Origin of the sequence: Blastomonas sp. SL216 (assembly GCA_026625625.1) — a bacterium.
Taxonomy (GTDB): domain Bacteria; phylum Pseudomonadota; class Alphaproteobacteria; order Sphingomonadales; family Sphingomonadaceae; genus Blastomonas.
The window spans coordinates 2,169,072-2,399,757 of sequence record CP113055.1; the positions used below are offsets into that span (position 1 = coordinate 2,169,072).

Annotated in this window: 207 protein-coding genes, 1 tRNA gene and 1 pseudogene (2 of these 209 only partly in view); 92 read left to right on the forward strand and 117 right to left on the reverse strand. The window is 65.0% G+C overall.

The features are described from left to right. A protein-coding gene (ispG, locus tag OU999_10230; protein ID WAC22141.1) for a flavodoxin-dependent (E)-4-hydroxy-3-methylbut-2-enyl-diphosphate synthase crosses the window boundary here: on the reverse strand, positions 1-949 show its 5' portion. It extends 203 nt beyond the left edge of the window; only the first 949 of its 1,152 coding nucleotides appear in the window; the start codon lies at positions 947-949; its stop codon lies off the left edge, out of view. Between the two features lie 91 nt (positions 950-1,040). Between ispG and OU999_10235 the strand changes: the two genes are divergently transcribed. Both OU999_10235 and OU999_10240 read left to right on the forward strand, forming a co-directional pair. Then, entirely contained in the window at positions 1,041-2,480 is a 1,440-nt protein-coding gene (locus OU999_10235; protein WAC22142.1) for a M20/M25/M40 family metallo-hydrolase, read from the forward strand. Positions 2,481-2,567: 87 nt separating this feature from the next. Then, a complete protein-coding gene (locus OU999_10240) occupies positions 2,568-3,788 on the forward strand; it encodes an acyltransferase (protein ID WAC22143.1) in 1,221 nt (406 codons plus the stop codon). Here the strand turns inward: OU999_10240 and egtD are convergent. From egtD to gluQRS, 5 genes are all read right to left on the reverse strand, one after another. After that, positions 3,748-4,731 (reverse strand): L-histidine N(alpha)-methyltransferase, encoded by a 984-nt coding sequence (gene egtD, locus OU999_10245; GenBank protein ID WAC25406.1) that lies wholly within the window; start codon positions 4,729-4,731, stop codon positions 3,748-3,750. The two genes, OU999_10240 and egtD, sit on opposite strands and share 41 nt — an antisense overlap. A gap of 29 nt (positions 4,732-4,760) precedes the next feature. Continuing rightward, positions 4,761-6,035 carry an ergothioneine biosynthesis protein EgtB gene (egtB, locus tag OU999_10250; protein WAC22144.1) on the reverse strand — a complete coding sequence of 425 codons (1,275 nt, stop codon included), beginning with the start codon at positions 6,033-6,035 and terminating at the stop codon, positions 4,761-4,763. Between the two features lie 135 nt (positions 6,036-6,170). Beyond that, entirely contained in the window at positions 6,171-6,734 is a 564-nt protein-coding gene (locus OU999_10255; GenBank protein ID WAC22145.1) for a cob(I)yrinic acid a,c-diamide adenosyltransferase, read from the reverse strand. 29 nt (positions 6,735-6,763) lie between these two features. Then, on the reverse strand, positions 6,764-6,985 hold the full coding sequence (locus OU999_10260; protein ID WAC22146.1) for a hypothetical protein: 222 nt from the start codon (positions 6,983-6,985) through the stop codon (positions 6,764-6,766). After that, positions 6,982-7,845 (reverse strand): tRNA glutamyl-Q(34) synthetase GluQRS, encoded by an 864-nt coding sequence (gluQRS, locus tag OU999_10265; GenBank protein ID WAC22147.1) that lies wholly within the window; start codon positions 7,843-7,845, stop codon positions 6,982-6,984. The genes OU999_10260 and gluQRS overlap by 4 nt, the downstream gene beginning before the upstream one ends. A 196-nt stretch (positions 7,846-8,041) precedes the next feature. On the opposite strand from gluQRS, the gene OU999_10270 reads away from it, so the two are divergent. After that, positions 8,042-8,644 carry an HNH endonuclease gene (locus OU999_10270; GenBank protein WAC22148.1) on the forward strand — a complete coding sequence of 201 codons (603 nt, stop codon included), beginning with the start codon at positions 8,042-8,044 and terminating at the stop codon, positions 8,642-8,644. Positions 8,645-8,710: 66 nt separating this feature from the next. Further along, a complete protein-coding gene (locus tag OU999_10275) occupies positions 8,711-9,016 on the forward strand; it encodes a barstar family protein (GenBank protein WAC22149.1) in 306 nt (101 codons plus the stop codon). A 320-nt stretch (positions 9,017-9,336) separates the two neighbouring features. On the opposite strand, the gene OU999_10280 is transcribed toward OU999_10275, so the two are convergent. Continuing rightward, the gene (locus tag OU999_10280; GenBank protein ID WAC22150.1) at positions 9,337-10,722 is read right to left on the reverse strand and encodes a protein arginine N-methyltransferase; all 1,386 of its coding nucleotides are present in this window, start codon (positions 10,720-10,722) and stop codon (positions 9,337-9,339) included. A 142-nt stretch (positions 10,723-10,864) separates the two neighbouring features. Between OU999_10280 and OU999_10285 the strand changes: the two genes are divergently transcribed. The 3 genes from OU999_10285 to OU999_10295 are packed head-to-tail and all read left to right on the forward strand — an operon-like array spanning position 10,865 to position 16,477. Next, positions 10,865-11,707 carry a hypothetical protein gene (locus OU999_10285; GenBank protein ID WAC22151.1) on the forward strand — a complete coding sequence of 281 codons (843 nt, stop codon included), beginning with the start codon at positions 10,865-10,867 and terminating at the stop codon, positions 11,705-11,707. Continuing rightward, positions 11,604-13,178, forward strand: coding sequence for a DNA polymerase Y family protein (locus OU999_10290; GenBank protein WAC25407.1), 1,575 nt, complete (start codon positions 11,604-11,606; stop codon positions 13,176-13,178). Before OU999_10285 ends, OU999_10290 begins: the two co-directional genes overlap by 104 nt. Positions 13,179-13,207: 29 nt before the next feature. Continuing rightward, positions 13,208-16,477: an error-prone DNA polymerase gene (locus OU999_10295; GenBank protein ID WAC22152.1), complete on the forward strand. Its 3,270-nt coding sequence runs from the start codon at positions 13,208-13,210 to the stop codon at positions 16,475-16,477. Positions 16,478-16,503: 26 nt separating this feature from the next. Here OU999_10295 and OU999_10300 read toward each other — a convergent pair whose 3' ends face one another. Both OU999_10300 and OU999_10305 read right to left on the reverse strand, forming a co-directional pair. Continuing rightward, a complete protein-coding gene (locus tag OU999_10300; GenBank protein WAC22153.1) occupies positions 16,504-16,854 on the reverse strand; it encodes a type II toxin-antitoxin system PemK/MazF family toxin in 351 nt (116 codons plus the stop codon). Beyond that, positions 16,844-17,077, reverse strand: a complete 234-nt coding sequence (locus OU999_10305; GenBank protein WAC22154.1) for a hypothetical protein — start codon at positions 17,075-17,077, stop codon at positions 16,844-16,846. The genes OU999_10300 and OU999_10305 overlap by 11 nt, the downstream gene beginning before the upstream one ends. A 154-nt stretch (positions 17,078-17,231) precedes the next feature. Here OU999_10305 and OU999_10310 point away from each other — a divergent pair, with 154 nt between their 5' ends. Beyond that, positions 17,232-18,086: a class I SAM-dependent methyltransferase gene (locus tag OU999_10310; protein WAC22155.1), complete on the forward strand. Its 855-nt coding sequence runs from the start codon at positions 17,232-17,234 to the stop codon at positions 18,084-18,086. Positions 18,087-18,101: 15 nt separating this feature from the next. Here OU999_10310 and OU999_10315 read toward each other — a convergent pair whose 3' ends face one another. Together OU999_10315 and OU999_10320 are read right to left on the reverse strand one after the other, a co-directional pair. Next, on the reverse strand, positions 18,102-18,821 hold the full coding sequence (locus OU999_10315; protein ID WAC22156.1) for a hypothetical protein: 720 nt from the start codon (positions 18,819-18,821) through the stop codon (positions 18,102-18,104). 1 nt (position 18,822) lies between these two features. Further along, complete coding sequence (locus OU999_10320; protein ID WAC22157.1) at positions 18,823-19,374, reverse strand: hypothetical protein; 552 nt, start codon at positions 19,372-19,374, stop codon at positions 18,823-18,825. Between the two features lie 243 nt (positions 19,375-19,617). On the opposite strand from OU999_10320, the gene OU999_10325 reads away from it, so the two are divergent. Then, positions 19,618-21,525 (forward strand): diguanylate cyclase, encoded by a 1,908-nt coding sequence (locus OU999_10325; GenBank protein WAC22158.1) that lies wholly within the window; start codon positions 19,618-19,620, stop codon positions 21,523-21,525. Between the two features lie 448 nt (positions 21,526-21,973). Here OU999_10325 and OU999_10330 read toward each other — a convergent pair whose 3' ends face one another. The 6 genes from OU999_10330 to aroA all read right to left on the reverse strand — a co-directional run bounded on the left by OU999_10330 (position 21,974) and on the right by aroA (position 27,657). Further along, on the reverse strand, positions 21,974-22,255 hold the full coding sequence (locus tag OU999_10330; protein WAC22159.1) for an integration host factor subunit beta: 282 nt from the start codon (positions 22,253-22,255) through the stop codon (positions 21,974-21,976). Between the two features lie 318 nt (positions 22,256-22,573). Further along, on the reverse strand, positions 22,574-24,286 hold the full coding sequence (gene rpsA, locus OU999_10335) for a 30S ribosomal protein S1 (GenBank protein WAC22160.1): 1,713 nt from the start codon (positions 24,284-24,286) through the stop codon (positions 22,574-22,576). A 200-nt stretch (positions 24,287-24,486) separates the two neighbouring features. Next, entirely contained in the window at positions 24,487-25,128 is a 642-nt protein-coding gene (locus tag OU999_10340) for a (d)CMP kinase (GenBank protein WAC22161.1), read from the reverse strand. Then, positions 25,125-26,060 (reverse strand): subclass B3 metallo-beta-lactamase, encoded by a 936-nt coding sequence (gene bla, locus OU999_10345; protein WAC22162.1) that lies wholly within the window; start codon positions 26,058-26,060, stop codon positions 25,125-25,127. The genes OU999_10340 and bla overlap by 4 nt, the downstream gene beginning before the upstream one ends. Further along, a complete protein-coding gene (locus OU999_10350) occupies positions 26,057-26,317 on the reverse strand; it encodes a hypothetical protein (GenBank protein WAC22163.1) in 261 nt (86 codons plus the stop codon). The genes bla and OU999_10350 overlap by 4 nt, the downstream gene beginning before the upstream one ends. After that, the gene (gene aroA, locus OU999_10355) at positions 26,314-27,657 is read right to left on the reverse strand and encodes a 3-phosphoshikimate 1-carboxyvinyltransferase (protein WAC22164.1); all 1,344 of its coding nucleotides are present in this window, start codon (positions 27,655-27,657) and stop codon (positions 26,314-26,316) included. The genes OU999_10350 and aroA overlap by 4 nt, the downstream gene beginning before the upstream one ends. Positions 27,658-27,845: 188 nt before the next feature. Between aroA and OU999_10360 the strand changes: the two genes are divergently transcribed. The 3 genes from OU999_10360 (at position 27,846) to OU999_10370 (ending at position 29,851) form a co-directional block, all read left to right on the forward strand. Next, positions 27,846-28,160 (forward strand): TIGR02300 family protein, encoded by a 315-nt coding sequence (locus OU999_10360; GenBank protein WAC22165.1) that lies wholly within the window; start codon positions 27,846-27,848, stop codon positions 28,158-28,160. A 119-nt stretch (positions 28,161-28,279) separates the two neighbouring features. After that, positions 28,280-28,355, forward strand: a tRNA-Ala gene (locus OU999_10365). 863 nt (positions 28,356-29,218) lie between these two features. Continuing rightward, complete coding sequence (locus OU999_10370) at positions 29,219-29,851, forward strand: NAD(P)H-binding protein (GenBank protein ID WAC22166.1); 633 nt, start codon at positions 29,219-29,221, stop codon at positions 29,849-29,851. 3 nt (positions 29,852-29,854) lie between these two features. Here OU999_10370 and OU999_10375 read toward each other — a convergent pair whose 3' ends face one another. Genes OU999_10375 through OU999_10385 form a run of 3 tightly spaced genes read right to left on the reverse strand, consistent with a single transcriptional unit; the run spans position 29,855 to position 33,155 of the window. Next, a complete protein-coding gene (locus tag OU999_10375) occupies positions 29,855-31,519 on the reverse strand; it encodes a M20/M25/M40 family metallo-hydrolase (protein ID WAC22167.1) in 1,665 nt (554 codons plus the stop codon). A gap of 46 nt (positions 31,520-31,565) precedes the next feature. Then, the gene (locus tag OU999_10380) at positions 31,566-31,946 is read right to left on the reverse strand and encodes a metalloregulator ArsR/SmtB family transcription factor (GenBank protein ID WAC22168.1); all 381 of its coding nucleotides are present in this window, start codon (positions 31,944-31,946) and stop codon (positions 31,566-31,568) included. 3 nt (positions 31,947-31,949) lie between these two features. Next, positions 31,950-33,155 carry a hypothetical protein gene (locus OU999_10385; GenBank protein WAC22169.1) on the reverse strand — a complete coding sequence of 402 codons (1,206 nt, stop codon included), beginning with the start codon at positions 33,153-33,155 and terminating at the stop codon, positions 31,950-31,952. A gap of 122 nt (positions 33,156-33,277) precedes the next feature. Here OU999_10385 and OU999_10390 point away from each other — a divergent pair, with 122 nt between their 5' ends. The 3 genes from OU999_10390 (at position 33,278) to OU999_10400 (ending at position 38,293) form a co-directional block, all read left to right on the forward strand. Then, positions 33,278-34,159, forward strand: a complete 882-nt coding sequence (locus tag OU999_10390) for a LysR family transcriptional regulator (protein WAC22170.1) — start codon at positions 33,278-33,280, stop codon at positions 34,157-34,159. A gap of 114 nt (positions 34,160-34,273) precedes the next feature. Continuing rightward, on the forward strand, positions 34,274-35,833 hold the full coding sequence (locus tag OU999_10395) for a proton-conducting transporter membrane subunit (protein ID WAC22171.1): 1,560 nt from the start codon (positions 34,274-34,276) through the stop codon (positions 35,831-35,833). A 36-nt stretch (positions 35,834-35,869) separates the two neighbouring features. After that, complete coding sequence (locus OU999_10400) at positions 35,870-38,293, forward strand: DUF2309 domain-containing protein (protein WAC22172.1); 2,424 nt, start codon at positions 35,870-35,872, stop codon at positions 38,291-38,293. A gap of 46 nt (positions 38,294-38,339) precedes the next feature. Here OU999_10400 and OU999_10405 read toward each other — a convergent pair whose 3' ends face one another. The 7 genes from OU999_10405 to hisI all read right to left on the reverse strand — a co-directional run bounded on the left by OU999_10405 (position 38,340) and on the right by hisI (position 45,364). Further along, entirely contained in the window at positions 38,340-39,560 is a 1,221-nt protein-coding gene (locus OU999_10405; GenBank protein WAC22173.1) for a GNAT family N-acetyltransferase, read from the reverse strand. A gap of 124 nt (positions 39,561-39,684) precedes the next feature. Beyond that, positions 39,685-41,202, reverse strand: a complete 1,518-nt coding sequence (locus tag OU999_10410) for a globin-coupled sensor protein (GenBank protein ID WAC22174.1) — start codon at positions 41,200-41,202, stop codon at positions 39,685-39,687. Positions 41,203-41,473: 271 nt separating this feature from the next. After that, the gene (locus OU999_10415; protein WAC22175.1) at positions 41,474-41,779 is read right to left on the reverse strand and encodes a hypothetical protein; all 306 of its coding nucleotides are present in this window, start codon (positions 41,777-41,779) and stop codon (positions 41,474-41,476) included. 312 nt (positions 41,780-42,091) lie between these two features. Continuing rightward, positions 42,092-43,894, reverse strand: coding sequence for an acyl-CoA dehydrogenase C-terminal domain-containing protein (locus tag OU999_10420; protein WAC22176.1), 1,803 nt, complete (start codon positions 43,892-43,894; stop codon positions 42,092-42,094). Positions 43,895-44,000: 106 nt separating this feature from the next. Then, positions 44,001-44,429 carry a MerR family DNA-binding transcriptional regulator gene (locus OU999_10425; GenBank protein WAC22177.1) on the reverse strand — a complete coding sequence of 143 codons (429 nt, stop codon included), beginning with the start codon at positions 44,427-44,429 and terminating at the stop codon, positions 44,001-44,003. Between the two features lie 42 nt (positions 44,430-44,471). Beyond that, positions 44,472-44,999 (reverse strand): hypothetical protein, encoded by a 528-nt coding sequence (locus tag OU999_10430; GenBank protein ID WAC22178.1) that lies wholly within the window; start codon positions 44,997-44,999, stop codon positions 44,472-44,474. Continuing rightward, entirely contained in the window at positions 44,999-45,364 is a 366-nt protein-coding gene (gene hisI, locus OU999_10435; protein WAC22179.1) for a phosphoribosyl-AMP cyclohydrolase, read from the reverse strand. The genes OU999_10430 and hisI overlap by 1 nt, the downstream gene beginning before the upstream one ends. Positions 45,365-45,514: 150 nt before the next feature. Between hisI and purF the strand changes: the two genes are divergently transcribed. Together purF and OU999_10445 are read left to right on the forward strand one after the other, a co-directional pair. Continuing rightward, complete coding sequence (gene purF, locus OU999_10440) at positions 45,515-46,975, forward strand: amidophosphoribosyltransferase (protein WAC22180.1); 1,461 nt, start codon at positions 45,515-45,517, stop codon at positions 46,973-46,975. A gap of 13 nt (positions 46,976-46,988) precedes the next feature. Beyond that, the gene (locus OU999_10445; protein ID WAC22181.1) at positions 46,989-47,702 is read left to right on the forward strand and encodes an SDR family NAD(P)-dependent oxidoreductase; all 714 of its coding nucleotides are present in this window, start codon (positions 46,989-46,991) and stop codon (positions 47,700-47,702) included. Between the two features lie 10 nt (positions 47,703-47,712). Here the strand turns inward: OU999_10445 and OU999_10450 are convergent, their stop codons facing one another. Further along, positions 47,713-48,816, reverse strand: coding sequence for a glycosyltransferase family 61 protein (locus tag OU999_10450; protein ID WAC22182.1), 1,104 nt, complete (start codon positions 48,814-48,816; stop codon positions 47,713-47,715). A 517-nt stretch (positions 48,817-49,333) separates the two neighbouring features. Here OU999_10450 and OU999_10455 point away from each other — a divergent pair. Then, positions 49,334-49,846 (forward strand): hypothetical protein, encoded by a 513-nt coding sequence (locus tag OU999_10455; GenBank protein WAC22183.1) that lies wholly within the window; start codon positions 49,334-49,336, stop codon positions 49,844-49,846. Between the two features lie 58 nt (positions 49,847-49,904). On the opposite strand, the gene OU999_10460 is transcribed toward OU999_10455, so the two are convergent. From OU999_10460 to OU999_10475, 4 genes are all read right to left on the reverse strand, one after another. After that, the gene (locus OU999_10460) at positions 49,905-50,942 is read right to left on the reverse strand and encodes an alpha/beta hydrolase (protein WAC22184.1); all 1,038 of its coding nucleotides are present in this window, start codon (positions 50,940-50,942) and stop codon (positions 49,905-49,907) included. A gap of 85 nt (positions 50,943-51,027) precedes the next feature. After that, complete coding sequence (mmsB, locus tag OU999_10465; protein WAC22185.1) at positions 51,028-51,903, reverse strand: 3-hydroxyisobutyrate dehydrogenase; 876 nt, start codon at positions 51,901-51,903, stop codon at positions 51,028-51,030. Further along, a complete protein-coding gene (locus OU999_10470) occupies positions 51,904-52,311 on the reverse strand; it encodes a VOC family protein (GenBank protein WAC22186.1) in 408 nt (135 codons plus the stop codon). A 15-nt stretch (positions 52,312-52,326) separates the two neighbouring features. Continuing rightward, the gene (locus tag OU999_10475; protein ID WAC22187.1) at positions 52,327-53,826 is read right to left on the reverse strand and encodes a CoA-acylating methylmalonate-semialdehyde dehydrogenase; all 1,500 of its coding nucleotides are present in this window, start codon (positions 53,824-53,826) and stop codon (positions 52,327-52,329) included. A gap of 140 nt (positions 53,827-53,966) precedes the next feature. Between OU999_10475 and OU999_10480 the strand changes: the two genes are divergently transcribed. Then, the gene (locus OU999_10480; protein ID WAC25408.1) at positions 53,967-54,860 is read left to right on the forward strand and encodes a LysR family transcriptional regulator; all 894 of its coding nucleotides are present in this window, start codon (positions 53,967-53,969) and stop codon (positions 54,858-54,860) included. 160 nt (positions 54,861-55,020) lie between these two features. Further along, entirely contained in the window at positions 55,021-56,034 is a 1,014-nt protein-coding gene (locus OU999_10485; protein ID WAC22188.1) for a hypothetical protein, read from the forward strand. Positions 56,035-56,062: 28 nt separating this feature from the next. Here OU999_10485 and OU999_10490 read toward each other — a convergent pair whose 3' ends face one another. Both OU999_10490 and OU999_10495 read right to left on the reverse strand, forming a co-directional pair. After that, positions 56,063-57,184, reverse strand: a complete 1,122-nt coding sequence (locus tag OU999_10490) for a zinc-binding dehydrogenase (GenBank protein ID WAC22189.1) — start codon at positions 57,182-57,184, stop codon at positions 56,063-56,065. A gap of 61 nt (positions 57,185-57,245) precedes the next feature. Further along, positions 57,246-58,787: a M20/M25/M40 family metallo-hydrolase gene (locus tag OU999_10495; GenBank protein ID WAC22190.1), complete on the reverse strand. Its 1,542-nt coding sequence runs from the start codon at positions 58,785-58,787 to the stop codon at positions 57,246-57,248. 153 nt (positions 58,788-58,940) lie between these two features. On the opposite strand from OU999_10495, the gene OU999_10500 reads away from it, so the two are divergent. Continuing rightward, entirely contained in the window at positions 58,941-59,363 is a 423-nt protein-coding gene (locus OU999_10500; GenBank protein WAC22191.1) for a hypothetical protein, read from the forward strand. Here the strand turns inward: OU999_10500 and OU999_10505 are convergent, their stop codons facing one another. Beyond that, complete coding sequence (locus tag OU999_10505; GenBank protein ID WAC22192.1) at positions 59,364-59,642, reverse strand: hypothetical protein; 279 nt, start codon at positions 59,640-59,642, stop codon at positions 59,364-59,366. Positions 59,643-59,858: 216 nt separating this feature from the next. Here OU999_10505 and OU999_10510 point away from each other — a divergent pair, with 216 nt between their 5' ends. The 3 genes from OU999_10510 to OU999_10520 all read left to right on the forward strand — a co-directional run bounded on the left by OU999_10510 (position 59,859) and on the right by OU999_10520 (position 61,418). Next, positions 59,859-60,773, forward strand: coding sequence for an SPFH domain-containing protein (locus OU999_10510; GenBank protein ID WAC22193.1), 915 nt, complete (start codon positions 59,859-59,861; stop codon positions 60,771-60,773). Between the two features lie 20 nt (positions 60,774-60,793). Continuing rightward, the gene (locus OU999_10515) at positions 60,794-60,991 is read left to right on the forward strand and encodes a toxin-antitoxin system HicB family antitoxin (protein ID WAC22194.1); all 198 of its coding nucleotides are present in this window, start codon (positions 60,794-60,796) and stop codon (positions 60,989-60,991) included. Positions 60,992-61,145: 154 nt separating this feature from the next. Continuing rightward, positions 61,146-61,418, forward strand: coding sequence for a hypothetical protein (locus OU999_10520; protein ID WAC22195.1), 273 nt, complete (start codon positions 61,146-61,148; stop codon positions 61,416-61,418). Positions 61,419-61,447: 29 nt separating this feature from the next. Here OU999_10520 and OU999_10525 read toward each other — a convergent pair whose 3' ends face one another. Next, on the reverse strand, positions 61,448-62,041 hold the full coding sequence (locus OU999_10525) for a nitroreductase (protein ID WAC22196.1): 594 nt from the start codon (positions 62,039-62,041) through the stop codon (positions 61,448-61,450). Positions 62,042-62,194: 153 nt separating this feature from the next. Here OU999_10525 and OU999_10530 point away from each other — a divergent pair, with 153 nt between their 5' ends. From OU999_10530 to OU999_10555, 6 genes are all read left to right on the forward strand, one after another. Next, positions 62,195-63,778 carry a peptide MFS transporter gene (locus OU999_10530; protein WAC22197.1) on the forward strand — a complete coding sequence of 528 codons (1,584 nt, stop codon included), beginning with the start codon at positions 62,195-62,197 and terminating at the stop codon, positions 63,776-63,778. Between the two features lie 43 nt (positions 63,779-63,821). Beyond that, the gene (locus OU999_10535; protein WAC22198.1) at positions 63,822-65,243 is read left to right on the forward strand and encodes an amidohydrolase; all 1,422 of its coding nucleotides are present in this window, start codon (positions 63,822-63,824) and stop codon (positions 65,241-65,243) included. Next, on the forward strand, positions 65,240-66,550 hold the full coding sequence (locus OU999_10540; protein ID WAC22199.1) for an amidohydrolase family protein: 1,311 nt from the start codon (positions 65,240-65,242) through the stop codon (positions 66,548-66,550). The genes OU999_10535 and OU999_10540 overlap by 4 nt, the downstream gene beginning before the upstream one ends. Positions 66,551-66,610: 60 nt before the next feature. Further along, positions 66,611-67,291, forward strand: coding sequence for an NnrU family protein (locus tag OU999_10545; GenBank protein WAC22200.1), 681 nt, complete (start codon positions 66,611-66,613; stop codon positions 67,289-67,291). 48 nt (positions 67,292-67,339) lie between these two features. Next, positions 67,340-69,748, forward strand: a complete 2,409-nt coding sequence (locus OU999_10550) for a ligase-associated DNA damage response DEXH box helicase (GenBank protein WAC22201.1) — start codon at positions 67,340-67,342, stop codon at positions 69,746-69,748. A gap of 82 nt (positions 69,749-69,830) precedes the next feature. Then, positions 69,831-70,823 (forward strand): retroviral-like aspartic protease family protein, encoded by a 993-nt coding sequence (locus OU999_10555; protein WAC22202.1) that lies wholly within the window; start codon positions 69,831-69,833, stop codon positions 70,821-70,823. A gap of 3 nt (positions 70,824-70,826) precedes the next feature. Here the strand turns inward: OU999_10555 and OU999_10560 are convergent, their stop codons facing one another. After that, positions 70,827-71,354: a thermonuclease family protein gene (locus OU999_10560; protein WAC22203.1), complete on the reverse strand. Its 528-nt coding sequence runs from the start codon at positions 71,352-71,354 to the stop codon at positions 70,827-70,829. A 55-nt stretch (positions 71,355-71,409) separates the two neighbouring features. Continuing rightward, positions 71,410-71,772, reverse strand: a complete 363-nt coding sequence (locus OU999_10565) for a DMT family protein (GenBank protein ID WAC22204.1) — start codon at positions 71,770-71,772, stop codon at positions 71,410-71,412. A 156-nt stretch (positions 71,773-71,928) separates the two neighbouring features. On the opposite strand from OU999_10565, the gene OU999_10570 reads away from it, so the two are divergent. Further along, positions 71,929-72,186 carry a hypothetical protein gene (locus OU999_10570; GenBank protein ID WAC22205.1) on the forward strand — a complete coding sequence of 86 codons (258 nt, stop codon included), beginning with the start codon at positions 71,929-71,931 and terminating at the stop codon, positions 72,184-72,186. Between the two features lie 9 nt (positions 72,187-72,195). Here the strand turns inward: OU999_10570 and OU999_10575 are convergent, their stop codons facing one another. From OU999_10575 to OU999_10600, 6 genes are all read right to left on the reverse strand, one after another. Then, positions 72,196-72,702, reverse strand: a complete 507-nt coding sequence (locus OU999_10575; protein WAC22206.1) for a PAS domain-containing protein — start codon at positions 72,700-72,702, stop codon at positions 72,196-72,198. Positions 72,703-72,711: 9 nt separating this feature from the next. Next, a complete protein-coding gene (locus OU999_10580) occupies positions 72,712-73,263 on the reverse strand; it encodes a gamma carbonic anhydrase family protein (GenBank protein ID WAC22207.1) in 552 nt (183 codons plus the stop codon). A gap of 4 nt (positions 73,264-73,267) precedes the next feature. Beyond that, positions 73,268-74,281, reverse strand: coding sequence for a porphobilinogen synthase (hemB, locus tag OU999_10585; GenBank protein ID WAC22208.1), 1,014 nt, complete (start codon positions 74,279-74,281; stop codon positions 73,268-73,270). Between the two features lie 105 nt (positions 74,282-74,386). Beyond that, complete coding sequence (locus tag OU999_10590) at positions 74,387-75,793, reverse strand: HAMP domain-containing sensor histidine kinase (GenBank protein WAC22209.1); 1,407 nt, start codon at positions 75,791-75,793, stop codon at positions 74,387-74,389. Then, complete coding sequence (locus OU999_10595; GenBank protein ID WAC22210.1) at positions 75,790-76,524, reverse strand: response regulator; 735 nt, start codon at positions 76,522-76,524, stop codon at positions 75,790-75,792. The genes OU999_10590 and OU999_10595 overlap by 4 nt, the downstream gene beginning before the upstream one ends. 113 nt (positions 76,525-76,637) lie before the next feature. Continuing rightward, the gene (locus OU999_10600; protein WAC22211.1) at positions 76,638-77,279 is read right to left on the reverse strand and encodes an EF-hand domain-containing protein; all 642 of its coding nucleotides are present in this window, start codon (positions 77,277-77,279) and stop codon (positions 76,638-76,640) included. A 261-nt stretch (positions 77,280-77,540) separates the two neighbouring features. On the opposite strand from OU999_10600, the gene OU999_10605 reads away from it, so the two are divergent. Next, positions 77,541-79,403 carry an ABC-F family ATP-binding cassette domain-containing protein gene (locus tag OU999_10605; protein ID WAC22212.1) on the forward strand — a complete coding sequence of 621 codons (1,863 nt, stop codon included), beginning with the start codon at positions 77,541-77,543 and terminating at the stop codon, positions 79,401-79,403. Between the two features lie 64 nt (positions 79,404-79,467). Further along, positions 79,468-80,715: an acetyl-CoA C-acetyltransferase gene (locus OU999_10610; protein ID WAC22213.1), complete on the forward strand. Its 1,248-nt coding sequence runs from the start codon at positions 79,468-79,470 to the stop codon at positions 80,713-80,715. Positions 80,716-80,740: 25 nt separating this feature from the next. Here the strand turns inward: OU999_10610 and OU999_10615 are convergent, their stop codons facing one another. Beyond that, positions 80,741-81,103, reverse strand: coding sequence for a response regulator (locus OU999_10615; GenBank protein WAC22214.1), 363 nt, complete (start codon positions 81,101-81,103; stop codon positions 80,741-80,743). Positions 81,104-81,175: 72 nt separating this feature from the next. Here OU999_10615 and OU999_10620 point away from each other — a divergent pair, with 72 nt between their 5' ends. The 6 genes from OU999_10620 to OU999_10645 all read left to right on the forward strand — a co-directional run bounded on the left by OU999_10620 (position 81,176) and on the right by OU999_10645 (position 86,669). Continuing rightward, on the forward strand, positions 81,176-81,466 hold the full coding sequence (locus OU999_10620) for a DUF3572 family protein (GenBank protein WAC22215.1): 291 nt from the start codon (positions 81,176-81,178) through the stop codon (positions 81,464-81,466). 16 nt (positions 81,467-81,482) lie between these two features. Next, entirely contained in the window at positions 81,483-82,154 is a 672-nt protein-coding gene (locus OU999_10625) for an HAD family hydrolase (GenBank protein WAC22216.1), read from the forward strand. A 25-nt stretch (positions 82,155-82,179) separates the two neighbouring features. After that, the gene (locus OU999_10630) at positions 82,180-82,647 is read left to right on the forward strand and encodes a RidA family protein (GenBank protein WAC22217.1); all 468 of its coding nucleotides are present in this window, start codon (positions 82,180-82,182) and stop codon (positions 82,645-82,647) included. Beyond that, positions 82,619-83,404: a glycerophosphodiester phosphodiesterase family protein gene (locus OU999_10635; GenBank protein WAC22218.1), complete on the forward strand. Its 786-nt coding sequence runs from the start codon at positions 82,619-82,621 to the stop codon at positions 83,402-83,404. Before OU999_10630 ends, OU999_10635 begins: the two co-directional genes overlap by 29 nt. Beyond that, positions 83,401-84,549, forward strand: coding sequence for a GNAT family N-acetyltransferase (locus OU999_10640; protein ID WAC22219.1), 1,149 nt, complete (start codon positions 83,401-83,403; stop codon positions 84,547-84,549). The genes OU999_10635 and OU999_10640 overlap by 4 nt, the downstream gene beginning before the upstream one ends. Before the next feature lie 71 nt (positions 84,550-84,620). After that, on the forward strand, positions 84,621-86,669 hold the full coding sequence (locus OU999_10645) for a S9 family peptidase (protein WAC22220.1): 2,049 nt from the start codon (positions 84,621-84,623) through the stop codon (positions 86,667-86,669). 105 nt (positions 86,670-86,774) lie between these two features. On the opposite strand, the gene OU999_10650 is transcribed toward OU999_10645, so the two are convergent. Beyond that, positions 86,775-87,071: a hypothetical protein gene (locus tag OU999_10650; GenBank protein WAC22221.1), complete on the reverse strand. Its 297-nt coding sequence runs from the start codon at positions 87,069-87,071 to the stop codon at positions 86,775-86,777. A 107-nt stretch (positions 87,072-87,178) separates the two neighbouring features. Then, positions 87,179-88,024 carry a pantoate--beta-alanine ligase gene (gene panC, locus OU999_10655; GenBank protein WAC22222.1) on the reverse strand — a complete coding sequence of 282 codons (846 nt, stop codon included), beginning with the start codon at positions 88,022-88,024 and terminating at the stop codon, positions 87,179-87,181. 113 nt (positions 88,025-88,137) lie between these two features. Between panC and OU999_10660 the strand changes: the two genes are divergently transcribed. Beyond that, entirely contained in the window at positions 88,138-88,956 is an 819-nt protein-coding gene (locus tag OU999_10660) for an AAA family ATPase (GenBank protein WAC22223.1), read from the forward strand. On the opposite strand, the gene OU999_10665 is transcribed toward OU999_10660, so the two are convergent. The 4 genes from OU999_10665 to OU999_10680 form a co-directional block, all read right to left on the reverse strand. Then, entirely contained in the window at positions 88,957-90,297 is a 1,341-nt protein-coding gene (locus tag OU999_10665) for an amidohydrolase (GenBank protein WAC22224.1), read from the reverse strand. Between the two features lie 70 nt (positions 90,298-90,367). Continuing rightward, positions 90,368-90,820, reverse strand: a complete 453-nt coding sequence (locus OU999_10670) for a DMT family transporter (protein WAC22225.1) — start codon at positions 90,818-90,820, stop codon at positions 90,368-90,370. 6 nt (positions 90,821-90,826) lie between these two features. Beyond that, complete coding sequence (locus OU999_10675) at positions 90,827-91,417, reverse strand: DUF4893 domain-containing protein (GenBank protein ID WAC22226.1); 591 nt, start codon at positions 91,415-91,417, stop codon at positions 90,827-90,829. Positions 91,418-91,439: 22 nt separating this feature from the next. After that, positions 91,440-92,594, reverse strand: coding sequence for a DUF3734 domain-containing protein (locus OU999_10680; GenBank protein WAC22227.1), 1,155 nt, complete (start codon positions 92,592-92,594; stop codon positions 91,440-91,442). A gap of 148 nt (positions 92,595-92,742) precedes the next feature. On the opposite strand from OU999_10680, the gene OU999_10685 reads away from it, so the two are divergent. From OU999_10685 to OU999_10695, 3 genes are all read left to right on the forward strand, one after another. Beyond that, complete coding sequence (locus tag OU999_10685; GenBank protein ID WAC22228.1) at positions 92,743-93,618, forward strand: zinc metallopeptidase; 876 nt, start codon at positions 92,743-92,745, stop codon at positions 93,616-93,618. A gap of 87 nt (positions 93,619-93,705) precedes the next feature. Continuing rightward, a complete protein-coding gene (locus tag OU999_10690) occupies positions 93,706-94,233 on the forward strand; it encodes a hypothetical protein (protein WAC22229.1) in 528 nt (175 codons plus the stop codon). 124 nt (positions 94,234-94,357) lie between these two features. After that, positions 94,358-95,524: an alpha-hydroxy acid oxidase gene (locus OU999_10695; GenBank protein WAC22230.1), complete on the forward strand. Its 1,167-nt coding sequence runs from the start codon at positions 94,358-94,360 to the stop codon at positions 95,522-95,524. Here OU999_10695 and OU999_10700 read toward each other — a convergent pair. From OU999_10700 to OU999_10740, 9 genes and pseudogenes are all read right to left on the reverse strand, one after another. Beyond that, positions 95,525-95,986 (reverse strand): annotated as a pseudogene (locus OU999_10700) (GspH/FimT family pseudopilin). It lies immediately after the preceding gene. Positions 95,987-96,197: 211 nt separating this feature from the next. Continuing rightward, a complete protein-coding gene (gspG, locus tag OU999_10705; GenBank protein WAC22231.1) occupies positions 96,198-96,668 on the reverse strand; it encodes a type II secretion system major pseudopilin GspG in 471 nt (156 codons plus the stop codon). A 9-nt stretch (positions 96,669-96,677) separates the two neighbouring features. Next, positions 96,678-97,886, reverse strand: a complete 1,209-nt coding sequence (gspF, locus tag OU999_10710) for a type II secretion system inner membrane protein GspF (GenBank protein ID WAC22232.1) — start codon at positions 97,884-97,886, stop codon at positions 96,678-96,680. Beyond that, positions 97,879-99,468 (reverse strand): type II secretion system ATPase GspE, encoded by a 1,590-nt coding sequence (gene gspE / locus OU999_10715; GenBank protein ID WAC22233.1) that lies wholly within the window; start codon positions 99,466-99,468, stop codon positions 97,879-97,881. Before gspE ends, gspF begins: the two co-directional genes overlap by 8 nt. Next, entirely contained in the window at positions 99,465-101,654 is a 2,190-nt protein-coding gene (gspD, locus tag OU999_10720) for a type II secretion system secretin GspD (GenBank protein ID WAC22234.1), read from the reverse strand. Before gspD ends, gspE begins: the two co-directional genes overlap by 4 nt. Then, positions 101,651-102,559 carry a PDZ domain-containing protein gene (locus tag OU999_10725; GenBank protein ID WAC22235.1) on the reverse strand — a complete coding sequence of 303 codons (909 nt, stop codon included), beginning with the start codon at positions 102,557-102,559 and terminating at the stop codon, positions 101,651-101,653. Before OU999_10725 ends, gspD begins: the two co-directional genes overlap by 4 nt. 193 nt (positions 102,560-102,752) lie before the next feature. Further along, positions 102,753-105,470, reverse strand: coding sequence for a TonB-dependent receptor (locus OU999_10730; protein WAC22236.1), 2,718 nt, complete (start codon positions 105,468-105,470; stop codon positions 102,753-102,755). Between the two features lie 77 nt (positions 105,471-105,547). Next, on the reverse strand, positions 105,548-107,098 hold the full coding sequence (locus tag OU999_10735; protein ID WAC22237.1) for a hypothetical protein: 1,551 nt from the start codon (positions 107,096-107,098) through the stop codon (positions 105,548-105,550). A 428-nt stretch (positions 107,099-107,526) separates the two neighbouring features. Further along, the gene (locus OU999_10740) at positions 107,527-107,937 is read right to left on the reverse strand and encodes a tetratricopeptide repeat protein (protein ID WAC22238.1); all 411 of its coding nucleotides are present in this window, start codon (positions 107,935-107,937) and stop codon (positions 107,527-107,529) included. Positions 107,938-108,145: 208 nt separating this feature from the next. Here OU999_10740 and OU999_10745 point away from each other — a divergent pair, with 208 nt between their 5' ends. Further along, complete coding sequence (locus tag OU999_10745) at positions 108,146-109,831, forward strand: alkaline phosphatase D family protein (GenBank protein ID WAC22239.1); 1,686 nt, start codon at positions 108,146-108,148, stop codon at positions 109,829-109,831. Between the two features lie 161 nt (positions 109,832-109,992). Further along, positions 109,993-112,191, forward strand: coding sequence for a M13 family metallopeptidase (locus OU999_10750; GenBank protein WAC25409.1), 2,199 nt, complete (start codon positions 109,993-109,995; stop codon positions 112,189-112,191). A gap of 237 nt (positions 112,192-112,428) precedes the next feature. On the opposite strand, the gene OU999_10755 is transcribed toward OU999_10750, so the two are convergent. The 5 genes from OU999_10755 to OU999_10775 form a co-directional block, all read right to left on the reverse strand. After that, the gene (locus OU999_10755) at positions 112,429-113,832 is read right to left on the reverse strand and encodes a sorbosone dehydrogenase family protein (GenBank protein ID WAC22240.1); all 1,404 of its coding nucleotides are present in this window, start codon (positions 113,830-113,832) and stop codon (positions 112,429-112,431) included. Between the two features lie 41 nt (positions 113,833-113,873). Beyond that, positions 113,874-114,605, reverse strand: coding sequence for a proteasome-type protease (locus tag OU999_10760; GenBank protein ID WAC22241.1), 732 nt, complete (start codon positions 114,603-114,605; stop codon positions 113,874-113,876). Between the two features lie 159 nt (positions 114,606-114,764). Next, a complete protein-coding gene (locus tag OU999_10765) occupies positions 114,765-115,580 on the reverse strand; it encodes a transglutaminase family protein (protein WAC22242.1) in 816 nt (271 codons plus the stop codon). Positions 115,581-115,618: 38 nt separating this feature from the next. After that, a complete protein-coding gene (locus OU999_10770) occupies positions 115,619-116,560 on the reverse strand; it encodes an alpha-E domain-containing protein (GenBank protein WAC22243.1) in 942 nt (313 codons plus the stop codon). 31 nt (positions 116,561-116,591) lie between these two features. Next, positions 116,592-118,019: a circularly permuted type 2 ATP-grasp protein gene (locus tag OU999_10775; GenBank protein ID WAC22244.1), complete on the reverse strand. Its 1,428-nt coding sequence runs from the start codon at positions 118,017-118,019 to the stop codon at positions 116,592-116,594. Positions 118,020-118,174: 155 nt separating this feature from the next. On the opposite strand from OU999_10775, the gene OU999_10780 reads away from it, so the two are divergent. Next, positions 118,175-119,302, forward strand: a complete 1,128-nt coding sequence (locus OU999_10780) for a DUF2891 domain-containing protein (protein WAC22245.1) — start codon at positions 118,175-118,177, stop codon at positions 119,300-119,302. 132 nt (positions 119,303-119,434) lie between these two features. On the opposite strand, the gene clpB is transcribed toward OU999_10780, so the two are convergent. Both clpB and OU999_10790 read right to left on the reverse strand, forming a co-directional pair. After that, positions 119,435-122,014, reverse strand: a complete 2,580-nt coding sequence (gene clpB, locus OU999_10785) for an ATP-dependent chaperone ClpB (GenBank protein ID WAC22246.1) — start codon at positions 122,012-122,014, stop codon at positions 119,435-119,437. A gap of 99 nt (positions 122,015-122,113) precedes the next feature. Beyond that, a complete protein-coding gene (locus OU999_10790; protein WAC22247.1) occupies positions 122,114-123,001 on the reverse strand; it encodes a CoA ester lyase in 888 nt (295 codons plus the stop codon). 506 nt (positions 123,002-123,507) lie between these two features. On the opposite strand from OU999_10790, the gene OU999_10795 reads away from it, so the two are divergent. Then, entirely contained in the window at positions 123,508-123,819 is a 312-nt protein-coding gene (locus tag OU999_10795) for a winged helix DNA-binding protein (protein ID WAC22248.1), read from the forward strand. 71 nt (positions 123,820-123,890) lie between these two features. Further along, positions 123,891-124,352: a PilZ domain-containing protein gene (locus tag OU999_10800; protein ID WAC22249.1), complete on the forward strand. Its 462-nt coding sequence runs from the start codon at positions 123,891-123,893 to the stop codon at positions 124,350-124,352. A gap of 60 nt (positions 124,353-124,412) precedes the next feature. On the opposite strand, the gene serA is transcribed toward OU999_10800, so the two are convergent. From serA to OU999_10820, 4 genes are all read right to left on the reverse strand, one after another. Further along, the gene (serA, locus tag OU999_10805; GenBank protein ID WAC22250.1) at positions 124,413-125,999 is read right to left on the reverse strand and encodes a phosphoglycerate dehydrogenase; all 1,587 of its coding nucleotides are present in this window, start codon (positions 125,997-125,999) and stop codon (positions 124,413-124,415) included. 159 nt (positions 126,000-126,158) lie between these two features. Further along, a complete protein-coding gene (locus tag OU999_10810; protein WAC22251.1) occupies positions 126,159-127,313 on the reverse strand; it encodes a phosphoserine transaminase in 1,155 nt (384 codons plus the stop codon). Between the two features lie 152 nt (positions 127,314-127,465). After that, positions 127,466-127,777, reverse strand: a complete 312-nt coding sequence (locus OU999_10815) for a PepSY domain-containing protein (GenBank protein WAC22252.1) — start codon at positions 127,775-127,777, stop codon at positions 127,466-127,468. 40 nt (positions 127,778-127,817) lie between these two features. After that, entirely contained in the window at positions 127,818-128,423 is a 606-nt protein-coding gene (locus OU999_10820; protein ID WAC22253.1) for a ferric reductase-like transmembrane domain-containing protein, read from the reverse strand. 222 nt (positions 128,424-128,645) lie between these two features. Between OU999_10820 and OU999_10825 the strand changes: the two genes are divergently transcribed. Continuing rightward, on the forward strand, positions 128,646-129,452 hold the full coding sequence (locus OU999_10825) for an extensin family protein (GenBank protein ID WAC22254.1): 807 nt from the start codon (positions 128,646-128,648) through the stop codon (positions 129,450-129,452). A gap of 25 nt (positions 129,453-129,477) precedes the next feature. After that, the gene (locus OU999_10830) at positions 129,478-130,347 is read left to right on the forward strand and encodes an LOG family protein (GenBank protein ID WAC22255.1); all 870 of its coding nucleotides are present in this window, start codon (positions 129,478-129,480) and stop codon (positions 130,345-130,347) included. Positions 130,348-130,353: 6 nt separating this feature from the next. Here OU999_10830 and proC read toward each other — a convergent pair whose 3' ends face one another. The 6 genes from proC to OU999_10860 all read right to left on the reverse strand — a co-directional run bounded on the left by proC (position 130,354) and on the right by OU999_10860 (position 136,198). After that, positions 130,354-131,157, reverse strand: coding sequence for a pyrroline-5-carboxylate reductase (proC, locus tag OU999_10835; protein WAC22256.1), 804 nt, complete (start codon positions 131,155-131,157; stop codon positions 130,354-130,356). Between the two features lie 147 nt (positions 131,158-131,304). Then, positions 131,305-131,808 carry a YbjN domain-containing protein gene (locus OU999_10840; GenBank protein ID WAC22257.1) on the reverse strand — a complete coding sequence of 168 codons (504 nt, stop codon included), beginning with the start codon at positions 131,806-131,808 and terminating at the stop codon, positions 131,305-131,307. 139 nt (positions 131,809-131,947) lie between these two features. After that, positions 131,948-132,217 carry an accessory factor UbiK family protein gene (locus OU999_10845; GenBank protein ID WAC22258.1) on the reverse strand — a complete coding sequence of 90 codons (270 nt, stop codon included), beginning with the start codon at positions 132,215-132,217 and terminating at the stop codon, positions 131,948-131,950. 90 nt (positions 132,218-132,307) lie between these two features. Further along, on the reverse strand, positions 132,308-132,877 hold the full coding sequence (locus OU999_10850; GenBank protein WAC22259.1) for a tryptophan-rich sensory protein: 570 nt from the start codon (positions 132,875-132,877) through the stop codon (positions 132,308-132,310). Between the two features lie 103 nt (positions 132,878-132,980). Next, positions 132,981-133,760, reverse strand: a complete 780-nt coding sequence (locus tag OU999_10855; GenBank protein WAC22260.1) for a TlyA family RNA methyltransferase — start codon at positions 133,758-133,760, stop codon at positions 132,981-132,983. A gap of 1,439 nt (positions 133,761-135,199) precedes the next feature. Beyond that, the gene (locus OU999_10860) at positions 135,200-136,198 is read right to left on the reverse strand and encodes an adenosine kinase (protein WAC22261.1); all 999 of its coding nucleotides are present in this window, start codon (positions 136,196-136,198) and stop codon (positions 135,200-135,202) included. 122 nt (positions 136,199-136,320) lie between these two features. Between OU999_10860 and OU999_10865 the strand changes: the two genes are divergently transcribed. Together OU999_10865 and OU999_10870 are read left to right on the forward strand one after the other, a co-directional pair. Continuing rightward, entirely contained in the window at positions 136,321-137,004 is a 684-nt protein-coding gene (locus OU999_10865; GenBank protein ID WAC22262.1) for an EI24 domain-containing protein, read from the forward strand. Then, the gene (locus OU999_10870; GenBank protein ID WAC22263.1) at positions 137,004-137,366 is read left to right on the forward strand and encodes a hypothetical protein; all 363 of its coding nucleotides are present in this window, start codon (positions 137,004-137,006) and stop codon (positions 137,364-137,366) included. Before OU999_10865 ends, OU999_10870 begins: the two co-directional genes overlap by 1 nt. Here the strand turns inward: OU999_10870 and tatC are convergent, their stop codons facing one another. The 9 genes from tatC to OU999_10915 all read right to left on the reverse strand — a co-directional run bounded on the left by tatC (position 137,367) and on the right by OU999_10915 (position 144,631). After that, positions 137,367-138,185, reverse strand: a complete 819-nt coding sequence (gene tatC / locus OU999_10875) for a twin-arginine translocase subunit TatC (protein WAC22264.1) — start codon at positions 138,183-138,185, stop codon at positions 137,367-137,369. Continuing rightward, on the reverse strand, positions 138,182-138,565 hold the full coding sequence (gene tatB, locus OU999_10880) for a Sec-independent protein translocase protein TatB (protein WAC22265.1): 384 nt from the start codon (positions 138,563-138,565) through the stop codon (positions 138,182-138,184). Before tatB ends, tatC begins: the two co-directional genes overlap by 4 nt. 47 nt (positions 138,566-138,612) lie before the next feature. Further along, entirely contained in the window at positions 138,613-138,858 is a 246-nt protein-coding gene (locus OU999_10885; protein WAC22266.1) for a twin-arginine translocase TatA/TatE family subunit, read from the reverse strand. Between the two features lie 29 nt (positions 138,859-138,887). Next, positions 138,888-139,523 carry an SMC-Scp complex subunit ScpB gene (gene scpB, locus OU999_10890; GenBank protein WAC22267.1) on the reverse strand — a complete coding sequence of 212 codons (636 nt, stop codon included), beginning with the start codon at positions 139,521-139,523 and terminating at the stop codon, positions 138,888-138,890. Beyond that, positions 139,520-140,278, reverse strand: a complete 759-nt coding sequence (locus OU999_10895; GenBank protein ID WAC25410.1) for a ScpA family protein — start codon at positions 140,276-140,278, stop codon at positions 139,520-139,522. Before OU999_10895 ends, scpB begins: the two co-directional genes overlap by 4 nt. 62 nt (positions 140,279-140,340) lie before the next feature. After that, positions 140,341-141,348 (reverse strand): beta-N-acetylhexosaminidase, encoded by a 1,008-nt coding sequence (nagZ, locus tag OU999_10900; GenBank protein WAC22268.1) that lies wholly within the window; start codon positions 141,346-141,348, stop codon positions 140,341-140,343. Between the two features lie 33 nt (positions 141,349-141,381). Further along, positions 141,382-142,008 carry an SPOR domain-containing protein gene (locus OU999_10905; protein WAC22269.1) on the reverse strand — a complete coding sequence of 209 codons (627 nt, stop codon included), beginning with the start codon at positions 142,006-142,008 and terminating at the stop codon, positions 141,382-141,384. A 49-nt stretch (positions 142,009-142,057) separates the two neighbouring features. Next, a complete protein-coding gene (gene argS, locus OU999_10910) occupies positions 142,058-143,782 on the reverse strand; it encodes an arginine--tRNA ligase (protein ID WAC22270.1) in 1,725 nt (574 codons plus the stop codon). Between the two features lie 183 nt (positions 143,783-143,965). Beyond that, complete coding sequence (locus OU999_10915) at positions 143,966-144,631, reverse strand: hypothetical protein (protein WAC22271.1); 666 nt, start codon at positions 144,629-144,631, stop codon at positions 143,966-143,968. A gap of 191 nt (positions 144,632-144,822) precedes the next feature. Between OU999_10915 and ispH the strand changes: the two genes are divergently transcribed. From ispH to rnhA, 3 genes are read left to right on the forward strand one after another with little or no spacing between them, the layout of a single operon-like run. Then, complete coding sequence (gene ispH, locus OU999_10920; protein ID WAC22272.1) at positions 144,823-145,788, forward strand: 4-hydroxy-3-methylbut-2-enyl diphosphate reductase; 966 nt, start codon at positions 144,823-144,825, stop codon at positions 145,786-145,788. Beyond that, on the forward strand, positions 145,788-146,759 hold the full coding sequence (gene thrB, locus OU999_10925; GenBank protein WAC22273.1) for a homoserine kinase: 972 nt from the start codon (positions 145,788-145,790) through the stop codon (positions 146,757-146,759). Before ispH ends, thrB begins: the two co-directional genes overlap by 1 nt. A 35-nt stretch (positions 146,760-146,794) precedes the next feature. After that, the gene (gene rnhA, locus OU999_10930; protein ID WAC22274.1) at positions 146,795-147,235 is read left to right on the forward strand and encodes a ribonuclease HI; all 441 of its coding nucleotides are present in this window, start codon (positions 146,795-146,797) and stop codon (positions 147,233-147,235) included. 9 nt (positions 147,236-147,244) lie between these two features. Here the strand turns inward: rnhA and OU999_10935 are convergent, their stop codons facing one another. Continuing rightward, positions 147,245-148,396: a glycosyltransferase family 4 protein gene (locus tag OU999_10935; GenBank protein ID WAC22275.1), complete on the reverse strand. Its 1,152-nt coding sequence runs from the start codon at positions 148,394-148,396 to the stop codon at positions 147,245-147,247. A gap of 21 nt (positions 148,397-148,417) precedes the next feature. Continuing rightward, on the reverse strand, positions 148,418-149,320 hold the full coding sequence (locus OU999_10940; GenBank protein ID WAC22276.1) for an alpha/beta hydrolase: 903 nt from the start codon (positions 149,318-149,320) through the stop codon (positions 148,418-148,420). Between OU999_10940 and OU999_10945 the strand changes: the two genes are divergently transcribed. Next, positions 149,319-150,773 (forward strand): YdiU family protein, encoded by a 1,455-nt coding sequence (locus tag OU999_10945; protein ID WAC22277.1) that lies wholly within the window; start codon positions 149,319-149,321, stop codon positions 150,771-150,773. The two genes, OU999_10940 and OU999_10945, sit on opposite strands and share 2 nt — an antisense overlap. 42 nt (positions 150,774-150,815) lie before the next feature. Here OU999_10945 and OU999_10950 read toward each other — a convergent pair whose 3' ends face one another. The 5 genes from OU999_10950 to OU999_10970 all read right to left on the reverse strand — a co-directional run bounded on the left by OU999_10950 (position 150,816) and on the right by OU999_10970 (position 158,401). Then, positions 150,816-152,072 carry a DUF445 domain-containing protein gene (locus OU999_10950; GenBank protein WAC22278.1) on the reverse strand — a complete coding sequence of 419 codons (1,257 nt, stop codon included), beginning with the start codon at positions 152,070-152,072 and terminating at the stop codon, positions 150,816-150,818. Between the two features lie 17 nt (positions 152,073-152,089). Further along, positions 152,090-155,248, reverse strand: coding sequence for an efflux RND transporter permease subunit (locus tag OU999_10955; protein ID WAC22279.1), 3,159 nt, complete (start codon positions 155,246-155,248; stop codon positions 152,090-152,092). A 185-nt stretch (positions 155,249-155,433) separates the two neighbouring features. Further along, a complete protein-coding gene (locus tag OU999_10960) occupies positions 155,434-156,657 on the reverse strand; it encodes an efflux RND transporter periplasmic adaptor subunit (GenBank protein ID WAC22280.1) in 1,224 nt (407 codons plus the stop codon). 314 nt (positions 156,658-156,971) lie between these two features. Further along, positions 156,972-157,241 carry a GlsB/YeaQ/YmgE family stress response membrane protein gene (locus tag OU999_10965; protein WAC22281.1) on the reverse strand — a complete coding sequence of 90 codons (270 nt, stop codon included), beginning with the start codon at positions 157,239-157,241 and terminating at the stop codon, positions 156,972-156,974. 113 nt (positions 157,242-157,354) lie between these two features. After that, on the reverse strand, positions 157,355-158,401 hold the full coding sequence (locus OU999_10970) for a hypothetical protein (GenBank protein ID WAC22282.1): 1,047 nt from the start codon (positions 158,399-158,401) through the stop codon (positions 157,355-157,357). A 66-nt stretch (positions 158,402-158,467) separates the two neighbouring features. Here OU999_10970 and OU999_10975 point away from each other — a divergent pair, with 66 nt between their 5' ends. From OU999_10975 to OU999_10985, 3 genes are all read left to right on the forward strand, one after another. Beyond that, positions 158,468-159,652 carry an aspartyl/asparaginyl beta-hydroxylase domain-containing protein gene (locus tag OU999_10975; protein ID WAC22283.1) on the forward strand — a complete coding sequence of 395 codons (1,185 nt, stop codon included), beginning with the start codon at positions 158,468-158,470 and terminating at the stop codon, positions 159,650-159,652. Between the two features lie 145 nt (positions 159,653-159,797). After that, positions 159,798-160,088: a hypothetical protein gene (locus OU999_10980; protein WAC22284.1), complete on the forward strand. Its 291-nt coding sequence runs from the start codon at positions 159,798-159,800 to the stop codon at positions 160,086-160,088. A 30-nt stretch (positions 160,089-160,118) separates the two neighbouring features. After that, positions 160,119-160,793 carry an MnmC family methyltransferase gene (locus tag OU999_10985; protein ID WAC22285.1) on the forward strand — a complete coding sequence of 225 codons (675 nt, stop codon included), beginning with the start codon at positions 160,119-160,121 and terminating at the stop codon, positions 160,791-160,793. 5 nt (positions 160,794-160,798) lie between these two features. On the opposite strand, the gene OU999_10990 is transcribed toward OU999_10985, so the two are convergent. Further along, positions 160,799-162,052 (reverse strand): Coenzyme F420 hydrogenase/dehydrogenase, beta subunit C-terminal domain, encoded by a 1,254-nt coding sequence (locus tag OU999_10990; protein WAC22286.1) that lies wholly within the window; start codon positions 162,050-162,052, stop codon positions 160,799-160,801. A 141-nt stretch (positions 162,053-162,193) separates the two neighbouring features. On the opposite strand from OU999_10990, the gene OU999_10995 reads away from it, so the two are divergent. From OU999_10995 to OU999_11010, 4 genes are read left to right on the forward strand one after another with little or no spacing between them, the layout of a single operon-like run. Then, the gene (locus tag OU999_10995) at positions 162,194-162,529 is read left to right on the forward strand and encodes an STAS domain-containing protein (protein WAC22287.1); all 336 of its coding nucleotides are present in this window, start codon (positions 162,194-162,196) and stop codon (positions 162,527-162,529) included. Positions 162,530-162,573: 44 nt separating this feature from the next. After that, positions 162,574-163,548: an MBL fold metallo-hydrolase gene (locus OU999_11000; protein ID WAC22288.1), complete on the forward strand. Its 975-nt coding sequence runs from the start codon at positions 162,574-162,576 to the stop codon at positions 163,546-163,548. Further along, positions 163,523-165,598 carry a CHASE2 domain-containing protein gene (locus OU999_11005; GenBank protein WAC22289.1) on the forward strand — a complete coding sequence of 692 codons (2,076 nt, stop codon included), beginning with the start codon at positions 163,523-163,525 and terminating at the stop codon, positions 165,596-165,598. Before OU999_11000 ends, OU999_11005 begins: the two co-directional genes overlap by 26 nt. Positions 165,599-165,613: 15 nt before the next feature. Continuing rightward, on the forward strand, positions 165,614-166,486 hold the full coding sequence (locus OU999_11010) for a CoA ester lyase (protein WAC22290.1): 873 nt from the start codon (positions 165,614-165,616) through the stop codon (positions 166,484-166,486). Between the two features lies 1 nt (position 166,487). Here OU999_11010 and OU999_11015 read toward each other — a convergent pair whose 3' ends face one another. Continuing rightward, entirely contained in the window at positions 166,488-166,652 is a 165-nt protein-coding gene (locus tag OU999_11015; GenBank protein WAC25411.1) for a DUF2256 domain-containing protein, read from the reverse strand. Between the two features lie 98 nt (positions 166,653-166,750). On the opposite strand from OU999_11015, the gene OU999_11020 reads away from it, so the two are divergent. Continuing rightward, entirely contained in the window at positions 166,751-168,361 is a 1,611-nt protein-coding gene (locus OU999_11020; protein WAC22291.1) for an amidase, read from the forward strand. Between the two features lie 252 nt (positions 168,362-168,613). Here the strand turns inward: OU999_11020 and OU999_11025 are convergent, their stop codons facing one another. Further along, positions 168,614-170,125: an alkaline phosphatase gene (locus tag OU999_11025; GenBank protein WAC22292.1), complete on the reverse strand. Its 1,512-nt coding sequence runs from the start codon at positions 170,123-170,125 to the stop codon at positions 168,614-168,616. Positions 170,126-170,271: 146 nt separating this feature from the next. On the opposite strand from OU999_11025, the gene ppc reads away from it, so the two are divergent. Continuing rightward, positions 170,272-172,962 (forward strand): phosphoenolpyruvate carboxylase, encoded by a 2,691-nt coding sequence (gene ppc / locus OU999_11030; GenBank protein ID WAC22293.1) that lies wholly within the window; start codon positions 170,272-170,274, stop codon positions 172,960-172,962. A 15-nt stretch (positions 172,963-172,977) separates the two neighbouring features. On the opposite strand, the gene OU999_11035 is transcribed toward ppc, so the two are convergent. The 4 genes from OU999_11035 to OU999_11050 form a co-directional block, all read right to left on the reverse strand. Then, on the reverse strand, positions 172,978-173,397 hold the full coding sequence (locus OU999_11035) for a hypothetical protein (protein WAC22294.1): 420 nt from the start codon (positions 173,395-173,397) through the stop codon (positions 172,978-172,980). Between the two features lie 43 nt (positions 173,398-173,440). After that, the gene (locus tag OU999_11040; protein WAC22295.1) at positions 173,441-173,887 is read right to left on the reverse strand and encodes a hypothetical protein; all 447 of its coding nucleotides are present in this window, start codon (positions 173,885-173,887) and stop codon (positions 173,441-173,443) included. Further along, entirely contained in the window at positions 173,884-174,759 is an 876-nt protein-coding gene (locus tag OU999_11045; protein WAC22296.1) for a DNA/RNA non-specific endonuclease, read from the reverse strand. The genes OU999_11040 and OU999_11045 overlap by 4 nt, the downstream gene beginning before the upstream one ends. Before the next feature lie 202 nt (positions 174,760-174,961). Further along, positions 174,962-175,240 (reverse strand): hypothetical protein, encoded by a 279-nt coding sequence (locus OU999_11050; GenBank protein ID WAC22297.1) that lies wholly within the window; start codon positions 175,238-175,240, stop codon positions 174,962-174,964. Positions 175,241-175,456: 216 nt separating this feature from the next. On the opposite strand from OU999_11050, the gene OU999_11055 reads away from it, so the two are divergent. Beyond that, positions 175,457-176,971: a lipopolysaccharide biosynthesis protein gene (locus OU999_11055; GenBank protein ID WAC22298.1), complete on the forward strand. Its 1,515-nt coding sequence runs from the start codon at positions 175,457-175,459 to the stop codon at positions 176,969-176,971. A gap of 3 nt (positions 176,972-176,974) precedes the next feature. On the opposite strand, the gene OU999_11060 is transcribed toward OU999_11055, so the two are convergent. The 3 genes from OU999_11060 to OU999_11070 all read right to left on the reverse strand — a co-directional run bounded on the left by OU999_11060 (position 176,975) and on the right by OU999_11070 (position 179,602). Continuing rightward, positions 176,975-177,721 carry an arylmalonate decarboxylase gene (locus tag OU999_11060; GenBank protein ID WAC22299.1) on the reverse strand — a complete coding sequence of 249 codons (747 nt, stop codon included), beginning with the start codon at positions 177,719-177,721 and terminating at the stop codon, positions 176,975-176,977. Between the two features lie 39 nt (positions 177,722-177,760). Next, the gene (locus OU999_11065; protein ID WAC22300.1) at positions 177,761-178,966 is read right to left on the reverse strand and encodes an NAD(P)/FAD-dependent oxidoreductase; all 1,206 of its coding nucleotides are present in this window, start codon (positions 178,964-178,966) and stop codon (positions 177,761-177,763) included. Between the two features lie 126 nt (positions 178,967-179,092). Then, entirely contained in the window at positions 179,093-179,602 is a 510-nt protein-coding gene (locus OU999_11070; GenBank protein ID WAC22301.1) for a MaoC family dehydratase, read from the reverse strand. A gap of 163 nt (positions 179,603-179,765) precedes the next feature. On the opposite strand from OU999_11070, the gene OU999_11075 reads away from it, so the two are divergent. The 3 genes from OU999_11075 to OU999_11085 all read left to right on the forward strand — a co-directional run bounded on the left by OU999_11075 (position 179,766) and on the right by OU999_11085 (position 183,830). Next, complete coding sequence (locus tag OU999_11075; GenBank protein WAC22302.1) at positions 179,766-181,118, forward strand: alpha/beta fold hydrolase; 1,353 nt, start codon at positions 179,766-179,768, stop codon at positions 181,116-181,118. A 77-nt stretch (positions 181,119-181,195) separates the two neighbouring features. Continuing rightward, positions 181,196-182,662: an NAD(P)/FAD-dependent oxidoreductase gene (locus tag OU999_11080; protein ID WAC22303.1), complete on the forward strand. Its 1,467-nt coding sequence runs from the start codon at positions 181,196-181,198 to the stop codon at positions 182,660-182,662. Continuing rightward, complete coding sequence (locus OU999_11085; GenBank protein WAC22304.1) at positions 182,649-183,830, forward strand: serine hydrolase; 1,182 nt, start codon at positions 182,649-182,651, stop codon at positions 183,828-183,830. The genes OU999_11080 and OU999_11085 overlap by 14 nt, the downstream gene beginning before the upstream one ends. Before the next feature lie 3 nt (positions 183,831-183,833). Here the strand turns inward: OU999_11085 and OU999_11090 are convergent, their stop codons facing one another. Together OU999_11090 and OU999_11095 are read right to left on the reverse strand one after the other, a co-directional pair. Then, the gene (locus OU999_11090; GenBank protein ID WAC22305.1) at positions 183,834-184,841 is read right to left on the reverse strand and encodes a DUF1838 family protein; all 1,008 of its coding nucleotides are present in this window, start codon (positions 184,839-184,841) and stop codon (positions 183,834-183,836) included. A 25-nt stretch (positions 184,842-184,866) separates the two neighbouring features. Beyond that, positions 184,867-186,369, reverse strand: coding sequence for an aldehyde dehydrogenase family protein (locus OU999_11095; GenBank protein WAC22306.1), 1,503 nt, complete (start codon positions 186,367-186,369; stop codon positions 184,867-184,869). 166 nt (positions 186,370-186,535) lie between these two features. Between OU999_11095 and OU999_11100 the strand changes: the two genes are divergently transcribed. From OU999_11100 to OU999_11115, 4 genes are read left to right on the forward strand one after another with little or no spacing between them, the layout of a single operon-like run. Beyond that, positions 186,536-188,086, forward strand: a complete 1,551-nt coding sequence (locus tag OU999_11100; protein ID WAC22307.1) for an FAD-binding oxidoreductase — start codon at positions 186,536-186,538, stop codon at positions 188,084-188,086. Between the two features lie 31 nt (positions 188,087-188,117). After that, positions 188,118-189,032, forward strand: coding sequence for a polysaccharide deacetylase (locus OU999_11105; protein WAC22308.1), 915 nt, complete (start codon positions 188,118-188,120; stop codon positions 189,030-189,032). Further along, complete coding sequence (locus OU999_11110) at positions 189,029-190,177, forward strand: FAD-dependent monooxygenase (GenBank protein ID WAC22309.1); 1,149 nt, start codon at positions 189,029-189,031, stop codon at positions 190,175-190,177. Before OU999_11105 ends, OU999_11110 begins: the two co-directional genes overlap by 4 nt. A 13-nt stretch (positions 190,178-190,190) precedes the next feature. Next, complete coding sequence (locus OU999_11115; protein WAC22310.1) at positions 190,191-191,705, forward strand: aldehyde dehydrogenase family protein; 1,515 nt, start codon at positions 190,191-190,193, stop codon at positions 191,703-191,705. Here OU999_11115 and OU999_11120 read toward each other — a convergent pair. From OU999_11120 to OU999_11130, 3 genes are all read right to left on the reverse strand, one after another. Beyond that, complete coding sequence (locus tag OU999_11120) at positions 191,702-192,499, reverse strand: helix-turn-helix domain-containing protein (protein WAC22311.1); 798 nt, start codon at positions 192,497-192,499, stop codon at positions 191,702-191,704. The two genes, OU999_11115 and OU999_11120, sit on opposite strands and share 4 nt — an antisense overlap. Before the next feature lie 99 nt (positions 192,500-192,598). Continuing rightward, the gene (locus tag OU999_11125) at positions 192,599-193,960 is read right to left on the reverse strand and encodes an MFS transporter (GenBank protein WAC22312.1); all 1,362 of its coding nucleotides are present in this window, start codon (positions 193,958-193,960) and stop codon (positions 192,599-192,601) included. Continuing rightward, a complete protein-coding gene (locus tag OU999_11130) occupies positions 193,957-194,982 on the reverse strand; it encodes a DUF1838 family protein (GenBank protein WAC22313.1) in 1,026 nt (341 codons plus the stop codon). The genes OU999_11125 and OU999_11130 overlap by 4 nt, the downstream gene beginning before the upstream one ends. A gap of 186 nt (positions 194,983-195,168) precedes the next feature. Between OU999_11130 and OU999_11135 the strand changes: the two genes are divergently transcribed. Both OU999_11135 and OU999_11140 read left to right on the forward strand, forming a co-directional pair. Further along, positions 195,169-196,392, forward strand: coding sequence for a class I SAM-dependent methyltransferase (locus OU999_11135; protein ID WAC22314.1), 1,224 nt, complete (start codon positions 195,169-195,171; stop codon positions 196,390-196,392). A 16-nt stretch (positions 196,393-196,408) separates the two neighbouring features. Next, entirely contained in the window at positions 196,409-196,771 is a 363-nt protein-coding gene (locus OU999_11140) for a hypothetical protein (protein ID WAC22315.1), read from the forward strand. Here OU999_11140 and OU999_11145 read toward each other — a convergent pair. Further along, positions 196,768-197,652 carry an alpha/beta hydrolase gene (locus tag OU999_11145; protein ID WAC22316.1) on the reverse strand — a complete coding sequence of 295 codons (885 nt, stop codon included), beginning with the start codon at positions 197,650-197,652 and terminating at the stop codon, positions 196,768-196,770. The two genes, OU999_11140 and OU999_11145, sit on opposite strands and share 4 nt — an antisense overlap. Before the next feature lie 142 nt (positions 197,653-197,794). Between OU999_11145 and OU999_11150 the strand changes: the two genes are divergently transcribed. Next, a complete protein-coding gene (locus OU999_11150) occupies positions 197,795-198,898 on the forward strand; it encodes a DUF3089 domain-containing protein (GenBank protein ID WAC22317.1) in 1,104 nt (367 codons plus the stop codon). 7 nt (positions 198,899-198,905) lie between these two features. On the opposite strand, the gene OU999_11155 is transcribed toward OU999_11150, so the two are convergent. Next, positions 198,906-199,754, reverse strand: coding sequence for a DUF1838 family protein (locus tag OU999_11155; GenBank protein ID WAC22318.1), 849 nt, complete (start codon positions 199,752-199,754; stop codon positions 198,906-198,908). A gap of 70 nt (positions 199,755-199,824) precedes the next feature. Then, the gene (locus OU999_11160; protein ID WAC22319.1) at positions 199,825-202,425 is read right to left on the reverse strand and encodes a TonB-dependent receptor; all 2,601 of its coding nucleotides are present in this window, start codon (positions 202,423-202,425) and stop codon (positions 199,825-199,827) included. A 319-nt stretch (positions 202,426-202,744) separates the two neighbouring features. Here OU999_11160 and OU999_11165 point away from each other — a divergent pair, with 319 nt between their 5' ends. Beyond that, positions 202,745-203,611: an isocitrate lyase/PEP mutase family protein gene (locus tag OU999_11165; protein ID WAC22320.1), complete on the forward strand. Its 867-nt coding sequence runs from the start codon at positions 202,745-202,747 to the stop codon at positions 203,609-203,611. 6 nt (positions 203,612-203,617) lie between these two features. Here OU999_11165 and leuD read toward each other — a convergent pair whose 3' ends face one another. The 4 genes from leuD to OU999_11185 form a co-directional block, all read right to left on the reverse strand. Further along, on the reverse strand, positions 203,618-204,181 hold the full coding sequence (leuD, locus tag OU999_11170) for a 3-isopropylmalate dehydratase small subunit (protein ID WAC25412.1): 564 nt from the start codon (positions 204,179-204,181) through the stop codon (positions 203,618-203,620). After that, positions 204,181-205,587 carry a 3-isopropylmalate dehydratase large subunit gene (gene leuC, locus OU999_11175; protein WAC22321.1) on the reverse strand — a complete coding sequence of 469 codons (1,407 nt, stop codon included), beginning with the start codon at positions 205,585-205,587 and terminating at the stop codon, positions 204,181-204,183. Before leuC ends, leuD begins: the two co-directional genes overlap by 1 nt. 7 nt (positions 205,588-205,594) lie before the next feature. Further along, positions 205,595-205,981, reverse strand: coding sequence for a c-type cytochrome (locus OU999_11180; GenBank protein ID WAC22322.1), 387 nt, complete (start codon positions 205,979-205,981; stop codon positions 205,595-205,597). Positions 205,982-206,102: 121 nt separating this feature from the next. Next, a complete protein-coding gene (locus OU999_11185) occupies positions 206,103-208,235 on the reverse strand; it encodes a S46 family peptidase (protein ID WAC22323.1) in 2,133 nt (710 codons plus the stop codon). A 504-nt stretch (positions 208,236-208,739) separates the two neighbouring features. Between OU999_11185 and OU999_11190 the strand changes: the two genes are divergently transcribed. The 11 genes from OU999_11190 to OU999_11240 all read left to right on the forward strand — a co-directional run bounded on the left by OU999_11190 (position 208,740) and on the right by OU999_11240 (position 222,766). Further along, a complete protein-coding gene (locus OU999_11190) occupies positions 208,740-209,051 on the forward strand; it encodes an STAS domain-containing protein (protein WAC22324.1) in 312 nt (103 codons plus the stop codon). Then, positions 209,048-209,416: a response regulator gene (locus OU999_11195; GenBank protein WAC22325.1), complete on the forward strand. Its 369-nt coding sequence runs from the start codon at positions 209,048-209,050 to the stop codon at positions 209,414-209,416. The genes OU999_11190 and OU999_11195 overlap by 4 nt, the downstream gene beginning before the upstream one ends. Then, positions 209,413-211,455 (forward strand): chemotaxis protein CheA, encoded by a 2,043-nt coding sequence (locus OU999_11200; protein ID WAC22326.1) that lies wholly within the window; start codon positions 209,413-209,415, stop codon positions 211,453-211,455. The genes OU999_11195 and OU999_11200 overlap by 4 nt, the downstream gene beginning before the upstream one ends. Before the next feature lie 4 nt (positions 211,456-211,459). Continuing rightward, positions 211,460-211,981: a chemotaxis protein CheW gene (locus OU999_11205; GenBank protein ID WAC22327.1), complete on the forward strand. Its 522-nt coding sequence runs from the start codon at positions 211,460-211,462 to the stop codon at positions 211,979-211,981. 129 nt (positions 211,982-212,110) lie between these two features. Beyond that, positions 212,111-213,940 carry a methyl-accepting chemotaxis protein gene (locus tag OU999_11210; protein ID WAC22328.1) on the forward strand — a complete coding sequence of 610 codons (1,830 nt, stop codon included), beginning with the start codon at positions 212,111-212,113 and terminating at the stop codon, positions 213,938-213,940. A gap of 111 nt (positions 213,941-214,051) precedes the next feature. Then, complete coding sequence (locus tag OU999_11215) at positions 214,052-215,863, forward strand: MCP four helix bundle domain-containing protein (GenBank protein WAC22329.1); 1,812 nt, start codon at positions 214,052-214,054, stop codon at positions 215,861-215,863. After that, positions 215,860-216,342 carry a chemotaxis protein CheW gene (locus tag OU999_11220; protein ID WAC22330.1) on the forward strand — a complete coding sequence of 161 codons (483 nt, stop codon included), beginning with the start codon at positions 215,860-215,862 and terminating at the stop codon, positions 216,340-216,342. Before OU999_11215 ends, OU999_11220 begins: the two co-directional genes overlap by 4 nt. A 2-nt stretch (positions 216,343-216,344) precedes the next feature. Continuing rightward, the gene (locus tag OU999_11225; GenBank protein WAC22331.1) at positions 216,345-217,202 is read left to right on the forward strand and encodes a chemotaxis protein CheR; all 858 of its coding nucleotides are present in this window, start codon (positions 216,345-216,347) and stop codon (positions 217,200-217,202) included. 6 nt (positions 217,203-217,208) lie between these two features. Beyond that, positions 217,209-218,288: a chemotaxis response regulator protein-glutamate methylesterase gene (locus OU999_11230; GenBank protein WAC22332.1), complete on the forward strand. Its 1,080-nt coding sequence runs from the start codon at positions 217,209-217,211 to the stop codon at positions 218,286-218,288. Between the two features lie 18 nt (positions 218,289-218,306). Next, positions 218,307-220,055 (forward strand): hypothetical protein, encoded by a 1,749-nt coding sequence (locus OU999_11235; GenBank protein WAC22333.1) that lies wholly within the window; start codon positions 218,307-218,309, stop codon positions 220,053-220,055. Positions 220,056-220,378: 323 nt separating this feature from the next. Continuing rightward, complete coding sequence (locus tag OU999_11240; protein ID WAC22334.1) at positions 220,379-222,766, forward strand: TonB-dependent receptor; 2,388 nt, start codon at positions 220,379-220,381, stop codon at positions 222,764-222,766. 55 nt (positions 222,767-222,821) lie between these two features. On the opposite strand, the gene OU999_11245 is transcribed toward OU999_11240, so the two are convergent. After that, entirely contained in the window at positions 222,822-224,030 is a 1,209-nt protein-coding gene (locus tag OU999_11245) for a LysR family transcriptional regulator (protein ID WAC22335.1), read from the reverse strand. A gap of 128 nt (positions 224,031-224,158) precedes the next feature. Further along, a complete protein-coding gene (locus OU999_11250; GenBank protein WAC22336.1) occupies positions 224,159-224,560 on the reverse strand; it encodes a hypothetical protein in 402 nt (133 codons plus the stop codon). A 328-nt stretch (positions 224,561-224,888) separates the two neighbouring features. Between OU999_11250 and OU999_11255 the strand changes: the two genes are divergently transcribed. The 4 genes from OU999_11255 to OU999_11270 form a co-directional block, all read left to right on the forward strand. Continuing rightward, on the forward strand, positions 224,889-225,374 hold the full coding sequence (locus tag OU999_11255) for a sigma-70 family RNA polymerase sigma factor (protein ID WAC22337.1): 486 nt from the start codon (positions 224,889-224,891) through the stop codon (positions 225,372-225,374). 36 nt (positions 225,375-225,410) lie between these two features. Further along, positions 225,411-226,370: a FecR domain-containing protein gene (locus OU999_11260; protein ID WAC22338.1), complete on the forward strand. Its 960-nt coding sequence runs from the start codon at positions 225,411-225,413 to the stop codon at positions 226,368-226,370. Continuing rightward, positions 226,357-228,762 carry a TonB-dependent receptor gene (locus tag OU999_11265; protein ID WAC22339.1) on the forward strand — a complete coding sequence of 802 codons (2,406 nt, stop codon included), beginning with the start codon at positions 226,357-226,359 and terminating at the stop codon, positions 228,760-228,762. Before OU999_11260 ends, OU999_11265 begins: the two co-directional genes overlap by 14 nt. 117 nt (positions 228,763-228,879) lie before the next feature. Continuing rightward, on the forward strand, positions 228,880-230,686 hold the 5' portion of the coding sequence (locus OU999_11270) for an autotransporter domain-containing protein (GenBank protein ID WAC22340.1). The gene runs 1,418 nt beyond the window's last position; the window shows 1,807 of its 3,225 coding nt (coding positions 1-1,807); its start codon is at positions 228,880-228,882; its stop codon lies off the right edge, out of view.

A 230,686-nucleotide genomic window follows, 5' to 3' on the forward strand; every position in this document is an offset into this window, starting at 1 on the left:
GGCCGTTGACGACACAGCCAAGCACCGAGAGCGAGATAGGCGTATTGATATGCTGCAGCCGCTCTTCCAGCTTCTGCACCGTGCGGATCACGTCAAAGCCCTGGCGCGCGCAGCTGGGGCAGCTGACGATGCGGACACCGCGGGTGCGGATGCCCAGCGATTTCAGGATCTCGTATCCGACACGCACCTCTTCCTCGGGCTCTGCCGAGAGCGAGACGCGGATGGTATCGCCAATCCCCGCCCAGAGCAGGTTGCCGATGCCGATCGCGCTCTTCACCGTGCCGCCGATCAGCCCGCCTGCTTCGGTAATGCCGAGGTGCAGCGGGCAATCGACCGCATCGGCAAGCTGCTGATAGGCCGCGACCGCCAAGAACACGTCGCTCGCCTTTACCGCGACCTTGAACTCGTGGAAATCATGGTCCTGCAGCAGCTTGATATGGTCGAGCGCGCTTTCGACCAGCGCCTCGGGACAGGGCTCGCCATATTTTTCGAGCAGGTCCTTCTCGAGCGAACCGGCGTTGACGCCGATGCGGATCGCGCAGCCATTGGCCTTCGCCGCGTTGACGACCTCTCGCACGCGGTCGGACGAACCGATATTGCCGGGGTTGATGCGCAGGCACGCAGCGCCTGCATCGGCAGCTTCCAGCGCGCGCTTGTAGTGGAAATGGATGTCCGCGACGATCGGCACCTTGGCGGCGCGGGTGATCTGCTTCATCGCGGCGGTGGATTCGACATCGGGGCACGAGACGCGGATGATGTCGACGCCGGCATCCTCGCAGCGGCGGATCTGATCGATCGTCGCCCTGGCATCGGATGTCAGCGTGTTGGTCATGGTCTGCACGCTGACCGGCGCATCGCCGCCCACCGGAACCTTGCCGACCATGATCTGGCGGCACTTGCGCCGATCGATATCGCGCCAGGGTCGCAAAGAGGGGTTGTGGGCCGACATGAATTGTTCTCCAAGAGTGTGACGCAGCTATAGTCGCTTCGACCGGCTTTGGCGAGATGTGCGGGTGATAGAAAAGGGGACGCCGAATACCATGAAAACCGTGTTGAGACTGGCGCTGGCCACGGGCCTTGCATCGATGGCTCTCGCCGCAGCCCTGCCCGCCCAGGCCCAGGCCCAGGCTGACGGCCAGCAGCGCAACGCCAACGAACAGGCCGCGCGTCAGCTTTACAGCGACATTGTCAGCATCCGCACCGCGCGCGGTCACAAGCAGATGGGCGTGATGACCAGCTACCTCAAGGACCAGTTGCTGAAGGCCGGCTTTGCCGAGAACGACATCACGATCACCGATTATGACAGCGACGGCGAGCCGACCCAGGGACTGGTGGTGCGCTATGCCGCCAAGGGCAAGCCCAAGGCCGGACCGATCGTGTTTCTGGGCCATATGGATGTGGTCGAAGCGCTGCCCGAGGATTGGGAGCGCCCTCCGTTCAAGCTGACGGAAGAGAACGGCTATTTCTTCGGTCGCGGTTCGCTCGACAACAAATATGGCGTCGCGACGCTGGCGCACAATTTCATCAGGCTGAAAAAGGAAGGCTGGGCCCCCAAGCGCGACTTGTACCTGGTTTTTTCGGGCGATGAGGAAACGGGGATGATCTCGACCCGTGCCCAGGCGAAGATGGTGGCAGAAACGATCAAACCCGCCTTGGTGCTGAACGGCGATGCCGGCGGCGTTGCCATGACCAACGAGTTCAAGCCGGTGATGTACCAGGTCCAGGCGGGCGAAAAGACCTTCGCCACATTCGAGCTGACCGTCACCAATCCCGGCGGCCACAGCTCGCGCCCGCGCGCCGACAATGCGATCTATGAACTGGCCAGGGCGCTGGGCAAGATCGAAGGCTATCGCTTCCCGGTCAATGCCAGCCCGCTGGTGCGCAGCTATTTCAGCGAAATGGGCAAGCTGACCCCGGGCGAAATCGGCAAGGCGATGCAGGCCTTTGGCGCCAATCCGGACGATCAGGCCGCGCGTGCGACGCTGCTCGCCGATCCGGGCATCGCCACGCAGATGATGACCACCTGCGTCACCACCATGCTGCGCGGCGGGCATGCCGAAAACGCATTGCCGCAATCGGCCACCGCCACCGTCAATTGCCGGATCATGCCGGGCGAAGGCGGCGCGGCGGCCACCCAGGCGGCGCTGCAAAAGGTCATCGGCAATGACGGGGTGAAGTTCAAGCTGCTGACCAATGTGGTGGAAAGCCCCGAATCCTCGCTGACGCCCGAGGTGCGCGATGCCGTCACCGCCAGCCTGAAGACGCGCTATCCCGGCCTGCCGATCGTGCCCGAACTGTCCTCTGGCGGCACCGATGGCATGCACTATCGCGCGCTGGGGATGAACACCGTCGGCATCGGTAACGCCGCGATGCGCAGCGCGGACATTTTCGCGCATGGGCTGAACGAACGCATCCGGGTGGCGGACTTTTACGGCGGGCTGGACCACTGGTATCTGGTGATGAAAAAGCTGGCGGACTAAGCGGCCTGGTCCCGAAACAGGGGGAAATTTTTAAGATTTCCCGCTAGGCTTGGCTCCTCTGCCGCGTTGCGCGGGCAGCAGCGGAACATGAGCAGGCTTTTGGGGCAGATGGCATCGCCGACCGGGATCGACCGGCATATCGGGCTGGACTGGCTGCGCATTGGAGCGTTCGGCCTGCTGATTCTGTTCCATATCGGCCTGTATTTCGCGCCTGGCCCCTGGCTGGTGAAATGGCCGGATACGATCAGCTGGATCGCCTATCCCATCGCCGCCATCGCACCCTGGCGGCTGATGGTGCTGTTCGCCGTCTCCGGCTATGCCAGCGCTGCGATGCTGTCGCGCGCCAGCGGAACGGCGGCGTTTTTCCGCGACCGCACCCTCCGCCTGCTGATCCCGCTGGTGTTCGGCACCCTGCTGATTGTCGCACCGCAGGACTGGGTGCGGATGCAGGTGAGCGGCGATTATCGGGGCGGGCTGCTGTGGTTCTGGACGCATCAGGAACTGTCGTTCCGCTTCTTCCATGAAGCGTTCCTGCCTAACTGGGAGCATCTGTGGTTTCTCGCCTATCTATGGGCTTATACCGCTCTGCTCGCGGCGACCTGGGCCTGGTGGCCAGGGTTTCGCGACTGGCTGGGCAAGACGGCGGACTGGCTGGCGCAAGGCAGCCGGCTGATCACGGTGCCGCTGGTGGCGATCATCCTGACCCGCGCGGCGATCCACCATGCCGGGCTGGAGGAGGTGCAGCGCTACAATGACCTGGAAGGCGATGTGCATTTCCTGCCCGCCTTCCTGTTCGGGTTCATGCTGGCGCAGCACCCTGCAATCTGGGCAGCGATGGCACGCACATGGCGCGTCGCGCTGACAGGATCGCTGCTGTGCCTCGTATCAATCTGGCTCAACGTCGGCGCGGACGAGGCGCGGGCATCATCGCTGCAGACCCTTTCGGCGCTGGTGGCGGAAACCGCCATGGCGTGGCTGATGCTGCCGGTGATGTTCCATGCAGCCGCCCGGTTGTTGCAGCGCGATCATCGCTGGCGTGCACCGATCGCGCGCGCGGTCTTCCCCTTCTATATCGTGCACCAGACGGTCATCGTGCTGGCAGGCTATGCGTTACGCGACAGCGGCTTGGGGGCGCCTGTGGTATCTGGAGTGATGCTGGCCGCGACAGTGCTGACCGGGCTGATCGCCTATCAGGCCGCAGCCCGTTTCGGCTGGATCGGCTGGCTGCTCGGCGTACCACCCCGCTCTGCCACCAGCCGCCCGGGCATCATGGCGCGGTCTGGAACGGTTTTGCCTCGGCAAGGATAAGCGCGAACCAGTCGTCCGGATCTGTCCATTCGTGCAGCGTCGTCCAGCCGCCCGCGCGCAGCAGCAGCCGGGCATCGCGGGGGCCATATTTGTGGCTGTTCTCGGTATGGATGGTCTCGCTCTTCGCCATGCTGAAGCGCTCGCCCAGCACCGTGAAATCGATATCCTCCAGCGCTTCGAGATGCATCTCGATCCGGGCGTAATTGTCATTCCAGCGCGCGACATGGCGGAAGCGCTCGACCGGGATGGTCGCATCGAGCTCGCGGTTGATGCGGTGGAGCAGGTTGAGGTTGAACCGCGCCGTCACGCCCTGCGCATCATCATAAGCCGGGACGAGAATATCGGGCGACTTGATCCGGTCCATCCCGATCAGCAGCAGCGAGCCGACGCCCAGCGTCTCGCGCATCGAGCGGAGCAGGTCGAGCGAGGTGCGCGCGACCATGTTCCCGATGGTCGAGCCAGGGAAGAAACCGAGCTTGGGCGTGCCTGCGACAGCATCGGGCAGCTGCAGCGGGCGCATGAAATCGCCTTCGAGCGGATGCACCGCAAGGCCCGGGAAATCCGCCGCCAGCGCAGCGGCGGATTCGCGCAGGAAATCGCCGGAAATGTCGATCGGCACATAATGCTGCCCCTGCACCGCGCGCAGCAGATGCGGGGTCTTGACCGACGAGCCCGATCCGAATTCCACGACCGCCCGGCCGCGTCCGCCCATCTCGGTCACCTCGCCGCAATAGCGTTTCAGCAGGCCGGTTTCGGTGCGGGTCGGGTAATATTCGGGCAGATCGGTGATCGCCTCGAACAGCTCGGAGCCGGTCTTGTCATAGAACCAGCGCGCCGGGATCGCGCGGCGGCTGTCGCGGAAACAGGCGAGCACATCGGCACGAAAGGCAGGATCGGGATCACCCGTGGCGGCTGCGGACTGGGCTTCGGGAGTCTTGATCAGGGTCGCCAAGGGTCGGTCTCCGGTGCGGGTCAGCTCAGGTCTTTGGCCAGCCTGAGGCCTGTGAACTGCCAGCGTTGATGGGGATAGAAGAAGTTGCGATAACTGGGACGCACGGAGCCGCGCGGGGTTGCACAGCTTGATCCGCGCAGCACGAACTGGCCGGACATGAACTTGCCGTTATACTCGCCGACTGCGCCCTCTGCCGCCTTGAAGCCGGGATAGGGGCGATAGGCGCTGCCGGTCCATTGCCAGACATTGCCGAACAACGCGTCCGCCGCATCGGCGCGCGGGCGTACCGCACCGGCGCGGTCGAGCTGGTTGCCGGATGCGGGATCCTGAAATGCGGCGATCGCCTCCCACTCCTGCTCGGTCGGCAGGCGCGCGCCGGCCCAGCTGGCATAGGCATCGGCCTCGTACAGGCTGATATGGCAGACCGGTGCTGCCGGATCGACGCTGCGCAGCCCGTCCAGCCCGAACTGCATCCAGCCGCCATCCTCGCCCTGCTGCCAGTAAAGCGGCGCGGTGATGGTTTCCGCATTCACCCAGGCCCAGCCATCGGACAGCCAGTGACGCGGATCGGCATAACCGCCATCGGCGATGAACGCCGCCCATTCGCCATTGGTCACCGGGCGCCTGGCAAGCGCATAGGGGGTCAGCAGCACAGCATGCCGCGGCCCTTCGCAATCGAACGCGAAGCCATTGTCGTGATGGCCGATCTCCACCTGCCCCACCGGCCCTTCAATCCACTCGAGCGGCGTGGATTCGACCGAGGCCATCGGCACCGGCGGCCAGACCGCCGGGTGCAGCGGGTTCTGCGCGAACAGGTGCAGAATATCGGTCAGCAAAAGCTCCTGGTGCTGCTGTTCATGGTTGAGCCCCAGTTCGACCAGATCGAGCGCATCGTTACCAAGGGTCGGCAGCGCCGCCTGCACCGCCGCATCGACATGCGCGCGATAGGCGCGGATGTCGTCGAGCGAGGGCCGGGTCAGCATGCCGCGCATCGGCCGCGCATGGCGCGCGCCTTCGGCCTCGTAATAGCTGTTGAACAGATAGGCGTAATTCGGGTCGAACGGCTGATAGCCGCCAACGTGATCGCGCAGCACGAAGGTCTCGAAGAACCAGCTGGTATGCGCCAGATGCCATTTGGCGGGTGAGGCATCATCCATCGACTGGACGGTGGCATCAGCGTCGGAGAGAGTTGCTACGAGATCGAGCGTGAGATTGCGGATGGCGCGGAAGCGATCGCAAAGGTCAGCCGGACGGCTGTCGTCAAACTCAACGATCGGCGAAGTGCTGTTGGTCATTCTACCCCTCATCCGTCATTCCCGCGAAAGCGGGAATCCCGCTATGCGATCCGCGAGATAAATAGCGGGACCCCCGCCTGCGCGGGGGTGACGACGGAAATAGTAAACCACTGCATCCACAGCGGTCACGAAAATCTATCGCGAAGCACCCGGCACCCAGAGCGGGTCATTGCCGTTGTTGATCCGGCGCGCGAGGACGAACAGGAAGTCCGACAGCCGGTTCACATAGATACGCGCCTGCGGGTTGATCGATCCCTCATGCGATGCGGCGACCAGCGTCCGCTCAGCCCGACGGGCGATGGCGCGGGCAAGGTGCACGGCTGCAGCAGCGGGGCTGCCGCCGGGCAGGATGAAGCTGGTCAGCGGCGGCAGGCTGTCGTTCACTGCATCGATGCGCTGCTCGATCCAGGTCACCTGGCTGGGCACGATGCGCAGCACCATCTCGGACGGGGTGAAATCATCGCCCGGAGTCGCAATGTCCGCCCCCAGATCGAACAGGTCGTTCTGCACGCGGATCAGGTCGGCGGCGAAATCGCTTTCACCCAGCGCGACCACGGCAAGCCCCAGCGCGCTGTTCAGCTCGTCAATATCGCCGATTGCGGCCATGCGGGCCGAATGCTTGGGAATGCGCGAGCCATCGACCAGGCCGGACGTGCCATCGTCGCCGGTGCGCGTGTAGATCTTGTTGAGCTTGACCATGTGTCGTGTACCGCCGCTGCCGTGAAGGCTCAGCGGTTGACCAGCATCAGCACCGCGACAGCAGCAATCGCCATCGCCTGATATTTGACGCGCGCGAACATCATCTTGTTCTGCATCTGATGGCTGCGGCCGACCCCGGGGTTTTTGAGGTCCTCCTCGGTCATCTGGATGAAGGCGACAAGGCCACGCACAAGGCTGACCAGAACCATGATTGCCAGTGCGACAATCGCCAGGATGATGATGACGTTCATGGCACGCTATATGAGGGCTCGGCCCAGGAAATGCCAGACGGTAGAATGGCTTTACGCAAATTTTCCAGCAGCAAAGGTCCATCCCTCCCCTTTTCGCGCAAGAGACCCAGCGCCGCCGCACCTTCGCTCTTGGCCAGCTTGCGCCCGTCTGCGCCCGCGAGCAGCCGGTGATGGCGATAGAGCGGCACCGGCAGATCGAGCAGCGCCTGCAGCAGCCGGTGGACATGTGTCGCCAGAAACAGGTCGCGCCCGCGCACGACATGGCTGATCTGCTGGTGCGCATCGTCCAATGTCACGGCCAGATGATAGCTGGCGGGGGCATCCTTGCGCGCGAGCACGACATCGCCGAACAGCTCGGGCTTTGCGGCCTGCTCGCCCGCGGCCATGTCGTGCCAGACCAGCGCGCCGGTCTGCTCGAGCGCCTTGCCAATATCGAGCCGCCAGGCATGCGGTTCGCTCAACCTTCGATGGGCGCGGTCGTCGTCGCTGAGCGCGCGGCAGGTGCCGGGATAGACCAGCCCCTCGGGCCCCGGCTGCGCCCCGGCACTGGCAATCTGGCTGCGGGTGCAGAAACAGGGATAGATGAGGCCCCGCGCCTTCAGTGTATCGAGCGCTGCGTCATAGGCGGCGAGACGCGATGACTGGAACAGCACCTCCCCGTCCCAGTGCAGCCCCAGCCAGCGCAAATCGGCGAAGATCGCCTCGATGCGCTCGGGCGTTGAGCGCATGCCATCGATATCCTCGATCCGCAGCAGAAACGCGCCGCCCAGCTGCCGGGCGAGGTCATGGGCTTGGCACGCCGCATAGGCATGGCCCAGATGCAGCGCGCCATTGGGGCTTGGCGCAAAGCGGGTGCGCATCACCTGAGCCCCTTCCGTCCCTTGGGTGCAATATGCGGACTTATCACCATATATTGTGGAAACGCCCCCTTGACCTTGGCCGCGCGGTCATGCTGATTAACCGTAAATCGGGCACATTCAGGATTGTCACGGGGCTGTCACGCACTTGAGTCTATAGGAATTACAGCGGACGAATGGGAGAGGGTTTGAGCCGACCATGTTTCATCCCGACTTGATCGAACGGGCGGTACGCGATCCGCAGCCGGACATTGGCCGGCACCCGGACAGTTGCCCCGCCCTTGTGTTGAACGCCGATTATACCCCGCTCAGCTATTATCCCTTGAGCCTGTGGCCGTGGCAGACCGCGATCAAGGCGATCTTCCTCGACCGGGTCGATGTCATCGAGACCTATGAGCGCGAGGTGCACTCCCCGACGATCCAGATGAAGATCCCGTCGGTGATCGCGCTCAAGCAATATGTGAAGCCGTCCGAATATCCGGCCTTCACCCGCTTCAACCTGTTCCTGCGCGACCGCTTCCACTGCCAATATTGCGGATCGCCGCACAACCTGACCTTCGACCATGTCGTCCCGCGCCGCCTGGGCGGCAAGACCACCTGGCAGAATGTCGCCACCGCCTGCGCCCCGTGCAACATGCGCAAGGGCGGGCGCACCCCGGCGCAAGCAAACATGCGCCTGATGGTCCAGCCGATCCGCCCAACCAGCTGGCAGCTGCAGGAACGCGGGAGAGCTTTTCCGCCGAATTACCTGCACGAGAGCTGGCATGACTGGCTGTATTGGGATGTCGAGCTGGAGGCTTGAGGGATGGCCCTTGGCCATGGCTATTTGGTCAGGCACCACTAGAACACGAACATGTAGAACACGAACATGGAAACAATCAGCCTGAGCGGCGAGAAATGGCGCACCGAGCAAGACTTCTATGATGCGCTCGCCGTGGCATTGGGCTGCGTCGATTGGCACGGACGGAACGCCGACGCATTTCTCGATACCATGGTCTATCACACGGATCTAAACCGCGTGCAGCCGCCCTATCGGGTGGTCATCCGCGATGTGTCGAACGACATGCGCCAATTTCTAACCGACTTCGCATCATGGGTTCAGGATGCCCGAGAAAATCGAAAAGCCGAGCCGGAATGGGGCGATGATGTCGATGTCGCCGTACTGGTCGCCTAGGCCATAGCCACCGATATCGGCGGACTGGCGCATAGCCGCTTTTTCGACTGGAACCCAATTACCCCCGCCGCTCAGCCTGAGCCTGTCGAAGGCCCCGCTATAAGGCCAGCTTGGGCGCGGGTCCTTCGACGACGCGGGCTGCGCCCGCTGCTCAGGATGAGCGGGGGTGGTTAGGCTTGGTACCGATAAGCCCTCTCCCCTTCAGGGGGGAGGGTTGGGAGGGGGGCTGCGCGAACCGTTGGCCCCTCTCAACTGCGGCTAGGCAGACAAGCTGCCAAGCCTCCGTATCTCTCCCCTCAAGGGGAGAGAGCGGACATGGATCAAGCCACCTTCACCTGCTCGACCGCCGCGATCACCTCGAGCGGGCGGACGATCAGCGTCACGCGGTCATGGCCCACCGCGACGTTCAGCACGTCGCCCGCCTTGACGACGACGGGCTCAGGGAAGTTGTGCAGCATCTGCAGCCAGCCGCCATCGGTATAGCCGTCGGGATGGTTGTCGAAGGTGATGCCCTCGGCAAGGTCGACATGCATCCACTGGACGATGCCGCTGGCGATGCCGTCTTCGAGCACGTTGATCTGCAGCAGGTGCAGGTCGCTCTGGTGCTGCGTCCGGGTAAGGTCGATATGCACCAGCTCGACATCGTCGGACAGGCGCTTCCAGTCGGTCATCGTGCCGTGGATCGGCAGCCTGGGCGAGGCGAGCGCGCCGAAGCGCGAAATGTCGAAGCCCGAGACCTGATCGACAAAGACATAGTCTGCCAGCACCGGGCTTTCGACCAGGCAGCCGATCGCCGAGGCGGCGCGCGGGATGACGATGGCATCGGGCTTGAGTAGCCGCGCATGCGCATCCTCGAACGTGTCGATAACATGTTCGGTGAGCAGGTCGCTCGAGAGGATTTCGGAGACCAGAATGTCCGCGCGTTCCTCCAGATGCGTACCGACCTTCAGTTCGGTCGAGGGCGCGGTGTGGACGGTGATCGCATCGGCATAGCCGTTATCGGCGATGATCTGGCGCGCCATGTCGGCGATGATCGGCACCATCTCGCACGCGGTGACCGATTGCGCCCCGGCGCGCGCAGCCATCATCGACAAAAGCCCGCTGCCGGTGCCGATATCGAGCACGCGGGCGTCCGGGCCGGCCTCGGCCAGCGCGGCGATGATCGCGGCCTCGAACGCATCGTTGCGGCGCACGTCGTTGAGCATCGGGATATGCCAGAAGGGCACCATTTCGGCGCTCAGGCGGCGGATCTGATGTTCGATATGGATATTGCCCGGCTGCAGTGCCTGGGCGCGGCGGAACTGGTCGAGCGCCTCGGCCTTGCGACCGGCATCGGACAGCATCACCGCCAGGTTGTTGGCGGCGATCGCGTTGGCTGGGTCGGCAGCGCAAGCGGCCTGCATCGCGGTGATGGCCAGCTCCGCACGGCCGGTACGGCTGTAGATCAGGCCCTTTTCGTGATGCGCCACGGCATGGTCAGGATCGATCGCGAGCAGCGTGTCCCACAGCTCGAGCGCCTCTTCATTGGCGCCGCGCAGGCCGAGAATGCCGGCAAGGATCGGCAGCACCTCTGCGGTGCGATAATCATGATCGATGACCAGACGATAGCGCTCTTCGGCCGCGGCGAGATTGCCTGCCGCCTGAAGCTCCATCGCCTCGTGCAACAGGGTGCGGGCCAAGGCGATGTCGTGCGCGGTATCTGTCATGCTGTCCCCCCAATGGGCGTTAACTCAGTTCAACAGACTATTAACGTGAAGGGTTAACAAACCGTCACCTGTCCCGCATTGGCATGACGGCCCCGTCGCACAGGCATTTGACGTTCCGCGAAATGGAACATAATAAGAACAAATGCCCTGCCCTCGCGATTCCCTCGAGTCCCTGAAAGCCCGGATTGCCGGGATCGAACGCGCATGCGCGGGGGAAACCGGGGGCGAACCGGCAGAGCTCGCGCGCACCGGACATGCGGGCATCGACGCCGCGTTGGGCGGCGGGCTGATGCGCGCGCGGCTGCATGAAATCTTTGCCGCCGAAGCCGACGATGCTGGGTGCGCGACCGGATTCACAGCAGCCCTGGCGCTCAGACTCGGCGTGCACCTGGGGGGCACTTTGGTCTGGCTGCGCGAGGGCGAGGCGGAAAAACGCGGCGGGCAGCTGCACGCACCGGGGCTGGTCGAGATCGGGCTTTCCCCCGCGCAGGTCATCCTGGGCACGCTGCCCGATGCGCTGGCGGTGCTGCGCGCCGCCGCCGATGTCACCCGCTGCGGCGATGTCGGGGTGGCGGTGGTCGAGCTGTGGCGTGATCCCCGCGCGCTCGATCTCACCGCGAGCCGCAGGCTGGCACTGGCGGCGGAGGCCTCGGGCGTCACCGTGATCGCGCTGCGCATCGCGGCCACGCCTTCGCCCAGCGCGGCGCAGACCCGGTGGCAGGTGGGCGCTGCGCCCTCGCTGCCGATGGAAGCCAATGCCCCCGGCTATCCTGCCTGGAAAATCGAATTGTTGCGCCAGCGCGGACGCCCGGCCGGCGGTGCGTGGCGCGTGGAGTGGAACCGTGAACAAGCCTGTCTTGCTGAGGCCCTGCCCGTCGGCAGTGCCGGAACCGGAGGCGCAGCGGCGCTATCTGGCGCTGTTCTTCCCCTTTCTGCCGGTCGACCGGCGCGCGCGGCAGCGCTCGGCTTCCGACGGGCCGGATAGGGCGGACGACAGCGCGCCTTTGGTGCTGGTCGAAAAGGTGCGCGGCGCGATGCGCATTGCCGCCACCTGCCCCGAAGCGCGCGCCCAGGGCCTTGTCCCCGGCATGATGCTGGCCGATGCGCGCGCGCAGGTGCCCCAGCTTCGCGTCGAGGCGCATGATCCGCTGGCCGACATGGCCTGGCTGGAGCGGCTGGCCGATCATTGCGACCGCTTCACCCCGCTCGTCGCCACCGACCCGCCCGACATGCTGGTGCTCGACATTACCGGCTGCACGCATCTGTTCGGCGGCGAAGCTGCGCTGGTCGCAGCGGCGGAGGATTATCTCGCGCGCTTCACCGACCATCTGCGCACCGGCTGCGGCGACACGCCCGAGGCAGCAGAGGCGCTCGCCCGCTTCGCGCCGGGGGTGACGCTCGCACGGCCCGAAGACAGCGATATCGTGCTCCGCCGCCTGCCGGTCGCGGCGCTGCGGATCGAGGAGGAGACCGAGACCGCGCTGATCCGCGCCGGCCTCAAGACCATCGGTGACCTTGCGATGCGGCCCAGTGCGCCGCTCGCCGCGCGCTTCGGCGAGGCGCTGGTGGACAGCCTCGACCGGCTGCTGGGCAGCGCCGACAGCCGCATCACGCCGCGCCGCAGCCTGCCCGCCTTGCGCTTCGAGCTGCGTTTTGCCGAGCCGATTGCGCGCACCGAGGCGGCGATGGCGGCGCTTGCCGATCTTGCGGGCCAGGCGGCCGAGGCGCTGGAGCAGCGCGGCATGGGTGGGCGGCATTTCGCCGCGCGCTTCTATCGCAGCGACGGCAAGAGCTTTGACCTCGCGGTCGAATCCAGCCTGCCGATGCGCGATCCGCAAGTGCTGATGCGGCTGCTGCACGAGCGGCTCGACGCGCTCAGCGACCCGATCGATCCGGGCTTCGGCTTCGACATGATCCGGCTGATCGTCCCGCGCATCGAGCCGCTGACCCCGGCGCAGCTGCAGCTGGAGGGCGGCGCGGTGAGCGAGGAGGCGATGGCCGCGCTGATCGACCGGTTGAGCAGCCGGCTGGGGCGCGGCGCGATCCGCCGTTTCCAACCGCGCGACACGCACATCCCCGAACAGGCGGCGCTCACCCTGCCCGCGGTCGATCTGCCCGCGCCCGAGCCCTGGGCCGCACCCGAGCCGGGCGAGCCGCCGACACGGCCCATTCACCTGTTCGACCCGCCCCAGCCGATCGAGGTGATCGCCGAGGTTCCCGATGGCCCGCCGCACCGTTTCCGCTGGAGGCGCCAGCAGCATCATGTCGTGCGCTTCGAGGGGCCCGAGCGGATCGCCGCGCCATGGTGGCAGCATGCGCCGGGCAAGAGCGGTCTGACCCGCGATTATTACCGGGTGGAAGACGCGCGCGGCCGCCGCTTCTGGATCTTCCGCCACGGCCTGTACGACAACGAACGGCCCGATCCGCGCTGGTATGTGCACGGCCTTTTCGCATGACGAAAAGGCCCGCAGACGACCCTGTTCGCATGACCGCCGGTTTTGCCGAACTGGTCACGGCGACCAATTATTCCTTCCTGCGCGGGGCATCGCACCCGGCGGACATGGTCGCGCGCGCGCTCGAACTCGGGCTGGCGGGGATCGGCATTGCGGACCGCAACTCGGTCGCCGGCGTGGTCCGCGCGCATATGGCGCTGCGCGATGCACACAAGGCGGCGGCAGAGATCGGTGCGCCGCCCCCCGATCTGCGCCTGCTGGTCGGCGCGCGGCTGGTCTTTGCCGATGATACGCCCGACATCATCGCCTATCCCGCGACGCGGCACGGCTGGGGGCGGCTGACCCGGCTGCTCACCACGGGCAACTTGCGCGCCGTCAAGGGCGATTGCGTGCTGCGCCTGCCCGATCTGCTCGAGTTTATCGACGACCTGCTGCTGATCGTGATGGCCTCGCCCGATGATGCGCCGCTGCTGCGCATGCTTGAGCAGGCTGCGCCGGGCCGCGTGTGGATCGGCGCCCATATGCCGCGCAAGGGATCGGACCGCCGCCGCCTCGCCCGGCTGATGCGGCTTGGCGAGCAGACCAGCGTGCCCCTCATCGCCACGAACGACGCGCTTTACGCAGAACCGGCGCAGCGCCCGCTGCACGATGTGCTGACCTGCATCGGCGCGGGCACGACCATCGCCGAGGCCGGGCGGATATTGGAGGCCAATGCCGAACGCCATATCAAACCCGCGGACGAAATGGCGCGGCTGTTCGCCGACTGCCTCGATGCGATCGCGCAAACGCTGCGCCTGATGCAGCGCGTGCGCTTCACGCTCGACGACCTGCGCTACCAGTATCCGCTGGAGCCCGTCCCGCAGGGCTGGGAGGCACAGGCCTGGCTCGAGCATATGGTGACGCAGGCCGCGCACGAACGCTATGGCGCGGAGCTGCCCGCAAAGGTCCGCGCGCTACTCGACGAGGAATTCGCGCTCATCGCCAAGCAGAAATACGCCTGCTACTTCCTCACCGTGCACGATCTGGTGCGCTTTGCCCGCAGCCGCGAGCCGCCGATATTGTGCCAGGGGCGCGGGTCTGCGGCCAATTCGATCGTCTGCTTCCTGCTCGGCGTCACCTCGGTCGATCCGGTGACGCACGACCTGCTCTTCTCGCGCTTCGTTTCCGAAGAGCGCGCCGAGCCACCCGATATCGATGTCGATTTCGAGCATGAGCGGCGCGAGGAGGTGATGCAATATATCTATGCCCGCTATGGCCGCCACCGCGCCGGCATCGCCGCGACGGTGATCCATTATCGCCCGCGCAGCGCGGTGCGCGAGGTCGGCAAGGTGCTCGGCTTTTCGGAGGATGTCACCGCGCGGCTGACCAGCACCATCTGGGGCAGCTTTTCCAGTTCGATGGCCGAGCAGCGCTATGCCGAGGCCGGGTTCGATCCCGACAATCCGGACATCGTGCGCTTACGCGATCTGGTCGACCAGATCCTGCACTTCCCCCGCCACCTGTCGCAGCATGTCGGCGGCTTCGTGCTGACCGAGGACCGGCTCGACGAGACCGTGCCGATCCACAATGCCGCGATGGAGGACCGCACCTTCATCGAATGGGACAAGGACGATATCGACGCCCTGGGCCTGATGAAGGTCGATGTGCTGGCATTGGGCATGCTTACCTGCATCCGCAAGGCCTTTGCGCTGATGCGCGACCATGGCCTGGGCGAGCACGATCTCACCGTCGATCTCGATGCCGATGACCCTCAAGTCTATGACATGCTGTGCCGGGGCGACAGCATCGGCGTGTTCCAGGTGGAAAGCCGCGCGCAGATGAACATGCTGCCGCGCCTGCGCCCCCGCACGCTCTATGACCTGACCGTGCAGGTCGCGATCGTCCGCCCAGGCCCGATCGAGGGCGATATGGTCCACCCGTATCTGCGCCGTCGCTCCGGCATCGAGCCAGTCGAATACCCCTCGCCCGCCCCGCCGCATCCCGCAGATGAGCTGAAAACGCTGCTCGGCCAGACCTATGGCGTGCCCTTGTTCCAGGAACAGGCGATGAAGCTGGCGATCGTCGCGGCGGATTTCACGCCGTCAGAGGCCAACCAGCTGCGCCGCGCAATGGCGACCTTCCGCAATGTCGGCACGATGCACAATTTCCGCACCAAGCTGGTCGAGGGCATGACCGCGCGCGGCTATACCGCCGAATTTGCCGAGCGCTGCTTCAAGCAGATCGAGGGTTTCGGCAGCTATGGCTTTCCGGAGAGCCACGCCTTGTCCTTCGCGCGGCTGGTCTATGTCTCGTCCTGGATCAAGTGCCACCACCCGGCGGTCTTCGCCTGCGCGCTGCTCAATTCGCAGCCGATGGGCTTTTACGCGCCTGCGCAGATCGTGCGCGACGTGCGCGAGCATCAGGTCGAGGTGCGCCCGATCGACATCAACGCCAGCCATTGGGACAACCGGCTGGAACGCGACATCAGGGGCCGTCTGGCGCTGCGGCTGGGCTTTCGCCAGATGGACGGGTTTCGCGCCGCCTGGGCCGAAGCCCTGGTCCAGGCGCGGCGGGCGGACGGGCGGTTCGTCTCGATCGAGCGGCTGGCGCGGCGCGCCGACCTGCCCAGCGCCGCACTGCGCCTGCTCGCCGACGCGGATGCGTTCGGTTCGCTCGGCCTCTCCCGGCGGCAGGCCTTGTGGGAGGTGCGCCGCACGCCTTCGGGCGAGCTGCCGCTGTTCGCCGCGGCCAGGGCGCGCGAGCTGGGCGCGGAGCCCGACATGCAACTGCCGCAAATGCCCGCGGCCGAAGAGGTCGTGACCGATTACCAGGTGCTGCGCCTGTCGCTGAAGGACCATCCGATGAGCTTCCTGCGCGCGCGGCTGCGCGAGGAAGGCGTACTCAGCTGCGAGGACACGACCAACGCCAGGGCGGGCGCGGCGGTGCGCACCGCCGGCGTCGTCCTCGTCCGCCAGCGCCCCGGCAAGGGCAACGCGATCTTCGTGACGATCGAGGACGAGACGGGGATAACGAACGTCGTCCTCTGGGCCCGCCTGTTCGAACGCTACCGCCGCGCAGTCATGGCGAGCCGCCTGATGCAGGTCGAAGGGGTGCTCCAGCGCAGCCCCGAAGGCGTGGTGCATCTGATGGCGAGCCGGGTGGTGGATCGCACGGATTTGCTCGCGACACTCACCGCGTCGCGAGGGGATGGCGAGGCCGCGATGACCCCGCCGCTGGCGCGTGGGGATGAGGTGGCGAGGCCGGTGCCGTCACGCCATCCGAGGGACGCAAGGGTGCTGCCTAAGTCGCGGGATTTTCATTGAGGGGGGCAGGAATATCCGGCTCGACCCTAACCGATCATATCCGAAATTGCAGCGCGCAAGGCTCTACGGTCATCCTCCGCCAACCAACCGAGTTGGCGGATAATCAGGCCTCGCTCCAGCGTCGCGACAAGCGGCTTGACGGCCGAAGGCTTGAGCAGGCCCGCAGCCTGCCATTCCTTCAGCCACACCTCGCCAAATGCCGCAGACGCACGGAGTTGGCTGGTTATCGCCATCAGGATCACATCGGGTCGCAACGCATGATAGTTCGCCGAGCTGATAACGACAGCGGGACGCCGCTTGGATGTTGTTTGATCAGTGAATGGGAAGGGAACCAGAACTACGGCGCCGAAGGCGACACCCGCTTCCTCAAAGGGCATCGTAGATGTCGTCTTCGGGATTATCCCAGACGGCGGCAAAAGCAGGAATGCTTGCTGCGGTTACCATCCGGCCAAGCTCATGCTCGCTATTGACCGATGCCCCGTCACGCATCGCGATGAAGTCAACAAAATCCTCAACTTCACTCTGACGGGCGCGCGAAAGCATACCGATCTTATCGATCAGCGCGCGCGGCACGGGCTTCGGATCGGGTGCAATTGCCATGGTTTCAATAATGAGGGCAGACGAACTCGGTATCAACCCTTTATCGGCTATTGAAGCGCATCTGGAACTTGATGGCCTGACGTTCCCCACCTTCCCCATTGACCTCCCCCCATCACCTCCTACCCTCTCCCGCAAACCAACAGGAGAGCCCGCCATGACCACCACCGCCGACCCCAACGAACTCAAGGGCGAAGACTGGGCCGGCGAGATGGGCATCAAGTGGCTCACCCATATCGACCGGTTCGAGGGGATGATTGCCCCCATCGGCGAGGCGCTGCTGGCGCGCGCAGGCATCGCGCGGGGCGAGCGGGTGATTGATCTGGGGTGCGGCGGAGGACTGACCTCGCTCGCTGCAGCGGAGGCGACCGGGCCGCAGGGTGCGGTGCTGGGGCTGGATATCTCACCCGATCTGATCGACGAGGCGCGCCGCCGCGCCGAAGAGCATCCGAATGTCCGCTTCCTGTGCGCCGATGCGGCGACGGTAACGCTGGAAGATGCGCCCTATGACCGGCTGATCTCGCGCTTCGGCTCGATGTTCTTCGCCGATCCTTATGCTGCCTTCGCCAACCTGCACGGTCTGATCAAACCCGGCGGGCGGATCGATCTCGCGATCTGGGCGGCGCCGCGCGACAATCCTTGGATGATGGAACTGATGGGCGTTGCGCGGTCGCATATCGACATTCCCTCGCCCGATCCGCGCACGCCCGGGCCGTTCGCCTTTGCCGATCTCGATTACGTCCGCGACATCCTGGCGCAGGCCGGTTTCTCCGCCCCCGACATTGAAGCCTATCAGGGCGAACAGGCGATTGGCGGCGCGGGGGCGCTGCCAGAGGATGCGGCGGACTTCGCGCTCGCCAGCATGGCGATCGGCCGTGCATTGGCCGAGGCCGGACCGGACGTTCTGGCCAGCGCGCGCGATGATCTGCTGGGCCTTTTCACCCGCCACTATCGGGATGGCGAAGGCGTGATGATGAAGAACAAGGTGTGGCTGCTTACCGCCACTGCGTGATCGGCGCTGGGCCCATCACTCCTGCACGTTAGCGACGTTATACTTGAACACCTCGTCCTGCGTCAGGCAGCGCCGGGTCGATCTGTCACCGCCGCCGCCGCCGCTCGCCACCGCCTTCTGCTTGTACATGATATCGGTCAGCAGCTTGCGCGAGACGCCCATGCGGATGAGGAAGTCATTGTCCTCGCTGGCCAGCAGCGCGCTTTCCTGCTCGATATCGCCGATCAGTTCGACCGTGGTATCGGTGCCCAAGGCCACCGATTGATCGATCGCATCGCGGTCGCCCGTCATCGTGAACATGTGCACCATGAAATTGCCGCCCGGCTCCACCACGCGCAGCTGGCCGCCCATGAACACGAAATTGCACGCCGAAAAGCAGGTCCAGCCCGCCGGAATGCGCGTCACCATCCCCGGCGTCGAGCGGATCAATCGGCCCGCCGCATTCCCTGCCCGCGCGTTACCGCCGGGCGAGCGCAGCCAGATCTCGCTGATATCGGGATTGTCGGTCAGCGCCTTTTGCAGCCGGTCGGGCAATGTCTGATCGACCGGACCTTCGGCCAGCAGCACCTTGGCATCGCCCTTCTTGACGACCTTCAGCGCCATGATCTTGTTGGCCGACCAGTCGGGCGCCTGCGGGCAGCTGGGATTGGCCGGATCCATCGGCACCGGCGACTGGGCGCAGAGCAAGGCCGCTGCCGCAAGGCCCACAAGCATCCGGGGAAAGGCGTGCGTCAAATCAGGCCTGCGCAATTTCATAGCGCGCAGCACCCGGCTTCTTGCACATGCGCTTGGATACGGTGGTTTCCTCGCCCTCGACGATGATGACATCGTTGACGTTCATGCAGGTCGAGCCATCGGCCAGCTGGGTCTTGCCGACCACGGTCGAGGTGCCGGACACGTCCTTGCGCGTCTCGCTGGTCCAGGTGGACGTGCTGCCCACCTCTTCGCCGCGCGTCGCCTCCAGCGTCGCGTCTGCGGCCTGTTTCTGCTCCTTGGGCTCGAGCTTGCAGGCGATGGCATCGGTCAGCAGACCGGCCACTTCGGGCACGGGCAGGAAGCTCGGCAACCCCGCGCGGCTGGCAAGCCCGCCCAGCACGCCGCCGAGCACCGATCGTCCGGCTGCCTTGCCGGTACTGTCGTCACACCCGTTGGCGGTCTTGCCGCTGCTGCTGGGGCGCGAGCGCAACAGGCCGCCAAACTGGGCCTGAGCGGGCATGGGCAATGCCATGGCCAGCGCCGCGGTCAGTGCCGCTGTTTGCGCGGCCCTTTTCATCAACATGCTATCCATCGTCCAGCCTCTCCTGTCAGGAACCGCCAACGACCCTGACCTGATGGTACCGTAGCGGAAAAATCCGGTCAAACCATGACCCGCGTCACACCTGGAAAGTCGGCGCAAGACTAAGCCGCGAAGATCGTTCCGGATAGGATATTCCTGCCAGCGCATGACGAAAGTTACGTGTCTTTGCAGTTAATTAACCTAAATCCATCACAAGACGCCATGCCTGTCCGCCTACCCCCGTGGTTCCGATTGATGTCAGTCAGCTCGCGCACCGCGTGGAGCCTGGCGATCGGATTTACCCTGGTGATTGCCGCAACAGCCCTAGTCGCCTTCTGGCAGGAACGCGCGCGAGCGATCGACGAATCGCTGGGACGGCTCGACCAGCGCAACAGCAAGGTGGTCGAGGAACTCGCCCAGCGGTTCGACCGGATCGAGAAGACCCAGGCGCGCACGATCGAGCTTTTCCTGGTCGAGCGGGCCGCGCTCAGCCCGGAAAAGGCGCAGCAGCTGTTCAACGCGCTGTACCCGCGCAGGCCCGATGGGACCCGGCGCAGCACCGATGCGATGTTCGAAGGCGGCGCAACGCCGATCGGCATGACCCAGGGGATGGCCGGTTTCATTCCCGCCCGAGCCGACCGCGATCCCGAGGCGGTGCGCGATATCGTCGCGGCAACGCTCGCGGTCCGAAGGCTGGGCGATGGCAGCCGGTTCGAGCTGGAAAGCCTGTATTATTTCACGCCGCGCAACGAGATCGTGATCTTTGCCCCCAATCGGGCCGATCGGCTGGAATTCTATCGCCACACGGCGCCTGCCAGCTTCGCCTTTCAGGACCGGGAATTTGCCACGATAGCGACCGTTGCGGCCAACCCGGCGCGGCAGATGCGCTGCACCGGGCTGCAGTCGCTGATCTCGCTGAAATACCAGGAAGTCTGGACCACCGGCTGCATGACCCCGCTGGACCGCGATGCGCGCCATATCGGCACCTTCGGCACGTCGATGCCGCTCGACGAGATCGCCCCGGCGGGACGCTTTGGCGGGTCACAGGAAGAACAGGTCATTCTGATCTCGCGCGAGGGGCGGCTGATCTATCACCCCGGCTATACCCGGCAGAACAGCCGCAAGACCGAGGAATATCTCGACATCACCACGACCGATCAGCCCGAGCTTGCCGCGCTGTGGAAGCTGGTGCGCCAGCATGGTGCCAAGGGCTTTGTCGGGCGGGCACAGGCGCTGAACGGCTATGTCGCGCTGCGCCAGGTGCCGGGCGCGGGCTGGTATGCGCTGACCGTCAAACCCGAACAGCTGATCATGGCGCGGGCGCTGGCCCCCATCCCCCGCATCGCGGCAATGGCGGCAATCGCGCTGACGGTCTGCCTGCTGATCGTCACCCTGGTGCTGCGCCAGCTGGTCGCCAAGCCCTTGCGACGGCTGTCGCGCGAAGCCGAGCGGATCACCCGCGAACTGGCCGCAGAAGCCATGCTGGAAATGCCCGAGAACGAGCGCAGCGGCAACGAGGTAGCGCAGCTCGTCGCCCGGTTCGAGACGATGGCGAGCGCCATCCGCACCTCGCATGCCGGGCTGGAGCAGCGCGTCGCCGAACGCACCAGCGCGCTCAACGAGGCGAACGACAAACTGCGCATCCTGTCCGAACTGGACCCGCTGACCGGTGTTGCCAACCGGCGCAAGATCATGGCCGAACTGGAAACGCGGCTGGACCGCATGGGCCCCGGCAGTGCGCTGGCGGTGCTGGTGCTGGACGTCGACCGGTTCAAGGCGATCAACGATCGGCACGGCCATGTCGCGGGCGATGATGCGCTGCGCGCGCTGGCCACCCGCGTCCAGTCGCTGCTGCGTCCCGGCGATGCGCTGGGCCGGATGGGCGGCGAGGAATTCATGATCATTCTGGACCGCGCGCGTCCGGTGGTGGCCGACGCGATTGCAGAGCGCGTCCGCGCTGCCATAGCACGCCAGCCGTTCCAGGTTCACGGCGACGTGACGCTCAAGATCACCGCTAGCTTTGGCCTCGCCGCATGGGTACCGGGCGACAGCGCCAAGGCGCTCTATGCACGGGCCGATGAAGCGCTGTATGAAGCCAAGGCAGCCGGACGCAACTGCGTCATTGCCAGCTTTGCCAGCCAGCACAACCGCAACGCGGCCTGAGCCTGGCGCGGCCTTCCGGTCGATCCGGGGTGATTGGTGCGGGCGGGGGGACTCGAACCCCCACGGGCAAAGCCCGACGGATTTTCTTACCCGCCACGGCTTTCGCCGCCGTCCCAGTCAACGGGACGTTCGGGGTCTGGACTATCCCTTCACCCTGCCCCGCCCAGCCCATCTGCACAGGCCGCTGCGAGGTTTAGGTGCTGCCCGTCTAGTCTCTACACCTTCCCGGCCTGCCGACCGGGCTTGGCTCGGGATTGCCATCTGACAGGGTTCCCCGAATTTGAGCAGTTCTACGTCGCAGGTTTCCCCGCGCGCACTCACATGATGTTCAAGTCCGTTGCGTCTACCATTTCGCCACGCCCGCACGGCGCACGGGTCTATAAGCCGGTAAGGCTGAACACGGCAAGCCCGTTGCAGCTACCCGAACCCAGCTTCCGGCCTCGAAGGCTCAATCCGCGTTGAGGCGGGCGCGCATTTCCTTGCCGGGCTTGAAATAGGGCACGCGCTTGGCGGGAACGTCCACCGCTTCGCCGGTGCGCGGGTTGCGCCCCTTGCGTGGCTCGCGGGCGCGGGTGGAAAAGGCACCGAAGCCGCGCAGCTCGACCCTGCCCCCCTCGGCCAGGCGATCGATGATGTTGTCGAAGAAGATATCGAGGATCTTTTCGATCTCGTCCGGCCGCAACCCTGGATTTTCTTCCGCCAGAAGCTGCAGCAGCTCAGATCGTATCATGGCCAATCTCCTGCAATCGATTACACGACGGGATGCTAGGGCGCGGCGTCCCTCACACCCCACCCAACAATCAATTGACCAGCCCCCCGACAAGCCAATGCGCCTGACCCGTAAAACGGAAACGCAGATGCCAGTGCCTGACCGCTGTCTCCAGAAATCAGGCAGTCAAATGCTGCCCGAAATCGTGATTGGTTTCAACGATGTTCTTGGCACAACTGCCGAACTTAGCGCCAGATTGCACAAAAAAGGGCACCGGCGGAACGCCGATGCCCCTTTTTGAAACGTCACCCGTGCTCGCGCAGGGGCGAAGGCTTGCGATCAGTCCTCGCGCTGCTTGAGCGCGGCACCCAGGATGTCGCCCAGCGACGCACCCGAATCGGACGAACCGTATTGCGCCACAGCCTGCTTTTCTTCAGCCAGCTGGTGTGCCTTGACCGAGAAGGTCGGCTTGCGCGAACGGTCGAAACCGGTGACCATGGCATCGAGCTTCTGGCCAACCTGGAAGCGATCCGGACGCTGTTCGTCGCGGTCACGGCCCAGATCGTTGCGCTTGATGAAGCCGGTCGCGCCGTCTTCGCCCACCTGGACTTCCAGGCCGCCGTCGCGCACTTCAAGCACGGTGACGGTGACGACTTCGTTCTTGCGCAGGCTGGAGCTGTCCGCACCGCCCATGGCAGGCGCACCCTTTTCGAGCTGCTTCATGCCCAGCGAAATGCGCTCCTTCTCGACATCGACGTCGAGAACGATCGCCTTCACCTGCTCACCCTTGAGGTGCAGGTTGAGCGCGTCTTCACCCGAAATGCCCCAGGCGATGTCCGACATGTGAACCATGCCGTCGACGTCGCCATCCAGGCCGATGAACAGACCGAATTCGGTCGCGTTCTTGACTTCGCCCTCGACGACGCTGCCCACCGGGTGCTTTTCTGCAAAGGCATCCCAGGGGTTCGACTGCGCCTGCTTGAGGCCCAGCGAAATGCGGCGCTTTTCGGCGTCGACTTCCAGAACGATGACATCGACTTCCTGGCTGGTCGAAACGATCTTGCCGGGGTGGACGTTCTTCTTGGTCCACGACATTTCCGAAACGTGCACCAGGCCTTCGATGCCCGGCTCCAGCTCGACGAACGCACCATATTCGGTGATGTTGGTGACAGCACCGGTGAGCTTCGCGCCAACCGGATACTTGACGCTGGCGCCTTCCCACGGATCGCTTTCCAGCTGCTTCATGCCCAGCGAGATGCGCTGCGTATCCTGGTTGATACGGATGATCTGCACCTTGACGGTTTCGCCAATGGTGATCGCTTCGCTCGGGTGGTTGATGCGCTTGTAGCTGATGTCGGTGACGTGCAGCAGGCCATCGATGCCGCCCAGGTCAACGAACGCACCGTAATCGGTGATGTTCTTGACGACGCCGTCGATGATCTGGCCTTCAGCCAGCGACTGGATGAGGCCGGTGCGCTGTTCGGCACGGGTTTCTTCCAGAACGGCACGACGCGAGACAACGATATTGCCGCGACGACGGTCCATCTTGAGGATCTGGAACGGCTGCGGAATGTCCATCAGCGGGGTGACGTCGCGCACGGGGCGGATGTCCACCTGGCTGCCGGGCAGGAAAGCAACGGCGCCGTCGAGGTCGACGGTGAAGCCGCCCTTGACGCGGCCGAAGATCACGCCTTCGACGCGCTTGCCTTCGCCGAATTCATTTTCCAGCTTGTCCCATGCGGCTTCGCGGCGTGCGCGGTCGCGCGACAGCATCGCTTCGCCATCGGCATTCTCGATGCGGTCGACATAGACTTCGACTTCGTCACCGACCTTCAGGCCGTGGTCCTGACCGGGGGCGGCGAATTCGCGCAGCGCCACGCGGCCTTCCGACTTCAGACCGACGTCGATGACGGCCTTGTCGTTTTCAATAGCGGTGACCGTGCCCTTGACGACGCGGCCTTCGAATCCGCCGTCAACGGCAGCAGTGCCGCCCAGCGATTCGTCGAGAAGTGCCGCAAAATCATCGCGGCTGGGAAATGCCGTAGAGGCCATAAATCCAACGTTCCTTAAACAGTTTTGTCCGGCCAGCCGGTTGTCTCCGGCGGTCTTGGCCCAACCTGCCCCCCGGGCCGAATGCACCGGAAAGCGCCCGAAAAGCGCATGTTACAGGCACAACAGGCAGATATGCGAAAAGCGCGAACGCTCGCCCGGACCGCTTGCGGCGCGTGCGATGTTCACGATGATCGAAACATCTAAGGTCGGGCGGATCGTCCGCCTTCTGTCCTGCTGTTCACCAGCTCAATGGCTCTTTGAACGGCCTGCCCTATAGTCAAATCGCTGGTATCAAGCAAGAGCGCGTCCTCAGCGGGTTTGAGCGGGGCGACCGCCCGGCTGGAATCGCGCGCATCGCGTGCGGCAAGATCCGCTGCGATCTCCTCCAGCGTCACATCCTCGCCGCGCGAGCGCATCTCGTTGAACCGCCGGGCAGCACGCGCAGCGACGCTCGCGGTGACGTAGAGCTTGGCCTCGGCCCCCGGCGCGATCACCGTGCCAATATCGCGTCCATCGAGCACCGCCCCGCCCGGCTGTGCGGCAAAGGCGTGCTGGCGTTCAAGCAACGCAGCACGCACCGCCGGATGGCGCGAGGCGCGGCTGGCGAGGCCGCCTGCCATCTCGCTGCGCAAATGCTCGTCTCCGAGCAGCGCATCATCAAACGCGCATCCGGCCAGCGCCTCGTCGGCATTGTCCGGATCGCCGCCCAGCCGCACCGTCATCACCCCGACGGCGCGATAGAGCAGCCCGGTATCGAGATGCGGCAGGCCGAAATGCGCAGCCAGCGCCTTGGCGATCGTGCCCTTGCCGCTCGCTGTCGGCCCATCCACCGCGATGATCATGGCCGCTTGCCCGCCTCGGCGGCTGCCTGCTGCTGGGCCAGAGCCTTCAGGAAGCCGTGTTCCATCGTGCTGTTGAAGCGCTGCAGCTCTGACGGATCGACAAAGGCGTCCTTTTCCCCCGCCAGCTGCCGCGCGCGCTTGGCGTGCAGGCCGAAGAAAATGTCGTGATTGGCCAGGAACACGTCCGCCTGCATCCCGCGCACCTTGGCGAAGCTGGCGCGGTAATTGTCAGCCATGCCGGGATAGGCGGGCGGCACCAGCGACTGGCCGCCCAGCGAGGCGCTGCAGTGGAGGAACAGCTTGCGTGGGCGACCCGTGGAATCGCGCGCCATCAGGCTCCACGACGTGCACCCCGGCGAGTGGCCAGGGGTCAGATGCGCGGTCAGCGTTACGCCGCCCAGCGTCACCATGGCGCCATCGCCCACCACCTTGTCGACGCGTACCGGCGGAAAAGGCGAATCCTTGCTCGGCCCATGGTCGACACGGCCGGCTTCCAGATAGGGCTTGTCCGCAGCACTCGCGACCATCACCGCGCCGCTGGCCCGCTGCAACCCTGCCAGGCCTGCCGCATGATCATAATGGCCATGCGTGTTGAGCAGATATTTGATGTCTGCAGGATCAAAGCCGAACGCGCGGATATTCTCCAGAATCTGCGGTACCGATTGCGCCAGCGCGCCATCGATCAGCACATGGCCATCGGGCGTGGTGATCAGGAACACGCCGAGCCCATAGGTTCCGACATAATGCACATTGTCGATGATCGTGAACGGGGCCAGCCGGTCGTTCCAGCGCATGGCGATGCCGGTTTCGTCGATGGGCCCGCGTTCCGCCGCAGCGATATCCGCATCGCTGGCGAGGCGCGGCGCCGGGGTGGTGGTAGAGGCGCAGGCGCTCAAGCCGAGCGCTGCTGCAAGGCTGATGACCAGTTTCATGACGGTTTCCCTTCGCGCCGTTCGCGCAGCGCCTTGACGATGCCCAGAAAGGCAATCAACCCCCAGGCGGTTTCCAGGATCACTGCGGCCAGGTTGAAATGCACCGAAAGCGAGATCAGCAGCAATATCGCGCCTGCCAGGTTGATCGCATTGAACAGCAGCTTGTCCATCTGCTCCACCCGGTTGGCATAGATGAAACCGCCCATGAACAGCACGCTGCCGATGATGCCGATGATATTGGCGGCAAGCGGGCTCATGCCGCCGGCCGCGCCTGATCCAGCAGCGCCAGGAAATCGGGGAAGCTGGTGGCGATCGGGCGGGTATCGTCCACCTCCACGCCGCGTTCGCTGACAAGGCCCGCCACCGCAAAGCTCATCGCGATGCGATGATCGAGCAGCGTCGCGACCGGGCCGCCGCCGGGCAGCAGCGCGCCGCCGCTGCCGGTGATGACCAGGCCATCCTCCTGTTCCTCGACCGCCACGCCAATCGCTTCGAGCCCGCGCGCCATCGTCGCCAGCCGATCCGATTCCTTGACGCGCAGCTCGTCGAGCCCGGTGGTCACCGTGGTGCCGTGCGCCATGGCAGCGGCGATGAAGAACACCGGAAATTCATCGACCATGCTGGGCACGATCGCCGGATCGACGGCGATGCCCTGAAGCGTGCTGGCCCGCACGCGCAGGTCCGCCACCGGCTCGCCGCCGACCGTGCGCGCGTTGAGCCGCTCGATCTGCCCGCCCATCTGCTCCAGCACCGTGATGAGGCCGGTGCGGGTCACGTTCATGCCGACATTCTCGATGATCAGGTCCGATCCCGGCACGATCAATGCCGCAACGATGAAGAACGCGGCGGAGGACGGATCGCCCGGCACGACAATGTCCTGCGCCTTGAGGTCGCACGGACCGGTGACCGATATGTGCCGCACGCCATCGGCATCGGTCGCCACCGTCAGCGGCGCGCCGAATCCGGCCAGCATCTTCTCGCTATGGTCGCGGGTCGCCACCGGTTCGATCACCGTGGTTGTGCCCGGCGTGTTGAGCGCCGCGAGCAGGATCGCCGATTTCACCTGCGCCGATGCGACGGGCAGCCGGTAGGTGATCGGCACCGCAGGTTGCAGCCCGCGCACCATCAGCGGCAGCGTGCCGCCGGGGCTGGCGTTGAATTCTGCCCCCATTTCGCTCAATGGATCGATAACCCGCGCCATCGGACGGCGGCTCAGCGAGGCATCGCCAGTGAACATCGCGGTGATCGGGTGGCTGGCGACCAGCCCCATCAGCAGCCGGGTCGAGGTGCCGCTATTGCCCATGTCGAGTGCCTGGGCCGGTTGCATCAACCCGCCGACCCCCACGCCATGGACGGTCCAGACGCCATCATCGCCCTGCTCGATCTGTGCCCCCATGGCCCGCATCGCCGCAGCGGTAGCCAGAACATCCTCGCCCTCCAGCAGGCCGGAGATGCGGCTGGTCCCGACGCACAGCGCAGAGAGCATCAGCGCGCGGTGCGATATCGACTTGTCGCCGGGCACACGGATGGCGCCCTTCAGCGCGGAACCTGCGGAAAAGCGGCGCGGGCGCGCGGCCTCGTCAGCGTCATGGGCCATGATGTTCAGTGCATATCCGTTTGGGCAAGGCTGCCGGGGGTAAAAGCGACGCAGCTTTTGACAGCGGCACAAAGCTATGGCAAGGCGCACGCCAATTTTCCCGCTGGCTGCGCCGATGCGGCCTTGCGGGAATGTGCATCCTTCTCCACATCGATCAACCGATTGTATCGAAAACCGAGGCATTATTCATGATCAAGCCTGAATGGGGCGCCAAGCACAGCTGCCCGAAATGCGGCACCCGCTTTTACGACCTTGGCAAGGACGACCCCGTATCCTGCATCAACTGCGGCAACAGCTGGACGCCCGAGCCGGTGCTGAAGTCGAAGCAGCCGCTGCCCTTCGAGGAAGAGAAGAAGAAGGTCATCGAGAAGGAGGACGTCGATCTGGCCGATGAGGATCTGGACATCGACGAGGACGGCGATTCGCCGGACAACGATGTCGATCTGGGTGGCGACGACGATCTGGGCGTCGCTGCGGCGGACGACGACGACGAGGAAAGCTGAGGCTTTCGGTCGGACTCACGAAATATCGGCAAGGGGCAAAATTGCCCCTTGCCACCTTCGGATCGCTCGACTAAAGGGCGGTCCTTCCCGACGCCGGGGGCCAAATTCCGGCGAAAAATGGGGCCTTAGCTCAGCTGGGAGAGCGCTACACTGGCAGTGTAGAGGTCAGCGGTTCGATCCCGCTAGGCTCCACCATTTTTCCTTGCATCGCTGCACCACTTCAGACCTTCGCTGACATGCGCCAGCGGCGACGATCGCCATGGCGTATTTCCGGTCTGCAGGCTGCGTTTCTCCCCTCCACGGCCAAAGCAAAAAAAGGCTTGCGCCTCTGCGGCCCAGCGGGCGACCAGTCTGGATCACCTGAAACATCAGGCCTGCCAGCCAGAATCATCCGGAACCATTTCGACGTTTTTCAGTAAAGCTGAATAACGACACCAAAACGATTCCTATCAAGATCAATGGATCGTTGAATTCATCAGCGTCTGGCGAATTCGGTTCTCAGCCTTGCCAAGTTTCTTTGCGTGCAAGTAAGCCCATCGATATTTCGTGAAAGCCTCATTGCATGGACTGAGCGAAATGAAGATTTCCACTCTAGTGACAAGCCTTTTGTTGGCGGCTTGCTGGCCTGCCCCGTCTGCCTCTGCACAGCAGGTCATAGCAGCAGGGCAGCTCGACCTTGCGGGCTATCAGGCGACCTGCGGGTCGGCCCGGACCGTGGTGTTGCCGATGGCAGACATCGCTGCCACCCGGGGAGGCACGATCTATCTCAACTCCGCCCTTATGGCGAGGCCCCGTGCCGAACAGCTGTTCTGGTACACGCATGAATGCGCCCATCTCATTTTTGGCGGCGGCGAGATGCGGGCGGACTGCTGGGCGGTGCAACAGGGCCGCCTTCACGGCTGGTTGTCGCCTGAAGATTTTGACGTGCTGGCTGCATCCATGCGGCGGCACCCAGGCGATCGGGCACACCCGCCCGGACCCCAGCGGGTTGCGGCGATGGCGGCCTGCTATGATCGATAGGGCTTGCTTTGCCGCCTGCTATGCTGAGGATGCCCAGGATGACCCATCTGATCATCGCAGGCGCAACAGGGCTCGTCGGTAGCATCACGCTGGCCAAGGCGCTGGCAGACCCGCGAGTGACGCACGTGACCGCGCCGACCCGCAGCGCGCTGACGCCGCATGCCAGGCTGACCAATCCGATCGTCGACTACGAGGCGTTGCCGACCGATGCAGACTGGTGGCGCGCCGATGCGGTGATCTGCGCACTCGGAACGACGCGGGCCAAGGCCGGATCGGATGCGGCCTTTTACCGGGTCGACCATGATTATCCGGTGATGGTGGCCCATGCTGCGCGGGCGCATGGCGCGCAAGCCATGGCGCTCGTCTCCGCAATCGGAGCGGATGCGCGCTCGCGGCTGCTTTACAACCGCACCAAGGGCGAGGTGGAGGCCAGCATCGGCGCACTTGGCTATCCCAGCTATACCATCGTCCGCCCCGGCCTGATCGGCGGCGAACGCCAGGAATTCCGCCCGGCAGAGCGCGTGTCCGACGCCATCCTGCGTGTGCTTGGCCCTGTGCTGCCGCGTCAATGGCGGATCAGCCCGGCGGAAAACATCGCCGCTGCGCTGATCGATGCCGCGCTAGCAGCCAGGCCCGGGCGGCATATCGTCAGCGCCGCCCAGCTCGCCTGACCCTCACTCCTTCGGGACGCCCGCCTTGTCGCGGATCGCCTTGAATTCCGAACCGGCCTTCCACTGCGGCCAGCGGTTTGAATTCGCCAGCTCCGCCCCGATCACGCCGATCAGCTCGATATCCTGCACTGCGCCATCCAGGTTCCAGTCCGGGCCCCATTGGTCGCAGGCCTGGTGATAGCACTGGCCGGTATAGGCATCGATCCACGCCTGACCCGCGGCGCTGCCGCCGACCTTCAAGTTCGATGCACCGGCAATGCCCATCAGCAGCATCACCGGCACCCCGCGCTTGGCGAAGGAGAAATGGTCGGCGCGATAGAACAGCCCGCGTTCGGGCAGGCTCTCGGGCGTCACGGTGCGCCCCTGGGTGGCGGCGACGCGGGCCATGTCGTCTTCCAGCGTGTTCTGCCCCTTGCCGACCAGCACGACATCATTGGCCGCCCCTGCCGTCTGCAGGATGTCGAGCCCCAGATTGGCGACGGTCCGCTCCATCGGATAGACCGGATTGGCGGCATAATATTCGGAGCCGAGCAGCCCGCGTTCTTCTGCCGTCCACACGCCGAACACCACCGAGCGCGCCGGAGCCGGCCCCGCCTTCATCGCACGCGCAATTTCCAGCATGCCGGCAATGCCCAGCGCATCGTCATTCGCCCCGGCGCGATAGATGCGGCCCTGCGCATCGGGCTTGCCCTCGCCATAGGCATCCCAGTGCGCACCATACATCACGACCTCGTCGGGCCGGGTGCTGCCGGGAATCCTGGCGAGCACATTGTGGCTGGTCACCACCTCGGGCAGAACGGGAATATCCGCGTTCAGCGTCACGCCCTTCAGTTCGACCGGGCGGAAGGACGGCGACCGCGCTGCGACCTCCATCCTGGCAAGATCCAGCCCTGCCGCCGCAAAAAGCCGCGCCGACATGTCGGCAGAGAGCCATCCCTGGAGCTTCAGGCTGGTGAGCTTTTCAGGCGCACGCACGATGTCGTAATTCTCTCCGCCGGGGCTGATCACGACATTCCAGCCATAGCCGACGCCTGCGGCATTGTGGACGATCAGCGCCGCGATCGCGCCCTGCCGCGCGGCTTCCTCGAACTTGTAGGTCCAGCGGCCATAATAGGTCATCGTCCGGTCACCGAACTTGCCTGCTGCAGGTTCGCCCGGCTTGGCGGCGAAATCGGGATCGTTGATCAGGAACACCGCGACCTTGCCCTTGAGGTCCGCGCCCTTGAAATCGTCCCAGCCACGCTCGGCGGCCTTCACGCCATAGCCGACGAACACCAGCGGCGCATCGGCGATGCGCGCGGCATCTTCGGGGCGGATGGTCGAAAGGTAGATATCCTCGGACAGCCTGGCCGCAGCCTCGCCCTTGGGCGTCGCGAAGGCAAGCTGGCGCGGCGTCTGCAACCGGGTGTGCAGCAGCGGCACCTTCTGCAGCCACTGGCCATCGGGTCCGGCGGGCTCCAGCCCCAGCGCTTCGAACCGCGCGATCAGATAGCCCAGCGTCCTGTCCTCGCCGCGCGTGCCAGGCGCCCGCCCCTCGAACATGTCGGAGGCGAGCGTTCGGACGGTCTCGGTCAGCCGATCGGCCTCTACCGCGATGCGCGGCTGAGCCTGGAGCGGAGAGACAAGGGCAGCAGCGGCTGCAGCGACAAGCAGGACATGTTTCAGCATGGCCCGCCTTTAGCGGCGGCAGGTCCTGCGGCGCAAGCGGCGTGGCTCAGGCCGCCTCGGCGGTGTCCAGCGGATCGAGCGCGTCCTGCTCCCACAACTGCTTGGCGCGCTGGACATCGCTGTCGCTCACCTTGCCGATGCGATGCGCGATAAAGTCGATGCCGTCGATCAGCCACAGCGCGAGCTGCGGCTGGGTCAGGCGATAGACGCGGCTCTGGGCAAAGGATTCGATCTCCACCAGCCCCAGCGCGCGGAGCACCGCGAGATGCTGCGACAGCCGGGTCGGCGTGATGTCGAGCGCTGCGGCCATCTCGTTGACCGTCTGGTCGCCCACGCGCAGCTTCTGGATCAGACGAATGCGATCCGGGTGCGAGATCTGGCGCAATACGGTGGCGAGTTCATGGGCAACGATCTTGCGGCTGGGCATGGTTCAAAATTCTCCGTTGGCGGCCACGATCCGCAGGGCGGGCCTAGGCTTGCGTGATGACATGGGGTGCGAGGCTGCGGGGATTGCGCGCCAGCTGGACTTGCGGCGCGATGGCCGGTCTCCGCCCCGGCACAGCTGGTGGATGAATTCGCTGTCGGTCACTTCGGTGACATAGGGCGCGACCGAACCGCGACCCGGGGTGATGATGCCGCAATCCCAGATCTGCGCGGCACCCTGCATCAGGCGCTGCGCGACATGAGTGAGCCCTGCATGCTGTGCGGCCAGCGCCAGCGCCTGCACCAGCAGCGGCGCATTGAGCGGCAGCGCATCATCGGCCTCGTCCAGCACTTCGCCAGTGACCAGCGCCAGACCCCGCCGGTGCCACAGCATCGGCCAAGGGGCCCAGATGCCGGTAATCTCGGCCAGCATCGCAAAGACCAGGCTGCGCAGATCGGGAAGAACGATGATCGCATCCCAGCGTCCGGCGTGCCGGACAAGGTGGCATAGCGCATCCTCGATCGGCAGGATCTCGATCTCCTGCTCGTCGCGCGGCGAGGCCCGGCCGCCGACCAGCATCTGCCGCACCAGGGCGTTGCGACGACGCGCATCGACGATGATGGCAATGCGCTTGCGTCCTTCGGCCGTGGCAGCCTGCAGCATCGCGCGCATGACGGCAGCGCGGGGTACCGGGGCGGCGCAATCCTCGTCCATCGGGCAGGCTGATGGATGCGGCGACATCAGCATCACATCCAGCGTGCTCGCCTTGAGCGGCTTGCCGGTTCCCTGATCGTGAAGGTAGCTCGCCACCCAGTGCGCACGCGGCAGGGCGCTATCGCCCCCCGTCTGGAAAGCCACCGGCGAGATATTCTGCCAGGGCGCGAATACCGGCGCTGCCGTCGCGGTCATGGCGGGTGCGGCCCAGGCAGCGACCTGACGCAGCGCCGACAAGGGCTTTGGCGGCGCTGTACGGATGTCGAGGTCAAGCCATGCGGTGAGCCGCGACAACGCATCCTGCCAGTCGTCAGGGGTCGCATCGACCGCTTCGGCGAACAGAAGTTGCGTTGGCGTGACCACGCTCAGCGCTGGGCGCTGGCTGGCGGTAAGCCCCTGACCGGCTTGAACTGCGGGGAACCGGTCAGGGGCACCGCCCCCGGGGACAACCTGAAAGGAGCGGGTGGGCAGATCAGGCTGTTCAGGGCGTGTTTCCATAAGGCAGACCCTTGGCTGGGGATGGGTGTGGCATTTGGCTAAACCGATTGCCCTGATCTGGAAAATTCAATAAAATGGCCTAAGCGTTCCGATAAAGTGAATTAACATGGGAAAATCGGCCGATGCATCTCAATTTCAAGCACCTGCGCTATTTCCATGCGGTGGCGCATGACGGCAATCTCACCAACGCCGCGCGGCGGCTCAACGTGTCGCAATCGGCGCTGTCCACGCAGATCAAGCTGCTGGAAGAAAGCATGGGACATCAACTGTTTGAACGGCGCGGCCGCAGGCTGGAGCTGACCGAGGCGGGGCGCGTCGCGCTCAACTATGCCGACAGCATGTTCGAGACCGCCAACGAGATGCTGGCGACTTTTGCGGGCGGCAGCGGCAACAGCCGCCGGCACCTGCGCGTCGGCGCCCTGTCCACCCTCTCGCGCAACTTTCAGATGCGTTTCCTGGCGCCGATGGTCGGGCGCGATGACGTGCATATGGTGATCCGATCGGGCTCGCTGCGCGATCTGGTCAAGGCGCTGGAGGCGCACGAACTCGACGTGCTGCTGACCAACCGCCTGCCCTTTCGCGATAGCGGCACCAACTGGGTCGCGCATCTCGTCGACCAGATTCCCGTGAGCCTGATCGGGCCGCAGAAAGTGGATGTCACCCGCACCGCGCTGCGCGAACTGCTGACGACCATGCGGCTGGTCATTCCCGCGCAGGACAGCGGGGTTCGCGCCGATTTCGACCTGCTTGTCGACCGGCTCGGCATCCTGCCCAATATCGTCGCCGAAGCTGATGACATGGCCATGCTGCGCCTGTTGCTGCGCGCCGGAACGGGCATCGGCGTGGTGCCGCCCATCGTGGTGCGCGACGAGATCAACACCGGCATGCTGCACGACATCATGGCCATCCCCGGCCTTACCGAATCCTTCTATGCAATGACCCAGTCGCGGCGCTTTCCGCACCCCCTGGTCGATCAGCTGCTGGAGATCGCCAGAATCGCCTAGTTCTGAATTTCAGATGCTAATCTTGCTTTCATTGAATTTTCCGTATCGATCGCCTCACGCTATCCGAACCCAAACGCTTTGCCCCCGCCGGGGCAGCACGGAGACGGAAAGACGATGGATATCGCCCTGGGCCTTGCAACCGGCATCACCGCATTCAGCGCGCTGGGCCTGATCGCCCTGTTCGCCGGAGACCGCCATGCCCGCCTGACCGGGCTGGCGCTGGAAGCGGGCGTGCTGGCCTGTCTGGGCCTTGCCATCGCCGCGCTTGTCCAGCTGGTGATGACCGGCCCGGTGACGGCAGAGCTTCTCATATGGCAGAGCCTGGGCTTCTCGCTGCGGCTCGATGCGGTCAGCCTGCCGGTGACCATCCTCGTCGCCTTTGTCGGCTGGGTGGTGCTCCGCTATTCGCGCACCTATCTGGGCGACGAGCCTCGCCGCGCCTTTTTCCAGGCCTGGCTGAGCTTCACCTTGGCCAGCGTGCTGCTGTTCGCGCTGGCGGGCAATCTGGTGCAGCTGGTCCTGTTCTGGATCACCACCAGCCTCAGCCTCCACCGTCTGCTGCTGTTCTATCCCGACCGTGCCGCGGCACGCCGCGCCGCGCGCAAGAAGTACCTGACCGCGCGCATCGCCGATATCGTGCTTGTCGCATCGGCAGCATTGCTCTTCGCGATCTACCGCACCGGCGACATCGCGACCATGCTGGACACGGCGTGGGTCGGTGCAGGTCACCCCGCCATTGCCCTGGCGGTGCTGGGCCTCGCGGTCGCTGCGGTTATCAAATCGGCCCAGTTCCCGCTGCACGGCTGGCTGACCGAGGTGATGGAGGCCCCTACCCCGGTCTCTGCGCTGCTCCATGCCGGCGTCATCAATGCCGGCGGCTTCCTGCTCATCCGCTTTGCCGATGTCATGCTGCTATCGCCTGCGGTGATGGCGGGGCTGGTGATGATCGGCGGCTTCACGGCAGTGTTTGGCGGGCTGGTGATGCTTACCCAGCCTGCGGTCAAGACCTCGCTTGCCTGGTCCACCGTGGCGCAGATGGGCTTCATGATCATGCAGTGCGGCCTGGCGCTGTTCCCGCTGGCGATGCTCCACATCATCGCGCACTCGCTCTACAAGGCGCACAGCTTCCTCGCTTCGGGCGGTGCGGTGGAGCGGATCGCGGCACTGCGGCGGCCCGGCCCGGTCGCGATACCCGGCGCCAAGGCTGTCACCGGCGCATTCATCGCCGCGCTCGCCATCTATGTCGCGATCGGCTTTGCCTTCCGCTTTCAGGACAGCTCGCCCCAGTCGATCGCGCTGGGTGCGATCCTGATCTTCGGCGTCGCCTATCTGCTGGCCCAGGGCCTCGCCGGAGCCGCGCCGGTGGCATTGATGCGGCGGATGGTCGCCTATTCGCTGGCGGCGTCGCTCGGCTATTTCACGCTGCATCACGTGGCCGATGCGCTGCTGCTGGGCACGCTGCCCGCAACCCCTGCCCCCGGCCCGCTCGAATGGGTGCTCATCATCCTGGCGGTGGTCAGCTTTGGCCTGGTCGCGATCGCCCAGTCGATGTTCCCGCTCTGGGCCTATCACCCGGCAGCAGCGGGGCTGCGGGTCCACCTGTCCAACGGGCTTTATGCCAATGCGCTGTTCGACCGTCTGCTCGGCGGGTGGACGCTGCGCCGGTCGCGCTGAGCCGCAACCGTTCCAGATTTTCCGAGGAGATTTGCCGTGACGCACGCAACCCTGAACCATCCGGGCAGCCAGACGCCCGACATCGCGACCATCGCCGATCGCGCAGCCCGCGCCATCCCGCCGGTCTGGCCGCTCGCCTCCAGCGTCGCGGTGAACCCCTATCTCGGCCAGGCAGAGCTTGACCTGGCCACCACCGCCGCCTTGCTGGCCCGGGTCAGCGATGCGCCCGCCACCATGGCCCGCAGCTGGTATCGCGAACGGATCGCCAGCGGTGCGATCACCGAGGGCGACCTGGCCGCTGCGCTTGCCGCCTGTGACGCTGCGCCCCGCCCGGGAAGCGTCGGCGAGCTGAAGCTGGCCACCCAGCGCCCGCATGTCCGCAAGGATCCGCTGCCGACCATCGCCGATCTGGCAGCACGCGTGTCCGGCATCGACTGGCCCGCCGTGATCGCCGAGCGGATGGGCAACTGGATCGCTGCGTGGAGCGACGAGGGCCAGGCGCTCTGGGCCGCGCCGCGCGGCAAATGCGCCTATCGCGCCTGGCAGGCGGTCGCGACGCACGACCTGACGCCGGAAATCGCGGGCCTCAAGGGATTTGCGGCCTTTGTCGCCGACGCGCCCGACAGTGCCGACGATGCGCTTGCCGCCAGCGTCAGCCGCCTGATGCTGCCGGCAGAGGCGATGCCCACCTATTTCCATGCGCTGCTGATGACACTGGGCGGCTGGGCGCAGGTCGGCCGCTACCGGCTGTGGCAGGCAGAGCTGGCCGGTCATCGGGACAGCGCGCTGACCGATCTGCTGTGCATCCGCCTGATGTGGGAGGATGCGCTGTTCACCCAGTATCGCCGGCAGATCATGGAAGCCTGGCAGGAGGTGGTCGAGGCGCATGCTGCCCCCGTCCGCCCCGATGCCGACCAGATCATCGATGCCATCCTGCAGGAAGCCGCCGAGCGCGCGGGTCAGCGCTCGATCGGCGAGACGCTCGCCGCAGCGCCGCGCGCTGCCAGCACCACGCCGCCGACGCTGCAGGCCGCATTCTGCATCGATGTCCGCTCCGAGGTGTTCCGGCGCTCGCTCGAGGCGCTGGATCCGGCGATCCAGACCCTGGGCTTTGCAGGGTTCTTCGGCTTGGGCGCATCGCACCGGCGCTTTGCATCGGATGTCGCCGAACATCGGCTGCCGGTGCTGCTCAACCCCAAATTGACGACCTGTTCGGGCGGCCCGGAAATTGCCGAGGACGACCGCTCGGCGCGCTACCGGTCGCGCGCCAAGCGTGCCTGGGGGCGGTTCAAGCTGGCTGCCGTCTCAAGCTTCGCCTTTGTCGAGGCGGCTGGCCCCGTTTATCTCGGCAAGCTGGTCCGCGATACCTTCGCGCTCAAGAAGACTAGCCTGCCGCATGACCCGATGCCGCGCCCGGACCCGGCGCTGAGCCTGCAGGACAAGATCGACGCGGCAACCGCCGTGCTGCGTGCCATGTCGCTGACGCGCGACTTCGCGCCGCTGGTGCTGCTGGTCGGACACGGGGCGAATGTCGTCAACAATCCGCATGCCAGCGGGCTGCATTGCGGCGCGTGCGGCGGTTATTCGGGTGAGGTCAATGCTCGGCTGCTGGCGGCGCTGCTCAACGATCCGGCGGTGCGCGGCGGGCTGGTGGCCAATGGCATCACGGTTCCGACGACCACATTGTTCCTCGCCGGGCTGCACGATACCACCACCGACAGCGTGCTGGTCTATGATGGCGACCATCCTTCGCCCGCCCATGCGGTCGATATCGGCCAGGCCAGGACCTGGCTGGCGAGCGCCGGTCTGGTGGCACGGGGCGAGCGGGCTCTCCGCCTGCCGCGCGCCGACAAGGCCGCCGACATTGCCCGGCGCAGCCGCGACTGGGCGGAAATCCGCCCGGAATGGGCGCTGGCCGGCTGCAAGGCGTTCATCGCCGCGCCGCGCAGCCGCACCAGCGGCAAGAGCCTGGAGGGTCGCGCCTTCCTGCATGACTATGAATGGCAGCAGGACCAGGGCTTTGGCGTGCTGGAGCTGATCATGACCGCGCCGGTGGTCGTCGCCAGCTGGATCAGCCTGCAATATTACGGCTCTTCGGTCGCCCCGGACGTGTTCGGCGGCGGCAACAAGCTGATCCACAACGTCACCGGCGGCATCGGCGTGGTCGAAGGCAATGGCGGCACACTGCGCGCAGGGCTGCCGCTGCAGTCGGTGCATGATGGCAAGGATCTGGTGCACGAACCGCTGCGGCTCAGCATATGCATCGAAGCGCCTGTCGAAGCGATGACCGCGATCCTGGAAAAGCATGCAGGCGTGCGCGCGCTGTTCGACAATCGCTGGCTGCACCTGTTCGCACTGGGCGCCACGGGCGAGCTGGCCTGGCGCTATGTCGGCAATCTGGAATGGGAGCGGGTCGATGGCCTGGGCCAGACGATGATCGAACGCGATCTGGCCGCCTGATAGGTACCCACGGCCCGCCTGGGCCGTCAGCGTCAATCCGTCCCCGTCATTCCGCCAGCAGCGAGGCTGCGGCGGACAGCGCGAGGCCGGACATCAGCAGGCGGCGGAGCGTCAGGCTGGAGGGTATGCCGGCCACCCGCACCGCATCGGCCAGCCCGGCGGCGAGCGCCAGCGTGCCCGAACCGCTGGTTTCCTCCCAGCGCGGGCGCAGCGCTGCTGCCACCGATGCGCTGCGGATCACCAGAATGTCCTGGATGCGCGATCCGGGCCTCGCGCCCAGTTCCTGCTTGTAGCCGCTATCGCCCGCACCCCAGTCGATCAGCCGCACGCCGCGCGCCAGGGCGTGATCGACGGCATGCACGGTGACGATCTGACCGGGGGAAAATTCCGCAAAGCCCTCGTCATAGCTGCTGGCAATTCCGTACGAAATGTCCGCGCAGATGAGATCGAGCGAGAAGGCGATCGGGCGATCCGCGACATAGAGCACGGTAACGGTCAGCTTTTCGGCAAGATCGGGATTGACGATCGCCCGCTGCCAGTGCGCCAGCATCTGCGGGTTGAGGAACTTGGCGCCGCTGCGGTCGGTGCGCCGCCCAACCCAGCTATTCTCCTCGATACGGGCAAGGTCGCTGAAAATCTGGCGCGACCAGTCGGCTCCGTGCACGATGCGCACCGTCACCGGGCCCTGCTCTTCCAGCCGGGCCGCCATGCGCCGCACCTTCTTGCGCCGCGACTTGCTGGGCCAGGCGTCGGGAGAACCGGGTTCCGCCAGGTCCTGAATGAAGCTCTGCCCCATGTCGCGGATCAGCACGTGCCAGCCGGTCGCATCGGCAGCAGCGATCATCAGCTTTGCCAGCCGGTCGTCCTGATAGATCGGCCCCAGGCGCAGCAGCGGCCCCAGCGCGACCTGCGCCACCGGATGTTCGAGCACCGCGCGCATGTCGCCGACGCCGGTGCTGGGATCGATCGCCGCGCTGCGGAACGGCCAGTAGCTTCCGGCCAGCGACCGGGCGCGCAGCCCGGGCGGTCCCAGCTGGCGCATCGGCAATGCCAGGATGGGGCTGCCATCACCGCGCCGGGCGACCAGTGTCGAAATCTGGAGAGGCTCGCCCCGACAGAACCAGCCATCCTGCAGAAAGCCATGGCTCGCTGGCGCAAGCGCGGCCAGCTGATTGACGACAGGCGAAACGCCGTTCACCAGCGCACAATCGATCGTCCCCAGCGCCACGGCATTGGCCCGCATGTCGCGATGATCGATGTGCAGCAAAGCGCTCTCCTGAAAAGGCTTGAGACCCGGCTATCGCATGAAGACGATAAGCGCAGGTTAAACCCGGCCTATGGCCGAAGCAATGGCCGCCGGAGCACAGGCCCCGGCGGCATTGGCTCTTGGGTCAGAATTCCGACCAGTCGTCGTCATCGCCCTTGAGCGCAAGGTTGCCGCTAACCATCGGCATGCGTGCGGCCTTTCTGACGACCGGACGCGCGGAACGATGGGCCACCGGCGCGGCAGCCTGCTGGCCCAGCTGGAACCGGGCGACCTTCTCGGCCAGTTCCTGCGCTTCGCTCGCCAGGCTGCGGGCGGACGCTGCGGTCTCTTCGACCATGGCCGCGTTCTGCTGGGTCATCTTGTCCATGTCGCCCACGGCCGAATTGACCTGGATCATGCTGGCCGACTGGCTTTCTGCCGAGGACGCGATGCGCGTGATGACCTGGCTGACTTCACCCACGCGTTCGACGATGCGCGTCAGCATGGTGCCGGTTTCACCGACCAGCTTGACGCCATTGTCGACATGTTCGGTGCTGTTGCTGATCAGCGACTTGATCTCCTGCGCGGCATCGGCGCAGCGCTGGGCGAGGGCCCGCACTTCATGCGCAACCACCGCAAAGCCCTTGCCCGCATCGCCTGCACGAGCCGCTTCGACCCCCGCATTGAGCGCCAGCAGGTTGGTCTGGAAGGCAATGCCATCGATGACGGTGATGATCTTGCCAATCTCGCTCGACGATTTCTCGATCGAGTCCATAGCCCCCACGGCCTTGCCGACGATCACGCCGCCTTCGGTGGCTTCGGCCTGCATCTTGGCCATTTCGGCATTGACCGAAACCGCGCTGCGGGTGGTTTCCTGCACCATTTCGGTGGCAGCGCGCATCGCTGCGGCAGTCTCTTCGAGCGAGGCCGCCTGTTCCTCGGTACGCGATGCCAGATCGTCGGCACCGGTGCGGATTTCGCCGCTGCCCGACGAGATGACGCTGACGCTGGAGCTGACCGCTAGCAATGTGTCGCGCAGCGCTGCGGTGGCCGCGTTGAAGTCCTGCTCAACCTGCGCATAGTCGGACGGAAGCCCGTCCATCCGTGCGGTCAGGTCCCCTTGGGCCAGGCGCTGCAAGGCGCTGCCCATCTGCCCGAGCACAACCCCACGCACCTTTTCCTCGGCATCGACGAAATAGGTGGAGAGCGCGACATCGATATCGAGCAGCGACACCTTGACCAGCGCCGATACATCGCGGGCGAGCTTGCGACGACCGGGCACGAAGCGCAGAAGGCCGGGCGAGATCATCCCGTGAATCATCTCTTCCAGGATCAGCGCATAGCCGCCGACATACCATTTCGGTTCCAGCCCGATCCGCGCATGCACCTGGCCCACGCCAACGGCGCGCTTCATGTAATCATCGGTGAGGCCGTCACCGAAGATCTTCATCCAGTGGCTATGCTGGGCGTTCTTGGCGTACTGAAGCCGCGAGCTGTCCGAGAAAAAGCCCTTCAGCTCGGGGATGCCCCCGACCTTGCGGTAGAATTTCTCAAGCGCGCGGTTGACGTGGCGACCCAGCGAACGCTTCACCCTGCGGAAGGTGGAGGTGTCTGCACGGTCCAGTTCGTAAAACTCAAGCCTCTCCTGCAATCCGGATTGCATTTCCTTTTCTCCCAAAAAAGGTAAAACAACTCTCAGGAAGGGGCATTAGAATGGACGGGTTAATTAGGTGTTTCCGGCGACAAAAAACCTCAAAATTGGTGGTAAACGCGAATTAACGGTTTCGACCTGACAAACGCGAACCCATTGCAGGGCTTCGCTTCTTTAAACACCTAGCAAAAGATTTCCCGTTACCTTCCGATTCTTGAAGATACGCTAGAAGGCCAGGAGATTGCTCTCCTGGCCTTCGCTTTCGACCCTTTTGGGTATCTGGTTATTCAGCGGCATCCATGGGATCGGCCTTGTCGGGATTGCCATCACCGTCGGTATCCCAAGCATCGGCCTTGCCGTCATTGTTGCGGTCCCAGGCATCCATCGTGCCGTCGCCGTTCGAATCCAGCGTGGCGGGCGGAGCCTTTTCGGCCGTGGCCGGGGCTTCAGCGCCGGGAGCCGGGGTTTCCGATGCCGGTGCTTCGGTCGCCGGGCTGGCCGGGGCTTCCTGCGTGGCGTCCTGCGCCAGGGCCGGGGTTGCGGCGAGCGCGCCAGCGGCGATCAGGGTTCCGATAATCGTGTTCTTCATGGCTTTTACTCCTCGTGAATATTGCGACCCCTTGGTCCGGGGCAGTTGGGGGCCTTGGTTGCTCCGCAGCATCAACGAGGTGAACCGGCCGCTGTTCCGCTGGCCTGATGCCGGTTTACTTGCAGGTCGGTGGGTTCCGGCAAGTTGTCGCAAGCATATTTCGCCACAGCGCACGAAAATTGGCAACGCAGCGCCCAATCGCGCGAATCCAGCGACGAATATCTGCTTCGGTTCGTCGCAAACCGAAAAGAAAAGGGCGCCCCTCCCTGCGGAAGAACGCCCTTTTACTGGCAGCTTCTGTGACAATAGAGCTTAGGCTGCGGCAAACAGCTCCGGCTCGAGCGCCATGATCGCATCCGACCCAGCCTCGATCTTGCGGCGCAGCGCGCCGGCATCGGGCATGATCCGCTCGGCGAAATAGCGCGCGGTCTTCAGCTTGGTTTCGTAGAACACGGCATTGCCGCTGCCTGCTTCCAGCGCAGCGATCGACGCACGCATCATGCGAAGCCACATCAGGCCCAGCGCCACAATGCCCATGATGTGCATATAGCTGTGCGCGCCTGCACCGACATGGTTGGGGTTCATCATGCCGTTCTGCATGAACCACATGGTCGCAGCCTTCAGCTCGCCCACGGCCTTTTCGAGGCGGTTGGCGAAATCGGCGAGGCGCTCATCAGACTTGGCATCGGCGCATTCGCTGTCGATGATGCCGAAGAACGTCTGAACGGCGCGCCCGCCGTTCTGCGCCAGCTTGCGTCCGACCAGGTCCATCGCCTGCACGCCATTGGTGCCTTCATAGATCATGGCGATGCGCGCATCGCGCACATACTGTTCCATGCCCCATTCGGCGATATAGCCATGGCCGCCATAGATCTGCTGCATGTTGGTGGCGATCTCATAGCCCTTGTCGGTGCCATAGCCCTTGATCACCGGGGTCAGCAGGCTGATCAGGTCGTCGGCGGCGACGCGCTCTTCCTCGGTCTGTGCCTTGTGCGTCAGGTCGACCTGCAGGCCGCCCCACAGGATCAGCGCGCGAAGGCCCTCGTTGATCGCCTTGGCTTCCATCAGCATGCGGCGGACATCGGGATGGACGAACAGCGTGTCGGCCTTTTCGCTGGCATCCTGCGCGCCGGTGAGCGCACGGCCCTGGCGGCGGTCGCCGGCATATTGCACCGCGTTCTGGTAAGACACTTCGCCCATCGACAGGCCCTGACCGCCCACGCCCAGGCGCGCGGCGTTCATCATGATGAACATCGCGGCGAGCCCCTTGTTCTCCTCGCCAACCAGATAGCCGGTGGCGCCATCATAGTTCATCACGCAGGTCGAATTGCCGTGAATGCCCATCTTGTGCTCGATCGAGCCGCACGACACCGCGTTGCGCTCACCGAGCGAGCCATCGTCATTGACGAGGAACTTCGGCACGATGAACAGCGAGATGCCCTTGACGCTATCAGGCGCATCGGGAGTCTTGGCCAGCACCAGATGGATGATGTTCTCGGTCAGGTCGTGCTCGCCCGACGAGATGAAGATCTTGGTGCCGGTAATGGCATAGGTACCGCCGGGCTGCGGAACCGCCTTGGTGCGGATGAGGCCCAGGTCCGTACCGCAATGCGGTTCGGTCAGGTTCATCGTACCGCCCCACTTGCCGCTGATCATGTTCGGCGCGTACTTTTCCTTCTGTTCCTGGCTGCCCTTGGCGAGGATCGCGGAGACCGCGCCATGGGTCAGGCCGGGATACATGGCGAACGCCATGTTGCTCGACGACATGAATTCCTCGAACGCGATGCCCACGACGTGCGGCATGCCCTGCCCGCCGAACTCTTCGGGCGCGGCCAGCGTGCCCCAGCCCGCTTCGCAATATTGCTGGTACGCTTCCTTGAAGCCGTCAGGCGTGGTCACCGTGCCGTCGGCATGACGGGTGCAGCCCTGCTGGTCCCCGATCTGATTGAGCGGAAACAGCACTTCCTCGACGAACTTGCCTGCCTCTTCGAGCACGGCGGAAAGCACGTCGGGCGCGGCATTGTCGAAGCCGGGCAGATTGGAATATTTCTCGATTCCCAGCACCTCGTTCAGGATGAACTGGGTATCGCGCACCGGTGCGGTATATTTGGGCATCTTGAGGTCCTCTCAAAAAGTTTCAAGCTGTTGCGGCCAGGCTTGGGGAAGGCCTGGCATTGGGCGTGGTCCATCGCGGCAACCGCCCGGATCGGATTAAGGCCTTTCAGCCCAGGTCGGCACGATCCACCTGCTCGACCATCTTCACGAATTGCGAAAGCTCCTGGATCGCGCTTTCGAGGTCCTTCTTCTGCTTGCGCATCAGGGCTATACGCTCCTTGCAGCGCTGCAGTGTCACGCGGCGCTGTTCGCGCCGTCCGTCGCCGATGTCGTACAGATCGATCATCTCGCGGATTTCGCCCAGGCTGAAACCCACATTCTTGGCGCGCATGATCCAGGCCAGCCGCGCGCGGTCACGCTTGGAATAGACGCGGGTCAGCCCGCGCCGCTCCGGCGCGATCAGTCCCTCGTCCTCGTAGAAGCGCAACGCCCGGGCGGTGACGCCGAATTCGTCCGACAGATCGGAAATGGTGTAGCTGTCCCGGTTTTGCAGATCGGGAGTGTCGATGCGGCCAAGAGTCGAACGGTCGTGCATGCAGTCTGCGCTACATTCCCTTGACGTAAACGTCAAGTAAATTCAGTCGCCGCAAAGTCGCTTGATCGATCGTCCGCTGGCTGCACCCGCCGCGGCATTGCCCGGTTCGACCAGCGCGAACGATGCCCCGGCAAGGCTCGCCCGGTCGCTGCAAATCGCAGAGCATGCCGCCGGCACGCTGCCCGGCAGCGCCAGGGCATTGCCGTCGAATCGGGCGGAAAAGCGGCACCCGGCCACATCATCGCCCTCGCCGCTGCGCGACAGGCTGATCTCGGCCGTCTCGCCGGAAAGGTTGGCACGCCCCGTCGCCTCGCACTGGCTTGATCCGCCAAAGGTCACAAGCACGCCGACTGCATAGCCCTGGTCGCGGGTGCCGCGCGCGCAGAACGCATCCGATCCGGTCGCGCCGGGATCGGCAAAGCTTCCCGCCAGATCGATGGCCTGCGGATCGGCGATCACGCCCGCATCGATCGCGGCGGCGTCCAGCGGGGTCATCGCATCATCATCGCCGCCGGCCTGTGAAACGCTGCACCCGGCAAGCATCAGGCAGGCGAGCAGCGCAAGCCGCATCAGGCGATCCGTTCCAGCGCGCCATCGGCCGCAACCCGGCGATAGAAGCACGAAGGCGCGCCGGTGTGGCAGGTGGGACCGGCGGGCGATGCGATCACCCAGACCGCGTCCTGGTCACAGTCGATGCGCAGTTCGACAAGCTTGAGCACATTGCCCGAGCTTTCGCCCTTTTTCCAAAGGCTGGCGCGCGAACGTGACCAGAAATGCACCTCGCCGGTTTCGGTCGTCAGCCGCAGCGCCTCTTCATTCATATGCGCGACCATCAGCAGCGCACCACTCGCCGCGTCGGTGACGCACGCCGTGATCAGCCCTGCGGCGTCATATTTGGGGTCCAGGTCCAGCCCGGTTTCGCGGATATCGGCCATAAAGCCCGGTTAATCGCACCCAGCGCCCCGTGCAACACGGTTAACGAAAAATGACCTGCGAAATCACCTGTGACAAAAGCAAGACAAACCCCATTTGCGTGCCTATAGGGGTGCCGAACCACCCGGCTGCAACCGAATCGGGCGCGCAACATGATCACCACTCATCCTTTTGACGACGACAAGCTGCGCGAAGAGTGCGGCGTTTTTGGCGTAGCCGGAGCAGTCGATGCTGCTGCCATGGTGGCGCTGGGCCTGCACGCGCTGCAGCACCGCGGCCAGGAGGCCGCCGGTATCAGCAGTTTCGACGGTCGCCATTTCCACAACCACAAGGCGCTGGGCCATGTGGCGGGCAATTTCGACAGCGAAGAAACGATGCGCACGCTCAAGGGCGATTGGGCGATCGGCCATGTCCGCTATGCCACCACCGGCGAGACCGCGCTGCGCAACGTGCAGCCGCTTTATGCCGAACTGTCCTCGGGCGGCTTTGCCATCGCGCATAACGGCAACATCTCCAATGCGATGAAGCTGCGCCACGATCTGGTGCGCACCGGATCGATCTTCCAGTCGACCTCGGACACCGAGACGATCATCCATCTGGTCGCGACCTCGCGCTACCGGACGCTGCTCGACAAGTTCATCGATGCGCTGAAGCAGGTAGAAGGTGCCTATTCGCTGATCTGCCTGACCGATAGCGGCATGATCGCCTGTCGCGATCCGCTGGGCATCCGCCCGCTGGTGATGGGCCGCATCGGTGACACGGTGATCTTCGCCTCCGAGACCGTAGCGCTCGATATCGTCGGCGCGGAGTTCGTGCGCAGCGTCGATCCGGGCGAACTGGTGGTGGTGAGCGGCGGCGAAATCCGATCGCACCGTCCCTTTGCGGACAAGGCGTCGCGGCCCTGCATCTTCGAGCATGTCTATTTCTCGCGCCCCGATTCCATCGTCGATGGATCGTCGGTCTATTCGGTGCGCAAGGCGATCGGCGCGCAGCTGGCGATGGAAAACCCCATCGAGGCAGACCTGGTCGTCCCGGTGCCCGACAGCGGCACGCCTGCGGCGATCGGCTATGCCCAGCAATCGGGTCTGCCGTTCGAGCTGGGCATCATCCGCTCGCATTATGTCGGCCGCACCTTCATCCAGCCGGGTGACGGCGTGCGCCATCTGGGCGTCAAGCTGAAGCACAATGCCAACAAGCCGCTGATCAACGGCAAGCGTCTGGTGCTGATCGATGATTCCATCGTGCGCGGCACCACCTCGCTCAAGATCGTGCAGATGATGCGCGATGCCGGCGCGGCCGAAGTGCATATGCGCATCGCCAGCCCGCCGACGATGCACAGCTGCTTCTATGGCGTCGACACGCCCGAGCGATCGAAACTGCTCGCGGCGCAAAAGTCGATCGAGGAAATGCGCCAGTTCATCCAGGCGGATTCGCTGTCCTTCCTCTCGATCGATGGCCTGTATCGCGCGCTGGGCGAAGCCAATCGCAACGATGACAGCCCGCGCTATTGCGACGCCTGCTTTACCGGCGACTATCCCACCTCGCTCACCGATCTGGCCGAGCGCGACCAGCCCAACCAGCTGACCCTGCTGGCCGAACGGGTCGCCGGCTGAGGATTTCACGACCATGACCGACAAAGTTCTGCAGGGGCAGCTGGCCCTGGTGACCGGCGCGAGCCGTGGCATTGGCGCGGCCACCGCCAGGGCGCTTGCAACCCGCGGCGCGCATGTCATCCTCACCGCCCGCACGGCCAAGGACCTGGAAGGCGTAGAGGACGCGATTTTCGAGGCCGGCGGCACCGCGACCATCGCCCCGCTCGATCTGACCGATGGCGACAGCATCGCGCGGCTCGCAGCGGCCATCAGCGGACGCTGGGAGGCGCTCGACATCCTGGTGCTCAATGCCGCGATGCTGGGCAGCCTGGGTCCGGTTCCGACGATCGACGGCACCGAGCTCAACCGCCTGATGACGCTCAACGTGCTGAGCGCGCAGGCGATGATCGCGCATTTCGATCCGATGCTGCGCAAGAGCAGCGATGCCCGCGTGGTCGCCCTGACCAGCTCGGTCGCCGCCAGCCCCCGCGCCTTCTGGGGCGCCTATGGCGCATCCAAGGCCGCGCTCGAGGTGCTGCTCAGCGCCTATGGCGAGGAAATGCGCAATATCGGCAAGATCCGCACCGCCATCGTCGACCCGGCCCGCACCCGCACCGCGATGCGCGCCAAGGCCTATCCCGGCGAAGACCCGGCGACGGTGAAACTGCCCGAAGTGGTGGGCGAGGCAATTGCGGACCTGGTCTCGAACGCGTTCGAGACAGGGACAAAGGTTGTGCTCGAGGGGTGAACGCGTCGTTCTAGCAGCCATCAAGCTCTGCCAGCAACGTGCCCAGGGCGGCGCGATATTCTTCCGGATCGACCGTGAAATCGAAGTGGCTCGGTCCCCAGGCCCCTTTTTCGCGCATCTGGCTGCTATGCCCGGCAAGGCAGGCATAATCGAGGCCCGCCGCATCAGCCAGCGTGTAGTAATATGGGAAGACATGGTCGGTGGGCACCAGTTCCATGACCTTGGTACCCGGATGGCAAAGCGCAATATTGGTCAAGCCTGAACCATGCGCACCGACCACCAGTTCAGCTTGCCGGAAATGGCTGAACTCGTCGCTGACACGCGCATGATCATAGATTTCGAGCCCCATTTCCCGCGAAATGGCCTCGATCTCTGCCGCGTTCGCGATGAGGCGCTTGCCCAGGCGGGGCACAAAGAGCCGACGGCCAGCGCAAGCGACAGGCTGAAAAGGGCGCGCGAGCGTATCTGGCACCACGCGCGCATAGTTGCGCCGGGTCCCTGGAAAGGACGTGACCAGCAATCGATCCGCGACGATTTCGGGCACCCGGTTGGCCCAGACGCACTTGCTCTCGGCGATGCCGAGTGCGCCGAGCATTTGACGGGCAGATTTTGAAGGCGGCTCGTAAATATAGACGTGATCGATTGCGTCCAGCGTCCAACCGGCCTTGAGGGCAATGCCAAGCCGCGACACGCCGTCCAGCAGATAATGGCCATAGCTGTCCGAGGCAAATTCGCACACCAGCGAAAGACAGGTGCCCGCCAACCGCTTTGGCGGACGCAGCGAGAGTATCGAGGGCGAAGAGTAGAGCGCCTGGCCATACCAAGTCGTTTCCCGGACAACCGTGCCGGATGACGAACAGCATTTGCCGGACCGGCCCGATGCGCGGCCATTGGGCAGTGTATAAACCCCCAGTGCCGGGATCGGATCGATCATGCTCGCGAAATCGACGTCCAAGGTGCCAAAACGACGCGGTGGCGTGCGGACACGATCGTCTGCAGCGAACGCCTCGGACCAGCTGTCAGGATGAGCAGCGCTATATGCAGCGTGCGTCGTGGCAACGCTGCGGGGCGGACGAACAACCGCCTTGGCTACCGCTTTAAGCAAGCCCTTCATGTGCCTCTCTTACAACGGACCGGCGCGTTAGCGAACCCCGATCAAGACGGAAACAGCCTTGGCATGGGAGCGCACCTAACCAGGATAAAGGGGGCTAGGGATGCACTGTTGCCTCTGGCCCGTTACTCCCACGGCAACGAAAATACTGCCATATACCAAGAAAAATCGGACGTATTTTGCCGAGTAGTATTGACAATGATAGCATTATTCAAATTAAATATTTAAACTACGCGTGTTTGTAACCGACCGCCAGCGTTGAACGAAAATATAATTGGGCGCTGCGCTAACCAACTTTTCGCCACCGAAACTTGTCCTCACGAATCGTCAATTTTGCGCGTACAGGCGATTCTCAACGTCCCTTTTTATCGGCTCAAATGAGCGATAATGGACGGTGCCGAGCAGATTTATAACATCGAGTGTCTAATAAATTGGACAGGTGGTTATCAACAGTGTTATACACAGGCGTAAGCAATAATGTGGCCAGGGAGCCAACTGCCGGACTGAGGAAAACACTGCCATGCTCGCCGTGATTTATGCTTTGTTTTTCGTCTGTTCTGCGGTTTTTGCTGTGGCAGCTATCCGCCAATCGCTGACTGATCATCAGGATCGGATTGCAGCGCTGTTTACCGAACAGCGCTCGCAGGATCAGGAAGACATCATCACGGTGACGATCGCGCCAGCCATGGTGTTCATCGCAGCGCCTGCTCCCGATTTCGCGTCGCGCAATGCGCTCACCATGACACCAAGGGCCTATGCCTTCAGCCGCGCGGGCAAACTCATATGCGCCTCGCTGCCAGCGCCTGCTTCATCGGTCGGCGGCTTCCGGCTTCGGGGCGATGATAGCGCTGTAGCATGGTCCTCCCAGGGCTCTGGCGGCCTGCCAATGGCCCGCCGATCGCGCCCTGCAGCGGCCAGCCTTGCCTTGCCGCCCGGCACGAGGCCCTGGCAGCGGCGCCTGTCGGTCATCGTTGGCGCTGCCCATCCCCTCAGGGCCGACTCCACCCGGCTCATGCTTATTGCAGCACGGTGAAGCACGCTCTGGGATCCGGTTCCTGCGCGCCCACTTCCAGAAAGCCCGTGAAGCCCCCCTATTGCACCACTCGGCTTTCATAGACCGGCCTTCCGCCCGGCAGCAGATGCGCGGCCATGAAATCGGCGGTGCGTTTCGCAAGCGACTGGCCATCGACGGTACGGACGAAAAAGCCGCTGCCGTTGAAGTCATGCCCCGCGCCAGCCAGCGTATAGAAAGTGAAGGGCACACCGACCTGGCGGGCGCGGTCGGTCAGTTCGGTGGCTTCGCTGAAGGATACGGTGGTGTCCGCGGTCCCATGCATCACGAATAGCGGGGCCTCGCCATTCTGCAGGTCGGTGTCGCGGAACAGCCCCCCCCAGTAATCGACCACCACGCGCGGCTCGGGCCGGGCAATGCCATAGGGATTCAGCGAATAGGCCGTGTGCAGCACGGTATAGGCGCCGGCGGACGAGCCCCAATAGGCGATGCGGGTGGGATCGATGCAGAAGCTCGCAGCATTGGCCTGCATCCAGCGCAGCGCGCGCACCGAATCTTCGACCGCCGCGACAAAGGCCGTCACCCTGGGCGACTGCTGGCTGGGATCGAGTGCGCGATAATCGCGTTCGAACGCTGCAAACTCGCTCGAGATGACCGGATTGTCGCCCTGCAGGCGATATTGAATCGAGATCAGGTTGATGCCGAGCGGAGCCAGCTCATCGGCCATCGCCACGACCTGCTGCCCCTTGCGGCTGCCCCCGACAAAGCCGCCGCCATGGACGTAGAGCACCGTGGGGCGCGGATTGGTGCAGCTCTGGTTGGGCCGGTAGCTGTCGAGGAACAGGGGGATAGAGCCGCTGGTGGTCGGACCATCGCCATAGCGGATATCGGCGCTGAGCACCGCACCGGTGGGCGGAGGCGATGGCGTCGGGCTGGGCGCGGGCGTGGGTGCCGGGGTTGGCGCGGGCGACGGGGCCGGGGTGCCGGTCGATGGCGGCAATTGCACCGGTGCGGTCGGGGACGCCCCGCCACCGCCACATGCCGTCAAACCGCCCAGCAATACCAGGCCGAGCATCAACCCGTGACTGTGCAAATTGCGCTTGAGACCCGCTTTCATGCTGCGCCCTCCGCCGAAGACCGGCAGCATAGGGCCGCGCCAGCATTGCTGTCCAGCCTCCCCAGCGTAGCGATGACCGCGCGGCTTATTCGAGCGCGGTGATGATCGCGCTGAAGTCCAGCCCCTGCGCGTCCGCCTCGACGAACGCCGCATAGATCGCTTCGGCCCGCTCGCCCATCGGCACGCGCGCACCGCTCGCCTTGGCGGCTTCGAGCGCGAGGCGCATGTCCTTGAGCATCAGCGCGGCGGCGAAGCCTCCGGCATAGCCGTTGTCGGCGGGGCTGGCGGGGCCGACGCCGGGGACGGGGCAATAGCTCGTCATCGACCAGCTTTGCCCTGAGGCCTTGGACGAGATATCGTAGAAGGTCTGGAGGTCGAGCCCCAGTTTCTTCGCCAGCGCAAAGGTCTCGCAAGTCGCGGCCATGGTCGCGCCCAGCAGCATGTTGTTGCAGATCTTCGCCGCCTGGCCTGCGCCATTGTCGCCGGCATGGATCACCGCCTTGCCCATATCGGCGAGGATCGGTTCGGCGCGGGCAAAACCGTCCGCGCTGCCGCCAACCATGAAGGTGAGCGTGCCGCCATTGGCCGCCGCGATTCCGCCCGAGACCGGGGCATCGACCGCCTCCAGCCCGCGCGCCTTGGCAGCGCTCGCGACATCGCGCGCGGTATCGACATCGATAGTCGAACAATCGATCAGCAGCGTGCCCGCCCTAGCCGCGCCGAACACGGTGTCTTTGTACACGGCCGCGACATGCTTGCCCGCGGGCAGCATGGTGACGACGACATCCGCCTCGCTCACCGCCTGCACCGCGTCGGACACCGGATGGCACCCGGCGGCCCCGGCGCGCGCCAGCGCCTCGCCCGACAGGTCGAACGCGATGACCCTGTGCCCGGCCTTGGCGAGGTTCGCCGCCATGCCACCGCCCATATTGCCCAGGCCGATAAATCCGATGGTCGCCATTCAAGTCTCTCCGCTATCTTCAAGCGCGTCTGCGCGCGCTTCGATCAAATCCCATCGGTTGCCGTAAAGATCGGCAAACACCGCGACCTTGCCATAGACCTCGTGGCGCGGCGCTTCGGCAAAGGCGACGCCCGCCGCGACCATGCGCGCATGATCAGCGTCAAAGTCGGATGTGTGGACGAAATAGGCCACGCGCCCGCCTGCCGCCCTGCCGACTGCAGCCAGTTGCTCCTCGGATGTGGCTCGAGCAAGCAGCAGCTGCCCGCCATGCGCACCACCGACCCGGACCCAGCGCTTGCCGCCGCCCAGATCGCTGTCCTCGAACACGCGCCAATCCAGCGCCGCAGTGAACCAGGCGATGGCCTCGTCATAATCGCGGACCAGATAGGCGCTATAGGCAAGCTGCACGGTCAGGCGCTCCGCTCAACCCATGGTCGGGATGACAAAGGCGTTGCCGCCATCCACCGCGCCATCAGGCCAGCGCGCGGTCACGGTCTTGATCTTGGTCCAGAACTTGACGCCTTCCATGCCGTGCTGGTTGGTGTCACCAAAGGCGCTGCGCTTCCAGCCGCCAAAGGTGTGGTACGCCACCGGCACCGGGATCGGCACGTTGATTCCGACCATGCCGACATTGACGCGCGCGGCGAACTCGCGCGCGGCATGGCCGTTGCGGGTGAAGATCGCAACGCCATTGCCATATTGGTGCTTGCTGGGCAGCGCGACGGCTTCCTCGAAATCCTTCGCGCGGACGATCTGCAGCACGGGGCCGAAAATCTCTTCCTTGTAGCTTTCCATGTCGGTGGTCACGCGGTCGAACAGCGTGGGGCCGACGAAAAATCCGTTTTCATGCCCCTGCAGCGTGAAGCCGCGGCCGTCGACGACCAGCTCGCCGCCCTCGTCGATACAGGTCTGGATCCAGCCTTCGACCTTCGCCTTGTGCGCGGCGGTGACCACCGGGCCGTAATCGGCATCGGGATCGGACGAGACGCCGAGGCGCAGCTGCTCGATTGCGGGAATCAGCTTGGCGCGCAGGCGATCTGCCGTCTCGTCGCCCACGGGGACGACCACGGGCAGCGCCATGCAGCGCTCGCCCGCCGAACCAAAGGCCGCGCCCGCAAGGTCCTTGACCACCTGGTCGAGGTCCGCATCGGGCATGACGATGCCATGGTTCTTCGCGCCGCCCATCGCCTGCACGCGCTTGCCCGCCGCGACACCGCGCTGATACAGGTAATGCGCAACATCGGACGATCCGACGAACGACACGCCCGCGATCGCCGGGTGATCGAGGATCGCGTCGACCATTTCCTTGTCGCCATGCACGACCTGCAGGATGCCATCGGGCAGGCCCGCTTCGCTCATCAGCTCGGCCAGGCGCACCGGCACCGAGGGGTCACGCTCGGACGGCTTGAGGATGAAGGCGTTGCCCGTCGCGATCGCGGGGCCGAACATCCACATCGGGATCATCGCGGGGAAGTTGAACGGCGTGATGCCAGCGCCGATGCCGATCGGCAGGCGCATCGAATAGACGTCGATGCCCGGGCCTGCGCCGTGGGTATATTCGCCCTTCACCGCATGCGGGATACCGCAGCAGAATTCGATGACTTCCAGCCCGCGCTGGATATCGCCCTTGGCATCGGCATGGACCTTGCCATGCTCGCTCGAGAGCAGAGCGGCGAGCTCGTCGATATGCGCCTCGACCAGCTCCTTGAACTTGAACATCACGCGGGCGCGGCGCTGCGGGTTGGTCGCGGCCCAGGCGGGCTGCGCGGCGAGCGCGGCATCGACCGCAGCATCGAGCACGGCAGCGCTGCCCAGATCGACCTTCGCCTGTACCGTGCCGCTATTGGGATCGAAAATGTCGGACTGGCGGGTGCTGGCGGGGGCGGTAACGCCGGGGGCCAGGCGGTGGGTGACGGTGCGCATCGATGCTCTCCTGTGCAAAGCCGTATCTTTGCCCGGCGCAATAGCTTCTGGCATTCATGCAAGCAATTGCGTAAAAACGTCACAGCAAGCTGCATAAATACAATGGCGGGAGCAGGGTGAACGATGGGCCGGACGGGCGCATGAACTGGGACGATCTGCGCATCTTCCTGATGCTGGCGCGCGCCGGATCGGTGGCAGAGGCCGCGCGGCGGCTGGAGATCGACCCGACCACGGTCGCACGCAGGCTGCAACGGCTGTCGGGCGATCTGCAATCGACGCTGTTCGAAGCGAGCGGCAAGGGCATTGCGCTCACCGAACATGGCCGCAAGCTGCTGCATTATGCGGAGGGCGCGGAACAATCGCTGGTCGATGCGCGCACCGAGCTGACCGGCGAGCAGACGGTGTTTGCGGGCACCATAAGGGTGAGCGTTGCCGAGGGCTTTGCCGCCTGGGTGATCAGCCGCAACCTGGCCGATTTCCACCGCCAGCACCCCGCGATCCGCATCGAGCTGGTCGCAACCAACGGCTTCCTCAACCCCTCCAAGCGCGAGGCGGACCTGGCAATCATGCTCTCGCGCCCGACCGCGGGGCCACTCAAGGTCCGCAAGCTGGTCGACTATCAGCTCGGCGTCTATGCAGGCCGCGACTATCTCGCCAATGCCGGGCCGATTGCGTCGGTCGAGGACCTGCGCCGTCACCCGCTGATCGGCTATATCCCCGATTTCATCTATGCCGACGAGCTGCGCTATCTCGACGAGATCGGCCCCGGCCTGGAACCGGTGCTGACCAGCTCGAGCATCAACGTCCAGCACAGCCTGATCGCCTCGGGCGCGGGCGTGGGGATTCTCCCGTGCTTCATCGGCGAACAGAATGCGCGGCTGGAGCGGGTGCTGGCGGGAAGCGTCGCGATCCATCGCAGCTTCTGGCTGGTCGTGCATCGCGACATGCGCAAGCTCGCGCGGGTCGATGCGTTCATCCGCTGGCTCGACGCGCTGGCGGAGCGGATCGCGCCGGTGATGGGGGAGGATGGATGAGCATGAATCGACGGGCAGCCAGATTTCCAGCTTTGCACCGGCGACCTTGCATATGGTCTGCAATATCGTGATCTGCTTTGGTGACTGCGGACAGGGTGGCTTCGCGGTTGACCTCGCCCGCTCCAAACCATAGCCCTGTAGGTAACGGACCGGGGGGACTATGGCCGACACATCAGCCGCTGAAGCAGTTCGCACCAAGGCGGACATCATCTATGTGCTGTTTTGGTTGATTGCCGTTCCGCTCGTGCTCGTCCTCACGGTCGTTATCAGCAGCCTGGTAGAGGACAGTACGTGGAGCATTGTTACGGCCATCGTCACCTTTCTGTTTGCCAGCGGGTTTGCCCTCACCTCCTTCGAGAGCCTTCGCAATCGCCAGAGACAATCGGAATACGCTTTGCGGTATCCAGGCTTTCGAGGCGCGACCTTTCCCGTTTACTATCTTCTGAAATGTGAGGGTGGTGCCGACACGGTCGAGTTTGATAATCAAGATGCGATCTATTCGCTTGCTGAAGCTCAAGACGAACTGTTTTTCCTCCGCAACAAGCGACCGGACGATATCGAAAGAATGCCTTTGGGTGAGCTTGTCACGGTCCGGGGCTGGTCAAAACCGCTTGCGATCCCCCTTCATGAAGTTGTCGATGTGACGGTCATCGAACGGAGCGATGAAGAAATTGCCAGCAGCTCTATCGATCATCGAGATTTTGCCGAGCGGCTTGGCTCCCAGATCGCACAGCAGCTCACCGGCACGAAGATCAAAACGACCATCATTCCCTATGCCGCATTTGTGGTAATCACGTTGCGCAAGGAACGTGGTACCGGCATCATCTTGCTTGCAGTCCCGACTACGGTCACGGCTGCCGCCCTGAAAACCATGGGCGAACGAATTCAAGACGATGACTATGAACTGCCCTGGTTGATCGGCGCGGCTGTCGATGCCGCGGTGAGTGAAGTGCAAGATCAGGCACCTGACGAAATCGGCGATCTGACGAATGAAACGCTCGGCCAAGGCGTTCAGACAGCGGCCGAAATAGGCGGAGCCGTAAGCGAAGCCTTGGGTTGGCTAGATCCGGATGCCGCAACCATTTCCAGTACGTCCGGCGCCCGTGGACGCCAGATGGCGCGCCTTATTGCGCTGCGTATCAATCAGCGGAGCGGGCGCATCGCGGTTCATTGACCAGCTGTCGCGGGCCAATGCTTATCCCTCAAGGCACCACCACCTGCCGGATCGCCGTCCCGCTCGCCAGTTCATCGAACAGCGCGTTGATCTCTGACAGCGGGCTCACCGAGCTCAGCAGCTTCTCCACCGGCATGCGTCCGGCGCGCCACAGGGCGATGTAGCGCGGGATGTCGCGCGAGGGGATGGCGTTGCCCATATAGCTGCCCATCAGCGTCTTGCCGTCGCCGACCAGCGACACGGCGGGGATCGAAAGCATGTCCGCCGGGTTCGGAAGCCCCACGGTGACGATCCGCCCGCCGCGCCGCGCGAGGCCATAGGCTTTTGCCAGCACCGGGGCCTTGCCGACGGTTTCGATCACCAGATCGGGCTTGCGGCCCAAGGCTGCGACCACCGCCTCTTCGCCATCCTCGGGAGGCACAGCGGCCATTGCGCCCAGTTCCAGCGCCAGCGCGCGCTTGGTGGGCATGGGGTCGATCGCGATCACCGGATGCGCACCGCCCGCGATCGCGGCCATCAGCGCAGCGAGGCCGACGCCGCCCAGGCCATAGACGACGACGCTCTCGCCTGCGCGCAAGGCTCCACCGTTGAGCACCGCGCCCGCGCCGGTCAGCACCGCACAGCCGAAGAGCGCAGCGATCTCCACCGGAATGTCGCTGTCGATCTTCACCGCCGAGCGCCGGTCGACCACGGCATGCGTCGCGAAGGCCGAGGAGCCCAGATGATGCTGCACCGGCACGCCGTTCTCGGACAATCGCCGCTCGCCGCCCAGCAGCGTCCCCGCGCCGTTCGCCGCGGCGCCATTGCCGCAGAGATAGCCCTCGCCCGAATGGCAGCTGGGGCAATATCCGCACAGAGGCAGGAAGCTCAGCACCACGCGGTCACCGGCGGCGAAATGCTGCGCAGCAATCGCGCCGGGCTCGAGCACTGTCGCCACCGCCTCATGCCCCAAAGCCATCGGCATCGGGCGCGGGCGGTCGCCGTTGATCACGGAAAGGTCGCTATGGCAGAGCCCAGCAGCCTCGATCTTCACCAGCATCTCGTCCGCTCCTGGCGGGGCGAGATCGACCTCGGCCAGGCGCAGCGGGCGGGTGTCGGCATAGGGGCCCTTGTGGCCGATGCGGTCGAGAATGGTCGCGGTGATCTTCATAAGCTCACCTCATGCCGTCTCGCCCGCCCGCCCGCAAGCGCCGCGCCGCCTCCTCGCCCGACTAGCGAACAGATGCCAGCTGGTACATGATCTCGGCATAGCCCAGGGTTGCCTCGGTAATCCCGGCGACCTTGGGGTTGGTCGATTCCACGACATAATATTCGTCAGGCGCGTGCGCGCCGCTGCCATGGCCGATGCCGAAATGGCCGGCGGGGATGCTGACCGGCGGGGCGGTGAACACCGCACCCGGCCAGGAGCCTGCGAGCCGCGGGTTGAGGTTCGCCTTGACGCCGAGCTTGGCATAGGCGGCCAGTTCCGCCTTGATCAGCCGGCTGTCCTCCGACACCTCGGTCGGATCATAGCCGCCCGAGACATTGGCCTCGACATCGCTGAAGCCGTTCTTGTCGAGATGCGCGCGCAGTTTCGCTTCGGCCTCGGCGCGGGTCTGGTTGGGCACGAGCCGGAAATCGAGCTTGGCGACCGCGCGTCCGGGCAGCACCGTCTTGCCGCCGGGACCGGTATAGCCCGCGACCAGCCCTTCGATATTCGCCGTCGGCTCCTGCGCCAGCCGCACCAGTGCCTGGTCGAACGGCAGGTCGTCGATCCAGTGGGTGACGCCGAAGGACTGCTTCATCTGCGCCTCGTTCATCCCCTTGGCGGCCTCGGCGATCAGCGCCTTTTCGCGGTCCGTCAGCGGGCGCACATTGTCGCTCCATCCGCCGATCGCGACATTGTTGCCATCGGGCGTGACCAGCGTCTGCAGCGCCTGAACCAGCCGCCATGTCGGGGAATCGATCATCGCCTTGTAGCTGGAATGGACGTCACCCTTGGGCCCCCTGCCCCATTTCGCGCCGCTGGCGACCAGTTCCAGTTCGATCACGCCCTTGGAGCCGAGATTGACCTGCACCTCGCCATTCGTCCCCTGCCAGCTCGCCGGAATGAAAATGCCCTCGCACTTTTTCAGCGCGGACAGCACATCGGGGCGAGTCGCGATCTGCTTGAAATTGGGCGATCCGATCTCCTCCTCGCCCTCGCACAGCAGGACCAGGTTGACCGGCGGCTTGACCCCGGCCTTTTTCATCGCGTGCAGCGTGGCGAGCAGCGTTGCCTCCGGTCCCTTCTGGTTCACCGCGCCACGACCCATGATAGCCTTGCCCCAGCCGGGCTTGTCGACGATCCGCGCCTCCAGCGGCGGCGAGGACCATTCCGCCGGGTCAAACTGCTTGACGTCGTACATGAAATAGATGCCCAGCGTCCGCTTGGCGCCATTGTCCATCACCCCGAAGACGCCGGGATGGCCATCGGACGGCACGGTGGTGACGCCGGCAAAGCCCGCCGACTTGGCCAGGTCGACCATATAAGCCGCGCCTTCGGCCATGTTGAGATTCTCTGCCGCAATCGAGGGGAGCTTGATCCAGTCCTGGATGCGCTTGATGTCCGCGTCGCGGTTGCTCTCCGCCGCCTTGCGGATGCGCGCCATCTCGCTTTCCGCCGCTGCCAGCGCCGCGCCGCCTGTGCCGGTCAGCGCCATGCCAGAGCCGATCAGGGCAGCAGAGCGCAGCATGGTGCGGCGGTTCGGATTGGTGGCGGTCGTGTCAGTCATGATGGTTTCAGCCTCGCAGCAGCAGTGGGAAGGCGGCAGGCTGGACCAGCGGAACCGGCGATGCAAGTCGTAACGTGATGTAAACGGATGGCTCGCTAAATCCTTGAATCACAAGGGCCTATCGGGGGGCCTGAGCTGCGAGCCCAATGCATTATGTTGAACCAGAATTTCGTCCATCAGCATGCGGAATTGCTGACACAGGCGGACGCCATCCTCACCGCGGTGGGCCAGGGCAATGATGACGCTTTGGGCAAATTGCCCAGCATGCGGCTGGCCTTCTCGCGCCTGGTCAACAGCCATTGCAGCGTCGAGATCAAGCTGGTCAACAACCAGGCAGACACGATGGAAAAGGACGCGGAAAAATCCCTGCTGCTGCGCCGCTTTCATGACGAGCTGCTGGCCTGGCGCGCGGATCTGATGGATTGCAACGCGCGTTGGCCGCAGCGGCGGGTGGCAGAGGATCGCAGCGGCTTTGTTGCGGCCTTTCGTAGCCTGACCGACCGGCTCAAGGCCCGCGTCTCATGGGAGGAGCGGACCTTCTACCCAGCTATATTCGGGCAAGCCAGGCGGCGCTGATCATTCCACCCAGGCCGTACGGCTGCGGGTGACGTGGAACAGCGGCTGCATAGGCTGGGCAGCGACATCGGCAAGCGGGATCGCCGTTGCGCAGACGGCGCATTCCGCGCTCATCCGGCCGATATGCCAGCTCTTGCCGCCACAGCCGGGGCAGTGGTTCACATCGCTTTGATGATAGAGCGGCATGAAGCCGCGCCCCGAGATGCGACGGGCAAAGGCATGGCCTGCCGCCAGCGCCTGGGCGGGGTCGAATGTGGGTCGGGGAAAGTGCATCGTCATGGCCTGTTATCCTCGATAGCTCCCATGCCTTACGCACGGACGGCAAAACGGTTTCCTTGCGCGACCAACCGTTCATCGCATCTGTATCAGCCTCGGCTGGCTACGCTGTGACGGGCGGTATGAATTTCCTGAACGCCGCACAACAAATGCCGCTTGCCGTTCGCAACATTTGATATAAATATGATATCATATTTTTCGACTCGGAGGGCGTTTCCCATGCAGCAGAATTCCTCTTTTGACGGCGGACCGGACAGCGGCGCGATGGTGGCCAGCACCGAAAGCCATGCCAGCACCTTCAACGGCTATATCTTCCTGTTGCTGATGCTGGGATCGATGCTGCTGCCGGTGCTCGGCGTCGTGATGGCCAAGGGTGGCAACCCGCTGGGCTTCGGCCTGATGATCTTCGGCGGGCTGGCCTTTCTGCTGATCATCTCGGGTTTCTACATGCTCAACCCCAATGAGGCGGCGGCGATCCAGCTGTTCGGCAGCTACAAGGGCACCGATCGCAACACCGGTCTGCGCTGGCGCTGGCCGTGGCTGAGCCGCAAGAAGATCTCGGTGCGCGTGCACAATGTGACGTCGGAAAAGGTCAAGGTGAACGACCTTCGCGGCAACCCGGTGGAGATCGCGACCAATGTCGTGTGGCGCGTGTCCGACACCGCCAAGGCGCTGTTCGATGTCGAGAATTACCAGGAGTTCGTCGACATCCAGATCGAAAGCGCGGTCCGCGTCATCGGTGCGCGCTACCCCTATGACGATTTCAACGCCGACGAAGTGACGCTGCGCGGCGATGCCGACGAGGTCAGCCACGAGCTTGAAAAGCAGCTGCAGGAACGCGTCGGAACGGCCGGCGTGCAGATCGACGAATGCCGCCTGACGCACCTCGCTTATGCGCCGGAAATCGCCCAGTCGATGCTGCGCCGCCAGCAGGCCGAAGCGGTGATCGCGGCGCGTTCGCGGCTGGTCGAAGGCGCGGTAACCATGGTCGAACATGCGCTGGCGATGCTGAGCGAGAAGAACGTCGTGCACCTGGACGACGAACGCAAGGCGGCGATGGTCTCGAACCTCATGGTGGTGCTGTGCGGCGAACGCGACACCCAGCCGGTGGTCAATGCCGGGTCGCTCTATTGAGCTGACCATCAGAGCCAGCCATGGCCGCCCCGCCCAAGAAACCCTTTGCCCTGCGCCTCGATCCGTCGCTTCACGCGGCGATCGAGCGCGCAGCCGCGCAGGAGCTGCGCAGCGTCAATGCAGAGATCGAGATCCTGCTGCGCGAGGCACTGGCGCGGCGCGGGATCAAGCTTGCGCCACCAGAGCAAAGGCCGAGGGGGCGGCCGCCCAAGGAATGATGCCGCGCAGCAACGGGCCTGGCCGAACCATCGTTCGCTATTGCGGCCCGACCGTGCTAGGGTCGCCGCATCCGATAACCGTGATCGCCGATAACGCGCGCAATCGCGCGCGCTGCTGCCTGATTGTCTGGAAATCGGACGAGGAGAGTATGCTGTGCGCATCACCGAAAAATTCTGCCGTGAGCAGGAAAGCCTGCAGCTCGCCAAGGCCGCCGCCGAACCGCTCAAGAACCGCCAGGGCATCGCGCTCGATGCGGCCAAGGCCTGGAATGCCGCCGCCAAGATCGCGCACAAGCATGAAGCCGGAATGCAGCCGCTCGACAAGCTGGACGCCGCCATCGTCCGTGAATTTGCCGAAGAGGACGTCGCGCTGGCGCTTGGCGGTCAAGCCGCGCCCGCCGAAGAGTTCGCCGCCGCGCTGCACTGAGCACGTTGGGCGCACCCCATCGAGGATGTTCAATCCCCGGTGGGTGCCCATTCGGCGAACACGGCATCCAGCTGAGGCCGTGGCCGCTCTTCGAGCGGCTGGCTTGCGGTACCGATGAACAAAAAGCCCGCGATCTGCTCCGGCGCTGCCCCGAACAGGTCACGCACCGCATCGCTATAGCTCGGCCAGCCGGTGATCCAGCCGCCGACAAAGCCCTGCGCGTGCACCGCGTGCAGCAGGTTCATCACGAACGCCCCTGCCGAAAGCTGCTGTTCCCACAGCGGAATCTTGCTCGATTCGCGGGGGCTGAACAGAACGACCAGCAGCTCGGGCGCCTGCCGTGCGAATGTCTCCATCGCCTCGATCTCCAGCCGCCCGGCCTCGGGCTTTTCGGCGCGATAGGCGCTCGCGAGCTTTTCGGCGAAGGCATCGCGCTGATCGCTCGCGACATGCACCACGCGCCAGGGGTTCAGCTTGCCATGATCGGGCGTGCGCAGCGCCGTCGCTACAATCTGCCGGATCTGCGCGGCATCGGGGCCCGGCGCGATCATGTCGCGCGGGCGGCCCGAGCGGCGGCTGGCAAGATAGCGGGTCAGCGAGGAAAGATCGTTGAATTCGGTCACGCAAGGGCTCCGGCAGCAGGGGGGCAAGCGGCAGTCTGGTAACAACTGCAACAAGGCGCTTCACACCCGCGCATTTTTGTCTAGGTTGGCCGCCACGCTATGGACGGCCCAGGGACTGGCCGCCAACAGAAAATCGACGGGAGATATGCGATAATGGCCAGCGGTTATGCCGTGAGCGGCGATTCCAAGGGCACATTCCTGGGCCATCCCAAGGGCCTGTATGTGCTGTTCTTCGCGGAAATGTGGGAACGCTTTTCCTATTACGGCATGCGCGCGCTGCTGATCTTCTACCTCACCAAGCACTGGCTGTTTTCGGACGAGCAATCGGGCGTCATCTACGGCGCGTACACCGCCTTGGTCTACATCACCCCTGTGCTCGGCGGCTATCTCGCCGACCGCTATCTCGGCCAGCGCAAGGCGGTGACCTATGGCGCGGTGCTGCTGACCTTCGGCCATCTGCTGATGGGCTTTGAAGGCACGGGCGGGCAGGATCCGGCATCGCTCAGCATTTTCTGGCTGGCGCTCGCCTTCATCATCGTCGGATCGGGCTTCCTCAAGGCCAATATCTCGGTGATCGTCGGCCAGCTCTATCCGCGCACCGATGTGCGCCGCGATGGCGCGTACACGATCTTCTACATGGGCATCAACCTCGGCGCATTTCTCGGCTCGCTGGCCTGCGGCTATCTGGGCGAGGTCTATGACTGGTCCTATGGCTTCGGCGCGGCGGGCGTCGGCATGGCGCTGGGTCTCATCGTGTTCATCCTGGGCAAGCCGCTGCTGTGCGGACGCGGCGAAGCGCCCGATGCGGCAGCGCTCGCCAAGCCTGTCCTCGGCATCAAGCTCGAATGGCTGCTTTATGTGGTCGGCGTGGCAGCCGTTCTGGGCATCTGGGTGCTGATCCAGTATCAGGACGTGGTTGGCTGGCTGCTGCTCGCCTCGGGCGTCGCGCTGGTCGGCTATGTGCTGCTCACCGCCGTGACCAAGCTGCCGCGCGAAGACCGCGACCGCATTTTCGCGGCGATGTTCCTGATCCTCGGTTCGGTGCTGTTCTGGGCGCTGTTCGAACAGGCAGGCTCCTCGCTCAACCTCTATACCGACCGCTATGTCGACCGCGGCGGCGTGCCGGCCTCGGTCTTCCAGTCGGTCAATGCGATGTACATCGTGCTGCTCGCCCCGATCTTCGCGACCATCTGGACGCTGCTGGGCCGCAAGGGGCTGGAGCCCAGTGCCCCTGCCAAGTTCGGCCTGGCGATGATCCAGCTCGGCGCGGGCTTCCTGGTTCTCGTCGCAGGCGCGGCGGCGACCGGACCCGGCGTACCGACCCCGGTGCTGTTCATCTTCCTCATCTATCTGCTCCACACCATGGGCGAACTCTGCCTTTCCCCGGTCGGCCTCAGCGCGATGAACCGGCTCGCACCCGCGCACATGGCCTCGCTGATCATGGGCACCTGGTTCTTCGCATCGGCCTCGGGCAATTTCGCCGCCGGCCTGATCGCGGCGGCCACGGGTTCGGAAAAGGCGAGCGGCGAAGGCGCGGGCCAGCAGGTGGTGCTCGACGTCTATTCGCAGATCGGCTGGATCGCGATCGGTGTCGGCATCGGCGTGCTCGTCATCGCCCCGCTGATCAAGAAGCTGATGCACCTCGACACGCTCAAGGATGCCGAGCCGCTGGCAGGCGAGGACGAACTTGCCGAAAACCAGGCGGCAGGCGTCCATCCGGCCACGCGCGGTGCCTGATCGACACCAGAAAACCACTTCCGAACTGCGACAGGGAAATAGCATGCGATACGGGTATCTCGGCGTCTGTCTGGCGGCCATTGCGGTCGTCGGATGCGCCAACACGGCGACGACGGAACGGCCCGCAGCCGCCAGCGACAGCACGGCCAAGGCCGAGAAGGTCAGCATCAACGAAAACCCCTATCCCAGCACCTACAAGGCCTATCCGGGTGTCGCGACGGCGATCCGCAACGTCACCATCTTCGATGGCGAAGGCGGCCAGATCGACAATGGCGTGGTGTTCTTCACCGACGGCAAGATCACCGCAGTGGGAGGGGCGGACACGCCGATCCCGGCCGATATTGCGGTGTTCGACGGCACCGGCAAGTTCGTCACGCCCGGCATTATCGATATCCACAGCCATCTGGGCGACTATCCCTCGCCCGGCGTCTCGGCGCATTCGGACGGCAACGAGGCGACCAGCCCGGTGACCGCCGATGTCTGGGCCGAACACAGCGTCTGGCCGCAGGACCCCGGCTTCAGCCGCGCGCTGGCAAACGGCGGCGTCACCAGCCTGCAGGTCCTGCCGGGCTCGGCCAACCTGTTCGGCGGACGCTCGGTCACGCTGAAGAATGTCCCTGCCCGCACGATGCAGGCGATGAAATTCCCCGGCGCGCCTTATGGCCTCAAGATGGCGTGCGGCGAGAACCCCAAGCGCGTCTATGGCAGCCGCAACCAGAAGCCGGCCAGCCGCATGGGCAACCTTGCCGTCAACCGCCAGACCTGGGCGCGCGCGGCCGAATACAAGGCGCGCTGGGACGAGTACGAGAAAAAGGGCGGCACGCCCCCTGCCCGCGATATCGGCATGGATACGCTGAAGGCTGCGCTGGAAGGCAAGATCCAGATCCATAACCACTGCTATCGCGCGGATGAAATGGCCATCGTCATCGATATGGCCAAGGAGTTTGGCTACAAAGTGTCGACCTTCCACCACGCGGTGGAGAGCTATAAGATCGCTGACCTGCTGCGCGAGAACAACATCTGTTCCGCCGTCTGGGCCGACTGGTGGGGCTTCAAGATGGAATCCTATGACGGCATTCCGGAAAATGCCGCGATCATCCAGAACGCCGGCGCCTGCACCATCATCCATTCGGACGATCAGGACCAGATCCAGCGGCTCAACCAGGAAGCCGCCAAGGCACTGGGCGATGGCCGCCGGATGGGCTTCAACATTTCGGACGCCACCGCGATCCGCTGGCTGACCTATAACCCGGCCATGGCGATGGGCATCGCGGACAAGACGGGCAGCCTGAAGCCCGGCAAGATGGCCGATGTGGTGCTGTGGAATGCCAATCCGCTGTCCGTCTATGCCCGGCCCGAAAAGGTCTGGGTCGATGGCGCGCTGCTCTATGATGCGAACGATCCCAAACGCCGTCCGGTGAGCGATTTCGAGCTGGGCCAGCCGGGTGAGGGAGACACGAAATGATGAGGGTGTTTCTTTCCGCAGGCGTGGCAGCAGCCGCCATGCTCGCTGCCCCCGCCACCGCGCAGACCGTGGCGATCACCGGCGGCAAGCTGGTCATCGGCGATGGCAGCGCACCGATTGAAGGCGGCACCGTAGTGCTGCGCGATGGCAAGGTCGTCGCCGCCGGGGCTAGCGTTGCCGTGCCCGCAGGCGCGCAGGTCGTTGATGCCAGCGGCCGCTGGGTGACGCCGGGCCTGTTTGCCGGCTTCAGCCGCCTGGGCCTGGTCGAGGTCGAGGCGGTCAACGAAACCAATGACTCGAGCGCGAGCCGTGGCGATTTCTCCGCAGCGATCGATATCGTTCCGGCGATCAACCCCAAGGTCAGCGCGATTGCCGTCAACCGCGCTGCCGGCATCACCCGCGCGGTAGTGGCCCCGGCCGCTCCCGCTGCGATCTTCGCGGGCATGGGCGCGGTGATCGATCTGGGCGATGATTACAACGCCGTCACCAAGGGCCGCGCCTTCCAGTTCGTCGAGCTGGGCGAGACCGGATCATCCAAGGCCGGTGGCAGCCGCGCCTCGGCCTTTCTGGAATTCCGCAACGCGCTGATCGAGGCGCGCGCGCTCGCCAATGGCCAGCGCGGGCTGCCTGCGCATCCGCATGATGCGCTGCTCAACCGTCAGGATGCCGCCGCCCTGGTGCCGGTGGTCAATGGCGAAATCCGCCTGCTGGTGCATGTCGAGCGCGCGGCCGATATCCTCAACGTGCTCAAGCTGCGCGAGGAATTCCCCGCGCTCAAGCTGGTGCTGGTCGGCGTGTCGGAAGGCTGGCTGGTGGCGAACCAGATCGCGGCGGCGGGTGTCCCCGTCATCGCCTCGGCGCTCAACGACCTGCCATCGGAATTCGAAAAGACCGCCGCAACCCAGTCGAATATCGGCCGGATGAAGCGTGTCGGGGTCACCGTCTCGATCGGCATGATCAACGACAATGACGCGCATCGCCTGCATTATTCGCCGCAATATGCGGGCAATCTGGTCGCGCTTCAGCGTGTTCCGGGGGCCAGCGGGCTCAGCTGGGACCAGGCCTTTGCCGCGATCTCGTCGGGCCCGGCCCAGGCCATGGGCGTGGATGCGATGCTCGGCAGCCTGAAGCCCGGCCGCCAGGGCGATGTGGTGATCTGGGATGGCGACCCACTCGAGCTGTCGTCAGCGCCGGTGGCGGTGATGATCGACGGCGTGCAGCAGCCGCTGGACAACCGTCAGGCACGGCTGCGCGACCGCTATCGCACCCCGCAGGAAGGGGCTTTGCCCAAGGCGTATGAACGCTAAGATGCGGTGAACGGAGGATTCGCTGCGGCGAGCCTCCCGGCGCGCAGGGGGAGAGCCGCGATGCAGGGTTATGCGATGCTGTTGGCGGGGGCGGTCGGCTTTGTCGGCAGCCATTTCGCGATGTCGCACAGCTTGCGCGCGCCCATGGTTTCCCGGCTGGGGGACAAGGGCTTTCAGATTGTCTATTCGCTGGTGTCCTTCGCCACGCTGTTCCTGATGATCGAAGGCTTCAAGCGCGCCCCGGTGACCGCGCCATTCTGGGTGGCGGGCGATGGGCTCTGGGCTGTCAGCACAGTATTGATGCTGATTGCGTTGATCCTGTTTGCAGGCTCGCTGATCGGCAATCCTGCGCTGCCCGTCCCCGAGGCTGCGGCCAAGCGGATCGCGGTGAAGGAGCCGGGCGGCGTTTTCCGCATCACCCGCCACCCGATGATGTGGGGCTTTGCGCTCTGGGGCATCGCCCATAGTCTTATCGCGCCGCGCGTCGACAGCTTCATCCTGTGCGGCGCGATCATCACGCTGGCGCTGGTCGGGGCGAAACTGCAGGACGGCAAGAAGTTCGTGCTGATGGGCGATGCCTGGCTGCACTGGCAATCGCGCACCAGCTTTCTGCCATTCGGGCGCGGCCTCGCCTTTCCCGGCTGGCTGGCGCTGATCGGTGGCGTGCTGCTGTGGCTGGCGGCGCAATGGGCGCATATGCCGCTGGGCGCAGGCGCGGCGGGCATCTTCCGCTGGCTGTAATCGCCCCTCCCCTTTAGCCGACTGGCCAGGCGCCCTATATCCCAACCCATGGCGCTGCCCGACATCATCACCCAATGGTTCGCGCAGCGCGGCTGGTCACCCCGGCGGCATCAGCTCGACATGCTCGAACAGGCCGATTGCGGCCGCCATGCGCTGCTCGTCGCTTCGACCGGCGCGGGCAAGACACTGGCCGGCTTCCTGCCCAGCTTGCGCGATTTTGCCGATGGAAACGGTCCGGACGGGCTGCACACGCTGTATATCTCGCCGCTCAAGGCGCTGGCGCATGACGTGCAGCGCAATCTGCTGACCCCGGTGCAGGACATGGACCTCAAGGTCCGCATCGAGACGCGCAGCGGCGACACGCCCTCTGATCGCAAGGCGCGCCAGCGCGCCCGCCCGCCGCACATCCTGCTGACCACGCCCGAATCCTTGAGCCTGCTGCTCTCCTATCCCGAAGCCGCCGAGATGTTCGCCAGCCTGAAGACGGTGATCATCGACGAGGTCCATGCCTTTGCCGCCTCCAAGCGCGGCGACCTGCTCAGCCTGTCGCTCTCCCGGCTGCAGGCGCTGGCCCCTCAGATGCGGCGCGTGGCCTTGTCCGCGACCGTGGCCGATGCGGACAGCTATCGCGCCTGGCTCGCCCCGCATGGCGATATCGAGACGGTGGCGCTGGTCGAGGGCGAGCCGGGCGCGGACCCGGACCTGTCGATCCTGATCACCGATGACCGCGTCCCCTGGGCCGGGCATAGCGGCCATTATGCCGTGCCGCAGGTGCTCGAAGAGATCGAGCGCAACCAGACGACGCTGGTGTTCTGCAACACGCGCTTTCTCGCCGAATTCATCTTCCAGAAGCTGTGGGAGCTCAACGAGAAACACCTGCCGATCGGCATCCATCACGGCTCGCTCTCGGTCGAGGCGCGGCGCAAGGTCGAAGGCGCGATGGCGCGGGGCGAACTGCGCGCGCTGGTCGCCACGGCCAGCCTCGACCTTGGCGTCGACTGGGGCAATGTCGACTGCGTGATCCAGATGGGCGCGCCCAAGGGCTCGTCGCGGCTGCTGCAGCGCATCGGCCGCGCAAACCACCGGCTCGATTGCCCCAGCCGCGCGATCCTGGTCCCCGGCAATCGCTTCGAATATCTGGAGGCGCAGGCAGCCTTTGATGCGGTGAACGAGGGCCAGCGCGACGGTGAGACCTTCCGCCCGGGCGGGCTCGACGTGCTGGCACAGCACATATTGGGCCTCGCGTGCTCGGGGCCCTTTCACGAGGACGAACTGCTCGCCGAGGTGCAATCCGCATTGCCCTATAGCGCGCTCGACCGCGAGGGCTTCTTGCGCGTGCTCGGCTTTGTCGAAAATGGTGGCTATTCGCTGAGGGCCTATGACAAGTTCAAGCGGCTGGTGCGGCTGCCCGACGGCACCTGGCGGCTGGCGCATCCCAAATTCGCGCAAGCCTATAGGCTCAACGCCGGTATCATCGTCGATACCCCGATGCTCGACGTGCGGTTCAAGAACGGCCGCTCGCTGGGCCGGGTGGAAGAGGATTTCGCCGCGCAGCTTGCCCCCGGCGACACCTTTGTCTTTGCGGGAATGGGGCTGGAGGTCGAGCGGATCAAGGACCTCGACCTGATCGTCAAGGCCTCGGCAAAGGCGACGCAGATCCCCAGCTATAATGGCGCGCGCATGCCGCTGACGACGCATCTGTCGTCGCGCGTGCGCGAATTCCTCACCGACCGCGCAGGCTGGGCACGCTTTCCCGATGATGTGCGCGAATGGCTGGAAATGCAGGACTGGCGCTCTGCCATGCCCGAGCCCGATCAGCTGCTGGTCGAGACCTTCCCGCACCATGGGCGGCAGTACATGGTCTGCTATCCGTTCGAGGGATGGAACGCGCACCAGTCGCTGGGCATGCTGCTGACCCGGCGGATGGAGGATCGCGGGCTGCAGCCGATGGGCTTTGTCGCCAATGATTATGCGCTGGCGGTGTGGAGCCTGAAGCCCGTCACCGATCCCGCCGCCTTGTTCTCCGCCGACATATTGGCCAACGAGTTCACCGATTGGGTCGAAAGCTCCTACCTGCTCAAGCGCGCGTTTCGCGAGGTGGCGATTATCAGCGGGCTGGTCGAGCGGCAGCATCCGGGCAAGAAGAAGTCGGGCCGACAGGTCACCTTCTCGACCGACCTCATCTATGACGTGCTGCGCAAGTACGAGCCCGAGCATGTGCTGCTGGAAGCAGCCTGGGCCGATGCCCGCGCGCGGATGACCGATGTGGGGCGGCTAGGCGATCTGCTCGACCGCGCGGCGGGAACGATGCTGCATGTCGAGCTGGAACGGGTAAGCCCGCTGGCGGTGCCGGTGCTGGTGATGATCGGGCGCGAAAGCGTCGCGCAGGGTTCGGCCGATGATGCCTTGCTGACCGAGGCGGAGAGCCTGGCCGCCACCGCGATGCGCGCGGACTGATTGCCAGTGGCCCGGCGGCTGTGTTACATTTTTCATGCACGCTCCGGGCACGGGAATCCCGAGCGGTGAGAGGATCAAACCGATGCTGTATCGCCCGCTTGCCGGTGCGTTGACATTGCTGGTGGCACTGGTAGCCACGCCTGGTGCCCTTGCGCAGACCACCGCCGCGGAGCCGGGCTTTGCCAATACCGTGGTGGGCGAACTCACCGCCTCCGACACGCCGGGCGAGGACGCCGAAACGATCGATCTTGCCCGCGACCGCGCCAGCCGCATGACCGTTCCGGTCAGCATCGACGGACGCGGGCCGTTTTCGTTCATGATCGATACCGGGTCGGAACGCACCGTGGTGTCGACCGACATAGCCTCTGTCCTGTCGCTCGAAATGGCGCAGATTGCGCGGTTGGTGAGCATCGCCGGCAGCAAGATGGTGCAGACCGTGTATCTGCCCGAAGTGACGCTGGGCCGCCGCAATTATGGCGAGTTGATCGCGCCGATGCTGGAGGCGCACCATATCGGCGCAGACGGCATTCTGGGCCTGGATGGCCTGCAGGACCAGCGCATCCTGTTCGACTTCATCGAAAATGCGATCACCGTCGAGGATGTTGCTCAGCGCGTACGCACCGGCGATTTCGAGATCGTGGTGAGCGCACGCCGCAAATCGGGCCAGCTCATCTTCACCGATGCGACGCTGGGCGGCAAGCGGATCAGCGTGGTCATCGATACCGGTGCGCAGTCGAATATCGGCAACATGGCCCTGCTCAAGCGGCTGGGCGCAACGCACCGGCTGAGCGCCCAGCAGGCCAGCCTCACCTCGGTCACTGGCCAGACGATCATGGCCGATGCAGGGCTAGCAGAGGATTTCCGGATCGGCCGTGCGCAGTTCGAATACGTGCCGATCGTCTTTGCCGATGCCGATGCGTTTCGCGAGCTTGGCCTGGACAAGACCCCCGCGCTGCTGCTGGGCATGAGCACGCTGAGGCTGTTCAGCCGGATGATGATCGATTTCAAGCAGCGCAGGGTGCTGTTCGACATGCCCGAAGGCGTGCGGATCAAGCCCGGCCGCACGCGTATCTGAAGGTCAGCACCAATCAGGCTTGCCGTTGCCGTACCACACGGCCAGCCCCTCACCCACCAGCGTTCCGCCCAGGCTTTCCCCGTTGCGGGTGACCCGGAACAGTGCGCGGCCATAGCGGTCGGTCGCGCGATCGGCGGGCTCCAGCGCTATCGGGCCTGCATTGAGCAGCTGCTGCATCCGCTGCTTGGCGCGCTGGCCCAGTTGCAGCTCGGCATCGCAGCGCGGCGACGCAATTTCGGGCGTATCGATATCGGCGACGCGGATCTTCTGCCCTTGCAGCCAGAAGGTATCGCCATCGACCACGCAGGTGACGCGCTGCCCATGGCCGCAGATCGGGAAATAGGTCGCGCTTGTGGCGGTGGCAGCTATGGTCCCGACCCGGATCGGGCCCGACAGGCCCATCGGCACTGTCGATTCCGGCCCGATCCAGCCGGGCATGTTCCAGCCGACCAGCGCGGCGAGGACGATCGCCAGCGCAAAGGTCCGTGTGCCATCGCGGCGACTGGAATGGGCGAGATAGGGCCGGGCCATCTGCCCAGAATGTGCCGCACAGGTGAATCAAAGCTTACCCGTGCGACGAGCCGCATCATTTGCCGATGAACAGAAAGCCGACCCCGGCCATGATGCACGCGAACGCGGCCAGATGCCGCCAGTTCAGCGCCTCGCCCAGAACCGTGACCATGAAGATGCCAAAGATGGTCAGCGCCAGCGCCTCCTGCACCACCTTGAGCTGGCCCGGCGTCCAGCCATGGATGAACCCGATGCGGTTGGCGGGCACGGCAAAGCAATATTCGATCAGCGCGATGGCCCAGCTGGTCATGATCACCCAGAAGACCGGGCGCGACGCTGCAGCCGCGGGGCCGCCCTTCAGGTGCCAGTACCAGGCGGTGGTCATGAAGATGTTCGAGATGGCGAGCAGCACCAAGGTGGGGGCGATCTGGCTGGGCATGAGCGACTTTCAGGGGGCGGACCAGGGGCCCGGCAGGTCGTTGGGAGGTAAAGATAAGATAAATCTGTCGTCAACGCCTGCTTAACCTTTGGTGACAGGCCACGCTTAACCAGAGACACCCACATCGTGGTGAAACACCAAAAATTGGGGGTCAGTATGTCACCGGACCATCTGTTCATTTCCTTTCTGTCGATCTCGCTCGCATCGGTCTTCATGGCGCTGATCATCGGCACGCGCGGTGATGAAATCCGCAAGATCGCGGCGGCCATCGGCGAGGAAAGCGGCGGCTTTGCCAGGCGCAAGGCGACGCGCATCGCCGCGGTCGAGCGCAAGACCGCAATTGCCGACGAGGCGATGATGGCGCGGGCGCGCGGAGAACGGTTTGTGCCACCCCGCGACTATCGCGGGCGCTGACGCTGCTGCTCAGGCCTTGGCATGGCCCGCCGGTCCCAGATCGATGATGAAGCCCAGCACACCGACCGTGGTGCCGTCGCGGCCATAGCGGCAGGTCGCGCGCACCAGCACCTCGCGCGTTTCGCCCGCATCGGTGATGATGCGCGCGTGGAAATCGAAATCCTCGCCATGGTCGAGCGAACGCTGCACCGCATCGCTGACCTTCACCCGGTCGTCGGGGTGATAATAGCCGATCGCTTCCTGCAGCGGAGGCTGGCCGCGTCTGCGATCGCGCTGATGGATGACATAGACCTCGTCCGACCAGATCAGCGAGGTTTCCGACCGCTCATATTGCCAGTTGCCGATACGCCCGACCGACAGCGCCAGATCCAGCGACAGGGCGATGCGATTGTTGGCCAGGCTCAGCGCATGCCGCTCGCGATCGGCCAGCCGCAGACGGCGCAGCAGTTCGAGCGCCGCCAGCGTCGCGACCAGCGCACAAATCCACGGAAGGTGTTCGATCAACGTCACGCTCATGGCAGGTCTTCAGCTTTCGCCGCACGCCGCCTTGTGCGCCCTGGCATTCTCGACATAATGCGCAACGCCGATGCGCATGCCGGCAATCGCCGGCTCGGGCAGGTCGCGCATATATTGTGCCGGACGCCCGCCCCAGAGCTGGCCTGACGGCATCGACTTGCCCGGCGTCAGCATCGCGCCGGCCGCCAGCATCGCATCGCCGCCGATCCGGCACCCGTCCATGACGATCGCCCCCAGCCCCACGAACGCGCGGTCATCCAGAATGCAGCCGTGGATCATCGCCATATGGCCGATCAGTACATCCTCGCCGATCAGGGTGGGAAAGCCCTCGGGTGCGCCGGGGCGCGGGCTGTCGCAATGGATGACGGTGCCGTCCTGCACATTGGTGCGCGCGCCGATGACGATGCGGTTCACATCCGCACGGATCACGCAATTATACCAGATGCTGGCATCGGGCCCGATCTCGACATCGCCGATGATGCGGCAGCCGGGCGCGATAAAGGCGCTGTCATGGATGCGCGGCGTCTTGCCGTGCAGGCTGATGATCGAAACGTCGTTCATGGCCTCAACCCCTGGCCAGCAGGCGCGCGGCATGCGCCGCATGATAGGTCAGCACCCCGCTGCACCCGGCGCGGCGGAAGGCGAGCAGGCTTTCCAGCACCACCGCATCGCGGTCGCCTGCGCCTGCGGCTGCCATCGCCTCGATCATCGCATATTCGCCCGACACCATATAGGCATAGACCGGCACGCCAAAGGCCTGCTTCACTCGCGAGACGATGTCGAGATAGGGCATGCCGGGCTTGACCATCACGCTGTCGGCGCCCTCGGCAATGTCCAGTGCCACCTCGCGCAGCGCCTCGTCGCTGTTGGCGGGGTCCATCTGATAGCCCTTCTTGTTGCCCTTGAGCAGCCCGGACGAGCCCACCGCATCGCGGAACGGGCCGTAAAAGGCGCTGGCATATTTGGCGGCATAGCTCATGATCTGGATGTTGTGATGGCCGTCGGCCTCCAGCGCCGCGCGGATCGCACCGATGCGGCCATCCATCATGTCCGACGGCGCGATGATGTCTGCCCCTGCCCTTGCCTGGTTCAGCGACTGGCCGACGAGCACCTCGACCGTGGCATCGTTGAGCACATAGCCCTCGCCATCGACCAGCCCGTCCTGGCCGTGCGCGGTATAGGGGTCCAGCGCGACATCGGTCAGCACGCCGATGCGGTCGCCCAATGCGTCCTTGATCGCGCGGATCGCCCGGCACATCAGATTGTCGGGGTTGAGCGCTTCCTTGCCATCCTCGCTGCGCCGGTCGGCCTGTGTGTTGGGGAACAGGGCGAGGCACGGGATGCCGAGATCGACCGCCTCACGCGCGCGCTCGACGATTCCGTCGACCGACCAGCGCGACACGCCGGGCAGCGATCCGATCGGTTCCTCCGCACCCTGCCCCTCGGTCACGAACAGCGGCCAGATCAGGTTGGCAGGCGATAGGCTGGTTTCGCGCACCATGTCGCGGCTCCAGCCGGTGGCACGGGCACGCCGCAAACGGGTGGCGGGATAGGCGGAGGCGACAGGTGTAAAGCTCATGCGCCAGTCTTAGCGAGTGGACTGGCGCAGGGGAAGCGGTGTTGGATGTGGCAAATGCGACACTGCTCTCCCCTCCCCAAGGGGAGGGGAGAGAGGATCAATCGCTCACCCCATCGGCAGCGTCAGCACCGCGCGCAGCCCTTCGACGGCGCCGCCTGACGCGCGCCTGTTCTCCAGCCGCAGCGCGCCGCCATGCTGCTGCATGATTGCGCGGGCGAGCGTGAGGCCCAGGCCCGTGCCGCCGGTGGCCATATTGCGCGAGGCCTCCAGCCGGGTGAACGGCTCGAACATCCGTTCGATCTGATCATCCGGAATGCCGGGGCCGTCATCATCAATGGTGATCACAACCTGCCCCACGCCCTGAGCGATGCTCACCCGCGCGCGCGCGCCATAGCGCACCGCATTGCCGATGACGTTGCGCAACGCGCGGCGGATCCAGGTGAGCTGCAGCGGCACGACAATGCGCGGTGTTTCGGCCAGGGCGACATCATGGCCGAGGTCGCGATATTCGTCCGCGATCATGTCGACCAGCGCACCCAGATTGACCGGTTCGCGCGCTTCGCCGGTGCGGCCTATGCGCGCCAGGGTCAGGATATCGTCGAGCGTGCGGGTGATGTCGTCGATGCTGGCGACCATGCGTTCGCGCTGGCGGTCATCGGGCACCGATTCGACCCGCACGCGCAGCGCGGCGAGCGGCGTCTTCAGGTCATGCCCGATCGCGCCCAGCATCACGTCCTTCTCGTTCAGCATCGCGGCAATCCGCGCGCTCATCGCGTTGAACGATCGGGTGAGGTCGGCCAGATCGCTGGGGCCGCTCGGCTCGATCGGCCGCGCTTCCTGCGTCTGCTCGAAATGCGCCACGCCTTCGCGCAGCGTGCCCATCGATCGGGCGATTCGCCGGGTCAGCCATATCAGCGGCACCAGCATGACGATGTACAGCACCACCGTCTGCACGATGATCGAGGCGATGATGCGGTTCGACGCCTCGGGCACCGGAACCCTGACGCTGAGCCACTGGCCATCGTCGCGCTGGATCGCGATCACCGCGAGCATGCGGACGCGGTCGTTGCTGCGCCCGCCGATTTCCGCTGCCAACCGGTCGACACGGCGCGAGCGCGGCGGCGCAGCCATGGTCGCTGCCTCGATCCGGCTGTAGCGCACGCCATAGCTTGGCAGGATGGCCCCCAGCCGCGAGACGAGCCCGGGCAGCGGGCGCATGCCGGGCTGGATCGGCAAGGCGGGGGTCAGGTCGGTGCGCCGGAACCTCAGGCCAGGTGCGCGCCCGAACCGTCCCAGAAAGCGCTCGCGCAGCGGGCGGCCCTGCTGCAGCCGGTCGGTCGCCGCAATCAGGCGGACCGAGGCTTCGGCCGCGACGCGGTCCATCGATGCCTCGCGCTGCCCGCGCACCAGCATCACCGCGTTGAGCAGCTGGCCGACCAGCAGCGCGAGCGCGATCGTCAGCAGCAAGCGCCCTGCAAGGCTCGACGGCCAGAGCCGCTTGAGCGCGCTCATGCCGCGTCCGGGCTGGCGAGCCGCCGCACGCGTGCGGCCAGCGTGTAGCCGCCGCCCCAGACGGTCTTGATCAGGCGTGGGGACCGATTGTCCGCCTCCACCTTCTTGCGCAAGCGGCTGATCTGGTTGTCGATCGCGCGGTCGAACAGATGCGCCTCGCGGCCATGCGCCAGATCGAGCAGCTGGTCGCGGTTGAGCACATGCCCGGCATGTTCGCAGAACACCTGCAACAGCTTGAACTCGGCGGTGGATATGGGGACGAGCGCACCATCGGGATCGGTCAGGCGGCGCTTGACGGTATCGAGCCGCCAGCCATCGAACTCGAAGCCCTGCACCTCGTCTTCCGCCGGTTGCGGCACTCGCGCGGTGCGGCGCAGCACCGTCTTGATGCGGGCGACCAGCTCGCGCGGGTCAAAGGGTTTGACGACATAGTCATCGGCGCCGATTTCCAGCCCGATGATGCGGTCCATCGCCTCTCCCTTGGCGGTGAGCAGAATGACCGGAATTTCGGATTGCGCCGCGACATGGCGGCAGAGGCTGAGACCATCCTCGCCGGGCATCATGATGTCGAGCAGCAGGATCGAGAAGCGCTGGTCGCGCATCAGCGTGCGCGCCCTCGCCGCATCGCCCGCCTCGGTCACGGCAAAGCCCTGGCCGACGAGATATTCGGCCAGCGGCTCGCGCAGACTTGGCTCGTCATCGATCAGCAGGATGTGCGCGGGCTCGGTCATCGTAGGTCAGCATGTGCCGGGTGCAGGGTTGAAAGGCAACCGGCTCCGGACGCTTGCCCCCCTGATCTTGGAGGAGTCTGCACCCGGAGCCGGAAGTTCGCGAAAGGCGCGGATCAGCCCTGCGGCGCGGTGCGGCGCTGCTGCCAGCGCTGCTTCATCGCCTCGCGTGCGGCCTTGCGCTCTTCCTGGGTGATCTTGCCATCCTTGTTGGTGTCGTTGCGGCCGAAGCGCTCCAATGCGCCCGCCTCGAACTCGGCGAGCGTGATGGCCTGGTCCTTGTTCGCATCGAGCCGCATCATGTCACCGTGCATGCCGCGACCCATGCCGCCATGGCCGCCGCGCATGCCCATCTTGTGACCGCCGCGCCCGCCGCCCATATGGGCACCGGGTTCACCCGGACCACGCTCGCCGCCACGTTCGCCGCGCATCGCCATGCGCTCCATGCGCTTGGCCTGGCCGGCCTCGCGCGCGGCGGTCATCTCGGCGAGGCTCAGCTCGCCGCTGCCGTCGGTGTCCATCTTCTTGAAGCGTTCGGCCATGCGGGCGTCGCGATCGGCCTTGTCGATCTTGCCGTCCTTGTTGAAATCGATGCGGTCGAACATCTTGCGCGCCTGGGCCCGCACTTCATCCTGGGTGACGACGCCGTCCTGATTGGCATCCGGGCCGCGCATCTTGCCGGGTGCGGGCTGCGCGATCGCGATGCTGCCGGTGAGCATCGCGGCCAACGCGGCTCCGGCGATAAGGGTCTTTTTCATGGGGAACAGGTCCTTCAAATTCGTCTCGGGGGTCGGAAGCCGCCCCGGCCCCGGCTAGCAGGGGGGCGAGAAAGGGGCCGAGGCGGCTTCCATGACCGTCTTTCTAGCCCGGCATTGTCGCATGATTATGCCGGGGCCGCAGCAAAAGTGTCGCAAACTGTATCGGATCGGGCGGCCCGTTCACTCTGGGGCAAGGCTTTCGCTGCATCGCAGCAAGCCACGGCTTGGCGAACGCCGCGTCTGCTGATAGGCGCTCCTCCCATGCTTTCTATGAACAACATCACCGTGCGCCTGGGCGGCCGCACCATCCTGGACGGCGCAACGGCGGCGATCCCGCCCGGCAGCCGTGTCGGCCTGATCGGGCGCAACGGCGCGGGCAAATCGACGCTGATGAAGGTCATGATCGGCGAGCTGGAGCCCGATGACGGCGAGATCGACATGCCGCGCCTGGCGCGCCTGGGCTATGTCGCGCAGGAAGCGCCGCACGGCGATGTCACCCCGCTCGATACCGTGCTCGCCGCCGATATCGAACGCACTGCGCTGCTGGAAGAGGCGGAAACCTGCACCGATCCCGACCGGTTGGGCGACGTGCACGAACGGCTGCTGGCGATCGACGCCTATAGCGCGCCCTCGCGCGCGGCGATCATCCTCACCGGGCTCGGCTTTGACGAAGAGATGCAGAACCGCCCGCTCGACAGCTTTTCCGGCGGCTGGAAAATGCGCGTCGCGCTGGGCGCGCTGCTGTTCTCGCAGCCCGATATCCTGCTGCTCGACGAACCGTCGAACCATCTCGATCTTGAAGCGACCGTCTGGCTGGAGAATTTCCTCAAGGCCTATCCGGCGACGCTGATCGTCATCAGCCATGAACGCGACCTGCTCAACAATGTCGTCGACCATATCCTGCACCTGCAGGGCGGCAAGGTGACGCTCTATCCGGGCGGCTATGACAGTTTCGAGCGGCAGCGCGCCGAACGCGCCGCGCAGCTCGCCGCCGCCAAGGCCTCGCAAGATGCCCAGCGTGCCAAGCTGCAGGACTATATAGCCCGCAACAGCGCGCGCGCCTCGACCGCCAAACAGGCCCAGTCGCGCGCCAAGATGCTGGCCAAGATGCAGCCGATCACCGCGCTGATCGACGATCCCAGCCTGACCTTCGATTTTCCCAGCCCGTCGGAATTGCGGCCGCCGCTGATCACGCTCGACCTGGCAGCGGTCGGCTATGGCGAGGCCAAGCCCATCTTGCAGCGGCTGAACCTGCGCATCGATCCCGACGACCGCGTGGCGCTGCTGGGGCGAAACGGCAACGGCAAGACCACGCTCGCCCGGCTGCTCGCCGCACAGCTGCCGCCGATGGAAGGCGAAATGAACACCGCCGGCAAGATGCAGGTCGGCTATTTCACCCAGTATCAGGTCGAAGAGCTGGAGGCCGACAGCACCCCGCTGGAGCAGATGACCCGCGCGATGCAGGGCAAGACCCCGGCCGCGGTGCGCGCGCAGCTGGGCCGGTTCGGCTTTTCCGGCAACCGAGCCATATCGCAGGTCGGCACCCTGTCCGGCGGCGAGCGCGCGCGGCTGGCGCTGGCGCTGATCACCCGCGATGCGCCGCATCTGCTGATCCTCGATGAGCCGACCAACCACCTTGATGTCGATGCGCGCGAGGCGCTGGTGCAAGCGCTCAACGAATATTCGGGCGCGGTGCTGCTGATCAGCCATGACCGCCATATGGTGGAGCTGACCGCCGACCGGCTGGTGCTGGTCGATAGCGGCACCGCCACCGAATATCAGGGCAGCATGGATGATTATATCGACTTCATCCTGGGCGTGAACCAGCCCAAGGGTGAGGGCAAGCCCAAGGCGAAGAAGGACAAGAAGGCCGAGGCCGAGCGCCGCGAGCAGGTGCGGCAGATCCGCGCCAAGGTGAGCGCGGCGGAAAAGACCATCGCCACGCTGCAGGCCCGGTGCAGCGAGTTCGACCGCGCGATGTTCGATCCGTCCACGGCCAGCGGCGAGCTTGCCAAGCTGACCATGAGCGAACTCTCCCGCCGCCGTGCCAAGGTGGCCGAGGAACTGGCCGAGGTCGAGGCGGCCTGGCTGGAGAACAACGAATTGCTCGAGGCACTGGATTGAGGCTTGCGGCCCCCTTCGCGCTGGTTTAACTGAACGATTAAACAAGCCCGAGAGGAAATCTGACATGGCCGAAGCCTATATCATCGATGCCGTCCGCACCCCGCGCGGGGTCGGCAAGCCCGGCAAGGGCGCGCTGTCGCACCTGCACCCGCAGGATCTGGCCGCGACCGTGCTCAAGGCGATCAAGGAGCGCAACGCGCTCGACACCGCCACGGTCGACGACGTGATCTGGTCGACCTCGACGCAAAAGGGCAAGCAGGGCGGCGATCTGGGCCGCATGGCGGCGCTGGCCGCGGGCTATGACACCAAGGCGAGCGGCATGACGCTGGACCGTTTCTGCGGCGGCGGCATCACCTCGGTCAACCTCGCCACGGCGGCGATCATGTCGGGCATGGAAGATTGCGTCATCGCCGGTGGTACCGAGATGATGAGCTATACCCAGGTCGTCGCGGCTGCCGAGGCCAATGCCGGCATGCCCCCGCCGCTGATGGGATCGCACAACCCCGCGCTCGACGAACTGCACCCCCAGTCGCACCAGGGCGTGTGCGGCGATGCCATCGCCTCGATGGAAGGCATTTCGCGTGAAGCGCTCGATGCACTCGCACTCGTCAGCCAGCAGCGCGCGGCCCGCGCCATTGCCGAGGGCCGTTTCGACAAATCGGTGGTGCCGGTGCACAATCCCGATGGCAGCGTGGCGCTCGACAAGGAAGAATTCCCCCGTCCCGATACCACCGCAGAGAGCCTGGCGGCGCTGAAGCCCGCCTTTGCCGGCATGGCCGATTTCGAGATCGGCGGCACGACCTTCCGCAAGCAGATCAACCGCCGCTATCCCGATCTGCAGATCGAGCACATGCACCATGCTGGCAACAGCTCGGGCGTGGTCGACGGCGCCGCCGCCGTGCTGCTGACGTCGAAGGAGTATGCCGACAAGCATGGCCTCAAGCCCCGCGCGCGCATCGTCACCTATGTCAACATGGGCGATGACCCGACGCTGATGCTCAACGCGCCCGTCCCCGCCGCGAAAAAGGCGCTGGAGCGCGCTGGTCTCACCAAGGACGATATCGACGTCTGGGAAATCAACGAGGCCTTCGCCGTCGTCGCCGAGAAGTTCATCCGTGATCTCGATCTCGACCGCGAGAAGGTGAACATCAACGGCGGCGCGATGGCGCTGGGCCACCCGATCGGTGCGACCGGATCGATGCTGATCGGCACCGCGCTTGACGAACTGGAGCGTTCGGGCGGCCGTTATGGCCTGGTCACCATGTGCGCGGCGGGCGGCATGGCGCCTGCGATCATCATCGAACGCATCTGATGAAAAGGCAGGCGGTGGGCGCGGCTCAGACGAGCGCGTTCACCGCCGCCATGAACGGGCCGATCGAGACGGGCTTCGAGACATAGCCCTCTGCTCCGGCGGCGCGAATCCTGTCCTCGTCCCCCTTGCCGGCATATGCGGTGACCGCCATGATCGGGATCAGGCGCAGGTCGCGATCGGCCTTGATCGTCTCAATCAGCTCCAGCCCGCTGACATGCGGCAGCTGGATATCCATGATGATCAGCCCGGGCACGAACTGGCGCGCGCGCTCCATCACCTCGCGACCATCGGCCAGCCCCTCGACCGCAAAGCCATGCGCGGTGAGGAGATCGCAGAAAAGTTTGCGATTGAGGTCGTTATCCTCGACAACCAGCACTCTTTTTGCCACTGAACCGCTTATCCAATTTGCCGGATCTTTGCATCCGGCGGTTGCTTTCAACTGGGGATGTAGGCGAAAGCCGTGGGCGACACAATCAGGGCAGATGAAGAGGAATCGGGCGACGCGGTGACGCTGGCGTTGCTGGCGCTGGGATGGCTGCTGAGCGATGGGGATCGGGCCTCGCGGCTGCTCGCGCTGACCGGCATGACGGCGGACGATCTGCGCCAGGGGGCAACCAATCCCCGCATCCTGGCAGAATTCATCCGCTATCTGGAAGGCTATGAGGCCGATCTGGTGGCGGCGGCCGATGCCATCGGCGCAAGCCCGGCGCAGCTGGTCAACGCCCGGATCGAGCTGGAACGCCGGACCTGAACCGAATGGAGATTTGATGACCGCAAATGCCACCCCCAACCGTCCGCTGCTGGTCACCGATTGTGACGAGGTGCTGCTGTACATGGTCGCACCGTTCAAGGCGTGGCTGGACGAAGAGCATGATATCGAGTTCGACTTTTCCGGTGGTGATTTCGCCAAGGCGCTGATCGACCGCAAGACGCGCGAGGCAGTGAAGCCCGGCGATATCTGGCCTTTGCTCGGCGCGTTTTTCGATACCGAGATGCACCGCCAGACGCCGATCACCGGCGCGGTCGAGGCATTGAAGGCGATTGGCGAGCATGCCGACATCGTCGTGCTGACCAATTTGATGGACGACCGCCAGCAGGCGCGCAGCGAACAGCTGGCGCGGTTCGGGCTCCATCATCGCGTCGTGTGCAACCAGGGGCCCAAGGGCGAACCGCTGCGCAAGATCGTGGAAGAGCATAATCCCAGTGTCGCGATCTTTGTCGACGACCTGCCCCAGCACCATGAGTCCGCCGCCGAGCATGCGCCGCACGTCTGGCGGCTGCACATGGTCGGAGAGGAAGGCCTGGCCCCGCATATCGCCTGCGCCGCCAATGCCGGCCATGCCCATGCACGCATCGACCGCTGGGACGAGGCGCTGGCCTGGGTTCTCGAACGTTTCGCGGTCGGAGCGCCCGCGCCCGGCATCCAGGCGGCCGCCTGAACCGTAACCTTTAGAAAGATATCCCATGACCGACAGCATCGACGCCAAACTCGCCGAAATGGGCGTGGAACTGCCCCAGCCGGCAGCCCCCGTCGCCTCCTATGTCCCCACCGTCGAAGCGGGCGGCATGCTCTACATCTCTGGCCAGCTGCCCTTTATCGACGGCAAGGTCGTCACCGGACGGCTGGGCGAGAATGTCTCGCTGGAACAGGGTGAGGCGGCGGCCCGCGCCTGCGGCATCATGCTGATCGCACAGATGAAGGCGGCCCTGGGCTCGCTCGACCGGGTCGAGCGCATCGTCAAGCTGGGCGCGTTCATCTCCAGCACGCCCGAATTCAATGCGCAGCCCAAGGTCGCCAATGGCGCATCGGACCTGATGGTGCAGGTGTTCGGCCCCGCCGGCCAGCATGCCCGCAGCGCCGTGGGCGTTCCCGTGCTGCCGCTGGGCGCAGCTGTAGAGATTGATGCCATTGTCGCCGTTCGGCCTGCTTGACCGCTGGCTGGCACCGACGCCAGCACCGCGACGCATCGAATGGCTGGGGCAGCAGCCTTATGCCCATCGCGGCCTGCATGACGGCATGTGGGATGGCCCGGTGCTGGAAAACGCCCTGCCCGCCTTCACCGCAGCGATTGCGGCGGGCCATGGCATCGAATGCGATGTCCAGCGCAGCGGCGACAACCGCGCGGTGGTGTTCCACGATTTCTCGCTGGGTCGGCTGACCCTGGCGCAGGGCCGCGTTGCCAGCAAGACGGCGGCGGAGCTCACGCAGATCCGCCTGCTCGGCCAGAATGGCGCGATTGCAGAGCTGGGCGCGGTGCTGGGCGTGGTGCGCGGGCGCGCGCCGATCCTGATCGAGATCAAGACCGAAACCGGCCATGTCGCACCGCTCTGCCTAGCGGTGCGCCGCGCGCTGGAAGGCTATGGCGGCAAGGCGGCGGTGATGAGCTTTGACCCGGCGGTGAGCGCCTGGTTCCGCAAACAGGCCAGGCACATCACGCGCGGGCTGGTGATCACCGAAGAGGATGCGCGCGGCTGGAAGGGCAATCTGCGCCGTCATCGCGACCTGTGGAAGGCCAAGCCCGATTTCCTGGCCTATGACATTCGCGATCTGCCCAGCAGCTTTGCCTGTTCGCAGCGCGCCCGCGGGCTGCCGCTGCTGACCTGGACGGTACGCAGCGACGATCAGCATGCCCTGGCTGCCGAATATGCCGATGCGCCGATTTACGAGCGAGGCCAGCCCCAGCCATGAACGAGCGCGCGATCACCGCCGAGGTCGGTCGCAGCATCGCCGCGCTGGATGCCGACCAGTGGGACGCGCTGGCCGGGCCCGACAATCCGTTCGTTTCTCACGCTTTCCTCAGCCTGCTCGAACAATCGGGCAGTGTCGGGCGCGGCACCGGCTGGAATCCTGCGCCGATCACGATCAGGGGCGAGGATGGCAGGCTGGTCGCCGCCTTACCCGCCTATCTCAAGAGCCATAGCCAGGGCGAATATGTGTTCGACCATAGCTGGGCGCATGCCTGGGAAAATGCCGGCGGGCACTATTATCCCAAGCTGCAGATTTCGGTACCCTTTACCCCGGCAACAGGCCCGCGCTTGCTGCTCGCCGACCCTGTCTGGGCCCCTGCCATCCTGAGCGCGGCGGAAAATCTGGCCGACCAGAACGGGCTGTCCTCAGCCCATGCGACCTTTATCGAACCGGCGCAGGTGCCGCTGTTCGAACAGGCGGGATGGCTGATGCGATCGGACACCCAGTTCCACTGGCACGATGATGGCTATGGCGATTTCGAGGGCTTTCTGGGATCGCTCACCTCGCGCAAGCGCAAGGACCTACGCAAGGAACGCGCCAAGGCGCAGGAAGGGGTGGAGATCGTCCATCTGACCGGCGACGCGATCACCGAGGCGCATTGGGACGCGTTCTGGATCTTCTATCAGGATACCGGCGCGCGCAAATGGGGCCAGCCCTATCTGACCCGCGAGGCCTTCAGCCTGATGGGGAAGACCATGGCCGACCGTATCCTGCTGATCCTGGCGCTGGTCGAGGGGCACCCGATCGCAGGCGCGCTCAATTTCATCGGCAGCGACACGCTCTATGGCCGCTATTGGGGCTGCACCATCGACAAGCCGTTCCTGCATTTCGAGCTGTGCTATTATCAGGCGATCGACGCGGCGCTGGCGCGCGGTCTGGCCCGGGTCGAAGCCGGTGCGCAGGGTGGGCACAAGATGGCGCGCGGCTATGCGCCCGAACTCACCTGGTCGGCGCATTACATCCCCGACCCCGGTTTTCGCCGTGCGGTGGCCGATTTCCTGGTGCGCGAGCGCGCTGCGGTGGCTGCCGACCGCGAAATGCTGTCCGAGATGCTGCCTTTCCGGCGCGGACCATCTGCCGCTTGACGCCGCCTGCCGCGCAGCGCACGCTGCGTTCAATCCCAACCTGTTGCGATTCCAGCAGAAAGCTCCATTCCATGCGCCCGATCCGCCTTGCCGCCATGTTGCTCGCCTTTGCCAGCCCCACCGCCCTGTTCGCGCAGGACGCGCCCGACAGCCGCTTGAGCGGACAGGACCTGTTCTCGCTCGAAGTCGCTGCCGATCCGCAGATTTCGCCCGATGGCGGCAGGGTGGCGTTCGTCCGCCGCGCCAATGACATCATGGCCGACAGGGCCGTCTCCTCGATCTGGCTGATCGACAGCGCCAGCGGCGAGCTGACCCCGCTGGCCGCCGGTCCCGGCAGCCACAGCCAGCCGCGCTGGTCGCCCGATGGCAAGCGCCTGGCCTATGTCTCCACCGCAGAAGGCGGCGCGCCCCAGCTGTACGTGCGCTGGGTCGGCACCGGCCAGTCGGTGCGGATCACCGGCCTGCCCGAAAGCCCCGGCAACATCGCCTGGTCGCCCGATGGCACGCAGATCGCCTATACGATGTTCATGCCCGCCGAAGGGCCGAAGCTGGGCAAGGCACCTGACAAGCCCGAGGGCGCGCAATGGGTCGCGCCGCTCGAGACCTATGACCTGCTGACCTACCGGGCCGATGGTGCCGGGTATCTGAAGCCCGGCTTCGACAAGATCTTTGTCGTGCCCGCGACCGGCGGCGCACCGCGCCAGCTGAGCTTTGGCCCGTATCATGATGGCGGCGGCCTGACCTGGGGCAAGGACGGACAGACGCTCTATTTCTCCGGCAACCGCTCGCCCGATTGGGAAAACGACCCGCAGGATGCCGAAATCTACGCGCTCGACATTGCCAGCGGCACGATCACCGCACTGACCGATCGCGACGGGCCGGACGCATCGCCGGTAGTCTCGCCCGATGGCAGCAAGATCGCCTATGTCGGTTTCGACGACAAGCTGCTCGGTTATCATAATGCCGGGGCCTATGTGATGAACCGCGATGGCAGCGCAAAGCGCGCGGTTGCGCCGTCGCTGGACCGCAGCATCGATGCCATGGTCTGGGCCCCCGATGGCCAGGCGCTGATCGCGCAATATGACGATCATGGCGAAACCCTGGTCGCGCGCATCGGCCTTGACGGGTCGGTACGCGAGATCGTGCGCGGCCTGACCGGCCCGGCGCTCGACCGGCCCTATTCGGGCGGATCGTTCAGCGTCGCCAAGACCGGCGCGATCGCCTATTCGGGCGGCAATGCCACCAAGCCTGCCGATGTCATGCTGGCAAGCGGTGGCAAGATGCGGGCGCTGACCCGGCTGAACAGCACGCTGATGGCATCCAGGCGGCTGGGCGAGGTGCGCAAGATGACCGTCGCCTCCTCGTTCGACGGTCGTACGATCGAAGGCTGGCTGACGCTTCCCCCCGGCTATGCTGCCGGGCAGCGCGTGCCGCTGGTGCTGGAAATCCACGGTGGTCCGTTCGCCGCCTATGGCCCGCATTTTTCGACCGACAACCAGCTTTATGCCGCATCGGGCTATGCCGTGCTCTCGGTCAATCCGCGCGGATCGACCAGCTATGGCGCGGAATTCGCCAATCTCATCCACCATGCCTATCCCGGCAATGATTATGACGACCTGATATCGATGGTGGACAAGGCGATTGCCGATGGCATCGTCGATCCCGACCAGCTGTTCGTGACCGGCGGTTCGGGCGGCGGGGTGCTGACCAGCTGGATCGTCGGCAAGACGACGCGGTTCAAGGCCGCTGCGACGCAAAAGCCGGTGATCAACTGGACCAGCCAGGCGCTGACCGCCGATGGCCCTGCGTTCTTTGCGAAATACTGGTTCGGCAAGATGCCCTGGGAGGACCAGGCGAGCTATTGGGCGCGTTCGCCGCTGTCGCTGGTCGCCAATGTGAAGACGCCGACGCTGGTTGTCGTCGGCAGCGAGGATTATCGCACCCCGGTGAGCGAGTCAGAGCAATATTATACCGCGCTCAAGCTGGTTGGCGTCCCCACGGCCCTGGTCAAGGTGCCGGGCGCGAGCCATGGCGGAATCGCGGCCAGACCGTCGCAAAGCGCGGCCAAGGCTTCGGCGATCATCGCCTGGTTCGAACGCTACCGCAAGGCAGCGCGCTGAGCGGTTAGCCCGTGTTCGCTTTTGATTGCCTCAAAAGCGCGGTCCAAATAGCTGTTCTGCCGTGATTTCCGAGCCGTGAAATGTACGATTTCACTCGAAATCACTCTAGGCGGCGCGCGCTGCGATCTGCTGGAGCCAGGCGCGGGCTTCGCGCTGGGCTTCGGCGATCTGCCGTGCGGTCATCTCTTCCGAGATCTCGGCGCGGCACAGCTGGCTTTCCTCATGGCCCTTCACGGCGGCGAGGTTGAACCATTTGTGCGCCTCGATCAGGTCGACATTGACCCCTTGGCCGCCGGTGGAAAAAGCTACGCCGAGTTCGAAATAGGCGTTGATGTCGCCGCGGGCTGCTGCCGCAAGTTTGCTTTCGATCAAGAACGTGGCGGACTTCAGACTGTTTGCCATCTCACATGCCCCTCTAATGCATGGTCGGACCTTCCGACGGGGCAACAGTGTGTAAGCGTGGTAAAAAAACGGTTAATTCGGCATACACCATGCCAGAAGTTTTACAATCAGACTGGCTTTACCGGCATATTGTCGATCAATCGGGTCCGTCCGATGCGGGCTGCGACCAGCAGACGTGCGGGTCGATCGGCCATTTCCATGGGCTCCAGCGTTGCCGCATCGGCCAGCGTGACGTAATCGATCGAGGCAAATCCGGCGGCGAGCAGCGCCTGTTCGATCCCTTCGATGGCGACCTTGACCGGTCCGCCCGCCTCGATCACCGCAATGCCCGCCTGCATCGCGCGCGGCAGCATCGCAGCGGCGGCGCGTTCCTCGCCGGTCAGATAGGCATTGCGCGACGACAGGGCCAGGCCATCGGCATCGCGAACCGTCGGCACACCGATGATATCGAGCCCGAAATTGAGATCGCGCGCCATCGCGCGGATCACCGCGAGTTGCTGGTAATCCTTCTCGCCGAACAGGGCCATATCGGGCTGGATCTGGTTGAACAGCTTGGCAACCACAGTGGCGACGCCATCGAAATGGCCAGGCCGGGCCGCGCCGCACAGCCCATCGCTGACCCCGAGCACGCTGACATTGGTCGCAAAACCAGCGGGATAGACCTGTTCGACATCGGGCGCCCACAGGATCGCCACGCCTGCCTCGCTCAACATGGCGGCATCGGCCTCTTCCTGCCGGGGATAGGCGTCCAGATCCTCATTGGCACCGAACTGCTTCGGGTTGACGAAGATCGACACGACGACATGGTCCGCCCGCTGCCTGGCTTCCTTGACCAGCTGCATATGGCCTGCATGCAGTGCCCCCATGGTGGGCACGAGCGCCACATGGCCGCCCTGCCCCCGGAGCAGCGACACAGCCGACCGCAACCTGTCAACCCGACGTAAGATTTGCACCTTGGTTAAGCCTCCGATAGGGAACGCCGCAGCATAAGGCGGCGCAGGCCGCAAACGATTCACGCAGCAGCACTGGCACAATCATGGGCCTGCTGGAAGGGGCTGGAAAGACAATGGACATGATGACGCGCAAGGCGTCCACGCACCATATCGTGTTTGCCAATGAAAAGGGCGGCACCGGCAAATCGACCAGCGCGGTCCATGTGGCCGTGGCCCTGTCCTATCTCGGCTTCCGGGTGAGCGCGATCGACCTCGATCCGCGCCAGCGCACGCTGCACCGCTATCTGGAAAACCGAGTCGCAACCCAGGAACGGCGCGGCATCGACCTGCCGACGCCGAAATTCGATGTGTTCAAGGACGACAACCAGGCGCGGCTGGAGCAGATGGTCTCCACGCTCAGCCAGGACTGCGATTTTCTGGTGTTCGACACCCCGGGCCGCGACGACAAGTTCGCCCGGTTCGTCGCCACCCGTGCCGACACGCTGGTGACCCCGCTCAATGACAGCTTTGTCGATTTCGACCTGATCGGGCAGGTGGACCCTGAAAACTTCAAGGTCCGCCGCCTCAGCTTCTATGCCGAACTGATCTGGGAGGCGCGCAAGGCCCGCGCCAAGACCGACGGCATCGAAATCGACTGGGTGGTGCTGCGTAACCGCACCCAGCAGACCGATGCCCGCAACAAGCGCCGTCTGGACGCGGCGCTCGCCGAACTCTCCAAGCGTGTCGGCTTCCGCTATGTCCAGGGCCTGTCCGAACGCGTGGTCTATCGCGAACTGTTCCCTTCGGGCCTGACCCTGCTCGACAAGGGCCATCTGGCGGATCTGGGCACCAGCCATATCATCGCACGGCAGGAACTGCGCGAGATGGTCTCCGCGCTCAACCTGCCGGGCGTGGGCAGCCGGTCGCCGGAGCGCCAGCCGCAGCTTCTGTAATCAGGGCTGCTTGGCCATCAGCTTCAGCGTCATCGCGGTCATCGCCTCGGCCGCGGTGGCGATCACCGTGTCGGCCTCGGGCGCCCAGAACGGGCTGTGCAGCGAGGGCATTTCGATGCCCTCCTTCTTCGCCTTGTTATATTCCGCCAGCGGCACCCCGCCGACCCAGAAGATCATGCTTTTGATATTGTCGGGATCGGCGCGATAGAAGCGGCTGAAATCCTCGCCGCCCATCGACGGCGGGACTTGCGCGACGCGCTTGTCGCCAAAGCGACTCTTGAGGAATGTCCCGATTTCCTGGGTGAATTCGGGGCTGTTATAGACCGCGGGCGTGAACGTGTCGGCCAGCTTGACCTCGGGCATGCGGTCTTCCGGAACGCCTGCGGCAATGGCCTCTCCCTTGGCGATCCGCTTGATGCCTTCGATGATCCTGGCGCGCGTCTCGTCCGAATAGCTGCGCACGGTGAGCAGCAGCGTCGCTTCATCCGAAATGATGTTGTGCTTCGCGCCGCCCTGGAAGCTGCCCACGGTGACGACGGCGGCGTCCTGCGGGTCGAGCTCGCGGCTGATCAGCGTCTGCAACGTGGTGACGATGCGCGCGCCCAGCACGATCGGGTCCTTGGTCGATTGCGGATAGGCACCGTGCCCGCCCAGCCCCTTCACCTTGATATCGACACTGTCGACATTGGCGAGCGCGAAGCCCGGCGTATAGCCGATGAACCCGGCGGGGGCCTGGGCAGCGTCATGAAAGCCCAGCACATATTGCGGCTTGGGGAAGCGGGTGAACAGCCCGTCGTTGAGCATCGCCACCGCGCCCGAGCCGATTTCCTCTGCCGGCTGCAGGATCATCACCAGCGTGCCCGACCATTCGGCCTTGCGCTTGACCAGCTGCCGCGCGGTCGCGACCCAGCCGGTCATGTGCGTGTCGTGGCCGCAAGCATGCATCACCCCGGTCTCGATCCCCGCCGGGCTCATCGCGCGGACCTTGCTGGCAAAGGCCAGGCCCGTCTGCTCGACCACCGGCAGCCCGTCCATGTCGGCACGCAGCATGACCACCGGGCCGGGACCGTTCTTCATCACGGCCACGACGCCGGTCTTGCCGACGCCCTCGGTCACCTCGAACCCGAGCTTGCGCGCCTCTTCGGCCAGCTTCCTGGCGGTACGCACCTCCTGAAAGCTGAGCTCCGGATTGGCGTGCAGGTCGCGATAGATGTCCATCAGGCCGGGCATGTCGGAGGCGATATCGGCGCGGATGCTGTCCTGCGCGGCGACCGGCACGGCCGCCGCCAGCGCGAGGGCGGATACGGCAAGGCTGCGCGCGAAAAACGATGCGACCGGCATAAGTGTCTCCCCAGACATATGTTTGTCGGGGAAGCTAACGCCTTGTTTTTGCCATGTCAGTCAAAAAAGGTCAGCCGATCCGCCGCGCCATGATCACGCCGATCGTCATCACGACCATTCCGCTGATGCGCAGCGCCGTCAAAGGACTGCGCGGGACGCCGAAAAGACCGAAATGATCGATCATCGCCGCCGCGACAATCTGGCCCAGCAGCACCAGGAACACAGCATTGCCGATGCCGAAGCGCGGCCCGATCCAGGTGATCGACAGGACGTAAAAGGCGACGAATGCGCCCGAGAAGAACAGGTGAACGGGCGCGGCGCGCAGCCTGGCCAGATCGGGCAGGCCGACGAAACCCGTAGCCGCAATGGCGATCAGCAAGGCCGACAGGAACAGGATCACCGACGCAGCGGCGGGGTTACCCAGCCGGACGCCCAGCTGCCCGTTGAGCGCCGCCATCACCGGGATTCCGATCCCGGTCATCAGCATGATGATCGAATAGCCCAGAGCCGTCCCGCTTGGCATGATCGCCTAACTTATGGGCCTGAGATCGATGATATCCATCGTCGATTCATAATAGGGCCGGGGAAAGACGATGCGCCAGCGGGTCTTGCCGATGCGCTCGACCGTCCCGGCCAGGTCGCGCTCCTTGTCCTGGCCATAGGGCACCAGCCCCTCGTCATCGCCCAGCATCAGCGATCCCAGAAACACGCCGCTGCGCTTGCCATCCGCATGGATATAGCCGACCGGGCGCTGCGATCCGGTCAGCTTGACGAACTGCCGCCGGTCGCCGCTGCCATAGACGGCGCAGACGAAATCCGGATAGGCGATATAGGCCAGAAACTGCCCGCCCAGCTTGTGCGTCGAACACAGATACTTGCCTTCGGGCGGCAGCGGATTGTCGAGCCGCTTCCTGGGATCGTAGAGCAGGGCGTGCCTGGCCAGCTCGCCTGCATATTCGGAGGCACGCACTTCCTTGAGCGCGGCGGCGAAGGTCGCATCACGGCCCTTGAGCCGCTCGGCATCGGCGGGGGTGGCGACATCCTGCCAGCGTTCGGCCAGTGCTGCCCCGGCACCGCCCAGCAGAACCAGCGCCGCAAGCGCCCCGAACATCGTCTTCATCTCGCCTCTCCCGCAGCGTGGCCTATTTGTGCGGCGCAAGATCGAATGCGGCGGTCTTTCCGTCCAGAATATTCTGCGCCAGGATGTCGCCTTTCTGCATCGTGGCGCGCACCGCGTCTATGCCCTGCTGCCAGTGCACTTCCATCGTCCCGCGCGAGAATTCGAAATCGCGCATCCCGCTCTCCCATTTCTGCACCTTGTAGATGAGATGGACGATGTTGACCGCATTGTCCTCCACCAGAGCGCGGACGCGCCGCACATCGGGCTGCGAACACATGTCCGGCGGCAGCATCGCCAGCACGTTGCGCAGCGCCGCGTGCTCCTTGCGGAGCTTCAGATAATAGTCCGTCACCTGCCGGGTGCGGCTGGAATAGCGGATGTCCTTCTCGCGGCTCAGCACGTCGGCGAACTTGGTGGGCAGTTCCCCCCGCGCCGGGAAGAGATCGACCTGGAAGGCGAGCATGTCGCTGGTCTGGTTGTCGAGCACATAAGCCAGCGGCGTGTTGCTGACCAGGCCACCGTCCCAGTAATGCTTGCCGTTGATCTCGATCGCGGGAAAGCCCGGCGGCAGCGCGCCGCTGGCCAGCACATGGCGCGCATCGATGGTCGTCGCGCCTTGCGGATCATGGGTGTCGAAATAATAGAAATTGCCCGATTCCACGTTCACCGCACCCACCGAGAAGCGCACCGGGCCGTTGTTGAGCCGGTCCCAGTCGACAAAGCGGTCGAGCGTCTGGGCCATCTCGCTGGTGTCGTACATGCTGACCGCAGCGGGCGTGCCCGGCCAGGCGAGCGGCGCAGGGACCATGTGCGGGCGGAAAAAGCCGGGAACGCCGATGCTTGCGGCTGTCGCAGCGCCGGCGAAATGGTTGATCTCGCGCATATAGTCGGTGTTGCCCCAGGCGAAATCGGGCGAACCCGATGTCACCAGCTCCCAGAATTCGCGCAGCCGATGGCAGGCCTGTGCCGGCTCGTTGCCCGCGATGATCGCCGAGTTGATCGCCCCGATCGAAATGCCCGCCACCCAGTCGATGCGCACATTCTGGCGCACCAGCTCGCTGAACACGCCCGCCTGATAGGAGCCCAGCGCGCCGCCGCCCTGGAGCAGCAGGGCAACCGTCGGCGGCAGCGGAACGGCGGCGGATTGCAGGTCGATATCGTCTTGGGATGCGGGCATATCGGCGTCTCCAGGCAGGGCATTCGGCATCAAAAGCGCTTATGCCGCACTGCACAATAAGGCAATCGGCGCGAAAATCGATGGTGCTAAATCACGTCGTCCGGTGTTACTGTTCGATGCCAAGGCCCAAAAAGGAACAGCGCCGCCCATGAAGCTCGACGACTATCGCACCAGCGACAATATTTCGGACCAGCGCGGCGGCGGCGGTGGCGGACCGCGCTTTCCCATCGGCGGCGGCAAGATGGGCATCGGCACGATCGTGATCCTGGGCATCGCCGCGCTCGTCTTCGGCATCAATCCGATGGAGCTGATGCAGGGCGGCGGCATGACCGGCGGCGCGCCGGTGCAGACCCAGGCGGGCGGCCAGAATGCCGAGCAAAGCTGCGCTGTGGATGAAAAAAGCAAGTTCAGCTGTCAGGTTCTGGCCAGCACCGAGGACACCTGGGGCGCGATCTTCCGCGAGCAGGGCCAGAATTACCAGCCCGCCACGCTGACTTTCTATGACCGCAACGGCCAGTCCGGCTGCGGCGCGGCGCAGAGCGCGATGGGCCCGTTCTATTGTCCGGCGGACAATGGCATTTACCTGGACACCAGCTTTTTCGACGAGCTGGCCACCCGCTTCCAGGCGGCGGGTGATTTCGCCCAGGCCTATGTCATCGCGCATGAGGTGGGCCACCATATCCAGACCGTCACCGGTCGCTCGAATGAGGTGCGCCGCGCGCAGCAACAGGCGGGCGAAGCCGAAGGCAACGAGCTGCAGGTGCGCATGGAGCTGGAGGCGGACTGCTATGCCGGTGTCTGGGCCGCGCGCAACCGCGATCGGATCGAACCCGGCGATATCGAGGAAGGCCTGACCGCCGCCAACGCCATCGGCGACGATACGCTGCAAAAGGCCGCAGGGCGCCGGCCCGTGCCGGAAAGCTTCACGCACGGCACCTCTGCCCAGCGCATGGCCTGGCTCAAAAAGGGTCTGAGCACGGGCGATCCGGCCCAGTGCGACACGTTCAGCGCCGCGCGCCTGTAATCCCCGGTGCAGCCTTTGGCCGGGTAGTGCGTATGCGTGAAAACCAAGGCGTCTGACCGGACGCCGCCGACCAACAGGGGAAGAACCATGCGCCGCACCGTCACCGCCTTTGCCACCGTCGCCATCCTGGCCTCCGCCCTGCCCGCCGCCGCGCAGAACCAGGCGGCAGACAAGCCTCGGACCACCGAGAAGGTCGCCGAGGATGTCGTCACCCAACCGGTCCAGGATGTGGGCATCGACAAGAAGGACATTCCGGAAAACCTGCTGCGCATCCAGGACAAGCCCTATTCGCTCGTAGGCATCAAGACCTGCGCCCAGATCCGCAGCGCCATAGGCGACATGGATGCGGTGCTGGGCGAGGATCTGGACGTGGTGAACGAGGCGAGCCGCGATGAAAAGCGCAAGGACACCGCCGGCAAGGTGGGCGGGCTGATCGTCAACTCGATCATCCCGTTCCGCGGCGTGATCCGCGAGATTTCGGGCGCTGCAGCGCAGGAGCGGCGCTATAACGCTGCCGTCTATGCTGGCGTGGTCCGCCGCAGCTTCCTGAAGGGCGTCGGCCTGCAGCGCGGCTGCAAATACCCGTCGGCACCGCAGCCGAGCGCGCTGAAATAAACTCTGCCCTTGATGAATTGCCGTTCTGCGGCAAAAGCCGGAGTCCAGAAGCGGGATGCATTGGTCTCGCCGCTGGATTTCGGCTCTGGTCGGAACCGGTGATGGACGGTGAGGTGGGCAAGTTATGCGACGTTTTCCGGTCCGGCGGCTGAGCGATTGCCACACGGTCGATGATTTCCGCGAGCTGGCGCGCAAGAAGCTGCCCTATCCGGTCTTCCATTATATCGACGGTGCCGCCGATGACGAGGTGACCCGCAACCGCAACACCCAGGCCTATGAGGACTGCGATCTCGTCCCCAATGTGCTGGCAGGCGTGTCCGATATCGACATGTCGACCACGCTGATGGGCCGCAAGATCGATATGCCGCTGTTCCTCTCGCCCACCGCGCTGCAACGCCTGTTCCACTGGCGCGGCGAAAAGGCGGTCGGTGCGGCTGCGGAAAAGTTCGGCACGTTCTTCGGCATCTCATCGCTCGCGACCGTCAGCCTGGGCGAGATTGGCGACAGCATATCCAGTCCCAAGCTGTTCCAGCTCTATGTCCACAAGGACAAGGGGCTGAACGCGGCGCTGATCGAGGCGGCCAAGGCGGCGAAGTTCGACGCGCTAGCGCTGACGGTGGACACCATCGTTTCGGGCAAGCGCGAACGCTGCCTGCACACCGGCTTCACCTCGCCGCCGCGGCTGACTCCGGGATCGGCGATGAGCTTTGCCATGCACCCTTCCTGGACGCTCAACTATCTGGGGCGGGAGCGGTTCTCGCTGCCCAATCTGGAAAGCCATATCGCAGCGGGCAGCAACGCGGCCATTTCGGTGGCGGACTATTTCAACACCATGCTCGACCAGAACATGGACTGGGCGATGGCCGAGCAGATCCGCGCTGCCTGGGGCGGTCCGTTCTGCCTCAAGGGCGTGATGAGCGTCGAGGACGCACGCCGCGCGGTCGATATCGGCGCGACGGCGATCATGGTCTCCAACCATGGCGGCCGTCAGCTCGATGGCAGCCGTGCCCCGTTCGACCAGCTGGCAGAGATCGTCGATGCGGTCGGCGACCGGATCGAGGTGATCTGCGATGGCGGCATCACGCGCGGCACCCATGTGCTGAAGGCGCTGAGCGTCGGGGCCAAGGCGTGCTCGGGCGGGCGGCTCTACCTCTATGCGCTCGCCGCCGGGGGCCAGCGCGGCGTGGAGCGGACGCTTGCCAATCTGCGCGGGGAAATCGAACGCGGCATGAAGCTGATGGGCGTCACCAATCTCGATCAGCTCAGCCGGGGCAACCTGCGCTGGCGGTGATCATTTGGGGCGGCCGACCTCGCCGGTCGCGCTGATGACGATGCGGTCGCTGTTGGTGCCGCGCGCCAGCACCACGGTGACGGGCATGTTCGGCAGCCCGGTCGAATCGAACCAGAAGCGCGCGCGGCCCTGATCCTCCGCCTTCTCGTCTCCCTCTGCCACGGTGCCTTCGATCCGCGCCATCGTGCCCGGCTTCCAGTCGCGATTGGCTAGCGTGCGCGCGTTGAGCGGCACCCATTGCCGGTCCTGCCGCGCGTCGAAGCCATAGCCCGACGGCGCGATCCATACCGCGATCGGGCGCGCGCTCACCACCGCCTCATCGCGCGCCGCCGCGACGCGCGCGGCGAAGCGATCGGCATCTTCGGACAGGGCAGCGCTGTCGCCGGGCAGCGCCAGCACCACTGCGCCTGCCACCAGGCCGATGATGAACAGCACCACCATCAGTTCGATCATGGTGAAGCCGCTGCTAAAATCCTCCCCGAGCTTGTCTCGGGGAGGGGGACCGCGCCGCGCAGCGGCGGGGTGGAGGGGAAGCGTGGCGCACATCTTTTCACGGGGCATGCACCCGCTGCCCCTCCACCATTTGCTGCGCAAATGGTCCCCCTCCCCCAGCGAGCTGGGGGAGGATTTGAGAAGACCTGGCCCCAGCGCGCTGGGGGAGGATTTGAGGGCGTTAAGCCCCATCGGCCTTGATGTCCGCATTCTCGGCTTCACCGCCCGGTGCGCCATCGGCGCCCAGCGAATAGAGGTCGAAAGCCCCGGTCGTGCCCGGGCTGATATACTGGTACGGGCGGCCCCAGGGGTCCTGTGGCAGCTTCTTGATATAGCCGCCGCTGCGATAGCGGCCCGGCTGTGCCAGCGTCGGCGGTGCCGAAACCAGCGCGTTCAGCCCCTCGGCGGTGCCGGGATAGGCCAGGTTGTCGAGCCGGTACATTTCCAGCGCCTGGCCCAATGTGGCGATATCGCTGCGTGCCTTTTCGGTCATCGCCTTGTCCTGGCTGGGCAGCACGTTGATGACGACGATGGTCGCGAGCAGGCCGATGATGAAGATCACCACCATCAGCTCGACCAGGGTAAAGCCGTTGGCGCGCTTGGCGGCCTTGGGGCTGAGGCGCTTCAACAGCAGGGTTCGGATATTCAGCATGGTCTTCCTCTAAAGTCCGGTCAGGTTCTGAAGCTGCAGGATCGGCAGCAGGATCGACAGGATGATCAGCGCGACCGCCCCGCCCATCACCACGATGATCGCAGGTTCCAGCAGCGCCATCGCCGTGGTGGTGAAATTGCGGAACTCGCGCTCGAGATAATCGGCAGCGCGTTCCAGCATGATATCGAGCTGCCCCGCGCTCTCGCCGCTGGCGACAAGATAGACCAGCAGCGGCGGAAACGTCCCTGCATTGCGCAGCGCCGCCGACAGCGAGCCACCCGAGCGGATCGCCTCCACCGCCTGTTCCAGCGCCTCGCGCAGCACACTGTTGCGCACGGTGCGCGTGGTGAGCTTCATCCCCTCGAGCAGCGGCAGGCGGCTTTGCACCATGGTCGCCAGCGTCCGCGCCAGCCTTGCGGCATTCATGTCGCGGATCAGCCGCCCGATAAAGGGCAGCTTCAGCAGCAGCGTATCGACCCGGTATTTGAACGCAGGCACTTTCATGGCGCGCCAGAAGCCGATTGCGGCGAGCAGGCCTGCCAGCATCATCGCCCACCACCAGTCGGCGAGAAAGGCCGAAATGCCGATGACGATGCGGGTGATCAGCGGCAGCTGGGTCTGCGCATTGTCGAACTGTTCGACCACGCGCGGCACCACCGAGATCATCAGGCCGGCGACCACGCCCAGCGCCACCAGCGTCAGGATGATCGGATAGGCCAGCGCCGAAATGAGCTTGCCGCGCACCTCGGCCTGTTGTTCGAGCAGCATCGCCAGCCGCTCGGTTATGACGGGCAGCGAGCCCGAGCTTTCGCCCGCACTGATCATCGCGCGGTACAGCGGCGGGAAGCTGCGCGGTTCGCGCGCCATCGCCTCGGCCAGCGACTGGCCCTCCATCACCCCGCCATGCACATTGATCAGCACCGCGCGCGCGTTCGCCTTCTCGGTCTGGCGGCTGATCGTGCGCAAGGCCTCTTCGAGCGGGCTGACCGACATCAGCGATGACATCTGCCGGGTGAACAGCGTCAGCTGCTTGGGGCTCAATCGCGCGGTGGCATCGCGCGACAACAGGGGCTTGCGCGGCGGCGCAGGGCTAACCGCGACGATATGGAACGACTTGCGGATAAGCGCGGCGCGCGCCTGTGCGTCGGAAGCGGCGGAGATGCGCCCTTCCCGCTCGCGCCCGGCCGCATCGATCACCCGATAGGCAAAGTCAGCCATCGATCGTTTCAGGCGGCACCGGCTCGGCCTCGCGCCGGGAGATGCGGATCGCCTCTTCCGCCGTGGTCTGGCCGGTCCGCACCAGTTCGCGCGCGGCCGAGCCCAGGTTCGGCGCGTTCAGGAACGCATGCCGCGCGATGATCGCCTCGTCGCCATTGTCGTTGATCAGGCGGCGGAGAGTCTCATCGACCCGCACCGCCTCGAACACGCCGATCCGGCCCTGGAAGCCGGTATGGTTGCAATGATCGCAGCCGACCGGACGATAGACCACCGTGCCCTTGTCGAAGCCGAGCAGCGAGGCGAGCGAACCATCGGCCTGCACCGGCTCGCGGCATTCGGGGCACAGCCGCCGTACCAGTCGCTGGGCAACTACCGCGCGCAGGGTGGAGGCGAGCAGGAACGGCTCGATCTTCATGTCGCGCATGCGCGTGATCGCGCCGATCGCGTCATTGGTGTGCACGGTCGAGAGCACCAGATGCCCGGTGAGCGAGGCCTGGACCGCGATTTCCGCCGTCTCGTGGTCGCGGATTTCGCCGATCATCACGACATCGGGGTCCTGGCGCAGGATGGCGCGCAGCCCGGCGGCAAAGGTGAGCCCGACCTTGGGATTGACCTGGGTCTGGCCGACGCCTTCGATCGCATATTCGACCGGATCCTCGACGGTCAGCATGTTGCGCGATCCGTCATTCAACTGCTTGAGGCACGAATAGAGCGTGGTCGTCTTGCCCGATCCGGTGGGGCCGGTGACCAGAATGATGCCATTGGGCTCGCCCAGCGCCTCGGCCAGGATCTTGTGGGTGCGCGGGCTCATGCCCAGCAGCCCCAGGTCCATATTGGCATTTTCCTTGTCGAGCAGGCGCAGCACGACGCGCTCGCCCGCGCGGCTGGGCAGGGTCGAGACGCGCACGTCGAGCAGCTTGCCGCCGATGGTGAGGCCGATACGGCCGTCCTGCGGCACGCGGCGTTCGGCAATGTCCAGGCGCGCCATCACCTTGATGCGGCTGACGATCACCGGCGCGACATTGGGCGGCATCCGCAGCTTTTCCTGCAGCACGCCATCCATGCGCATGCGGATGACAAGGCCTGTCTCATAGGGCTCGATATGGATGTCCGACACGCCCTGGCGCGCGGCCTCTGCAATCACCCCGTTGATCAGGCGGATGGCGGGCGCATCGTCGGCGCTGTCGAGCAGATCCTCGGCGCTCGGCAGGTCGCTCGCCAGCAGCTCCAGATCGCCACCATCGATGTTGAGCGAGCTGGCCATGGCCGCGGCATTGCCTTCGACCGCATAATGATCGGACAGATAGCGCTCGAACTGCGCCACCGGGGCCAGTTCGACATCGAACGGCATTGCCAGGTAACGCCGGACCTCGAGCAGCGCCAGCGGGTCCGCACCCTCGCGCAGCGCGACCTTCAGCCGCCCATCGGCCTCGCCCAGCATGACCACGCCATTGTCGCGGGCAAAGCCATAGGGAATGTCGAGCATCACGCGGGTCAGCGTCCGCTCCACATCGGCGGCAGCCACCGCCTCGGTCACGCTTTCGACAGCCTCGTCGGGCGCATCGCCCTTGCGGATGATCATGGCTGGCCTCCGCCATTGGTCTGCTGCTGTTGCTGTGCAGGCTGGCTGGGCGGCAGGGTGGTGCTGTCCAGCGGCGCCGTACCCGGAATCGCGCGCGGTGCGATGATCTGGTCGCTCGGCCCGGCAGGCGGCGCGACCGGCACGTTGGCGCCGAGATATTCGAGCACGATCTTGTCGAGCGAAGGCTCGGCCTTGGGGTCGAATTCGACCTGCGCCGCACGGACATAATTGTAGCGACGCGCCGCCAGCGCCTGCGCATCCTCCGCCGTCCGCAGGATGGTCGGGCGGATGAAGACCATCAGATTGGTCTTTGTCCGCTCCTTGCCGCGCGACTTGAAAAGCTCGCCCAGGATCGGAATGTCGCCGAGCAGCGGGATCTTCTGGATCGTGCGCCGCTCGTTGTCGTCGAGCAGGCCGCCGAGCGCAATGATCTCGCGGTCCTTGACCGTGACCGTCGTCTTGACCTCGCGCTTGTTGATGATCAGCTCGTTGAAATCATCGCTGACCGGGCCGACGATCGAGCTGACCTCCTGCCGGATGTCGAGCTTGACCTGATTGCCCGCGTTGATCTGCGGCTTTACCTCCAGCTCGATGCCGACATTCTGGCGCTGGATAGTGCGGAAGGCATTGTCGAAATTGTTCGACAGCGCCTCGCCGGTGCTGATCGGAATTTCCTGGCCGAACAGGATCGACCCCTTCACGTTGTCGTTCACGGTGAGCGACGGCGTCGACAGGATGTTCGACTCGCTGTCTTCCTGCACCGCGTTGATGATCGCACCCAGCACGCGGTTGTTGCCGATGTCCGCAGCAAAGCCCGAATAGCCACCGCGCGCGCCCAGAATGCTGCTCGCAGCATTCTGGCGCAGCGTGTCGCCGATCGCGCTGTTGGTGCTGGTGGTGACGGTGTTGCCGTTGATCACCGTGGTGGTCTGGTCGAGATTGTCCGCCAGGATGCCGCCGGCAATATCGAGAATGTTCGGCGACACGTTCGAGAATGGCGTGACGAGGAACGGAATATCCTTGCCACCGATCAGGAACTGCACGCCCAGTTCGCGCGCCACCCGGTCGGAAATCTCGACGATGATCGCCTCGACCAGCACCTGCTCCTGGCGGATGTCGAGCTGACGCACCAGCTCTGCCAGCGAGCGCTGAACGTCGACCGGCGCAGAGATGATGACCGCATTTGCGCCCTCATAGCGGGTGATGATCGCCTGGCCGCGTCCGTTGGAAAGCGCCACCGCGCCGCCGACCGGGGCCGATGCCGCTGCGGAGGCCGCGCCGTTGGCAGACGGGGCCGCAGCCGGGGTCGCGGACATCGGGCTTACCGCCCCGCCCCCTTGCGCGCCGACCATCATCTGCAGCACCGGCACCAGCTGTTCGGCATCGGCATAGTCGAGCCAGATGACGCGAATTTCGCTGCCATTGGCAGCGCGCGCGTCGAGTTCCTTGGCAATCGCTGTCAGCCGCGCGACGGTCGGTGCATCGCCGCGCAGCGCGACCGAATTGCTCGAATCCACCGCGACCACCGATACCAGCGGCGCACCGCCGCCACCTTCGGCACCGCCACCTGGCGCAGGCGCAAGCTGCTGCAGCGTCATCGCGATCTCGCGCGCGCCGGCATGCGAAAGCGTGATGACCTGGGTAGTCGCATTGTCGCGATCGATCTGGCCGATCAGCTGACGGATGCGGCGGATATTGTCGGCATAATCGGCGACGACCAGGCTGTTGCCGCTGCGATTGGCGGTGATCGATCCCTCGCGGCTGACCAGCGGGCGCAGCGTCTCGACCGCCGTGGTGGCGTCGATCGCGCGCAGGCGGAACACCTCGGTCACGAACTCGTTCTGCGCGCCGCGGCTGCCCACCCGGCCCGGCGCAGAGGCGGCACCATCGGTCGGCTGGATGCGATATGCACCATTGGCGGTCGGCACCGCGATCAGCCCGTTGGCGCGCAGCGTCGACAGGAAGACCTCGAAATATTCGCTGCGGCTCAAGGGCCGGTCGGTGACCACCGAGACCTTGCCCTGCACGCGGCCATCGATGATGAAGGTGCGCCCGGTGACTTGCGCGGCATCCTCAATGAACGCGCGCACATCGGCATCGCGCACATTCAGGCTGTGCTGCGCCGCTGCGGGCTGGGCGAAAACGAGGGCCACGCCCAGCGCGAAAAGGGAGATGTGTTTTTTCATTTTTCCGGGATGATGATCGCGATGGGAAGGGTTTCGGTGCCACGTTCGACCTGCAGAGACAGGCGCGCGCCGGGCTTGAGCTGGCTGGAAAGCGCCGCCGCATCAGCTGCGGAACTGACTTTGCGGCCATTGATTTCGACGACGATGTCACCCGGCTTGAACCCGGCCTGCGCGAACACCCCGCCATCGCCCTTGGCGCTGACGGCAAAGCCAGTGGCGCGGCCATTTTCCATGCGCGGGGCAAAGCCGATGCCGCCGGTGATCGCCTCGGCGCTGAGCGGCCCGGGGGCCTGAACCGTGGGCGGAGGCGTGGTGCCGGGGGCGGGCGCAGCGGTCATCGGCGCATCGCCGACGGTTTCGGCCGGGATCGACTGATCGAGGAACAGGCTTTCGCGCGCGCCTCCGCGTTCCAGCACGACATGGTCGAACAGCACCTGCACCAGCTTGACGCCGGGCGAGACTTCTTCGCCGACGCCATAGCTGCGCTGGACGCCATCTGACCCGGCAATAATGGCGGAACCGCCACCGGAAGCCTCGTTCATCCGCAGGCCGTAAAGCGTGAGATCGAGCGAGGTCACGGCAGCGCTTGCCTCGCCACCCCCGGCGGCAGCGCGATCGAACCCGTCAAAGCTTGCGAACAGGGCGGCGCGTGCGGCAGGTGACATGACATTGGCGGTGCGCGCCTGCCATTCGCCCAGCGGCGCTATGGGGGTAACGATGGTCCAGACCAGCCGCGCGACCTGGATGATCAAGGCCAGCACGAGCAGTGCGCGCAACCAGCCGTAAAGGCCTTGCGGAAGCCATCCAGCCCAGCCGCCCTGCCGTCCCTGAAACCGCGCCAGGCGGAATCGGGAGAGCGAAGCACTGAGGCCGGTCTGCGCGCCATTCTGGGCCGCTGATGCCACGAATCACTCCCCGCTACGGGCCGATCCCCATGGCCCATGGACGCTGCTAGGCGCAGGTCATGACGGTTGGATTACCAGTTTGTGACAGATATTTGAAGGAATTGCCGCTCGCGCCTGCAACCCGGACGCAGAAAAGGGGACCAGCACGATGCAGGCCCCCTTTTCCGGACGTTTCAAAAGGATGGTCGGATGATCAGAATTCGAGCGAAGCGCTGATCGAGAAGGCCCGGCCGATCTCATAGGCATTGTTGCGGATCACCGACGTGTTGAGCCGCTGGAACTCGACATAATCGGTGCTCAGCAGGTTGCGCGCCTCGAACTTGAGTTCGCCCGTCTTGTTGAACAGCTTGAATCCCTCACGCCACACGAAGTCGAGACGCGGGCCGGTAAACTCGACGAAATCGGGCTGGCCTGCAGGACCGCGATTGGTGACGCGGTTGCTGTTCCACGACAGCAGGATGGTCTGCTGCGACAACCGCTCGCCGGTGCTTTCCATGCCGAACTGCACGTTGGCGATATGATCCGACTGGCCGGTCAGCGCAAAGCCACCGGTGCGGAAGATCGTCGAAGCGGCGACCATTGCGCCGCTCAGCGGGTCGGCGATCTGGTCCTGCGCGGTGACCTTCACGTCCGAATTGGTGTAGGTATAGTTGCCAGCCAGCAGCATGCGACGCTCTTCGAAGAACGTACCGCCCAGGTCGATCAGGTCGAAATATTTCACCAGCTCGATTTCCGCACCGTACAGCGTCGCGGTCGGGGCGTTGGCAAAGGTGGTGAAGAAGTTGTCGCCCTGACGGAAGCCGAGATTTTCGATCGGGTCCTTGATGTCCTTGTAGAAGATCGCGGCGGTGAAGCGCTGGTCACGCTCGAAATACCATTCGAAACGGGTTTCAAGGTTGATCAGGCGGCTGTTCTTGAGGAACGGGTTGCCGAAGAAGGTGCGGTCGAACTCGAGATCGAGATATTGCTGCGGTGCCAGCTCGCGGAACTGCGGGCGGGCGATGGTCTTCGACGCAGCAAAGCGCAGCTGCATGTTTTCCGCCAGGTTCCAGGTCAGCGTCGCCGCCGGCAGCCAGTCGTCCTTCTTGATGTTGGTCGGCACCAGATTGGCGCTGCCCAGGCCGAACAGGTCGATCGGGGCCACGAACTGGTCGCCATCCTCGTAGCGAACACCCGCCTGCAGCCTCAGGCTGTCGGCCAGTTCGGCTTCGAACTGCAGATAACCGGCCTGCACCTCCAGGCCCGCGTCATAGGCTGCGGCACCGTTGGTGCCCGAGGTTTCGACCAGACGGACATCGAACGTGTAGACGTTGAAATCCGACAGCAGGAAGTCGGGCCGCTGCTGCGACACGGCAAAGGGCAGCGGGCCCTGGCCGCTGAGGAAGCGGAAGTCGCGGCGGACCGAGGTACGGTCGTTCTTGTAATAGGCATAGCCCGCCGTGAACGTGATCGGCACGCCGATATCGGTTTCGTAGGCCAGATCGACGTTCGCGCCATAGACATTGTCGTCCAGGTCGCTGAACGCGATGCGCGCGCCTTCACCGGCAGACTGCAGATCGTTGACGAAGTCATTGGCGACGGCATTGAAGGTGTAATCGAAGGTCCGCTCATACGGCGCTTCGCGCTGCGAATTAGCATAGCTGCCACGGAAGTTGAGGCGGAACGCGTCAAACTTCATCTCGCCGACAAACTGCGTGTTCATCAGCTGCCGCTCGAACCAGGTGGTACGGCTGCGGTTGATCAGCCGGGTATCGGTGACGCGGGCATCGATACCCTCGCGGATCGATGCGTCCTTCACCGTGTCGCGGATGAACACGTTGGTCCATTTGAACTTGTGTTCGCCCACATCGGCGGTGACGCCGAACAGGCCGTTGACGACGATGCGGTTTTCGGTGGTCAGATAGTCGAAGTCGATATCGGGCAGCAGCGTATTGACGCCGTTCACCGGCACGATGCCCTGCGAAATCTGCTGCACGCCGCCGCGCGTACGCCAGGTATTGTTGATGCCGGCTGCGCCAACGATGCCGATATTGACATCACCCACCAGGAAGCTGGTCGCGCCGCTGATCTGGCCGGAGAAATTCACCGGAATGTTGTTGTTGCGCTGGATCAGCGAGGTGTTGGCATTGGCGAGGCTCGCCGTCAGGTCACGCACCTGCGCTGCGGTAAAGTTCGCGCCCGCAGCGATCGGGTTGCCGGAAGCAAATGCGTCGCGCAGGTTGCGCGGCAGGGTCCGCGCGCCGTTGTCGAAGCCGGTAAAGTCGGTCGACGATCCGAAATAGGTATAACCCACCTCGCCCGTGGTGATCGTGTCGCCGCCGGTGCTGAACTCGATCTTGAAGAAGGGATCGCGCGGGACCGACTTGGTGGTGAGGTTGATGGCACCACCGCCGAATTCACCCGGATAATCCACCGAATAGCTCTTCTGGATGGTGGTCGAGGCGATGACGCTGGTGGGGAAGATGTCGAGCGGCACCGTACGGCGCAGCGGATCGGGCGAGGTCAGCGGTGATCCGTTCATCAGCGCGAGCGAATAGCGTTCGCCCAGGCCGCGCACGAACACGAAACGGCCGCCCACGACGCTGAGGCCGGTGACGCGCTGGAGCGATCCGGCAATGTCGCCATCGGCGGTGCGGGCGATGTCCGCCTCGCTCAGCACCGACACGACTTCAGGGGTCGCCTTGATCGGGTTGGGAATGAAGCGGCCACGCACCACGATTTCACTGTTGCCACCGGCACCGGGGCCGGAAATCTCGATATCCCCCTCGGCAGGTGCCTCTTCGGCGGGCGCATCGGCAGCCGGCGTCTCGGCCTGCGGCGCGGGAGCCTCCTGCGCAAAGGCGGCCGGCGAAACCAGCGCCGAGCTGACCATCAGCAATGCAGCGAATGAAAGCGGCGTGAACTTCGCCATATGTCCCTCCAGTAATTCAAAAAAGGGGGCGGCGGCGTGTGTTCGCCGCCGCCCCGCAACCGGTCAGCGGTCTGCAATCAGGTGGTCGGAATGCTCGGTGCTGCCGTGCAGGCCGGGGTCGTGCTGTAGAGACCGCAGGTCCAACCCTGGAAGCGCGTGTCAGCCGCATCGCGCACCGCACCGATATAGGTGACGGCAGTGTAGAAGCTGTTGATCGCGGTCACGTTGAACACCGGACGCGCCGTCTCGTTCGCGCCGTTGATGAAGATGCCCGACAGCGTCGAGGTGCCGTTGATGGTGTTGTTCGAACCAGCGGTGAACAGCGCCTGGATCGAGGCAACGGTCACGTTGCCATCGTCGGTAAAGGCGTTGGGGCAGCTCAGGAACACCGATTCAAAGCGCGGCGGACCAGCTTCATCGCCGGCACCGGCGGTGCCGGTGGCCTGCATGGTGACAGCCGAGTCGACGTCGAGACACCAGCCGGGACCGGTGATGACGCTGTTGAACGCGGCAAAGTCCATGCCGCCGCGCAGCAGGATATCGGCTTCATCAGCCGTGGTCTGGGTCGACACGAAGGTGGCGTTCGACATCGACCAGGCGGTGCGCGGCTCGGCCTGTTCGTTGCCGTTCGAATCGCCTTCGATCACGTGGTTGGCGCTGGCAGTCTGGATGCCGAGCAGGAACTGGTTGAAGCCCTTGTAGCCCAGATCCATGTCGAAGGTGTCGTCGTCATTGCCCAGGCCGACCAGGTTGCGGCCATTGACGCGTCCGCCGAACCATTCGATGCCATCATCCGAGCTGTTATAGACCTGGACGTTCTGGAAGAAGGTGCCAGAGCCCACGCCTGCCAGGGTGATGCCGTTCAGTTCGTTGCCCGGCTGAACTTCAAAGCCCGAATAGCGGACCTGGAAGAAGGCGATGCGGCCGCTATTGTCGGTCGGCACGGCACCGCCATAATTGGCGTTGGTGCCTTCGACGACGCCCGAACAGTCGGTGCGGGTGCCGCCGGGGTTGGTCGGCGAACCGGTGGCGCAGTCGGACAGCGGTGCGCGGCCGAGGATGACGACGCCGCCCCACAGGCCCTTGGAGTTGGCAGTGGCAGTGCCCACCACGTTGTCGCGTGCGGTGAAGATGATCGGACGGTCAGCGGTGCCTTCGGCGAACAGCTGCGAGCCGCGGTTGACCAGCAGGAAGTCGGCGCCCGACGAACCGAAGAAGGTCACGCCCGGCTCGATCGTCAGGATGGCGGCGGTACCGGTGCTGGCGGTGGGGCCGACATCGATGCCGACCTGAACGCGGCCCGAGAGCGAATAGATGGTACCGGCGCGGCGCGGGATCACCAGGTTGGTGGTGATGGTGCCCGACAGCTGGCAGTTGCGAGCGACAGCGCCCGAACCGGTGGTGATGGTGCCGACATTGGCGGTGCCGTTGGGGCAATCAGCTGCAGGTCCGGTCGGCGTGGGGGTCGGGGTCGGGGTCGGCGTGGGGGCCGGAGCAGGCGCGGGCGCCGGGGCCGGAACGACGATGGTGCCTTCGCCGGGCGAGGCAACGTCATCTGCGCCGCAGGCCGACACCGCAAGGGCGGCCACCGAAACCATCAGGACCGAACGAACACGTGCATTAAGCATCTTGGAATCTCCGCAAATCAGGACAGCGGGCGCTGCCAGCCTTTTGAGGAACGAGCGGAGATGAGCTGATTCCACCCCCTGGAACACCGTTCGGGGCGGCAGATAGGCAGGCATGATGACCCTGCGGGGCCATTTCAATGACAGTGGAGAGACAGGAATGTGACTCTTTGGAGTCTTATGTGAACATTGTGCGACAAGGCCGGGCAGGCCAGCCCAAAACCCTTGGATTCGCGTGACTCTGATGGCGCGGCGATGCTGGCGGAATGGCCTTGCAAACAATTGCCGGGTTCATCGCCCTGTCCCGATTATCGACACTATGGGCGTCGCACGTGACTATTGTGCAACACGGCATGACCGGCAAAACAAAACCCGGCCGGATGATGATCCGGCCGGGTCGATAGCGTTAACCCTTTCGGGATGAAGGAGGATCAGCGGCTGGCATAGCCCTGATCGAGGCGGCGCAGCGCATGGCGTGCAGCGACGCGGCTGTCCATCACCCGTCCGTCGGACAGGATGACATCGAACGAACGCTCGGCGCTGATCGCAGCCTGGTAATGGCTGCGGGCCATGGCGAGATCGCCCATCTTGGCATAGGCCAGACCCATGTTGATCAACCGTGCGGGATCGCGGCGGGCGGCCGGAGAAACCTGTTGCTCAGCCGCCTGCATCTGTTCGAGCGCGACCGGATAATTGCCCTTGAGCAGCGCGGCATAACCCAGCGCGCCCGTCTCATAGCCGATTTCGTTCGCCGCCACCCGGGTCTGCACAGGCTGGGCAATCGCCGGAGCAGCCATACCGAGGGCGGCCAGGGCCGCGAATGTGATAACTTTGGTGTTCATGTCAGCATTCCTTTCTGTCTGTGACGAGAGGAATGCTACGCTTATGTGACAGCTGTAGCAATACGAATGTCACATAAAATACGCCTGAATGTCATATTTCTGTAATTTTGTGGATCAGGCGGTTTGTCACACGCCCGCAATGTCCCTTGACCAAAAGGCCCCCGCGCTGTCCGATGCGCGCAAACACAAAGCGGAGAGGGGCACCCCCATGACCATGACGATCGATCGCAGGCTGCTGATCAAGGCCGGAACCTTCGGCCTCGCGGCACTGTCGCTGCCCGGCGCGGCCAGGGCGCTGTTCGCCGGTCGCGGATTTACCCATGGCGTGGCCAGTGGTGAGCCTTCGGCCGATTCGGTGCTGCTGTGGACCCGCTATGTCGCGGACAATGACGCACGCCTCACCGCAGAGCTTTCGCCCACCCCCGATTTTGCCAAGGTCACCGGTGGCGGGTCGGTCACCGCCAGCGGCACGCGCGACCATATCGCCAAGATCACGGTGCGCGGCCTGAAGCCGGGCAGCTGGTATTTCTATCGTTTCGTGGCGGAGGACGGCAGCATGTCGCCGGTCGGTCGCACTCGCACCCTGCCCAAGGGCGAAACCGGCGCGTTCAACCTGGGCGTCTTTTCCTGCTCCAACCTGCCCTTTGGCTGGTTCAACGCCTATGGCCATGCCGCAGCGCGCAACGATATCGACCTCGCGCTGCACCTGGGCGACTATATCTATGAATATGGGCCTGACGTGTATCCGACGCGCGGCCAGGCGCTGCCCGGACGTCTGGTCCAGCCCGATCACGAGATGGTCACGCTCGCCGATTATCGCCTGCGCTATGCCAGCTACCGGCTCGACCCCGATCTGCAGCGGCTGCACCAGAGCGTGCCGATGATCGCGATGTGGGACGATCACGAGATTGCCAATGATGCCTGGAAGGGCGGCGCGCAGAACCATCAGGATGCAACCGAAGGCGACTACGCCACCCGCCGCCGCATCGCCGAACAGGTCTATCGCGAGTGGATGCCGGTGGCTGACCTTGCGCCCGCCGATGCGCTGTGGACGAGCTATCAGATCGGCAATCTCGCCACCATCATTCGCACCGAAAGCCGACTGTCCGGCCGCGACAAGCCCGCCGAGCTGGCCGAAGCCTTTGCCGGCGGCGGCGACATCGCCAAGGCACTGGCCAAGTTCCGCGACGAGACCTGGATGGACCCCAGCCGCCAAATGTTCGGCGACGATCAGGCACGCTGGCTGGGCGAGCAGTTCAAGGCATCGAAAAAGGCCGGCACGCGCTGGCAAGTCTGGGCGCAGCAATGCGTGATGGGATCGCTCAAGCTGCCGGTCGAAACCGCGCAATGGGTGCCCAAGGATGCGCCCGAGATCGTCCGCACCCGTTCGGCCGCCGGTCTCGCCGCGAGCAAGGCAGGGCTGCCGTTCAACATGGACGCGTGGGATGGCTATCCGGTGCAGCGCGAGGCACTGCTCAAGTCGGCCCAGGCCGCCGATGCCGATCTGGTCGTGCTGTCGGGTGACAGCCACAATGGCTGGGGCTTTGATCTGGCCGCCGATGGCAAGCCGGCGGGCGTCGAGTTTGCGGGCCATTCGGTCAGCTCGCCGGGGTTCGAAACCTACGCGCCGACCGTATCGCCCAAGGATGTCGCAGGCGCGCTGATTCGCGGCAATCCGCAGCTCAAATGGGCCGATACCAGCAGTCGCGGCTATATGACGGTCAATCTGACGCAGGAGCGCGCGACCGCCAACTGGCATGCGATGCGCACCATTCGGGAGCATTCGCTCGACCTGGCCGGAACCGAAAGCCGCAGCGTGCTGCCCGGCCGCAAGGTGCTGGCAGAGCCCGGCTGGTCGCGCTGGAGCCCGTCGGACGCCGCCACACAGGCCTGATCGCGCTGCCGTTTGTCGACGGCGAACGGTCACCTGCCGAAAAGCTTTGCAGCCCCCCGATAGCCTGATTACGCTTGCAACCATCATCGCCGTCCGCAGTCATGCGGGCCGATGGCGATTGCCCGTATTTCCGGGCCTTCAGACACTTACGGGGAGCTATGATGGTCAAGAATTTCCTGTTCGCTTCGGCGGCGCTCATTGCGCTGGCCAGCGCACCGGCCCAGGCCAACGAGCCTGATGCCCAGGCTGGCGAGATCGATCTGCTGATCGAAGCCGAAGCCGCTGGCGACACCGCCACCGGCGGCACCACCGATGCCGAGGGCGTCACCACGACCGCGCGCGATTATTGGGGCAGCTGGGGCGTCGATACCTCGCTGATGAACCCTGCCGTCAAGCCTGGCGATGATTTCTACGCCTATGTCAACGGCAAGTGGCTCGACAGCTTCGCGATTCCGGCAGACCGATCGCGCTATGGCGCCTTCACCCTGCTCGCCGAAAAGTCCGAGCAGCGCGTGCGCAAGATCATCGACGAGCTGGCCGCCACCAAGCCCGCGATCAACACCGGCGCAGGCAAGGTCGCCGCGTTCTACAACGCCTATCTGGACACGGCCGCGATCGATGCTGCGGGCCTCGCCCCTGCCCAGCCCTATCTCGACAAGATCAAGGCGGTGAAGACGCGTGAAGACCTGGCCAGGCTGTTCGGCACGCCGGGCTTCCGCAGCCCGGTTGCCGGCTTTGTCGACATCGATTCCAAGCAGACCGACAAGTACATCTTCCAGGTGACCCAGGCGGGTCTGGGCATGCCCGACCGCGATTATTATCTGGTCGACAGCGAAGCGAACCTGAAGGTCCGTGCTGCCTATATGCAGTATCTGACCTTCCTCCTGGGCAAGGCGGGCTATGCCGATCCGGCCAAGGCGGCGCAGATGGTCTATGACCTGGAAAAGGCGATCGCCACCGAACATTGGGACCGCGCCGTCGGCCGCAACCGCAACCTGACCTATAACAAGCTGACCAAGGCCGAGATGATCGCGCTGGGCAATGGCTTCCCGGTCGAAACCTTCATCAAGACCGTCGGCGTCGATGGCGAGCAGGACTTTGTCGTGCGCCAGCTCACCCCGACAGCGGACGAGCTTGCCGCCGAAAAGCTGACGCCCGAACAGGCGGCCAAGCTGGGCAGCGGCATTACCGGCCTGTTCAAGCTGGCCAATACCGCGCCGATCGAAGCCTGGCAGGCCTGGCTCGCCGCCGGCTTCCTCTCCGGCGCGGCCAGCGTGCTGCCGTCGGACATCGATGCTGCCAATTTCGCTTTCTATGGCACCGTGCTCGGCGGCCAGCAGAAGCAGCGCGAGCGCTGGCAGCGTGGCGTGGCCGCGGTCGAGGGATCGATGGGCGAGATCGTCGGCAAGATCTATGCGGACCGCTATTTCCCGGCGGAAAACAAGGCTGCGATGGACGAGCTGGTCGGCAATCTGCGCAAGGCGATGGCCGCAAACCTGACCGATATCAAGTGGATGGGCGAGGCGACCAAGGTTGAGGCGCGCGAGAAGCTCGCCAAGTTCACCCCCAAGATCGGCTATACCGAAAAGTTCGAAACCTATGACACGCTGACCATCACCCCCGGCAAGGCGCTGGACAATGCGATCGCGGCAGGGACCTGGGCCTATCGCGACAACCTCTCGAAGCTGGGCAAGCCGATCGACAAGACCGAATGGTTCATGCTGCCGCAGACGGTGAACGCCTATTATTCGCCGCCGCGCAACGAGATCGTCTTCCCGGCCGCGATCCTCCAGCCGCCGTTCTTCAACCTGTCGGCCGACCCGGCGGTGAACTATGGCGCGATCGGTGGCGTGATCGGGCACGAAATGGGCCATGGCTTTGACGACCAGGGTTCCAAGTCCGACGGCGATGGCGTGCTGCGCGACTGGTGGACGCCCGAGGACCAGGCCAATTTCAAGAAGCTGACCAGCGCGCTCGTCGCCCAGTACAGCGCGTTGTGCCCGCTCGACGACGGCAAGACCTGCGTCAACGGCGCGCTCACCCTGGGTGAGAATATCGGCGATGTCGGCGGTCTTTCGATGGCCTATCGCGCCTACAAGATCCACCTCAATGGCAAGGAAGACAAGGTGATCGACGGGCTGACCGGCGACCAGCGCTTCTTCATGGCCTGGGCGCAGGTGTGGCGGAACAAGTCGCGCGACGAGTATCTGCGCCAGCAGCTCAACACCGATCCGCACTCGCCGCCCAACTATCGCGCCAACGGCACCGTCCGCAATTTCGACGAATGGTACAAGGCGTTCAACGTGAAGCCGGGCGACGCGCTCTACCTGCCGCCGGAACAGCGCATCCGCATCTGGTAAATATTGCACCTCCCCCTCCCGCCTGCGGGAGGGGGTATCCGGACGATCCCCTCCCCCTTGATGGGGGAGGCTGCGGAGACTTGGCTGCTTGCAGCCTATGTCGCAGCGGTGGGGGTGAGGGTGCGGTTATGCGAACGGGGTCGACCGCTGATGGATGCTTAATCCGACGCGATCACCCCCACCCAACCCTTCCCCATCAAGGGGGAGGGCTTCCAGAGCAACAATTGCGGTCCGTGTTCAGCGCATCGCCGTCTGGACGGGCTTGGCCTTGATCTGCGGGTTGGTCACCCGCCAGACGATGCCCGCGACATCGTCGGTGACGAGCAGCGCGCCCTTGCTGTCGATGGTCACATCGGCCGGGCGGCCCTTGGCCGAACCATCCTTGGCCAGGAAGCCGGTCAGCACATTGACCGGCAGTCCGCCGGTGACCTTGCGCTTGGCATCGCGGGTGACGGCGGGGCGGCCGTCATTGCCGAACGGCACGAACACTACCTGATAGCCGGCGGCGGGCTTACGGTTCCACGATCCGTGCAGCGCGACGAACGCGCCATTGGCGAAGCCGCCGCCCAGTGCCGCCTTGCTGGCAAACGTCAGCCCCAGCGGCGCGACATGGGTGCCAAGCGCATAATCGGGGCGGCGGGTATATTCGCGCAGTTCAGGACGGCGCGGCTCGACACGGAAATCCTCATAGCCGCCCCAGTAATTCCACGGCCAGCCGAAATGCATGCCCGCCTCGACCTTGGTCAGGTAATCGGGCACCAGGTCAGACCCCAGCATGTCGCGTTCGTTGACGACGGTCCACAGCGCGTCGGAATTGGGCTCCCACGCCATGCCGACGGGGTTGCGCAGGCCGACCGCAAAGTCGCGCTTCTTGCCGGTCTTGAGATCGAGCTCGATGATCCGCGCGCGGCCCTTCTCAACCTCCAGCCCCTTTTCGGCGACATTGGAGGCCGAACCGATCGCGACAAACAGCTTGGTGCCATCGGCATTGGCGATGAGATTGCGCGTCCAGTGGTTGTTGGGCTTTTGCGAGGGCAGGCTCAGCACCTTGCGGCCCTTGGCGGTGATCTTGGTCTGGCCTGCGGAATAGGGAAAAGCCATCACGGCATCGGTATTGGCGACGTACAGCGTGTCACCGATGAGCACCATGCCATAAGGCGAGTTCAGCCTTTCGAGGAACGGGGTCTTGCTCTCGGCCTTGCCGTCGCCATCGCTGTCGCGCAGCAGCGAGATGCGGTTGGCAGACGGCACGCCTGCGCCAGCCTTGTTCATCAGCAGCCGCATGACCATGCCCTCGACGCCCTTGTTCTCGCGCGGGGGGCTGTTGGTTTCGGCGACCAGCACATCGCCATTGGGCAGCACCAGCATCGATCGGGGATGGTCGAGCCCCTCGGCAAAGCGCGCCACTGTCAGGCCCTTGGCTGCCTCGGGTGCTTCGCCCGCGCCCCAGACCTTGACGTCGGCGACATTGATCGTCGGGAACGTCTCCTTGCGCGGCGCACCGATGACCGGCGACGGGCCGCTGACCTCGGCAATGTGGAGCTTGGCGGTATCGCCGCTGAGGAAATACCAGCCGCCGCCAGCGACCACCGCAGTGGTCAGGCCCAGAAAAATGAGGATGTTGCGCGTTTTTGTGTTCATGCGCTCAAATTAGGGCGCACCACCACCCCGCGCAAGCGGCATCACCCGGTATAATCCGGCAGCGACTGAAAAGCGCTTTTCAGCGCATCGCTCCACTGGTCGGCGATCAGGTTGTAATAGGGGTCGCTCGCGTGGATGCGGCGGTTGCGCCCGGCAAAGCTGTTGGCGGCATAGATCTGCAGATCGAGCGGCAGCGCGACCGAGAGGTTCGCCTTGATCGTCGAATCGAACGACACCATCAGCAGCTTGATGGCATCGTGAAACGACATGTCGCGGTCATAGGCGCGCACCAGGATCGGGCGGCCGTATTTGGTCTCGCCGATCTGGAAGAACGGCGTGTCGTCGCCCGCCTCGATGAAATTCCCCTCGGGGTAGATCATGAACAATTTGGGGTCCATGCCCGCAATCTGACCGCCGACGATGATCGAGGCGCTGAAGGTGGAAGAGGCGGTTTCCCCCGCAATGGCACGCGTGCGGGCGATCTCGTCGCGCAGCGTTTCGCCCACGATCCGCGCCACCTGAAACATCGTGGGCGCTTCCATGATCGAAGGCTTGCGCTCGTGAGGGGCCTTGGTGCGCTCCTCGAGCACGCTGATCACGCCCTGGGTGGTGGCGAGATTGCCCGCCGTCATCACCGTGATGTAGCGGTCGCCCGGCTTTTCCCAGGTGAACATCTTCTTGAACGTGCTGATATTGTCGACACCCGAGTTCGTCCGGGTGTCCGACATGAACACCAGCCCCTTGTCCAGGCGCATCCCGACGCAATATGTCATAGGTGCGTCCTCCCCCTTCATTCGCATGGCGCGTATAAGGCGCGATGCGCAACAATCGGTCAAGCGGCAATGGCCGTTGTGGAAAAGTCGGATCGATCGCGCCGCTGCTTAGCCAGTCCTGCGAACGCGGGAGTGACGATTGCGGTCAGTATGGAAATCCTATTGCTGAACCTGCTGCACCTGCAGGCTGACGGTCATCGCCTCGGTCCCGCGGCCGAACGTGATCCCCGCGATCGGCGCGGCCTCGCGATAGTCGAGCCCTGTGGCGACGCGGACATAGCGCTCATCGGGTGAATAGCCGTTCGACACGTCGAAGCCGACCCAGCCCAGGCCGTCGGCATGCACCTCGGCCCAGCCATGGCCTGCATCCTGGTCGATCCGGTCGTTCATCAGCAGATAGCCGCTGACATAACGCGCCGGATAGCCCAGCATCCGCGCGAGCGTGATGAACAGATGCGCATGATCCTGGCACACGCCATGCCCGGCATTCAGCGCCTCTTCCGCCGTGGTGGTGACGCCGGTCTGCCCGACCTGATAGGCCACCGCGCCGCGCACCAGAGCGGACAAGGCGTGCAGCCGCGGCGCATCGCCCTGGCCGTTGCCGGGATCCTCGAACTGGCGCAGCAGCTTGCGGATCGACGGGCCGGAGCGCGTGAACGGCGTCTCGCGGCGGAAATACCATAACGGGGCAGAGCCGATATGCTGGCCGACCATGCCGGCATGATCGCTGGTCTCGACCTCGCCCTCGCACTGGATGACGATCTCGTGCTGGTCGGGATCGAAGCTGAACAGCTCGACATGGTTGTTGTGGTGGTCGTAATATTCGACCTGCTTGGTCCCGCCTTCGACATTGGTCTTCCAGCGGACGACCTTCTGCCCGTGCGAATCCTTGGGGATCATGCGCAGCCGCTGCAGCGCATAAGGCATGGGCGTGTCGTAATGATAGCTTGTCCGGTGGACGATGTGCAGCCGCATGAGTGACCCGTAACCTCTAAATCCTGCCCGCAGCCCGCTTAATGGTAGAAGCGGAATTCCTGCTCGATCCGCGCCGAGATCGTGTTGTTGCGCTTGATGAAATCCTGGATGAACTGGTGCAGGCCGTTGTCGACGACCATGTCGATATTGGTACTGGCGAGCTCCTGGCTGAGTGCCGAGGCCAGCGCCAGGCTTTCCCCTGCCCCACCATATTCGCGCGCGATGGCCTCCAGCGCGCTCGCCATGCGGCTGGCGCAGAACGAAAGCGATCGCGGCATCACCTGATCGAGGATCATGAACTGCGCGATGTTGCGCGGGTTCGTCTCACCCGGGTTCAGCCAGCGGAACGCCCGATAGGCCGAGACCGAGCGCAGGATCGTTTCCCACTGAACATTGTCGAGGCTGGATCCGACATAGGACAGCGATGGCAGCAGCACGTAATATTTGACGTCCAGGATTCGCGCGGTGCTGTCCGCACGTTCCACAAAGGTGCCGAGCTGCGCGAAGAAATAGATGTCGTTGCGCATCATCGTGCCGCTCTGCGCGCCGCGCACCTGGGCGCTTTGCTGGCGGATCAGGCTCAGCACATCGGGCAGCTCGTTATCCGAGATCTGCGTGCGCAGCGCCTCTTTGAGCGTCATCCAGCATTCGTTGGTCGCCTCCCACACCTCGCGGGTCAGCGCGGTGCGGACCAGCCGGGCATTGTTGCGCGCGCCTTCGATCACCGACAGCACGCTCGACGGGTTGGTTTTGTCGCGCAGCAGGAAGTTGATGACGCTCGATCCATCGACCTTGTCGTAGCGCTGCGAATAGGCCTGGCGCACCCCGGCGGTGGTCAGAACCGATGCCCATTCATCCTCTGCCGCCTCTGATCGGGTGAGCGCGATGCGGAAACCGGCGTCCACCAGCCGCGCGATATTCTCGCTGCGCTCCAGATAGCGCTGCATCCAGAACAGGCCGCCTGCGGTCTTGCCCAGCATCAGCGCCCTCCCTCAATCATCGCAGCGGCGCTCATTCGTCCAGCACCCAGCTGTCCTTGGTGCCGCCACCCTGGCTGGAATTGACCACCAGCGACCCTTTCTTCAGCGCCACGCGGGTCAGGCCGCCGGGGGTGATATCGATGCCATTGGGCGAGACGAGCACGAACGGGCGCAGGTCGACATGGCGCGGGGCCAGGCCCTGGCGGGTCATGATCGGCACGGTCGACAGCGACAGGGTCGGCTGCGCGATATAGTTGCCGGGCCGCGCCTTCAGCTTCTGGCGGAACGCGGCAATCTCCTTGCGGCTCGCCGCCGGGCCGACCAGCATGCCATAGCCGCCAGAGCCGTGGACTTCCTTCACCACCAGCTCGTGCAGATGCTCCATTACGTACGCCAGCGAATCGGCCTCGGAGCATCGCCAGGTCGGCACGTTTTCGAGGATCGCCTTCTCGCCGGTATAGAATTCGACGATCTCGGGCATGTAGCTGTAGATCGCCTTGTCGTCGGAAATGCCGGTGCCCGGCGCATTGGCAATGGTGATGCCGCCCGCGCGATAGACATCCATGATGCCCGGCACGCCCAGTGCCGAATCCGGACGGAAGGTCAGCGGATCGAGAAAATCGTCATCGACGCGGCGATAGAGCACATCGATCGGGCGATAGCCCTGCGTCGTGCGCATCGCGACCCGGCCGTCGACGACGCGGAGATCATGCCCTTCGACGAGCTCCGCCCCCATCTGGTCGGCCAGAAAGCTGTGCTCGAAATAGGCGCTGTTGTGGATGCCGGGCGTCAGCACCGCGATCTCGGGCGGGCCGTTGCAGGCGCGCGGCGCACTGGCGGCGAGCGAACGGCGCAGCTTGCGCGGATAATCGGACACCTCGCGCACGCGCACGTTGCGGAACAGCTCGGGGAACATGTGCAGCATCGTCTCACGATTTTCGAGCATGTACGACACGCCCGAGGGTGTCCGCGCATTGTCCTCCAGCACATAGAACTGGTCGGGCCCGGTGCGCACGATATCGACGCCGATGATGTGCGTGTAGATGCCGCCAGGCGGATCCATGCCGATCATCTGTGGCAGAAAAGCTTCGTTCTTCGCGATCAGCTCGACCGGGATGCGGCCCGCGCGCAGGATTTCCTGCCGGTGGTAGATATCGTGCAGAAAGGCGTTGATCGCGCGGACCCGCTGCTCGATGCCGCGGCTCAATCGCGCCCATTCGCGCCCCGAAATGATGCGCGGCACGATGTCGAACGGGATCAGACGCTCGCTCGCCTCCTCTTCGCCATAGACGGCAAAGGTGATGCCGGTGCGGCGGAAGAAATTCTCCGCATCGCGCGCCTTGGTGCGCAGACGCGACGCATCCTGTGCGCCGTACCATTCGCAAAATTCGTTATAGGGCGCGCGCACCGAACCATCGGGCAGCAGCATCTCGTCAAAGTGCGGTTTATCCCCTGTCATTGACATAAGATGTGACAGCTATTGTGCACTGCCGCAAGACAGGAAATGCGGTTGCATGCGGGCACTCCTTTCCGGTGATTTCACGCGCCGCGATCCTTGTCATGCCCCGGCTTCTGGTGTGTATTCGCCGCGAAACCGAGCGAAGGGACAAGACTTTGAAAAATTGGATGGGGTTGGCGCTGTGCGGTGCCATGCTGGTGACCGGCTGCGGCGCACCCGAGGCGAGCGATAGCCAGGAGGCGGTCGTCATTCCGGAGGCGCGGCCCGACGCGGTGAACGATCGCTTCGCGCGGCTGGCGCTGACCTGCGTGCACAAGGAATATCCCAACAAGATTTCGCATGTGCTCAACGATGCCGGCGACGCCCGGCCACCGAGCGAACTGACGCCCGCATTCTATGGCTGTTTCGACTGGCACAGCTCGGTGCACGGCCATTGGCTGCTGGCGCGCATCCTGAAGACCGACCCGCAATCGCCGATGAAACCCGCGATCCTGGCAGCGCTCGACCGCAGCTTCACGAAAGAGAATATCGCCGCCGAGCTGAAATATATCGAGGGTGAAGGCCGCAAGGGGTTCGAGCGGCCTTATGGCACCGCCTGGTTGCTGCAGCTGGTCGCCGAGCTCGATGAAAGCGACGATCCCAAGCTGAAGGCCTGGCGCGAGACGCTCCGTCCGCTGGAGGAGAAGATCGTTGCCGAAACCCAGGCCTGGCTGCCCAAGCTCGCCTATCCGATCCGGCTGGGCACGCACAACCAGAGCGCGTTCGCCTTTGGCCTGATGCTCGATTATGCCCGCCGCACCGGCAATGCGGCGTTCGAAAAGCAGCTGGCAGACAAGGCGCTGGAATTCCACCGTGCCGATGTGAACTGCCCGCTCGCCTATGAACCTTCGGGCGAGGATTTCCTCTCGCCCTGCCTGATGGAAGCCGATCTGATGCGCCGCGTGATGCCGCAAGCGGATTATGCTGCCTGGCTGGGCAAGTTCCTGCCGGAGATCCCGGCGGATGGCTCGACCGGCTGGCTCAAGCCCGGCGAGGTGCGCGACCCCACCGACGGCAAGCTGGTGCATCTGGATGGCGTCAACCTCTCGCGCGCCTGGGCGATGGAGGGGATCGCGAGCGCGCTGCCGAGCGATGATCCGCGCATCCCCGCGTTGCTCGCAACTGCGAAGCTGCATGCAGACAGCGGCCTCAAGGCGGTGAGCGACAAGAATTACGAAGGCAGCCACTGGCTGGGCAGCTTCGCGACCTATCTCACGACGAAGCGTGGGATCGGCGGGAGCTGAAGCACCCTTCTCCCCTCCCCTTGGGGAGGGGCAGGCTCAGCCTGCTGAGCCGGGGTGGGATCGACCACGATCAAGCGTAGCCCCACCCCGCCCTGCGGGCACCCCTCCCGCAGGCGGGAGGGGATAGGCCTATCACTCCACCGTCAGCACTAGCTGGCCATCGCCGTCCTCGACCTTGACCGTCGAGCCATCGGGAATCTCGCCGCGCAGCAGCTTGTCCGCCAGCGCATCCTGCAGATAGCGCTGGATCGCCCGCTTGAGCGGCCTTGCGCCATAGACCGGGTCATAGCCGACCCGGCCCAGCCACTTCTTGGCGCTGTCCGACAGGTCGATGGTGATCTTGCGATCCTTGAGCAACCGGGCGACGCGGCCGACCTGGATGTCGACGATCGGCGCCATATGCTCTTCGCCCAGCCGGTGGAACAGGATGATCTCGTCCAGCCGATTGAGGAATTCGGGGCGGAAATGCCCGCGCACCACTTCCATCACCTGCGGCTCGACATCCTTGACCTTCTGGTCCTCGGTCATGCCGGCCAGATACTGGCTGCCCAGGTTCGACGTCAGGATGATCAGCGTGTTCGAGAAATCGACCGTGCGGCCCTGACCATCGGTCAGGCGGCCATCGTCGAGCACCTGCAGCAGCACGTTGAACACATCAGGATGCGCCTTTTCGACCTCGTCGAACAGCACGACCTGATAGGGCCTGCGCCGCACCGCCTCGGTCAGCACGCCGCCTTCCTCATAGCCGACATAGCCCGGAGGCGCGCCGATCAGCCGCGCGACCGCGTGCTTTTCCATGAACTCGCTCATGTCGATGCGCACCATCGCGTTGTCGTCATCGAACAGGAAACCCGCCAGTGCGCGCGTCAGCTCGGTCTTGCCGACGCCCGTGGGGCCCAGGAACAGGAAGCTGCCGAGCGGACGGTTGGGGTCCTGCAGACCCGCGCGCGAGCGGCGCACCGCCTTGGCGACGGCTTCGACCGCGGCCTGCTGGCCGATGACGCGCTTGCCGATGCGCTCTTCCATGTTCAGCAGCTTCTCGCGCTCTCCGGCGAGCATCCGCTCCATCGGAATGCCGGTCCATTTGCTGACCACAGCGGCGATATCGTCCTCGGTCACTTCCTCGCGCAGCATCGCGCCTTCGGTGAAGGTCGCCGCTTCCGCCAGCTTGCGTTCCAGCTCGGGGATGCGGCCGTAGGACAGCTCGCCCGCACGCGCGAGATCGCCGTTGCGCTGTGCCTGGTCGAGCTCGATGCGCAGCGCGTCGAGCTCTTCCTTGAGCTTCGCCTCGGCGTTGATCTTGTCCTTCTCGCCCTGCCAGCGCGTGGTCAGCTCTGCCGATTTCTGCTCGAGCTCGGCCAGATCCTTTTGCAGCGTCACCAGCCGGTCCCTGGACGCGGCATCGCTTTCCTTGCTCAGCGCCGATGCCTCGATCTTGAGCTGGATGATCTTGCGGTCGAGCGCCTCGATTTCCTCGGGCTTGCTCTCCACCTCCATCCGGATGCGGCTCGCGGCCTCGTCCATCAGGTCGATCGCCTTGTCCGGCAGGAAGCGGTCCGAGATGTACCGGTTGGAGAGCGTCGCCGCCGCCACCAGCGCATTGTCGGTGATCCGCACGCCATGGTGCAGTTCGTATTTTTCCTTGAGCCCGCGCAGGATCGAGATCGTGTCCTCGACATTGGGCTCGCCGACGAACACCGGCTGGAACCGCCGCTGCAGCGCGGGGTCCTTTTCGACATGCTTCTGATATTCATCGAGCGTGGTCGCACCGATGCAGTGCAGCTCGCCGCGTGCCAATGCGGGCTTGAGCAGGTTGGAGGCGTCCATCGCGCCCTCGCCCTTGCCCGCGCCCACCAAAGTGTGCATCTCGTCGATGAACAGGATGATCTCGCCCTCGGCGCCCTTGACCTCGTCAAGCACCGCCTTGAGCCGCTCCTCGAACTCGCCGCGATATTTTGCACCCGCGATCAGCGCGCCCATGTCGAGCGCCATCAGGCGGCGGTCCTTGAGGCTGTCGGGCACGTCGCCATTGGCGATGCGCAGCGCAAGCCCTTCGGCTATGGCGGTCTTGCCGACGCCGGGTTCGCCGATCAGCACCGGATTGTTCTTGGTCCGGCGCGCCAGGATCTGCACCGTGCGGCGGATCTCCTCGTCGCGGCCGATCACGGGATCGAGCTTGCCCTCGCGCGCCACGGCCGTCAGGTCGCGCGCGTATTTCTTCATCGCTTCATAGCTTTCCTCGGCGCTCGCCGAATTGGCCGCGCGGCCGCCGCGCAGATCGTTGATCGCGGTGTTGAGCGCCTCGGGCGTCACACCGGCCTTGGCCAGCACATCGCCGGCCTTGGTGCCCTTGGCGAGCGCAATGGCAAGCAGCAGCCGCTCGACGGTGACAAAGCTGTCACCCGCCTTGCTGGCGACCTGTTCGGCGCTGTCGAGCAGCCGCACGGCGTCATTGTCGAGGCCCGGCGTCTGCTGCGCCCCGCCACCCGAAACGGCGGGGACCTTGGCGAGCAGCGCATCGACTTCCTGCACCGCGAGCGGGGCCTGGCCACCGGCGCGCGCGATCAGACCGGCGGCCATGCCTTCGGAGTCCTCAAGCAGGGCCTTCAGGATATGTTCGGGGCTGATCCGCTGATGGCTCATGCGGATGGCAACGGTCTGCGCCGATTGCAGGAAGCCCTTGGCGCGGTCAGTAAATTTTTCGAGGTTCATGGGAGTTTCTCCACCCTATCTAGCCCTTGCCCCAGAGACATAGTGTTGCATCTTTGCAACGCAAGGGGAGGCGCCGGCAGAATTTGAAGCGCGCCTGGCTCAGCCCCTGCCCGCGCGCGCCAGCAGCTGCTGCGCACGCGACAGATGCGGGCGGTCGAGCATGCCGCCCTTGTAACCGATCGTGCCAACTCCCGGATGGGCCGCGAACAGGTCGACGATCGCCTGCGCCTCGGCCAGTTCTTCATCGCCTGGGGTGAAGGCCGCGTTGATGACATCGACCTGCGCCGGGTGGATCGCCAGCATTCCGGCAAAGCCATCGCGGCGTACCTTTTCCGCGCGCGCCTTCAGCCCCTCGAGGTCGCGGAAATCGGCCTGGATGGTCTCGATCGCCGCCACCCCTGCGCTTGCCGCGCCCAGCAGGCACAGGCTGCGCGCCAGTTCATAGGTAAAGCCATAGCTTCCGTCCGGGTTGCGGTTGCTGGCCGCGCCGATCGAATCGGCCAGATCCTCCGCGCCCCAGCTCATCGCCACCAGCCGGGCCGCACCCTTGTAGCTGCCGGTATGAAACATCGATTCGGCCGTCTCGGTGACCAGCGCGATGACTGGCGTCGAGCCCCGCTCGATCCCGTTCGCCACCTCCAGCGCGGAAAGATAGTGATCGAGCAGTTCGACATCCTGCCGCCCATTGGCCTTGGGCAGCATGATGCCGCCCGGCCGCGCCGGCATCACGGCAGCCAGATCCTCCAGCGTCCAGGCTCCATCGAGCGGGTTCACCCGCACCCACAGACGCGACCGTCCCTCGTCGCGGCTTTCCAGCATGGTGCGGACCAGCTGACGCGCGGCGGGCTTGTTCTCTGCGGCCACCGCATCCTCCAGATCGAACAGCGCGATATCGGCGGCGCTGTCGGCCGCCTTGGCCATCTTCTTCTCGCTGTCGCCCGGCGCAAACAGCCAGGACCGCATGGGAAGCTGTGTCATGATCGTCATCGCTCGGCGCCCGCTCCTGGAAATGGGATGATTTTGTAAAGCCTTGTGCGCATTTACCGCGCCGCGCTGCAAGCGCAATTCTGCGCGGGTGGGGCGCTGAAAAACCCCAAAAATGGCGGAAAGCTGCCGGATGGCGGACAAGAACCGAGGGCGCAGATCGCAGCCCACTGACGGCGGATAATCCCGAATTCATCCGAAATGGAACAAGAAATTACCCCAAATCCGGCTTCATCCCCCAAAAACCGGGGTGGTAAGCGATTGAAGATACTGCAAGAAGTGTCCCGACAGGGCCGCCGCTGCCTTCGATCATCGCGATCGCAAGGGCAGCAGGAGAACAGGCCAGCGGGCGCGTGAACAGTAACAGGGACATGCACGTGAAATCGTTAGCAAGAGACACCAGCCCCCGTCCGACGACCGCATGGCATCGCCCCATCCGGACGGACGGCGCACATCCTGACCCCGCCCGTTCGGGCACGGTCGAGGGTGATCGGAGAACCCGTTTGATCATGCGCGAACAGCAGGCCGCCCGCCTGCGGAGCAGCTGCTTTCCCGAACTGAAGCTGCGCAACCCGCTATGGGACATGCTCGTCGCGCTGCTCGCGGCAAAGCGCAACGGCAACCAGCTGTCGATGAGCGACCTGTGCCTGATGAGCGACGCCCCCGAAAGCACGGCACTGCGGCTGATCCATCAGCTGCGCGAAAAAGGCTATGCCGATATGGTGGCGGATCGGTCCGACCGTCGCCGTACACGGGTGACGCTGACCCCGCTGGGCGAGGCGCAGTTCGAACAGTATCTGGATCGCTTCGATCTGGTCTGACCTCTACGCCGAGATTTTACCTCGATTTAAGGGTTGTTTGCTAGCGCGGTGCTCTAAAGGACGCACCCGCTATGTCATTTGGACGCAAAGGCCTTACCGAATCCTCCGGCTTTGCCGGGCAAGACAGTGGCGCACCTCTGCCGGTGCGTGAGCCACGCGTGCATCGGCTGATGAAGGTCACGGTGTTTCACCGCCGCTTTGGTAGTGCCGATGGCGTGATCCGCGACATTTCCAGCGGTGGCATCGGCGGACGCTGCGCTGCCCTGCTCATGCCGGGCGACATTGTCGAGATCGACCGGCCGGGACTGGGCCGGTTCGAGGCCGAAGTGCGCTGGGTCCGCAATGGCCAGTTCGGCGCGCGCCTGACCACCGACTTGCGGATCGACACCAAAGAGGTCGAGAATCTCTCGTTCAACAACGGCAAGTGGGACAGCGAGGTCAACAAGCCGCTGGAGAACCATGTCTTCACCCGCTTCAAGCCGATGAAGAGCACCTATCGCCCCACCATCTCGCTGGCGCGCCGCGACAAGTGACCTGCGGCGATGCCCCGCCCCGGCATCGAGGCCGGGGACAGGGCATCCACCGCAACCCTGTCAGCTGAACTTCAGGCTCTTGACGGTCTTCACGCCGGCAATCTGGCACAGCTTCCACAGCACCGGCTCGGCCACGGCTCCATCGACCGACAGCAGCAGCACCGCTTCACCGCCTGCACGCGCCTCGCGGCGACCCAGGTGGAAGGTGGCGATATTGACATTGGCCTCGCCCAGCGTCGATCCGAGACGACCGATAAAGCCGGGCTCGTCGCGGTTGACGATGTACAGCATATGGCCGTCGAGATCGGCTTCGATCTTGATGCCATAGATTTCGACCAGACGCGGCGTGGCATTGCCGAACAAAGTGCCGGCGACCGAGCGCTCGCCGTCCGCCGTGGCGACCGAGACGCGCACCAGCGTGTGGTAATCGCCTTCGCGATCATGCCGCACCTCGCGCACGTCGAGACCGCGATCCTTGGCGAGGAACGGCGCGTTGACCATGTTCACGGCATCGCTGAACGCGCTCATGAACCCGGCGAGCACCGCTGCGGTGATCGGCTTCATGTCGAGTTCGGCCGCAGCGCCTTCGACTTCGATCGCGATGCTCTTGACGCGGTCGCTCTCCAGCTGGCCGACAAGCCGGCCCAGATTGGTCGCCAGCGCCATATAGGGCTTCAGCTTGGGGGCCTGCTCCGCCGACAGGCTGGGCATGTTGAGCGCGTTGGTGACCCCGCCCTTGACCAGATAATCGGCCATCTGTTCGGCGACCTGGATCGCGACATTGACCTGCGCTTCGCTGGTCGATGCGCCCAGATGCGGGGTGGCCACGAAGTTGGGCGTGTTGAACAGCGCGTGCTCGTGCGCCGGTTCGGTGGCGAACACGTCGAGCGCCGCGCCTGCAACATGGCCCGAATCGAGCGCTTCCTTGAGCGCGGCCTCATCGATCAGCCCGCCACGCGCGCAGTTGATGATGCGCACGCCTTTCTTGGTCTTGGCCAGCGCCTCCTTGCTCAGGATGTTGCGCGTCTGGTCGGTCAGCGGGGTGTGCAGCGTGATGAAGTCGGCGCGCGCGAGAAGATCGTCGAGCGTCACCTTCTCGATGCCCAGTTCCACCGCGCGCTCGGGCGTCAGGAACGGATCGAACGCGATGACCTTCATCTTCAGGCCCAGCGCACGGTCGGCGACGATCGAGCCGATATTGCCCGCACCGATCAGGCCCAGGGTCTTGGCGGTCAGCTCGACGCCCATGAAGCGGTTCTTTTCCCACTTGCCGGCCTGGGTCGAGGCATCGGCCTCGGGCAGCTGGCGGGCGAGCGCGAACATCAGCGCGATGGCGTGCTCCGCAGTGGTGATCGAGTTGCCGAACGGCGTGTTCATCACGACGACGCCCTTTGCCGAGGCGGCTGGGATATCGACATTGTCCACGCCGATCCCGGCGCGGCCGACGACCTTGAGATTGGGGGCCGCATCGAGGATCGCCTTGGTCACCTTGGTCGAGGAACGGATGGCCAGGCCATCATATTGACCGATGATCGCGGCCAGCTCTTCGGGCGTCTGGCCGGTAATGACATCGACTTCGCAACCGCGCTCGCGAAAGATCTGCGCGGCCTTGGGGTCCATTTTGTCGGAAATGAGAACTTTGGGCATTGTATGTCTCCCTCTCCCCTTCAGGGGAGGGGGCCGGGTAGAGGGGAATGGCCTCTGGTCCCGGCCCTGTTGTTGAGTGAAATGAAGCGGGTAAGCCCCTCTCCCTTCGCCGCTGCGCGGCTCTTCCCTCTCCCCTGAAGGAGAGAGGGCGGGTGGGTGTTACTTGGAGGTCAGCTCGGAATAGGCCCAGTCGAGCCACGGACCCAGCGCCTCGATATCGGCGGTGTCCACGGTTGCGCCGCACCAGATGCGCAGGCCCGGAGGGGCATCGCGATAGCCCGCGATGTCAAAGGCCGCGCCTTCCTTTTCGAGCAGCCCGGCAAAGGCCTTGATAAAGGCCTCATCCGCGCCTTCAACCGTCAGACAGACGCTGGTGGTCGACCGCGTTGCGGCATCGGGCGCAAGATGGCCGAGCCACGGACGCGCCTGCACGATGGCATCGAGCGCGGCGGCATTGGCGTTGGAGCGGGCAACCATGCCTTCTGCCCCACCGATCGACTTGCCCCATTCGAGCGCGAAGATCGCGTCTTCCACGGCCAGCATCGACGGCGTGTTGATCGTCTCGCCCTTGAACACGCCTTCGGCCAGCTTGCCCTTGCTCATCAGGCGGAACACCTTGGGCAGCGGCCAGGCAGGGGTGTAATTCTCAAGCCGTTCGACGGCGCGTGGGCCCAGGATCAGCACGCCATGCGCGCCCTCGCCGCCCAGCACCTTCTGCCAGGAGAAAGTGGCGACGTCGATCTTGTCCCAGGGCAGGTCATAGGCGAACACCGCGCTGGTGGCGTCGGCAAAGCTCAGGCCTTCACGGTCGTCGGCGATCCAGTCGCCATTGGGAACGCGCGCGCCAGAGGTGGTGCCGTTCCAGGTGAACAGCACGTCATGCGACCAATCGACAGCATTCAGGTCGGGGATCTGGCCGTAATCGGCGCGCAGGATGACGGGGTCGAGCTTCAGCTGCTTGGCAGCATCGGTCACCCAGCCTTCGCCAAAGCTTTCCCAGGCGAGCGCGGTGACCGGGCGTGCGCCCAGCATCGTCCACATCGCCATTTCAAACGCGCCGGTGTCGGAGCCGGGTACGATGCCGATGCGATGGGTGTCGGGGAGCTTGAGCAGCTCGCGCATCAGGTCGATACAATATTGCAGACGCGCCTTGCCGATCTTCGACCGGTGCGAACGTCCCAGCGATTCGGTGGAAAGCTGCTGCGGGGTCCAGCCCGGGGGCTTGGCACAGGGGCCGGAAGAAAAATACGGCCGAGCAGGCAGGGTAGCAGGTTTATCGGCGAGCACAGCGCCCGCACCAACGGTATCAGTCATGTAGTCTCTCCTTGCAGAGAGCACGCGCGGCGTTGGGACCGCGTGGCCCGTCGACGGCCCTAGGGATGAATTGCACGGTTGGCAATCACCAATTGGCCGACGGCGCCAGAATCACGCTGCCCTGTGCAACAAAAGCGCAGGGCAGCGATCGATCACTTCTTGAAAATAACCTTGCCGCGCTGCGATACGAGCAGCTTTTCCATCGTCACCGGATGGAAATAGGCTTCGACATTCTGGCCCTCGGGCGTCACGCCATAGACCTCATAGCAGCCGCCATCGACCTTGGACTTCTTGATCGTCCAGCCATCCTTCTTGAGCTTGGCCTCCAGATCGGTGCGGCTCTTCCAGCTCGACTGCGGGCCGGCGTCGCACTTCATCTTGCCAGTGGCAAATGCTGCCGGGCTGGCGGAAAACTGCATTGCGGTGGCTGCGGCCACTGCCAGCATGGCTTGTCCGAATTTCATCTCTTGTCCCTCTTCTCTTCGCCAGGTTTCCTGGGTCCATTCAACCGGTTGCAATCCCTGTGCCTCGTCGCGCTGAACGCCGCTTGAACATAAGTATGACGCGTGCGGTTTCCAGGACAAGCAGCGGAACAAAATGCACGAGCATCCCCATATACTCGCCGTCGACATAGAACCAGTGCAGCCCGATCAGCACCGCGGCGGGATAGACCAGCCGCTGCAGCCGTTTCCAGTTGGCCCGCATGGCGCGCTGCGACGCGTTGTTGCTGGTCACCCCCATGGCCACGAAGATCAGCAGCGCCGCATAGCCGGTCCAGATGCTGAAGATCAGCGCCTCTTCGGCAATCATGCCCCAATCGCCCATGTCATACAGATAAAAGGCCAGGTGCAGCAGGCCGTAGCCGCATGCCGCAACGCCCAGCGCCCGCCTGCGCGCGAGCAGCCAGTCGAGCCAGCGTTGCCGCCCGAAGATCGCGCGCAGCGGCGACAGCATCATTGCGATGATCATGAACCGGACCGAAAATTCGCCGCTGGGGTGGATCAGATCGAACGCGGTGACCGGATCGCGCACGAATCCGATGGTCATGCCGATCGCCGGAATCGCGAGTAGCAGCCAGAAAAAACCATGGACATTGATCAGTCGCAACATCGTGTCTGCACCATCCCTTGCCTCGCGCCCGTTTATCCCGCCCAGAGCTAGACCTGCCGCAACAGGCGCGCAATGGCCCGGTTGCAATCCCTATCGCCGCGTTAACCACGCTCGGCACATCAGGGTTAAATTTCATTGATTATAGCCAAGGCCATGACCCAAGGCGCTCATCAAGGTCCCACCCCGGCCACCGGCTGCTCGTTGCCTTATGGTAGCGGCCCGATGGCGATGAGCGCCGGCGAGAGCGCGGGTCCGAAGGCGCATGCGCGATCCGCGCCGCGCCGGGCGGACCCGCGCTTCAACGCCATCAGCGAATCTCCCGAATTGCAGCGCATGGCGCTGGTCGCGGCGCTTTCGGTGCTGATCGCGGGATGCTCGGTGCTGCCAGAGGGCCGCACCCTGTCGCGCGCCCCGGTGCAGCCGCCCGCGCGCAGCATGCAGGCCGCGCGGCCTGCGCTCGCCGCGCCGCCGGTCAGGGAAACCCGCCAGTGCATCAGCCAGCTGGCTCAGGCGCAGGTGCGCTTCACCCCGGTGCCGGACCAGACCTTTGGCGCGGGCTGCTCGCAACTGGGGAGTGTGCGGCTTTCGACCATCGGCCTGATGGAGACCGGACGCGGGCGCAGCGAACTGGCGATCAGCAATATCGGCCCGGTCCGCTGCGAACTGGCGCAGCGCTTTGCCGGATGGGCGCAATTCGGCATCGCTCGCGCCGCAGAGCAGATGCTGGGCAGTCCGCTGGTCAAGATCGAAACGATGGGCAGCTATGCCTGCCGCAATATCGCCGGGTCGCTGAAGCTTTCACAGCATGCCCATGCCAATGCCATCGACATTGCCGGGTTCGTCCTGGCCGATGGTCGCCGCATCACCGTCAAGGACGGATGGAATGGCAGCAATCAGGAGCGCGCGTTCCTGCGCACCATCCATGCCAGCGCCTGCAAGCGCTTCGGCACGGTACTGGGGCCGGAATATAATGCGGCGCACCGCGACCATCTGCACGTCGACATGAGCGGCCAAGGCTATTGCCGATAGCCCCTGCGCCCATTAATTGCGGGCGATGACTAACAAAGACCTGACAGAGCCGCGGTTCCGCCCCGCCGCCGAAGACGCCCGCACCGCCGAACGCGCCGTGCACGATACCCCCCAGACCCAGGACCCGGCCTATCGGCTGGCCTTTGGCGACACAGAATTCCTGTTGCGCCAGGAACTGCGCCCGGTCCGCTTCCAGCTGGAATTGCTGAAGACCGAGATGCTGCTGGAAGAGGCCGGAATCGGATCCACCCTGGTCATTTACGGCTCCGCCCGCATCCCCGCCCCCGACAAGACCGAAGGCCTGGTCGAAGGCGCGCGCAGCCCGGAGGAAAAGAAGGTAACCGAACGTCTGGTGGCCAAGGCGAAATATTACGAAGAGGCGCGCAAGCTGGCCCAGCTCGCCAGCGAATGCGGCGTGATCGAGGATGGCAAGCGCCAGTTCGTCGTCTGCTCGGGCGGCGGCCCGTCGATCATGGAAGCGGCCAATCGCGGGGCTGCCGATGTCGGCAAGGATTCGGTCGGGCTCAACATCGTCCTGCCGCATGAGCAGGCGCCCAACCGCTATGTCACCCCGCACCTGTCGTTCCAGTTCCACTATTTCGCGCTGCGCAAGATGCACTTCCTGCTGCGCGCGCGTGCAGTCGCGGTGTTCCCCGGCGGCTTCGGCACGTTCGACGAGTTTTTCGAGCTGCTGACACTGATCCAGACCGGCAAGATGGCGGCGATCCCGATCGTGCTGTTCGGCAAGGACTTCTGGAACCGCGTCGTCAATTTCGAGGCGCTGGCCGAAGAAGGCGTGATCTCGCCCGGCAATCTGGACCTGTTCAGCTTTGTCGAGACCGCAGACGAAGCCTGGGCCAAGATCCGCGCATTCTACGACCTGCCCTGCGGCTGAAAGGGTTTACTGACCCAGTTCGACACTGCGCCTGGCGGCAGCGGCCATCGCCTCTGCCACCAGCCGGTCGAGCGCGGCGTCGGCATCGAAGACGTTGAGCGCCGCGCGGGTGGTGCCGCCGGGGCTGGCGACGCGTTCGGCGAGCTCGGCGGGGGTTTCGCTCGACAGGTGCGCAAGTTCGGCAGAGCCGCGCACCATCGCCATGGCAAAGCGCGCCGCCTGATCGTCGGGCATGCCCAGCGCTTCTGCGGCCTTGCCGAGCGAATCGATGAAGCGGAACAGATAGGCCGGACCCGATCCGCTGAGCGCGGTGACAAGGTGCATCTGCGCCTCGTCCGCCAGCCATTCGGCCGTGCCAAGCATCGCGAACAGCGCCTCCAGTCGGGCGCGGTCATCGTCTGCCAGCCCCTGGGCGAACAGCGCGGTCACCGATTGGCCAATGCTGACCGCCATATTGGGCATGATTCGCGCCACTGCGCGCGCACCGGGCAGTGCCGCGCGGAGGCCTGCGCACTCGACCCCTGCGAGCATCGAGACCACGAGCGTCGGCGACAGATCGATTGCTGCGAGCTGCGGCGCGACATCGCCCAGCATCTGCGGCTTGATGCCAAGCAGCAGCCAGTCGGGCGCCGCGATGCTGGCATCGATCGCCGTCAGGTGGCGCACACCATCGGGCAGATCGCGCGGCGAGGGATCGACCACGGTGACGCTGGCGGGATCAAGCCCCTGCGCAAACCAGCCGCGCAGCATGGCACCGGCCATATTGCCCGAGCCGACCACCAGCAGCGATTGGGGGAATGGATTGGGCACAACTACCACCTCTGTCCAGATGACCAGGCAAAATCCATCTCGTCACCCCCGCGAAGGCGGGGGTCCCGCTTCTGTCTCAACCCATCGGAAGGAGCGGGATTCCCGCGTTCGCGGGAATGACGGTACAAGCTAATCCGGAGATCTCGCTCAAGCCTCGCCCTGCGTGTCGATCAGCGCGGCGGCCAGCGCCTCTTGCGGGCTCTTGTCGCCCCAGAGGATGAACTGGAACACCGGGTAGAAGCGGTCGCATTCGTCGATCGCGGCTTCGACGGCGAGCTGCGCCTGGTCCAGCCCCAGCATCGCATCGCTGCCCAGCATCATGCCGTTGCGATAGAGCACCACGCCGCTGTTCGACCAGATATCGAAATGGCCCAGCCAGAGCTGCTCATTGATCAGCGCCAGCGCCTCGCACACCGCGGCAAACTTGTCATCGGGCACGCGGATATCGGGCATGGCAAGCAGCTGAAGCACATTGTCCTCGTGCCGCCAGATCGCGCGCAGCTGATAGCTGGTCCAGCTGCCCTTGACCTCGGTCAGCAGCTCGTCTTCGCCGACCATTTCGCACGGCCAGCCGCGCGCCTCGAACAGCGCGGCCAGCATGTCGACCGGGGCGGCTTCCTCCCGATCCAGGTCAAGCTGCTGTTCGTTCATGAAATTCCTTTCGCGCCCCGTGGCACAGTTTCCAAGATGACCCGATGCCCGGCTGCGCGCAATGGGCGGAGGGTATGGCACCCTCCGCCATGTCGTGAACTTTGTTCAAAAACTGTGGATAAGCAGGGGTAACGGGGCCTTACTCGCTGCCACCTGCGCTCTTGGCAGCCAGAGCCGCTTCCAGCGCCGCAATACGCGCGGCAAGGCTGTCAGCCTCTTCGCGGGCCTTGGCCGCCATTTCCTTGACCGCCTCGAACTCGTCACGGCTTACGAAATCGAGCCCGGCGATCCATTCGCGGGTCCGCTCGCGCGCGCTCTCGCCTGCCTCGCGGCTCATGCCTGCGACAGTACCGGCCAGGCCGTTGATGAACTTTGCGAAATCGCCGCCAAATTCGGACTTGTTCTGCATGATAAACTCCTTGGAGGGAGACGCGTCACGCGTCCTTGCATCCCGTAATTCTAGCATGTGGGGACCGGATGCGCCAACCGCAACCGCGCGTTACTGGCCCGGCGGGGCGAGCTGAATGCGCTGCCCCTCGCGCGGCACGACCAGCTGCTCGGCATCGGGGTTCAGTTCGTCGATCTGCTTGTTGAGCACCGAGGCAAAGCACAGCCAGGCGAGATACGGCACCATCAGCCAGGCCGCCAGCGGGCGGATGCGGCCGAAGACGATGGTCGTGGCAAAGGCCGCGACGAACACGCCAACAATGAGATAGAACCCGCCCGTGACCTGATGCATGCGGAAGAAATAGACCGGCCAGGCAAGGTTGAGCGCCAGCTGGACGAAGAACAGCAGCACTGCGAGGCCGCGCAGGCGGGCACCGCGCGCGGTGACCACGACGGTCACGGCCAGCCCCATCATGACATAGAGGATCGACCATGCCACGCCAAAGGCCCAGCCCGGCGGCTGCGAGGCCGGCTTCTGCAGCGCCTGGAACCAGCGATTCTCTTCGCCCGAGCCGGAGAAATTGCTGATTCCAAAGCCCAGCAGCACGACCAGCGGGACAAACAGCAGGGCCCAGCGCAGAAATGCCAGGCGAAGCTGCGCGGGAGAGGCAATTTCATTCATCGAGGCGGATTCTCCTGCCCGCAAAAGGGCTTGGTGCTTCGCATATCGGATTCATCTGGCACGCGCCAGCGTGGTTTACCATCGCTTTGCGTACCGGTTCGGGTCAGCAACTGCGTCCCTTTTGCGCGGCGACAAGGAACTCGATATTGCCGCTTGGCCCCGTAATGGGGCTTTGTGTCAGCCCCGTGACCGGCCAGTCGATGCTCTCCAGCCATTGCATCACGCGGTCGCACACCGCTGTATGCAGGGCGGGATCGCGGACGACACCGCCCTTGCCGATCTGGTCCCTGCCCACCTCGAACTGCGGCTTGATCAGTGCGGCGAGCCATGCGCCTGCCCTGGCGAACGACATCGGCACCGGCAGCACCTTGTCGAGCGCGATGAAGCTGGCATCGCACACCACGATATCGATGGGACGCGTGATGTGCGCGTCGGTCAGGATGCGCGCGCTGGTCTGTTCATGCACCGTCACCCGGTCATCCTGGCGCAGCTTCCAGGCGAGCTGGTTGGTGCCGCTGTCGACCGCGAACACATGCGCCGCGCCGCGCGTCAGCAGCACATCGGTAAAGCCGCCGGTGGAGGACCCCACATCGATCGCGGTCATGCCGGTAACGTCGATGCCGAAATGGTCGAGCGCATGCGCAAGCTTGATGCCGCCACGCGACACCCAGGGATGATCGCGCCCGCGCACCTCGATCGCCGCATCGCTCATCACCGTCTCGCCCGCCTTGGCGACCTTGCGCTCGCCGGCAAAGACCAGCCCGGCCAGGATCAGCGCTTGCGCGCGCGAACGGCTCTCGGCCAGGCCCCGATCAACCAGCAGCTGATCGATACGCGTCTTGCGCGGCTTGTCCGAAGATGGGCGGGGATTGTGCTCTGCCATGAGGGCGGTTCTTACCGGCGTGCACGGCGTTTTGCGAGCGCGAGATGATTACCCGGAAAAAAATGAAATACAAGACTTGCCGTTGCCCCGGCGATGATTCAAAACAGTCATGCAAGGAATACAGATCGTCACAAACCCGCACAAATCCGGGTTTTTGCGAATGGCCCTTCACTTGGTTTCAACATAGCGAAAGGAGGTGATCCGATGTCTCATGGTTCAGCAAGAGGGTCGGTCAAGTCCATTCGGAGTGTTCGCGGCTGATAGCCTTCTGCCCTTTGGTCAGGGCAGGCGCTTGAACAAGCGCGACATACACTTCGAAGGCGGCACTTCCGGCCGCTGACCATGTGATGGGCCGTGCAGGGGGCTGTGACTCCCGGCGGCCCCTCTCATTTCATGGCACCCCGAGCGTTGAAGCGTCATGCTCCGCCGGGTTTTGTTTTTTCCCGCATCGTTGGCACCGTTCGGCACACCCGAATGCTCTCTCCCCTTCAGGGGAGAGATGCGAAGGCTTATCAGTTCTGCTGATTAGCCGCAGCTGAGAGGGGCAAGTGCAGCGCAATCCCCCCTCCCAAACCCTCCCCCCTAAAGGGGAGAGGGCTTCACCACCGAGCGCGATCCACAAACCATAACACCCCTCCCAGCAAGGGAGGGGCCGGGGGTGGGTAGGCGCGCGCAGCGCGCCAGCAAGATCGCATCCAGGCGCCGACCCACCCCTAACCCCTCCCTTTGAGGGAGGGGAACGCACATCACTGCAATCTTGCGCTCCCAAACTTCTCTAACCACCTCCGCTCATCCTGAGCCGCGGGCTTTAGCCCGCGAAGTCGAAGGACCCGCGCCGACGCTGGCCATATAGCGCGGCCTTCGACAAACTGAGGCTGAGTGGATGGGGATGTCAGCTTTGGCGATATCTTGTAGGATACCCGCCAATCAGCAAGCAACCCCGTTGCTGCCATTAAGCGAAGCTGCCATACTTCGAGAATGAGGCTTTATTTAGCGATCAGAGATTGGGTCGACCAATGCCTGGCTGGTCCGCGGGCCATGAGCATAGCGGACGTCCCGTTGGTACTTCCTGTGCTACTTCTCGCGATAGTAACTCTAAGCCTCTTGCCCCCGTCAGTTGCCGTCGGAATCCTCTTGGTTGCTGGAACCCCATGAGTTGCTTTTGTTTCATGGCGAGGTTGGAGGTTGGGCAAAACTGATGCACTCAAGCGGGACCGTCGCGAGAAAATGGCCGAGAAGAACGAGCCGGAAACTTTATGATTTTTAATGTAACTAGCCTTTCCGCGCGTTGGCAAAAAACCACCCAGCTTCCGACATTGCTGCAATCAAAACAGCGTGCCGAAAACAGACATGACCCGAGGCCGCAGAACGCTGCGGCCTAACGCTGTCATGCCGTAACGTTAGGCGGTCCGGCGATCACCCCCGGACCCGCCAAGCCCTCAACCCAGCTTCTGCGCGATCAGCGCCTTCAGATCCACCGACGAGCGTGCCCCGAAGTGCGAGATGATCTCGGCAGCCGCAATCGCACCCATGCGCAAGCTGGTTTCGACATCGCGGCCCTGCGCCTGTCCGGCGAGGAAACCGGCGGCGAACAGGTCGCCCGCGCCGGTGGTGTCGACGACCTTGTCGATCGGCTCGGCGGCGACGGCATAGCGCTGGCCTTCATGGATCGCGATCGCGCCGTTTTCGCTGCGGGTGACGACAAGGGTCGGCAGCTTGGCCGAGACGGTGGCGACTGCGGCTTCGAAATCATCGACTTCAGCCAGCGAGCAGATTTCCGCCTCGTTCGAGAACAGGATGTCGATCTGGCCCTTGTCGAGCAGATCGAGGAAATCGGCGCGGTGGCGGTCGATCACGAACGCGTCTGACAGCGTGAAGGCAACCTTGCGGCCTGCCGAGCGGGCAGCGTCGATCGCGGCGCGCATCGCGGCGCGGGGCTCTTCCGGGTCCCACAGATAGCCCTCGAGATACAGCACTGCCGCGTCCTGGATCATCGTCGCATCGAGCGCGCTGGCGGGCAGGAACTGTGAAGCGCCCAGGAAGGTGTTCATCGTGCGCTGGCCGTCGGGCGTCACCAGGATCAGGCAGCGCGCGGTCGGCACATCGTCACCGGCGCGGACGGGCGTCGCGTAGTCGATGCCCAGCGCGCGCACGTCATGCGCGAACACTTCGCCGAGCTGGTCGTCGGCGACCTGGCCGATGAACGCGCACTTGCAGCCCATGGCCGCCATGCCGGCCAGCGTGTTCGCCGCCGAACCGCCGCTGATTTCCTGCGCCGGGCCCATCGCCTGGTAGAGCGAGGTCGCGCGGTCGGCGTCGATCAGCATCATGCCGCCCTTGGCTAGGCCTTCGCGCGTCAGCAGGGCATCGTCGGCAGGGGCCATCACGTCGACAATGGCATTGCCGATGGCGAGGACGTCAAAACGGGGGCTGGTCATCAGGCAAGCACTTTCACATCTGGCGGGAAGAAGACTGCCCGCGCGCCTATCGACTCGGGGCCACGGGTTCAAGCCCGAATGCTGCGCGATTGACCGGGCGGGTGAATTGTCCGACATCGGCCATGATGCTGAACGCCTTTTTCAAGAGCCTGGGCCAGCTGGGCGACCGCGCGATCCTGGGCGCCCTTTTCTGGACGATCATGCTTGCGCTGCTGGTCTTTGCCGCGACCGGCTGGGCGCTGTGGCAGGGGCTGGCCTGGGCGACGGCCGCATATGGCGGCCCGCTTTCGGACTATGCCGCATGGACAGGCGTGCTCGCCGCGATCGCGACGATCATCGCCTTCTGGTTCTGGTGGCGCGTCGTGGCCATCGCGGTGCTCCAGCTGTTCGCCGACCGCATCGTCATCGCGGTCGAGCGCAAGCATTATCCCGACGCCGCCGCCAGCGCGCGCGACCTGCCGATCGGGCCCTCCATCGCCATGGCGCTGCGCAGCCTGGGCCGGGCGCTGCTCTACAACGCCATCGCCCTGCCCTTTGCGCTGATCCTGCTGTTCACCGGGGTCGGCGCACCGATGGTGTTCTTGGGCGTAAACGCGGTGCTGGTGGGGCGCGATCTGGACGAGATGGTCGCCGCACGGCACCCGCATCTGCCGCTGGCACAGACTTCCCGGACCAGCCGTTTCATACTCGGGCTGTGTGCCAATCTGCTGCTGCTGGTGCCCTTGGTCAATCTGCTCGCGCCGATTATAGCCGCCGCGATGGCCACGCACCTTTTTCACCAGCGCGCGGCCGGGGGGAAGGTCTGATGCGTTATCCTGTCCTGCTCGCGCTCAGCGCCGGGCTGGCCGCCTGCGCGGCCCCGCAAAAGACGGTCGCGCCGGTGCGCCCTACCCTGCCCGCGCGCAGCACCACGCTCAACGTCAAGGGGCTGGAGGCGGTGCTGGGCAAGGGCCAGCGCGACCTGGAAAAGCTGTTCGGCCAGCCCCGGCTCGACATTCGCGAGTTCGATGCCCGCAAGCTGCAGTTCGTGGGCAATGCCTGCGTGCTCGACGTGTTCCTGTATCCCGAAGGTTCAGGCGGCGCGCAGATCGCCACCTATGTCGATGCCCGGCGCAAGGATGGCCAGTCGGTCGATCGCGCTGCCTGTGTGGACGCGCTGCGCAAATAGCTATTCGGCAGGTTCAGACTGCACGGCAGCGGGCGCTTCGGCTTCTTCGGCGGGCTTGTCCTTGGCCGCCTTGCGATCGGTGAACCAGATCGCGAAGATGCTGAGCTCGTACAGCAGGATCAGCGGGATCGCGAGCATCAGCTGCGAGACGACATCGGGCGGGGTCAGCACGGCGGCGACGATGAACGCGGCGACGATCATGTAGCGCCGCACGCTGATCAGCTGCGCACGCGAGACGATGCCCGCGCGGTTGAGCAGCATCAGCAGCACCGGCAGCAGGAAGCTGATCCCGAAGGCGAGAATGAACTGCATCACCAGCGACAGATACGCATCGGTGCTGGGCAAGGCCTCGACCGAAAGCCCGCCCGATTCCCCCTGGAATTGCAGGAAGAAATGGAAGGCCGTGGGCATCACGACATAATAAGCCAGCGACGCGCCTGCGGTGAACAGCACGGGCGTCGCCAGCAGGAAGGGCAGCAGCGCGCGCTTTTCCTGCCGGTACAATCCGGGCGCGACGAACGCCCAGAGCTGGTTCATGATCACCGGGAACGACAGGCAGAAGGCCGCAAAGATCGCCACCTTCACCTGCACGAAAAACGCTTCGTACAGCTTGGTATAGACCAGCCGTCCGCCGCCATCGCCAAAGGCTTCCTTCAGCGGAACGACAAGGAACGAGAAGATGTGCTCGGAAAAATAGAAGCAGATGCCGAAGGAGATCAGCAGCGCGATGACGCAGCGGACCAGCCGCTGGCGAAGCTCGATCAGGTGATCGAGCAGCGGCGCGCGCGAGGAATCGATTTCGTCTTCGGGCGTGCTCATCGCTCACCCTCGGTGGCAGGCTCGGCCGGCGCCGCAGCTGCGGGAAGCGCAGCGGCAGGCACAGCCGCGGCATCTGGCAGCGGTTCCATCGCAGGCGCAGGCGAAGCTGCCGGCGGGGGTGCGGGAGCGGCGGCTGGATTGGCGGCGGCATATTCGCGCATGATGCGCTCGTTATCCGCCTTCCACTTCTTCTCCATTTCCTCCAGCTCGACCTCGCGCACCATCGCGTCGATGCCGCTGCGGAAATGGCGCGCCATGCCCTTGGCCTTGCCGATCACCTGCCCCACCTTGTAGAGCGCGCGCGGCAAGTCCTTCGGGCCGATCACCACGATCGCCACGATAATGATCATCAGCAATTCGGTCGATCCGATGTCCATCATGACATGGTCACGCCTTCATGCAGCGGGTGGCGACCCGGCGAATCGGATCAGCCCGGCTTGCGCTCTTCGGTGCTGGTCGCGGTGCCATCGATGGTGCGCGCCGGGGGTGCCTCGATCTGAGCGACCGGGCGCTTGGGCTGAACGGGCTCGTCCTCATCGTCGGCCATGCCCTTCTTGAAGCTCTTGATGCCCTTGGCAACGTCACCCATGATCGAGGAAATCCGTCCGCCGCCGAACAGCAGGACGATGATGATCAGCACAATTACCCAGTGCATCAGGGAGAAGGATCCCATGGCAAATCTCCTGAAAGCCTGGCGGCTATCTAGTCCCCCTCGACCGGCTTTTCCAGCAATGAATCGGATTCGTCCGACGAACGGTCATCCTCGCCATCGCCATAGTCGGTCGCCAGCGCGCCTTCGAGCGCCAGATCGACCGGATCGAGCAGGCCTGCGGCCTTGAGGTCCTCCAGCCCGGGCAGATCGCGCCTGCTGCCAAGGCCGAAATGGTTTAGAAATTCAGGCGTGGTGGCATAGATGAGCGGCCGTCCCGGCACCTCGCGGCGACCGGCAGGCGCAACCCAGCCCTCTTCCATCAGCACGTCGAGCGTGCCCTTGCTGACCTGCACCCCGCGAATCGCCTCGATCTCGGCCCGGCTGACGGGTTCGTGATAGGCGATGATCGCCAGCGTCTCGGTCGCGGCGCGCGATAGCTTGCGCGTCTGTTCGGTCTCGCGCCGCAGCAGCCAGGCGAGGTCCGGCGCGGTCTGGAAGTGCCAGCGCCCACCGCGTTCGACCAGCTCGACCCCGCGCCCGGCATAATCGGTCACCAGCAGGTCGAGCGCGCCTGCAATATCCGCATCGTCGCCGATCTGCGCGCGCAGCTGCTCCAGCGTTTGCGGCTCAGTCGCCGCGAACAGCGCCGCCTCCACCGCGCGGACGGTTGCATCGGGCCCGGTCATCCCGCCTTGCGCACCTGCAGCGGCGCGAACGCTTCTTCCTGCGCCAGCTCGACCCGCCCCTGCCGCGCGAGCTCGAGCAGCGCCAAAAAGGTCGAGGCCCTCGCCGAGCGCCGTAGCTGCGGATCGGCCGTCTCGGGCAGAAAGGCGCTGAGCTCGGTCCAGTCGAGCGCCGTGCCGAGCATGAACGACAGCCGCGCCAGCGCATCCTCCAGCGTCATCACCCTGCGCGACTTGACCATGTGCACCACCGGCTGGCTGCGCAGCTTGACCCGGCCATAGGCGCTCAGCAGATCGAACAGCGAGCAATCGTGCCGGGTGCGGGTGAGCAGCCGCAGCCCTTCGGCCTGGCCATGCGCGAACACATCGCGGCCCAGCCGGTCGCGCCCCAGCAGCCGCGCCGCCGCCTCGCGCATCGCCGAAAGCCGCTGAAGCCGCAATTGCAGCCGCAATGCGAGCTCTTCGGGTGAAGGCTCGACCTCGGGATCGCCGGGCAGCAGCAAAGCCGATTTGAGATAGGCGAGCCAGGCGGCCATCACCAGATAATCGGCGGCCAGCTCCAGCTTCAGGCTGGTCGCGCTCTCGATAAAGCCGAGATACTGGTTGGTCAGTTCGAGGATCGAGATCTGGCGCAGGTCGACCTTCTGCCGCCGCGCCAGATCGAGCAGCAGGTCGAGCGGGCCTTCCCAGCCATCGACATCGATTAGCAGGGCTTCGGCAGCGGCGGTGGCGGCGGGCACGGGTTCGCGAAAGAAGATATAGTCACCGCCGGACGGGTCGAGCGCCGATGGCGGCGCGCCGGTGATGAGGTCGGCTTCGTTCACGCCAGCGCCAGCAGCGCATCGCGCCGGGCGATCAGATCGGCCTGATGCGACCAGTCGGTGACCGGGTTGATCGCTGCCCGCGCCCGGTCGAGCCGCGCGCGCGAAACGTCCGATATATCGGGCAGCGCGCCTGCGATCCCGACCATCTCGTCCATCCGCGCCCAGCAGTTGAGCGCGATGTCACAGCCCGCCTCGACCGCGCGCGCCGCGCGATCGGGCACCTCGCCGGCTAGCGCCTTCATGTCGAGATCGTCGCTGAGCAGCAGTCCGTCAAAACCAATGCGCTGGCGAATGATGGTCTCGACGATCCAGGGCGAATGGGTGGCGCAGCGTTGCTTGTCCCACGCCTCGAACAGGATGTGGCCGGTCATGCCGATTTCGGCCTGGTTCAGCGCGCGGAACGGGGCGATGTCCTGTTCGAGCTCTTCCTCGTTCGCGGTCACGCGCGGCAGTTCCATATGGCTGTCGACCATGGCGCGGCCATGGCCCGGCATATGCTTGATCGTACCCAGCACCCCGCCCCGGCGCAGCCCGTCGAGCACCGCGCGGCCCAGCGCGGCGACGCGCAGCGGCTCCTGCCCCAGCGCGCGATCGCCGATGGCAGGCGTGCCGCCGGGAATGGCGACATCGAGCAGCGGAAGACAATCGACCGTGATGCCGACCTCGGCCAGGTCGAGCGCCAGCGCCTCGGCATTGATCCGCGCGGCCTCGATCGCGCTGGCCGGGGCGACATCGTACAGCCGGTCGAATGCGCCGCCGGGCGGAAAGGCGAGCCAGTGCGGCGGCTTCATGCGGCTGACCCGCCCGCCTTCCTGATCGATCAGGATCGGCAGCCGGTCATCGCCGTGCAGGTCGCGCAAACTATCGGTCAGCGCCCGCAGCTGTTCGCGCGTGTCGATGTTGCGGCCGAACAGGATATAGCCCGCAGGTACGCTATCCCTGAAAAAGGCGGCTTCATCGGGCGACAGGTCATGGCCGGCAAGGCCGAAGATTACGGGCTTCATGCCCGAAGGTTTAGGGCCAGAGCGACCCCGAAATCAACGCACGACGAGGCAGTTTTGCCCAGCTTTCTTGAGCTGGTCGCAAACCTGGTTCGCCCTGGCGGGGGTATCGAGCACCACGCTCAGGCGGAACACGGTGCCGCCATCGACCGTGGCCTGGACGATGCGGCGGTTGAGGCCCGACAGCACCTCGTGCCGCTGGGTCAGCTTGCCCCAGCCGTCGATCGCGCTCGCCTCGTCGGTATAGGCGCCCAGTTGCACCAGCGCGCTGCCCGCCGGCGGCGGCGCGCCTGCCGCATCGGCAAGCTGGCCGGTCGGCTGCTCGCCCTGGCTGACCGCGAAGCTTGCATCGCCGGTGCCTTCGACCTTCTGTTCCTGGCTGTCCTTGGGGCGAACCTTGTAATCGCCCTTGGGCGCGGCGATCAGGCTGCCATCGCCTTCGGGCGCAGCGCCCGACCCACCCAGCCAGTAGATCGCGGCCAGCACGATCGACAGGCCGACCAGGCCCATCAGCATGAAGCCGAGGATCTTGCCCGTGCTGCCGTCGTTCGATGGCGCATCATCCACCGATTCCAGCCAGGGCAGCCGGTCATCATCGGTGTCCAGCCCCAGCGACTGGTCCTGCAGCCCGTCATCCACCCCGTCGTCGTGCCGATTGCTCATCCATCCGCCCCATATTCGCGCAGCCGCCCCGCCGGGCAGGGCAGCGACGTCACATCTGCGTCGCCGCCTCCACCGCCATCAGCGCCAGGCCGTTTGCGATTACCTGCCCGATATTTGCCGCCATGAAAAGCCTTGCGCCGCTGGTCTGCGGGTCATGCGCCAGAACGATACGCTTGTCGGTCCGGTCATTGCCAAGGTTGAAGAACGCATGGAAGGCCGCCGCCAGATCGCCGAGGTAGAAGGCGATGCGGTGCGGCTCGCGGTTCAGCGCGGCAGCCTCGACGATGCGCGGGAACTGCGCCGCGAGCGCGATCAGCGCATGCTCCTCGACACCCAGCCGGTCGAGATGCTCGGCCGATGGCTCAAGCCCCTCGCCCGCCGCCTTGCGCATGATCGAATGGATCCGCGCATGCGCATATTGCACGTAGAAGACCGGATTGTCCTTCGACGCCTCGACCACCTTTTCGAAGTCGAATTCCATCTGGGCATCGGCCTTGCGGGTGAGCATGGTGAAGCGCACGACATCCTTGCCGACCTCTTGCACGACATCGGCCAGCGTCACGAAATTGCCCGCGCGCTTGGACATTTTCAGCGGCTCGCCGCCGCGCATCAACTTGACCATCTGCACCAGCTTGACGTCGAAACGCGCGGCATTGTCGGTCAGCGCGGCGACCGCCGCCTTGATCCGCTTGACGGTGCCGGCATGGTCCGCGCCCCAGATGTCGATCAGTTCGTCGGCGTCCTGCAGCTTCTGGAAATGATAGGCCAGGTCCGCGCCGAAATAGGTCCAGCTGCCGTTCGACTTGCGGATCGGCCGATCCTGATCGTCGCCGAACGCGGTCGAGCGGAACAGCGGCAGCTCGACCGGCTCCCAGTCCTCGGCGACCTTGCCCTTGGGCGCTTCGAGCACGCCGTCATAGACCAAGTCCTTGGCGCGCAGCACCGCTTCGGCAGCCTCGGGCTTGCCCGCTGCCTGCAGCTCCGCCTCGGACGCGAACACGTCATGATGAATGCCGAGCAGCGCCAGGTCGGCGCGAATCATGTCCATCATCGCGGCGACCGCGCGCTTGCGGAAGGGGACGAGCCAGTCGCTTTCGGGCGCATTGGCCTGAGCATCGCCGAGCTCGGCTGCCAGCTCCTTGGCCAGCGGAACCAGATAGTCGCCCGGATACAGGCCTTCGGGCATCTCGCCGCTTTCCAGCCCCAGAGCCTCGCGATAGCGCCAGTGCACCGAGCGGGCGAGCACATCGACCTGGCCGCCGGCATCGTTGATATAATATTCGCGGATGACCTTGTGGCCCGAATATTCGAGCAGCGTCGCCAGCGCGTCGCCCACCACCGCGCCGCGGCAATGGCCCATGTGCATCGGGCCCGTCGGATTGGCGGAAACATATTCGATGTTCACGGTCTTGCCCTTGCCCAGGTCAGACCGGCCGTAAGCGGTGCCCAGCCGTGCGATGGCGTTGAGCTCGTCGCTCCAGACCGACGGCGCCAGCCGCAGGTTGAGGAAACCCGGTCCGGCAATATCGACTGCGGTCACCGCGTCGATCTTGCGCAGTTCGGCGGCAATCGATTCGGCCAGCGCGCGCGGATTGGTCGCGGCGCGCTTGGCCAGCACCATCGCGGCATTGGTGGCAAGGTCGCCATGCGAAGGATCGCGCGGCGGCTCGACGGTGATGGCGGCGCGGTCAAGCCCGGCGGGCAGCGTGCCTGCGGCCTCCAGCGCGTTCAGCGCGTCATGCAGATGCTGGGTGAAAAGCGTGTAGAGTGTCATGATGTTGGCCTTGTTCGCATCACTCCTCTCCCTTCACGGGAGAGGATACGAAGCCTTGGCAGCTTGTCTGCCCAGGCGGAGGTGGAGAGGGGCAAGGCCATGCACCGGTCGTGCTCCCCGCCCTCTCCCTGCTTCACTGCGTGAAGCTGTCCCTCTCCCGTAAAGGGAGAGGAAAAGGCAGCTTCATCGGGTCGCGTTATACTGCAGCTGATCCTGGGTCAGCTGAAAGCCGACCAGTAGCTCGAAGCTGGTTCGCTGCATCGCGCTGCGCACTTCGGGGATCGACAGCGGATCGATCGCCGCGTCGGGGTCGCCCGACTTGCGCTTGCGCGTGATGCGCTCGCGAATGTCCTCGGGCAGCGTTGCCGCCGCCTTGTTGATATAGCCTGCGCCGCTCGCCTGGGCCTGCGCGCGATACGATCCATCGGCGAAGTTCAGCGTCACCGAGCCGAGCCGCTTGGCGACGACGGTGTTGCCGCCGCGCATGATGGTGGAGAAATAGGGCAAGGTCACGGTGCGTGCCCCACGATTGTCGCTGCGCCGCCCCAGCACGTCAAAGGTGGCGGTCGCGTAGATTTCAGCGCCGGTCTCGTCGCAGGCCGGGCGGACATTGGTGATCGTCGCGACCACGTCGATCGCGGCGGCATCGCGGCTGCTCGGCGGATTGAACACAGTGACATCGCCGGTGTGCTGCGGAATGGCCGTGTTGGGGCAGGCCGACAGGGTAGACGTGACGCCAACGCCCGAGTCCACGACGAGCTGGTTCTTTTCCGCGCAGCCCGAAAGGCCGAGCAACGCAAGCCCCGCACCCATAATGGCGATGGTCGGTTTCATGGGCAGAATGGGCATATGCAAACAAAAATCCTTCGAGGCCACAGTGCATCGCTCCTTATCTGCCGACGCCCTTCAGCGCAACGACCAGATTCCGGGACCGATTGAGGTCGGTTGCGCCGCGATACGGGCAGGTTCGCCGGGACGGGCTTCCCAGCAAGGCCCGCATCGCCTAAGACAGTGATCGAACTACGAAAGCCTATCTGAACATGAGCGAAACCGCACAGCCTCCGCTTCTCGTCAAGATTGCCTCGCCGCGCGGCTTCTGCGCCGGGGTGGACCGCGCCATCGAGATTGTGGAGCTGTCGCTGCACAAATATGGCGCGCCGGTCTATGTCCGGCACGAGATCGTCCACAACAAGTTCGTCGTCGACAGCCTGAAGGCCAAGGGCGCCGTCTTCGTGGAAGAGCTGGACGAGGTTCCCGATGGCGTGCCGGTCGTCTTTTCCGCGCATGGCGTGCCCAAGGCAGTGCCACACAAGGCCGCCGAACGCGGGCTCAACTATCTCGATGCCACCTGCCCGCTGGTCTCCAAGGTCCACCGCCAGGCCGAGCGCCAGGTGGAGGCGGGCCGGCATATCATCTTTGTCGGCCACAAGGGCCATCCCGAAGTGGTCGGCACCTTCGGCCAGGTCGAGCCCGGCCATATGACGCTGGTCGAGACGGTCGAGGATGTCGCGAACCTGCAGTTCGCAGACGAGAACAAGCTCTCGTTCCTGACCCAGACCACCCTGTCGGTCGACGACACCGCAGAGATCATCGCGGCGCTGCGCGCGCGCTTCCCCGCGATCGTCGGACCAAAGGCAGAGGATATCTGCTATGCCACCAGCAACCGCCAGGCCGCGGTCAAAGTGATGGCGGAGGATTGCGACCTCGTTCTGGTGATCGGGGCGCCCAACAGCTCCAATTCGCTGCGCCTGGTCGAAGTCGCCGAACGCGAAGGTACCCGCGCCAAGCTGATCCAGCGTGCGGTCGAGATCGAACTGCGCTGGTTCGAGGGCGTGAAGACCCTGGGCCTGACCGCCGGTGCCAGCGCGCCGGAAATCCTGGTGCGCGAAGTGGTCGACATGCTCGGACGGCATTTCGACGTGACCGAAGAGCGCGTCAAGACGGTTGATGAGCGCATCACCTTCAAGCTGCCCCGCGCGCTCGCCGCAGAGGCCGATGCTGCCTGATGGCTGTCTATACGCATGTCAGCGCCGAGATGATGGCGCGGTTTCTGGACGATTATGACACCGGCGAGCTGATCAGCTTCAAGGGGATTGCCGAAGGTGTCGAGAACAGCAACTTTCTGGTCGAAACGCGTGGCGGGGCCGATGGCCATCGCTTCATCCTGACCCTGTACGAAAAGCGGGTCGCGCCTGAAGATCTGCCGTTTTTCATGGCGCTGCTCGACCATCTGGCGATGCGCGGCTGCCGCGTTCCGCGCGCGATTGCCGATCGCCAGGGCGTGCAGATCCGCGAACTGGCCGGGCGGCCTGCCTGCCTGATCGAGTTTCTCGAAGGCATCTCGCTGAGCAACCCCAGTCCGGCGCAGGCGCATGCCGCTGGCGAAGCGCTGGCCAGGATGCACCATGCGGTCGCGGATTTCGATGGCGCGCGGCCCAACAGCATGGGGCTTGCAAGCTGGCACGATCTGGCCGCCAAATGCACAGGCCAATGGCAGCAGATCGACCCTGCCCTGGAGGCGCTGGTTGAAGGCGAGCTCGATTTCCTGTCTGCACACTGGCCGCAGGATCTGCCCCAATCGGTCATCCATGCTGACCTCTTCCCCGACAATGTGCTGATGCTGGGCGATACCGTCAGCGGGCTGATCGACTTCTATTTCTCCTGCCGCGATGCGCGCGCCTATGACCTGGCAGTGACGCACAGTGCGTGGTGTTTCTCGCCCGACGGTCGCAGCTTCGATTCCCAAGTATCGGATGCGTTATTGCAGGGATATCACGCCAATCTGGAGCTAACTGCCGAAGAACAACGCGCGCTTCCCATATTGGCACGCGGAGCGGCATTGCGCTTCACTTTAAGCCGCGCTTATGACTGGATAAATACTCCGCCAGATGCTTTGGTGACGCGCAAGGACCCGATGGCCTTTGCCCGCCGGCTTATGTTCTACGCAGACCCTGCGCAGGCCGGAATCTTCGGCTGAACCCGGCAATCGGATTGGGCTTGGATAGAGCGGACATGAAGACGGTTGAAATTTACACCGATGGCGCGTGCAAGGGCAATCCCGGCCCGGGTGGCTGGGGCGCGATCATCCGCTATGGCAAGCACGAGAAGGAACTGTCGGGCGCAGAGCGCGACACGACCAACAATCGCATGGAGATGATGGCAGCGATCCGCGCGCTCGAAACGCTGATCGAGCCCTGCCATGTGATGCTTTATACCGACAGCAGCTATGTGAAGGACGGCATCACCAAATGGGTCGATGGCTGGAAGCGCAACGGCTGGCAAACCGCCTCGAAAAAGCCGGTGCGCAATGCCGATCTGTGGCACGAGCTCATCGGTGCGGTGGCGCGGCACACGGTCGAATGGCACTGGGTCAGGGGCCATTCGGGCCATCCGGAGAATGAACGCGCCGACCGGCTGGCGAGCGACGCTGCCGAAGCGATCATGCGCGGCTGACGCGCGCTTTCAACGCCCGAATTCGGGCCTGCCCATCGCCCGCCCATAAAGCGCAGCATAGCGCTGCAGCATGTGCTGCTCGTCAAACTCTGCCTCTGCCCTCGCCCTGTTGGCCTGGCCCAGCGCGGTGCGCAACGCCGGATCGTCGGCCAGGCGCCTGAGACAATCGATCAGCCCCGCCTCGCTGCCCGGCTCGCCCAGCAGGATGGCATTGTCGGGCGCGACCATATGCGCAACGTCGCCGACCATGGGCGCTGCGACCGGCAATCCTGCTGCCATCGCTTCCATCACCGAGATCGGCTGCTGCTCGCTGTCCGACGACAAGGCGAAGATATCGAACAGCCCGACATAGCGAGCGGGGTTCTTCAGGAAACCCGGCATCAGCAGCCGGTCACCCAGGCCCAGCCGTGCCGCCTCCGCCGCGATCGCCGCGCGTTCGGGCCCTTCGCCGACAATCACCAGCCGAACCGGGCGGTGGAGCGCCGCCACGGCGCGCACCAGCCGCGGCAAGTTCTTGACCGCGCGCAGGCCCGCCAGCGTGCCGATGACGATCTCGCCATCGCGGCGCTGAAAGCCCGGAATCGCGCCCTTCTGCGGCCGCTTGGCATAGGCCGCCACATCGATGCCATTGGGGATGCGGCGCACCCGGCTGTCGGGCTGCTTCCACACCTTGAGCGCGATCTGCTCCAGCGTGTGCGAGGGCACGACCAGTGAGTCTGTCCGCGCCAGCGCGACCATGCGGAACCAGTTGCGCTTGCGCTTGAGGCGCACCGCCTCGTCCTCGTTGAAGCCGTCTTCGTGATGGATCACCGGCGGCAGCGGCGTGATCGAATGGAAGATGGTGCGCGCCATCACGCCATCCATCGCACCCCAGTTATAGCTGAGGATCAGGTCGAAATTGGCGAAATAGTCGGCGAACTTGCGGTAGCGCGCCAGATTGGGCTTGCCCGCAAGCGAGGGCGCGTTGTTCGGGAAATCGGCGCGGATGCCGGGGTTGATCGCCGCGCGCGCGCCCAGCGCATCGGGCACGGCGGTGAGGATCGTGTGATGCGCCGCGCCGCCGAAATGGTTCATCAGGCGCACCGCGCGCGCCTCCTTGCCGCCAAGGTCGAAGGTGCTGTGCAGATGCAGGATGCGCGCGGGCCGCGTGGTGCTGGTCATGGGCTGCGAGGCTATAACCGCTCAGGCTGGCGTCGCAAGCGCCGCAGTGTCGACCCGGGCCAGCATCTGGTCGATCGCCTCGGCGACTTCAGGCTCCTCCAGCGAGGGTGCATGGCCCTTGTTCGCAATGGTGAGCAGGCGGCCATGCGGCAGCACCGCCAGCATCCGCTCGGCAGTGCCATGGGCAAAGACATCGGACAGCGCGCCACGCACGATCAGCACCTGCGCCGGCGCCAGACCGCCCAGGGCGGGCCACAGATCGACCCCAGCCTCGCCGCCGGGCACGGCAAAGGGCTCGGCGATCTTCATGTCATAATCATAGACGATGCGTCCGCCAGGGCCGACCTTCATCGTCTTCTTGGCAAGGTCGAGCCATTCGCTGACGCCATGGCCGGGAAAGACCGCCCCCTGCGCTTCGGACAGCGCCCGCGCCGCATGCATCCAGGTGGGGAAGGACCGTCCCTGCCCGACATAATCGCGGATGCGTGCCAGCCCTTCCGGCTCCAGCTGCGGCCCGACATCGTTGAGCAGCGCACCGACCACCCGGCCCGGCCGCGTCGAGGCGAGCAGCATGGTGATCAGCCCGCCCAGCGAGGTACCGAAGGCGACGAACCGTTCGATCCTCTGCTCGCGCAGCAGCGCTTCCATGTCCTGGACATAGGTCAGCGGTACATAGCTCATCGGGTCCTTGGCATAGGCGCTGTCGCCGCGCCCGCGCAGATCGACGCAGATCACGCGCCATTCGCCTGCCAGCCGGGCTGCCACCTGCTCGAAATCGCGCGCATTGCGGGTCAGGCCGGGGATGCAGATGATCGGCGGGCGATGCGCATTTTCCGGGCGCGCGGCATAATCGCGAAAATGCAGCCGCAATCCGTCATTTGACCACCAGAACCCGTCGCTATAGCCCTGATCGTCACTAGCCATGGTTGCGCAGGCTCCCTTCACCCCCCACTATCGCCCGATGACAGCCGAACCGCAAGCCACATCGCCCTATCCTGAAGCCTACCGGGCCGACCCCGCCATCCTGACCATCGCCGATGCGATCGCGCATCCGGTCAAGGCAGCCAATTTCCCTCAGGCGGTGCTGCGCTTCCGCAACGACCGGCACGCCGCGACTGTGGGACTGGACGGGCTCGACGACAAAAGATGGTGCCATCATTTCGGGCGGTTCAATCCGATGCCCGACAACTTGCCCCAGCCACTGGCACTGGCCTATCACGGCCATCAGTTCCGGGTGTACAACCCGCAGATCGGCGACGGGCGCGGCTTTCTGTTCGCACAATTGCGCGACGATGCCGGACGCCTGCTTGACCTCGGCACCAAGGGATCGGGCCAGACACCGTTCAGCCGCGATGGCGACGGGCGGCTGACGCTGAAAGGCGCGGTGCGCGAGATCCTGGCAACCGAGATGCTCGAGGCGCTGGGCGTGCATAGCAGCAAGACCTTCTCGGTGATCGAAACGGGCGAGAGCCTGTGGCGCGGTGACGAGCCGTCCCCCACCCGCTCGGCGGTGCTGGTGCGGCTGAGCCACAGCCATATCCGCTTCGGCACGTTCCAGCGCATCGCCTATGAGGATGACACGGCCAAGATGGCCCGTGTCGTGCGCTATGCGCTCGACACCCTGTACGACGGACGGACGGGCGAGAATGAGGCCGCGCTGCTGCTCGACCTGGCCGTCGAGCGCATGGCCGATCTGGCGGCGAGCTATATGGTCGCAGGCTTTGTCCACGGGGTCCTCAACACCGACAACATGAACATCACCGGCGAAAGCTTCGATTACGGCCCATGGCGGTTCGCACCGAAATGGGATCCGGGCTTTACCGCCGCCTATTTCGACCATGGCGGGCTCTATGCCTTTGGCCGTCAGCCCGAAGCGATTCACTGGAATCTGGGCCAGCTTGCCGTCGCGCTGCGGCTGATCAGCGAGGCCCCGCCGCTGATTGCCGCGCTGGAACGGTTCGGGCCGCTTTATCAGCAGGCGATGGCGCGGCGCTTCTGCTGGCGGCTGGGCGTGCTGCCAAAGGGTCTGGAGCAGGACCGGGTGCTGATCGGTGCAGCCGAGGCGCTGATGCTGAAGGGCGGCGTGGGGATCGACGATTTCTTCTTCGCGTGGATGGGCGATGCCATGCCGGAATGCCCCGCAGCGCTTAACGGCGGCGAGGGCGAGGCGCACTGGGCGGCGTTCGGCGAGGTGAAGGCGGGCTATGCCAGCGCGCGCGATCGATCGCATCCCTATTGGCAGGGCGAGGCACCGCAATCGATGCTCATCGACGAGGTGGAAACGATCTGGTCCGCAATCGCCGAGCGCGACGACTGGGGCCCGCTGCACGCCAAGGTGGCGGCAGTGCGGGCGATGGGTGCAGCTTTGGCCGGATAATAAATCTTCCCCCAGCAAGCTGGGCGAGGGTTTATCTTCCTTTCACCCCAGCCACACCGTCGCGGTGTGGATCGTCAGGCCGACCAGGCCGCCGACCAGGGTGCCGTTGATGCGGATGAACTGGAGGTCCTTGCCGACCGCATTTTCGACCCGATCGGTGATGGTACGCGCGTCCCAGCGGCGCACCGTTTCCGACACCAGCCGCACGATCTGGTCGCCATAGCGGTTGGAGATGCCGACCAGCGTGCGGCGGGCAAAGCGGTTGATCTGCATCTGCATGCGCGGGTCGTTCTGGAGCGATTCGCCGATCTGGCGCAGGCCATCGCCGAACTGGCCGGACAGCGCATTGTCGGGGTCGCGCGCGGCCCGCAGCAGCGCGGCGCGGCTGCGCTCCCAAAGGCCGTCCAGCCAGCGCGCCATCGCCGGATTGGCCAGCATCTCGGCCTTGATGCCGCGCACCTTGTCCTGCATCTCGGGATCGTGGAGCAGCCGATAGGCCAGCGTCTCCAGCCCTTCCTCGACCTTGTGGCGCAGCGGGTGGTTGACGTCCTCGGCCATGTCGAACAGCAGGTTGTGCAGGCCATCGATGATGCCGGTGGCGAGCCGCTCGTCCAGGCCGGTCCAGCGCATGATCGAATTGGCGCGCGCGCGGACCATGTCCTTGAGCAGTTCCTCATTCGCGAACAGCGTGCGCTGGGTCCATTTGACGATACCGTCCATCAACGGCAGGTGCCGGTTGTCGGCGATCGCCGCGCTCAATATCTGCCCCAGCAACGGCGCGACATCGAGCTTTTCGAGCTGCTGGCGCAGCGCCTCCTTGGCATTGCCGCCCAGCCGATCCTGATCGAGCGATTCGAGCACATCGGCGACCATGTTCGATGCGCCGAGCCGTAGCCGCCCCTCGCCGCCGGTGGGCTGGACCAGGAATCGCCCGGCCGCCGCAGCGACGTTCATGTTCCGCATCCGCCGCGCGACCACCAAAGGTGTCAGGAAGTTGCTGCGCAGAAACTGCGCCATCGTGTCGCCGATGCGATCCTTGTTGCGCGGGATGATCGCGGTATGCGGGATCGGCAGGCCCAAAGGATGGCGGAACAGCGCGGTGACTGCGAACCAGTCTGCCAGCCCGCCCACCATCGCCGCCTCGGCAAAGGCGCGCACATAGCCCCAGCGCGGATCGACATGCCCCTCGGCCCAATGCGTTGCCAGGAATATGCCCGCCATGACGACGAGCATGCCGGTGGCAATGGCCCGCATGCGCCAGGCCGGATCGGCCTGTCGAGGTGCGGGAGCGGTCTGCATCTCTATTTCCGGACCACTCACTCGGCCGGCTGGACCTCTGGCACATCATGGCGATCATCGCCCGGCTTGTAGGTCAGCAGGCGATTGCGCAGCCACGGACCGACCCGCTTTTCGACGCCATCGGCCAGGCTGAAGCCCGCCGGCACGATGACCAGGGTCAGCAAGGTCGAGACGATCAGACCGCCAATCACCACCGTACCCATCGGCGCACGCCACGCGCCGTCGCCCGAAAGCGATATGGCGGTGGGGATCATGCCGAACACCATCGCGACCGTGGTCATGATGATCGGCTGCGCACGCTTGTGGCCCGCATCCATGATCGCCTCGTGCTTGGGCACGCCCTGGTGCATTTCCTCGATCGCAAAGTCGATCAGCAGGATCGAGTTCTTGGACACGATGCCAAGCAGCATCAGCACCCCGATCAGCACAGGCATCGAGACCGGCTGGCCGACGACCCAGACGAGGAAGATGCCGCCCAGCGGGGCCAGGGCCAGCGAGCCCATGTTGACCAGCGGCGACATCAGCCGCTTGTAGAGCAGCACCAGCACCGCAAACACCAGCAGCACGCCCGAAACCAGCGCGATCACGAAGTTGAGCGCGAGTTCAGCCTGCCATTCCTGCTCGCCAAAGGGCTTGTTGCCCACGCCCTGCGGCAGGTTCTTCATGATCGGCAGGTTGTTGATCGCCGTCATCGCTTCGCCGGTCACCACGCCCTGTGCCAGGTCGGCGCCGACAAACACGCGGCGTTCCTGATTGTAGCGCTGGATCGTGGTGGGACCCGAGCCGAACGAGATTTCGGCAACGCGGCTGAGCGGAACCGACCCGCCCGCTGCGGTCTGCACCGGCAGGTTCTGGATGGTCTTGAAGTCGTAGCGCGATTCCTTGGGCAGAACGACGCGGATCTGGATCTGGCGATCGGACAGCGAGAATTTCGCCGCGTTCTGCTCAATCTCGCCCAGGGTCGCGATGCGGATGGCCTGGCTCAGCGCGGATGTGGTGATGCCCAGCTGGGCGGCCAGATCGGCGCGCGGCTTCACGATGATCTCTGGCCTGCGCATATCGGCATTGACGCGCGGCCCGGTGATTTCCTTCAGGCCCTTCATCTGCTCGACCAGCGTACCTGCGGCAGCATCGAGCTTTTCGGGGTCGGACCCGGTGAGCATGATCGAAATGTCGCGATTGGTGCCGCCACCGCCCGATTGCGAGGCAAAGCTCACCCGCGCATCGGGGATCGCCTGCAGCGTCGGCGCAAGGTCACGCTCGAACTCGAACGACTTCTTCTTGCGGTCCTTTTTCAGCGTCACGAAGATCGTGCCGCTGCCCTCGCGGATGCGGATCAGCGCACGTTCCACCTCGGGCTGCTGGTACATGATCGCAGCGACCCTGTCGGCGACCACCTCGGTCTGCTCCAGCGTCGTGCCGGGCACCATCTCGATCTGGATGCGGCTGTTGTCCTCGTTGATCGTCGGCTGGAACTGCGCCGGGGTGATCATGAACAGCACCACGGTCAGCGCGAAGGCCAGCAGGCCGACGCCCATCATCCAGATGCGGTGATCGAGGAACAGCGCGACGAACTTGCGGCGACGGCTGGGATTGGCACCACGGTAGGCCTTGGCGCGGCTCTGGTCGAGCGAGAAGCCCAGCACCTTCATGTACCAGTCCATCATCCGGCCTTCGCCGTGCGCGGCATGGCCCTTGGCTTCCAGGAAATAGGCCGCGATCATCGGCGTGATCATGCGCGCGACGGCAAGGCTCATCAGCACGGAGACCACGATGGTGATGCCGAAATTCTTGAAGAACTGGCCGGAAATGCCGGGCATCAGGCCCACGGGCAGGAACACCGCGACGATGCAGAACGAGGTCGCCACCACGGCCAGGCCGATTTCGTCGGCGGCGTCGATCGAGGCCTGATAGGCCGATTTGCCCATGCGCATATGGCGCACGATATTCTCGATCTCCACGATCGCGTCATCGACCAGCACCCCGGCGACCAGGCCGAGCGCGAGCAGCGAGAGGAAATTGAGGTTGAAGCCGAGCAGGTCCATGAACCAGAAGGTCGGGATCGCCGAGAGCGGGATGGCAATGGCCGAGATGATCGTCGCGCGCCAGTCGCGCAGGAAGAAGAACACCACGACCACGGCCAGAACCGCGCCTTCGATCATCGCCGAGATCGAGCTTTCATACTGGCCTTCGGTATATTCGACGCTGGTCCCCAGCGGAATGAACTCGATGCCCGGATTCGCCTCTTTCAGCTCGTCCATCGCCTTGAGCGCTTCGTAATAGACGGTCACGTCCGACGCGCCCTTCGAGCGGGTCATGGCGAAGTTCACGACTTCCTTGTTGCGCACCTTGCTGATCGAGGTCGGCTCGCCATAGCCGTCGGTCACCGTGGCGATGTCGGTCAGCTTGATCGTGCGCCCTCCGCCCAGCGGTACCTGCGTCTGCGAAAGGGCGAACGCGGTATCGGCATTGCCCAGCACGCGCAGCGACTGCTTGGTGCCGCCGACATCGGCACGGCCACCGGCGGCATCGATATTGATCTGGCGCAGCGCATTGTTGACCTGCGCCGCCGTGACGCCCAGCGACTGCATCTTTTGCGGGTCGAGAACGACGCGGATTTCGCGGTTCACCCCGCCGAACCGGTCGACCTCGGCCATGCCATCGATCGCCAGCAGCCGCTTGGTCACGGTATCGTCGACGAACCAGCTCAGCTGCTCGATGGTCATGTCGTCGGCTTCGACCGCATAATAGGCGATCGGTTCGCCCGTCGCGTCGACCTTGGTCACCGACGGCTCCAGAATGCCCTCGGGCAGACTGCCGCGAATCTGGTCGACCGAGTTCTTGACCTCGTTCACCGCCTCGATGACGTCGGTGCCGATCTCGAACTCGACGAACGTGCTCGACGAGCCTTCGCTGGCGGTCGAGCTGATGTTCTTGACGCCGTTGATCGAACGCACGGCGGATTCGATGCGCTGCGTGATCTGATTTTCGATTTCGGTCGGCGCAGCACCCGGCTGCGCGATCACCACCTGAACCGCCGGGAAGTCGATGTCCGGGTTGTTCACCACGTCCATGCGCATGAAGCTGAGAATACCGGCAAACAGCAGCCCGGTGAAGAAGACGAGCGGGATGATCGGATTGCGGATCGACCAGGCCGATATGTTCCTGAAGTTCATCGCTTTGTCCTCGTCCCGCCGAGCCCTTGCCCGGTGCAGCTACGTTATTTCAATACGGCCAGATGCGCGCCCCATGCAAGCCGCGCGGCCCTTTTGCGCCCCGCTATCGGCCTGCCGCTCGACCAATGCACGTGGGCGTTCGACAATCGGCAGGCCGGGCAGACCCCGCGCGTGCGGCGCGACGATCAGCTCCGCTTGCTGCCCTGCATCTGCGGGCGCACCGTCTCGCCCGGGTTGAGGAAGCCGCCGGCATAGAGCACGACGCGTTCCTTGCCGGTGATGCCGCTGGCAATCGCGATGCCGCGCGGCGTCACCGTGCCGGTGGTGACATCCCGCCGTTCGACCTTGTTGTCCTTGCCGACGATATAGACATAGCTGCCCTTGTCGTCGCTCAGCACCGCAGATTCGGGCAGCACGGGCGACTGGCTCGAACCGCTGATCACCGCCGCGCTGGCGAAACCGCCCGGACGCAGCGCCTTGTCATAGGCCAGCGCGATGCGCGCGACACCCTGACGCGAGGTTTCGTTGATGATCGGCGCAACCTGCCACACCTGGCCGGTAAAGACCTTGGTCGTGCCCACCGGACGCACCTCGGCGCGAACGCCGACGCCCAGCACGGCCAGATCGGCCTCACCCATCTGCGCGCGCAGCTCCATCTCGCCGCGTGCGGCCATGCGGAACAGCACGCCGCTGCCGGCACCGACGACCTGGCCCGGCTCGACATTGCGTTCCAGCACCAGGCCCGATTCGGGCGCACGGATGCTCAGGCGGCCATTGCGGGCCTGCGCCTCGCGCAGCTGCGCCCTGGCCACTTCGACCCGCGCAACTGCCGAATCCCGCGTCGCGCGGCGACGATCGACATCGGCCTTGGAAATGAAGCCGCGATCGACCAGCTGCAGGGCGCGATCGAGTTCGTTCTGCGCCAGCACGGCATCCGCCTGGCTGACCTGAATCTGGGCTGCGAGCGAGCGCGCCTGCTGGGTCTGGACGTCCTGATCGATGATGGCGAGCACCTGGCCGGTCTTCACCCAATCGCCCGGCTGCACCGTCACGCGGATCACCTGGCCGCCTTCGCCCGCGATGCCGATCGGCATTTCGCGGCGCGCCGCCAGCGTTCCGGTCGCGTTGATCACGCGTTCGACCGAACCCGATCCGGGGACGATCACGGTGACCGCCGGGGCCTGCGATTCGTTGCTGCCTGCGCCGGCCTTGGCACCTTCACCAGCGGCTGCATCCTTGTCACCGCCAAAGAAATAGACGCCGGCCGCCACGAGCAGCGCGAGGGCAATGACGACGCCGATGATGATGTTGCGCCGCCGCTTCCTGGTGGCACCATCAACGTCCGATCCGTAAAGGTCTTCGCTGCGTGCGGTGATCGTGTCGCCGCCAAAGCTGCTTTCGTAATTCATTGCCAGATCCGTCCAAACCTCATCGTTCCCGAGGCAGATACGAGCCGCCGACAGCTGTGCCGGGCCCGCCATCTGCGAGGAACATGCCCCCCGAAAACGCGTCTACGCCCGGGAAACGTGATGGCACTGTGTTATCCAATTAAGTCACCACGCGCAAGTCATAATGCTGCGCCGCACGCGCGCCCCTTAGAAGGTGTCAGCCCGCGTGGCAAATGTTGCAGGCACGTGTGGCGCGCAAAAAGGGCGCCAGGCGGTGTGCCCGGCGCCCCTTGATATATGGTTGCGCCCCGTCCGGTTGCGGACGGGCGGCCCGATCAGCGCGCGCGACCGCGCTGGACCAGATTGACGATCGCCAGCAGCACGACGGCACCCAGGAACGAGGTCAGCAGCGTCAGCGGATCGAACGCGTCCGCACGCAGGCTGCCACCGCCGATCAGTCCGCCGAACAGGAAGCGGCCCAGCACCGATCCGATACAGCCCACCACGACGTTCCAGAAAACGCCCATCTGCGCATCACGGTTCATCACCTTGCTGGCCAGCCAGCCCATGATGCCGCCCATGATCAGCGCCAGAATCAAACCCATGTCTTCCTCCTGTTTTGTCCGATGCCGCATCCCGGTCATCCTGGGCCGATTACGGCACAGCGACGAAACGGTTCCGCGATGCGATGGATGAAGGAGGCCGGGCCGCGGGGATTTTACACTTGGAGGCGGTGCGGAAGGTCGATCGCAATGCCGTTGACCCGGGCGACCTCCATCGCCCAGACATGCACCTTGTCGATCTCGTCGCCATAGGCCTTGCGCGCGAAATACTGCTCTGCGGCCCGGTCTTCGGCACTGAACGCCTGGCCGAACTTGGAATGGCTGGTGAGCGCCGGGCCGGCCAGCATCGCGCCTTCCAGCGCCGGGGTCAGCCCCAAGCCGAAATGCCGCGCGACAGACGAAAGGCTGCCCTGCTGGTTGCCGGTGAGCGTCTCGCTGTCCAGCGTCGCGATGCGCTGCGGCCCGAGCGCCTGAGCAATCTGGCCGAACAGACGGTGCTGCGCCAGCCAGCCGATCGCTGCCACCTGAAGATCGCTCTGGCGGAAGAAGTCGGCCGGGCCAAAGCCCATATCGACCATGCCTTCGCGCAGCTGCCCTTCCAGCAGTTCGCGTGCCCAGAGCCTGCACCACAGCCCCTTGCGCGCGACCGAAGCCAGGAACACCGGCAGCGGCGCATAGAGCAGCAGCGCGCGGCTTTCGGGGCGCAGGGCCATGACCGCCTGGATCAGCGGATTGAACACATTGGAGGGTTTGACCACCACCGCCTCGCCCAGCCCGAACGGGCGCTGCAGCAGCGCCAGCGAGGCATCGAGCACCGCCGCCACCTGACGCCGCTCTGCGCCGCGCCAGCGCCAGCCCATCATGTCGTTGCACAGCACCGGTTCCGACAGGCCCATCGCCAGCCCCGGCACGTCGAGCGCGCGCACCAGCATGGTCGAGGCGCAAAAGGCCGAGTGGAACACGAAATGGATCGGCGCGCGCCCTGCGCCTGCAGCCAGCGCCTCGGGGCGCTTCACGGCAACGATGCGCGCTGCATCGCCCAGATATTCATCGGTCAGGAAAGTCGCCTTGCGATGCTGCTGGCGCGGCACATGGCGGAAATGGAACGCATCCTGCGCGGCATCATAACGGTGCGCATGCCACAACGGATCGCGCACCAGGGCGGCCAGGTCGCCAGTGAAATCGGGGCCGGTATCGGTCATCGCCGCGATCCTTGCCAATCCCCCGGCAGCGTGGCAAGCAGGACGTGGTCGGGGGACTAGCAACACATGGCAATACTTGCACAAAATGATCCGGCGGCGCTGAACAGTGCCGGCATGGCAGCCTTGCGCGAACAGCGCTTTGCCGATGCCGCCAACGCATTCGAAGCAGCCGCCAAGGCCGATCCCGATGCTACTGCGCTGTGGCGCAACCTGGCAACGGCACGGCGGGCGCTGGGCGATGACAGGGGCGAACTGGCGGCGCTCGATGCCGCGCTCGATGTCGACCGGCGCGACTTCATGGCCTGGCTGCGCAAGGCCGAAGCGCACCAGCGCCTGAACGAGGACGCGCAGGCCTTTGCCGCCTGGCAGGCCGTGCTGCAACTGGCGGTGCATCTGGACCCGATGCCCGATGCGCTGGCAGCGGTGCTGGCCGCCGGGCGCGAATTCTGCGCCGCCTGTGCCAGCCGCATCGAATATCAGGTCGCTGAGGCGCTGGGCGATTTCCAGACGCAGATGCCCGCAACGCCCGCGCGGCGCGCCCGCGCCTTTGTCGACGCCGCGATGGGCAAGCGCAAAATCTATGTCAACGAGTGCAACGGCCTTCGCTATCCATTCCTTCCCGCCGACGAGTTTTTCGACGACGCGCATTTCCCCTGGTTTGCCGAGGTCGAGGCCAAGACCGACCTGATCCGGGAGGAGATGCTGGCGCTGCTTGCCGATCCGGGCGATGCCCTGCGCCCCTATGTGCGGATGGAAAAGGGCGCGCCGCAGAACAAATGGTCGCCGCTTGACCATTCGCTCGCCTGGGGTGCGTGTTTCCTGTGGGAATATGGCCGGCCCAACGAGGCCGTGCTGAGGCGCTGCCCCGCCACGGCCGAGGCGCTGGCCAGCATTCCGCAAAGCAACATTCCCGGCCGTGCCCCGAGCGCCTTTTTCTCGATCCTGAAGCCGCGCACCCGAATTCCGCCGCACACCGGCGTCACCAATACCCGCGCGATCATCCACCTGCCGCTGGTCGTCCCCGATGGCTGCGGCTTTCGCGTCGGCGGCGAAACCCGCGAATGGAAGGTCGGCAAGGCCTTTGCGTTTGACGACACGATCGAGCACGAGGCGTGGAATGACAGCGACGAGATGCGCGCGGTGCTGATCTTCGACGCCTGGAACCCGCATCTGACGCCCGAAGAGCAGAAAGTCATCGTCGGCTATTACGCGGCAGCCGATGCAACCGGTTTCAATACGAATCTCGATTAACTTCGCTGCACCTGCGAAAGTTTGCATCTTGTTTCAATGGTTGATGATGATACCGTATGCCTTTGCAAGTCGCCTGATCCTGTGGCGATAATGATCAATTGCGCTTGGCCTGCGGGTGACGGCGCCAACCGACGGATAAGACAGCATGAAAAAGACTGCGATGATCATGGCCGCCACTGCGTCGTGCATCTGGATGCCGCTGACCACCACCAGCGTGGCGGCCAAGCAGGCCGCTGCCAGCGATGAGGCTCAGCCGGGTGACGACAAGATCCGTTGCCGCAAGATCGCGGTCATCGGATCGCTGGTGAAGAAGACCAAGGTCTGCAAGACCGTGGCCGAATGGCGCATCATCAGCGAAAAGGGCAATCGCAATGCGCGCGATGTCGTCGAATCCGGCCAGGCCTGTGCCGGCGGCCCGATGTGCAACGGCGGCTGATTCGCTCCAGCTGACGATTTTTCACACCGCATGATTCCGCGTGAACTGATTGCCACCGCCCAGGTGCCGGGCGGGGTAGAACCGCTGCGCCTGATCCGCAGGGGCAGCGAATTTTCGATCATGCTGGGTGCCAACGAGCTGATGAACAGCCGGCTGAGCGGATCGGAAGAGGCGATGAGCCGGCTGGCCCAGGCCATGATCGCTGGCGTCGCCAAGCCCCGCATTCTGATTGGCGGGCTGGGCATGGGCTTTACCCTGCGCACCGCGCTGGAGGTGTTCGGCGCCGGCGCTGCGATCAAAGTGGCAGAGCTGGTCCCCGAGATCGTCGATTGGGCGCGCGGGCCGATGTCCGCGCTGCATGAAGGGACGCTCGAGGATTCGCGGGTGACCATTCACCTGGGCGATGTCGGTGCGATCATCCGCGAATCGGCCGCGCGCTATGACGCGATCCTGCTGGATGTCGACAATGGCCCGGACGGCCTGTCGCGCGAGGGCAATGATGCGCTCTATACCGCGGCGGGTCTGAACCAGGCCTGGAACGCGCTGAGGCCCGGCGGCGGGCTGTCGGTCTGGTCGAGCGGCCCCGACCCGCGATTTACCGCGCGGCTGCGCAAGGCGGGCTTTGCCGTCAGCGAGGAGATTGTCCGGGCACGGCGCACCGGGGGCGGCGCACGGCATACCATCTGGCTCGCCCAGCGCCGCTGATCGCCTCAAGGCATCGGCGGTTCGCTCTTGTCCTTCCGTTCGCCCGGTTGCGGCTCCACGCCATAGCGCCTGACCAGTTCCCAGACATGATCGGGGATCATTGTCTTCATCTTCGCCGGAGCCGAGCGGCGCAGGTGCAGGACCGTCTCGATCGCCTTCATCTCCAGCCGTGCCCGCGCGAACTCCGCCCCGCGCGGCCCGACTCGCGGCATCAGCCAGCCGAAGATGCCGCGCAGCACCTTGGGCATGCGCCGCAGCGGCAAGCCACCGGCGGCACGCTCGGTATTGGCGAGGAAGCCCTTGACCGGCCCTGCCCTGTTGCCCGCGCTGGTGATATCGCGCGTGCGCAATTCGTCACCCAGCAGGTCGATCAGCTCCTCGCCGCGCTCGTTGCGCACCACCAGCCACTGCTTGCCGCCCCCGGCCATGTAACCGATCGTGATATCGGCCAGCGCATTGGTGTAATCGACACAGGTGCGGCAGGTCAGCGGAAAGAAGTCCGATGGCAGGTCGGCGATCGGCAGCTGCAGGAACGGCACCTCGCGCACGCTGCCATCGTCGAAGCGCAGCTCGACATGATAGTCGGAGCGGAATTCCAGATAGCTGATGCTGTCGGGCTTGTCGGACAGCAGGCCGAGGAAGAGGTGGAAATTCTCGGTCGTGGTGTTGTCGGCGCACGGCGTGCCGATCACATAGATGCGCTCGAAACCCAGCTCGGCCTCCAGCGCGCGCAGCGCGTGCACCTGGCAGGGAATGCCGATCAGCGCGATTCGCTTGTGCCCCGCCGCACGCGCCGGTTCGAGCAGCGCAAGCAGCGGCGCATAGCCCATGCGCATGCCGCGCACCGCCGCCATGTCTTCCGCCCGGGTGATCAGCACCGGGTTGGGCCGCCAGCGATCTTCGGGATGCGGACCGATGGCGAGCACCGCATCGACCGCGCCGGTTTCCAGCAGGCGCTCGCCGATGCGCGTGACAATTCCGGTCCATTGCGCCCCCGGCGACGGGCTGATCAGCTCGCCCGCCACCATGCGCCTAAACGGGCCGAAGAACAGCTCGTCGGGCTTTTCGGGGTCGCGGGCGCGGCCATGCGCCTTGCGCTCCAGGCCGTCATAATCGGGCTTGATGAACTGGCATGCACGGCCACAGGCCTTGGGATCACTGGTGCGCGAAATCCCGCAATCGGTGCACAGGCTGCGCGGCACCGCTGGCGCAAAATCCTGCAGTGGTGCCGGCCGCACGTCTGTATCACCCTGCGTCATCGCCCAACTCTATATACGGCTGCCCAGTCTTCAAGATACATTTTCCCACTATTGTACAGCCTGTAACGGCATCATCCGGGGCAACTTCCCACAAGGTGAATTTGCCGCTAAGTTCGCCCGCGTATGCGAAAGGCGGAAAACATGCAGTGGTCCAGTAGCCATCAACAGGGCTGCGTTGTCGCAAGCCCGGACGGCCGTGTCGACGAGGCCACGGCCGAAGCCTTTACCGAACATCTGGCGAGCAGCGTGGCCCTGGCCGCCGAGTCGCCGGGCAAGAAGCTGATCGTCGATTTCGGCGGCCTCGATTACATGTCGTCGCGCGGCCTTCGCGCGCTGACACTCGCCAAGCGCCAGGCCGATGCCGCAGGCGTGGCGATGGCGCTGGCGCGGCCCAACGAGGTCATGCGCGAAATTCTGGCGATCAGCCGATATGACAAGCTGTTTTCCGTCACCGACACGATCGAGGCGGCAATCTGAACCGCCAGGGGGGCGGGAGCGACAGATACTGAGGGGGGATGGGGATGCTGGTCCGTTTCTGGGGCACTCGCGGGTCGCTACCCGTCGCAGCCACCGCCGCCATTGTGCAGGACAAGGTCGCCGCCGCGCTCTTGGCCGCATCGGGCCGCAGCTTTGCCGATATCGATGAAGCGCGCCGCTTTGCCCGGGACGAGCTGGACTTCGCCACAAGCGGCACCTTTGGCGGCGCCACCACCTGTGTCGAGATAGAGGCCGGCGATCCCGCCAATGGCGACCCCTATATCATCTGCGACATGGGCAGCGGGCTGCGCGGCTTCGGGCTGGATGCGATGCGCCGCTGCGGCCAGGGCCATGCGCGGGTCTATCATTTCTTCATGTCGCACCTGCACTGGGACCATATCATGGGCTTCCCGTTCTTCGTGCCGGCGTTCGACCCAAATGCGCATATCATTATCCATGCAGGCCATGAGGACGCGGAAGAGGCGCTGCGCCGCCAGCAGGAGGAAATCTCCTTCCCGGTGAAGTTCGAATGGCTGCGCGCCAAGATCGAGTTCCGCACGCTGAAGGCCGGGGAAACCTATCAGATCGGCGCGGTGCAGGTGGAGCTGATGGAGCAGCACCATTCGCACAGCAGCTTCGGCTATCGCTTCACCGATGCCGAGGGCAAGGTGGTGGTGTTCAGCACCGACAGCGAGCACAAGATGGACCGGATGGAAGGCGAGGCGGATGTCGAGCAGTTCTTCCGCGAGGCCGATCTGGTCATCTGCGATACCATGTATTCGCTCGCCGACAGCGTCTCGATGAAGGAAGACTGGGGCCATTCGAGCAACATCGTGGCGATCGACCTGTGCCATGGCGGGCACGCCAAGCGACTCGCGCTGTTCCATCACGAGCCTGTCTATTCCGATGCCGATATCGCCCGGATGCATGCCGAAAGCGTACGTTACGAGGAACTGACCCGCGAGCACGATCCGCTGGAGGTGCTGTGCGCCTATGACGGCCTCGAAGTCGCGCTCTAGCAAAGGACGCCCCGCCCTGCCGCCGCGCAACCTGTGGTTGGCGGCGCTGGCCGGACTCGCGCTGGCTGCCCTGCTCAGCATCGGCCTGAACCCGCGCGCGCACAATGCCGTGTTCGACGGCTGGCAGCGGATTGCCCCGCGTGATCTGGCGCAAAGCCAGGTGCGGGTGGTGGCCATCGGTGATGAGAGCCTCGACGTCATCGGCAGCTGGCCCTGGCCGCGCCGGGTGCTGGCAACGATGACCCAGCGCATTGCCGAGGGCGGTGCGGCAGCGATCGGCTTCGATATTCTGTTTGTCGAGCCCGACGCGGTCAGCCCCACCCGCTTCTCGCGCCTCTATGCGCCGGACGATCCCGCGATCCAGGCATGGATCGACGGGCTGGGCAGCATGGACAGCGAATTTGCCGACGCCATCAGCACCGCGCCGGTGGTGCTGGGCCGCGCGGGCGTGAGCCTGGGCGGTGCGGATCCGGCCAACCTCACCCAATGGGCGACGCTCAACGGCACGCCGCCTGCCGCCCTGCCCCGCTATCCACTGGTGCAGAGCAATCTCCAAGCCCTGGAAGCGCGCGCGCCCGGGTTCGGGATGCTCAACGGAGCGCCCGATGGCGATGGCGTGGTACGCAGCGTGCCGCTGATCATGAAGACCGGCGAAGCGCTGGTCCCCGGGCTGGCGCTGGAACTGGTGCGCGTGGCGCTGGAGCAGCGGACGGGCACCGATCCCGAGATCACACTGGCGCCGGGCAGTGTCACCATCGGCCAGCGCAGCATCCCGGTCGACGAACAGGGCCGCATGCGCCTGCATTTTGCCGAAATCCCGGCGCGCCATGTCTATTCCGCGATCGAGATCATGTCGCAGGAGTTCGACCTTCGCCAGCTCAAGGACAAGATCGTCGTCATCTCGCTGACGGCGGAGGGCTCGCCCGATATCGTCGCGACGCCCCTGGGATCGGAAATGTTCGGCGTGCTGGTCCAGGCACAGGCCGCCGATGCGATCGGCAGGGGCGGGTGGCTGACACGGCCGATCTGGGGCAAGGCGGCGGAATGGGCCGTCGGCGCAGCGCTGGCGATCGTCCTGCTGTTTCTCTCCACCGGCCAGAGCCGCAGCCGCTGGCTGGTGCTGCTGGGCGCTGCTGCCGGGCTGCCGCTGGTGAGCTTTCTGCTGTTCCGCTTTGGCGACATCTTGTTCGACCCCATCCGCCCGCTGCTGCTGGGCAGCGGCAGCGCGCTGGCGGTGTTCGCGGCGCTGTTCACCGAGGCGCGGCGCGAGCGCGCGGTGCTGCGCGACGCGCAGAACCGCAGCGAAGGCGAGCTGGGCGCGGCGCGCGCGATCCAGCTTGGCATGCTGCCCGATCGCGCCGCACTGGCCAGGCTCGATCCGCGCATCGACATCGCCGCGCAGCTTGAGGCCGCCAAGTCGGTCGGCGGCGATTTCTACGATATCATCCGGCTCGACCAGGACCGCATCGTCATCCTGATCGCCGATGTCACCGGCAAGGGCGTGCCCGCCGCGCTGTTCATGGCGCTGTCCAAGGCGCTGTCGCGCAGCGTGCTGCTGCGCAGCCCCGGCGGGCTGGCAGAAACCGCCGCGATGCTGAACGAGGAGCTGATGCGCGACAGCGGCGATGCGCTGGGCCTCACCATGCTGCTGGGGATCATCGACCTTGCCACCGGACGCGCCGAATTCGTCAATGCCGGGCACGACAATCCGCTGCGCATCACCACTGACGGCCAGGTGAGCGAGGAGGCGATGGAGGGCGGCCCGCCCTTCTGCATCATGGACTATCCCTGGCCGGCCGAGGAGATCGTGCTCAAGCCTGGCGAGGCCTTGGTGCTGATCACCGACGGCGTGACCGAGGCGCAGAATCGGCAGGAGCAGCTGTTCGGCAATGATCGCACCCGTGCTGCGCTGCTCGCCGATCAGAGCAGCGCCGGCGCGATGGTCGCCAGCCTGCGCGGCGCGGTGCGCGCCTTTGAGGATGGCGCGGATGCGAGCGACGACCTTACCGTGGTTGCCTTCCGCTATCTGGGTGCTAATCCGGCCGCGTAACAGGCAGGAGGCCCCATGTCCGACAGTGCAAGACCCCGGCGCAGCGCGCTGTACATGCCCGCCTCCAACCCGCGCGCGCTGGCCAAGGCACGCAGCCTGCCCGCCGATGTGATCATCCTCGACCTGGAGGATGCCGTCGCGCCCGAAGCCAAGGAGGACGCGCGCGCTGCGGCCATTGCGGCAGCGGCAGAGGGCGGCTTTGGTCATCGCGAACTGATCATCCGCATCAATGCGCTCGACACGCCCTGGGGCAAGGATGATCTCGCCGCCGTGGCGCATGCCGAAGTGGACGGCGTGCTGGTGCCCAAGGTCATGCGCCCTGCCGACATCACTGCCTGCAACGCGGCTTTGGCCGATGCGCCATCACGGCTGAAGCTCTGGGCGATGATCGAGACCTGCGCGGTGGTGCCGCATCTGGATGGGCTTGCGGCGCTGGGCGGTTCGACCCGGCTTTCTACCTTTGTCATGGGCGTGAACGATCTCGCCAAGGAAATGCGCGCGCGGCTGACACCCGAGCGCACGCCCTTCCTGCCGATCCTGACGCTCACCGTGGCAGCCGCGCGCGCGCATGGCGTCGCGGTGCTCGACGGGGTGTGCAACGAATTCCGCGATCTTGACGTGTTCGGGGCCGAAGCGCGCCAGGGGCTGCTGTTCGGTTTTGACGGCAAGACGCTGATTCATCCCGATCAGGTCGCACCCTGCAACGCCATCTTCTCACCCAGCGCGGATGAACTCGCCTGGGCCCATGCGGTGATCGCCGCCTTCGCGCTGCCCGAAAATGCCGGCAAGGGCGCGATCCGGGTCGAGGGCAAGATGGCCGAATTGCTGCACCTCGAACAGGCGCGGCAGCTGGTGGCGATTGCAGAACGGATCGCGGCAGCGGGCTAGCTCAAACTGCGCGGTTCTTGCGGCGCAAGTCGCCCTTGCACCGTTCTGAGCAGGTTTTCACATTGTCCCAGTCGCGCGCCCATTTCTTGCGCCAGGCAAAGGGGCGCCCGCACGCTTCGCAGGTCTTTTCGGGCAGGGTCGACTTGGTATAGCGCTTGTCCGGCATTTCGCGGATATGGGCGCGCCTGCACGGGCCTGCCAGAGGCACCGGCAAATTTGCACGCGCCACCTTGCCCGGCGGTGCGCCCGCGCTATCGTGGGCCCATGCGCACCCTTGCCCTGGCCCTTGCCGCCCTCAGCCCGCTCGCCCTCCCGGCTCCGCTTCTCGCCCAGACCGAAGAGGTCATGGTGGACGTCGAGGAAAAATCGATCCCCGAACTCGCAACGATGCTGAGCTCAGGCCAGGCCACCAGCGAAGACCTGGTGCAGGCCTATATCAACCGGATCGCCCGGATCGATGAAGACGATAGCGTTCAGCTCAACAGCGTGATCGCCCTGCTGCCCGACGCTCGGCGCGAGGCGCAGAGGCTCGATGCCGAGCGCAAGGCCGGAAAGCTGCGGGGGCCGCTCCACGGCATCCCGATCCTGATCAAGGACAATATCGAGGCCAAGGGCTCCATCCCCACCACGGCGGGCTCTACCGCGTTGCTCGCCAACGTGACTGACCGCGATGCGCCGCTGGTCACCCGGCTGCGCGCGGCGGGCGCGATCATCCTGGGCAAGACCAATCTGTCGCAATGGGCCAATATCCGCTCGAACGATTCGGTCAGCGGCTGGTCGAGCGTCGGCGGGCTGGTGAAGAACCCCTATGCGCTCGACCGGAACGCCTGCGGTTCGTCCTCGGGCAGCGGCGCTGCGGCGGCCGCAAGCCTGGCGGCGGCAACGATCGGCACCGAAACGGACGGCTCGATCATCTGCCCCTCGTCGATCAACGGGCTGGTCGGGTTCAAGCCGACGCTGGGCCTCGTCTCGCGCACCCATTTGATCCCGATCAGCCACAGCCAGGATACTGCAGGGCCGATGGCGCGATCGGTCACCGATGCCGCTCTGGTGCTGACCGCGCTCGCCGGGTCCGACCCCGCCGACCCGGCAACAGCCGAGGCCGATAGCCGCAAGACCGATTATGCCGCCGATCTATCAGCCGATTATCTCAAAGGCGTACGCATTGGCGTGCTGATGGACCGGCGCGGCGGCAATGCGAAGGTGCAGGCCGCCTTTGGTGCGGCGCTCGAAAAGCTGAAGGCAGCGGGCGCGCAGCTGATCGAGATCAAGGACAGCCGCACCGGGCTTGAAGGGCTTGGCGAGGCGGAGTTCAAGGTGCTGATGACCGAGCTCAAGGCCGACCTCAACGCCTATCTCGCGAGCACGCCGCCCGAAGTGACGGCGCGGACACTGAAGGACGTCATCGCCTTCAACACCGCGCAGGCCGAAACCGAGCTGGCCTGGTTCGATCAGTCGCTGTTCGATCTGGCCGAAACCCAGAAGGGGCTCGACGATCCCGAATACAAGGACGCGCTGGCCAAGGCAAAGCGGCTCGCGGGTGCAGAGGGCATCGACAAGCTGCTGAAAACGCACAACGTGCGCTTCCTCGTCGGCCCCAGCAACGCGCCCGCCTGGGTCAGCGATCTGGTCAATGGCGATCACAGCATAGGGCCCAGCCAGAGCCAGCTGCCCGCCGTTGCCGGCTATCCGCACATCACCGTGCCGATGGGCTATGTCGCGGGACTGCCCGTCGGCCTGTCGATCATCGGCGGCCAGTGGCAGGACCATGCGGTGATCAAGGCCGGTTTCGCCTTCGAACAGGCGAGCAAGGCGCGGGTCGCACCGACTTACGCCGACAGCGCCGACGCCAGGGCGGACCCGATCGGGAAGTGACCGCCAAAAATCCTCCCCCAGCTTGCTGGGGGAGGATTGGGAAGATCGATTCTCCCGCCACGCCTCCTCTCCCGTCCCCCTGGGGAGGGGTGCCCGAAGGGCGGGGTGGGGTTGCACCCGCACTCAGTATGCTGGCCCACCCGGGCTCAGCTAGCTGAGCCTGCCCCTCCCGCACGCGTGAGGGGAGAGAGCAGGGAGGAGAGCCTCCCTCCCACCTTGATGGGAAAGGGCTTTGGCGGCGCAATCAGGCGATCACAGCCCCAGGATATGCTTGGCTATGTGGTAGATGCTGTGCTGTTCGAGCGTGCCGTGGAAAAGCTGCGCCTGCGGGCCGGCGGCCTTCAGCACCACATCCTCGCCGCCATGCGTCTCGCCCGAGGTCGGGACGAGCGACTGCTGCAGATAGTTGAGCGCGGCGGTATCCTCTTGCGCCGGGTCGGCGCGCTGTTCGCCCACCTTGGCACCCGGGCCATTGGCATAGCCGAGCGTGGTATAGGCCTTGCCGTCCTTGGCGGTGATCGGCTCGCCATCTTCGGTGACGCTGGCGAGGCCGAAGATCGAATTGCCGCGCGGCGGATAGCCCGCAATGGTGAAGACATGGCTATGGTCGGCAGTGACCAGCACCAGCGTCTCGTCCAGATTGACGAGTTCGAGCGCCTTGGCGATCGCGGCATCGAGCGCGACGGTATCGTCGAGCGCGCGGTGCGCATTGCCGCCATGATGCGCATGGTCGATGCGTCCGCCCTCGACCATCAGCACATAGCCCTGGTCAGACGTGCCCAGCTTCTTCACCGCCAGCTCGACCATCTCGGCCAGCGAGGGCTCGCCCGCCTTGTCGCCTGCCCGGTCGGCCTCGAACTGCATATGGCTGGGCTCGAACAGGCCGAGCACCGGCGCACTGTCCGCCGGGTTCAGTGAAGCGAACTGGCTGGCATTCCAGACATACTGGCCCTTGGGGTGCTTTTTCTTCCATTCGGACACCAGGTCGCGGCCATCCTTGCGTGCACCCTTCTTGTCGGCATATTCGGGGTCCGATTGCGTGTTGGGCATGAACGCGGCACGACCGCCGCCCATCACCAGCTTCAGCCCCCTGGCGTGCGGCCATTCGATCAGCTGGCGCGCGATATCGCGGCAATTGGCCCCGGCGGGGACTTCGCTGTCCGCCTCCCAGTTGCGATCGACGCTGTGCGCATAGGTGGAGGCTGGCGTTGCATGCGTGATGCGCGCAGTGGAGATGACGCCCAGCGCCTTGCCTGCGCTTTCGGCCTGTTCGAACAGCGTCGGCACGTCCTTGCCCGCCGCCGTCTCGCACTTGCCGCGCAGCGCTGCGGGTGCCACCGACAGCATGCCCGACCGGGTCTTGGTGCCGGTGACCAGTGCGGTTGCGGTTGCAGCGGAATCGGCGACCTGGAAATCGTGGCTATAGGTCTTCACCATCGCCGAATAGGGCAGCGAATCGATGACCGTTTCGTTCGATTCGCCATCGCGCCCGGCCTTCTGCCCTTCCCAGATGCGCCCGGCGGTCAGCGTGCTGACGCCCATGCCATCGCCGATGAAGATGATGAGGTTCTTCGCCCGGCCATTGCGCGCCGGCATCGCCAGACGCGCCTGCAACTGAGCCTGGCCCTGGGCAGCATAATCCGCTGCGGTCTGCTCGCCGCGCTCCTTGTCGGGTGCGGCTTCCTTGGGCGCATTGTGCTGCGCCAAGGCGGGGGCAGCCCACAGGGTGGCCAGGCACAACAGGGTGGCGAGCGGACGGTTCATCTGGGCAGTCTCCTCCATCTAACTGCGCCGCTCTGTCACGAACGGGTGACAAATTCGAGACTTTTCCCCGCAGCCAGTCTGCAATCGTTTGCACGCCATTGACGCACAGGCTTGACCGCAGCCATTTTGCATTGCAGCATCGCAGCATGGCCGACATTGACACCGCTTCCCTCGCCCCGATCAGTCAAAATCCCGATATCCGCTATCTTGGCCGGATATTGGGCGACGTCATCCGCGCCTATGGCGGCGAAAAGCTGTTCCGGCAGACCGAATATATCCGTTCCGCCAGTGTCGACCGGCACCGCGGCATCGAAGGTGCGGACTCGATCGATACCGGGCTGGAGGCGCTGAACCTCGACGATACCCTGTCTTTCGTGCGCGGCTTCATGCTGTTCTCGATGCTCGCCAACCTGGCCGAGGACCGGCAGGGCGTGGCGCAGGAAAACGGCGCGACAGTGGCCGAAGCGGTTGAGCGGCTGCGCGACCATGGGGTGGACGATGATGCCATTGCCGAGTTGCTGGGCCACAGCCTGATCGTCCCCGTGCTCACCGCGCACCCCACCGAAGTGCGCCGCAAGTCGATGATCGACCACAAGAATCGCGTCGCCGACCTGATGAAGCTGCGCGACGCGGGGCTGGATGAAACACCCAGCGGCGACCGCATCGACGAGGCGCTGCACCGCCAGATCGCGCTGCTCTGGCAGACGCGCCCGCTGCGCCGCGAGCGGCTGTTCGTCGCCGACGAGGTCGAGAATGCCCGCGCCTATATGCAGGACGTGTTCCTGCCGGTGCTGCCGATGCTCTATGCGCGATGGGAACGCGTGCTGGGCCATCGCCCGCCCGCCTTTCTGCGGCTGGGCAGCTGGATTGGCGGCGACCGCGACGGCAACCCCTTTGTCACCGCCGACGCGCTCCGCCATGCGCTCGGGCGTCAGGCGGAAACGGCTCTGGTCTATTATCTCGACGGCGTCCACGCGCTGGGCCAGGACCTCAGCATCGCCACCGGCCTGTCGCAGACCCCCGACGCCGTGCAGGCGCTTGCCGAAAAGAGCGGCGACAATGCGCCGAGCCGCGCCGACGAGCCCTATCGTCGCGCATTGGCCGGCATTTACGCCCGGCTGTGCGCCACGCATGTGGCGCTGACCGGCAAGCAGCCGCCGCGACCCTCTGCCATCGAAGGCGAAGCCTATGCCACGCCCGGCGAGCTGCGCCACGATCTGGCGGTGCTGGCCAATGGCCTCGCCGATGATGGCGCAGGCATTCTCGCCAGCGGCGGTGCGCTGGGCCGGCTGATCCGCGCGGTCGAGATTTTCGGATTCCACCTCGCCACGCTCGACTTGCGCCAGAACAGCGATGTGCACGAACGCGTGGTCGGCGAACTGCTCAAGGTCGCAGGCGTCTGCCCCGATTATTCGGCGCTGGACGAAGCCGCCCGCATCGCGCTGCTGCGCGCGGAACTGGGCCATGCACGGCCGCTGATCAACCGCTGGCACGACTATGGCGAGGAGACGGTCAAGGAGCTCGCGATCATCGAGGCAGCGGCTCAGGCGCATGCGCTGTACGGGCAGCAGGCGATCACCGCATACAATATCAGCAAGGCCGAAAGCGTGTCCGACATGCTCGAGGTCAACTTGCTGCTCAAGGAGGCCGGGCTCTACCGCCCGGGCGCTGTTCCGCATGCCGCGATCATGGCGGTGCCGCTGTTCGAGACGATCGGCGACCTTGAAAATGCGCCGCAGATCATGCGCGCCTATTTCGCGCTGCCCGAGATCGCCGCGCTGGTGAAGGCGCGCGGTTATCAGGAAGTGATGGTCGGCTATTCGGACAGCAACAAGGATGGCGGCTATCTCACCTCCACCTGGAGCCTCAACCATGCCAGCCGCGCGCTCGCCAAGGTGTTTGCCGAAACCGGCATCGCGATGCAGCTGTTCCACGGGCGCGGCGGCGCGGTGGGGCGCGGCGGCGGGTCGAGCTTTGCCGCGATCCGCGCGCAGCCCAAGGGCACGGTGCAGGGCCGCATCCGCATCACTGAACAGGGCGAGGTCATCGCCGCCAAATATGGCACGGTGGAAAGCGCCGAGCTGAATCTCGAGGCGATCACCTCTGCCGCGCTCATCACGACGCTCGACCATGATGGCGTCAGCGAGGGCGACGAGGCGCGCTTTGCCGCAGCGATGGACATGATCTCGCGCGATGCCTTCCGCGCCTATCGCAACCTGGTCTATGGCACCGAAGGCTTCAACCAGTTCTTCCGCGCCGCCACGCCGATCAGCGAGATTGCCGACCTGAAGATCGGATCGCGCCCCGCCAGCCGTTCCAAGAGCCAGCGGATCGAGGATCTGCGCGCCATTCCCTGGGTGTTCAGCTGGGCGCAAGCGCGCATCATGCTGCCCGGATGGTATGGCGTCGGCCAGGCTTTGGGCGGCTTTGCCGACAAGGGGCTGCTCAAGAGCATGGCCGAGGGCTGGCCGTTCTTCCAGGCGCTGCTCGGCAATATGGAGATGGTGCTCGCCAAGTCCGACATGGGCATCGCGCGCCACTATGCCGGGCTGGTCCCCGACGAGGCCTTGCGCGACATGGTCTTCGGCCAGATCACATCGGGCTGGAACGCGGCGCACGACAATCTGCTGAGCATCACCGGCCAGTCGCGGCTATTGGCCAACAACCCCGCGCTCGACACCTCGATCCGGCTGCGTCTGCCCTATATCGAGCCCCTGAACCTGCTGCAGATCGAACTGATCAAGCGTCACCGCGCGGGCGAGACCGACGAGCGCATTCCCGAAGGCATCCAGCTGTCGATCAACGCAATCGCGACCGCGCTGAGGAACAGCGGGTGATGGGTATCGGCAGCGCTATCTGATTTCGGTCCTGCCGTGACCGTGCGGGAAGACGATCCTTTTCGCGCCAAACGCGGTTTGGGCCGCGCTGCGCCAGCGGTCGAGCTCGGGAATGTCGGTCTCGATGTCCTCGGGATAGAGATAGGTGATCCGCACGTCTGTGCCACGGACAAGATAATGGATCTCGTCCCAGCGGCTGCTGAGCGGCTCCAGGGCCCAGAGCTCGAGCAGCGCGTCGCGATACTTGGCATAGTCCGGCTGAGCGAAGGCGATATAGCTGCCACGATCCAGGAAACGCGCGATGCTGATGTAGCGGCTTTCCACTATCGCGACCATCAATGTGCCAAGCGGACTGAAATTGGTCTCCGCGCGAAGGGTCGAGGCGAGATCGGCAAGGAGGTCAGCTTTCCATCGCCTTGCGCCCAGATTCCACATTGTTGCCCCCTTATCGTCCAGAAAGCATGGCTCTGCGCGTTACTCAGCGCATCTTTGTGCGCCAACCCGAGCGTGGAAGTTTCTGGGCATCGCTCGGCATCGGCGGATATCTGATCGGAAAATCCCCGAAATAGGAAATTACAAATGACTCTCGGTCATCATACGGCAGCTGATCTTCGGGAACATCCTGCGGATACACTATTTTTGATGATGCCCCTCCATCTTTGATAAATATTTCTATTCCCAGCGGTACCTTGCCAGCAGGCGGAACAAACCTCAGATCATCGAGTAGATCTACGTTTTTGAACTCATCTTCGGTAACAAAGATATACTCGACAAATCGTTGTCTGCCTACATAAACCGAATAACGGACGCCGCCGTCAAGGTCAGCCAAAACGAGGATTCCTCGATTGTCGACTCCATGTTTATGGACAAGGTTGCAGGCGACGTCATGAACGATATCAGCCATTTCGATCTGCCAGTCCTTCATTTTTTCCTCCGCACTTGGGGCTTTACAGGAAAATGACCGGGGCGATTGTCTATCTTTTCATAGACGGTCGGTCCTCCAGTGCTATACCAGATATGCACGAAGTCCGGCCGTCTCGATCCTGTCGGATAGTCTATCTTCATCTTGAACGACACATCCTTGCCTGCGGCTTGCGCGTCCGCCCATGTCTGCTCGACCACGCGGTAACGGCCTCTGTTGGACGCCCTGTCCTGCGCAAAATGGTTGAAGGCATCATTGGGGCCGTTGAACCGATGCGCGATGAAATGGCCACCATCATCGGTGGGGAGCCGGTCAGGCTTGCCCGCATTGCGCTGTGCCGATCTCGACCGCGGCGTCTGCGCTTCGGTGCCCAGCTTCGGCACATCGATTTCATGCGGGTCGCCCTTGTCGTCCAGGTGATAGATATAGCCGTTGCGCTCGACAGGCCGCCATGGCGAGGGAGCGGCAGGCCGAATTGGTATCGGTTTGGCCCGAGGCTTCGGCCAAGGGGCTGGCGTAGCGGGCAACCAGCCCGGAAAGTTACGGCCTCCGCGCGATGTTGGCTTTGGTTTGGCCTTTGGCTCTGGCTTGGCCGGCAAAGGCTTTCCGAACGCCCCGGTTGCACCCGCGCCGCCGAACGATCCGCCGCCGGGTTTAACCTTGTCGCGCTTGCGTGGTTTCCCGGAAGCCGAGGAGCCTGCGCTACCAGAACCATAACGCCGCCCTTGGTCGGCAAAGGTGAAGCGCCCGTCGTCCGGATCGTGCCAGGGGTTGAACTTGCGCTCGATCGCCGCGCTCGCGTCAGGATCGGGCCAGCGCCCTGTTCGCAACCAGAGTGCAAAACTGCTTTGCTGCCCATGCGCCGATTCCCGCATCTTGCCGCTCCTGTGAGGAAAAACGGCAAGAACATATCAGCAACATTTTCCAACAAGTCAATCATGCGCGGGCCGTCCAGTGCAACTCAGAGCATTGAAATGATCCGCTTCGGATCCATCTCGACGGTCTTGGACATCGCAAAAAGAAACGGCGGCGAACCCATAAGGTCCGCCGCCGCCTGTTACCTTCGAAGGGGAAGGTTTACTTCTTTTCGGTGGTCGTGCCCGGCACTTCGCTGGGAGCGATTTCGCCATTGTCGTCCATCGCATTGGCCTTTTCTTCGCCGGCCGCTTCAACCGCATCAGCCTGGTTTTCCAGAGCGTCTTCCTGGGCTTCGGTCGGGGCTTCATCAGCCATGTTTTCCAGCGCGTCGGCTTCGGCTTCAGCCTGGTCTTCGACCTTGTCGGCCTGCTCGCTCTGGCAGGCGCCGAGGCTGATGAGGCCGATGCTGGCAACGCTGGTAAGAATCAGTTTACGCATGTTTCGCTCCACTACCCTGTTTCATGCACAATGCATGAACGCCTCAACGGGCAGCCGCGCAGAGGGTTGCAAAGCCTCGTGAATTTTTTCGCGCGCGCATGATGCGGCACGGCTCTGGACACGCGCCTAGCCAAAGCGCACCAAAGCTGCTTAAGAGCATCCGGGATCAGGCTTGGACATATCGCTTTGACATCATCGCCGCCGCACACTGACCCCATGTCACCGGATTCCGCATCCGGACCGGACACCGCTGCGCCGGCCAAGGATGGCGGCGACATCCAGGCGCTGGCCAAGGGCGGACGCACCAATTTCTTCGGCTTCTTGCTGCGGCTGGCGGCGCGGCTGCCATTCCTGTTCATCGCCGGTCGGCTCTATGGCGCCGAAGCGCTGGGACGGTTTGCCTATGCCGTGCTGGTGGTCGAGTTCGCCGCGCAACTGGCCACGCTGGGGCTGAAGCGCGGCCTGGCAGCGCAGCTCGCGCGAACATCGCGCCCGCACGCGCAGGTTGTGGCCGATGGCATGCTGGTCAGCTTCATCGCATCGGCCATTGCCGCCACCCTGTTGATGCTGCTGCCCGAGATCATGTTCCCGAACAGCGCGGCGGGCGAGATCGACCGGCTGCTGCCGCTGGTCATCCTGGCGGTGGCGGGGTCCGATGTGGCGCTGGCCGCGCTCGCCTATCGCTTCGACATCGCGGCCACCGTGCGCGCGCGATCGGTCATCGAGCCATGGACGATCAGCATCACCGCGTGGATCTTCTTCTATCTCACGCCCACCGACGGGCTGATATTGTCCTATATCGCCTCGATGGTCGCCGCGTTCATCGCCTCGATCATTCCGATGCTGCGCAATTACGGCGTGCCGACCGGGTGGCGGCCGCGTCCGCTCAAGCTGCTGCGCATGGCGCGGCGCAATGCCCCGCTGGCCGCTGCCGATGCCATCGAATGGGGCAGCAGGCGGCTCGATCTGGCGGTGCTGGGCCTGTTCGCCGCGCCCGCCGTGGTCGGCATCTATTATATCGCGCAGCAGGTCGCCAGCCTGCCGCAGAAGCTCAAGACCAGCTTCGATCCGATCCTGGGCCCCGTCATTGCGCGCAACCTGCAAGTCGGCAAGATGGCCGAGATCGCCCGCCAGGTGAGCCAGGTCGGCTTCTGGATCATCGCCGCGCAATTGGGCGTCGCGCTCGCGCTCGGCATTCCGGGCGAAGGCGTGATGGGGCTGGTCGGCCCCAATTTCGTTGGCGGCACCGGCGCACTCGCCTTCCTGCTGGCAGCAGAGGTTGTCGCGGCGACCGCGGCGGTGAGCGAGGCCGCGCTTGTCTATATCGCGCGCCACCGCAACCTGATGATCTCGCTCGCCATGCTGGCGCTGCAGGGCGGCCTCAGCGTCGCCTTGATCCTGACCGCGCAAGCCCTGGGTCTGCCACCGCTGTTCCAGGCGGCGAGCGTTGCACTGGCGCTGGCGCTCGCACTGGGCTTTGCCTCGATCGTCAAGGCGCGGCTGCTGTCGAAACTGCTCGGCGCGCCGGTCAATGGCTGGCGCTGGGCCTTGGTCTGGGCGGGCGCGGCGGCGACGGCGGTGGGTTGGGGCTTTACCAAGCTGCCCGAATGGGCGGAGCTCGCCTTTGGCATCCCCGCCATCCTGGGCGTCTATGGCTGGGTGATCTGGCGGCGCGGCTTCGGCCCCGAAGATCGCGAACTGTTCCGGATGCGCAAGACCAGCGCGGATTAGGCTCTAGAATTCGGCGAGCAACCGGCCAAGCCCGGCGATCTGGTCATCGATGCCGCAGGCGCGCAGCGCGTGCCAATAGGTCGCGGTGTTGATCGCGATCACCGGCTTGCCGCGCGCGGCTTCCTGCTCGGCCGCCAGATCGACCATCGACAGGTTGGTGCCGACCTGCACCACCGCATCGACCTCCGGCCCGTCGAGATGGTCGATCACCTCGCGCAGCCGATCAGGCGTCACCTTGGCGATATCGGTCCAGCAGCGGCATTGCAGCGGCACATCGCGGACCACCTGAAAGCCTGATTCCTCGAGGAAGCGCCGCACCTCGGCATTGGCGACCGGGTAATAGGGCGAGACGAAGCTCACCGTCTTCACCTGGCCATAGGCCTTGAGCGCCGCTGCGATCGATTCTGCGCCGGTGCTCGCACCCACGCCTGCGACCGCCTCGACCTTGCGCTTGAAGTCGACCGAGCCCTGGACACCGCCGTAAAAGGTGATCGCCGACATGCCGAGCACCAGATAATCGGGGCGGCAGGTCATGACCGAGCGCACCGCGTCCATCGTGTTCTCGGCAATCGCGGTGGTCCCGGCGATGAAATCCTCGTTGGAGAGCGCGACCGGATCCTCGACATAGATGCGCGAGAAATGGTTGGTCACGCCTTCGGGGCGCATCCGCTCCATGTCCGGCTGAACCACCGTGTTGGTCGAGGGCGCAACCACCCCCAGCAGCCTGCGCCAGCCCAGCACATCGCCCATGGTCGAACCTCCTTCAGCTATGCCTGCAAGGCGGCGCAATCAGTTGATGGCACGCGCCTTGTCCAGGCTGTCGAACATCGCCTGTTTCAGCAGATAGGCACGGCGGCGCTCGTCATCCTGCTGGATGGCCAGCATCGCCTCGCGGCGGCGCTTGTGCCCCTCGCCCGCACCGCCGCGGATAAAGGCCATGTTCTCGATCGTCTGCGCCTGGGTGAAATCATGCGTCACCTGGCGACGCTGGCGGTCGAAAAGCTCCAGCGACCCATTGGCCTTGCCACTTTTCAAGGCTGGTTGCAGCTTCTCGAACAGGTTGAACGCATCGTGCAGCCCCGAATTCATCCCGAAACCGCCGAGCGGGTTGTTGAGATGCGCCGCATCGCCGATCAGCATCACCCGGCCTTCGAGGAAGGATTTGGCCACCCGCTGATGCACCCGATAGAGCGTGCGGTGGAAGGTCTTGACCTCCGCGCCATGGCCGATCAGCCGCTTGAAAATGGCGTTCTTGCGTTCATCGGAGCGCAGATCGTCATCGCTGGCCGCGCCATCGGTGGGCAGCAGCACGCGCCAGACCGAGGGCACCTTGAGCAGCACCAGCCACTCTTCGGGATCGGACACGTAATTCACATAGGCCAGGTTATCGAGATAGGCGGTGAGGTCCTCATCGGTCGAAAGGCACAGGAACCGTTCGGGATAGGTAAAGCCGTCGAACTCGATCCCCAGCCATTTGCGCACCACGCTGTTCGCGCCGTCGGCGGCGATCAGAAAGTCGCACGCGATCTCCTGGATCGCGGTCGGGCTTTCGACGAACACGGTGACGCCCTTGTCGTCCTGCGCGAAGGACAGCAGCCGGTGGTTGAAGCGCACCTGCGCGCTGGGATAGCGGGCGAGACCCTCGGCCAGCGCTCGCGAAAGATGATATTGCTCGCACTGGATGCGGAAGGGATAGCGCGTGACATCGGCAAGTTCGCTGAGGTCAAAGTCGATGACCTCGCCCGATTGCCGGTCGCGCCAGTGATAGACCGGCGCCTTCAGGCCGCGTGCCAGCAGCATCGGGGTCACATCGACCTCGTCGAGCATTTCCAGCGTCGGCGGGTGGAAGGTGGAAGCGCGCAGATCCTGGGCGCAATCCTCGTTCGCCTCGAGCACGATAACATCCGCGCCCTGTTTGGCCAGCAGGGTCGCCATGGTCGTGCCAACCGGCCCGGCCCCGACAATCACCACCTGGCAACGTTCCTTTGCGGACATCCGTCCTGCCCCTCGTCTTATCTGCTCTCTGGCTAGAAAACCGGCGCGGCTGCTGATGCGGCCTTGGCGCAAACTATCCACCGTGCGACCAACAGGCCGGGCCGCACGGTGGGCGTGCCTTCGGGATCACTCGTCCATCGGGCCGTGGCCCTTCTTCCAGATCAGCATCACGCGGGTGAATTCGCACACCACCTCGCCGCGCTGGTTCTTGCCGATGGTCTTGATGGTGACGATGCCCTGGGTCGGGCGCTTGTCGCTCTCGCGCTTTTCCAGCACCTCGGATTCCGAATAGAGCGTGTCGCCCGCGAACACCGGCTTGAGCAGGCGGATTTCCTTCCAGCCCAGATTCGCCACCGCCTTCTGGCTGACGTCGGAAACGCTCTGCCCGGTCATGATCGCGACAGTCAGCGGCGATGCGACCAGGGGTTTGCCGAATTCGGTCTTGGTGGCGAAATTGGCATCGCAATGCGCCGGGTGCTGGTTCATCGTCAGCAGCGAGAACCAGATATTGTCGGTCTCGGTAATCGTCCGTCCGGGACGATGCTCGTAGACATCGCCGACGATGAACTCTTCGAAGAAACGGCCATAGGTTTCGCGGTAACGCTGCGGCCCCACTTCGGTCACGCCATCACGCATCGATCATTCCCCTTGCTTTGCTTGCAGCCCCGACAACCGGGCACAGGCTCATTGCTGGCAGGAGAGCGCCGAGTTCACCGCTGTCGCACGCGGCTATCCGCTGTGCGGCCAGTGGCGGGCGCAGCAGGGTTGCGGGCCAGGTGATTGCGGATAACCTTGCCGCATGCGCATCACCCGCCACTATCTGACGATCGGCCAACGCCGCGTGCATTACCGCATGTGCGGGCTTGGCCCGCCGCTGCTGCTGATCCACCAGAGCCCGCGATCGTCCGCCGAATATGATGGCGTGATGCAGCAATGGGGGGAGCGGTTCACCTGCATTGCGCCCGACTCTCCCGGCTTTGGTCAGTCCGATCCGCTGCCGATCGCGCGCCCGACGACCGAGGATTTTGCCGACGCGATCCTGGAATTTGCCGATGCGGCGGGTTTCAGCGGCATCGCGGCCTATGGCTTCCATTCGGGCGGCATCTTCCTGATGAACGCGCTCAAACGGCATCCCGAGCGCTTTGTCGCGCTCGCGGTCGGCGGCTATCCCTGTTTCTACCCGCATGAACTGGATGATGTCGGAGAGGCCTATCTGCGCCCCTTCCATCCCCAGCCTTATGGCGAGCATCTGTTATGGGCGTGGAACCGGATGCTCGAGCAGAGCTGGTATTTCCCCTGGTACAAGCCCGAACAGGCACGCCGCATGTCTGCCCCGCATGCCGACCCGGTGGTGCTGCACCCGCAGGTGATGGACCTGCTCGCCTCGGGCGATGCCTATCGCCACGGCTATCGCGCTGCGCTGTCTGCGGGGTTCGACGTGCCGCCTGCAGGGGCCGACGTGCCGCCCGCCTTTCTTTCCAGCTACAGCGCCGATCCGATGACCGCGCATATCGCGCGCTTTCCGCCGCTGCCCAGGGGGTGGGAAACCGCCGAGCAGCCCGACCCGGCGGCGCATGCTGCGGCCAATGCCGATTGGCTCGCGCGCTATCCCGCACCCGGCTTCACGCCGGCTCATGATGCGGACGCCGGGTTCCTCAGCGTGCAGGCAGGCGGCTTTGACGGGCTGATCCACTGGCGCGGCAAGGGCGACACCCTCAGCCTGCACGGCCCCGGCCGCTCGCTCGACCTGATAGGCGGGAATGGGCTGACCATCGATCTGCCGGGCCATGGCCTGTCCGATCCCTGGCCGGGCGAGCCGCCGGCGGACTGGGCGGCATGGCAGGCGGTGATCGATGCGGTCTGTGAAAAACTGGATGCAGCGTCGGTGACGCACGAGCCGCTGCTCGATGGCGACCCAGACCTGCTGTTCCCGGACCTGACGCCCGACCGCTATGGCAACCATCTGGTCAATGCCTGGGCGCTGCTGCGCGCCGGGCACGGCTTTGCACCGCGCTATGCGGTATCGCGCGAAACCATGACCCCGCTTGATGATGGCGCGATGGACCCGGAACGCCTTGCGCGCGAGCATCTCGCCCTGATCCGGTCGAGCGCGGCGCGGGCGCTGCACATCGCCCGTTTATCCACCAGGTGAACATCGCTGCCGTTTTGCGCTGGTGAACTAGCCGACCACCGGCATAGTGTCGCGACCCAATTGCAGGAGTTCTGCCCATGCCGCACCCGTTTCTCACCGGCACCCGCCGCACGTTCCTGTTCGGGGCGAGCGCGCTGATCGGCAGCTCTGCCTTTGCCAAGACCGCCAAGGGCGGCGGTCAGGCGGAAAAGCTTGATGTGATCGTCGTCGGCGCGGGGCTGGCAGGTCTCAATGCCGCGCATGTGCTTGAAAGCCAGGGTCTGAAGGTCGCGGTGGTCGAGGCGAATGACCGGGTCGGCGGGCGGCTGCGCACCGGCCGCGCCGAAGGCTATAGCGCGGAACTCGGCGGCAGCGAGGTCGGACCGCTCTATGGCCGCGTGCGCAATGCCTGCGCGCAGTTCAATGTCGGGCTGGTCGATCAGGACGCCAAGGCGACACCCTTCGTGCTCAATCTGGAAGGCCAGATGATCCTGCCCAAGGACTGGGCCAATTCCAGCGCCAACCACACCATCGGGGCCGAGCGCGAGATCCTGCCGTTCCTGATCCAGAACAAGCTGTTCTTCGACTGGGTGCCGTTCGAGGACCCGGCAGACTGGCTCGACCCCAAATATTACGAGCACGACATGTCGGCTGCCGCCTATATGCGCGCGCGCGGCGTCTCCGAAGCGGCGATCCGGCTGGCCGATGTCGATCTGAACGGCCCCAGCGTCCATTCGGTCTCGGCGATGAGCATCTTCCGCGATCTGGCGCGGATCAAGGTCGAGGGCTTTCGCGACCCCAGCAAGCCGCAATATGGCGCGGGTGCGAACAACAAGAGCCATGCGATCGAGGGCGGATCGGACATGCTGCCCAAGGCGATGGCCGCCGCGCTGAAGGGCCGGGTGATGCTGAACACGCCGGTCGCCGCGATCGACCAGACGGCGGACGAGGTCGAGGTGCGGCTGATGGGCGGTGAACGCCTGCGTGCGCGCTTCTGCGTGATGGCCGCGCCCTTCTCGGCGGTGCGCTATATCAACTTCACCCCCGGTCTGCCGCCGGCCCAGGCCAATGCGGTCGAAGGCGCGATCTATTCCGCCACCACGCAATTCCATTTCCGCGTGCTCAAGCCCTTCTGGGAGGCCGATGGCTTGCCGCCCTCAATGTGGTCCGACCGCTATTTCGAGCGCGCGTTCGTGATGAGCGGGCGCGGCGGCCCGCACGGATCGCTGATCGTCTGGATGAACGGCGATGGCGCGACCAAGCTCAACTCCATGCCAGTCGACGCGCAGCGCGCCTTCATCATGGCCGAGCTGGTGGCGACGCGCCCGTCGATCCAGGGCGCGCTGGAGCCGTTGGTCGAATATAGCTGGGAGAAGAACCCGTTCGTTGGCGGCAACAAGCACTGCTTCGCTGCTGGCCAGGTGAAGATGTTTGCGCGCGAAATGGCGCTGCCGCACGGGCGCATTCACTTTGCGGGCGAGCATCTGCGGCGAATGGAGCCGGGCATGGAATCGGCGATGGAGACGGCGGAGATCGCCGCGCTGGAAATCCTTGAGCGCGCGTAAGGCCCTCGCCGGGCTGGCGCTGGCGCTGCTGGCAACCGCCGCGACGCCGGCGGACGATGCGACCTATCGGGCGCGGTTCGCGGCCTTCATGGCCAATCCCGCGCAGTTCGACTACAGCCCGATGGAGGCCGTGCCCGGGGCCCGCCGGGTCAGGCCGCTCCTCACCCGCGCTGCGCCAACCATTGCCGCCAATGCGCTCAATGAGGCTGCGCGCTATGCCGAAGCGAACCGGTCCAGCGCGTTTCTTGTCTGGCGCGATGGCGCGCTGGAAAGCGCACGCTATTTCGGTGGCACCACGCGCGATACGCCGCTGGTCTCCAAATCGCTCGCCAAGCCGCTGACCGCGATCGCCATCGGCCGCGCGATCCGGCTGGGCAAGATCAAGGGGCTGGACCAGCCGATCGCGGATTTCATCCCCGAGCTTGCCGGAACGCCCAAGGCGGCCATCCGTGTCCGGCATCTGCTCGACATGCGTTCAGGCCTTCTCGACCAGGGCTATTCGCCCGATCCCGAACATCCCTGGAACCGCGCCTATCTCGATACCGACCACGGCAATTACATCGTCAGCAGCTATCCGCTGACCGATGCGCCGGGCAGCCGCTATGCCTATGCCAATGCGCCGAGCGAACTCATCGCGCTGGTGATCGAGCGCGCCACCGGGCGGCGCTATGCCGAGTTTCTGAGCCGCGAGGTGATGGCACCTTTGGGGGCAGCGGGCGGCGAAGTGTGGGTCAACCGACCCGGCGGCCTCGCGCATTCGGGCTGCTGCATCAAGCTGCCTGCAGAAACCTGGCTGAAGCTCGGGATCCTGCTGCTCGACGATGGTGTCGTCGGCGGCAAGCGGCTGCTGCCCAGGGGCTATGTCCGCGCGATGCGCACCGGTACGCCGCAAAACCCCAATTTCGGCCTCGGCATCTGGCTGGGCGAGCCCTATCGCGAGCGGCGCGGCTTTGGCGCGCCGGGCGCGGCCGGTCCGCAGGTGCTGCATTCGGAGGCCTATCTGGACCCCGAGCTGTTCCTGTTCGATGGCAATAGCAACCAGACGGTGCATATCAGCCCGAAGCACCGGCTGATCGTGCTGCGCATGGGCGAAACGCCGCCCAAGACCCCCGAATGGGACAACGCAAGGCTGCCCAACCTGCTGATCCGGGGGCTTGGGGCGCGCTAAGCCCTATTTCTTGCGGTTATAGCCCGGCGTTTCGGGCGGCACCTGTTCGGCATAATGTTCCAGCGTGCCGATGACGCCCAGGTCCGGGCCATCCTGCGGCTCCTCGAACAGGTCGGGCCGGTCGCGCTCGACGCGCTTGCGCACAGCCACCGGCACATCGTCCATGCCGCCGGTGATCTTGTAGGTGTGCATCCGCCCCATCAGCACGCCATCGACCCCGCTCTTGCCCATGCGCATCCACGGCCACCACGGGGCCTGACGCATGAAGCCGCCGGTATAGGGCGCGGACACGATATCGCGGTCGTCGATCGCGGCGCGCGGGGTGAACAGGGTGAAATGCTCGGACGGATTGACGCGGCTGCCGGTCGATGCCCTGGGCCAGCCCTCGGGCGTCACCGGGTTGGTATATTCATGCGCATAGTCCCAGCCGAGCAGATACTGGTCGCCGATGGGCTGCCAGGGCAACCGATAAGGCTCGCCCGCACCGCCTTTTCCGATGTCGTTGTTCACCGTCTCGCCATCGCCGACCTTGAAGACCTTGCGCGTGAGGCCCAGCGTGCCGCGGAACTTGTCGTTGAGGAAGTTGAACACCTCCACCCGCTCGCCGGTCCAGGGATTGTCCCAGTGATCGAGGATCTCGCCGGTCGCAAGATCGGTGAAATAGCCGCATTCCTTGCCGATGACGCGGACCGATCCATCGGGCTGAATGGCGTTGCGGATGTTGCCGAAGCCGCAATAGCCGAACACCGGCTTGGCGCGATTGGCACCGACGATCGCATATTGCACGCCCTGATAGCCCGAGAGCACCGCCTTGTCGCCGATCGTGCCCCACATCTTGGCAAAGCCGTACAGGTTGTCGCGCGGGTCCATGATGTCGAGCGGGCGGATGTTGCCGCCCTTGGCCTGCCTGGCCAGCGCGATACCGGGCATGGCCGAGACCGCACCCAGCCCGGCCACGCCGCCCAGCAGCGTGCGGCGCGACACGCTCGCGCATAGCTGTTCATAGATCATCGCAGACGTCCCCTTTGGTCGGCGGTCAGACGACCGCGCAGACGGTTTTCCATTCGAGATAATTGTCGAGCGCCGCGCGCCCGCTGTCGCGGCCATGGCCCGATTGCTTGATGCCGCCGATCGGCAGCGCCGCGTCGTACATCAGGTGGCAGTTGATCCAAACCGTGCCCGCCTCCAGCGCATCGCCCATGCGGTGCGCGTGGCTGAGCGACTGGGTCCACACGCTGGCGGCCAGACCATAATCGCTGTCATTGGCGGCCGCGATAACGGCGTCGGTGTCGTCGAAGCTCTGCGCCACCAGCACGGGGCCGAACACTTCTTCGCGCACGATCGCCATGTCGGGCGTCACATCGGTGATCACCGTGGGCTGCATGAACGTGCCCGCATCGCCGAACCGCTCGCCGCCCGTCAGTACGCTGGCACCTGCGGCCCTGGCACCGCTGACAAAACCCTCGACCCGCTCGGCCTGCAGGCGCGATACCAGCGGGCCCATCTGCGTTGCCGGATCAAGCCCGTGCCCCGCCGTCAGCCCTTGCGCATATTTCGCGACGCCCTCGAGCAGCTGGTCGCGGATCGCGCTGTGGACGTACAGCCGCGAACCGGCGACGCAGACCTGGCCGCCGTTGAAGAAGATCGCATTGGCGACGCCCGGAATCGCAAGCTCCAGATCGGCATCGGGCATCACGATCATTGGCGACTTGCCGCCAAGCTCCAGGCTGACGCGCTTGAGATTGCCCTTGGCCGCATCGATGATCGCGCGGCCCGTCTGGGTCGATCCGGTGAATGCGATCTTGTCGACCTTGGGATGCGCCGCCAGCGCTGCCCCCGACTCGCCGCCCAGCCCGGTGACGATGTTGAGCACGCCAGCGGGAACGCCTGCCTCCATCAGCAATTCGCCGAGCCGCAGCGCGGAGAGCGAGGTGTTCTCCGCAGGCTTGAGCACGATTGTGCATCCCGCTGCCAGCGCGGGTGCCAGCTTCATCGCGGTCAGCACCAGCGGCGAGTTCCACGGCACGATCGCACCGACCACGCCGACCGGCTCGCGCTTGGTCCATGTCGCCATCTTCTTGCCCGCCGGCTGATAATCGATCGACGATTCGATCACCTGGCCTTCGATCGCCATCGCCTGGCCAGCGAAGAAGCGGAACTGATTGACTGCGCCGGGAATTTCGGCCCAACGCCCGACGAACAGCGGTTTGCCCTGGTCGAGCGTCTCGATCTCGGCGAGTTCGTCGATATGCGCCTCGATCAGATCGGCGGCGGCCCAGAGGATCTTGGCACGACCCAGCGGCGTGGTCGCTTTCCAGCCCGCCAGCGCAGCGCGCGCCGCCGCCACCGCCGCGTCGATCTCCGCCGCCCCGCCACGCGGCAGCACGCCGATCTCGTCACCGATCGCCGGATCGACCGTGGCGAACGTCTCGCCTGAACCTTCGCTCCAGCTGCCATCGATCAGCAGCCCCGCCCCCCTGCCACGACGGGCGAGAAATTCGGTGACGGCGGGCGAGATCTGCGGACGGGCAAAGGCCATGCTTTTGGGTCTCCATGCAATGAGGTGAGGCTAGAAATTCGTGGCCTGCATGTAATCATTTCGGGACCATCAACCGCAAGGCGGATAAATCGCGCTTGCCCCGTGTCGGGTCCGGGGCGAACATGGTCGAACCCGAGCCTGGACGCATCAGGAGCGGTTGAGGTCGATGGGGGATAGCATCAACGAACTGGCAGCAAGGCTGGCACAGGCGCTGGGCGAGGCACAGGTGATCACCGCGCCCGACCGCCTCGCCTTTTATGCGCATGACGTGTTCGCACATGGCACAGAGGCTGTCTGCATCGTGCGGCCAGTGGACAGCGCAGGCGTGCAGACCGCCGCACGGCTGTGCGCCGAGGCCGGGGTGGCGATGGTGCCGCGCGGCGGCGGAGCTTCTTATTCCGACGGCTATATCAGCAACATGCCGCATGTGCTGTTCGATCTCTCCGCGCTGCAGGCGATCGAAATCGATGCGGAAAACGCCTGTGTCCGCGTCGGCGCGGGGGTGACCTGGGCGGCGCTCAAGGCCGCGCTCGATCCGCTCGCCCTGCGCACGCCCTTCTGGGGGCCGTTCTCGGGGATAGCCGCAACGATCGGCGGCGGCATGAGCCAGAACACGATCAGCCATGGCAGCGGCGCGCACGGCATTTCGGCGCAATCGGTGATCGGCATGGAGGTGGTGCTGGCCGATGGCACGCTGATGAACACGGGCATTTCGGACGCCACCCGCCATTACGGACCCGATCTGACCGGACTGTTCACCGGCGATTGCGGCGCGCTTGGCCTCAAGGTCGCGGTAACGCTGCCGCTGATCGCCGCGCGGCCCGCCTTCGACACAGCCAGCTTTTCCTTTGCCGATTTTGCCAGCTACCACCGGTCGGTCAGCCAGCTGGCGCGCGAGGGGCTGGACGAAGAGCATTTCAGCATCGATCAGGCGCTGTCTCAGGGCCAGATCGCCCGGTCCGAGGGCACGGCGGCACGGCTCAACATCGCGCGCAACGTGATGCGGGCCGCGCCCAATCCCGTCTCGGGCGTCGTTCAGCTCGCCAGGATGGCGCTGGCAGGCGAAGGCGAGATGCGCGAGGCGCAGTATAGCTGCCATGTCATTGTCGAGGGCGTCGACAAGGCCGATGCCACCGCGCGGCTGGGTCGCATCCGTGCGATCATGACGCGCGAGGGGCAGGAGATTGCCAATACCGCCGCCGCCTTTGTCCGATCGATGCCGTTTGCGCCGCTGTACAATGTGCTGGGCCCCAAGGGCGAGCGCTGGGTTCCGCTGCACGGTATCTTCACCCACCAGGCCGCCGACGCCTTCCATGCCGATTTCACCGCGCTGCTGGAGGCGCGCAAGGCAGAGATGGAGCGGCTGGGCGTGTGGACCGGCACGATGTTCAGCAGCATCGGCGGGCATGGTCTGCTCTACGAGATCGCGATCTACTGGCCCGACACGCTGACCCCCTATCATCGCGAGATACTGGGCGCGGACTATCTGGCGGGCATCCCGGCTTATCCCGAAAGCCCCGAGGCACGGGCTGCGGCACATCAGCTCAAGGCGGACCTGATCGCCCTGATGCAGGCGCATGGCTCTGCGCATTTCCAGATCGGCCGCGCCTATCCCTATCTGGATCGGCTGGACCCTGCGGCGCGTGCGCTGCTCAAGGCGACCAAGGCCGCGCTCGACCCCCAAAACCTGATGAACCCCGGCGTGCTGGGGCTCTGAACCCGCCGCACAAGCTTTGCAGAGGCTCTCGATGGACTATGATTATATCCCGCTCCCCCAGCGCCAGCCGCTGAAATGGCCGAACGGGGCGCGTGTCGCGCTGATCCTCACCTTCAACCTTGAAACCTGGGACCTCACCAAGGATACCGACAAGCCCTATTATGCCGGCGGTCCCGCGATCCTGCCCGATGTGCTGCCCGGCAACACGCCCGATTTCCCCAATTTCACCTGGCGCGAATATGGCCAGCGTGTCGGCATCTGGCGCTTGTTCGACCTGTTCGACCAGCTGGGCGCGAAGGCCAGCTGCACCACCAACGCGGTGACCTTCCAGCGGCGCAAGGCGATGACCGATGCGGTGCTGGAGCGCGGCTGGGAACTGCTCACCCACAATTGGGAACAGGGCGAGCTGCTGACCAATTTCGCGCATGAGCCCGAAAAGGAGCGCGACATCATCCTGCGATCGCTCGCCGAGTTCGAAAAGCATACGGGCCGCAAATCCAAGGGCTGGCTGTCGAGCTCGCTGCGCGGGACGATGCAGACCGCCGATATTCTCGCCGAGCAGGGCTGCACCTTCTACTGCGACATCATGAACGACGATCAGCCGTACCTGCTGCGCACCCCCAACGGCCCGATCGTGTCGGTGCCCTATTCGAACGAGATCAACGACTTCACCTTCATCACCCGCAAGAATTTCACCACCGATCAGTTTGCACAGGCGCTGATCGAGGAGCTGGACGTGCTGTACGAGGAAGGCGCGGTCACCGGGCGGATCATGAATGTCGGGCTGCACCCGCATGTCTCGGGCCGCGCGCACCGCATCCGCGCCATCCGTGAGTTCATCCAGCATGCGCAGTCGCTGCCGGGCGTGTGGTGGGCGACGCGCGAGGAGATTGCCGACTGGTATCTGGCGAACCATGAGAGCCATATTCCGGGGCAGCTGGGATGAGCAGCCCACACATCCTGATCGCTGGCGGCGGGATTGGCGGGCTGACGGCGGCCGCCGCGCTGGCGCAGGCAGGCTTTGCGGTCACCGTGCTGGAGGCTGCCCCCGAGTTCGGCGAGATCGGCGCGGGCGTGACGCTATCGCCGAATGCGATGCGCGGCTTCGATTTCACGGGCTGCATGGAAGCAGTCGCCGCCGCCGGGGTCGAGCCCAAGCGCCAACGCATCCAGCACTGGCAGGATGGCCGCGCGCTGCTGACGCTCGAGCGGGCCGATGCGCGCGAGAAATACGGCGCGCCCTATGTCTACATCCACCGCGCCGATCTGCACGCGATCCTGGTCGAAACCGCGCGAAGGGCGGGCGTTGTGCTGCGTGCAGGCGCGCAGGTGGTGGCGAGCGAAGGCACGACCGTTAAGCTCGCCAATGGCGAGACGGTGGACGGCGATGTGCTGGTCGGTGCCGATGGGCTCAAATCCGCGATACGTGACCGGTTCGAGCCGGTTTCTGCCCATTTCACCGGGCATGTCGCCTGGCGCGCGGTGGTACCGGTGACCGATGCGCTGCGCCCGCTCGTCGACTGGCCGGGCATCCATATCGGCCCGGGCAAGATGATCACCCGCTATCCGGTGCGCGGATCGACCCTGCTCAACATGGTGTTCTTCGCGCGGCAGGGTGGCTGGCAGGACGATGGCTGGACCATCCCCGCAGTGCCTGGCGAATTGCGCGCGCTCTATGCCGATTGGGAACCGGAGGTGCAGGCGATGATTGCGGCGGCCGAAGCCGTACCGCATTTCCGCTGGGCACTGAACGCACGCCAGCCGCTGACGAGCTGGATCGTCGATGACCGGGTGACGCTGCTCGGCGATGCAGCGCATGCGATGACGCCGTTCCTGGGACACGGTGCGGCCTGTGCCATCGAGGATGCGGTGGTGCTGGCGCGCGCGCTGGCAGCCTCTGCCACGCCAGAAGAGGGCCTGCAGCGCTATCAGGCTGCGCGGATCGAGCGCACGACGTTTATCCAGGCCGAATCCAATGCCAATGCCGATCGGATGCAGGGCCAGGAGACCGACCTGTTCGGGCTGGGCGAGTTGCGCAATGAAGAGACGCTCGGCCTGTTCGACTATGACTGCCGCACCGTTGCGGTGTAAGGATTTTGAGCACATGACGACCCTTCCCCTGCCGTTTGACGGCCACCCGGTTTGCGACGCCACGCGCGCCTTTCTCGCGCGCCCGCACCGGCTGTTCATCAACGGCGCCTGGTGCGATGCCAGCGGCGATGGCTGGATGGAGACGCGCGATCCGGCGACAGGCCTGGTGGTGGCGCGCTTTGCCGTGGGCGAGGCCGCTGATGTCAACGCAGCGGTCGTCGCGGCGCGCAATGCCTTCGATGGCGGCTGGGCGCGGTCGCAGCCCGCCTATCGCGCTGCACTGCTGCGCAGGCTCGCCGATCTGATGCAGCGCGACGCACAGATGCTCGCCGAACTCGAGGTGATCGACAGCGGCATGCCGATGTTCATCGCCAGCCTGACGGTGAGCAACTGCGTCGAGATGCTGCATTATTATGCAGGGCTGGCCGGGATCATCGAGGGCACCACGACCACCCCGCCCGCGCATGTCAGCATGGAGGCCGAGGCGCTGACCTATACGCTGCGCGAACCGGTCGGGGTCGCCGCGCATATCATCCCCTGGAACGTGCCGCTGTCGATGGCGATCCTGAAGCTCGCCCCCGCGCTGGCTGCCGGGTGCACCAATATCGTCAAGCCCAGCGAAGAGACACCGCTCACCGCCCTCGCCCTGGCCGATCTGGTGGCAGAGGCAGGCTTTCCCGCGGGCGTCGTGAACATCGTCAACGGCACCGGTGGCAGCGTCGGCGCGGCGCTGGCCGGGCATCCGGGGATCGACAAGGTGGCGTTCACCGGATCGACCGCGACCGGACGGCGGATCGTCGAGGCGGCGCTCGGCAACCTCAAGAAGGTGACGCTGGAACTGGGCGGCAAGTCGCCCGTCGTGGTGATGCCCGATGCGGACCTGTCGATCGCCATTCCCGGTGTCGCAATGGCGACCTATTTCCTCGGCGGGCAGAACTGCATGGCGGGCACGCGCATCTTTGCGCATGCCGATATCTATCAGGAACTGATCGAAGGGCTGGTCGCCTTTTCGCAAGGCCTGGTCGTCGATCATGGCCTGGCTCCCGGCTGCATGATCGGGCCGATGGTCTCGCAGGCGCATGCCGCCAAGGTGATGGGTTATATCGCGCGCGGCCTGAGCGAGGGTGCGACACTGCGCACCGGCGGGCAGCGGCTGGACCGACCCGGCAATTTCATCGCGCCAACCATATTCACCGCGACCACCCCTGACATGGGGATCGTCGCTGACGAGATTTTCGGTCCCGTCATGGCGGTGCAGAGCTTCGACACGCTCGACCCGGACGAGATCGCACGGATGGCGAACAACTCGCCTTATGGGCTGTCGGGCAGCGTGTGGACGACCTCGCTATCTGCCGCGCACAAGATCGCCGCGCGCATCCGCTCGGGCCATGTCTCGATCAACTGCCATGGCGCGGTGGCGCACAACATTCCGTTCGGCGGCTATGGCCAGTCGGGCTGGGGCCGCGAATTCGGGCGCGAGAGCCTGGACAATTATCTGGAAACCAAGGCCGTCACCGCCCGGCTCTAGGCCGCAGCGACGGTGTCCGATGACGCCCGGTCCAGCGCCTCGCCGATCGCCTTGGCGGTGGCGAGCAGCTCGGGCAGATAGCTTTCCAGCGCGTTCTCAAGCTTCAGCGCCGAGGCGAAGAAGACAAGGGTCATCGCCGCCTCGAACCGGCCCTGCTTGAAGATCGGCACCGCGATCGACGAGGTCTTGCCCGGCGTGTGGTTGAAATAGTTGCGCCCCTGCACCGCATAGCCGCGCGCCCGGATGCCCTCGGCATTCAGCGCCAGTTCCGCCGCCGCGAGATAATTGGGGTCGATATCCTGGTCGGCGCGCATCCATTTGAGGATCTGCGCGCGCTCCTCGTCATCGGCATAGGCCATCGAGAGCTTGCCCGAAGCGCTGTCGAGCAACGGCAGCGTGAAACCCGGATAATATTGCGCGAAGGTGAGCGAGGTGTTCGCGTGGGTGGAATCGCGCAGCATCATGTTCTTGCCCACGCGGATGGCGATCGACACCGGCCAGCCGATCTTGCGGGTCAACGCAACGATATGCGGCCGCGCGGCTTCGACCAGCACCCCATCCTGCTGGTATCCGCTCGACAGGCTCTGCACCAGCAGCGTCGGGCGATAGCGCTTGCGCGCCGGTTCCTGCTCGATCAGGCCCTCATACAGCAAGGTCTGCACGATACGGTGCGCCGTGGGATAGGGCACATTTGCGGCGCGCGAGATTTCCATCATCGTCATCGACCGGTTGCGGTTGATCGCCTTCAGCGCCGCAATCGCACGGCTGAACGACTGGATCGGAACACCCTTCATGGCCACAGCCCCCTTATCGCTGCTGCGCCGCCCCATGGCGGGTCCGGCGGCACGGGAATGCTGCGTCAAACTATCCGGATGGTGGCAGACTTTCCAGTTTTATCCGACAGGCGGATATTTGCGGCTCCAGATGCCGATGATCGCGGCACCGGTGAGCGTCAGCAGCGGCGGGATCAACCCGAACGCCAGCCCGACGCCCAGCACCGCGCTTTCGCTCTGCGGCAGGCCCGCGACCGCGCGCGCGGCATCAAAGCCGAAGGCGGAGAGCACAAGGCCGGTCAGCAGCGTTCCGCCGAGCGCAAAGGCGATCTTGTCCGCCGCGATCCAGGCTGCGGAGTAGAGCCCCGAATGGTCGGCATCATCGGCGGCGATATCCGCCAGCATCGAAAAGCCGATCACCGTCCAGCCCGAATTGCCGATGGCGGCGGTGAAGGCGAGGACATAAGCGACCCAGATCGGCTGGTCCGCCAGCGCCAGCCAGACCATGTAGCTGAGCGAATAGACCACAGAGCCCGCGATAAAGGCAGCAGGCTTGCCGAAACGCCCGGCGGCCCAGACCCACATCGGCTGCGCAGCGATGATCCCGGCGCATGCGCTGAGGATGATCACGCCGATGACCTGCAACGCGTCGGTGCGGCCCGACTGATAGGTGAGGAAATAGAGCATGGTCGCATAGCCCATGCCGCTGCCGGTCAGCTGCAGGAAATTGGCGGCAAACAGGCTGGCAAAGCGGCGCTGCGCGAACAGTCCGGCCATCGCCCCGAAGCGCAGCGGCGGCGTGGCAGACACGCCCTGGACCCCATCAGCCTTGCGCCCGATGCCGAAGAACGCGAGCAGCAGCGAGGCTGAGGCGATGACCGACAGCACCATTGCCATCTGCTTGTACCCGCCCGGCCCGCCGCCGAAATGCTCGACCAGCGCCGGGGCAACCGCGCCTGCGGTCAGCACGCCGATCGCGGTGAACACCAGCCGCCAGGCCATCAGCACGGTACGCTGGCGCTCGTTGCTGGCTAGTTCGCTGGCAATGGCGAGATAGGGGACCGAGAAGGTCGCAAAGACCATCATGTACAGGCTGAAGGTCATGATGACCCAGGCAACGCGCAGCGCATTGTCGCCATCGGGCACGCGGAACAGCAGGTTGAGCGCCACCGGTGCGAGTACCGCGCCGACCAGCAGCCAGTAACGGCGCGGCACCCGTCCCTTCAGCCGGTCGGACAGCATGCCGACGGCAAAGTCGCTGCCCACGCCGAACACCAGCTTGGGCAGGAAGATCGCCGCGCCAGCGAGCGCGACATCCATGCCGGCAACATTGGTGAGGAAGAACAGCAGCAGCAGCGAGGGGATGTCGCGGAAGATCTGCCCCGCAATCTGCCCGACGCCATAGCCGACCTGACCGCCCAGCGTCAGCCGGACCCGCTCGGGCGGCACAGTCGCCGCCAGCGCTGCTGCCGCCTCGCTCACGGACGCGGCGGCATCGGCGGCAGCACGGGCGCTGCAGGCGGCTGGGGCGGTGTCCAGCCCGGCGGTACCGGCGCGGGCTTCTGCGTCTGCTTGTAGTTTTCAAGGCTGGACAGCGACGGGCCGTAGTCTTCAGTCGGTGCGGTCAGATAGCCCGGATCGATCTTGCGCGCTGCCTCGACCAGATCGGCAGGCAGGTCCTTGATGCCATTGGTCATCGTGCCGAACGAGGCGAAATAGTTGATGAAGCCGGGGGCCTCACCCATCAGCATCCAGGGCAGCCACGGGGTGATGCGCGACCAGCTGCCGGTGACCGGAATGGCGGTCAGCCTGGTGTTCTGGATATCCGCCTTGTTGACGAAGAACAGGAAATGTTCGGACACGCGGTTGAAGGCGCCAGCCGATTCGCGCGGCCACTCCCTGGGCTGCAGCGAGGCGGGGTAGAACAGGTCGATACCCGTCTCCAGGATCAGCGTGTTGCCGGGGCCATCGCTCCAGTTGAGCAGGAACGGCTCGGGCGGGCGGGTATCCTTGTTCAGCCCGCCATAGCTGGGCGGCTGCGGCTTGGTATCGCGAATGTCATAGTTGAACGGATCGTTGGCGATCGGAACCACCTTCACCGTCTCGCCGGTATAGGGGTTTTTCCAGCTGTCCATGATCTTGCCGGTCTCAAGGTCGCGGTAGAACACCACTTCCTTCAGCACGCGCCGCCAGTTGCCATCGGGCAGGCGCAGCGTGCGGACGACCGAAAAGCCGTCGATCTTGAACAGCGGCTTCACCTTTTCATTGTCGCGCACGCCATAGACTGTGCCCGTGATGCGGCTGACCTTCTGCTTGGACACATCCAGCTCACCATCGATCCTAGCATAGGTATCGCGGTTCCAGACAGGGTTCTTGAGGTCGATCTTGCTGACGAAGGAAGGCACTTTCGGGCTCTTGGCCATGGCCGTGCCCGCCATCATCAGCCCGCCCGCCGCCATGGCCAGCGCCAGCCGCTTGAAAATCGTCGATCCCTGCTGTGCCATCACGTCCTCCTGTTGGCGCCGCGTCATTGCAACAGATTGATGGCAAACACGCCAGCCTCCGCAGAACTTGTGCACAACTATCCACGTGCCGGATATTCCGTGCCTGGCGCGCTTGCCTTGCCAGGGCACAATCGGCGAAGCTGCCTGCGCCGGTCAGCCGATCTGCCCGCTATTCGGAGATGCCTTATGCTCAATTGCTTCCAGCAGGCGCACCACGAGATGCTGCCCAGGCCCACGCATGACGAGGCATCGCGCCAGGAATTTGCCAAGAGCCTCAAGGGCTTCATCCAGTCGGGCCTGCTCCCCGGCCTCGCCCCGGTTTACCAGACCCGCGCCGCCAGGGCGTTCGAGCGCGAAGAGGGCCGCGCGCCTGCCGATCGCCGCGATATCCGCAAGGCGATGGTCAGTGATCCTTATTTCCAGCTCTATGCCAGCATCAACCGCATCGCGCAGGAGCTGCTGTGGGAATCGACCAACCTGTCGGTCGAACGCGAGCTGCCCGAGCTGATCGAGAAGGCCAAGGCGCTGAGCGCCGCGAGCAAGGCGCAGCTGGTGATCCCGGAGGGCTTCGTGCCCCCGCGCTATGTCACCGCGCTCGACATCCATTGCATGCCCGGCGGCTATGCCAGCGAGGTCTGCGAAGACGACGTCTCGGTCGGCGTGCTCTACGATCGCGGCGTGTTCCTCTATTCGATGGGCTATGGCGGACCGCATAACGACGACATGGGCCGTTCGGTGTGCAACTACATCCAGCGCAACATGCCCGAGTTCAAACCGCGCCGCATCCTCGACATGGGCTGCACTGTCGGCCACTCGACCTTGCCCTACAAGGAATATTTCCCGGAGGCCGAAGTTTGGGGCATCGATGTCGGGGCCCCTTGCATCCGTTATGCGCATGCCCGCGCAGCCGCCCTGGGGCACGACGTCAATTTCGCGCAGATGAACGCGGAAGAGACCAGCTTTCCCGACGGTCATTTCGACCTTGTCGTCAGCCATATCCTGCTGCACGAGACCAGCGGCAAGGCGATGCCGCGCATCTTCAAGGAGGCCTATCGGCTGCTCTCGCCCGGCGGGCTGATGATCCATGCCGATCTGCCACCGTTCGACCTGATGGACCCGTTCACCCAGTTCATCCTCGACAACGAGACCTGGTACAATAACGAGCCGTTCTGGGGCGCGATGCGCGACATGGACCAGATCGCGCTGTCCGAGGCCGCCGGTTTTCCCAAGGGCGAAGCGCGCTTCACCACCGCGCCGATGGCGATCATGGAATTCATGGGCGCAGGCTATGCCGCAGACGCGACCGAAAGCGTGGCCGATCGCGAATTCACCGCGGGCGAATATGCCCCGGGTGGCGGCTGGGAAGTGCTGATCGCGCAAAAGCCCGTCGATCTCGCGCAAGCTGCCTGAGACAAGGAACAGAGCCATGACCGAAGCTGCCGATCGCCCGCATGTCATCAAGGACGCCAAGGGCAAGCGCCCGCAATTCCATGCCGAACCGGGCATCGACCAGCTGATGTCGATGGTGATGGTGCTGGCAGGTGAAGTCTGCATGCTGCGCGACCGCATGGACGCGCAGGAGCGGGTTGCCAAGCTGCACGGCATCAATCTGGCCGAAGGCATCGATGCGCTGACACTCGACGACGAGGCGCTGCAGGCGCGCGAGGCCTATCGGCAGGACTTTCTCGACCGATTGTTCTATCTGGCGCGCAAGGAGGCGAACGAAGCCGCGGCGCAGGAAAGCGACGAGGGCTATCGTGCGACGATTGCGGATATCGCGGTCAACTAACGCCGCATCAGCCGTTCGCCGGGCCGCGTGCCGACGCTCGCGATGACAGACTTGCGCGCCGCCGCGCTCCCCTGTCCCCAGCCCTTGAGCATCTGCACCGACAGCGAAGCGGCGCGATCGAGCTGCGAGAGCTGCTTTGGCCCCGGCAGTTCCGGGCGGCAGATTGCGCCGCCGAAATAATGATCGACCCCGTCGAGCACCAGCGCGAACCGGTCACCCCCTGTCGCCGCCGCCTCATAGGCGAGCAGATGCCCCTCCCAGCCCGGCGCACCCGGCGGAATGTCCGCCGTGCCGGTCTGGATCAGCGCTGGCACGGCAAGCCCCGCATAGCCCGCAGCATCGATCAGTGGCGGCATCGCCCCGGGCGGCGAGAAGGCGAGCACCATGCTGGCGCGCGGATCGGCCACCGGCCCGGCCACGCCCTCGGGCAGCAGCGGCTTTGCCCCACCCAGCGCCAGTGCCGCCATCGCGCCATAGCTGTGCCCGGCGGCGACATAATGCCGGTGCGCGATCGTCGCGGTGACGCCGCGCATATCCTCGATCCGCGCAGCCCAGCCCGCCAGCCCGGCAAAGCTGGCGCGGTCGGGGTGGTCGGTGGAATCGACATGCAGCGGCGCGAGCACCCGGTATCCGGCGCGCATCCAGGGGCCGAACAGCGCCTCGTATTTCCAGGGGGCAGAGGCCGCGCCATGGCCGAAAAAGATGCTGCCCATCGCCCTGCCCTGGGGTTCGTAGAGCCAGGTGCGGCAGATGCGCCCGCTCGGCAAGGCGATGTCCAGCACCTTGGCGACCGGCACGCTTGCCGCCACCGGCCAGCGCGCAAGCGCGCCCAGAGCAAGGGCAGAGCCGATCAGGCTGCGTCGGGTCGGGCCGTACGTCATGCGCTCATCTCATCATCGCCCCTGCTGCCCGGCCAGATACAGGCGGACACCCTCCGCCAGGCGGATAAAGTCGGCACAGGCTGGCATGGCGCGCGATATTCGGCAAGCATGCAGCGCGAACGGAAAGAACGGGATGAACGCCATGGCCAGGACAGCAACCGCAATCACCGCCTGGGCCTTGCTGGCCGCGACGACGGCGCTCGCACAGGGGGTGCAGGTTGCCACGCCACCTCCGCCGCCGCCCGCGTTCGATAGCCAGACCCCTGCGCCAGCCCCCGATTATGCTGCGGACAGCGCCTGGGCTGCGCTGCCCGGCGTGCCCGGCCCGGCCGATACGGTGCCGCAAGGGCGCAAGGCCGACAGCAAGGTGCACGGCGTCGATGTGTTCTACGTCCACCCCACCACCTTCCGCACGCCCGACCGCTGGAATGCCGACCCTGCGGACCAGCGGTTGAACGACTGGACCGATGCCAGCGTCATCGCGCGCCAGGCGGCGGTGTTCAACGCCTGCTGCAACATCTTCGCCCCGCGCTATCGCCAGGCCTCGTTCCTGGCGACGCGCGACCGGTTCATGGAAGGCGATGGCGGCAAGGCCTATGCGCTCGCCTATTCCGACGTGCTGCGCGCCTTCGACCAGTGGCAGGCGAGCCGCAACCAGGGCCGCCCGTTCATCCTGGCCGGGCACAGCCAGGGCGGCGAGATGCTGATGCGGCTGCTCGCCGACCGGATCGACGGCACCCCGCTGCAAAAGCGCATGGTCGCCGCCTATGCCATCGGCATCGACTTTTCGGTCGGCACTTTCGGCCGCCGATACCGCACATTGAAGCCCTGCGATACGCCGGTGCGCACCGGCTGCGTGCTCGCCTGGAATGCAGTGACGCCCGAGGCCGATCTCAAGCTGCTCGGCGGCTTTGCGGGCGCCCGCTTCGCGCATGTCTATGGCACCGAGGAGGGCAAGCAGTCGCTCTGCGTCAATCCGCTGACCTTTGCGATGTCCAGGCCCAACGCGCCACGCACCGCATCGAAGGGTGCAGCGCCGGGCGATCCCGGCATGGGCCCGGTGCGCGCGCTGGTCGCAGGCAAGGTCGCCGCAAAATGCGACAGCGGCTTTCTGGTGGTCGATGCCGACCCCGCGCTGGAACTGAAACCGCTGCCCGGCGGCAGTCTGCACTATCACGAATACGGGCTGTTCTATGCCGACATCCAGGCCAATGTCGCCCGGCGCATCAAGGCGATGCGCCGCTAGATCGGGCTTAGGCGTCCCAGAGCGGTGCCAGGATGGCCGCCGGGTCCTTCAGCACCTCGGGCTTGCGCGCGGCGGTCGCCTCCAGCCAGGCCGGCGGCAGCGAATCCGGATGCGCATTCTGGCGGCCGATGCCGCTGGCGGTGAGGTGGCCGGGCCGGTCGCCCATGCCCAGCCACGGCCGCCAGGACACGACATTGGTATAGCTGACGTCCGAGGTGACCCGCGTTGCGCCGGGCTTCATCAGATCGCCCTTGCGCGCGTGCAGCACGGTGTTGTCCGAATAGCGGAAGGGCTTGCTCGCGCCCGGGAACATCGCGGCAGAGCGCATCTGTTCGCTCACCCAGACATCGTCGCCGCGCACGACAAAGGGCAGCACATCATGTTCGATGGTAAGGCCGGGAATGGGTTTGGGGAGATGGAAGGACAGGTCCCGCCCGAAGATCGAGGCCGAGGGCTGGAAGCCGCCGCTAGGCACCGTGCAGTCCTGATTGGTATAGGGGTTGCGGAACGTATCCATCGCCTTGCCGGTCGCCGGATCGGTGAACCAGGCAAGCTCGAAGCTGACCGAGCGATAGGAGCCATCGTCCAGCCGCCGGGTGCGCGAGAACACGGCGGAGGAGACTCCGAACAGCGGCGTCATCTGGTCCTCGACCACGCCGAAATAGCTGGCCTGCACCCAGTTGGTGATCAGATCCTCGTCGAGTGCGCAGCGCATCATCATGAAGGTACGCTGGCGGCCTTCGGGGCTGGTCACGTCAAGCGCCGGTCCCGATGGAGCGGCGAGCAGCCGTGCCGGAGCCGAGAGGGCAGCGCCGGTTGCAAGCATTCCGGCAAGGGCTTCACGGCGGCGGATCATGGCTGGCGGTCCTTCATGCGGCCAAATCAAAAGGGGCACAGATCCGGCGCGGACCTGTGCCCCAGGGGTATCAGAACTTCACGCCCGCCGTGACACCAAAGCGGCGACGCTCACCCAGATAGGCTTCCGGGATCGAGAAGGCCGACGGGAAACCGGCGCGCGGCTGGTTGATCGCGTTCTGCACATAGGTCTCGTCGAGCAGGTTGTTGGCCCAGAGCGAGAAGCTGTAGCGGTCGCTTTCGATGCCGATCCGGGCGTTGACCAGGGTGCGCTCGCCAAAGCTGATCGTGTTGATCAGGTTGTTGAACGCAGGGCCGCTGTAGTTGACATCGACCCGGCCCTTGAAAGCCCAGTCATCCGACAAGGGCACGTTGGCAACAGCATGCAGGTTCCACTGCGTCTTGACCGAGCGCTGCGGGCGCAGGCCTTCCAGCGTCGGGACGAACTGGGTGCCGCCATTGGCGGTGGGCACCGCGATGATTGCCGGACAGCCGGGCGCACTGCCGAAGGTCGCAGCCGTGGTACCGGTGCGGCACTGCGGAATCTGCGATCCATCATAGGCGCCGGGGCGGAACTTGGGATCGGAATAGATGAAGCTGCCGCCGATCGAGAACATGTCCGTGATGTCCCAGTCGGCCTGTATTTCGACACCCTTGGCGCGCAGGGCGCCAGCATTCTGCACGATGCGCACCGGGTTCACCGCGGTCGGGTTCTGGGTGAATGCCGAAATCTGCGCATCCTTCCAGTCAACATAGAAGAACGAACCGTTGATCGTCACCCGGCGGTCGAACAGGCGGCTCTTGAAGCCGGCCTCGTAGGTCCAGTTGGTTTCTTCCTCATAAGGCACTTCGCTCGCCAGGATGCCGGTCGCGCTGACCGGGTTGGCGGTGTTGAAGCCGCCCGAACGCACGCCCTTGGCCGCCGAGGCATAGAGCAGGATGTCCTCGGTCGGACGGTAATCGAGCGTGAAGCGCGGGGTGAAGCTGTTGAAGGTGCGCTTGAAGATCGGGCCGATCACCGGGAAGGTGCCCGCCGCCGGGATGGTCGTGCCGTTGATCAGCTGGTTAATGCGCGGCGCGGAGGTCGGGTTGGAAATCGAGAAGACCTGCGCCTGCTTCACGTCCGAATTGTAGCGCGCTTCGGCATTGAAGCGGAAGTCGCCGAGTTCATAGCCGACAGCACCGAAGATCGAGAAGGTCTTGGTGCTGGCCCGCGAATAGTTGCCAAAGACCTGGCCGAGGTTGCTGTCGGGCACCAGGAAGATGTTGGCGGTAAAGTCATACGGGCCGACGCCGGTCGCCGCCGGCGTGGCAAGCTGGTTGACCTGCACCAGCCGCTCGTTGGCGGCCAGGCCGGCCCCATCGGCACCAAGGCCGCCTGCGGCGAGCGGGATGCGCGAGTTGAAATAATAGCCGCCCAGGATCCACTGGAACGGCGATTCATTGTCCGACTGGATCCGGATTTCCTGGCTGAAGGTCCGCACCCGCTCGACCGTGCCGATCGACAGGTTGACGCGCGTCAGCCGGGTATAGGGCGCATTGGCGAAATTGGTGCCGCAGCTGGGGTTGGTGGCATTGCCCAGCGTGCAGACGCCGAACTGGGTGCCGCCCGAGGTCAGGTCGTAATCGCTGGTGCCGCGATTGTCGGCCCAGGTGAAACCGGTCACGCTGGTCGCCTTGACGCCCTTGATCCGGCCTTCCAGCGTCAGCGAGACCTGCTTGTTCTTGGCGACGGTATCCTTGAGCAGCGGAGAGACATCGCTCACCTTTTGCGGCTGAAGCTCGCCGCAGAACAGCAGCGGAATGCCGGTTGCGGCATTGACGTTGCCGCAATTGAGGCTGCGGACGGGCAGGCCGTAAACCGGCGACACTTCAGCCTCCGAATGCGTGACAAAGCCGGACAGCAGCGCGCGGAAATGCTCGCTCGGTTCGAATTCGAGCGCGCCGGAAATGGCGTATTTCTCGAACCCGCCCAGATTGTCGCCGCGGGCTCCGGCATTGGTGCCAAAGCCGTCATAGGTGACATAGCCACCCGCCACGCGTGCGCGCAGCGTGTCGCTGATCGGCACCGACAGCGCGCCGCGAATACGATAGTCCTCGTCGACCCCGGCGGTGACCTGCAGGCTGCCGGAGAGATCGCGGCTGGGCTTGCCGGTGCTGATCGCCATCGCGCCGGCAAAGGTCGATCGGCCGAACAGCGCGCTCTGCGGGCCCTTGGCGATTTCGATCTGGCCGACATCGAGCACCGAGATGATGTCGATGGTGTTGCGGCTGGTCTGGTAGATACCGTCGATGAACACGCCGACATTGGCCTCGACGTTCAGGTCGTTGGCGGTGTTGCCGGGGGCGAGACCGCGGATATAGATCGTCTGCGTATTGCCGCCCGCGATATTGTTCATCACGATGCCGGGCGTCGAATTGCCCAGATCGGCCAGCGTCTGGATGTTGCGCTCGGCCAGGTCCTCGGCCGAAAATGCGTTGATGACGATCGGCACGCTCTGGACGTCCTCGTCGCGCTTGCGCGCCGTCACCACGATCTCGGACCGGTTGCCTTCATCTTCTGCCGCCGCCGCGTCCTGCGCGCTGGCGGGGGCCGCGATGGCGATGCCGCCCAAGGCGACGCCGGAGAGAAGTACCGAACGGGCCAGGCCCGATGCGCTCAAAACTTTCATGATCTCAATCCCCCAAATGGACACCTGGCCTGGTGACTTTTCCCTTCTGCTCCGTTATGCGCCGCGCCACGACGCCCGGATCGAACATGCCGCCTGTCTCATTGTCCGGACAGGCTTGCTCCTGACAGGGCAGATGAGCGCATGAACCCCTCGCTTCATGCAAATCCGCGTCGGCCATCTATCCGCCTGTCGGTCATTAGCCGCCGCTTCCTGCTGCCGGAAGACCGCATGGCGGATAGACGGACGCAGCCAGAAGGTGCAGCGGAGCCGCCAGCGGCATCGGCCGCCCCTCCCCAATGGAGACAAAGGACTCAATCGCATGGCCAACCCGATTTTGCGCAAGAAACTCGATTCCGGACGGTTTTTCGTCGTCCCCGGCGTCCAGGACATGATCGCGGCGGTGATCGCCAACAAGGTCGGGTTCGATCTGGTCTATGGCACCGGCTATTGGCTCACCGCATCCGCCTATGGCCTGCCCGATGCGGGCATCGCCACCTATACCGAGATGCGCGACCGCATGGCGACTCTGGTGAAAACCAGCAACGCGGCCGTCATTGCCGATGGCGATACCGGCTATGGCGGGCTGCTCAACGTCCACCACACCGTGCGCGGCTATGAGGCCGCGGGCGTCACCGCGATCCAGATCGAGGATCAGGAATTTCCCAAGAAATGCGGCCACACCCCCTATCGCCGGGTCATTCCGGTCGAGGAGATGGTCGAGAAGATCAAGGTCGCCAGCGCCGCGCGCGAGGACAAGGAGAATTTCCTGATCATCGCGCGCACCGACGCCCGGCAGAGCGAGGGCTTTGACGGCGCGATGCGGCGGATCGAGGCCTATGCCAAGGCGGGCGCCGACGTGCTGTTCCCCGAAGCGCTGGAAAGCGAGGAGGAGATGGCGCGCGCTTGTGCCCGGTTCGATGTGCCATTGATGGCGAACATGTCGAATGGCGGCTCCAGCCCGGTGCCGGTTGCCGATGTGCTGGCCCAAATCGGCTATGCCTATGCGATCTACCCCTCGCTGACCTCACTTGCCGCCGCCGCCGCGATGGAAAAGGCGCTGGTCGATCTGAAGACCAAGGGCATCGGCCAGCCCGACGGCCTGTTCAGCTTCACCGAATTCTGCTCGCTGATCGGGTTCGAGGATGTGTGGGCGTTCGAAAAGCAATGGGGCAAGGCGCAAGGCTGATCCGCATCAGCGCCAGAGCCAGGGTTGTGCCTGGCGCTGGCGCGCCTCGAACGCCGCGATGGCATCGCCGTCGCGCGCCAGGATGGCAGCGGTCTCGTCCCAGCCGTTGAGCAACGCCTGGCGCTGCGGTTCGGGGATAGCGAATGCCAGCGGTGGCGTATCGCCCGCCTGGATGGTGCACTGGTGCAGATCGACCGTGAACCTGTCGCCTGCCTGCGCGGCGCGGTGCAGCCCGGCCACCGCATCATCACCGAGCACCACCGGCAGCACGCCGTTGCGCAGGCAATTGCCGGCGAATATCTCGCCGAAACCGGGCGCGATGATGCAGCGCACCCCGCAGCCGAGCAATGCCCAGACCGCCTGCTCGCGGCTCGACCCGCAGCCGAAATTCGCGCCAGCAACCAGTATCGGCGCATCGTTCAGCCTGAAGCCGCGATCGGCAAAGGCATAGGCACCCAGCCCCTCGCGGGCGGTGATCGTCAGGAAGCGCGCCGGATAGATGACATCGGTATCGATATTGTCTTCGTCCAGGCTCGCGGCCTTACCCGTGATGCAGGTGAACGGCTCCATCACGCGTCGCCCATCAGCGTGCGAACATCGGCGATCCGCCCGGTCACTGCGGCGGCAGCGGCGCTGGCCGGGCTCATCAGATGCGTGCGCCCGCCCTGGCCCTGACGGCCTTCGAAATTGCGGTTGCTGGTCGAGGCGCAGCGCTCACCGGGGGCGAGCCGGTCGTCGTTCATCGCCACGCACATCGAACAGCCCGCATCGCGCCATGCAAAGCCGGCAGTGCGGAAGATATCCGCCAGCCCCTCGGATTCGGCCTGTGCCTTGGTCGCTGCCGATCCCGGCACGACCATCGCGCGGACGCCATGTGCCACGCTGCGCCCCTGCACCACCAACGCGGCCTCGCGCAGATCCTCGATCCGCGAATTGGTGCACGATCCGATGAACACCCGGTCGATGGCGATATCTGCCAGCGCCATCCCCGGCTCCAGCCCCATATAGCCGAGCGCGCGCGCGATCCGCGCCTGCTCGTCCGGGGCGGCGGATGCGGGATCGGGGACATGGCCGGTCACCGGCGCGCCCTGATCCGGGCTGGTGCCCCAGGTCGCCTGCGGTGCGAGCGCAGAAACATCAAGCGTCTCGATCCGATCGAATGCCGCATCGCCATCGCTGGCGAGCGTTTGCCAATAAGCGGCGGCGCGCTGCCAATCATCGCCCTGCGGCGCACCGGGGCGGCCTTGCAGATAGGCAAAGGTCACCGCATCGGGCGCGACCAGGCCGATGCGGCTGCCCGCCTCGATCGTCATGTTGCACAGGGTCATCCGCCCGGCCATGTCCATCGCGGCGATGGCCGGTCCTGCATATTCGACCGCAAAGCCCCGCGCACCGTCCGCACCGATCCTGGCGATCAGCGCCAGCGCAACATCCTTGGCCGATGCCCAGCGCGGCAGCGTTCCGGTCAGTTCCACCCGCATATTGCGTGCGCGCTTCTGCATCAGGCATTGGCTCGCCATCACCGTGCCGCATTCGCTCGCCCCGATGCCGAAGGCGAGCGCCCCGAACGCACCGTGCGTCGTCGTATGGCTGTCGCCGCAGACCAGGGTGATACCCGGCAGGGTGAAGCCCTGTTCAGGCCCGATGACATGGACGATGCCATGCCCTGCCCCGCTCAACGGGTGATAGCGCACCCCGAAATCGCGAGCATTGCCCTCAAGCTCGGCCACCTGCGCGGCGGCCACCGGATCGGAGGGAGCCTGATCGCGCGCGCGTGTCGGCACGGCATGATCGGCAACGGCCAGATGCGTTTCCGGGCGGCGCAGCCCCCGCCCGGCGCTGGCCAGCGCACGGAACGCCTGCGGGCTGCTCACCTCATGGACGAGCTGCCGATCGATATAGAGCAGGTCTTCTCCGCCCTCGCCGCGCCGGACGACATGCGCGTCCCACAGCTTGTCATAGAGCGTGTGCCCCATGGCCCCGTCAGGGCACAGGCTTCTTGAGATACGCGATCAGCGCCTTGCGATCGGCGGCATTGGGCAGGCCGGCAAAGGCCATGGTCGTGCCCGGCACCACCGCCTGGGGACGCTGCAGCCATTTGTCGAGCGTCGCCTCGTTCCAGACGATATTGGCCCCCTTCATCGCGGGCGAATAGCCGAAGCCCGCCACGCTGCCGCCCTTGCGCCCGACAATCGCCTGAAGGTGCGGACCGACCTTGGCCGGAGCCTTGGACGAAACCGCGTGACAGGCGGTGCAGCGCAGGAACAGGCGCTTGCCGAGCGCCGCCTCATCCTTGGCAGGCGCGGCCAATGCGGCGGTGCTGGCTGCGCACAGCGCAAGCACGATCAGGGGGCGGAGCATGGCTTTCATCGGTCATCTCGCATCGACATCAACTGCGCCATGCTTGCCTTGGCGGGGCGGAGCGGCGGAGCCCCGCTGGCAATCTGACCACCAGTCGGACAATCCGCCGCCATCTCCGCATTCCGGCCGCTTATTGACCGACGCCCATTTCGGTCAGCAGGCGCTGTGCGCCATCGACCTTGTCCATCGTCCACAGCATGAAGCGGCTGTCGACATGGATGGTGCGGTTGATCGCGGCATCATAGGACCAGTCGGACACCACGCCATCCAGCGTGCCATCGAACGCCAGCCCCACGAATTCGCCGCGCGCATTGAGCGTGGCCGATCCGGAATTGCCGTTGGTAATATCGACGGTGGACAGATAGTTGACCGGCAGCGTGCCCAGCTTGGCATCGGCATAGCTGCCGAAATCACGCGCCTTGAGCTTGTCGATGGCGGCCTTGGGCGCGTCGAACTCACCGCGTCCGGTCTGCTTGGCGACCAGGCCTTCGGCGGTGGTGAACGGCGTCCAGATCAGGCCATCGCGCTGCTTGCCCGTGACCTTGCCATAGGTGAAGCGCAGCGAGCCATTGGCATCGGGATAGAGCGCGCGGCCCTGTTCCTTGGCAAAGGCGAGCTGCCCCGCCATCACCGCCGAGCGCGCGGCCTGCACGCGGCCTGCCCGTTCCTTGGCCTTGTCCTCATCGGCCTTCTGGCCCGGATAGGCGGCAACCGCGAGCTGGATGAACGGATCGGTCGAGGCTTCGAACTCGGAGGCAGGCTTGTCCATCCAGCCGATCCGCTCAGCGGTCTTGCCCAGCTGCGTATCGGCATAGAGCCGGTCCATGCCGATCGAGGCGATCTTCGCTTCGAGCGGCGCGTTGCGCTTTTCTCCGGCGACCTTGGCATATTCGCCCAGCGCCTGTTCGAGCAGCACGCGGTCCACACCGGCATCAAAGCGCCGCTCAACCTGGGTCAGCCGCTCGCGCATCGTCAGGCGGTCGCGGTCCTGATAGCCCGGTTCGCGCTGGGCATCGGGCTTTTCGCGCTCCTTGGCCCAGCGATAGAGCAGCTGCGCCGAGGTCAGCAGCTGCGCGCGGTTGATCGTGGCGAGGCGCAGGCTGTCCACCCGCGCCTGGTTCGATTCCGCGACCAGCGCGTCGAGGTCGGTCAAGGCCTTGCCATATTGCGCGGTGCGCGCCGGATCCGCCGCGACCCAGGCGCGGAAATCGGCATCGGCCTTGTCCTTGCGGCCCAGCAGGTCGATGGCATCGGCCCCCGCGATCTCACCCAGCAGCTTCTTCTTGTAATTGTCCGATCCCTTGAGGATCGACGCGTATTTGATCTCGGCGTCCTTGTTGCCCTTCACCGCCTTTTCGATCGCGGCGGAATAATCCGCGCGCAGCTGCTGGTCGATCGCATAGACCTGTTCGAAATTGTGGCGCACTTCTGCTGCCGTCCAGTGGCGCTGCGTCACGCCGGGGAAGCCCGCGACCATGACGAAATCGCCTTCCTGCAGCGGCTTGTCGGCAATCTTGAGCCAAGACTTGGGCTTGTAGGGCACATTGTCCTTGGAATAGGGAGCCGACGCGCCATCGGGCGCGACATAGGCGCGGTAGAAGCCGAAATCGCCGGTGTGGCGCGGCCACTGCCAGTTATCGGTCTCACCACCGAAATTGCCGATGCCGCCAGCAGGCGCATAGACCAGGCGCACATCCTTGATCTCGAGCTGCTGCTGCAGGAAATAGGTCTGCCCGCCGAAATAGGGACGAACATCGCAGCGGCGATTGGCCTGCTTTTCGCATTCGGAAATCAGCGCCTTGCGGTTCGCCTCCAGCCGGTTGTAGCGATCAAGCCCCGAAAGCTTGGCTGTCACGCCCTTGTTCATTGCTGCGGTCACATCGCGCAGATCCTCGATCACATAGATGCGCGATCCGGGTGCCGCCTGCAGTTCATCGGCATAGCTTTTGGCAAGGAAACCATCGGTCAGATAGTCCTGGCCCGGCTTGGAATTATACTGGATCGACCCGTAGACGCAGTGGTGATTGGTCGCGACCAGGCCTTCAGGGCTGACGAACGAGGCCGAACAGCCGCCCAGCGAAACGATGGCATTGAGCGGCGCAGCCTTCAGATTGCCGAGATCAGCCGGCGACAGTTCCAGCCCCGCCTCTTTCAGCTTGTCTCCCAGGGCCGGCGTCTGGCCGGGCAGCCACATGCCCTCTTCGGCCAGGACAGGGGCAGACATCAGCAAGGCGGTAGAGGCAAGCAACAGGGAAAAGCGCATCAGGAAACTCCGCAACGGGGCCAGGATCTGGAAGGCCGTCCAGATAGACCGGCTCCAGAAGCGGAGCAAGCGTGGACGTCCGTGGCTGAGCACGGCGTGAATACCGCAGGTGGAAAAGGCGCTGCAACCGGGCCTCGCCCGACTCGATTCGCGAATCATCGCTAGCGTTCTGGCGCCAAGTTGATTCACAGTATCCGGCTAGTAGAAATACGATCCAGATCATCGTTCTGATCACATACCGGATATTAACGCTCACAACCCGCAGGTTAACGTTATCCGTCCACCACTGTAACAGGCTGGTAACCTGGCCTTCAGCACGAGCCTTTACGCGCGATTAAAACCAAGATTTTATTGCGTAATTTCAAGGTTGGCCGGAATGCCGCCCCGCATGACCCGTTCGCCTTGCCAGGCCCACCCGTCATCAGGGTTATGGTTCTTCCACCGTTAACCAATATTTGACGAAGAAAGACGTAAAACTTCGTCAAGTTCCGGGGGGAAAAGACCATGCACAAAACGCTAAATGTTGGCAGCTCCGCCAATATCCAGAACGCGGGTTCGCTAAGAGACGAGCTTCTGGCTGCGTTGGTTGAGTGTGAAAGGGTCACGCTCGACATATCGCAACTGCAGGATGTGGACCTGTCCTTCTTCCAGACTGTGTATTCGGCGCATGTCCATGCGTCCAAGTGCGGCAAGTCGGTCGATTTCAACCCGGATGCGCATGAGCAGCTGGCCGCCACGCTGGCCCGGGCCGGGCTGGCTGATCTGCTGCCCACCGCCAATCTCAATTCCTGGCTCCATGGAGGACCTTCGCAGTGACGGCTTCGATCCTGACAGTTGATGATTCATCCAGCCTGCGCATGGCGATCCGCATCGCATTGAGCGGTGCAGGTTATGACGTGAGCGAGGCTGTGGACGGGCTGGATGGCCTGAACAAGGCCAGGGCTGGCAAGTTCGACATGATCATCGCCGATCTCAACATGCCCAATATGAACGGGCTGGAGATGATCCGCGAGATCCGCAAGCTGCCGATCCAGACCGGCACGCCCATCATCTTCCTCACCACCGAATCCGACGAAGCGATGAAGCAGGAGGCGCGCGCCGCCGGTGCCACCGGCTGGCTGGTCAAGCCGTTCGTACCCGATCAGCTGCTGCGCATCGCGGCCAAGGTGCTCGGCCGATGACCGCGCAGGACCCGATCGCAGCGTTCCGGGTCGAGGCGGGCGAGCTGCTGGGCGATATCGAACAGGCATTGCTCGACCTGTCGCACGATCTGGGCAGCCGCGATCTGGTCGACAGCGTCTTTCGCGGGTTTCACACGCTCAAGGGTTCGGGCGCGATGTTCGGCTTCGATGCGCTGGCCGCCTTTACCCATCATTGCGAGACCGCCTTTGACCGCGTTCGCAAGGGCCAGGTTCCGGCCACCGAAGAACTTGTCGCGGTCATCCTTTCGGCGATGGATCACATGCAGGCGCTGGTCGATGGCGACGGCTCTGGCCTGGATGCCACCGGCGACGAGATTCTCGGCCGCCTGCACCAGGCGATCGGCGCGGCCGATACCGCAGGCGCAGCTGACACCGACAATCGCGCGGAAGACGCGATAGCCTCCGCCGCATCCTCGCCCGCAAGCGCGGGCTGGACCATTACCTTCCGCCTTCCCGCCAACTGCATGACCAACGGCACCAACCCTCTGGTGCTGCTGGACGAGCTGAGGGCATTGGGCGATGCGAAGGTCACCGCGCAGACCGACCGTATCCCTTCGCTGGACGAACTGGATGCCAGCCAATGCCATCTCGGCTGGCAGGTCGAGCTGCGCGGTGATGTTTCGCGCGCAGATATCGAGGATGTGTTCATCTTCGTGATGGACGACATGGAGCTGGATGTCGCGCCGCTGGAAATCGATGCCTGCGAAGCGGAGATTGCGGCCAGCGACGACGTCGCCCCGCAGATCGCAACGCCGGCGGTGCAGGTCGCTGCTGCCGAGCCCGGCAAGGCCCGCCCCGCCAACTCCCCCGCCAACAGCCCGGCCAAGGCGCAGGAAAGCGTCCGCGTTCCCGCCGAGCGGCTCGACGTATTGATGGACCGGGTGGGTGAGCTGGTGATCGTCCAGAGCCGCCTTGCCCAGCTTTCCAGCCAGGGCGTGCGCGGACCTGCGGGCGAACTGGCGCTGCGTTCGGTCGCAGAGGATATCGAGCGGCTGGCCAGCGAGCTGCGCGACACGATGATGGTGCTGCGCATGGTTCCGGTCGCCAGCCTGTTCGGCCGCTTCCGTCGGCTGGTGCACGATCTGGCGCGCGAGACCGGCAAGACCATCGAGCTTTCGACCCATGGCGAGACCACCGAAGTCGACAAGACGGTGATCGAGCGGCTGGCCGATCCGATGGTGCACCTGATCCGCAACGCCTGCGACCACGGCCTTGAAACGCCCGAGGACCGCGTGGCTGCAGGCAAGAGCGAAGCTGGCCATGTCACGCTATCGGCGCATCAGGCCGGCGGCGAGGTGCTGATCACCATTCGCGATGACGGCCGCGGCATCAACCGCGAGCGTGTCCGCGCCAAGGCTGAGGCGCAGGGGCTGATCGAGCCCGGCGCGCAGATCAGCGATTCCGAACTGCTCCACATGATCTTCCACCCCGGCTTTTCCACCGCCGCGCAGGTCACCAACCTGTCGGGCCGCGGGGTCGGCATGGACGTGGTCAAGCGCACGATCGAAAGCCTGCGCGGCACGATCGACATCACGTCGAACCCCGGCGAGGGATCGACCGTGGTGCTGCGCATCCCGCTGACCCTGGCGATCATCGAAGGCCTGCTCGTGCGCGTCGGCGAGGGTTGCTATGTCATCCCGCTGGCCGTGGTCGAGGAATGCATTGAGCTGAGCCTGGAAGAGGACATGCGCTCGCGCGGGCGCAGCTTCATCACGCTGCGCGACCGGCTGGTGCCCTTTATCCGCCTGCGCGAGATGTTCGACACCGGTACCCGGCCCGATCCGCACCAGAAGATCGTCGTCATCGCCACCGGCGGCGAGCGCGTCGGGCTGGTGGTCGATCAGATCATCGGCAGCCACCAGACCGTCATCAAGTCCATGTCGCCGCTGCATCGCGATGTCGCGACCTTTGCCGGGGCCACGATCCTGGGCGATGGCAGCGTCGCCCTGATCCTCGACGCGGTCCAGCTCGTCGCCCTTGGCCAGCTTCAGGAGGAGCGGCTGCGCGCCGCCGGATAAGCCCATGCAGGACACACTCACCCCGATATCTGCCGCCAACTGGGACGCCGAAGGCCAGCTTGAAGTGCTGACCTTCGATCTGGCCGGCGAAACCTTTGCGGTCGAAGCGATGCTGGTCCGCGAAATCCTCGACCTGCTGCCCGAAACGATGGTGCCCGGTGCATCGCCGCTGGTGCGCAGCGTCGTCAACTTTCGCGGCAAGATCATCCCCATTGCCGATCTGCGGCTGGCGTTCGACATGACCGCCGCCGAAAACACCATCGACAGCCGCATCATCGTCATCGAGATCGCCATCGACGGCGAACCCACCCAGATCGGCATCCGCACCGACAAGGTGCACGAGGTGACCACGCTGCGCCAGGCCGACAGCGAAAAGCCGCCCGTCGTCGGCATGCGCTGGCGCCGCGCGTTCATCCACGAACTCGTCAGGCAGCCAGCCGGCATCGTCGTGCTGCCGAATCTTACCGCCATCTTCAATTGCCAGTCTCCGGAGGGCGTTGCCCAACTTTCCACTGTTTCCAGCTAGAGCGAGTTCAAGCCCATGCGCCCCTATGTCTCCCTGAAGTCGAGTTCACATTTCGACCATGCCACCGAAGAGGTCCGCCGCGTTACGCGCGCCATGGCCGCAGGCGACAGCGGAGCGCGAGCGGACGCAATGAGCGCGACCGGAGGCGCGCGGGACATGCTGCTCGCCGTCAACGAGCTGCTCGATGCGGCAGGCCAGCCCGCGCATGCGCTGCGCACCGGGGTCGAGCATGTGCTCGCCGAACATGCCCGGGGCGATATCGACGTCGCGCTGCGTCCGACCGATTATCCGGGCGAATATGCCATCATTGCGCACAAGGTGAACGAACTGGTCGACAGCCATATCGCGGTCAAGAAGAGCGCGATGGCCTGCGTCAAGGAATTTGCGAGCGGCAATTTCGATATCCCGTTCGCGCAGCTTCCCGGCAAGAAGGCGTTCATCAACGACATCATCGAACAGCTGCGCGGCAACCTGCGCGGGCTGATCCACGAGATGAACCAGATGTCGGCCGAGCATGATCGCGGCGATATCGACGTGTTCGTCCCGGTCGCCAAGTTCGAGGGCGATTTCGCCCGGATGGCCGAGGGCATCAACCTGATGGTCGCCAACCATATCTCCGCCAAGAAAAAGGCGATGGCCTGCATCCAGCAGTTCGGCGAAGGCAATTTCAACGCGCCGATGGAACAGCTGCCCGGCAAGAAGGCGTTCATCAACGACACCATCGAACTGCTGCGCGCCAATTTCCAGGCGATCATCGGCGAAATCCAGCGCCTGATCGATGCCTCTGCCGCAGGGCAGCTGCAGGAACGCGGCAATGCCGGCGACTTCCCGGGTGATTTCGGCCGCGTCGTCCATTCGATCAACGGCATGCTCGATGCCATTCTGGACCCGATCGCCGAGGGCAACCGCGTGCTCGACCTGGTCAGCACCGGTGCGCTGACCGAGCGGGTGGAAATCGCGTGCGAAGGCGATCACCGCCGCATGAAGGATTCGATCAACAACCTGATCGACAGCCTGACCGGCTTTGCCGCGAACGTCACAGACGCTGCAGCACAGGTCGCTTCGGGCAGCCAGGAACTCTCATCGAGCTCCGAACAGGTCTCGCAAGGCGCGTCCGAACAGGCTGCTGCCGCTGAACAGGCTTCTGCGGCGATGGAAGAGATGGCCGCCAACATCAAGCAGAATGCCGACAATGCTGCGCAGACCGAAAAGATCGCGCGCCAGTCCGCCAAGGACGCCGAAATGAGCGGCGATGCCGTCAACAAGGCCGTCGGCGCCATGCAGATGATCGCCGACAAGATCGGGATCGTCCAGGAAATCGCCCGCCAGACCGATCTGCTCGCGCTGAACGCAGCGGTCGAGGCGGCACGCGCCGGCGAACATGGCCGCGGCTTTGCGGTGGTGGCATCGGAAGTGCGCAAGCTTGCCGAGCGCAGCCAGGGTGCCGCTGCCGAGATCAGCTCGGTCTCTTCGGAAACCGTCAAGGCCGCTGCTGAAGCCGGTGAAATGCTGAGCAAGCTGGTCCCCGATATCCGCCGGACCGCAGAGCTGGTATCCGAGATCAGCGCCGCCTGCCGCGAACAGGATATCGGCAGCGAACAGATCAACGAGGCGATCCAGCAGCTCGACCAGGTCACGCAGCAGAATGCCAGCGCGTCCGAACAGATCAGCAGCACGTCCGAGGAACTGGCCAGCCAGGCCGAGGAACTGCAGAGCACGATCGCGTTCTTCCAGCTGGATGAGCGGGACGCACGCCACGCCAGGCCCGGCGCGCCGCGACCTGCGGTGAGCAAATCTCCCAGGCCAGTGACGAAGGCTTCAAAGCCCGCCAAGCCTGCGGCTGCCAAGCCGAAGCCCCATAGCTTGGCGCACCAGCAAGAGCGGGTGAAAGGCTTCGCGCTCGACCTGGAACGCGGTGTCGCGGACGATGACGATGCCGATTTCGGAGCTGCGGCCTGACCCGGCCCACGCTCCAGACAGTTCCAAGTTTCTGTAGTTCAATCGATTTTCCATCATCGGTGGCATGGGCCCGAGCGCCCTAGCCATAGCAACTGAAGTGAGACCTGACCCATGCGTGCTACCATCAAGGCAAAACTGGCGGGCGCATTCGCCTTCGTGCTTCTGATCACCGGCATTATCGGCATTTTCGGCATCACGAACATGTCGAGCATCAACGACAAGTCGACCGAGCTGGCGACCAACTGGATGCCGAGCATCGACAGCATCCACCGGATCAACACCGCGACGTCGGACCTGCGCGTCATGCAATATACGCATGTCGTTTCGACCGACCCTGCCGTGATGCGCGAGGCCGAGGGTCAGATCGACACGGTGCTCAGCGATATCAGCACCCAGCGCGCCCGTTATGAAAAGCTGATCTCTTCGGATGAGGAGCGGCAGATCTATCAGAGCTTCGAGGGCAAGTTCGCCCGGTACCTGAAGGTCAGCGATCGCTTCATCAATCTGTCGCGCAACAACCAGAATGTGGAAGCTGCGGCGACATTGGCTGACAGCAAGGGCCTGTACGACGATTTCTCCGCCGATCTGCTGAAGCTGGTCAAGCTGAACACCGAAGGCGGCAAAAAGGCCAGCGCCGAAGGCGATGTTGCCTATGCCGATGCCCGCAACCTGTTCATCGCGCTGCTGGTCATCGCCGTTGTCGCCGGCATTGCCGCCGCCGTCTGGATTTCGCTGACCATCTCGCGCGGCCTGAAGAACGTGAGCGTCGCCATCGACGCGGTCGCCATCGGTGACCTCGACAAGGACGTCGTCGTCACCAGCAATGACGAGATCAAGGACCTGGTCGATACCGTCAACCGCATGACCGCGAACCTGCGCCAGACCGCAGCCCTGGCCGAAACCATCGCACATGGCGACCTGACCGTGCAGCACACCGCGCTGTCCGATCAGGACAAGCTGGGCCACGCGCTGATCGCGATGGTCGAACGGCTGCGCATCGTGGTTGGCGATACCACTGCGGCCATCGGCAATGTCGCCGCCGGCAGCCAGGAACTGTCGTCCAGCTCCGAACAGGTGTCGCAGGGCGCCACCGAACAGGCCGCCGCTGCCGAACAGGCCTCGGCCTCGATGGAAGAGATGGCCGCCAACATCAAGCAGAACGCTGACAATGCCGCGCAGACCGAAAAGATCGCGCGCCAGTCCGCCAAGGATGCCGATATCAGCGGCCAGGCGGTCAACAAGGCCGTCGGCGCCATGCAGATGATCGCCGAGAAGATCGGCATCGTCCAGGAGATCGCCCGCCAGACCGATCTGCTCGCGCTGAACGCGGCGGTCGAGGCAGCTCGCGCCGGCGAACATGGTCGCGGCTTTGCGGTGGTCGCATCCGAAGTGCGCAAGCTTGCCGAGCGCAGCCAGGGTGCCGCCGCCGAGATCAGCTCGGTCTCCTCTGAAACCGTCAAGGCTGCTGCCGAAGCCGGTGAAATGCTGGGCAAGCTGGTCCCCGATATCCGCCGGACCGCCGAACTGGTGTCCGAGATCAGCGCCGCCTGCCGCGAACAGGATATCGGCACCGCGCAGATCAACGAAGCGATCCAGCAGCTCGACAAGGTCACGCAGCAGAATGCCAGCGCCTCCGAGCAGATCAGCAGCACGTCCGAGGAACTGGCCAGCCAGGCCGAGGAACTGCAGCAGACGATCGCGTTCTTCCGCGTCGATGCGAACGGCCATGGGCGCGCGACCCAGAGCTTCAGCCGCCCGGCTGCAGCACCCAAGCGCGCGACGAAGCCCGCAGCAAAGCCCTCTGCCTCCAAGCCGAAGCCGCAGTCCGTGGCGCATCAGCAGGAGCGGGTGAAGGGCTTTGCCCTCGATCTGGAACGTGGCGGCGTTGATGACGACGACGCAGATTTTGGACAGGCAGCATGAGCACCCAGGCTGAAATTCAGGTGGTCGAATTCGGGATCGGCGAAGAAGTCTTCGCCGTCCCGGTAGGCCTGGTCAGGGAAATCCTCGATCACAAGCCGCCGTTTCAGGTGCCCAACGGCCCCGAATATTTCCTGGGCCTGACCGATGTGCGTGGCCAGGGCGTGCCCACGGTGGACCTGCGTGTCCGCCTGGGCCTGCCCGCCGCCGAACCGACGCTGTCGACCCGCATCCTGATCCTCGACATTCCGCTGGCCGACCGCATGCTGTCGCTGGGGGTTGTCATCGACAAGGTGCTGTCGGTGGCCACGATCGAAACCGCCCGCATCGAGAACGCTCCCGATATCGGGGTCCGCTGGAAGTCGGATTATATCACTGGCGTCGTGCGCAACGAGGGCGGATTTGTCGTGATCATCGACGTCGCCAGCATCTTTACCGCAGATGAGGCCCATCTGCTTACCCCGGTCGCAAAGGTCGCCTGATCATGGCAGCAGCTACGGCAAGAATGGTCGCGCCGATTTCGGACACCATCAGCCCCCAGCATTTTCGGGCGCTGGCGGCGCTGATCTACAGCGCGACGGGCATCCGCATGCCCCCATCCAAGACCACGATGCTGGAAGGGCGGCTGCGGCGGCGCGTGCGCGACAATGGCTATCGCAGCATCGCCGATTATTGCGCGCATATCCTGAGCGGCGATGTCTCGCAGGCGGAGATGGACGATTTTCTGAATGCGGTGACCACCAACAAGACGGACTTCTTCCGCGAGCGCAATCATTTCGATTTCCTGGTCTCTGACATCCTGCCGCAATATCAGGAGCGCGGGCAGCGCATGCTGCGGTGCTGGAGCGCGGCGAGTTCGAACGGGGCAGAACCCTATACGCTGGCGATGGTGCTGGACGATTACGCCCAGAGCCATGGTGGCCCCGATTACGAGATCCTGGCTACCGACCTCGATACCGAGATGCTGCAGACCGGCGTCAAGGGCATCTACCCTGCCGAGATGCTGGAGCCGGTGCCAGCCGCCCTGCGCCGCCGCTATGTGATGGAGCCCAGGGACCCCAGCCGCCGCGAGGTGCGCATTGCCGCTGCCTTGCGCAAGAAGGTCAGCTTTGGCCGGCTCAACCTGATGAGCGACCGTTATGCGATCGGCAATCCGGTGGACATCATCTTCTGCCGCAACGTGCTGATCTATTTCGACAAGCCGACCCAGCACAAAGTCGTAACCCGTTTGTGCGAACAGCTTCGTCCGGGCGGCTTTCTGCTGCTGGGCCATTCCGAATCCATCGCTGGCTTCAGCGGACAGCTGAAAACTGTCTGCAACACGGTCTTCCAGAAGGTGTAACCGCTCATGGTGCGTCCCAAGATCCGCGTGCTCATCATCGATGACAGCGCCAGCGTGCGCCAGACGCTTACGGCCGTGCTGCAGGAAGATCCCGAGATCGAGGTGATCGCCGCCGCATCGGACCCGTTTGCCGCGGCCCGTTACATCAAGGACGAGGTCCCCGACGTCATCACGCTCGACGTCGAGATGCCGCGCATGGATGGCATCACCTTCCTGCGCAAGATCATGGAACAATGCCCGGTGCCGGTGGTGATGTGCTCGTCGCTGACCGAAGAGGGCTCCGAAACGCTGATGCAGGCGCTGGAGGCCGGCGCGGTCGACATCATCTGCAAGCCGCGCATGGGCGTGGCCGACCATCTGGCAGAATCGCGCATGATGATCCGCGAGACGGTCAAGGGCGCGGCCAGGGCCCGGGTCAGCGGACGCAAGGCGGCGCCCCAGCCCCGCAAGGTCGAAGCCAAGCTGACAGCCGACGCGATGCTGATGCCGCCTTCGGGCCGCGCGATGAGCCGCACGACCGAGATGGTCGTGTGCATCGGTGCCTCGACCGGCGGCACCGAGGCGCTGCGCGAGGTGCTGATGGCACTGCCCGCCAATTCGCCCGGCATCGTCATTGTCCAGCACATGCCGGAGAATTTCACCCGCGCCTTTGCCAAGCGGCTCGACGGTCTGTGCAATGTCAGCGTCAAGGAAGCGCAGGACGGCGATACGGTGATGCGCGGCCATGTGCTGATTGCGCCGGGCGGCAAGCACACGCTGCTCGAACGCCAGGGCGCGCGCTATCTCGTCTCGGTGCGCGAAGGCCCGCTGGTCTCGCGCCACCGTCCCTCGGTCGATGTGCTGTTCCGCTCTGCCGCGCGCAGTGCCGGATCGAACGCGGTCGGCATCATCATGACCGGCATGGGCGATGACGGCGCGCGCGGTCTGCTCGAGATGAAACAGTGCGGAGCGCGCACCTTTGCGCAGGACGAGGCGAGCTGCATCGTCTTCGGCATGCCCAAAGAGGCCATCGCCCGCGATGCCGCCGACAAGGTGATCCCGCTGGGCGCGATCGCCCGCGAACTGCTCCACGCCACGGCCCGCTGAACAAGGACCAGGACAGCCATGCTGCATGCCAGAATCAGCGCCAGCGACACCGGCCAGGACGGCGCGGGCACCATCAGCGTGCTGCTCGGCCAGATCACCCAGGGCATCGACGCGCGCTTCGTGACCGTCGGCAACACGCTGGCAGAGGCGGTGCGTTCGATCGACGGCATCGTCACGGCGCTGCGCGATGCGACCTCGACCTTCCAGTCGGGCGATGGTGCCACGGCGGTGACCAACCTCACCACCGCGGCCCGCCGCCTGTCGAATGTCGGCGAGCAGACCCAGAGCCGCGCCGGCGAGATCGGCGAGATCCAGCTGGCCGCGCGGCGGCTGTCGAGCTTTCTCGACGAGGTGCAGAAGTCGCTGCACGTGCTGCACATTTTCGGCCTCAACGTGAAGATCGCCGCATCGGGCGCAGAGACTTTTGTCGATTTCGCCAACACCATGTCGGGCCAGCTGGGCGCCGGCGAGGCAGAGGTCAGCGCGCTCAAGACCAAGCTTGACGAGCTGCGGGTGAGCCTGCGCAGCATGGAGCATAACGACCGGCTGCTGGCGAGCGAGTGCCAGCGCGTCGTCCCGCATGTGCCCGACCGTCTGGAAGCCGACGCAGCGGCGCTGCGCCGTCACCAGGGCATGCTGGCCGAGCTGGCCGAAAAGACCTCTGCGCTGGCGCGCTCGATCCAGGCCAATGTGGCAGGCGTGCTCGGTGCGATCCAGGTGGGCGATATCGCCCGGCAGCGGCTGGAACATGTGCTGGCCGGTTATCTCGATGCGCATGCGACGCTGGCGGCAGCGGGGCTTTCGGCCGAGGACGAGGCGGCGTGCCGCGACCATCTGCTGCGGCTGCTGCTGGCGCACACCGCCTCCACCGCGCAGGAGTTCCGCACCGAAACCCGCGCGCTGGTCACCTCGCTGCGCGGGCTGGTGCCCGAAGCCAACCGGCTGATCGCTCTCAGCAAGGGCGGCGGATCGGAGGACGGCCAGGTCTTCCTCCGCAGCCTGGAGGCCGGGATTGCCGAAGCCAATGCGATGATCACCCAGCTGCGCCTGGCCGATGTCCAGGCGGCCGAGACGCTGCGCATCATCGTCGATACGGTCGACGACCTGTCGGGACGCGCCGCCGCGATGCGCATCCTGCGCATCGAGGTGCAGCAGATGGCGATCAATATCGGGCTGAAATGCCGCCGTGTCGAAGCGATCGGTCGTCCTGTCTCGGTCATCGCCAACGAAATCCGCGCCAGTTCCGACAGCCTGGACCAGACGATCAAGCAGATCACGGCAGAGGCGACCACGCTGGGCGAAGTGTCGCTGCGCATGCGCGAACATGCCGATACGCATGAAGAGCAGGACAGCGACGGCCTGGCCCGCTCGCTCAATGCGATCCGCGAAGGCGCACAGCGCACCGAACAGGCGATGGCGGTATCCAAGGACATGGCGAGCGGCCTGCTCGGCGCGCTGCGTTCCACCACCGACGAGCTGGAAGAAAGCCTCGACCTCGGCAATGCGCTCGAGCGGATCGAGCAACTGCTCACCATGGAAATCGGATGCGACACGCCCCTGCCGCTCGACGGCCGCAACGACCAGCCCGCGCGCGACGTCATGGAACGGCTCGCCCGCGCCTATACCATGGCCAGCGAGCGCCTTGTCCATGACGACTTCCTGCTGCCCGGCATGACCAGGCTGATCAGCAATACAACCCCTGCCGCACCCGCCACAGGCGGCTATGCGGACGACGATGACGCGCTGTTCGACGACGCACTCTTCTGAGCCTGGCCGCCGGAGGCCAGCTTCGGGGGAAGCTGGCGGCGATCAGGATCAACTGGCCGGGGGGCCATAGCTGGGGCACCGATCGGGGGATCGGTGAATATCGGGGTTGGGACAGCGTGCATGCCATCGCACGCAGTCCCGACCCCACCCCGGTCGTCGATACCATGCATCGGCAATACGGGATTCCGCCGGTGACCCACCGGTGTCATACTTTGCCATTTCTTATGGGCTGGCCGCAAATCGGATTAGAGATGCCAGCGCGGGTGTTGCAAGCTGCTCTCAACAGGGTTCCCAGCAGAGGGACCGCCATTGGGGAGATAGCCATGACGAGCAGCTTCGTATCGCGCCGCCGCGCAATGATCACAACGGCCTTCAGCGCCCTGGCGCTGGCAAGCCTGCCGCACCTGGCCCAGGCGCAAACGGCAGATCAACCGGAAGCACAAGAGGCAGAGCCGGCAGAGATCATCGTCAGCGCCCGCCGCCGCGAGGAATCGCTGCAGGAAACCCCCGTGGCCGTCACGGTGTTCAGCGGCGAGGCGCTGGAAGACCGCCAGATCACGCAGACCCAGGACCTTGAACGGTTCACGCCCAGCCTGCAGTTCAAGCCCGCGGGCCAGCTTTCGGGCAACAGCGCGGCAGCGGTGGTATTCATCCGCGGCATCGGCCAGCTCGACCCCACCGCTGCGGTCGATCCGGGCGTCGGCGTCTATATCGACGATGTCTATGTCGGCAGGTCGGTCGGCGGAACCATCGAACTGGGCGATATCGCCAGCGTCCAGGTTCTGCGCGGACCGCAGGGCACGCTGTTCGGGCGCAACACCATCGGCGGCGCGATCCTGGTCAAGACCCGCGAGCCCGAGTTCGACGCCTTTTCCGGGCGCAGCCGGCTTCGCACGGGCGAGGACAATCTGATCGAGGGGTCGACCGCGCTCAACCTTCCGATCACCAGCAATCTGGCCGCCCGGGTCTCCGGCGGTTTTCGCAAGCGCGACGGCTATGTCCGGCGCGCCTTCGATGGGCTGCGGCTGGGCAATGACAATGTCTACACGCTCAATGCCGCACTGAAATGGGAGGCATCGCCGAGCTTCAATCTGCTGCTGCGCGGAGATTATACCGAGCGCAACGAGAATGGTGCGCCTTTCGTCTTTGCCGGAATCAACGAACAGGCCCCGGTTCCCGCGATCGCCAGTGTCGGGGCGGGATGCCCTGGCGCGACGATCCCGTTCGCGCCGCTGACCCCCGGCAACCCGCGCTTCGGCGCGCCCAATGTGCCGCTGATCAACGATCCGCGCTGCGCCAACGATTTCTACAATCGCGGGCCCTATGTGAATGGCGGCACCGCCCCGGTTCTGAGCACGTCCAAGGTCTGGGGCCTGTCGGCAACGGCCAGCCTCGCGCTCTCCGAAGCCCTGACGGTCAAGAGCATCACTGCCTATCGCGACACGCAATCGCGCGGCGTCCGCGATGCCGACAACACCCCGTTCGTCATCCTGACCACCGATGTCGGGGCGCAATCGCAGCAGTTCAGTCAGGAAGTGCAGCTGCAGCTCGACAGCGGCCCGGTGAACGGCATCCTGGGCGCCTATTATTTCGATGAGGACACGGACGAACGCGCCTCGGTTCCGATTTCCTTCCCGCCAACCCCCGCAGTGATCGGTTCGATCCTCGCCGGTGGGCCGGGAAGCCGCGACCTGCAGCTGTCGGCGCTTGAAACCAAGTCCTTTGCGATCTTCGGCGAGGCGACCTGGGAGGTGTCCACGGGCCTCGAGCTGACCGGCGGGCTTCGCTATACCGAGGATCGCAAGACCTATCAGGGCACGGTGCTGAACCTGTTCCCGTCCACCCGCCCCGATCCCAACCCGCTGCCCACCCTGGCGATCCCGCAAGGCGGACCGCTGTTCATCTTCCCGACCCCCAATCGGGAGACCTTCTCGGCGCTGACCGGTTCGGCAAGCGTGCGCTATCAGGTGGCCGACTGGCTGAGCACCTATGTCTCCTATGCGCGCAGCTTCAAGTCGGGTGGCTTCAACACCCGCTACAACGCGCCGCCTGCAGGCAATGTGCCGATCCCGTTCGATGAGGAAACGGTCGACAGCTACGAACTCGGCGCGAAGATGGATTTCGGTGCGCTGCGCCTCAATCTCGCGGCGTTCCAGGCGGATTATCAGGACATCCAGCTGATCTTCCGCGCCGGCCCGGTGCCGCTGCTGTTCAATGCAGGCAAGGCGCGCATTCGCGGGTTCGAGGCCGAAGCCTCGTATCGCAGCGGCGGCTTCTCGTTGGAGGCGTCGATGAGCATGCTCGACGACGACATCCTGTCGATCACCGCCATACCGGGTGCGACCGCAACGGTGCTGCCGGGCGACGATCTTCCGCTGACGCCATCGTTCCAGGGCAGCTTTGGTATCGCCTATGATTTCCAGCTGACCGACACGTTGCAGCTGACGCCGCGCTTCGACGGATCGTACAGTTCCTCAGTGGTGTTCATCACCGGAAGCGTTCCGGAAATCGAGCAGGATGCCTATTTCGTTGCCAATGCGTCGCTCACGCTGGCGCATGAAGATGGCTGGAAGCTGCAGGCCGGACTTACCAACCTGTTCGACGAACGCTATCTGGTGCAGGGCAACGCATCGCTGGCGACCTTGGGCTATGCCGAGCGGATCTTCGCCCGCCCCCGCCAGTGGTTCATGCAGGCCAGCTTCCAGTTCTGACGCGCGGATCGACAAGGCCCTGACCGCCGTGAAGCGGCCGGGGCCTCCCGCCGCTTCACGGGGCTTCGGCCATTTGCAGGACGTCGGCTGCGGCGGGCGCCCCATCGCGACCGGGAAGCACGCCCTGGCGCGATGCCAGCCTGAGCTGTTCGACAAAGGCGGCCTGCACGAGCGTCGGTTGCCAGCCGGATCGCGTCATCATGCCGATCGTCCTAGTCAGGCCTGCAGGCGCATTGGCGATCCGGTGCAGCCATTGGGTCGACAGCTCGATGGCCACCTGGTCGGGGGACAGCACCGTCAGGAAATCGCTGGTGATCAGCAATTGGCGGATGGCGACCACCGACCCGCACTCGATCGGCACGGTCGGCAACGCAAGGCCAGCCTGTTCGAACATCGCGCGCCACTGGCCATAAAGCGGAGTGCCTTGCGGGGACACGATCCACGGGAAGCTGGCGAGGTCCGCCATGGTCGGGTCGCAATCGGCCAGCGGATGCCCCCTGCGCCCGATGATGGCCGGGCGATCGAAGAACAGCGGCTCCTGCTCCACGTCATTGCCGGGCGGCGGATCTCGCAGCGCCCCGACGATCAGGTCAAGATCGCCATCGCGCAGCGGCTCGATCAGCTCGAGAAACGCGCCTTCGGTGATGACGATGCGGACGCCCGGATAGAGCGCATGAAAGGCGGCGACCGCCATGGGCAGAACGCGGGCCCGCGACAAGGGCATTGCACCGATCGTGATCTTGCCGACTTCGCGCCCCTTGAGCGTTTCGATTTCTGCCAGGCCTGATAGCAACTCTGCCCGCGCGAGCCGAAACGCGCGGATCATCCGCCAGCCATAAGCGGTAAAGCCGATGCCCTTGCCGCGCCGCTCGACCAGCGTGTGGCACAACGCAACGGCAAGATCGGCCAGCGCCCGGTGCAGCGTGGGTTGCGAAAGCCCGGTCAGCGCGCTGGCACGCGCATAGCTGCCGCCTTCGGCCAAAGCCAGCAGCGCCCGCACCTGCGCCATGGTCACGCGCGGACTGCCGATATGGTGCAGCGCGCGCTCGATCCGCGGAGCGAGCAGCATCGCCGCCTCGGTCGGCTGCATCCCTTCGGGCAGTCGGCTGAACAGTGCGACGCCAAGCTGTGCCTCCAGCTTGAACAATCCCTGGGTGATCGCGGGTTGCGATATGCTGACAGCCTCGGCCGCTGAGCAGATACTTCCCAGGCGCACAATCGCGGCAACTGCTCTCAAATGGCGCAGATTCCAGTTATCCATCATAACAATTTAGCATGGACCCGCGGACGGAACCAACCACGGCCATCACATTTCAGGGCGACGCGACAAATATGCCACGATCGGTGGAATCGTCGTGCGCCAGAATGGCTGAAATGGTGCGCCGCCTGCCGCTAATGGACGGGCGGTACGGGTTCCTCGTAGCGCTCGAATACGCCGAGCCCGACAAAGCTCACCGCCGCACCGGTCAGCCCATCGACCAGATACACGGTGTCGCCCGCGCACAGCAGCGGTCCGTGCCGCCGGATCAGCAGCACCTGGCCTTCGCTCAGATGGCGTGCGCCGCTGCGCAACCGGTTGATGAAGCGGGTTCGCCGCGACAATTCATAGACGATGCCGGTGCCCCGGATGATCCGGGTCGAGCGGACGCGGTCGAGCGCGATGCAATCGGTGCTGGCGACCACCTCCATCACAGGCGCAGGACCGGGCATGGGGGGCACGAAGACGATCTCCCTGGCCAGCGCACTGCCGGACGCGGATGCGACCTGCAGCGCGGCGGCGAGAACAATCGACACAAGCGTCAAACCTGCACTCCCAGACCGCCCCGGGCTGCGAAAAGCACCTTGAGAGAAGGACTAGCAACAACACTTCTCTCAAGGTGCACCGGGTCCAGGGGGGCATTTGGACCAGTTCAAGCCAGCCGGGGTTCGAGGCTGGTTGCATGGCGAAGACGGCACCGGGCGGCCAATCCCGCATGATTTTCCCGCGTTCGCATAAAAAAATCGTCCCGCGCTACGGTTTGGTGTAGCTGGCGACGTCTATGGGCAGGGACCACATCCGGATGGCCCCCATGTTTCACCCGAGTCCGAACACTTGACGTCAACACACGGCCTTCAAGCCCTATTGCTGGCTGAGCGGGATGGTTTCCTCCGCTTCCTCCGCGCGCGCGGGGCAGGCGATCTGGCCGAGGATATCGTGCAGGACACCTGGCTGCGGCTGGCCTCGCTGAACACCGAGCCCATTGCCGATCCGCGCAGCTATCTGTTCCGCGCGCTCAACAACGTGATGCACGACCGGTACCGGTCCGCCCAGCGATCGCGCAAGCGCGATGGCGAATGGCTTGAAATCAACAGCGATTCCGGCGGCGCATCGGATGCGCCCATGCCCGATCGCGCTCTGGCCGCCAGGGCAGCGCTTGCCCAGGCCGAAGCAGCGCTCAGGGCCGAAGGCGAACGCGTGCTGGATATCTTCCGCCTGTTCCGCATCAACGGCATGGGCCAGCGCGCCATCGCCCAGCATCTGGGGCTCAGCCTCAGCACGGTCGAGAAGGATCTGCAAAAGGCCTATCGGGCGCTGATCCGCCTCAGGGAGACGCAAGATGCGGAATGAGCGTGGCGGTGACGTCCCCGGTGCAGGATGGACAGCATGACAGACACAGACGAACGGATCCGCCAGGAGGCGCTGGAATGGGTGCTGGCGTCGCAAGAGGCCGACTTTGCCGGATGGCAGGCGCTGACCGACTGGCTGGAGGCCGATGCGCGCCACAACCCGGCCTATGATGCCGCGATGGCGGCTGGCAGCTGGATGGCCGATCTGACGGCAGCGGCTGCACCGCGTCTGCCGGTCGCGGCCAACGACAGCGAGGACGCGGTGCCTGGACACAGCCGGAGCTGGCGGAGCGGCTATCTGGCGCTGGCCGCGGCCATCGTCGCGGTTTTGCTGATCCCGCTCTGGCAGCTGCGCCCGCAGCCCTATGTCGTCACCACGCCCAACGGCCAGACGCAGAGCATCGCGCTGGAGGACGGCAGCCGCATCCTGCTGAACGGCGGAACACGGCTGGCGCTCGACAAGGCCGAACCGCGCTTTGCCCGGCTGGAACGCGGCGAAGCGATGTTCATCGTCCGCCATGACAGCGCCGATCCGTTTGTCGTCGAGGCAGGCGATGTGCGGCTGGTCGATATCGGCACCGCCTTCAACGTGGTCCGCCAGGGCCAGTCGATCGACGTCGCGGTGTCAGAAGGCGCGGTGATCGTCAATCCCGAGCAGGAGAAGGTACGGCTTGACCCCGGTCGCCGGGCGCAGATTGACGGGGCGACGGGGCGGATCATCGTGTCGGACGTGGCGACCAGCCATATTGGCGGCTGGCGATCGGGCCAGATCAGCTTTGCCGATGCGCGGCTGGCCGAAGTGGCGCAGGCGCTGGAACGGACGCTGGGTACCAGGGTGGCGGTCTCGCCCGCCCTGGCCGAAGCCCGGTTCAGCGGAATCTTGCAGGTGGCGGGGCGCAAGGCCGACGCAATGCCGCAGATCGCGCCGGTGCTCGGCGCGCGCGCGGTCCGGCGAAAGCAGGGCTGGGAACTGGTGAGCATAGATGCACAGCCGTAAATGCCTGCTGGCGGCATTCTGCCTGCTGGCGGCACCGACACAGGCGCTGGCAGACGCACCTGCACGGGTCGATATCGCCCCCGGGCGGCTCGATAGCGCCATCGTCACGCTGGGACGCCAGGCGGGGATCAGCATCGGCATAACCGACCGCCAGCTCGGCGCGCAGCGCGTGCGCAGACTGCGCGGCGTGATGAGCGCGCAAGAGGCGCTGCGCCGCCTGCTCGACGACAGCAATGCGCGCGCGGTGCGGCTGTCTGCCCGCGACTGGCGGATCGTGCGCGCAGCCCCTTCGGCCCGGCCGAGCGGCACGCCGCTGCGCCTTGCGGTCGCGGCGCCCGCCGAGCCGGTGGAGGCGGCGCCCGAAATCGTCGTCACCGGTGTCCGCACATCGGGCGACTTGCTGGCCAGCCGCGAACAGGGCCTGATCGCACTCGACGGCAGTTTTGCGATCGACGCGCACAACCGCGGATCGGATGCACTGGCCGAGCGCGTGCCGGGGCTTGGCTCGACGCAATTGGGGCCGGGACGCAACCGGCTGTTCCTCCGCGCGATTGCCGATACGAGCTTCAACGGGCCGACCCAGGCGGTGGTCGGGCAGTATCTGGGCACCGCGCGGCTCAACTATAACGCGCCCGATCCCGATCTGCGCCTGATCGACCTCAATCTGATCGAGGTGCGCCAGGGACCGCAAGGGACGCTTTATGGTGCGGGCACTTTGGGGGGTGTCATCCGGCTGCTGCCCAACATGCCCGATAGCCGCGAATGGCAGGCGGCGCAGTCCGCCTCGCTCGCCGCGACCTGGCATGGAGAGCCGTCCTTCGATGCCAGCGCGATGGTGAACATCCCGCTGATCGAGGGCAAGGCGGGGCTGCGTGCGGTGGTCTATGCCGGGCGCGACGGCGGCTATATCGACGACCGGCTGCGGCAGCGCGACGATATCAACCGGGTGCACACCACCGGCGGGCGGATCATCGGCCGGCTTGAACCGGGTAACGGCTGGACGATCGATCTGCTCGCCACCGCGCAGACCATCGACGGGCGCGACAGCCAATATGCCGACAGGCTGGGCGACCGGCTCGACCGCGCGAGCGCCTTTGCCCAGCCCTTTGCCAACAGGTTCCGGCTCGGCCAGGCATCGATCGGCAAGGAATGGGATGCGTTCGAGCTGCTGACCACCACCACGGTCACCGGGCTCGATCTGGACGAAACGTTCGACGCGACCGAAGCGGGGGGAAGCCCCAGCCTGTTCCGCCAGCGGGCCGAAACCCGGCTGATCGCCAACGAAACCCGGCTTTCGGGCATGACCGATGGCGGGCTGAACTGGCTGGTGGGGGGCCAGTTGCTTGACAACCGCTATCGCATCCGCCGCGCGCGCGGCGAACTGGCGCGGGTCTCGGCCATATCGGGGATCGAGAACCGGGTGGAAGAGGCAACGGCCTTTGCCGATCTGGCACTGCCCGTGACCCGGCGCCTCGTCCTGATGGCCGGCGGGCGGCTGACCCATGCGCGGCTCTCCGGCAAGGCGCTGGAGACGCCGCTGACGCTCGATGCGTTTAGGGTCGCCCCGCGCCGCAGCCAGACCGCCTTTCTGCCGAGCGCAGGGCTGCGCTATCGCTTTTCCGACGCCCTGTCCGGCCATGTCCGCTATCAGGAAGGCTTCCGCCCCGGCGGCATCAGCGTGCGCGACGACATGATCCGCCATTTCCTGCCCGACAATGTCGCCGCGATCGAGGCCGGGCTGGCGCTGGCGCAAGGCAATTTCAGCGCGGATGCGACGCTGTCCTTCACCCGCTGGCGCAACATCCAGGCAGACCTGATCGATGCCGACGGGCTGCCCGCTACCGAGAATATCGGCGATGGCCGCATCGTCACGCTCGATGCCAATATGGCGTGGCAACCGCTGCCCGGGCTGACGCTCGAGGCATCGGGGGTCTGGGCCGACAGCCGCCTTGTCACGCCATCGTCGCGCATCTTCCTTCTGACCCTCGCCCGCAATTCCGCCGCTGGCACTGCCGTTCCCGAAGGCGCCGTCGTGGTCGACAGCGACGATCTGCCCAATGTGGCGCGATGGTCGGGGCGGCTGGGGGCAAGCTGGAAGACTGAGACCGCGCGCGGCGAGACGCTGACCCTGGGCGGGTCGCTGCGCTATGTCGGCACCTCGCGGCTGGGAATCGGCCCGGTGCTGGGCGTGCGCCAGGGCGATGTGCTCGACACCAGCCTCTCGGTCGAGCTGGCACGCAATGGCCGGTCCTTCTGGATCAGGGCATCGAACCTGCTCGACAGCCGGGGCAATCGCTTCGCGATGGGGTCGCCCTTCACCCTGGCCCAGGGCGACCAGATCACGCCGCTGCGCCCCCGGACCATCGCTATCGGGGCCGATTTCTCCTTCTGAATCCGAACTTTCCAAAAATAATGCAACTGCATGACATTTGCAGTGCGGGTTTCATGTCCCGGCATCGTCTGGGTGAGTGAACACACTCCCCCTCCCCCGATAGCTGAAAGGACGATCATGCGCCTCTTGCTGGCCTGCACCTGCCTGACCCCCGTTACCCTGCTTCTCCCCCTGCACGGCGTGCTTGCCGAGACCACGGTCGCCACCGCGCGCACCACCCCGATTGCCACGGGCAGCGCGAACAATGGCAGCGCCGACAGCGTGACGATCACCTCTGCCGGATCGATCAAGCCGACCTCCGGCGTGGCGGTGACCATCAACAGCAACCATGCAGTGACCAACGAAGGCACGATCCAGCTGACCGATGCCAATAATGCCGCGGGCATCGTCGCCAATGCCGGGGTTACCGCCACCATCACCAACAAGGGCAGCATCACGCTCGATGAAGCCTACAAGCCTGCCGATAGCGACAAGGACGGCGATCTCGACGGCCCACTGGCGCAGGGCCAGAACCGCTTCGGCATCCGGACGCTGGGTGCGTTCAACGGATCGGTGGTGAACACCGGCACCATCGCGGTGGCGGGGAATTCCAGCGCCGGGATCAGCCTGGAAGGACCGTTGAACGGATCGCTGACCCATGGTGGGGCGATCACCATTGTCGGCGACAACAGCGCCGGCATCCGCGCGGGTGTGGTCACGGGCAATGTCGCGCTGACCGGCAGCGTTTCTGCGACCGGCTCCAATGCCGTCGCCATCGATCTTGCAGGACCCATCGGTGGCGCGCTGACGATCCAGGGTGCGGTGAGCGCGACCGGCTATCGCAGCACCACCGCGCCTGCAGATGCCAGCAAGCTGGATGCCGATGACCTGCTGCAGGGCGGTCCAGCGCTGCGCGTGGCGGGATCGGTGGCAGGCGGCATCCTGTTCGATGCGCCGCCCAGGGACCTGAAACCCGATGACAAGGACGAGGACAAGGACGGCATCGAGGACGCCAAGGAAGGCACGGCCAGCGTCATCGCCTATGGCGCAGCGCCTGCCGTCCGCATCGGATCGGCCAGCCAGGAGATCACGATTGGCGCGGTCGCAGGCACGGCGGCTGCCGGCAACGGCATCGTCAACAATGGGCGGATCGAGGGCAATGGCGTCTACAAGGATGTCGCGGCCACCGGCATGGCCATTGGCGGGCTGGGCCAGAAGACCGTGATCGCAGGCGGCATTCTCAACAACGGCACCATCGCGGCCAAGTCCTCAGGTGGCAATGCGACGGCGCTGCATATCGGCAGCCTCGCCACCGTCCCCGCGCTGGTGAACAGCGGCACGATCGAGGCGACCGGCGGCAATGGCGCGACGACGCAGGCGCGCGCGGTTGTCATCGAGAATAGCGGATCGATGACCCGGCTGACCAATAGCGGCCGGATCGCTGCATCCGCTGCAGCCGACAGCACCGCCGCCGCCATCATCGACCTGTCCGGCAAGCTCGCGACGCTGGACAATAGCGGCACGATCAGCGCGACGGCTGCCAAGCCGGGCGAAGGCAAGGCCGTGGCGATCGATCTTTCGGCCAATGCCACCGGCGCGACCGTGCGCCAGACGGCGGCCAGCGCAGGCGCCAAGCCCTCGATCACCGGCGATATCCGGCTGGGCTCGGGCAATGATCTTGTCGAGGTCTCTGCCGGGTCGATAACTGGTGCGATGCGCTTTGGCGCGGGCAACAACCGTCTGCTCGCCAGCGGCGATGCTGCGCTGGCCGGCAATGCAAGCTTCGGCAGCGGCGCGGACATGGTGCAGCTTTCGGGCAAGGCGAGCCTTGCAGGCGCGCTCGATCTGGGCGGCGGGGCGGATACGCTTTCGCTCGGCGGAACCTCGCTGTTTCGCGGTACGCTGGCGGGTGCAGGCCAGGCTGCGGTCACGATCGCGGGGGGCA

What these genes read in the sequence shown, in the direction of transcription:
- OU999_10235 (WAC22142.1), top strand. Translation starts at nt 1,041, where the DNA reads ATGAAAACCGTGTTGAGACTGGCGCTGGCCACGGGCCTTGCATCGATG.
- OU999_10240 (WAC22143.1), top strand. Translation starts at nt 2,568, where the DNA reads ATGAGCAGGCTTTTGGGGCAGATGGCATCGCCGACCGGGATCGACCGG.
- egtB (WAC22144.1), bottom strand. Translation starts at nt 6,035, where the DNA reads ATGACCAACAGCACTTCGCCGATCGTTGAGTTTGACGACAGCCGTCCG.
- OU999_10255 (WAC22145.1), bottom strand. Translation starts at nt 6,734, where the DNA reads ATGGTCAAGCTCAACAAGATCTACACGCGCACCGGCGACGATGGCACG.
- OU999_10260 (WAC22146.1), bottom strand. Translation starts at nt 6,985, where the DNA reads ATGAACGTCATCATCATCCTGGCGATTGTCGCACTGGCAATCATGGTT.
- gluQRS (WAC22147.1), bottom strand. Translation starts at nt 7,845, where the DNA reads ATGCGCACCCGCTTTGCGCCAAGCCCCAATGGCGCGCTGCATCTGGGC.
- OU999_10270 (WAC22148.1), top strand. Translation starts at nt 8,042, where the DNA reads ATGTTTCATCCCGACTTGATCGAACGGGCGGTACGCGATCCGCAGCCG.
- OU999_10275 (WAC22149.1), top strand. Translation starts at nt 8,711, where the DNA reads ATGGAAACAATCAGCCTGAGCGGCGAGAAATGGCGCACCGAGCAAGAC.
- OU999_10280 (WAC22150.1), bottom strand. Translation starts at nt 10,722, where the DNA reads ATGACAGATACCGCGCACGACATCGCCTTGGCCCGCACCCTGTTGCAC.
- OU999_10285 (WAC22151.1), top strand. Translation starts at nt 10,865, where the DNA reads ATGCCCTGCCCTCGCGATTCCCTCGAGTCCCTGAAAGCCCGGATTGCC.
- OU999_10295 (WAC22152.1), top strand. Translation starts at nt 13,208, where the DNA reads ATGACCGCCGGTTTTGCCGAACTGGTCACGGCGACCAATTATTCCTTC.
- OU999_10300 (WAC22153.1), bottom strand. Translation starts at nt 16,854, where the DNA reads ATGCCCTTTGAGGAAGCGGGTGTCGCCTTCGGCGCCGTAGTTCTGGTT.
- OU999_10305 (WAC22154.1), bottom strand. Translation starts at nt 17,077, where the DNA reads ATGGCAATTGCACCCGATCCGAAGCCCGTGCCGCGCGCGCTGATCGAT.
- OU999_10310 (WAC22155.1), top strand. Translation starts at nt 17,232, where the DNA reads ATGACCACCACCGCCGACCCCAACGAACTCAAGGGCGAAGACTGGGCC.
- OU999_10320 (WAC22157.1), bottom strand. Translation starts at nt 19,374, where the DNA reads ATGGATAGCATGTTGATGAAAAGGGCCGCGCAAACAGCGGCACTGACC.
- OU999_10325 (WAC22158.1), top strand. Translation starts at nt 19,618, where the DNA reads ATGTCAGTCAGCTCGCGCACCGCGTGGAGCCTGGCGATCGGATTTACC.
- OU999_10330 (WAC22159.1), bottom strand. Translation starts at nt 22,255, where the DNA reads ATGATACGATCTGAGCTGCTGCAGCTTCTGGCGGAAGAAAATCCAGGG.
- rpsA (WAC22160.1), bottom strand. Translation starts at nt 24,286, where the DNA reads ATGGCCTCTACGGCATTTCCCAGCCGCGATGATTTTGCGGCACTTCTC.
- OU999_10340 (WAC22161.1), bottom strand. Translation starts at nt 25,128, where the DNA reads ATGATCATCGCGGTGGATGGGCCGACAGCGAGCGGCAAGGGCACGATC.
- bla (WAC22162.1), bottom strand. Translation starts at nt 26,060, where the DNA reads ATGAAACTGGTCATCAGCCTTGCAGCAGCGCTCGGCTTGAGCGCCTGC.
- OU999_10350 (WAC22163.1), bottom strand. Translation starts at nt 26,317, where the DNA reads ATGAGCCCGCTTGCCGCCAATATCATCGGCATCATCGGCAGCGTGCTG.
- aroA (WAC22164.1), bottom strand. Translation starts at nt 27,657, where the DNA reads ATGGCCCATGACGCTGACGAGGCCGCGCGCCCGCGCCGCTTTTCCGCA.
- OU999_10360 (WAC22165.1), top strand. Translation starts at nt 27,846, where the DNA reads ATGATCAAGCCTGAATGGGGCGCCAAGCACAGCTGCCCGAAATGCGGC.
- OU999_10370 (WAC22166.1), top strand. Translation starts at nt 29,219, where the DNA reads ATGACCCATCTGATCATCGCAGGCGCAACAGGGCTCGTCGGTAGCATC.
- OU999_10375 (WAC22167.1), bottom strand. Translation starts at nt 31,519, where the DNA reads ATGCTGAAACATGTCCTGCTTGTCGCTGCAGCCGCTGCTGCCCTTGTC.
- OU999_10380 (WAC22168.1), bottom strand. Translation starts at nt 31,946, where the DNA reads ATGCCCAGCCGCAAGATCGTTGCCCATGAACTCGCCACCGTATTGCGC.
- OU999_10385 (WAC22169.1), bottom strand. Translation starts at nt 33,155, where the DNA reads ATGGAAACACGCCCTGAACAGCCTGATCTGCCCACCCGCTCCTTTCAG.
- OU999_10390 (WAC22170.1), top strand. Translation starts at nt 33,278, where the DNA reads ATGCATCTCAATTTCAAGCACCTGCGCTATTTCCATGCGGTGGCGCAT.
- OU999_10395 (WAC22171.1), top strand. Translation starts at nt 34,274, where the DNA reads ATGGATATCGCCCTGGGCCTTGCAACCGGCATCACCGCATTCAGCGCG.
- OU999_10410 (WAC22174.1), bottom strand. Translation starts at nt 41,202, where the DNA reads ATGCAATCCGGATTGCAGGAGAGGCTTGAGTTTTACGAACTGGACCGT.
- OU999_10415 (WAC22175.1), bottom strand. Translation starts at nt 41,779, where the DNA reads ATGAAGAACACGATTATCGGAACCCTGATCGCCGCTGGCGCGCTCGCC.
- OU999_10420 (WAC22176.1), bottom strand. Translation starts at nt 43,894, where the DNA reads ATGCCCAAATATACCGCACCGGTGCGCGATACCCAGTTCATCCTGAAC.
- OU999_10425 (WAC22177.1), bottom strand. Translation starts at nt 44,429, where the DNA reads ATGCACGACCGTTCGACTCTTGGCCGCATCGACACTCCCGATCTGCAA.
- OU999_10430 (WAC22178.1), bottom strand. Translation starts at nt 44,999, where the DNA reads ATGCGGCTTGCGCTGCTCGCCTGCCTGATGCTTGCCGGGTGCAGCGTT.
- hisI (WAC22179.1), bottom strand. Translation starts at nt 45,364, where the DNA reads ATGGCCGATATCCGCGAAACCGGGCTGGACCTGGACCCCAAATATGAC.
- purF (WAC22180.1), top strand. Translation starts at nt 45,515, where the DNA reads ATGATCACCACTCATCCTTTTGACGACGACAAGCTGCGCGAAGAGTGC.
- OU999_10445 (WAC22181.1), top strand. Translation starts at nt 46,989, where the DNA reads ATGACCGACAAAGTTCTGCAGGGGCAGCTGGCCCTGGTGACCGGCGCG.
- OU999_10450 (WAC22182.1), bottom strand. Translation starts at nt 48,816, where the DNA reads ATGAAGGGCTTGCTTAAAGCGGTAGCCAAGGCGGTTGTTCGTCCGCCC.
- OU999_10455 (WAC22183.1), top strand. Translation starts at nt 49,334, where the DNA reads ATGCTCGCCGTGATTTATGCTTTGTTTTTCGTCTGTTCTGCGGTTTTT.
- OU999_10460 (WAC22184.1), bottom strand. Translation starts at nt 50,942, where the DNA reads ATGAAAGCGGGTCTCAAGCGCAATTTGCACAGTCACGGGTTGATGCTC.
- mmsB (WAC22185.1), bottom strand. Translation starts at nt 51,903, where the DNA reads ATGGCGACCATCGGATTTATCGGCCTGGGCAATATGGGCGGTGGCATG.
- OU999_10475 (WAC22187.1), bottom strand. Translation starts at nt 53,826, where the DNA reads ATGCGCACCGTCACCCACCGCCTGGCCCCCGGCGTTACCGCCCCCGCC.
- OU999_10480 (WAC25408.1), top strand. Translation starts at nt 53,967, where the DNA reads ATGAACTGGGACGATCTGCGCATCTTCCTGATGCTGGCGCGCGCCGGA.
- OU999_10485 (WAC22188.1), top strand. Translation starts at nt 55,021, where the DNA reads ATGGCCGACACATCAGCCGCTGAAGCAGTTCGCACCAAGGCGGACATC.
- OU999_10490 (WAC22189.1), bottom strand. Translation starts at nt 57,184, where the DNA reads ATGAAGATCACCGCGACCATTCTCGACCGCATCGGCCACAAGGGCCCC.
- OU999_10495 (WAC22190.1), bottom strand. Translation starts at nt 58,787, where the DNA reads ATGACTGACACGACCGCCACCAATCCGAACCGCCGCACCATGCTGCGC.
- OU999_10500 (WAC22191.1), top strand. Translation starts at nt 58,941, where the DNA reads ATGTTGAACCAGAATTTCGTCCATCAGCATGCGGAATTGCTGACACAG.
- OU999_10505 (WAC22192.1), bottom strand. Translation starts at nt 59,642, where the DNA reads ATGACGATGCACTTTCCCCGACCCACATTCGACCCCGCCCAGGCGCTG.
- OU999_10510 (WAC22193.1), top strand. Translation starts at nt 59,859, where the DNA reads ATGCAGCAGAATTCCTCTTTTGACGGCGGACCGGACAGCGGCGCGATG.
- OU999_10515 (WAC22194.1), top strand. Translation starts at nt 60,794, where the DNA reads ATGGCCGCCCCGCCCAAGAAACCCTTTGCCCTGCGCCTCGATCCGTCG.
- OU999_10530 (WAC22197.1), top strand. Translation starts at nt 62,195, where the DNA reads ATGGCCAGCGGTTATGCCGTGAGCGGCGATTCCAAGGGCACATTCCTG.
- OU999_10535 (WAC22198.1), top strand. Translation starts at nt 63,822, where the DNA reads ATGCGATACGGGTATCTCGGCGTCTGTCTGGCGGCCATTGCGGTCGTC.
- OU999_10540 (WAC22199.1), top strand. Translation starts at nt 65,240, where the DNA reads ATGATGAGGGTGTTTCTTTCCGCAGGCGTGGCAGCAGCCGCCATGCTC.
- OU999_10545 (WAC22200.1), top strand. Translation starts at nt 66,611, where the DNA reads ATGCAGGGTTATGCGATGCTGTTGGCGGGGGCGGTCGGCTTTGTCGGC.
- OU999_10550 (WAC22201.1), top strand. Translation starts at nt 67,340, where the DNA reads ATGGCGCTGCCCGACATCATCACCCAATGGTTCGCGCAGCGCGGCTGG.
- OU999_10555 (WAC22202.1), top strand. Translation starts at nt 69,831, where the DNA reads ATGCTGTATCGCCCGCTTGCCGGTGCGTTGACATTGCTGGTGGCACTG.
- OU999_10560 (WAC22203.1), bottom strand. Translation starts at nt 71,354, where the DNA reads ATGGCCCGGCCCTATCTCGCCCATTCCAGTCGCCGCGATGGCACACGG.
- OU999_10565 (WAC22204.1), bottom strand. Translation starts at nt 71,772, where the DNA reads ATGCCCAGCCAGATCGCCCCCACCTTGGTGCTGCTCGCCATCTCGAAC.
- OU999_10570 (WAC22205.1), top strand. Translation starts at nt 71,929, where the DNA reads ATGTCACCGGACCATCTGTTCATTTCCTTTCTGTCGATCTCGCTCGCA.
- OU999_10575 (WAC22206.1), bottom strand. Translation starts at nt 72,702, where the DNA reads ATGAGCGTGACGTTGATCGAACACCTTCCGTGGATTTGTGCGCTGGTC.
- OU999_10580 (WAC22207.1), bottom strand. Translation starts at nt 73,263, where the DNA reads ATGAACGACGTTTCGATCATCAGCCTGCACGGCAAGACGCCGCGCATC.
- hemB (WAC22208.1), bottom strand. Translation starts at nt 74,281, where the DNA reads ATGAGCTTTACACCTGTCGCCTCCGCCTATCCCGCCACCCGTTTGCGG.
- OU999_10590 (WAC22209.1), bottom strand. Translation starts at nt 75,793, where the DNA reads ATGAGCGCGCTCAAGCGGCTCTGGCCGTCGAGCCTTGCAGGGCGCTTG.
- OU999_10595 (WAC22210.1), bottom strand. Translation starts at nt 76,524, where the DNA reads ATGACCGAGCCCGCGCACATCCTGCTGATCGATGACGAGCCAAGTCTG.
- OU999_10600 (WAC22211.1), bottom strand. Translation starts at nt 77,279, where the DNA reads ATGAAAAAGACCCTTATCGCCGGAGCCGCGTTGGCCGCGATGCTCACC.
- OU999_10605 (WAC22212.1), top strand. Translation starts at nt 77,541, where the DNA reads ATGCTTTCTATGAACAACATCACCGTGCGCCTGGGCGGCCGCACCATC.
- OU999_10610 (WAC22213.1), top strand. Translation starts at nt 79,468, where the DNA reads ATGGCCGAAGCCTATATCATCGATGCCGTCCGCACCCCGCGCGGGGTC.
- OU999_10625 (WAC22216.1), top strand. Translation starts at nt 81,483, where the DNA reads ATGACCGCAAATGCCACCCCCAACCGTCCGCTGCTGGTCACCGATTGT.
- OU999_10630 (WAC22217.1), top strand. Translation starts at nt 82,180, where the DNA reads ATGACCGACAGCATCGACGCCAAACTCGCCGAAATGGGCGTGGAACTG.
- OU999_10635 (WAC22218.1), top strand. Translation starts at nt 82,619, where the DNA reads ATGCCATTGTCGCCGTTCGGCCTGCTTGACCGCTGGCTGGCACCGACG.
- OU999_10640 (WAC22219.1), top strand. Translation starts at nt 83,401, where the DNA reads ATGAACGAGCGCGCGATCACCGCCGAGGTCGGTCGCAGCATCGCCGCG.
- OU999_10645 (WAC22220.1), top strand. Translation starts at nt 84,621, where the DNA reads ATGCGCCCGATCCGCCTTGCCGCCATGTTGCTCGCCTTTGCCAGCCCC.
- OU999_10650 (WAC22221.1), bottom strand. Translation starts at nt 87,071, where the DNA reads ATGGCAAACAGTCTGAAGTCCGCCACGTTCTTGATCGAAAGCAAACTT.
- OU999_10660 (WAC22223.1), top strand. Translation starts at nt 88,138, where the DNA reads ATGGACATGATGACGCGCAAGGCGTCCACGCACCATATCGTGTTTGCC.
- OU999_10665 (WAC22224.1), bottom strand. Translation starts at nt 90,297, where the DNA reads ATGCCGGTCGCATCGTTTTTCGCGCGCAGCCTTGCCGTATCCGCCCTC.
- OU999_10670 (WAC22225.1), bottom strand. Translation starts at nt 90,820, where the DNA reads ATGCCAAGCGGGACGGCTCTGGGCTATTCGATCATCATGCTGATGACC.
- OU999_10675 (WAC22226.1), bottom strand. Translation starts at nt 91,417, where the DNA reads ATGAAGACGATGTTCGGGGCGCTTGCGGCGCTGGTTCTGCTGGGCGGT.
- OU999_10680 (WAC22227.1), bottom strand. Translation starts at nt 92,594, where the DNA reads ATGCCCGCATCCCAAGACGATATCGACCTGCAATCCGCCGCCGTTCCG.
- OU999_10685 (WAC22228.1), top strand. Translation starts at nt 92,743, where the DNA reads ATGAAGCTCGACGACTATCGCACCAGCGACAATATTTCGGACCAGCGC.
- OU999_10690 (WAC22229.1), top strand. Translation starts at nt 93,706, where the DNA reads ATGCGCCGCACCGTCACCGCCTTTGCCACCGTCGCCATCCTGGCCTCC.
- OU999_10695 (WAC22230.1), top strand. Translation starts at nt 94,358, where the DNA reads ATGCGACGTTTTCCGGTCCGGCGGCTGAGCGATTGCCACACGGTCGAT.
- gspG (WAC22231.1), bottom strand. Translation starts at nt 96,668, where the DNA reads ATGCTGAATATCCGAACCCTGCTGTTGAAGCGCCTCAGCCCCAAGGCC.
- gspF (WAC22232.1), bottom strand. Translation starts at nt 97,886, where the DNA reads ATGGCTGACTTTGCCTATCGGGTGATCGATGCGGCCGGGCGCGAGCGG.
- gspE (WAC22233.1), bottom strand. Translation starts at nt 99,468, where the DNA reads ATGATCATCCGCAAGGGCGATGCGCCCGACGAGGCTGTCGAAAGCGTG.
- gspD (WAC22234.1), bottom strand. Translation starts at nt 101,654, where the DNA reads ATGAAAAAACACATCTCCCTTTTCGCGCTGGGCGTGGCCCTCGTTTTC.
- OU999_10730 (WAC22236.1), bottom strand. Translation starts at nt 105,470, where the DNA reads ATGGCGAAGTTCACGCCGCTTTCATTCGCTGCATTGCTGATGGTCAGC.
- OU999_10735 (WAC22237.1), bottom strand. Translation starts at nt 107,098, where the DNA reads ATGCTTAATGCACGTGTTCGTTCGGTCCTGATGGTTTCGGTGGCCGCC.
- OU999_10740 (WAC22238.1), bottom strand. Translation starts at nt 107,937, where the DNA reads ATGAACACCAAAGTTATCACATTCGCGGCCCTGGCCGCCCTCGGTATG.
- OU999_10745 (WAC22239.1), top strand. Translation starts at nt 108,146, where the DNA reads ATGACCATGACGATCGATCGCAGGCTGCTGATCAAGGCCGGAACCTTC.
- OU999_10750 (WAC25409.1), top strand. Translation starts at nt 109,993, where the DNA reads ATGGTCAAGAATTTCCTGTTCGCTTCGGCGGCGCTCATTGCGCTGGCC.
- OU999_10755 (WAC22240.1), bottom strand. Translation starts at nt 113,832, where the DNA reads ATGAACACAAAAACGCGCAACATCCTCATTTTTCTGGGCCTGACCACT.
- OU999_10760 (WAC22241.1), bottom strand. Translation starts at nt 114,605, where the DNA reads ATGACATATTGCGTCGGGATGCGCCTGGACAAGGGGCTGGTGTTCATG.
- OU999_10765 (WAC22242.1), bottom strand. Translation starts at nt 115,580, where the DNA reads ATGCGGCTGCACATCGTCCACCGGACAAGCTATCATTACGACACGCCC.
- OU999_10770 (WAC22243.1), bottom strand. Translation starts at nt 116,560, where the DNA reads ATGCTGGGCAAGACCGCAGGCGGCCTGTTCTGGATGCAGCGCTATCTG.
- OU999_10775 (WAC22244.1), bottom strand. Translation starts at nt 118,019, where the DNA reads ATGACAGGGGATAAACCGCACTTTGACGAGATGCTGCTGCCCGATGGT.
- clpB (WAC22246.1), bottom strand. Translation starts at nt 122,014, where the DNA reads ATGAACCTCGAAAAATTTACTGACCGCGCCAAGGGCTTCCTGCAATCG.
- OU999_10790 (WAC22247.1), bottom strand. Translation starts at nt 123,001, where the DNA reads ATGACGATCATGACACAGCTTCCCATGCGGTCCTGGCTGTTTGCGCCG.
- OU999_10795 (WAC22248.1), top strand. Translation starts at nt 123,508, where the DNA reads ATGCGCGAACAGCAGGCCGCCCGCCTGCGGAGCAGCTGCTTTCCCGAA.
- OU999_10800 (WAC22249.1), top strand. Translation starts at nt 123,891, where the DNA reads ATGTCATTTGGACGCAAAGGCCTTACCGAATCCTCCGGCTTTGCCGGG.
- serA (WAC22250.1), bottom strand. Translation starts at nt 125,999, where the DNA reads ATGCCCAAAGTTCTCATTTCCGACAAAATGGACCCCAAGGCCGCGCAG.
- OU999_10810 (WAC22251.1), bottom strand. Translation starts at nt 127,313, where the DNA reads ATGACTGATACCGTTGGTGCGGGCGCTGTGCTCGCCGATAAACCTGCT.
- OU999_10815 (WAC22252.1), bottom strand. Translation starts at nt 127,777, where the DNA reads ATGAAATTCGGACAAGCCATGCTGGCAGTGGCCGCAGCCACCGCAATG.
- OU999_10820 (WAC22253.1), bottom strand. Translation starts at nt 128,423, where the DNA reads ATGTTGCGACTGATCAATGTCCATGGTTTTTTCTGGCTGCTACTCGCG.
- OU999_10825 (WAC22254.1), top strand. Translation starts at nt 128,646, where the DNA reads ATGGCGATGAGCGCCGGCGAGAGCGCGGGTCCGAAGGCGCATGCGCGA.
- OU999_10830 (WAC22255.1), top strand. Translation starts at nt 129,478, where the DNA reads ATGACTAACAAAGACCTGACAGAGCCGCGGTTCCGCCCCGCCGCCGAA.
- OU999_10840 (WAC22257.1), bottom strand. Translation starts at nt 131,808, where the DNA reads ATGAACGAACAGCAGCTTGACCTGGATCGGGAGGAAGCCGCCCCGGTC.
- OU999_10845 (WAC22258.1), bottom strand. Translation starts at nt 132,217, where the DNA reads ATGCAGAACAAGTCCGAATTTGGCGGCGATTTCGCAAAGTTCATCAAC.
- OU999_10850 (WAC22259.1), bottom strand. Translation starts at nt 132,877, where the DNA reads ATGAATGAAATTGCCTCTCCCGCGCAGCTTCGCCTGGCATTTCTGCGC.
- OU999_10855 (WAC22260.1), bottom strand. Translation starts at nt 133,760, where the DNA reads ATGGCAGAGCACAATCCCCGCCCATCTTCGGACAAGCCGCGCAAGACG.
- OU999_10860 (WAC22261.1), bottom strand. Translation starts at nt 136,198, where the DNA reads ATGACCAGCCCCCGTTTTGACGTCCTCGCCATCGGCAATGCCATTGTC.
- OU999_10865 (WAC22262.1), top strand. Translation starts at nt 136,321, where the DNA reads ATGATGCTGAACGCCTTTTTCAAGAGCCTGGGCCAGCTGGGCGACCGC.
- OU999_10870 (WAC22263.1), top strand. Translation starts at nt 137,004, where the DNA reads ATGCGTTATCCTGTCCTGCTCGCGCTCAGCGCCGGGCTGGCCGCCTGC.
- tatC (WAC22264.1), bottom strand. Translation starts at nt 138,185, where the DNA reads ATGAGCACGCCCGAAGACGAAATCGATTCCTCGCGCGCGCCGCTGCTC.
- tatB (WAC22265.1), bottom strand. Translation starts at nt 138,565, where the DNA reads ATGATGGACATCGGATCGACCGAATTGCTGATGATCATTATCGTGGCG.
- OU999_10885 (WAC22266.1), bottom strand. Translation starts at nt 138,858, where the DNA reads ATGGGATCCTTCTCCCTGATGCACTGGGTAATTGTGCTGATCATCATC.
- scpB (WAC22267.1), bottom strand. Translation starts at nt 139,523, where the DNA reads ATGACCGGGCCCGATGCAACCGTCCGCGCGGTGGAGGCGGCGCTGTTC.
- nagZ (WAC22268.1), bottom strand. Translation starts at nt 141,348, where the DNA reads ATGAAGCCCGTAATCTTCGGCCTTGCCGGCCATGACCTGTCGCCCGAT.
- OU999_10905 (WAC22269.1), bottom strand. Translation starts at nt 142,008, where the DNA reads ATGAGCAATCGGCACGACGACGGGGTGGATGACGGGCTGCAGGACCAG.
- argS (WAC22270.1), bottom strand. Translation starts at nt 143,782, where the DNA reads ATGACACTCTACACGCTTTTCACCCAGCATCTGCATGACGCGCTGAAC.
- OU999_10915 (WAC22271.1), bottom strand. Translation starts at nt 144,631, where the DNA reads ATGCCCATTCTGCCCATGAAACCGACCATCGCCATTATGGGTGCGGGG.
- ispH (WAC22272.1), top strand. Translation starts at nt 144,823, where the DNA reads ATGAGCGAAACCGCACAGCCTCCGCTTCTCGTCAAGATTGCCTCGCCG.
- thrB (WAC22273.1), top strand. Translation starts at nt 145,788, where the DNA reads ATGGCTGTCTATACGCATGTCAGCGCCGAGATGATGGCGCGGTTTCTG.
- rnhA (WAC22274.1), top strand. Translation starts at nt 146,795, where the DNA reads ATGAAGACGGTTGAAATTTACACCGATGGCGCGTGCAAGGGCAATCCC.
- OU999_10935 (WAC22275.1), bottom strand. Translation starts at nt 148,396, where the DNA reads ATGACCAGCACCACGCGGCCCGCGCGCATCCTGCATCTGCACAGCACC.
- OU999_10945 (WAC22277.1), top strand. Translation starts at nt 149,319, where the DNA reads ATGGTTGCGCAGGCTCCCTTCACCCCCCACTATCGCCCGATGACAGCC.
- OU999_10940 (WAC22276.1), bottom strand. Translation starts at nt 149,320, where the DNA reads ATGGCTAGTGACGATCAGGGCTATAGCGACGGGTTCTGGTGGTCAAAT.
- OU999_10950 (WAC22278.1), bottom strand. Translation starts at nt 152,072, where the DNA reads ATGCAGACCGCTCCCGCACCTCGACAGGCCGATCCGGCCTGGCGCATG.
- OU999_10955 (WAC22279.1), bottom strand. Translation starts at nt 155,248, where the DNA reads ATGAACTTCAGGAACATATCGGCCTGGTCGATCCGCAATCCGATCATC.
- OU999_10960 (WAC22280.1), bottom strand. Translation starts at nt 156,657, where the DNA reads ATGAATTACGAAAGCAGCTTTGGCGGCGACACGATCACCGCACGCAGC.
- OU999_10965 (WAC22281.1), bottom strand. Translation starts at nt 157,241, where the DNA reads ATGGGTTTGATTCTGGCGCTGATCATGGGCGGCATCATGGGCTGGCTG.
- OU999_10970 (WAC22282.1), bottom strand. Translation starts at nt 158,401, where the DNA reads ATGACCGATACCGGCCCCGATTTCACTGGCGACCTGGCCGCCCTGGTG.
- OU999_10975 (WAC22283.1), top strand. Translation starts at nt 158,468, where the DNA reads ATGGCAATACTTGCACAAAATGATCCGGCGGCGCTGAACAGTGCCGGC.
- OU999_10980 (WAC22284.1), top strand. Translation starts at nt 159,798, where the DNA reads ATGAAAAAGACTGCGATGATCATGGCCGCCACTGCGTCGTGCATCTGG.
- OU999_10985 (WAC22285.1), top strand. Translation starts at nt 160,119, where the DNA reads ATGATTCCGCGTGAACTGATTGCCACCGCCCAGGTGCCGGGCGGGGTA.
- OU999_10990 (WAC22286.1), bottom strand. Translation starts at nt 162,052, where the DNA reads ATGACGCAGGGTGATACAGACGTGCGGCCGGCACCACTGCAGGATTTT.
- OU999_10995 (WAC22287.1), top strand. Translation starts at nt 162,194, where the DNA reads ATGCAGTGGTCCAGTAGCCATCAACAGGGCTGCGTTGTCGCAAGCCCG.
- OU999_11000 (WAC22288.1), top strand. Translation starts at nt 162,574, where the DNA reads ATGCTGGTCCGTTTCTGGGGCACTCGCGGGTCGCTACCCGTCGCAGCC.
- OU999_11005 (WAC22289.1), top strand. Translation starts at nt 163,523, where the DNA reads ATGACGGCCTCGAAGTCGCGCTCTAGCAAAGGACGCCCCGCCCTGCCG.
- OU999_11010 (WAC22290.1), top strand. Translation starts at nt 165,614, where the DNA reads ATGTCCGACAGTGCAAGACCCCGGCGCAGCGCGCTGTACATGCCCGCC.
- OU999_11015 (WAC25411.1), bottom strand. Translation starts at nt 166,652, where the DNA reads ATGCCGGACAAGCGCTATACCAAGTCGACCCTGCCCGAAAAGACCTGC.
- OU999_11020 (WAC22291.1), top strand. Translation starts at nt 166,751, where the DNA reads ATGCGCACCCTTGCCCTGGCCCTTGCCGCCCTCAGCCCGCTCGCCCTC.
- OU999_11025 (WAC22292.1), bottom strand. Translation starts at nt 170,125, where the DNA reads ATGAACCGTCCGCTCGCCACCCTGTTGTGCCTGGCCACCCTGTGGGCT.
- ppc (WAC22293.1), top strand. Translation starts at nt 170,272, where the DNA reads ATGGCCGACATTGACACCGCTTCCCTCGCCCCGATCAGTCAAAATCCC.
- OU999_11035 (WAC22294.1), bottom strand. Translation starts at nt 173,397, where the DNA reads ATGTGGAATCTGGGCGCAAGGCGATGGAAAGCTGACCTCCTTGCCGAT.
- OU999_11040 (WAC22295.1), bottom strand. Translation starts at nt 173,887, where the DNA reads ATGAAGGACTGGCAGATCGAAATGGCTGATATCGTTCATGACGTCGCC.
- OU999_11045 (WAC22296.1), bottom strand. Translation starts at nt 174,759, where the DNA reads ATGCGGGAATCGGCGCATGGGCAGCAAAGCAGTTTTGCACTCTGGTTG.
- OU999_11050 (WAC22297.1), bottom strand. Translation starts at nt 175,240, where the DNA reads ATGCGTAAACTGATTCTTACCAGCGTTGCCAGCATCGGCCTCATCAGC.
- OU999_11055 (WAC22298.1), top strand. Translation starts at nt 175,457, where the DNA reads ATGTCACCGGATTCCGCATCCGGACCGGACACCGCTGCGCCGGCCAAG.
- OU999_11060 (WAC22299.1), bottom strand. Translation starts at nt 177,721, where the DNA reads ATGGGCGATGTGCTGGGCTGGCGCAGGCTGCTGGGGGTGGTTGCGCCC.
- OU999_11065 (WAC22300.1), bottom strand. Translation starts at nt 178,966, where the DNA reads ATGTCCGCAAAGGAACGTTGCCAGGTGGTGATTGTCGGGGCCGGGCCG.
- OU999_11070 (WAC22301.1), bottom strand. Translation starts at nt 179,602, where the DNA reads ATGCGTGATGGCGTGACCGAAGTGGGGCCGCAGCGTTACCGCGAAACC.
- OU999_11075 (WAC22302.1), top strand. Translation starts at nt 179,766, where the DNA reads ATGCGCATCACCCGCCACTATCTGACGATCGGCCAACGCCGCGTGCAT.
- OU999_11080 (WAC22303.1), top strand. Translation starts at nt 181,196, where the DNA reads ATGCCGCACCCGTTTCTCACCGGCACCCGCCGCACGTTCCTGTTCGGG.
- OU999_11090 (WAC22305.1), bottom strand. Translation starts at nt 184,841, where the DNA reads ATGATCTATGAACAGCTATGCGCGAGCGTGTCGCGCCGCACGCTGCTG.
- OU999_11095 (WAC22306.1), bottom strand. Translation starts at nt 186,369, where the DNA reads ATGGCCTTTGCCCGTCCGCAGATCTCGCCCGCCGTCACCGAATTTCTC.
- OU999_11100 (WAC22307.1), top strand. Translation starts at nt 186,536, where the DNA reads ATGGGGGATAGCATCAACGAACTGGCAGCAAGGCTGGCACAGGCGCTG.
- OU999_11105 (WAC22308.1), top strand. Translation starts at nt 188,118, where the DNA reads ATGGACTATGATTATATCCCGCTCCCCCAGCGCCAGCCGCTGAAATGG.
- OU999_11110 (WAC22309.1), top strand. Translation starts at nt 189,029, where the DNA reads ATGAGCAGCCCACACATCCTGATCGCTGGCGGCGGGATTGGCGGGCTG.
- OU999_11115 (WAC22310.1), top strand. Translation starts at nt 190,191, where the DNA reads ATGACGACCCTTCCCCTGCCGTTTGACGGCCACCCGGTTTGCGACGCC.
- OU999_11120 (WAC22311.1), bottom strand. Translation starts at nt 192,499, where the DNA reads ATGAAGGGTGTTCCGATCCAGTCGTTCAGCCGTGCGATTGCGGCGCTG.
- OU999_11130 (WAC22313.1), bottom strand. Translation starts at nt 194,982, where the DNA reads ATGGCACAGCAGGGATCGACGATTTTCAAGCGGCTGGCGCTGGCCATG.
- OU999_11135 (WAC22314.1), top strand. Translation starts at nt 195,169, where the DNA reads ATGCTCAATTGCTTCCAGCAGGCGCACCACGAGATGCTGCCCAGGCCC.
- OU999_11140 (WAC22315.1), top strand. Translation starts at nt 196,409, where the DNA reads ATGACCGAAGCTGCCGATCGCCCGCATGTCATCAAGGACGCCAAGGGC.
- OU999_11145 (WAC22316.1), bottom strand. Translation starts at nt 197,652, where the DNA reads ATGACGTACGGCCCGACCCGACGCAGCCTGATCGGCTCTGCCCTTGCT.
- OU999_11150 (WAC22317.1), top strand. Translation starts at nt 197,795, where the DNA reads ATGGCCAGGACAGCAACCGCAATCACCGCCTGGGCCTTGCTGGCCGCG.
- OU999_11155 (WAC22318.1), bottom strand. Translation starts at nt 199,754, where the DNA reads ATGATCCGCCGCCGTGAAGCCCTTGCCGGAATGCTTGCAACCGGCGCT.
- OU999_11160 (WAC22319.1), bottom strand. Translation starts at nt 202,425, where the DNA reads ATGAAAGTTTTGAGCGCATCGGGCCTGGCCCGTTCGGTACTTCTCTCC.
- OU999_11165 (WAC22320.1), top strand. Translation starts at nt 202,745, where the DNA reads ATGGCCAACCCGATTTTGCGCAAGAAACTCGATTCCGGACGGTTTTTC.
- leuD (WAC25412.1), bottom strand. Translation starts at nt 204,181, where the DNA reads ATGGAGCCGTTCACCTGCATCACGGGTAAGGCCGCGAGCCTGGACGAA.
- leuC (WAC22321.1), bottom strand. Translation starts at nt 205,587, where the DNA reads ATGGGGCACACGCTCTATGACAAGCTGTGGGACGCGCATGTCGTCCGG.
- OU999_11180 (WAC22322.1), bottom strand. Translation starts at nt 205,981, where the DNA reads ATGAAAGCCATGCTCCGCCCCCTGATCGTGCTTGCGCTGTGCGCAGCC.
- OU999_11185 (WAC22323.1), bottom strand. Translation starts at nt 208,235, where the DNA reads ATGCGCTTTTCCCTGTTGCTTGCCTCTACCGCCTTGCTGATGTCTGCC.
- OU999_11190 (WAC22324.1), top strand. Translation starts at nt 208,740, where the DNA reads ATGCACAAAACGCTAAATGTTGGCAGCTCCGCCAATATCCAGAACGCG.
- OU999_11200 (WAC22326.1), top strand. Translation starts at nt 209,413, where the DNA reads ATGACCGCGCAGGACCCGATCGCAGCGTTCCGGGTCGAGGCGGGCGAG.
- OU999_11205 (WAC22327.1), top strand. Translation starts at nt 211,460, where the DNA reads ATGCAGGACACACTCACCCCGATATCTGCCGCCAACTGGGACGCCGAA.
- OU999_11210 (WAC22328.1), top strand. Translation starts at nt 212,111, where the DNA reads ATGAGCGCGACCGGAGGCGCGCGGGACATGCTGCTCGCCGTCAACGAG.
- OU999_11215 (WAC22329.1), top strand. Translation starts at nt 214,052, where the DNA reads ATGCGTGCTACCATCAAGGCAAAACTGGCGGGCGCATTCGCCTTCGTG.
- OU999_11220 (WAC22330.1), top strand. Translation starts at nt 215,860, where the DNA reads ATGAGCACCCAGGCTGAAATTCAGGTGGTCGAATTCGGGATCGGCGAA.
- OU999_11225 (WAC22331.1), top strand. Translation starts at nt 216,345, where the DNA reads ATGGCAGCAGCTACGGCAAGAATGGTCGCGCCGATTTCGGACACCATC.
- OU999_11230 (WAC22332.1), top strand. Translation starts at nt 217,209, where the DNA reads ATGGTGCGTCCCAAGATCCGCGTGCTCATCATCGATGACAGCGCCAGC.
- OU999_11235 (WAC22333.1), top strand. Translation starts at nt 218,307, where the DNA reads ATGCTGCATGCCAGAATCAGCGCCAGCGACACCGGCCAGGACGGCGCG.
- OU999_11240 (WAC22334.1), top strand. Translation starts at nt 220,379, where the DNA reads ATGACGAGCAGCTTCGTATCGCGCCGCCGCGCAATGATCACAACGGCC.
- OU999_11245 (WAC22335.1), bottom strand. Translation starts at nt 224,030, where the DNA reads ATGATGGATAACTGGAATCTGCGCCATTTGAGAGCAGTTGCCGCGATT.
- OU999_11260 (WAC22338.1), top strand. Translation starts at nt 225,411, where the DNA reads ATGACAGACACAGACGAACGGATCCGCCAGGAGGCGCTGGAATGGGTG.
- OU999_11265 (WAC22339.1), top strand. Translation starts at nt 226,357, where the DNA reads ATGCACAGCCGTAAATGCCTGCTGGCGGCATTCTGCCTGCTGGCGGCA.